Origin of the sequence: Paenibacillus sp. FSL P4-0184 (genome assembly GCF_038004625.1) — a bacterium.
Classification (GTDB): domain Bacteria; phylum Bacillota; class Bacilli; order Paenibacillales; family Paenibacillaceae; genus Paenibacillus_AQ.
The window spans coordinates 57672-288357 of record NZ_JBBORN010000001.1; the positions used below are offsets into that span (position 1 = coordinate 57672).

The window sequence follows — 230686 nt, forward strand, 5'->3', positions numbered from 1 at the left end:
TGATTGTAGTGCCACCGGACGTGTTCGTTCCTTCCGAATTATTCTCTTTATTCGGCTGAGCGGAGAAACTCACGATTTGAAAACGACTGAACTTCGAAATCTCAAATTGGATCCCTTTTGCTACGCCGTTCTCATATTGAATAGTTCCTGATACCAACTCTGTCGTGCCATCCGTATGTTCGATGAACACCTTTAAAGCGTCTAGGAAAGCTTGTCTATTCTCAGTTGGAATGGTAATTCCACTTAATGGGAGAACAACCTTTGTGGTAAATCCACCAAAGTTTGTTTCAATCTTTCTTGGAAGACCCAGTAAGTTAATCTGATTCCCAGCAGCGGCTAAAGTAACCTTAGGGTCAGTATTCGCTGCTTTTTTAGCCTCACTATCCTCTTGTGCGTTCTTAATCGGTACAATTCGGAAATAAAGATCTGTACCCTTAGCTGCTGCGTCTTTTAAAGCTTCCTGACTCAACTTTACAGAACCTTCATCGGTAAAGATATTCATACCCGCATTTCTGTCAGCCAGTGCTGAAACAGCTGCAGCTGGAATCTCTATGGCAATCTCATCTGCCTTATCATCTGCTTGCTGCTTAATTTCAACAGTTAGCGTCCGGTTTTTAATATCTCCATCCTGAGGATTAAAAGAATTCGTCAGACTTTCCACTTTTGACGGATCAACAATAACAGTATCAATCTTAACCTGATTGCTGAGCGTTGTTCTGAGTATGTTCAGACTCTCCGTGTGAATCATGTCATTTGCGTTTGCCTTTACATCAGCCGTTCTTCCACTCTCTTGGCGTGTATTTTCTTTTTCCTTCACTATGTTCTTGTTAGTAACAACCAGAAGGAAACTCTTTGTGATTTTGGCGGTACCCTTAGAGATCGTAGCGGTAACAATTACATTCTTATCACCAACTTCAGGTCTGTTCACGGTACCATGTTCTTCACCATATTTGCTGGATAGCTTAAGAACATCGATATTGGTCGAGGTCCATGTAATCTTCGTTCCATGTTTTCCTGTACCAAGCAACAAGAATTCATTTGTAACTGACTCCCATGTATCTCCATCCGAGAATTTAAAAGCCTTATCTACCCCTAATGCTTTAGCAGCATCTCTAACAGCATCCTCATCTGACATTCTGACAATGGTCACTTTAAATGTCTTTGTACGCTTTTCACCAGTCTCTTTGTCAAGAATCGTTGCAGTTAAAGTGACTTCGATATCACTTTCATCAGGTCCAGGCTGAACTACTTTACCTGTTGCACTAACGACATCCGGTTTACTTGATTCCCAAGTGATTGATGTATTTCCAGAAGCACCTTTTTCAGTCAAATATAACGTTTTGGTCACATGTTTCGCATGATCCCCTGCATCATAGATAATATCCAACTTATTGTAATCATTTATTAGATGACTTAAGGATGGCTTCGTGGCATCCGTTGGGAACGGATCGTCCTTATCATTGATTCCATCGTGATCTGTATCTGGATGCTTCGGATTGGTTCCGTTAATGAGTTCTTCTGTATCTGGAATGCCATCGTTATCATCATCTGGATCTAGGCTGTCCGGAATTCCGTCGCCATCCGTATCCAACTCACCATTTACTGTCCCTGGTTTCGCTGCATCTGTTGGAAACGGATCATCCTTATCGTTGATTCCGTCATGATCTGTATCTGGATGCTTCGGATTAGTTCCGTTAATGAGTTCCTGTTCATCGCTCAGACCATCATTATCGTCGTCTGGATCTAGACTGTCCGGAATACCATCACCGTCTGTATCCAACTCATCACCGACTTTTCCCGGTTTCGTTGCATCCGTCGGGAAGGGATCATCCTTATCATTGATTCCATCGCCGTCTGTATCCGCCTTTTTCGGATCTGTTCCAAGCACGATTTCCTGTTCATCCGTCAGGCCATCGTTATCATCATCTGGATCTAGACTATCTGGAATACCATCTCCGTCTGTATCCAGTTCACCACCGTTACCTGGCTTTGTTGGATCCGTTGGGAATGGATCATCCTTATCATTGATTCCGTCATGATCTGTATCTGGATGCTTCGGATTAGTTCCGTTAATGAGTTCCTGTTCATCGCTCAGGCCATCATTATCATCATCTGGATCTAGACTGTCTGGAATGCCGTCTCCGTCCGTATCCAACTCATCACCGACTTTTCCCGGTTTCGTAGCATCCGTCGGGAAGGGATCTTCCTTATCGTTGATTCCATCGCCGTCTGTATCTGCCTTCTTCGGATCTGTTCCAAGCACGATTTCCTGTTCATCCGTCAGGCCATCGTTATCATCATCTGGATCTAGACTATCTGGAATACCATCTCCGTCTGTATCCAGTTCACCACCGTTACCTGGCTTTGTTGGATCCGTTGGGAATGGATCATCCTTATCATTGATTCCGTCATGATCTGTATCTGGATGCTTCGGATTAGTTCCGTTAATGAGTTCCTGTTCATCGCTCAGGCCATCATTATCATCATCTGGATCTAGACTATCTGGAATGCCGTCTCCGTCTGTATCCAACTCATCACCGACTTTTCCCGGTTTCGTTGCATCCGTCGGGAATGGATCGTCCTTATCGTTGATTCCGTCTCCATCCGTATCTGCCTTCTTCGGATCTGTGCCGAGCACGATTTCCTGTTCATCTGTCAGACCGTCGTTATCATCATCTGGATCTAGACTATCTGGAATACCATCTCCGTCTGTATCCAGTTCACCACCGTTACCTGGCTTTGTTGGATCCGTTGGGAATGGATCATCCTTATCATTGATTCCGTCATGATCTGTATCTGGATGCTTCGGATTAGTTCCGTTAATGAGTTCCTGTTCATCGCTCAGGCCATCATTATCATCATCTGGATCTAGACTATCTGGAATGCCGTCTCCGTCTGTATCCAACTCATCACCGACTTTTCCCGGTTTCGTTGCATCCGTCGGGAATGGATCGTCCTTATCGTTGATTCCGTCTCCATCCGTATCTGCCTTCTTCGGATCTGTGCCGAGCACGATTTCCTGTTCATCTGTCAGACCGTCGTTATCATCATCTGGATCTAGGCTATCTGGAATACCATCTCCGTCTGTATCCAGTTCACCACCGTTACCTGGCTTTGTTGGATCCGTTGGGAATGGATCTAAGCTATCTGGGATACCGTCCCCATCCGTATCTGGTTCAGTCGTAAACGTCCAAGCTGCTTTATCCGTAATTCCAGCGTACTTGTTATCGGCAGCACCCTTAAACGCCCCAGCTGCAACAAGGACATAATATTCTGTACTTGGTTGTAGATAGCCCACTTTCACACCGTTGCCAGGCGTTACAATCATTGGATTAAACGTTACGGTGTTACCCAATACATTGACGCCCATAGCACCTGTTTCGAAGCTGTAGACAACACTATCATCAGATTTCTTGCGAATTTCAATTTTTTTACCCCACACATCTTGAACAGCTGAATTGAATGTCAGCTTCAAACTTGTATCCGCTGCTACATTCGTAGCCCCTTTTACCGGCGAATATGATGTAGCCGTAAGATCCGTCTTATCTGGAGCTAATCCTGTCGTGAAGTTCCAAGTGGTCTTATCCGTAATCCCTGCAAAAGCGTTACCTTTCGCATCCTTTATTGCTCCGGCATCAACCTGTACATAATATTTCGTATTGTAGTCCATATATTTTCCGTCATGATCTGACAGCATCAAATAAGGATTGATCGTCACTGTTTTGCCCGATACGCTAACACGGGTTATATCGCCCATATCGAATGTATAAATCACGCTGTTATCTAGCTCTTTTTTGAGTACTACCTTTTTGCCCGCTACTCCTTGTACATCTTTACTAAATGTAAGCTTCAAACTGGAGTCCACCCCAACATTTGTTGCCTCATCAGCAGGCGATAGTGTCGTTACAGTTGGTAGTGTGGTATCCGGTTTGGCTACCATTTCAAAGACCCATGTATTTTCTGCTACTTCCTTACCTACCGCAGGTGACCCTGAGAAATATCTATATTCCACAAAACCGTATAGTCCTTCGTAGCTGTTTCCTGCTAAATCTACCAAAGCACCTTGATCAATGGTTACATAGTATTCTCGACCATAATCCAATTTGGTCTGTTTGATCGTTACTACGTTGCCTGTGATTGTTACTTTATTAGTATCATCAATAGCAATCAATTCTACCTCTTCAGGGGGGTGAGATTCATAAAAATTCTCAGAATAAGAAGCACTACCCGGCGACATGATTCTGATATATTTTTCTTCTCCCGCTACTGCCTTCACTTTCTCGCTGAACGTGACAGTGAGTTCCGTGTTCAGAGGTACTTTTGTTGCATTAATAGCGGGTGCCAGTGAGGTCACTATTGGAGCAGTTTCATCTGGCGCAACGGTTGTGAAGTTCCATTTCGTCTTGTCACTAATACCCGCATAGCTATTACCTGCGATATCTTGAACGGCTCCAGCTTCAATCTGCACGTAGTACCCAGTACCATACGCCAAATCTGTAGCAGGCTTAATCGTTATTTTGCTTCCAGATACCGTAACTTTCGTAGCATCACTCGCTGTTATCGTCTCTATAACACTGTCGTCTGCCTTGTTAAGAATCTTGATCGTTTTACCAGTCACCTTGATATTTTCGCTGAATGCCAATACGAGGTTGGTATTCACCGGAACATCCTTGGCATCATTGGCAGGAGTCAATCCCACTACCGTTGGCGCGAGTGTATCCGCTGGAGCTGCGGTTTTGAAATACCACGGAGCTGTGCCAATCTCCATTAGTACATTATTAATATACTGTACCGAAGTGACCATCCCAACATAATCATTATTGAAGGTATCTTGGAAAGCTCCACTATCCATGGTCACATAATAATATTTATTATTTGCCATGTTTTTTGCTGGATTGATCGTAACTTTATTGCCTGAAATCGTCACTTTTGTAGTATCACTCGTGGAAATCCGTTCGAACTCGACAGCCTCAGTATAATTGTTAGATGATCCATCCGAGAACATTGTTCCCGGTACCATAATCCTTATAAATTTCCCCCTGCCCGCTCGTACGTTTTCACTAAAAGTTAGAGTCAAATTAGCATCTGTTGCTACATTCAATTCTTTCTTCGCAGGAGAGAACTCTGTTGCTATAGGTGCAGTGGTATCATTACCGGCGCCTGTTTTGAAATCCCAAACCTCAGCACCCGTGAAGCCATCCGGCACATGGACTTGGCCATCAAGAATCTCTATCTCTCCATTCAATCCCTCATAGAGATTACCTGCTGAATCCTTAAACGCTGCCGGGTCGATCTTCACGAAATAATTCGTTTTATAATCTAGGTCAGCAGCTGGGTTGATCTTTACAACATTGTTCGAAATCGTCACTTTACTTGTATCATCAGCGGCGATCGTCTCTATTTTGGTTGAGTTTGCAAGCACCTCCGGATATTCGGAACCACTGGCGTTAGAAGTAACTTGTGGTTTCCAAATCGATATATTTTTACCCGAAACGGCCTTTACACCTTCATTAAAGGTCAACGTAAGGTCTGAGTCGACCTTTACATTCTGCGCATTTTTCTCAGGGGCATATGTCGATACTATCGGCGCATCTTTATCCTCTGGACCACCACTATTCCCGGGGTCTGTATTAACAGCTACAGCTACAGGAACCATGAAGGTACCTACCATAAAAGGTCCTGGGCTGAGATTTATAGTTTTTATTACTGTATTTTTTGTTGTATCTATTACACTCATATTGCTAGCACCATAATTAACCGTAAATGCTTGACTCCCATCTTTGGAGAGACCAATTACATATGGCGTAGAACCCACAGTCATAGTTGTTTCCACCTGATTCGTTATTGCATTGACAACAGTAACCGAATTACTTAAAGATTTAACTACATAAACCTTACTCCCATCCGGACTGACTTCTGTTGCGTAAGCTGGACCACCAACAGGAATGGTAGCTTCCACTTTATTTGTTACTGTATCAATCACATCTAAAGTAGTACCTGAAACTGTCGCTACGTAGATCTTGGAGCCCGAGGGATTAACTGAAAGGCCATAGGGTGACGAAGATACCGGAATTTCAGAAATCACAGTGTCGCTCTTAACATCCAGTACAGAGACCTCACTTCTACCGGATTGGGTTAAATACAGACGATCTCCAATCACCACCATTGCTACTGGATTATCACTTACAGATATTGTACGTATCACTGAAAGCGTAGCTGTATTGATCACTGAAACAGAGTTACTGGAGTAATTGGCCACATAGGCTTTACTGCCGTCTGAGTTAAATGCAACGCCATGAGGCCACGTCCCCACTGCAATGGTTGAAATCACAGTGTCAGTGGATGGATCTATAACAGAAACAGTCCCATCCGCTCTGTTAGTTACAAAGACCTGGGTCTTATTCGGATTAATGGCGGCGCTATTCGGCTGATTTCCCACCTTGATCTTCGCCTTTTCCACCGTTAAATTCGTTAAATCTATTACATCCACTACACCACTCATAAAACTTGTAACATATGCCTTCTGAAATACTGATGTCGTATCCATATCCGCAGAGTCAGCGTAAGCCATTTCTCCGCCTCTAATAAATAGGGACGAGCATATGTTGACTAGTAATACCAATAATAAAATGCTAATTGCTTTCTTAGACCTGACTAATCGAAGCACACTCTCAACTTCTTTCCTATGTATTTTTTTACTCCCATGTTTAGGAAAATCATATCAACCACAACTCACCAAATTCTCACAAATTGTCGGTTAATGCCGAACAAAAGAAAAAAACAGAGAGATTTCTCCCTCTGCTGTAACTTTTTTCATATAAATATTAGGCCAGATATGCAGCAACATAATCTTTAAACTCTGTTGAAGGAACCATTCCCAGCTCCGTACGATAAGCAATCTCGAATTTCTCATAGAGCCGTGCGATCTTTTCTTTATTTCCAAGTTTGGCATATATATCAATCATTTGCTGGTTCATTTCTTCATGCAGCGGATATAAGCTTATGAACTTTTCTAATCGTTGCTCGGCTTTATGCCAGTCCTGAGTAGCACAATCACTGTCCACTAGCAATCGAGTCCAGGTTGTAAAATACTTGCAGTAAGCTTCCTCCAGCGAAATCTTCCATAGATAAGGCTTTCCATCCAACAGAGGCCCCTGATATAAGATACAAAGCCGCTCCATTTGCGTAGTGTTATGTTTCCCTTCAGCCATTTCTAAATGAAATCTTTGATACTCAAGAGCATCATAACTTTCATTTCCGGTCTCCAGCATATAACCATCATTCATTTTGCGGATTTCCATGCCGAAGCCCTTTTCTTTCAACATTTTCTTCAAAAGGTATATCGTATTATACAAATTGGATGCCCCTCTCTCATCCTGCATATCCGGCCATAACAAGTCCATTATTTTCCATTTACTGATATAACGACCTGCATTACATAGGAAATAAGCGAATAATTCTTCTGCTCTGCGTGTTCGAAAATGAATGGGCTTACCTTCTGAATCGCAAACCTCAAATCCGCCAAAACAGCGGATCATCGGGTTCGTTTTCTTAGGCTCTAGTATCACCGCAGGTCTCATTCGTTTAACAAGTCGTTCAGTAACCCTGTTGATCGCTTCGGGAGTTATTGGCTTAAGTATATAATCTAGTGCACTTACTTCGAACGCTTCCAGTGCATAATTTTTATAGGCGGTTGTAAATACAATTTCCGGTTGATGCATCAGCTTCTGAATTCTGCTCGCCAGCTCAATCCCGTTCATCCTTGGCATTTCGACATCTATAAACACGACGTCCGGTTTTAAATCAGGTATACACTCCAGTGCCTCTAATGGATTAGAGAAGGCCCCGCTAATGGTATAATCTGGATTACGACCGATCAGTACCTTCATCAAATTCAAAATTGGCTTCTCATCTTCCACAATCACTACACGAATCATCGTGTTTCTCCCTCCATGCCCCCAAGGCTTGCTGGTAAATACATTGTTACTTTGGTCCCAAACCCAAGGTCGGAATGAATGGTTAGGGTAGCTCCGGGTATAGCGCCTAGACGCTTTCGAATGTTATGGATTCCAATACTGCCATCCAGCTGCTCGTCTCCAGTTAATTGATATAGCAAGTCATCTGGCATACCCACACCATCATCTTCGATGATAACTTTCATATAGTTACTACCTGCTTGAACCGTGAGCGAAACTCTGCCCTTACCCTCTTTTTCAAACAATCCATGTCTGATCGCATTTTCAACAAATGGCTGAATACATAAGGAAGGGATTTCTACTGAACGCAGACCCTCATCCATATAAAAAATAAAATCAAACCGTTCTCCAAAACGCGCTTTTTCGATCTCCACGTAGGCTTGAATCAGCTCTAGCTCCCGGTGCAAAGGAACAACTAATGTGGACCGATCCATATCGAGAATATAACGGATGTATTGACTTAACATGGATAACAAATAGGCAGCTTTCTCTCCATCTGTATAACAGAAAGAGATCACACTGCTCAGTGCGTTATACAGAAAATGCGGTTTGATTTGCGCTTGATGAAAGGCATACTCATTTCGTATCGCTTCTTGTATCGATGTCTTCATTGCAATCAGCGTTTGAATTCTCGCAATCAGCGTTTCTCCATCAAATGGCTTAGTTATATAATCATTCGCCCCAGCCCTGAAGCCTAGCGCAATATCTGTTGGCGCGTCTTTTACTGTAGCAAACAAAATAGGTAAATCCAGAATGGAGTAACGCACCCGCAACGTTCGGCACAACTCAATTCCTGAAATCCCCGGCATCATGACATCTAATATAACTAGGTCCATATTAGGGTACTGCTCCATTTTGTCCATGGCTTCATTCGCTGAAAACGCCGTAATTACATTGTAATGATGCCGTCTTAAAATATTCAGCAGAATATGAATGTTAGAGGCCTCATCATCCACAATTAAGATCATATATCCACTCTGATCCACTATATCAAGCGAGGTCTGCTCAAAATGCGCGTGCTGCCCCACCCCTGTAGCTGCTACTTCGCGGTAGCCTGGGATCCGCTCGATTTTGGGCAAGGTGAAGATCATTCGAGTGCCTTGACCAACCTCAGACCAATCCACCCGAATCTCACCGCCCATCCGCTCAATTAGCTTTCTGCTAATATACAGACCCACACCCATTCCTGTGTAACCATCTTGCGGAAGTGGTTTATCGACTTGTTCAAAATATTCAAATATGGCGGTATGCATATCAGGGGATATCCCAGTTCCTGAATCTTCCACCGTAACAGATACTGTATTTCCCTCTACATAAGCTTTTATGGTAATAAATCCTTTATCCGTATGCTTGATCGCATTGTGAACTAAATTGTACATGACTTGTCTTAATCGACTATCATCCGCAAGCACCCAAACATCGGGTTCCACCTGATTATCTAATCGCACAGATTTCCCCGCGAGCTCAAACTGCAACACATCAAATACAATTTGTGAAGCCACCCTTAGATCAACCACTGTCTGCTGTAGTCGTAATTCTCCATGCTTCAAAAGACTAACATCAATCAAATCCTGAATGAGCATAGACAGCTTTGTAGAAGTGTCCTTAATTAACCAAAGATTCTGTTTCTGTAATGGATACAGATTATCTTCGCCATCTTCTAATAAAAAGGATGTCATATTCATAATGCCATGCAGCGGAGTTTTGATCTCATGAGAAGTGTTCATCAGAAATTCATCTTTAAGCTGGTTCGAGATTAGCAACTGACGGGACAGCATTTCCGTCTTATCATAAGTGTTTGAGAATCGTACAGCTAACATAATATTGAAGAAAACAATAAAACCAATGACTCCGCATTTACCCACCAAATCGGTCTGCAGAACATTTTCAGAGTAAAGACTTACATCAAAGAAAAATATCAGGAGCGAAATCGCACCGCCAATGAACAAAAACAGTTCTTTTCGATCCGTCGTCTGGCTCTGGCTGCGAACATATAAATAGATCATTCTGACTATGATTACCACCATAACGATTCCAAGATAGGTTACAAATAGATACTTCATACGAATGTGTACACCATACGGGAGCACCAAAACCGATACAAGATATAGGACAAATGGAGACAACACAATCTTCATCCTCTTACTTGACATCAACCGGGACTCGACCGAGCAGTAAAACATAATAATGATAATCGAACCGACAAACTGGCTTATTTCCAATAGCTTGTAAGTTGATTCAAAAGGGAACTGGGGTAGTAACTGTTGAAATATCTTCTCTCCATATAGAGAATTATTCAAAGAAAGAATAAGCAAATATAAACCGCTGAGCAAATAGGCCTTTTCTCTACGCCCAACGAAATAGAAACTGAGATGATATGCTCCAAACATCCCCAGGATCAATATAATTCCAATGTCAGTACCCGTCTGAATACTATTCAGCTTTGTAATATCCGTGTGCACGCCCAGTGGGATTGAATTTACGATCCCCCCAGTAATAAAGTTGAAGTTAGACACTTGAATTACAATTTCTATCTCTTGGGTATTAGAATGAAAAAATACCGTATACGGAGTATTCCCTGGCTTAAATGACTCACTTTCTGTTGAAGGAACCCCGTCCTCTCCTTCCTGCTTCCCATTGATAAATAACTTTTGAGACATACGGATACTTCTTATTTTCAAACCAAGAATCTCATCCGAATCTTTGACCAACACTTTAAGTCGATAGGTGCCAGCCCCTTTACGGTCCATTCCATCTTCTATGATCTTGCCTTTCCATGTGCCTGGGACAGATAGATATGTAGATTTCTTATCTATACTTTGCTGAATCTCAGATGGACTCAGTAATTTATTTTCATAAAACTCCCATTCTCCGTCTAGATCAACTAATCCCTGTTTCTCAAAGTCCCATCTCGACAAATCCAGTACGCCCTGCTTGGCCACCGGGGTATCTTGGTCCTGAATCGTTGGGGAAATAATACTTACTAATAGGGAAAAGGCAAGGATAAAAAACAACCCCATCCCAACTATTCCACGATATTTCATCGTCCTCAACCTTCAGGCTCCTCTCACCAGCGAGTAATTCTACCATTCTACCCCACTGCTCTCACAAAAATCTCTCAAAGTCCCGCCTGTAAGTTACTTCCAGACACTCTAATTGTTTGCTGACGTTACTCAGTATAATCGGCACTTAGGTAGGCGTCTATCTACATTTCAAGCCTTTAATCGACGTTCAAACGCCTTTGGAAGGAGTAGCGTAGCAACCACACCTATAACTATCACCGAAACGATGGATACGGTCAGATGCAATATCGGTATACCAAAAATATTATAAGATACATATTTTTCGATTAAGGATGTGCTCATGATTACACCTGATGGCAAAAAATCTATCCAATCACCAACAACACCTGGCAGTGAGAAATTAGGCAACATGACTAAACATGCCGCTAGTCCAAGAGTACTTAGACTGCTCCGAAACAAAGCGGAGATCAGCGCAGTCAATAATAAAAGGCCACATGCTGCTAGCAAGGTTACGGCATATTTTAAGAGCATGCCCTGAAGCTGGGTTAAGTCATATGGGCTTTCTACAAAGTAACTATTCAAGGGCGCATTCCAACCCACGAAACCAAACGGCAAACAAGAAAACAATATACATACACCGTAAAAAAGTGTCACAAAGCCACCGGTTACTATAAATCCCGCTAACAATTTTGCAGTGACAATCTTAAGTCTCCCATTCTTACTGGATAGAATAAGAGAATCCATTCTGTAGTTTGCCTCACCGGAATATAGTGGTGCCAAAGCGAAGACTAGAATCAGACCTATCAGCATGTTGCCTACACCCGGGATTGAAAAAAATCTGTACAGAGATCCCCAGTCATTCGTCACATAAAATCCGGGCGGCCGAATCCCTTCCAGCATTGAAAGTCTTTTCGTAACATCCTTTAGTACATATGACCCTTGATCCTGCCTCTCCAGCAGAGCTTTCTGCCCTCTTAAATCGTTCAAATTTTTATTGAATAGATCCAGACTATAAGCCGAAGCTGCATAACGCTGCTCCAGAATTCGAGTCATTTTTTGCTCTTTAGATCCCACGCTATCCTCGGCATATTCTTCTTTAAGCCTTGGTGCGTATTTAAGAGCTAACTCTGGTTGAATCGGTCCCGTATGTGCAGCGATAACTTCGGGTTTTTCCTTATTTACAACCAACAGACTATTTGTACCGGATGGATAGAAGCTGATAAAATAGAAAATTGCAATCGCCAAACCTCCTGCTATGGAAATCCAGACTCTAAGAATCATGATTTTACGGAACTCAAATATAATCAGACGTCTCATGCGAATTATCCCCTCCGAAAGTAGTGCATATATACATCCTCTAGTGAAGGATTCACTAACCTTGCGTCCTCACATGGTGGATCTTTACTAACTACCCGAAGCGCTAATCCGTTATCTGTCTGCTGTACGTTAACCACAGTACCCTTTTCTTCGATTTGAGCGAGCATCCGTCCAGGGACATCTGCCTCCCAAACCTCCCCTTCCAAATCAAAGGTCAAGTCCTTAATCGTTCCTTGACGGAGTAGCTCTCCTCGCCCCATCAGAAGCACCTGCTTGGCGATATGATCGACATCGGAAACGATGTGGGTTGACAAAATAACAATACGCTCAGCTGAAATTTCAGAAATCAGATTTCGAAATCGCACGCGTTCCATAGGATCTAACCCTACCGTCGGTTCATCCAGAACGAGAATACTCGGATGATTAAGCAAAGCTTGAGCGATGCCGAGTCTACGCTTCATGCCGCCGGAATACTTTCCGCATTTTTTATCCATCTCTCCAGATAGATTCACCGTTTGAGCCAACACCTCTATACGGTCGCCTGCCTCCTTCTTGGACAGCCCCTTTAGAGCGGCAACATAATACAAGAAATCGCGAGCTGAAAAATGATTGTACATCCCCAGATCTTGTGGCAAATAACCAATCTGAGCCCGGTACAAATCCCCCATCTCATCCTTGTTCTGTTCATTCAGCAGTACCTTTCCACGAGTTGGATATAGAACATCTGCAACAATACGCATCAATGTCGTTTTTCCTGTTCCGTTGGGACCTAGAAGGCCATACACACCAGGAGACATAGTAAGGTTAATGCTATTCAAAATCCGCTTCTTGCCGAAATTATGCTCGATACCCTGCAGCTTAAGCTCCAATCAGAAAACCTCCTTTTCTCAGCATTCTGGATTGAAAGATCATAGCCACCGTAAAAATAGCTACTGACAGAATAGTGAGTCCCATCAATCCAAGTAATTGGACGGAGGTTGCCCAGTTCGCTACCACTTCTCCTGAAAAGAGAAGCATCCAAAAAAAAGGCAGCATGGAGAGCACAGTCGTCAGATGTCTAAAATTACGGATCTGACCAGACAATACTAACGCTGCAGCCCCATTGATTAGAATCGGAATGAACCATAACAGTGTCGTACGGAACACCAGTTCATGATCCCTTACTGGGAATGCCATTACGGTAACACTAAGGTTAAGCAGTATTGAAATCACACCTGCTATAAGGAAGCGTGCTTGTACATACTTATGCAGAGGGATTCGAAAGCTCCGTGCAAGTTCACCCATCCCACAGAGTGTATTACGCGCCGTATGGGAGACGACCACCAGTAAAGGCATGCAACCCACAATAGACAAAATAAATATAGGACTGACCATCTCTGTAACACTTAAAACTAGATATCCAATTACAAACAAGATCACGCCAAGTACAAGCTCTCTCCACCATCCTTGTGAAAAAAGAATCTTTATCTGTTGCCGAGCGGATAGAGGAACTGGCGATTCCTGCCCCGGTAAAGCTCGCTTGGAGCTTCTCCATCGATTCATTGCTTCTTCTGCAAAACCGTCAAGTAGCGGCGGTTCAGGAATATACTTAATATGAGTCACGATCTCATTCAGTTCCTCTAACGTCATCTCGTGCTGTAAATTCAATTTCATGTAATCTTGTTCGTTACGTTGAGTGCTCATTTCTTTACTCCTTTCTTAAAAGGGTGGGATAAAGCATTTGGCTTGGTCTGCTTAAGTAGCTCACGTAGTTTCAATAAAGAGCGGCTCACCCTAGATTTCACTGTAGACTCCGGTTCATGGGTTATTGCAGCTATTTCTGTAAACGTAAATTCATATTTATACCTTAATAAGAGTGCATCTCTTTGATCGTCTGGAAGTGAGCAGATTGCGGCGTATACCGTTTTAACCTCTTCACGAAGTAATATGCCTTCTAAAAAATCTTCGTCAACTGTGATCTCATCAGATATGCTTTGGTTCAACTCTGCTTGCCGAGTACTTTTACTGCGAAAATAGTCAATGCAGACATTTTGTGCGATTGCCATCAGCCAAGACCGAAAGCTTCCGTGTTCATTTTGATACCTGTCGAGCTTGGCCCATGCTTTTTCATATACGGTCTGTGCAAGATCCCAAGCTAATTCATCATTATGTATTTTCCATCTGATAAATCGATAGACATCACTATAGGTATGCCGAATTAATAACTCCACTGCTGCTTCATTCCCTTGCTGTGCTTCTACGATCCATTTGTCCTCGCTAATTTCATTTCCCCTCCAATCCTTCACCCTACTACATATAACGAAATCACCTATGAACTAGACGCATCCTACTATGTACATTTTTACAAGAATCCATAATTCCACATAAAAAAGCCACCCAGAACATGGTTCTGACTAGCCTAAAATAAGATACAATCCAGATACAACTTACCTATCCACCCCAAGCATCTCCAGCCCAAGCCGTACACGAATATCTTCTGCATTCTCAGTTAAATAAAGAGCGTAAGCTTTTATAATCGGCGTGTCTAACTCACATTGAAGTTGAAATAGCTTCTGTTGATCGAGATAAGATTGTGCTATAGATCGTGGTAGAAATCCAAAGCCTGCTCCTAGTAGCAGCATGTCCAGCATAATCATCGAGTGATCAGTCTGAAGTATAGGCACATAGCCGGCTCCAACGATACTAGTAAACCATTCCGGAAACGGACCTCCCCACTCTAAATGACAATACTGCCGCTGAAAAAAATCCTCCCTGCTTACAGGCGTTTCTCTTAATTGTGTGGAGACCAGAATAATCTCATCTTCAAACAAGAGATGTCTGGTCACCTTAGGATGTTCCGGCGGGTCATATTTAATAGCAACCTGGACTATTCCATCCAGTAAAAGATCACGTATCATATAGCTAGAATCAATATAACTTAGGAATTTGATAGCTACCTTGGGATGATCACGTCTAAATGAAAGAATATGCTGCAGGTAATAATAATGCCATACGGACCCCGGTCCACTCAAAATGATATAGTTCTCCAGTTCTTCGGATAGAGTCACCTTACTCTCTTCAAACAAACGAAGCATCCGCTCAGCATATGGAACAAAAGATATCCCTGCCTGCGTTAAGCTAACATTCCGGTTATCACGTGTAAGGAGCACCTTGCCCACGGAGTTTTCTAAAGCTTTTATTCTTGCGGTAACGGCGGACTGGGAGATATGTAGATGTTCTGAGGCTTTGGTGAAATTTCGAATTCTGCATACCGCCAAAAAAGCTTCTAATTGAGATAAGTCCATGGATAACACCCTCTACGATTCAAAATATTAATGATTACGATCTATAAAATTCGTTATACAAATTATATGTATTCAGTTATGATTTCGCTATATTTTTAAACTTATAAGTGCTGGAGGAATTTATATGGTTAGCAATATCAGAATCGAACAATTATTTACGATTAAGGAATCTATTAATGAGCTTTCAAAGCTTCTAATACAGGTGGTGGAGGATGGAGCCTCCATTGGTTTTTTACCACCCTTAGATCCGTCAGACTCTATATCATATTGGCACAATGTTTTGGCGCCCGATGTGATTCTTTTTGTCGCAACAATGAATGATATTATCGTGGGAAGTGTACAACTACATTTAAGTACAAAAGCAAACGGAACACACCGAGCCGAAATCGCAAAGCTAATGACACACTCTAATTATCGTCGTAATGGTATTGCTCGTTCTCTTATGCAAAAGGCTGAAGACAGAGCTAAGCAGGAAGACCGGTCTTTAATAGTGCTTGATACAAGAGAAGGTGACCCTTCCAACCTCCTCTATACTTCAATGGGCTACATACAAGCTGGACGTATTCCGAGCTATGCGATATCAGCAAAAGGTGAATTACATGCGACGATTTTTTATTATAAGGTTATCGGCTAGACATTTATAAAACACCAAGTTATAGTATTGATAATACTTTTAATAACCATTTTCAAAAGTCTAGAGGTGAATAAAATAAACCAAATCGCAAACAATTCTATTCGTGTTAAAAAGATAAATCAGGAGCTCATCAAGCAAGCCTTGAAATCGATGAAAGAAGGAACCAAATCAACGATTGCTACCGCCACCGGGTTAAGTATTGCCACTTGCGGAAATATTCTGAATGAGCTTATGGAGACAGGTGAAGTCATTGAGACGGAGCTGGAGGCTTCGAATGGAGGTCGGCCGGCCCGAAGATTCATCTATAATGCCGATTTCTCCTACATCGCATGCATCTATGCCAAAATTGAAGATGGCCAACAATCCTTAACCTATGCAGTAACGAATTCCGTTGGCGAACGTGTAGATGATGGATATATCAAGGCTAAGAGTATTGACGCTACAACCATTGATCATTTAGTAGGCACACTAATTCAAGCCTATAACAACATCAAAGCCGTTGGCATTGGAATCCCGGGACTGGTTCACCGAGGCGTCATCAATATTTGTGATATCAACACTTTAATTCATGCTCCCTTAGAGTCACTCCTCAGAGAGAAATACGAGGTTGCAGTCACAGTTGAAAATGACATGAATCTAACCGTTTACGGATTCTATAAACAGCAGGATTACGAAGAGGATAAGACCATCGTCGTGTTGACCTTTATCAAAGGTGCCTTTCCAGGTGCAGGGATGATGATTGATGGACATATCCACAAAGGCAATACTAGATTCGCGGGCGAAGTCTCATTTTTACCGTTTGGAATCTCGCGTGACGAGCAATTCATTCGTTTGGGGCAGACAGAAACGTTTATCCCATTGGCTGCTCATACCATCGCTACATTGACGGCAGTTATTAACCCTGAGACGATTGCGCTCACAGGTGAACAAGTTAGACAAGAGGATGTGCCACATATCTATCAAAGTTGTCTGGCGTTCATTCCAGAAGAGCATATGCCTCATCTAATTGTGCTGGATCACCCTGATGATTATTACATGAACGGATTAATTGCGATCACGCTGGAAAGCTTGACCTATTCGTTGCAGCTGGTTGAGAAGCGGCGGTAAGTATTTTTTATGACCCTAACATTTACATCATGGATTGGATCTAAAACCAACAAGAACTTCAGGAGGAATTACGAATGGCAACAAACAAAGAGAATATGATTGCAGGAAAGCTTTACATGGCTGGTGGAGAAGAATTAGCTAGAGATAGCAAAAAATCCAGAATGCTCACTCGTTTATTTAACAATACGACGGAAGAACAAGGCGAATATAGAGTAGAATTACTTAAGCAATTATTCGAGTCTACGGGTGAATCGTTGCATATTGAGCCACCTTTCCGCTGCGATTATGGCAGCAATATTACTGTCGGAAATAACTTTTACGCCAATTTCGACTGCATTATCCTGGACGTAGCAAAAGTAACGATAGGTGAGAATGTTCTCTTTGGACCTAGAGTAAGCGTATATACCGCTGGCCACCCTATAGATGCGGACGTTCGTATTAGTCTGCTCGAATTCGGTACACCGATTACCATTGGAAACAATGTCTGGGTTGGCGGAAATGCCGTTATCAATCCCGGGGTAAATATCGGCAACAATGTAATCATCGGCGCAGGCTCTGTCGTGACTAAAGATATACCTGACAATGTAATCGCAGTGGGGAATCCTTGCAGAGTGCTAAGAGAAATTACAGAGGACGATAAACAACACTGGGAGAAGCTTAAAGAAGAGTACTACAGAGACATCGAGCAATAAAGATACCCGATTCTGGAGGTTCTCACGTTGAAAAAGCGTTTTGGCGGATTTAATAAGGTTTATGCCATGCAATTGGCAACGATCTTTTTGGGGTTTATTGTGTTTGGGATATCAGAAAATATTAAAGGGCCAGCCATTCCAAGAATTCAGTTTGACTTCAGTCTGGACGAAAAGCAGCTAGGTACCCTTTTATCCCTAAACGCACTAGGTTATTTGATCGCCTGTTCCTTTACAGCTGTATTGGTTCGTAAGTGGGGGATCAAGGCTGTCAGTATTATTGCTTTCGCATCCATGATATTCTCTGGCGTTCTAATTTACATCTCACATAGCTATCCCCTCTTCTCGGCTTCATACTTCCTGATGTATATCGGAAACGGAATGCTGGAGATTGGACTTGCCATTCTGGGAGCACGTATCTTCATTAAAAATACCGGGACCATGATGAACTTATCCCATTTCTTTTACGGATTTAGTTCCACGTTAGCTCCCCTAATGGCAACAGGGCTGATGACAGTAAGTATATTCGGTCATACTCTGGATTGGCGCGGAATGTATCTAATAATGCTTAGCTTATCTTTACTGCCTATTGTATTTGCCTTACGGAGTACGTTTCCGGGTGACGATCTTCCACATGAGGACCGTATTCCCTTAAAAAGGCTTGTCCGTGATCCTGCTTTATGGCTAATGGTTCTTATCCTTTCCTTCGGAGTAGTGTCGGAGCTTGCTGTAGGCGGATGGCTCGTAAATTTCCTTGAAAAAGCATACCTGTGGGATACGGTTACTGCATCTGGGATGCTGTCTACCTTCTTTCTCTGCTTCTCGTTAGCAAGACTCCTACTCGGACCCGTTACTGATAAGATTGGATTTAACCTATCGCTTATCATCTTTTCAGCCTTCTCTGCCCTGTGTACGTTTGCCGCAATTTTGGGTGGAGAAAAGCTCGCATTTCTATTTGCCGCTGCAGGAATCGGGATTGCGATGATTTATCCCACGGTTATGGCTTTTATCGCCAAAAGATATCCACATGGTAGCGACACCGCCATCACATTTACAGTCACGTTAATGGGAGTAGGTAGCGTAATTGGCAACTATGCTATAGGTGCTGTGATCGAAGGCGTGAAGCGGCTTTACGGTGCAGAGACGCAAATAGGCTTATTACGCGGACTTCAAGCCGGTTATGGTTTTATCGGATTATGTGCAGCGATATGCGCAATATCCGGTTGTATTCTATATCGTTATTTACATCGCCGCCAAGAACTTATCTAACCTCATCTATATTACTTAACAAACCTGTCGATTTAATCGGCAGGTTTTTTGGATTTCAACTATAGCTTCCCTGTATGTGCTGCACCGTACGGCGAGCTAAGATCATCAGTTGATGGACTAAGCGACCCGCAGCCCACTCATCAGCTCCAGTATTTTTCTAACAATTTGCTCCTCTTCGTTGCTCACCTTTTCCGTTGCCAATTCACCAAGCTCTGTGTGTTCTCCAACACAAACCGAATGAGCGGAATGTCTAAACATTTCTATGTCGTTAGCATCGTTACCAAAAGCGATAAATTGCTGCATTTCTACGCCTAATTGTTGTAATCCTGTCCATTTATTTATGCCTTTAGGGCTAATATCTATAATGTCCTCTTGACCATGTCTATAAATCACAACAGGTAGTTTATGTAGCTGATCTAATAACTGTTCCCCGTTTAGGCTTCTCAAAATAACTACTTTCACAAGCTCATCCAGCTCAGATGGACTTACATTTTTGGCGCGTTGTTCTGGATCTACATTTCTCCGAATGGGATGATCATCAGAACTCGAATATGAATAATCCCAGTGACTGTCAATCAAATAAGCTGCATTAAACTCTTCTATTAATTTCAAGAGGATGTCCGAAGTTTGCGCGTCAAAATGTATCGTCGAAATAACCTCTCCACCTTTTGCAATAAACGCACCATTCCCGCCAACCATAGAAAAATGATGCATATGTGCAGGCAACACAGGCAACAAATCACGAATAGGCCGGGCTGACGCAAAAATAACCTCATGACCTTTTTCAATTAAAGTATCCAAGGCTTGTACGATTCGTTCACTCAAAGGTTTGCCGCTAAAACATATGGTTCCATCTAAATCAAAAATAAATTTCATCGTCTATATCCTCCCCTTTTTCTCTATAATAACGAGTTCGTATATAATAGAAAGGACCGATGTCCAAAAAGGAGTACGCAATGAAAACTATTCAGGATCCAAATCTTATAGCACATTACATTACCCAATTTATTCTAAATCAAGTATTCACGACATCAAAACATGCTTTAATTCAGTTACGTGTCTATGAGCAGAATGAAATTATTTTGCATGAGGGCGATGAGCTGGACGGAATTTATTTTCTAGTGGAGGGGCGTACTAAGGTTTCTTCTAGTGTAGGAACGGGAAAATCCTTATTATTACGTTTCTGCTCACCCTTGTCTTTATTCGGAGATATTGAGTTCGTGCAAGAGGTTGTAGTCCAATCACAAGTGGAAGCCGTACAGCAAACCACCCTCTTATTTATCCCGAAACAAAAGGTTGAGTCTGACCTAATGGATAACCATAGCTTTAAAGACTTATTGCTGAAACATCTTTCTTACAAGCTTCTAACCTGCACATCCGCATCACGAACGAACTTACTAGGCGCTGTCGAGGAACGACTTGCAAGTTATTTATTAACGATACAGCTCCAACGGGAGTTTGGAAAAGAAATTCAGACACCCTATATCCCAGATATAGCTTCGTTAATTGGGACTACTCCCCGCCATTTAAACCGTGTCATTCAGCGGCTCACCGACATGGAAATTTTATATAAAGTTAAGCAAGAAATTGTAGTACTCGACTGGGAGCGTTTGGATGAATTATCTAACGGAATAAGATTTGAATAACCTAAAAGCCCATCATTTAATTGAGGATAAAATGATCGATGTCATCATAACGGATATCGATCTTTTCTCCGTTTCTTTTGACAAGATTTATATACAGAGGAGCTGTATCAACACTTCCGCCACCAACTAATACATGGTAGTCATCATTAATTTCATATTTGCGGATGTACAAACCTGAACCGACGTCTTCAAAGGGATAACCTTCAAAATCCTTCCACGACAACGCCTCGCCTTGCTGAGCTAGATCCCGTACTTCATCCATGGACAATGTCGCAGCTTTTTTATCATTACAAGCTGAAAGTATAATCGTCAAAGCAAACAATAACAGCATTATCAAGTTACGCTTACTTCTCATTCATAAACCTCCCAACTCTATATTTTGTTATTTATAGGAAAATATAAGGTAATAATAACATAGCTTAGACTAGATGTTAAAAAGGAGTAAAGTCCTTTTGGGGGTGCTTTACTCCTTTTGAAATCTTTACTAGTGGAGGGATATTGGATGGACACCGCAAGCTACAACACCGGAAAATGAATATAAAAAAACAGGTCAGTCATGGTGGTATCTGACCATAATCGACCTGTTCTATGTAAGGCTCTAGCGTTAATTAGGTTATACCTTTCAAGCATTACTGTGCGTATAAAAGAAATCAAGAAATCTTGTAACGGTATTACATGAGTTAAGTGAGATATTGGTTAAATAATGAGTTCAATTGGCACTGGGTAGCCACAAAAAAAAAATCACTTTTATTACAATGCATCGAAGAATAATAATCTAACTATTTTTCCGTCTCATCGTATAGTTTCTCTAAAAATTCCTCAAAATCCTTAGTAAGGAAGTACATATTATTCATATCTTCTGGGTCTTCATCATGAATCCAAAAATAAACATTTCCAAAATGCTTTTCAGTAAGACCTAAACAAATTTGATTCCCACCTGGATCATCTGCAATTGGAATAAATCCTATATCCATTATATCGTCAAATATATCAATTTTCTTGTCTAAATTGTCATACATTTCACCAATACCATAGAAAATATTTACCATACCATTGCCTTGGACTTTAGAAATAGTAAAGTAATATGGTCTAGGATAACCCCCATTGTATTTTAATAAGAATTCTCGATATTGTTGAGGAAGTTTAACTCTGATTATTCTTTCGAAGTCTTGAAGTCTAGATTCCGTTAAAACTTCATTGTTTCCTTGTATCTCCAATTTAATCTCCTCCAGTTCACAAAAAACAGGTCAATCGTGGTGGTATTAAACCATAATCGACCTGTTTTATGTAACGCTTTAGCGTTAACTTTTCAATCATTACTGTACATACAAACGAAATGACTAAATCTTTATTCGGGCAATACATAAGTTAAGTGTGTAATTGGTTGGATGATGGGTGTATTCGGTACTAGTTAGCCCTTAATGTTTTTTATTCAGTTAGCATTGTTAGGAATTCTTCAAAACTATTTGCAACATGATAGCTCACTGGGTCAAATTCACCAGAATTTGCATGATCCCACACACAAACTTTAGGATTATTTCTAGATTCACGAAAATCTAAGCATAGAAAATCACCAGCAAATAAAACAGCAACTGGTAATAATGCAACTCCTACCAAATCCTCATCATCAATTAGTCTCTCATCAAGCTGAGATTTAGTAGCATCAATATCAAATATTCCAAATTCATTTTCTGTTGGATTCTCAAGAATGCATAAAAATCTAGTAATTGCATAGCTATGATCATTACAAATAAACGAACGAATTTCTGGAGCGCCTCCATTATTTATTTTTATAAATTCTTTATATTCTAATGGCAATTCTACTCTCCAAAAACCTTCTTCTTTCGATAACAGTTGATCAGACGGTAAAGGATAAACTATAGTCTCTCTTTTTATTTTCATAATAAATTAATTTCCTCCCTCTTATTTATCTTGCGGCATCTGCCCACATTCCAGTAGACCTTCCACCATTGTGAGTTGTAATGTTATGAATTCCATAAGGAACCAATTGCATTTTCCCAGGGACTTCAGTGTGGTGCCATGTATACGATCCGTTCTCAACCAGTTTTCTTATGTCTTCTGGAAGATTATCATTTAACCGGTCAAACTGTTCTGTATCACCTTTTTTCCACAAATCTTTTGGGAGCTCATCACTATGCACTACCACGCCTGCACCCTCAAAATCAGCAAACCCATAACGCATACCATCTACTTTTCTCACTTCTATTTTAGGTATGAGATTTAATTCCTCGGCTTTACTTTTTATCAACTTTTTTTGCCCACCAGTTAAACTATCTCCTCCAGAAATACTTTTTTCCCAAGACCACCCTTTAGTGTCTATTACCTCAACATAATGCTTAGCATAGTCATTAACAACTTCATCAAAAGTTTTACTCCCCGATAAAAATTCATCAATGTTGTTTAGGTGTGGTGCTCTACTACCACCCTTACCTTTACCCGTCCCCTCAACCGCCTTCAATTCTACATCCTTTATTGAATGATTACTGTCACTCTTCCCCTCCATCTTCTCTCTTAATATCCGGTCCATTTCATTCTTAAAATTGATTTGCATCGGAGTCTGTGGAAGTGCCGGGGTATCTATATCTAGATTATTTATCTTGAATTGAAAACCTTCATTTGTGCTGAATGCCGGCAACGGTTTTTGTACCTCAAAACTTTTTACAGAATCTATCCCTTTTGGAGGCTTTAGACCTCCACTTCCTGTAGGAAGCAAAGATTTTTCTACCGGACCATACAACAAAGTTACCATTCCCAGACTGTTGAGCCAATGATCCGCTGACCATGCTTCGTCTGGATTAAATGCTCCTTTCGCCATCTCCACTGTTCCCAGTGTTAACCAATCCGCAAACTTCTCCTTTGAATCAAACATATGCTCTGATCGATCTTTGGCTGCTTCATATATCCCGACTGGGATATCTCCTGTTATCCCTAATGTTAACCAGTTGAAAAAGTCATAGGGGGAGTCTGTGGCCTTATCCGCACGAGTTCTTAATGTACCTAAAAAACCCGTTCCAATCTCTTTAAAACTGTCTATCGATTTATAAAAGGCATTTTTAGAATCCTCGGGTTTTGCTTGATCCTCCGTTTTATTCTTTCTAAACAGATTATAGGAATCCAGTTGGGCGACTGATGAAGTCAATTTTATAACATCTCCCCAAGCCTTTCCACCTTGGTTTGTCATCACGTGTACACCCAGACTTACTCCAGTAGCAATCATCTGTTCCATGGTGGTTTGAATGCCTTCCAGTTGGCCTTTTGCCCAGGCTCCCTTCTCCCCTTTTTCCATTGCCGTCCGTAGTAGCAACTGATACGCTTCATTCTGAACTAGTGGTACGCTTCTACTAGTGATAGACGGATCATAATCACATGCCTTAACCACTGGTTTCTTAAAATAAGTGCTTAGATCCTTACCCGCCTGGTACTGGACCTCGTCTATACCCAAGGATTCCAGCTTCTTGCGTGCGTCTTCCGCTAGCTTATGCATTGCGTCCATTTGAGTCTGATTTCCAAACGCTTGATATACCTTATAGGCGGTTTGCGCCTTCGCGATCTGATCCCGCGCCAGGTAGATATCCTTCAGCTTGTTTTGCGCGGCTATGGAGTCGATCGTTCCCAGTCCTGAATTTTTAACAGTTGCTTGGAGCTTCTGCACCATAGGATCCCTCTTCAACTCATCCCAACCCATCAGAGTAGCAACCGAGGTGATCAGATTCGTGACTGCTTTCTGAGCCGTCGTCGGGATAGAAGACTTCCCTATTGCACTTCCGCCCCCAAACCTTTCGAACATGCCGCCAAGAACACTGAGCTGTTGAAGAAGTTGATTTGCCTGCCTCTTGTTCTCATCCTGTGCGCCTTGAACACCTTTTATTGCGCCTCGAATGATGTCTTCCAGTTTTTCCGCTTCTACCGTCAGTTCGTTGATGATTATCTGCGCCTGCACCTGGTTTGATCCTAATGGGATACCACTCCAGTTACTAGCTTGACCTTTCAACTGGAGATACAACCGATTGGTGTCCTGGCTTACCTGTCTTATTTTCGTCTGCAGACGCTGAACTTCATCTGCATTGAATATCAGCTTCGTCGATGCCATGTATTCCCTCCCTTAACTGAAACATGCTTATAATGCCTCAAGGACATCTATAACGGTTTCCGGGAGATGCTTAACTCCACTTCAGTTTTTTGAATCCACTTTTGGTACACACCTCTATCTACCATTTTCATGCCCAGTTGTTCGCAAATTTTATAATCCATGTTGGTTGCAATAATTAACAATTTATCACCTGAATCCTCAGTGACGACAAACTGGTAATTCTGATATGTTGCTTGATAATATTTCTTATATATATCTGTCAACTCAGTTCTCTTAACTTTTTTGATGTACTTTATTCCTTTGTACAAAACAAATCCTCGATTTAGAACTGCCGGGTCATCCGAACGCAAAACTACTTCTTGGTCATTAACGACTCCTGCTTCATACTCAGTTCCATTGTATATAGCGTATATATTTTCCTTCATAAAATCTCTGCCTCCTAAGGATTAACTTTTATAAACTGCCCTAAGATCACATCGTAAGTGGCTAATAAGACTTCTGAACCTTTTTTACTTACTGTGTATAATTCCGCCCCATCAAAAAGGGACAAATATCCATCACACTTATACTCTGGAATCGACTGTCCATTTGTCGCTTTAGTAAAGCCATTTCCAGTAAACGGTTGTGGCTCGGAAACAATCCCTCCCATTTCATTGCTATATGGAATTTTTATATTTGAAGACTCTGGTGTTTTAAATCTTATGACCCCTAAGACTTCATCCGTTGCAGCTTTAAATTTTGTGTCAGTGTAATCTAATCGTAGGCTCTTATAAATGTTCATATAATCTTCTAACTGAGTTACATCTGATGCCTTGGTAATATAACCTCCTACTTGGCTATATGTTCCTTCAAGATATTTTGAAATGTCTTCATTAGGTATAACCTTTTGCATTATAGTCGTGTTATCAGGCATGGGTATACTCTCTCGTATGGACTTCATCATAATTTTTTCACTATTGGATAACAAACTAACATCTTTAAGACGGAGGTCATTAAACTCTCCAAGAGAAATATTATGTTTAGACAAAAGTGAATTAATTTCATTGGTAAAACCAGAAATGTCCTTTAAATTCCCTTTGTTAAATCCCCCCGCGTCTGATACTGCCCCTTTAACTCCATTCTCTATCTGAGTTGCTTTCGTCGGCAGCTTCCCGCTCACAAATCTTACCGCACTGGCAGCCAATTTGCTGCCTACCGTAATCAATGCATCTCCCGCACCTGCAATGACCGTATTGATTCCGACTGCCGTTATGCGCTCTCCTAAGTTTTGCTTTCCATCCCCCCTGTAATCATTGAATGCGTCAAACGCTTCGCCCACGGTTCCGCTAACCGCTCCCGCTACCATTGACCTCAATAAGGTTGGTGAAAACTTACCTACCGCTCCCCCAGTTTTTATTGCATTTAAATACTTTACAGGGAGGCCTATACTGACCACTGTTCCTAAAAACTGCCCGGTCTTCTTCCCATACTGATTATCCAGCGGATCGACATAACCTTCCGGTTCCGGCCCCATGATCCAGTCCGTAACCGTCCCGGCCATTCCAAACGACGCCGTATCGATTGCATGGACTACCATATTGCTTCCGCCTACGAGAATATTGGCCAGCGTCTGATTGCCTACACCACTTCCCAGCAGACGGTTTTTGTCTGCCGCTTCCTTTCCCTGCTTTTCGTAATATGCCTTGACCTCTGCAAACCTCCGGTCCTGCTCCTCGACCGAAAGCTTGAACCAATACGTCCCTTTCAGCCGTTCTATCACCTTGGGGTCGTCCCGGTTTAAAATGTCTGCTTCCGACACCGCGTTATACGGATCAACGGGTCCTATCGTAGCCTGCGGCTTCATCAGCTCCAATTGTTGCTTGGCCCATTCTCCCTTCGGTCCTTCCACCACCGCCATTCGTAGCAGAAATGCATATTCTTCCTTCTCCATTAGCGGTACACTGCTGGTCGTGATCGACGGATCATAATCACACGCCTTCACCGCGGGCTGTTTGAAATACGCACCCAGATCTTTCCCCGCCTGGTATTGGACGGCATCCACACCCAAGGATTCCAGCTTTTTGCGTGCGTCTTCCGCTAGCTTATGCATTGCGTCCATTTGAGTTTTATTTTTAAACGCCTGATATACCTCATAGGCTGTCTGCGCCTTTGCGATCTGATCCCGCGCCAGGTAGATGTCCTTCAGCTTGCTTTGCGCGGCTATGGAGTCGATCGTTCCCAGTCCAGAATTCGTAACAGTTGCTTGGAGCTTCTGCACCATAGGATCTCTATTCAACTTATCCCGTCCCATCAGAGCAGCAACCGAGGTGATCAGATTCGTGACCACCTTCTGGGCATAAGTTGGGATCGAAAACTGCCCAATTACACCGCCTCCCCCAAGCCTTCCGAACATACCGCCAAGAGTGCCAAACTGCTGTATGAGCTGTTTCGTCTGGCGCTTATTCTCATCCTGAACACCTTGAATACCCTTTACTGCAAGACGAATAATATCTTCAAGCTTTTCAGCCTCCACCATTAATTCGTTGACGAGCACTTGAGCCTTCATCTGGTTTGACCCCAGTGGTATGCCACTCCAGTTACTAGCTTTACCTTTCAATTGGAGATACAGCCGGTTGGTGTCCTGGCTTACCTGTTTTATTTTCGTCTGCAGGCGCTCGACTTCATCTACGTTAAATGTAAGCTTCGTTAACGCCATGTGCTTCCCCCTGCTTGCTTCTAATAAAATTAGCTATGCAGCACTCTGCATAGCTAATTGCATTCTTATGTAGTGGAGCTCATGAAGTTTGTTTTACTTAAAAACTATACTAGAATTTTTGCGAATTCTTAACTGCATTTGAAAGCTCTTTATACTTTGTAGATACAGTATTCATATGATCTCCAAGATCCTGAAGTGATTCTGCAAACTTATCAAATGTCGGTTTCAATTTTTCCACCTTGTCTGTAAAATCTCTTGCCGCCTCATCCTCCCAAACACTATTAAGATTTTTCATTGTAGTCATAACTTTTTTAATCAATGCGTCTACTTCCGTACCGTAATTTTTAATAATTTTTGCCTGTCCAGCCAATCCATCATAACTCAATGTAACTTTACTTGTTGCCATCATTAATCTCTCCTTTAAGTGATTGTTTTTATATAAAAATGAACTTAAAAAATGCTTTTTCAAACCTATAAGATCTTTTAAGTTCATTATTATAACTCCAGTTTCCTTATTAGTTATTATTTCAAGTCCTATCTACCCTGTCCCTGATAATCGTTTCGCACAGAATAATCTGACTCGAACAGAATGATATCCCCAGAGGAAAAAGAGAACGTCTGCCCCATTTCATCTGTGCTCCCATTCATCTGACCTTCAATCGCCCACATGTTAGCAATCGGTGCCTTGTAGCCTAAAATACGAGTGTCTGCATCTCCATTTTTAGTCGTATAGATTTGGAAATTCACCAGAATATAACCACCAGTGATGAACTCCTTCTCATGCCCATCTAATGCACCTCCATATTGATTCGCCAGAGTGACGATGTTTGTTCCCTTTGGCAGGATATATGGTGCAATCGGCAAGTTATACTCCCCGTACCAATGCTGTACGCTGCGGACGGCTGTGATTGGATTAACTACATTCGGGATGTCGGTCGGGCCGACTAATGTTCGCGATTCAAAGGGCAGGACTTCCATGTCGTAACCGTAAGCGATTTTGGTTTTTCGCTTTAGATACTGTTTGTAGAACTTAAACCAAGGCGTCTTATCTCGCTCCGCTTGAGTCATTATATAGTTGTATTCATAGCTAGCTGCTGTCGATAATTCACCACTTGAAATATTCCGCAAGCCATCCGCCAAGCGGTAGGTCCGGGTGTAGCTCAGCTTGTCCTTTGGGGAGCCGACGCCAATCATCTTATTCTTCGAGCCGGAAATATCATAGTACAGATCGACGGGTCTCGCTGTCCCTCCAGTTTTCGGAATAAAATAGAAGCTTGGTTCGATCCGGATACCCTCGCCCGGCTGCCACAGGTTCCCGATGGTCCGGAAGTCAAACAGGAAGGAATAGCCGTTATGTGGTACCGTCCTTTGCTCCCTAGGATGAGAACCCTTGCGGATCGGCAGCTGCCACTGTGGCTGTCCACTTAAAGCGGTTGGTATGCCATTCTCATCATTTCCGCCCGTATAATACATCGCGCTGCTATGTTCAAATGTCCCAGCGCCAGTTCGAAACACCTTCTCAAACCGGAAATCCCCAATGTCCCAGATCCGAAAATCGAACAGACGACCGACCACACCCACATTGAAGCTCTCCGATGCGCAATAATTCATCCAATTACCGTTCAAGTTGACCTCGCAAAGATCCGAACTATCTGATGGAGCGTTAATCGCCCAAGACTGTGTCTGAATCGTATAGTTTCCTTCATCGACCCAGGTTGGCATAGTAAAGATCATGGACGGTGTTCCAACAGGGATGTAGATCCAAGTATTCTCCGGGTAATACTGGCTCCCTTGAAACACACCAAACGGAAATTGAATCCGCTTGTTTTTCGTGTATTTGGCATAATCCCGATTGCCGTACCCAGGGATATTGAGATGCTGCCCACTCTCCGTAAAATGTATGGTGAACGGCCGATCCAAGATCAGCACTGCCCTAGTCATATCCGGTGTCATACGTTGATCGTATGGGCGGTTATCGTCTGGAAGAAGCGAGTAATTGACGACCGGTGTGTGCACGGTGACGGAGTTTATCGGAGAGATCAAAAATTCCTGATCTCCGTTTCCCTCTACGTTCTCCGACAGCATCGTATAATAAATGGTACCTGTGCTGGTTGTATTCTGTCGATTGAGTAAACCGCTATTGATCATCAACTGGCCCTCGTAAAGCACCTCGTCTCCTATGATTTGCGGATCAGGAATCCTCCCCGGAGTTAGTCCAGTCTTGATTGAGACGGTATCATCCATAATCGTTTCACCGTTAAATACAAGACGGTCATTCTGCACCTCAGGATCTTGGGTTTGTATTTCAGCAAGAGCTATGAGCTTGTCTGTATCATCAACATCGCCTGGACCCGGCTCGCGATCTCCACCATCTACCACCTCTGGCGTAAATTTTATCCCTCCCGTATCTTGGGGAACAACATGGTCTTCCACTTCTATACTATTGATAAGCTCGACCGCCGGTGAGTCATAATTATTAGGATATAGAGTGACTTCTCCTCCAGGCAGCGCATAGTTCTCCATACGTGCCTGATCTATTTGATAAACGGCCAACTGATCTACCTGCCAGTACGCGTACTCTTTTGGAGTCAAGTCAAAGGTATAGGTTTTATCAAATTTCCCTGTTCTAGGAAGTGGCGATTGGGGAATCGATGTTCCATTCGGTCCCGGAAGATTCGGCCGATCTTCCTCCCACTTCGTCGGATAGGTAACCTTTACACTGCAAGAATAACGAATCACTCCTGCCATATTGGCGAAGGTATGTTCAAATAAATAGTCCTTTGCCCAGGCATTGGCATATAGATTCTCTGATGTAGGGATTCCCAATGACACATCAAAATGACGTCCATTTGCCGCGTCGTCACCAAGAATTACTCCGTTCGCATTGGGTTCCATAAATGACGTTTGCGGAGCAGCGATCTTGTTAGGCGGTTCAATAGTATAGGTACACTCGCCTGAACCTTCCCCCGGATCAGGTGGATCTTTCACTTTGTAATAGAAGGACAAATAATATACTGGGTAGCTTCCATCATATGTGAATCCATACGGATCACCCGCTTCAATAGTACCTCCGCTAGGGGCAGCGACTGTACTTTTTTTGAACCCCTGATACTCATAAGTAGTATTTCCAGAGGTATGAGTAAACGAGTAAGCACTGTTTTTTATTAATACTTCCTCTCTGTCTGTAAAGCCACTTATTCCGTTCAACGATTGTCCCGTAGTTGTGTAATGTTTAATTATGGCCTTACCACCTTCCGGCTCCAACTCAATCGTCAACATACTTGGAAAATAATATCGGTAACTGATAACTCCCGGATCAACGGGTCCCCCCTCTGAAGTTACATCTTCTCCTACATCATTATTAGAAGAAGTATTAAGATCCCCAACTAAACTGACATCAAATGAAACTGAGCTAGTACCTAAACCAGTAATAGGATATTGAGTAGGAATGAAATTTCGGCTGGTATATTTGCTAATATATCCCCAAGTCTTCTGATAGTACCTGGAATGATTCCATATCTCTTCACCATTACTCCAGTTGGAGGGACTAACAAATCTTGCAACTTTAACACTTTTTATCTTTCGGCCAGGAAAATCAAAGGAATAATCAAATTTCGGTATACTCTTGTTAAGCTGACCGGGATAACCATCTGAAGTCCAGGTTACTCCATCTGATCTTCTCCAAATATCATAAGAAAACAGAGCTACAAAATAATATATATTAGGATTATTTGTATCCACTGTAGTAGGAAGTGTCCCAGCTGCTGCATGTTGATTGGATACAAATAAAGAGCCTTCAAATAAAAGAAGAAATGAAAATAAAACAATCAATAGCCTTCTCACATTCAATTTCCACCCCTTACTTAAATGGGTTTAACATTATTGAAGCTGACTCCTTATCAAACATTTCGATTCCAATATATTCAATTTGATTCAGCTTTATCATAAATTCATCATCAACAAAAGGCACTCTGTACGTTAATATCTTGGTTCCGTCCGAGTTGTTTTTCATATAGTACCTCATTGAGCCTCTATATTTAGCTTCAAACTGCGAACTCAGATAATAGATGCCCATCATTTCCTGAGAGGTCCTCGCCCTCATATATTCCTGTTTCCCGTTTGTGACAGGCCAAATATCATAGTATATTAATCTTCCCGCCCGAATGGGGAGTTGATCGATCGTCAGTATACTTATAGTAGAGTACAACTGTTCATATTCATTTTTCATTAAAAACGGTTCTCCTCCCTGAAATAGTTTCTTATATGGGGCAATAGGGACAGGCTTAATCCCCGCCTCTTCCATAGTCGGAATTACTTTCTCACCTATCCATGCCCAATTCCCTATTTGATCCCACTCCAAAGCCACACCGAGGCCAAGGGAAACAAAACGGAGCGGCACATAGACACTCCCGTTTTTCTCAACTGCCTTGGCGTCTATAGTTTTTGCTGCCCCATTAACATAAACCTTGTCCGCTCCAACTTGGATATCCACAGAACGGTCAGCCAGTGTAAATCCTGCCGTACGGGTCGTGGCATTCCATGTAACTTTCGCACCCAGTTTTTCTGCCACATTTCGAATAGGAACCATAACCCGCCCATTATCCATATAGGGTTTTGCATCGCTAAACTTCACTTTTCTACCGTTCACCAGAACTGCCAGATCCGGCCCGCCTATTAACTCTGCCGCTGAAGCAGCACTCGATGCAATCAAACTCATCATGCCAAACAAGAATAAAAAGATAATTTTTTTCTTCAAAGCAAGCCCTCTTTTCTCAAAATTCACTTATATATTCTCTCTATCACCTAACCGCACAATCCTCAATAAAATACCCTTTTCGCGCGGCCTCCTCTGGATCGAACAGGCTTTCTATAACAGTAACCCCCGAGGGTACACAGCTTTCTCCGTAAGCAATATGTCGCCCAGCTGAATTTCGGGTACCTACCAGAACCTTTCGTCGCATTACTGCCCCACTACCTAAGGAATATGCATCCAGCAGTTCTCCCCCAGGAAGTGGATAACCTTGAATAAAAGCCATGATCCCTACATCCTGTATGGATTGCTCCTGCAAGCCGCGGGGAAGGGTGAACTGAATCGACAAGCCCATTCGTTTCACCAGCTCCAAATGTCTGTTAATGGCTGTTGCCAAGTCTTTTTCAACGAGTGATGTGATCGTACTCTGACGTATTTCGTGAAATAGTTCTATAGAGGTCAGAGGATTAAGATTGGTCTCAGCCGCCAGGGCTGTATACTCCCCCTCATAGAATTCATTAGAGCTAGTATCATACACCCGCGCATTGTCATCCAAAGTGAAATAAAGCAAATTGCCGTTCTGAAGCTTGTAGTAATAGGGACGTTCAGGCCAACTCACAGGCTTAAGTTCATCCTTCCCGCTATCACTAGCCGTGTCGTCCAGAGTAACCAACGTATAGCCGCTATACCCAAACATCACCAGTGCGGGTATATGCATTTTTAAATTGTTCATTTCAGTCTGGTTGTTCTCCAGCCCAAATTTCAAAGCTAAATTACTGTAAAAAACACTTAGCACATCCTGATCCAGTTGCAACTGGCGTTCCCGCCCATAGTGCACTGCTGTGATAGTAGGCTGCTGTTCCAGTCGTGACAGATAATCACCAGCATCATCCACTGCGGCTTGAAAATCATCCGAATAGCGTTTATACATGTCCTGATTAAAGACCTGAAGATCTTCTCGAGTGTCGCCCATAAGAACAAGAGGAATGACCAGAATTAGAAAAATAAGCACAACACTAAGGGGCTTCACTTCGTACCATCCCCCCATACTTCAAATTGACCGGAATCATTTCACTATGAAACAAGAGCGATCGCATCCGTGAGGCAAGTGTCGTCCCTTCAGATTCCAGTCGGACATTGAACAGATCGCCTACATGCATAGTAAACCTTCTACCTGGATCATCTGTAGCCAGTAAAGGTCCTGAACGCGGATATAAGATTTCCAAAATATCCTTGCTGAAATATCCGTCATATCGGACACTAAAGCTGTTCTGGAATGTAGAATAATCATCAGGATTCGTATATAAAGGCTGTAAATTCTTTTTGTAATACTCCATTTGCACTTTGAAAACACCATATGAAGCATCCAACGAATGAAGAAACAGCTCATAATCGGAAGTATCCACGTACCCTTTAGCACGAACGGTATCCACGAATTCCACCACAGCCGCATTGGCCGCGAGCTTAGTATTCCTCTCTACAACTTCGGATTGACGGAATGCCGGATAGACTCCGAACACAAATGCCAGCAAAATAATAATAATTACACCTTTCAGCGCGTCTGCCATGCGGCTCCTCCTTTCTAGCGGGTGGCGGAGATTTCCGTAATCATCTCATCGGTTCGCGTGACTCTTAACTGATAAGCAGCATCAGGCACTCCACGTAAATCCACTGCTGTAAGGTCCGTTTCCCCATTAATTGCAATGCCATCGATATATAAAATATATTCCCCCTCCAGTGCTGGAGGGATCATACCGATGACCTGCTCACCGCTAATTTTGTTCAAATCACCTGTCCCTTTGTAAGGTGCCGCTGCAACTGTCGGCAGCTCATAGTGCCTTTTTGGAACAGCACTCTGCATCTCCAGCCGCAAAAACGTAAATCCGCCTACGGCGAATAAAATCCAGGCAAAGAGGGTTAGTAGAAATTGAGTGCTAGTTTTCATTTAGTGGCTTCATCCTGATTAAATTCTATTAATCGAACCTCACCATTCTTATCCCTAAATACTTTGGCTTTAAAAAGAGACTGCGTATTTACATTGCAATTTTCAGCATTTTCAACACCTGTTTCGCTTTGATCCAGCATCTGAGACACACTATGTGATTCCACTGACGTATCCTTAACAAAACCACCTTCAGGATTAGTGTCACTTACTGTTGGAATGCCATAATAAGTTTCATAAGTATTCTCTGCATAAAACCCTTTCGTATTTACTCCAGTCTTTATCAGAATGGAAAATTGCGGACGTCCCTTATATCTCATTGCTGCATTAATAACATCCTGGCCAGAGACATTCTTATTGTCATAGCTATTGAACTCCGCCTGATTAATCATTTGGGTCTGGGCCAAGGTCTGCTCCTGAGCGCGGATGAAATAATTATTAATGACCAGATAAATACTTACACCTGCGGCAATAATCAAAATAGTCACTATAATTCCGATAACCCATTTAAGTCCTGTCGAAATATTCTCCATATTTGCTCTCCTTACCCCTTATTTTGGCTGTGTAAATACAATTAGCCTGACCTCTTCGTTACTATCCCTGTAAATTTTAGCCGTAAAGCGTCCCAGAGTATTAATGTTATATTTATCTTTTTCTATATCCATCATATCGGAAATACTTACACCTTCATCTCCTTTTCCCTGACTGGTTAGATTTACAGTCCCAGAAGTTGGAACCTCATACTTAGCTCCATATGTATTCTCCGCATAGAATCCTTCAGTAGCATTTTCTCCTGTATAAATCTTAATCGCGAACTGCGGACGCCCCTTATAACGCATGGCTGCATTAATCACATCCTGGCCGGATACATCCTTGTTATCATAGCTGTTGAATTCTGCTTGATTAATCATCTGGGTCTGGGCCAAAGTCTGTTCCTGTGCGCGGATGAAGTAGTTGTTGATAACCAGATAAATACTTACACCTGCAGCAATAATCAGAATGGTAACAATAATGCCAATAACCCATTTAAGTCCGGTCGAGATATTCTCCATGAAGTTTCCTCCTCACCTTATTTGAAGCTAGTTTTTATTTTATTGCTCTTTACGCATCTACTCCGCTACGAAATAAATAGCTGCAATCCGCTCATTTTTATCTTTGATCAGCTTCGCCTTAAATCTGGCTTGCGGACTAATATAATATCTTCCTGAAGCCTCCGAGAGTTCTTCTATATCTACACCTCTAGTATCAGGTCCCTCTTTGAAACTCCCACTGGAATAATCGAACGCACGGCAATAATCTTTTTCACTTGGATTCAAGCTAATTTGTCTCTCAGACTCACCTTGACCATTGACGTAAGGTCTCTCTACGTATAGGCAAAATCCCTGCTGCGACTCGTACCTCCGATAAGCTGTGAGAATCTGGGAGCCGCTGACAATCTGATTGTCAAATGCGGAATATTGCTGCTCCGAAAGCTCCCTGGCCTGTGCCGCCGCCTGGCTATTCGCCAATTCGACAACAGGCTGTGTCTTCCCCCACAAGAACAGACCGGATGATATAATGGCCAGCGTGATCAGAATCGATATCGTTGTTTTCAAAAAGCTTGCTATATTCTCCATGCCTGTATCTCCTTCACATTTTGCCAGTTACAACAGTCAGGTCACCCAGCTGCTGGAAGGCCATATAGACGAAGGGAAGCAGTAAATATAAGGTGAACGTTGCCTGCATCGGCAAGAACCCGAACATTTTACCCAGTGTACTTTTCCTGCTGATAACCTTCTCATAATGCTCCTTACGCTGATCCATCGCGAATGCCCTCTCCGCATCCATATCATCAAACGCCTTCTTCACCGGGATCAGATCGGCTGCAACCTGCAAGCGGTCTGCGAGCCGTTCGAGGGGAACGAAACGTGCGTCCTCCTTCAGATTCTCAATGGCACTCCAGCCTCCAGCCTCATAATCCAGCATGCAGCGCAACAACTGCCGCTCAAAAATATAGCTGTAACGATGCAGCCACTCTATCATTTCGTACACACTGATATTCGGAAATTGAGACAGCATCATGGAAAGCGTATTGAAGCCGTCCACCTCATTCTGCATTTCCCACTTTCGCAGCTGAGTACGAATGATTAAGTAGGCATCCGGAAGATAAAACCCTGCCAACGCCAGCCCAAAAGCCAGTAAAAGCTCATACCATTTGTAATACTCCTCATGATATTGCTCTACCCTGTTCATTAACTGTGCAGCATAGGCATTCTGGTTCAGATTGTTCTGAAGGAAAGACTTATTCTCCGCTTTCTCCTGAATGTAGGGCAACATCTGATCCGGTGTAATATCCTTCGCTACCAGTTCTCCAATTAAAGTCTGCTCAAAAGCGTACCGTTCCTCGCTCAGCATCTTCTGAGATTCTGTCTGATTGCCGCCTGTGATGATCTGCTTATTGGGATACAGGATGTTATGCTTGATATTGGCATGGATCGAGAATTGAAGCGATATGATCAGCATAAAGATAACGAGTGCCGCTAATGTTTTCTGCAGAAAGAAGGCATGTTGCGACAACCCAGAGTTAGCATCCTTCAATTTGCCGGCTACCTTGAAATGAAGAGGCTCATGTTCTGACGGCGTGATTCGATCCACCAATTTAAAGATCCATTTTCTCTTCAGAATCCGTTTTAACCACTTACCCTCATCTTTGATAGATTGTGTATCTTCATCCACACCCTTGAGAATCCGCAAGGCAATAAACGATATAATAAACGTGATATATAGTAAGATTAAAGAATATAATCCCCAAGCCGAATTGTAGTAATTGGATACAATAGGAAACATTCCTTCCGCCCAATTGCGGATCGGATCTAACATGAATACCGGTGAAATAGCTACAAAAACAATACCGTATAACAAACGATCGATTCGCTCACGGCGGTTAATATCCATATGAATCTCTTCTCTGATATTGCCAAGCATCGATAGATAAATCGAACGCTCCCCTTTATGGATATCCGCATCACCATATTCACCTATTTTGTAACTCACTCCAGCTAGTTGCTTCATATAACGGTTAGGTGCAATCTCATAATATTTCTGCAGTTCATCTTCCGGGTCCACCGCTGCCAGAATTCCAGCAATCTGCCGGGCATGCACGGCTACCATTGGTTTCGAGCGTTCCGCAGAATTCTCCAAGCTGACTTGCACCATATGTGTCTGATGATATTCATGACGAATATCCAGAATCATGGACGATTGGTCGTATAACATCTGCTTCACTAAACGCCCAATGAAGAGATCGCTGAGGACACCTCCAAGATATACTGAGACTAGCATAATAGTCGCACGGCTTACCCAGGATGAAGTCCAGAGGAATGAACTCAACGAAATGATCAGAATACAAGCAACAATCATTAGCGTCAGCGCAGCCGCGCGACTTCTGATCATGATTTCATTGCCTGCATGAACCAAGGTCAGACGCGAGCGCATCCGGTGAAGAAGTTTCTTCACTAATGGCAGTTCATCAAGTACCGGATAAGTTTTATGGGCCTGTTCCAACCATCTTTTTTCCTTAGTTCTCGTTGGCAGCAGAGCCTTTAGTCGCCTTTGCTCCTGATATTGTGTTCCCTTCAATTTGCGCTGCACTATATTAAGCAGCACAAGCAGGACAACCAGTAGCACTCCCGAGATTCCCAAAATAATCAATAATACGTTTTGCAGATTCATGCGGATTGCCCCCAATACTTCTCAAGAAATGCAGTAAAATCTAATGCATCCTCTTCATCCATATTTTTGCGCATTTCTTCGACTTTACTGCTGCTGATCGGATGTTTGACCACGTATTCTCCGGCTTCCCACACAATGACATCCTTATAATCATAGGAACGCCGATCTGTCATCCGGCCAAAATATTCGGTCACGGTATCCATAAAAGCATCCAGCTTGTCCGTAATATTCTCAGGATCCTTGTAGTTCTGAGGATATTCAAACTGGGGATCAGCCGGGATAATCTCTGTAATCCGTTCGATATATCTTTTCCCAGCACGCAGTACCAGGTGGACGTTGAAGCCAAGTGCCTCAACAACCTGAACCTCAGCAATTTTCTCATTACTGAAGGCTCCCGATGCGATAAGACTGTTGCGCAAAGCACTGACCAAATTGGGCAGTGTTTTGCCGTGGTGTGTAAACAATGTATATTCAGAAGCTACCTGGGCTGCCTGAATCACATAACTAACCACACTATGAGTAGCCGCCTCACCGACGATATTCACAGCGCCATCCGTTTTTTTCTGCACATCCAGCCCATCCTGCCCACTAACGGAGGGGGTTTCTCTGAAGGATAAAATATTTTTACCCGGATACATTTTTCTCGCCCAGATCTCGAAGGAAGTCTCCTGAATCCGGATATTCTTCGCATCAATATATTTGATCAGTGCCTTAAGCAGCGTTGTTTTCCCCGAGCCCTGTCTGCCAGTGATAGCAGTGACCTGATGGCCCAGGATGAGAAAAACAAGCATATCAATCGCAAGCTGTGCCCCTTGATCTTGGATCTGCTGATCCAATTCCACGAGCGAATCGTTAAATTTGCGGACAAAAAAAGCCCAGCTCTCAGCCATTTTGGGCCGCACAACCACGACCCGGCTGCCATCAGCCATATCGTTGATGATATAACCCTTGGATTCATTTAATTGCCCAGGGTTACCAAACCCATAGATATTTTGGCAAACCCGCTTAAGCTCCTTCTCAGAACCAAAACTTAAGAATTCCAGGTGAAGCGACTTTCCGCGGTAGAACGTCCACACCGCATCATAGGATTGTGGTATGAAATGCTGCTGCTTCGTATATTCCAGAAAATCTGTAGTCTGCACGACATCAGGAGGCATGCCACTTGTTCCTCCATTGACTCCGTCGATATTCTGATCTCGAAGCTCATCAATAACGCCGAGCCCCTTATAAATTTGATAAGCTCTCTGAACAATAATTTCAATCTTGTCCTGAATGGACAATCTCGGCTGCTCGGACTGATAGATATGGCGAATCTGCTCTTCGGTGATCTTATACCCTTTAGATCCATCAGGCAGTTTTTGCAGTGTATCTAGGCTATATTTGCTTACTATTACATTAAATGCATTCTGACCATGATCTTTTTTGAAAACATAAAGCAAGATATCGAAGCAATCCTGTGAAGTCAATCGATTCGTATGGCCGAAGCTGATAATCTTATCTACATTTCCTTCATCCAGACCGTAGGTCTGAACCAATAGATCCTTCATATAAAGCTTCACGTATTTCTTAGCGGATAGATCGCCGTGCATGCAACTTCGGAGCGCTTTCTGCAATTCCCTTCGCCGCGCCTTCCGACGGTTGTATTCTTCCTCACTTGGGCTTCCCTCATAAAGAGACGCAGCTATAATCTCCTCAAAAGCCCTTCTCAGAAACAGCACGATTTCATTCATATCATATTTCAGTTGGACGGAAGGTGGAGCAGCATCCTTACGTCTGCCCAGCCATAAGTAGAGGAACACTCCAATAGCTATCAGGACTACAAAGATCAGAATCAGATTAATCATTCGCAACATCCAATTCCGATACTGGAGAAATCTCCAGCATCCGGAGAATAAGCTGTCCCATATGTCGTACCGCCTCAGTGAAGTTTCCGTCCTCACTAAACTCCAGAAAACGGGATTTAGCCTCTCTTGCCTTCAATAGAAACTGAACAAAACGCCGTTCATTTTGAGCATCCATATAACCAATATGATGTGGGATAACACCTACTGCTTTTTTCTTCAATTCATACAGCTTAATAATTCTCTCTTTATTGAACCTGGAGCTGCGCTCATAAGCCCCAATACAATAGAGGACTGGCTTATGGCTCGGAACAGGAGCTTTGTTCTTGTTCAAAAAATAGGTATCCAGACTTACCTGATTCTGATTTAGGTTAACCACAATCAAATCTGCCTGCTCCATAACCAGAGACACAACATCCGGATCATCTTCAGAGGAAAGGTCCACAAATAACAAATCATAAAACCTGCGATAATCCTTGTAGATATGCGGAAGCAAGAGCTTTGTCTCATGTTTCTCAGTACTCATAGATCCCCTAAGCAGTTCCAACCGATCCTTAAGAATGGACTCCGCATGATCTCTTATGCCTTCAGGTGTAAGCATTCCACACTGCACTAATCTCTCAATCGCATCCATTCCGCCGGTGGTCTGTGCAGACTGAAGCGTTGTTCTTGTCTGTGAGAACAAATGCTCAAGCACCCCTTGCTCCAAATGCGTATGTGTCATTAACACGCGGATATGATGATCTAGCGCTATGGTAGCCGCAACAGCTGCCATATTCGATGTTGTTCTCCCCTGCCCTTGAGCAGGCCCCCAGAAAGCTACAAGCATAATTACCTACCCCCGTTTCCTTGCATACTGCCACAGCTTCTTGATGTCTTGCTTTGGAACATCACAAATTTCAATCAAAAAGTCATTTACAGCTTCGGCAAAATCCTTATCTACCTTAAGATCCACCCTTCCATCATGGACCCAATCAATTCTTCGCTCCGGACTACTGATGTAACTGATCTTCGAAGTAATCACTGGATAATATTTATCCACATACTTCAGTCCAAGTCCGCATTCTTCTTCTATGACAAGCAGTACAGTAGGTATCCGTTTCTGATCCAGCAACATATCTACGTTCTCCATAGCCTGACGTTCATAGGTGGTTGCGAAGACAATAATCTCCTCCTCAAGACCCTCAGGATACCCATGATGCCAGTCATACAGAACGATATCCGGTTTGTCAGCTACGGTTGAATCAGCAATCTTTATACCAGACACTTCACCTTCAAAATACTGATAATTCCTGCTGTTATCCGAAATAATCATGACATCGTTGTTGAAATAACTTTTCAACAGAATAGCCGCTGCCAGTATGAAATCGTGCTTCTCGCAATCCCCTGCGACAACAATGTGCAAATCGGTCACTCTCCTTCCAGCAGACTGTCATCTGTGGCTGCTTCTTTATTCGTCACACCCGTTGAACTCTGGTCTGCACTTGAATCGATCGGCGCTTGATTGGTCCGATCTATCACTCCGTTTACGGATTGGCTGTCATCAACTTTCGCAGCCTCCTCTGCTGCTGCCGCTCCCTGCACAGCCTTTCTCTGGATCACACCACTGCCGCTTGGTGCCTGTGCTCCGACACGAATTCTATCTTCATCCTCCATAACTTCGAGTCGTTTCTCCAGTTCTTTCCGAAGATTGGCAGCAAGACTCCACTTGGCCTGATCTATAATGAAAGGATTATCCTTAATTACTCCTAGTACATCCAGATTAGGGACATAATTGACTACAGGTTCAGGCTGAAGCTCCGGTTCTACGTACTGTTTCATATACAGCTCCGCGTTATTTATGTATGCATCCACCAGGGCAGCTTGCAGGAGCTGTGCTTCTTCTTCATTGTCATTAAAAAATGTATATTGATTCGCTAAATCTACGTCCTTCAGCGTCTTCTTTCCTACGACTATGTAATCCTCGCCATTTGGGAAAACTATCCGAATATCTACGACATCTTTTTTCGTTAACCGAAGCGGCAGTTTAATATATTCAGTCTCTTCTTTTCGTTCTGATGGCTCCAATCTCGCTTCATCACGTACCATTTCAGTAGTTACCGCTGTGCCTGACAATGCATCAATCTTCAAGTACTTGCCTACAATCGCTTTAGACTCACTGATCAGATTATCCGGTGAGGAGAATTTGGGTAGCTTCTCTTCCATTACATCCTCAGCGGTAATCACCTCTCCAGCTAGCTTTGGAGATATCAGAACATAGGCTGTCTGGGATTGATCCATATAGCGCTGCAAGACTTCATCTTTATCATTCAGCTGTTCTTCGTAAACTGCCCGCTCGTCGATCAGCTTAGCGTTATAATGGCGATAAGTTGCAAACCATACCCCCGATGTGGCAACGGCAACAAGACAACCTGATAGGATCGTATATCTCAGTATTTTTTTCCGCTTACGTATTGCCACTTCAAGACCTCATTTCCATCCCTATTTGATTTTCCCTTTCGATTTTGCGGCCGCGGCTGCCGCTGCTGCCCGTTCGGAGGCTTGTCTCTCAGCTTCCTTAAGTCTGGCTGCCTCCGCTCTCTCTTCCTCCACCTGTAATTTATCTGCATATTTCATCATATTTGATTCAATTTGGGCGATGGTAGATTTAAATTCGTTCATTTTCTTAATCCATTCCTCACAATGCTGCTTAAACTCTTCCCCACCCAAATCTACCCAATAACCTGACACTCCTGTGATTGCTGCTCTCATCTTATCGCTGCACTCCTGGGCAGGGGAGAGAAGTCGATGGCAATCAAAAGCAATGCCCCTTACCATACCTGAATTCATACCCAGCCTCCTGATTGATAATTACCGGCTCTCCGGAACAAATGAAAATCCTATGCCTATTAATAACAAGGTCACAAACAAGACCGTCCCAACAATTCCCCAGAGCAGCGTTTGCTTGCGAAAGAGCTTTTTCTGAACGGTCAGCAGCTTCATTACCCATTCGACAGCCGCTTTATCTGGATACAAAGGATCTTGATGTGCAGGCATCAGTGTCGTTTGAATTTCTGCAAAATCCTTTTTCAACATTTGTAATACTTCCTGATGTCCATTTTCCAGCAGTAGCCTGCACCGCTTGCGCTCATAAGGATTAAGGGTGTTCAGCTTCTCTTTCAGCAGTTCATACTTCCACATAGCCCCGTTGCCTACCAAAATAGGAATTTGCGAGTTCCACCACAGCTCGAGTCCGCTGGTGCCCTTCCGCTCCCGATGGATATCCACCCATAGAATGATATGCGTGAACTCACTGGCCAAAAGCTCCGAAATATCCCACGAATACCCTCTGCGATAGAAAGTGACTCCTTCATATTCGAACATGGTTGAAACCGAATCTTCTTTCTCACCCTTAAAAACAATCTGTTCAAGCGAAATGATTTCGGGTCTGTCATCTCCGCATACCAGAGGCTTCCAGCCCAGTTCTGCCAGACCCGCAGCCAGCAGAAATGCCGCCGCACCTACATCTTCTTCCCCTCCGACACCACAAACTCCAATAACAAGTGGTACATTGCTGCCCAGAATTCTCGCACTCACTGCTGGCGTAGATTTCTCTTCTACCGGAATAGATTGTTCCAGACTCTCCAGCGTTTCCGCTTCAGCTAACGACGGGGTCTCCTTTCTGGCCGGAGGCCCCGGTCTAGGCGGAGTTGATCCTGCTGAAGAGCGAGGAGCAACGGATGGTCTCCTGTTGGCGGCATCTGCTACAGTTCTGGAACCAGCCACTGGCTGTGGACGGGTAAGCGACTCCACCGGTCTCGGAGGAGCAGACGGTGCCTCTTCCACTGCCTCGTCAGAAGCTGCTCTTGATGATGGGCCTTTAAACGATGCAAAAAGGCCTTTCTTTTTACCCAGGATATGATAATAATCCCTTGTAGTTTTTTTCTCTTTGATCCAGTTCAGAAGATCATCGCCCTGGAATTCCGTAGTAAACTGAAGATCATGTATGTTCATATTTACCAGGGTCCGTATAAATTCAATATCCGTTTGCAGCGCCGGGTCTAACTGGACAATCAGCCGCGTATGTTTAAGATATTTACGGATCAGCGTCATGAAACTGATTATATCCGCAGCTTTGACCGGTGTGCCCAGACCCGCGCCGCCCTCCATAATTACAATGGATGAAGGATCGACTTCCTTGCTACTGAAACCACTTATAAAACTATGTAATGTAGAATGTTTACCAGAAATTACATAACCCTCATGCTCCAGCGACCTGGATAGCAGCATTATAAGTTCAGGTGAGCAGACTAAGTGTACGCTTTTCATAGGAATCCTCCTTTACGATCTCCCAGCTCAATAGGGCAAAATACGAACTATGGCTCCGTCCCCTTGTATAATCTCTGCGAGAACAGCATGCGGCCCCAACTCAATCCATTCTTCGCCCGTACGGCTGGCTTCACATTTAAATTCCCAGTTATCCGGAAGCCAGTTGGCTTGCTTAAGTAGCTCGATACATTGCCCTGTAGAAATAGAAAGAGAGACTTCCAAATCCAAATACTTCTCTCTTTCACCTTTAAATACAAAAGTAGTCAGTGCAGTTGACATAGTCTGATCCCCCAGATTTGTTAAGCTTCTTGCAGCCAATTACATAATTCATTTACTACTGTAGACAAGGATTGCGTGGTTTGACTGGCGTCTTCTTCCCCCCCGCTCAGCAGCCACATTTGATCTTCATGAATCAACAGGTTCAGTTCGCGAATCACCTGTGCCTCCTCGGTAATGCATTGGATTTCTGCCAAGGAAGTTATGAATGCACCTGCTAGTAGAGACTTCCCCACCCACGTTTCAAAATCCACTTCTTTATTTATCGCTTTTTGTAATTTATCTTTATCGCTCAATTCCCACACTAAAGGGATTCTCTCAATGACCTGATACATCAGCTCATGTAATGCATAAATCTCCTGAAGCTTATAGGTGTTACTTTCCGGCTGATGCTCAAGTTCAAACCAAACTTCATCCTGAACAAAATAGAAGACCTTGCAAGTCTGTTGATTCGTATGCATAAGCTGGCAAAAATAAGATTTGCAGCTGGATGCAACAGCGATACCTCTATGAAGCACTTCATTCACTTTGGCGAGCCCCGCAAAATCAACCTCTAAATATCCCTTCACTTCCAGCGACCTCATCTGAACATCCATTAGGGAGCGTAAATTACGCTCCGATTCGTCTTTGAGATCGATTTCCAGACCTGGAAAACTAGTTTCTCCTATCAAAGCAGTCAAATAGATAATTTCTAAAGGATACAATTCAAACATTTCACGAGCCGGCTTCATCGCTTTTTTTCACCTGCTTATCTATAGTTCTGTAATCATTTTAAGGCGTGAAATGGCCCCCTCAGTTAGCAGTATCGCTTCAGTATTATCCAATACCTCGTTCAGCTCATGGTATTCCATACTCTCGAGTAGTGGAGCATAAGACAAATGATCATTGGGTCTTCCATCGGACAACAACGCATGTCCACTGTTAATCAGTTCACCCGCAAAATCAGTGACCAATTGCATTTGATTCAGTTCAAACGAATCGCTGCCGACCAGCAGCATTACACCAAGTCCACCGCCAAACCTCGCTATCCGCTCCAAATGATCCAGTGAATCATTCTCCATCAGATCAAAAGCGGACTTAAGATGAGGCATTACAATGACGAGAAGCGGATACTTAGACAGAATATACTCTGCCTCGTCAAACTCTTCACGGTTTTGGGCATCTGCAAAAGCTTGCCGTGCATCATTTTTCCTTAGTTGCAGCTGATCCACTAAAGATTGTGTGAGCTGTAAAAACTCTTCAGCTGTGCACATATAGCGGGTAATCGTTGAACTAGCTTTCAAGCTCGGTATACTGACAACACCACTATCAAACAGATGGAATTCCATAGTTACTTCACCTGCTGATTTATCAAGAACTTGTATTAAGGCGTTAAATCTAAAATCCACATGCTTTTGAGTAGTATAAGACACTACAAAATTGCTAACCTGCTTTACATTGATCTCTACCGGAAGTGTAGTATCCCAATCCAGCCCGAGCGGTACCTGATAATTCCCCTGCGGTTGTTCCTTCGGCACACGTTCCAGAAGCTCTGCCAGTGAAAGCTTGTCCGGGATCACTGAAATCCCCACAGGGTTATTCACACCTGCCACTGCTTTCATCTCCGAACTAATCCGGCGGAGAGAGGCAGCAATCTGATCATCCGAGCTGCCATCCACAGGAAGCGCGGTATGAAATTCCAAAATCCGGTTATCTTTGAGCAGTCCGCGGCCTACTGTATTCGTTGGCTCCATCCCTTCTGTTCTACCCAGAATACTGGAATAATCCAATCTATCAGACATTTGGTATACTAGAGCCTGCTTAATATTCTGGCTGATTCGGTAAGGATAAGAGTTTACAGCATTGGCAGCGAACACGAAGTATATCCCGTAATTACCGCCTTCACGCACCAGCTTGGAAAGCTCTAAGATAAAGTCATCATATGCTTCTGAGAATCCTGTGTAATTATCGAGCAGAATAACAATATAAGGAACCTTCTCTCCAGTGGCTGCACTGTAAGAGACCAAATTACTGATACCAAGCTGAGAAAACTTACGTTTGCGTTCATCTAATTGGGACAACAACCAACTGATCAGTTTTCCAAGCTTTTGTTCGTCCTCTGGAAAAATAATATCCCCTACATGTGGAAGCTCATGGAATACTCCCAAGGTACGTGTACCAAAATCCAATATATAGAAATGAACGTAATCAGGTTCATATTTCAAGGCGAGGGACATGATAATTGTCTTTAACAGCGTAGTCTTACCGCTGCTCGGTGCTCCATAAACCAGTAAATGTCCATCCTGATTAAAATTAATATCCAGATTGTATTGCTCCTGATCTGACGGATTATCAATTCGTCCAACGGTGGCAATAAGATTCTGATCTGGCTGCTTCCATGATTGCCCATCCCAGATCTGATTCTGATCCATAACATCCACTAAAGTCATAGTCTCCGGAAGTGGAGGCAGCCATAGCTGAAAGGCCTCTCCGATCGATTGCTCAGCAGAAATGGCAGCTATATGATTAACCACAGCCTGCAGCTCACTCAGTTGCGAGGCATGATCACTGTTTTTCGCCTTCGGAATCAGAGCTCTGCGTTCACCACTTAGTGAAACGATATCCATCTTGGGACTTCCATCCTGATCTGTCTCCCCTGCTTGATAAGGCGCTCCGCTCCAGGAGGATTGGAACAAAGTGAACACTTCATTATTACCAACTTGCAAATACCCACGGCCTTTTTCTTTTATCTCTGCTGCCTCCGTGCGTTTCAGCATCTCCTGACTATCCGAAGGTGTCTGCACCTTCAGACATAGCTTAAATCTGGAGTTACTCCAGATCTGGTCATCGACTACGCCAGAAGGTTTTTGTGTTGCCAATATTAAGTGAATCCCCAAGCTTCTTCCGACCCGTGCCGCACTGACTAGCTCTTTCATAAATTCCGGTTGATCTGATTTAAGTTCTGCGAACTCATCTACCACTATGATCAAATGCGGCAAGGGAAGGTTAACTTCTTTATTGCGGTAAAGAACGATGTAATTATCAATGTTGGTCACTCCGGCTTCACTGAACAGTCGCTGTCTCCGCAAAAGCTCACTTTTGATGGAGGCAAGGGCCCGATTGATCTGATTACCGCCAAGATTGGTGATTGTTCCCACCAGATGTGGAAGTCCAAGAAAAGCATTAGCCATTCCTCCACCCTTATAGTCGATCAGTACAAAAGCAATCTCATGCGGATGAAAGTTCACTGCCAGACCCAAAAGTAGAGACTGAAGCAGCTCACTTTTCCCCGATCCGGTAGTGCCGGCTACTAGACCATGTGGACCATAGCTTTTTTCGTGCATATCGAACAAAAGAAATTTCCCGCCTGCCCCGAGCCCCAGAGGAATGGACAATGTACGGTTAGCCTGGTTTTTTGACCAGCGCTCCATTACCTTTAGAGCCTCTACCTGCTCAACCTCAAAGCTCTCCAGAAAGGTAACCATTGGCGGGATATAGCTGTTATTTTGACCTTCCTTAATTCTGAGCGGAGACAAAGAACGGGCAAAAAACTCTGAATTTTTTTTATTCAGAGAATCGGCAGAAAAATAATCTGCTAAATGACCTAACAGCTGATTAGTATCTTTTCGAACCATCCCCTTACCATCCTTGATTTCCAGAATCGCCTGGGAATTCAGCGGTAGCGCAACATCAATCTTTTCCGATGTAAAAATGCTGGTCACCCCAAGTGAAGCATTGCCCGAGAGCAAATACTTCATCATATCCGTGCTGTCCCACAGTTCAGGAGCAAAAACCAGAAAAACATAATGCGGGGTCTGCATTGGCTGTAGTCCATAACCATTCGTGCTGTTTTCTTCTCTTTTTCTAAGCTCTGGAAGTAATTCATCCGCAATATTGGAGGCATCAAAGGATGTTGTAGCCAAACTTCTCTGGCTTCTGCTTTTATTCCATGTATGGGGCAACCATTTCAACCATTCCCAGTGTTCAAGATCATCAGGCTGCATCACGCATATTACTCTTACATCATCGTAGCCTTGGTGTGTTGTTAAATGAACTAGAACACCATTGAGGAAATCACGAACCTCCTGCTGTTTGCCGTATATTCCGAGCGTATTAATATTCCTTAGCGGTATGTAGACCGGAATATCTCGCACAAAATACATCTCTTCGCATATTTTACTGGCGATTTCTTCAAGTGGGTTGTCATCGTCAATCGCTTTCGCTTTCGAGCTATATATTGGCACTAGAGCAATCGGCTGGATACCAACACCAACCCTGAGATTCAAAAAGTCATCTTCAATTCCGGTTTTTTCCCATAACTGCTTGCTTCTCCCCCGTACGATTTCTACGCAGGATTGAATACTTGGATGGATATATGTATAGGCTTCTCGTTGCGTACTGGCGGCACTTTGTAAATCATTACGAACCTGGAATAAGTAGTTGAGATATTTCTTTTCAAGTTTTTTGTTCTGTTCATGATGTTTTTTCACACTGGATTTATAATTCAAAATTGAAACCATGACCGTCAGAACAGTCATACCCATGGTTGATATCAGCATGGTAAACGACCTGGTCAATGTTGACATAAATATAGAGATGACTAACATCCCGATGGGGGGGACTATAATCGTCAACCATGAGAAGGTTGGTTTTCCCGATGGTCGGGCAGGATCCTCCAAAACCAATTCACCTTCCGGGTAATTTGGTTTAATTCGAGGGGTTCTTTGTACCTGATTAGTTAGCATTTCTTGAGCACTCATTTTTTTCATCACCACTGGATAGGAATTTTGGATTAACAAGAATAAATAGTGTAAATTTTAAATAAAAAATAAATTATTTTCCAATTTAGGAGATACATACTGCATTATCGGTTCGACGACTAAATAGTTTATATTTTCCATAACATTTTTTGCTAAAATGGTTCAAAGATCCCCAATAAATTACCATTATTTTCATAAAAGTAAAATTACTAGTGTATATAGATCCAGTTCTAAGGTCACCTCATCGTACTTTCTTTTTGAAATAATTTAAGACATTTGGCACATTTACTTTTTTTATTTCTTTTTGTTCATCTTACTTCTCAGGACTAAAATTACGAGTTTTTTGTATCCAATATTCCATTTTAGACCCTATGTATTAGACCATTTCTACCAAACTGGAGTGAATTCATACTTTTGGAAGGAATTAACCCGTGAAAAAACTAGGAAATCCCTGCTAACTCGAACTATTTCCCGGTATCAAATCTCATATATGTTAAAGCAAATGCAAACAGACAACCTCGTAAGAGGCTGCCTGATGTAGTGTTTACGGGCAGAATGAGATCATTTTACGTGAGGGGGATGAGCTGGACGGAATTTATTTTCAAGTGGAGGGGCGTATTAAGGTTTCTTCTAGTGTGGGAACAGGAAACTCCTTGTTATTACGCTTCTGCTCACCCTTGTCATTATTCGGGGACATAGAATACGTGCAGGAGGTTGTGGTCCAATCACACACATCCGCATCACGAACGAACTTACTAGGCGCAGTCGAGAAACGACTTGCAAGTTATTTATTAACGATTAAGCTCGAGCGGGAATTTGGAAAAGAAATTCAGACGCCATACATCCCAGATATAGCCTCTTTGATTGAGACTTCCCCCCGCCATTTAAACCGTGTCATTCAGCGGCTCACCGACATGGAGATCTTATATAAAGTTAAGCAAGAAATTGTTGTACTCGATTGGGAGCATTTGGATGAGTTATCTAACGAAATAAGATTTGAATAACCTAAAAGTCCATCATTCAATTGAGGATAAAATGATCGATGTCATCATAACGGATATCGATCTTTTCTCCGTTTCTTTTGACAAGATTTATATACAGAGGAGCTGCATCAACACTTCCGCCACCAACTAATACATGGTAGTCATCATTGATTTCATATTTGCGGATGTACAAACCTGAACCGACGTCTTCAAAGGGATACCCTTTAAAATCCTTCCACGACAACGCCTCGCCTTGCTGAGCTAGATCCCGTACTTCATCCATGGACAATATCGCAGCTTTTTTATCATTACAGGCTGAAAGTATAATCGTCAAAGCAAACAATAACAGCATTATCAAGTTACGCTTATTCTCATTCATACACCTCCAAACTCCGTCGGGATCTTCCCTACATTGAAAGGTACACCTTCTGGTGCGTTTAAAAATGGCTTGAATTTCGGGAGTTCAGCTAAGTGCTCGGAATTCTAATTAGTTAACTTACCTGTATATGTTGACTGGTCGTCACCAGATTTCTTTCTTGCACCGTCATCATCTTTGCAAGTGTCAGTTATGTTACGGACAAAGTCCTATTCTTTGAATAACACCTTACTATAGATGTCGTGCTCTCCATCTTAAAAGGTGCGATTTTTCTTTTTCAGTGTCACTATAGTTATATAATATTTTACAAGTGCGAGTAATTTTAAAAAAAACGCAGATAACAAAGGTAACAAAAAACAGGTCAATCATGGTGGTATCTGACCATAATCGACCTGTTCTATGTAACGCCTTAGTGTTAATTAGGTTATATCTTTCAAGCATTACTGTGCGTACAACCGAAATAATGAAATCTTTATATGGGTATTACATAGGTTAAGTGTGTTACTGGTTGAATGATAGGTTTATTCGGCACTGGGTAGCCCCCACCAAATCTACAAATCTTCTCATCATGATTCCAGATGGAAGTAAGGACTTTAATAGAAAGATGTTTAGACATGACATATTTATAATTTCCGCCCATATTTTGAGTCTGTCAAAGTGAGATTGGTTCTACAGCTATTTATCTTGACTATTAACATAGTTTTCTACAAACTGTCTATTCTTCTCTTTTTCAGGAAGCAAACCTAAATAACGGTACTCAAAAATCATTTGTCTTTGAGTTGGGGTTACTTTTGAAGCTATTATATCTTCATAATCGTAATGAATCTTTAACTTACCAGGATACTTCAAGGTTAAGGTTAAATTTGTCCATGCCTCTTGGTCGTTATCAATAAATATTTGTCTTAACCCTTTAAATTTTGTTTGTAATTCTAATAATAAGTTATCGTAAGTTTTTTCACTCACGCTATATTTTTCTGGAATATCATGAGAGTATATAAAATCCTCATTCTCAGAAGTATTGAAATAAAAGAATACCTCTCTAGAGCCATCCAGTATTTCGGCATACAAGTAAATCTCGTTCCATCTGTCATCAGGTATCATACCTATAACATGCTCTGCTATCAAGGGATAAAGTTGCTCCATCTGTTGCTCCATAATTCCACTAACCTCCAATTTGATTCTCTATTGTAATTTTTTTTGTCCTACCACCATCTATCGAGTACTCCACTGTAAAACTATCAGGTCTAGCAGCATTACTAGTGTATTGGGGGGTTATCTTTACTTTTACGTTTTCTTTTCTTTCTAACGCTGATGCCCATTCTTGTTCCATCTGATGCCATTTCCCACCGGCTTCATTAATTTGGGAATTCATTGGAACTAAGTTATCAATGTCCCCAGAACCTTTAAATTGACTACCTATTAAATGACCACCATCATCTCTCTCTGGATAATCACCTCGGATTCTGTCTGTTTCTCCCACATTACTTTGAGCGTATTTATTTCTTGTTCCTTTGCCTAGTTGTAAGTCAGCCTCGACACTATCAATACGACCAAATTCATTTGTCTCATAAGTATATCCTTCTGGTGTTGTGTACTTTGCATTCGGTTTTAGTGTTTTTTTGTTACCGACTTTATCAATTTGTGTTCCATAAGGAATTTCAATCTTACCACCTTTCACATCCCCTAACCCATTCATCTCATTTATATAATGCTCCTGCACAAATGTTTTGGGCAGTGGATTCGAATCCATGGGGATCTTTCCTACACTGAAAGGCACACCTTCTGGCGTGCTTAAAAATGACTTGAATTTCGGGAGTTCAGCCAAGTGACCGGAATTCTGAAGGACTTTATTAAGGTCTTTCACGCCTTCCATCGCTTTAGTGGCAAAATCTTGTACCCCATCGGCCACTTTTCCTACCTTTGTACCCTTAGTCACAGATAGCCCCGGTACCAATACAGAAGCAGCTGCACCCAGCATGGAAGCCTTTTCCTCCGGCGTTCCTTCATTAAAGTTATGATACATCTTCTTCGCTGCTTCTGCCAATACTTCTGGATGTTGCATGATATAAGATGCTGTATCTGCCATTTCCTGTGTCGTCTTCTCCGGGTCTATGACAAAATGGAATGTAAACGTCACTGTATCCACTACACCCATAACGGTTTCCTCGATAAGAGATCCTACAAATGCCCGCGTAACCGCATCCGCTTGTACCACTTTTTTCCGCCATTCGGTCATTCCGTAGGTTGATTCCAACCACAAATAATATGCCGATAACGAATTGGACTCGTTAGGTTTTAATACATGCGCATTAAAATAGTTGAGTGTTATCTCATTTTTATTGTTATATGCAGTAATCGGTGTCCCATCTGGAAGCTCCATCGGCGGAATATTCAGTCGTTCCCCTACGAGTTGGCGCTTAGCCCAGGCTCCCTGTTCTCCTGGTTCCATCGCCATTCGGAGCATCAGCAGATACGATTCATTCTGAACTAATGGTACGCTGCTGGTGGTAATCGACGGATCATAATCACACGCCTTAACCACTGGCTTCTTGAAATAACCGCTTAGATCCTTACCTACTTGGTAATGGACTTCCTCTATGCCTAGGTATTCCAGCTTTTGGCGTGCGTCTTCCGCCAGCTTATGCATTGCGTCCATTTGGGTCTTGTTTCCAAACGCTTGATATACTTTATAAGCAGTCTGCGCTTTTGCAATTTGATCCCGTGCCTGGTAGATATCCTTCAGCTTGCTATGGGCTGCAATAGAGTCGATCGTTCCCAGTTTGGAATTCTTAACCGTTGTTTGGAGTTTCTGCACCAAAGGATCGCTATTCAACTCATCCCGTCCCATTAAAGCAGCAATCGAGGTGATCAGTTTCGTGACCATCTTCTGGGCATACGTTGGGATCGGAAACTGTCCACTTGCACTGCCTCCCCCAAGTTTTCCGAACATCCCTCCAAGAGTGCTAAACTGCTGAAAAAGTTGATTAGCCTGCCTCTTATTCTCATCCTGTGCACCTTGAACTCCTTTTATTGCAAGACGAATAATATCTTCAAGCTTTTCAGCTTCTACCGTCAGTTCATTGATAAGCGTCTGAGCTCGTATCAAATCTGAACCCAGCGGAATACCACCCCAGTTATTGGTCTGACCTCTCAGCTGCAAGTACAGCCGGTTGGTATCTTGGCTTACCTGTCTGATTTTTGTCTGCAGGCGTTCGACTTCATCTTCTTTAAATACCATTTTGTCCAATGCCATTTATGACCTCCAGTTCTTACACTTAGACCATCCAATGCACTACTTTCTTCGACCCCTCAGGTCTTTATGTACTACTTCATCTTTAAAAACTTAAGTATTTGGAGCACACACCTATATATCGGCTTAACTTCCCATTATTTTACTTTAAATCCTTTCTTTTAATTTTTTTAATTCTAATCACTGCTGTAAGAATAAGTAGACAGCACAAAAACAGGTTGATTATGGTGGTAGCTCCCTATAATCAACCTGTTCAGTGTAACGCTTTAGCGTTATTTAGGTTATACTCTCCAAGTATTATTGTGCGTACAAACGAAATGTCGAAATCTCTATACCTGTATTACATGGATTAAGTGTGTTACTGGTTGAATAATGGGTTATTTTATAACCTCCTATGTATCTGTTAATAAAAAAATAATCACAAACTCATTGCTAACATTAACAAGTAAATCAGAATAACTCTCCTCTAATCTACATTTGAGTTCATTCTTTTGAGGGAATACTTGTACATATATATAAATCTCTGTGATTTTATGGCTATCGGGATCAAGAAACATTGTAACATTCTTAATTGGGATTCCCTTTTCTAAATATCAAGAGTAGATCATCTAACAAACCATCGAGAAGGCTTTTCAAAGGAAATCTTTTTGTAGTGCATCCCATTCATGATCAATAAAAGTAAAGCAATTAGGGCTTACCGATGAAATATCATCCCAGGTTTTGATTTCGTATTAGTTATTTCTTCTATCAACATGTCGTTTACTTTAGCATACCCTTGTTCTCTATTATCCGCATTATTTCAGGATTATTCCTAAATGAATTTTGAATGTCTATAAAAATATCTTACATCGTAATATGGAACACTCCAACCGCAGGGAAGCATGGACAGCAAATTTTAGGGATCGTTAATGATTTCCATTTCTCTCATTTCGTAATTGCTCCACCGTCCCGACGAAACTGCTTGGGGGTCAAGCCAGTGTATTTTTTAAATAACTGTGTATAGTAACTTTGGCTGCAAAATTTAAACATCAAAGAGATTTCGGAAATAGACTGATTCGTGTGAATGAGGATCGACTGCGACTCCTCAATTCTACGCCGGTTGATAAATTCCGTGAGCGGCATGCCCGTTTCACGCTTGAAGCGGTCGGACAAATAACTGGGATGCACACCGACATGTCGAGAGATCAGGCTAAGGTTCAAATCTTGAAACAAATGCTCGCGTATAAAATATACGGATAGATTGACAATATGTGAATAGTGAAGATTCTCCTTTTGCTGGCGCATCACTGTAATGAATTGCAGGACCATTTCATATTCGTATCGATGAAGTGCCTCAAGCTCCGTCGTAGCTTCCACTGCACGGATGAACGTATCACTCAGCTGAAAAGCTGTCTCAGGGTCAACACCACCCCGGATAATCGCACGTGTAAACAAGGTGCAGGATGCAATCATAGCGTTTTTCTTGGAACGCAGCGGATATCGGGCTAGCGTAGCAGCTTCCATTGCGTTAATTCTATGCAGTGCTTCCAGTGCCCGGTTCTCGTCACCGAGTCGGATCGCTTCCAAAAGCTCATGTTCATAATCCAGCGGAGGATGGACAAATCCCTCTGAAAGATCCACAGAACGTGTGGACCAATATTCCGGCAGTTTATGTTGTCCTTTAAGTTGATCCATACGTGTTAACCTCACCTAAAAATTTTGATAATATCCTAAATAATTTAGTATAATTCTAGCCCTTTCAGACTTAAAATTCAATTCATAACCATCAAGGGAGGAAACATAAGCATGAGCTGGAGCATTGCCAATCAGGGATTGTCGGCAGATACCCTACTGAATTTAGAAAGTATTTTTGCGCTGGGGAATGGATATTTGGGCGTGCGTGGCAATTTTGAAGAAGGGTATTCCGATAAAGAAATCCGCAGTATCCGCGGAACATATTTGAACGCCTTTCACGATGTGATTGACATTCCCTATGGGGAGAAGCTATTCGCCTTTCCAGGTACCCAGCAAAAACTGGTTAATATTATAGATTCCCAAGGGATAAATATTTATATAGGCGAAGATATGGAGCCATTTGCACTTACAGCAGAGAGTGTCCTCACCTATGAGCGTAACCTCCATCTGGACAAGGGATACTCGGAGCGTAAAATCCACTGGAAATCCCCCTCCGGTAAAGAACTCAAGCTGCATTTCCGTAGACTCGTTTCTTTCACTACCCGTGAACTTTTTGCCATTCATCTGACTGTTGAGCCTGTCAATTTCAATGGCCCAATCCAAGTTGTATCTCGTGTAGATGGCGATGTTAGCAACTATACGAACCCGAATGACCCGCGTGTAGCTGCAGGACATTCCAAACGACTGAGCGTAGTAGCGTGCGAAGCTCGGGGTGAATATGTATGCTTGGAGAATGAGACGATGGCTTCGGGTCTGCGAACCTCCTGTGTCACCCGTCATGAATGGGTAGGTGACTGGCAAGTTGAAACTCAGGCAGGAGAAACCGATGCTACAGTGACTGCAACCTCCTCCTTGTCTGGGCCACTATCGCTGACCAAATGGAATGTCTATACCGATACACTACGACATGAACAAATGCTTGTGGATACCGGTATTCAGGTACAGGAATCATTGAAGCACCTCTCCTTTGAAGACATGCTGGAACAGCAGGCGCATTATTTGGCTGACTTCTGGAAGCGTTCCGATGTAGTCATTGAGAACGACTTGTCGCTTCAGGAGGGTATACGTTTCAACCTTTATCAACTGCTGCAATCAGCCGGACGCGACGCGCATAGCAACATCTCTGCCAAAGGTTTATCCGGAGAAGGATACGAAGGCCATTATTTCTGGGATACGGAAATTTATATGTTTCCCGTGTTCCTAATGACTTCTCCTGATTTGGCCCGGCAGCTCCTATTATACCGGTACTCCAAGCTGGGGGAAGCACGGGAACGTGCTAAAGAAATGGGCCATGCCCAAGGGGCATTGTTCCCATGGCGGACGATCTCAGGTACGGAATGTTCCTCCTTCTTCCCTTCCGGCACAGCCCAATATCATATCAGTGCCGATGTAGCCTATAGCTATATCCAATATCATCTGGCGGAAGAAGATGACGCCTTTTTGCTCCAATACGGCGCAGAGATGCTATTTGAGACCGCGCGGTTGTGGATGGAAATCGGTCATTTTTACGAAGGTAAATTCCACATTGACGAAGTAACCGGTCCAGATGAGTACACTTGTCTGGTGAACAATAACTATTACACCAATGTAATGGCCAAACATAATTTAAAATGGGCCGCACGCAGTTTCGCTCGGCTTCAGGAGTATGATAAGGTTGCCTTCCAAGCGCTGTGTATCCGACTGCATGTTACTGAACAGGAAGCGGATAGCTGGCTGAAAGCGGCGAATGCCATGTTCCTCCCTTACGATGAGAAGCTAGGCATTAACCCGCAGGATGATACTTTTTTACGCAAAGCGGTCTGGGATTTCGAGAATACACCACCGGAGAAACATCCGTTGTTGCTGCATTACCACCCACTCACCCTGTACCGTTATCAGGTCTGCAAGCAAGCGGATACCGTACTGGCTCATTACTTGCTGGAAGACGAGCAGTCGCAAGAAACGATTCGCAAATCGTATGATTATTATGAGCAAATCACTACCCATGACTCTTCTCTGTCCTCTTGCATATTTAGCATCATGGCCTCGAAAATCGGGTACAAGGACAAGGCGTATAACTACTTTATCGAGACTGCACGACTGGATCTCGATAATACACACGGCAACACCAAAGACGGATTACATCTCGCTAATATGGGTGGAACGTGGATGGCCATTGTGTACGGTTTTGCCGGAACACGTCTTAAGGAAAACGGCCTATCGCTCGCTCCGTGCCTACCAACTGGCTGGCAGAAATACAACTTCCGGCTCACCTTCCGCGGGCGTCTCATTGCTGTAACCATTCGCGAGGAAGGCGTGGAGCTGGAATTGTTAGAAGGTGAAGCACTTGATCTAATTCTCTACGGCCAATCAGTGACTCTGGGCAACGATAAACCGTTAACTCAGGCACTACAAGCCTAATTCATAAGGAGCACAACACAATGAATGCAGCCTCTCAAATTCAAGCCGTAATCTTTGATCTAGACGGCGTTATTACGGATACCGCAGAATATCATTATCAGGCTTGGGACATGATCGCGAAAGAACTGGGACTTCCGTTCACCCGAGAGTTCAATGAGAACCTGAAAGGTGTATCACGCATAGCTTCACTGGAATTGCTGCTTGGACAAGCAGCAATTCCGCACACTTACTCTCCCGAAGAGATGGAGAAGATGGCGACCCGCAAAAATGAGTTCTATCAGCAGCTCATTCAGCAGGTAACCCCGGCCGATGTGCTGCCTGGCATCTCTGAATTGCTCACCGAGCTGAAGGCCCACGGAGTGAAGACCGGCATTGCCTCCGCAAGCAAAAATGCCTTTACAGTTATCCGTCTTCTAGGTATGGAGAAAGACTTCGGAGTTATTGTAGATGCAGCCAAGCTTGCCCGCAACAAACCAGACCCGGAAGTATTCTTGACCGCCGCGGACGCGCTTGGGGTAGATCCGCAATTCTGCGTCGGGGTAGAAGATGCAGTCGCCGGGGTAGAAGCGATCAAAGCGGCCGGTATGTTCGCTGTATATATCTCCATACAGGAGAGCTTGTCCATCGCTGATATGAACTTGAACCACACTGCTGAACTTAACTACTCCGAGCTAAACCAGCAATTCGGTAATAAGAATAGAGTAACTAAATAATCGGGAATCCCAGTCTAAATATATGTAAGTTACGAACTAAGCCGGCAAGCTCCTAAGGGAAGCTTGCCGGCTTTTGTTTAAAATATACTTTTCAGAACACCGACTTCTATTCGCCATTGCGGGCATCCTCACAGTATTCCAGCTTTATCAGACCTATCTTTAAAAAGCTTCTTTATAGTGAGTCCAAATAAAACACAGCATGTCAGTGCCGCACAAAAATCAGCAATAGGCTCAGCAATAATCACTGCATCTGTTTTCGGGCTAATAAATGTCGGGAGCAGAAGTACTAATGGAATAAGCAAGATAATCTTACGCAAGATCGCGATAAAAATAGAAACTCGTGCTTGTCCCAAAGCAATAAATACTTGTTGAAACGCTAATTGAATACCAAAAATACAAGTGCCCAGGAAAAATATCTTCATTAATCTAGCGGTCAGAGCCACAAGCTCAGGATTATTGGTAAAAATGATAATGGGCAGCTTCGGAACAAAAATGGCTACGCCCCACATCGACAATCCGAAAGCTGCGCAAAAAACACTGCAATATAAAATGGTGGATTTTACACGTGCGAAATCGCGAGCTCCATAATTATAGCTAATAATAGGCTGTGCCCCTTGTGCAAAACCAGATAACAACGTCCCAAAGATTTGCATCAGCGTGCCCATAATTCCCATGGCAGCAACGTACATATCGCCTCCAAATTTAGCTAAGGACGTGTTAAATACGATTTGAATTAAACTTTCGGTCGACATCATAATAAATGGAGAAAGTCCCAATGCAAGTACACTTGCAGCTTCCTTTGGTTTAATACGCATATTGGATAGGCGTAAGCGCAGATGAGCTCGTTTAGAGATTAAGAACCCCAATACCCAAATGGCCGAAATAAATTGTGCAATAACAGTAGCCAATGCCGCACCCTTAATGCCCATATTCAATTCAAAAATAAAAATGGCGTCAAGGATGATATTCACAACCGCTCCAATGCATACCGTGAGCATGGCTGTTTTGGCGTATCCTTGTGCTGCAATGAACGGATTCAATCCTAAAGAAATGAGCACCGCCACAGTTCCTAGAAGGTAAATGCTTAAAAAATCGTTGGCTAGCGGCAATGTATCGTGGCTCGCTCCGAATAACGTTAAGAATGGCGACTTAAAGATAAGAAACAAAGCGGTTAGGATTATGGATGCCATCAGCAGCATAGTAAAACAACTTCCCAGTAATTCTTCTGCTTTTTTATGTTCTCCTTCGCCCATCTTTATGGAAGCTAGGGGTGCCCCACCAGCTCCGATTAGAGCTGCAAATGCTGAAATCAACATAATGATCGGAAAAGATATCCCTATAGCGGATAAGGCTAGCGTCCCCCCCTCCTCCATTCTTCCGAGGAACATCCGGTCAACTACACTGTACATGGCATTGATTAGCTGAGCTATAACGGCAGGAATAGCCAATAAGAAAATAAGCTTGGGTATACTTTGGTTGGCAAAACGATCCTTCATTTGATTATTCATTTATTCATTTCCAATATAGCTTCACGGAGGCTTTTAGGAAGCTTTTTGACAACCATATCGTAGGAATGGTCTATCATGTCAAAGACATCCAACGCTGACAAGGAACCATCGATCATGATTGAATTCCAGTGTTTTTTATTCATATGAAAGCCTGGTCGAACGCAATCATGTTGCTCTCTTAAGTTCTCCGCAATGATCGGGTCACATTTTAGATTTAAGCGAACAACCTTCCCTGTTTCCTCAAAAATAAGTGCGAACATTTTATCAGCCACTTTGATGACCAATGGAGTAGGCCCAAACGGATGCTCCTGAGTCGCCCCTTTCTTTTTCAAACAATATTCGATGATGTTATTCTTCAACTCTCTCTCTCCTTTGCTGATCAACAATCTGATCATTTCTGCCATTAACCATGTTTCTTAATTATATCATTTTGTTCTGCTGAGCAGTTTCTGCATAATTTCTCAGGGAGGAAATCATGAACTTATCTAGGATTGTTAATTAAGAGCCAACCAAAGGAGCTATTTCATAGTTTTAGGATAGCTCTTATTTTTTGAAGCAGACGAAAACTGCAACATCTGAACATTTATGGGCATACTACATACGTTTAAATTTAAATATAAAGGAGCTTTTTTATGACAGGAATTTTAGGTGGCAACCCCAAGGATGAACCGATGCATTATGGAGAGATCTTTAGTGTATGGCAAGCTTCGATGGTAGCAAAGGGGGCCCTTTCGTGTTACCGAGCTTACTTATATCATGCCGGCGACAATGATCTCAAAAAAGTATTAGGCGCATTAATTGATCAAGCTGAGCTTGAAGTTAGTGAGTGTGATACGCTGCTGGCAGATAACGGGATTGCTTCAGTACCAGCGATGCCGAATAGACCCGAAGTCAAGCTTGAAGATATTCCTATAGGTGCACGATTCACAGATCCTGAGATTGCTGCAAAAATTGCTGCCGATACTGCTACAGGATTGGTAGCTTGTAGCCAGGTTATGGGTCTTTCTATCAGAGAAGATATTGGTGCGTTATTTGCAAAATATCACCTAACAAAAGCAGCGATAGGCGTTAAAATCCTCAATTTGAGCAAGAAAAAGGGCTGGTTAATTCCTCCCCCACTTCAAGTAAAAAGACCAGAGTCTGAATAAGTCTTAAATTTGTTTAGCTCCGTTCCGTTGCTGGTGCGGAGCTACTATTTTACAGCTATGCGATTGGAATCATTGAAACAGCTACAACACCACAGCGAATAAAGCCATTTCTCATGATTTGATTATACCCTGAAAAGGCCTTCGATAAATCGGAGGCCTTTTTTGGTTGTCCTACAAAATGTTTCTTTTGAATAGGCTAGTACTACACACAAACATTAGAGAGGAGGGAATGCTATCAATACTTTCATAGGATATATTTTTCTTGGTCTTTCGCTATCCGCACCTATTGGTCCTATTAATGCTGCTCAACTGGACAATGGAATTCGTAAGGGCTTCTGGCATGCTTGGGTAGTGGGGCTTGGAGCCATAAGTGCAGATATCATTTTCATGTTATTAGTTTACTTTGGGGTAATCCATCTGCTCGAATCCCCTTTTATTAAAGCATTCTTGTGGTTATTTGGTTTCTTTGTGCTGGTGTATACGGGTATAGAGAGCATAAAAAATGCTGGAGTGCTTTCAGAACCCGGTATGAGAAGCAGTGATTCATCCTTAACGAAGTCTTATTGGTCCGGTTTACTGATGTCTTTATTCAATCCGCTTTCCATATTATTTTGGCTAGGGATATACGGTTCCATTTTAGCCAAAGCGGCCATGGAGTATCCAATGCAGCAGTTGTTGATTTATAGCGGAGCTATTGTACTCGGGATTTTGATTTGGGATGTATCTATGGCTGCTGCTTCAAGCATGTTTCGAAAAGTCCTGACAACCGGTGTTTTAAAATCGATTTCCGTGCTGTCAGGCCTTTCGCTTGTTGGCTTTGGGCTTTATTTTGGTGTACAAGCCGCTCAGTTATTGTTTTTTCATTAAGTTTTGTTTTTTTTGGGTCGAATGATTTTTGTAGGACCCTTTGAGTAATCTATTATTCCCTGAATTTCTAACAATAAGTTTCCTTTACTCGGTTCCTTATCCGTATCAACTGTACGTTTCTTACGAACACGTATCACGATCCAATCACAAACGGCGATCAGTGTGACAAGCAACAGACTAATATATAACCCTGGGCGGCTGAGTGAATGAAAAAGAGTACCTGTGACCGCGAGCCCAATGAGTAGCAATCCAAGCCAACGTTTAATCGTGCTAAACCGACTTCCTTTTAACAGTTTTCCAGAAGACAGCAGGATAAACGACCAATTATACAGCAGCATTAAACCGGCCGCAGTAGTGATATACTCATACACTTTTCCTGGTAACAATAGTGACATCACCACTGCCGCCGTAATCCCAACGGTGATCAAAGTAAGGGCATAAAAGGGATATTTATCCTTCCACTTCCGAGAAAATAACTTCGGCGCATCTCCCTCTTGAGCCAGGGTAATCATCATTGAAGTTACAGCGTAGAGTGAAGCAGTCATTGTAGAGAATCCAGCGACAATCAACACTCCGTTAAATAGATGAGGCACGAAAGCCAAATGATCACTACTTAGCGCTAGAACAAATGGACTTTCTTTCGAGTTAAATGCACTAAACGGCACCATGATTACAGCTAGACCAATAGACAAGATGTATACAATAACCAAGGCGATCAGCATAACCTTTCCTGCCTTTGGTGCATCCTCCGGCTTTTGAAGTCTATTGGACATAATTCCGAGTACCTCAATCCCTCCGTAAGCATAAAAAGCGAACAGAAAGGCAGACCACAACCCCACCCCTCCTTTAGGAAATAGCGCGGTGTAGTTTAATGGAACCTTCGGTGTATACTTCCCTCCGCCTATCCAACCAGCCAATAGAGAAGCCGCAATGATTAAGAACATGAGAATAGCAGCTATTTTTATTACAGCCAACACATTCTCAACCCGGTCAAACCCCTTATTCCCAAAAAAGACAATGACAAGGCCCAATAAAGCAAACCCAGCAGCAAAAATCCACATAGGTACCGCTGGGAACCAAAAGCGCGAAAAAATAGATAAAGCAGTTAGTTGACTACCCATGATTAATAACTCCGAGAACCAATAAACCCAGCCACTGCAGAAACCCGCCCAGCTGCCAAACGCTTTTTTTGCATAGGAACGAAAAGATCCTTGCTCTGGTTGTTCTGCTGTCATACGTGAAAGAGCATCAAATACTATATACGTTCCAATAGCAGCCAAGATGTAAGCGATCAGTACTGCAGGCCCGCCTATAGAAATCGCTAAGCCTGAACCTAAGAAATACCCGGTTCCAATTGTACCTGCAACGCCTAATAAGCTTAACTGCCACCACTTCAATTTCTTTTCATTTTTTGAATTACGAGAAGCTTGGTTCAAAGAATTCAGTCCTTTTGTAAAGAAGATATAAGCTCACCTTCTGGATTTTACTCACACTCCAATAGGCTGTCCTTATACTCTTAACTACATGCAGACGTATAAATTTAAAAAGAGTAAAGTGACCAATAGGTCACTTTACTCTTTTTTAGTATCCCTCAAAATATCCGCTTCTGATCCCGATCATCAATAATAATCTGCACCGCTTCTTTAAACCGAATCGCATGGATGATCTCCCGCTCCCGCAGGAACTTGAGACTATCCTGCAAATCCACATCATCCGTCATGTCAATCAGCCACTGGTATGTAGCCCGAGCCTTTTCCTCCGCTGCAATGTCCTCATACAAATCTGCCAGCGGGTCACCCTTAGCTTGAATATAAGCTGTTGTAAACGGTACGCCTGAGGCATTATTGTAGAACAAGGCATGGTCATGCGCTGCAAAATGCGGGCCTAATCCAGCTTCCTCTAATTCGCATACCGACGCATCCTTTGTCAGCTTGTAGATCATCGTGGCAATCATTTCGAGGTGGGCGAATTCTTCTGTAGAAATATCGTTCAAAACGCCAATAACTTTATCCGGAATCGTGTATCTTTGATTCATATAGCGCAGGGCTGCGGCGAGCTCGCCGTCGGCTCCTCCGTATTGCTCACTTAAATAACGCGCCATCCGGATATCACATTTACCGACCCGTACCGGATATTGCAGCTTCTTCTCATATATCCACATTCGGGAACTTCCCCTCCTCTAGAAACTTAGTTCCTTACAGTACACACTTCTTACACCTGCCAAGGCCAAGGAGCCTGATTCCATTCCCACGGACATTTCGAATAAGCGCGACCAAAATTCTGCAGCGGACCATATAATTCCTGAAATTGATTCGCTAGCTTAGTACGTTCCTGAGTCAGCTGATTAAATTGTTCAATACTTCTTAAATCATCTGGATGAGTGTTCAGATATAAGTTTAACTCCACCAAGGCAAAATCAAGAGTCTGCAGCTGTTCAAGCATTTCATAATATCGTTGATCGCAAGGGTTTGCCTCCATAGTCTACTTTCCTCCTCCTTTGCACTTAGATTCATACGGGCTGAACAGTGCTGGCCAGAGCGTGCCATACTTCAAAGCTTCCTGTAAACTAAACTGCGGAAGATCGGGTGGCTGAAAGTTAATGAACTGATTCGGTGGAACTACATATGTCTTGAATGGTACCGGTGGGCAAGGATCAAACGGGCCCCTAAACGGGGTATACCTCCGTAGCTGTGATTCCATTTTTCGTACCTCCTTTGTTCCTGTTCCTTGTTTATTACTCCCTTAGCTAACTTATGACAGCAGGACACATTATAAAACGTTATTTATAAAAAAAGCACTGGCGCAAGATTTGTCATGCAATTGCACAACAAATAAGCTGCCTTCGGAAAAGTACCGAAAACAGCTTATAACTTGGATCTTATTGAATATTAAGATCTAGACTTCACTTTTTTGACGAATCTTCGTGGGTAATCTCAAGGATATCCAACATAAAAACAAAGATGGGAATGCCAAGAAGAAGTCCCCAGACACCTATATAATGCTCAGAAAACAACAACACGATAAAGGTGTAGAACATCGGCAAATTCATTTTTGTGGACATCAACTTAGGATTCAAGAAATAGCCTTCGATAAAATGTAATACCGCAATAATCGCCAGCACATAAGTGACTGTTGTCAGACCGCCGATGTTGTAGCCGATGATTAGGAGCGGAATGAGCGAAATCAAAAAACCAACCACCGGAATGAGACTGAGCAGAAAAATCAAGATCGATAAGGCAAATAAATATGGGAAGTTAAGCAGCCACAAGCCAATAATAGTAAGACAGGTGTTGAACAAGGCAATGAGAATTTGCGCTTCAATTACTTTCCCAAAGGAAATGATGAATTTTCGGCTAAAATACTCCAGATCTATATAAAACCAGGCAATTCGGCTCTCTCTCATTCTAGAAGTGAAACTGACAACCCGGTTCTTCTCCAGAATAAACACAAAACTTAGAATGGTCGATATAACGAAAGTCGCACCCCAGTTGCTAACCTTCAGCACATAATCGATACCTCTTTTGATGTAGGACTGATAGTTAAGGTCCCTGAGCATATCATACAAATACAATGTAATCTTGTTCTGCGGGAGATCTTCTGGTTTGAGATTGGTAAGGAAGATGGTTAATTGCTTAATCTGTTCCAATACTTTTGGGAGATATTTAGCAAGGGCCAGTGCAATCACTGCGATTAAAGCGAGGTATAAAATGACAATAATCACCTTACTGTTAACCTTCATAAATTTACCAATTCGTTTACTAAGCAATGTCTGAAAGCTGTTCATGATAAAAGCAATCAAAAACGTCAGTAACACCAGATTAAGCATCCCTCTAATACTGAACAACAGCAACCCGATAAGTGCGAGAATAAAAAAACGCCTGGTGGTTATATTCGCGTAGAATCGCTTTAATACATTCATAGATCTTGCTCCATTCGATTGCGATTAATATTGCTGATCATCCATTGGTTATAAAAAGGAAAACTTAGCCCCCACAAAAAAGCCGATGGAAACAAAAAGGAGTGACCAGGTTAGCGCTCCTGCAGTCGTTATGAGTATATATTTTTTGAAAGACATAGCACTGATTCCAGAGATATAGCTTGATACATGCCTCAGACCGGGAATGAAATAGGCAATGAAAATCGCCCAGTTGCCGAACCGCAAAAACCATCTTTTCATACTGGCAAAACGCTTGGGTGTAAGGCCAACCCACTTGCCGAATTTTTCTACCACAGGTTGCCCTAGTCTTAAACCAATGGTATAGCTGATAAGCATTCCGGTGATAGATCCCATGAAACAAACCAATACCGAAAGTGAAAAGTCCAAAACCATAACGGAGGATAAATAGCCTACAAACAGCATTAACACCTCATCCGGTACAGGAAGTCCGATAATCCCAAGTGCCATAAGGGCAAATATGGCTATATATCCGTACTGCGAAATGATTTCAATAATCCAAGGCATGGGTGTATCACTTCCTGTTGAAGGATTTTTTAAGTGACGGAAATGGAATACGACTGACCATCATTACAGACAGTATTGCCATTAATACGATGACCAGTCCTGGTTTCATGCGTTCATCTAGTAAAGAAATCATCGACAGAATGACTCCAGCAGCTGTAATAGGCATCCCCACGAACCCTTTGGAAGGCGCCGATAGATTAAATCTGGCCAAACGAAGTGCACCACAGATCAAAAAGAAAACTGAAGCTGCAGGTCCAATCCAGTGAGCATCTTCTAACCTATACAATAAGATAAGGAAGGTTGGCGCTAAACCAAATGATATAATATCCGCCAATGAGTCCAATTGTTTACCGAATTCACTGGTACATTGCAGTATTCTTGCCAGTAATCCATCGAGTACATCGCATATTGCCGCAAGCAATATCATTAATAAAGCCAGGCTGTATCGTTCTTGAATCGTGAAATACAAAGATAATGATCCGAGCCCCAAGTTTGCAAGTGTGCACATTGAAGGCAACCAATTCAATTTCATACGATTTCACCCCTTTCATTGTAGTATTTTTATTGAACCGTTTAACCTTCAAAGGTCACAGTAAAGCTGACGCCGTTCTCCGTATTTTTCACAGTATAAAGACAAGCATGCATATCTAATATTCGCTTCGCAATGGAAAGCCCCAGACCTGTACCGCCCGTCATTCGACTGCGAGATGGCTCAGACCGATAGAACCGTTCCCAGATCTGCTCTAGCTGATCTTCGAGGATGGATTCTCCTATATTTTGAACAGTGAATACAGTAGTCTGGGCATGACTCTCAATATTGACGGTGATAGAACTTCTTTCTTCCGCATGTCTGATAGCATTGGTCATAAAATTCAGCAGAACTTGTTCGATCCAGTTCACATCAGCATATATCGGTAATTCGTTTGCAGGAATAATGATGACCTCCAAATGTTTTTCACTCAGCAAGTGAACCAGCTTGTCCGTCACCTTTTCCGTCAGTTCACTTAACATAAAGGAAGTTTTCCGAAGTTTAATCGTGCCCGACTCCAACCGTGCTAGATCTAGCATATTTTTAACAAGAAACTCCATTTTATCTGCTTCCTCAATAATCACCTTAATGTAGTGATCCTGCTTGCCGGCGCTAACGCCGTCTTCCAATCCCTCGGCAAAACCTTTGATAATACTGAGCGGTGTCTTCAATTCATGGGAGGCATTAGCAAAAAAGTCCTGCTGCATGATCTCCATTCTTTGTTTCTGCTCCATATCCTCAACTAGCTGCTGATTGGCCTCTCTTAACTCTCGTAAAGCAGAATCCAGACTTAGTGATAAGGTGAACATGCTATTAGAAAGACTGCCTAGCTCATCCTTCTGCCGAATCGATGTGTCCCCTGTAAAGTCCAGAGAAACCATCCGTTTGGCTATGTTGTTTAACTTAATCAGCGGTCGTGCTACCATTTTCGAAAAGAAGAGGGAAAGCACCAGAATCAGGACAATACCGCCAATCCCCAAATATAAAAAGAACCAACGCAACGCCTCATTAGAATCCTTAACTTCCTGTAACGAGGTCACTGTGAATAGTAATTCAATTTCTCCGGTACTTTGCTTAAGGGGCAGAATAATCACAGCATTGCGACTCCCACTCCAGGGAGCAATCCAGTCTTGCTTCTGTATTTTCAAATTCTTGAAGTCGTTTATCTGCGCCGGTGTCAAAGGAAACCATTCCTCTAGAGCTTCAAACAGTATTCCTTGGCGTGGATTCCATATTTTCAAATCAGGCAATACAATTTCTGTAACAGTACCTGAAGCGTGAATCATCCCAGTCTCTTCCGTATCCCCTATTGTTCCGGTCTCTTTTTTTGTAATACTTATAGGGTAGATTATAGCAGGTGAAGAACTGTCTTCATCCAGTAGTTCGCCTTCGATGCTGAGCTGATCATCTACTTTAATGTTCGCTGCTCTAAGCGCATCTCCGTACTGATTCATGAACAGGGATAAAGAGACAACCATACTCTTTCCACCATCATCGATTAACTTTATATGAAATGGATCTTCCGAATTCATCTTTCCATCCAGCTTCAAAATAACCATTTGTGTTTTATTCCGCAGCATAAACCGAACGAGCTCCTGGGAGGTTCGAGTGCTTCCCCACGGCTCGCTTATATATCTTGCAGCAAAGCTCTTAAGATGTTTCTCCACGCGGTTTTCTTTTTGCTTCTGATAGAAATTGTCAAACAACAGCAGTTGGCTTAGAATCACCATGCCATAGAAGCAAAGGAAAAAGATAACGGTCATCACAAACAGTTTAAAAGTAATTCCCCGTCTTCTCATGCCTCTTCCTCGAACATGTACCCTGTGCCAATCACCGTACGAATAAAACGTGATTCATAACCCAATTTACTTCGCAGCTTTTTAATATGACTGTCCACAACTCTAGAATCTCCTTCAAATTCAATTCCCCAGATCCGACTAAGGATCGTATCCCTTGAAATGACAATCCCTTTGTTTCGTATTAAAAGCCATAAAAGATCATATTCCTTAGGGGTAAGCTCCACTTCCGCATCTTCTACCTCTAAGCGATGAGCTAAGGTGTTAAACATCGCGGAACCAAATTTTATTATGCTGGATTCAGGCTGATGGGAGCCTTCAACACGCTTCATAAGTGCATTTGCCCGGGCTACCAGCACCTTTGGACTAAATGGCTTTGTAACATAATCATCCGCTCCTAATTCAAAGCCGTAGATTTTGTCGTCATCTGTAGACTTGGCGGTTAACAAAATGATAGGTACCGCTGATTTTTCACGAACTTCACGGCATACTTCAAAGCCATTCATAGCAGGCATCATAATATCCAAAATCAGCAGATCCGGCAGCAGTGAGTCAAACCAAACCAATGCATCTATTCCATTATCGGCTTCGAGTACTTCCCAATCATTCTGTATGAAGTAATCAGACACCAGTTCACGAATACGAATTTCATCCTCAACGAGAAGAAGCTTCTTTTTCAATCTAGACCCCGCTTTCAAACCATTTATAAATATTAGCATAGTCGAGTGTTATGTCCTTTATGTGTCCACAAAAAAACTCCCCCTGTCATGAGCCATGCAGCTCTAGCAGGAGGAGTTCATTTTATCCCTGATCACTCGGAACAATACGCACAATTTTCAATAGGTTATTCTTTATTTCCGTCCGGCTCTGATGGATTTTCTTCGTTCTCAATGGGGGGTTCCCGATGGATATTAATTCGAGTGATCCGCAATCTTGTCGATTCCTCGACTTCAAATATCACATCTTCTACTTTAACCCGTTTTCCTTTGGTTGGATTCCCCTCCAGCTCCTTAAACAACCAGCCACCGATGGAATCCACTTCATCATCCTCGATCACTACACCCGTAAGATCGTTGACATCTTCAATCAACATCCGGCCTTCAACGGAAATATAATCACCATTACGCTCCACACTCGGACGCTCATCTTCGAATTCGTCATGCAGATCGCCTACGATTTCTTCCAGAATTTCTTCTGCTGTCAGTAACCCGGCTGTACCGCCGTATTCATCGACAACTAGCGTTAGCTGAGCTTTATTCTTCTGCATAAAACGAAGCGTATGGCTAATCTCCATCGATTCCGGCACGTTAAGAATCGGTCGAACCAGCGTCGTAAGATCATTCTGCTGCTCAGGTGGAGCAAACAGCAGGTCGGTAATATGAATAAAACCAATAATACGGTCCTTGTCTTCAAAAGCAACCGGATAACGTGAATGTCTTGTTTCTGTAATAATCTTCATATTTTCTTCGAGCGAAAGATTGCTGTACAGCACATCCATATCCGTACGAGGTAACATGACTTCACGAGCGAGAAGATCAGAGAATTCAAAGATGTTATCCATCAGCTTCATCTCATCTTTATCAATGACACCACTCTTAGCACTCTGATTCATCAGGATACGAATTTCCTCTTCCGAGTGGGCTGCCTCACTCTCATTCGCGGGCTCAACACCCACTAAACGAAGCAATGCGTTCGCCGATGCATTCAGTATCCAGATAAAAGGCATGAAGAGATTATAGAAGAACATCAGCGGTGCCGAGAGCAGTAGCGCAGATCCTTCTGTTCTTTGAATCGCAAGTGATTTCGGTGCAAGCTCACCAAGTACAATATGTAAAAATGTAATAATCGAAAATCCGATAACAACAGAAACAGTAGAAATCAGAGTACCGTCGGTAATCCCCATTTTATACATTAACGGTTCAACGAGCAGCTCTGAAATGGCCGGCTCACCGACCCAGCCTAATCCCAGTGACGCGAGTGTAATCCCAAACTGGGTGGCAGATAAGTAAGAATCCAGTCTCTTATTTACCTTGAGTGCATATCCAGCCATTTTATTACCTTCACTGACAAGTTGGGTCAGACGAGACTGCCTGACCTTAACTAATGAGAACTCCGCTGCTACAAAAATACCGTTCAATAATACGAGCACCAGAACAAGCAAAAGATTAAGCATTAATCTCCCTACTTCAAATTCCGTATGCGCCACTTTAACAACGCCTCATTTCTACAGATTGATCGCTTTTCTAGTTTTGAAATCAACTTCCGGATAATACATATCCGCTACTAACAGGTTAGGTCCGCAACAACCTGCTGCATCGCAGTAACAATTCACCTTCTGGTTCAGCGGATGCTTCGTCTGCCAATCGATAAATATATCATCCAATTTTTGGTTGTCTATGTTCCCAAAGGCTGCGATATCAGCGAAATCTGTAACGAAAACATCTCCAGTAAACATATTTACGTTCACACGATTCCGACCATCCGGATCGTTACGAAGCGTAACATTCTTCTCTGCACGCATTCTACTTAGCAATTTCTGATCTTCTTCAAGGAAGCTGCAAGCAAAAAACGGAAGCGTGCCGAACAACATCCATACCTCTGGATCACGCTGGTCCAGTAACGAATGGATCGCTGTCCGCATTTCATTTAAAGATAACACTGGCAAAGCGGAAGCAAAGCTCGAATTGTACATCGGATGAACTTCATGGCGTTTTGCTCCCATGTCGAGAATCAGCTTATGAATTTCAGGCAGCTTAGTGTGGGTTCGGTAATTAATCATAGTTTCCGCAGAAATTAACATACCATCCTCACTTAGTTGGCGAGAGTTCTCAATCATTGTATTATATAGCCGGTAAGCGGCTTCCTTGGCAACCGCATGACCACTGTTCGCAAAACCGACTTCATGAAAATCGTCACCGTTCACATAATTAAATGAAATATGCATAACGTCCAGATATGGAAGCAGCTTCTCATAACGGGAATACGGCATAGTCAGATTAGAATTAATTTGTGATCTGATTCCCCGCTCTTTGGCGTATTTCAACAATGGCACAATGATATTATCCACCGTTCCGGCGCGGAACATAGGCTCTCCGCCCGTAATACTAATAGTTTCTAGATGCTCAACTTCCTCTAAACGGTCTAGCATATTCTTAAGCGGTAGCATATCTCCTTCTTTGGAGGTTAGACTATCACCAACAGCACAGTGCTCACACCGCATATTGCATAAATTGGTTACAGTGAATTCCACACTCGTTAGCACATGGCGGCCATGCTTACGTAGAGAAGTGATTGGATCCCATGGATCGTAACTTGGCGACAGCTCCCTCGGTGAAGATGTTAATGGTCTTAAAACATTCATTTGCACTAGCTCCTTTAAATCTTATTCCTATTATTAACCCAAAATCATGAAGAAAGAACGATGACTTACCCTATATCATACCACGTTAGTCAAAAAAACTGCACTTATGATGTCTTTCTGGCCTTCTATACTTGCGCTACATTTCAAAAAAAATAAAAGCAGCGAGACGAAAAATAGGCTTCCGACATATCTTCGGATAAGCCTAATCTTCTCTCCACGCTGCTATAAATAATCAATTTGGCGTTTCCGGAGAACCGCCTTGTTCTGCGACGTCAATAATAACAACGGAGAGGGCCTTACTAAGATCTCGTTCAAACGGTACGACTTCCTCTCCTTCAGGACCCGTAAGCACACGTACGGTGGGTCTGTGAGGCGTACTTGGATCTATTTTGACCACAACCCCGCTCTCCCCCGTACTGAGCTTCACCGTAAGCCCCAGCGGATAGATAGCTACGCGATCTCTAAACAATTCTAAATGCTTCTGCTCATATAAAGTACCGGAACCAACATAGAGGGCCTCAACGGCTTGATGTGGCAGCATAGCCTTTTTGTAGACTCTATTGGAGGTCATGGCATCATAGGAGTCCGCTACACCCAGCCACTTGGCGTATTCATGGATTTGGGGTCCTGTTAATCCGCGAGGATATCCGGAACCGTCAATGCGTTCATGATGCTGCAAGGCACAATGTGCTGCGAGCAGCGGGATATTCGGCTCCTCCTTTAGAATCTGAAACCCAATCTCGGTATGAACCTGCATGTGGCGGAATTCTTCATCACTGAGCCTGCCGGGTTTCTGTACGATTTTTATCGGGATTTGTGTCTTTCCAATATCATGCAGCAGCGCGCCTAGCCCAATCACTCGAAGTTCCTCTTTACTATACCCGTGAGCAATACCAAGCACTAAAGTGTACAAGCAGACATTCAGGGAATGGACATATAAATAGTTATCAGCAGTGTGCATATCCATCAGCATGATCATCGGATCTTCTTGTAAAGACATATCGTCTAAAATGTTATCCATGATCTTAGAAAATTTTTTGTCCAGATGATACAGACCCTTGGTAATTCCCGAAGCCCCAGACATTTGCTGAAATTGATTACGAATCACCTTTAGGGCCTGATTGCGCGTCTCATCCTGTAGAATACCAGTAATCACAATATCGTCCGTGACAGAATCCTCTATGTAGATATAGCCGATATCAATTCTTGCAAGACGCTTGATCAATGCATCCGTAAGCTCTACCCCGTCCGCGAGTAGAGTTAGACCTTCATCATTATAAATTTTTTTACCTAATTTCATGCCTGCTTGAAGCTGATTCACGGATACTAAACGCACTAAACTCACTCCTGCCTTTAACGGTAAAATGCTATTCTGTATTGAAATCCTTGGGTCACACGCTTTGTCTATACCGTTTCTATGGAAATTCAGACAGGTGTACCTTAAAGAAAATCAGATGTGTCTAGGTCTATGCCAACGGGCATTAACGCATAATAAACAACCAGAATACAGCAGCAAGAATAAATCGATAGATCGCGAAATGCGTTAATCGAATCTTTTGAATCCATTTCATAAACAAAATGACCACTAAATATGCCACTACAAAAGAAATCAGAAAACCAATTACAAAATAACCAATCGTCTCACTTGTGAAGTTTTTATACGAATCCAGCAGTTCATACCCCGAAGCCGCACACATAATAGGAATGGCTATGAGGAAGGAAAAATCCGCAGAAGCCTTATAGCTGACCCCGCTTAACATCCCCCCGGAAATAGTAGACCCGGAACGGGAGAAGCCCGGCCAGAGTACCGAAATAATCTGATACAATCCAATCGCCAGCGCCTGTCCGTAAGACAAATCATCCAGTTCGTGAGCAGTAATTCGTATTTTGCGTCTGTTCACCCATTCTGCAACAATCATTAGAATCCCTCCGGCCACAAGTGCCCAGAGTACAGTCGAAGCTCCAAAAAGACTTTTGATAAAATCGCGGGCAAAAAATGCCACAGCAAGTGCTGGGGCAATCCCGAGAATCACATGAATTAAGTTCAGACGGGATGCCGGCATAACGCCTCCTCTACCTGAACTACTACGTCCAATCCCTAGCAAATTGAGTACTCGCTTGCGGTAAACAAGTGCAATCGCCAAAATCGCCCCTAGTTGAATTACAATTTCATAAGTCTTCATAATCGAATCTTGCTCCGCGAAGCCTAATAGCTTCGTGGTCAAGATCATGTGTCCGGTCGAAGATACAGGAATAAATTCAGTGATTCCTTCGACAATTGCTAAAATAATAGCTGTAATCGTGTCCATAATGTCCTCCTATTTTTGGGAATCTAGCACTGTTAAATGGAGTCTATAAGTGTAGATTATGAGCTGTCGGCCTTATTCAGACTTAGCCTCCCAGCGAGTGAGCATGCATTCATCGAGGCTGTTTGGATGCTGTAACTCCATCCGCAAGAGATCGCGCAAAAAATGTGGCAATAGAAACAAAGCATCCTTCCCATTCGCGATCGTCTCATAGCCGGCCCTGAAAGTAAACATGTCCAGCGTACCAACATTATACTCTCTTTCATCCTCCAGTGGGTTTCCTTCGACAAAAACTGCAACACTCTTATCATACGGTATCATTAGTGGGTCGTACAAGATTTTTAATCCATCTACTGCCAAGCTGCCCAGATGATTCCCGCGGAAACCATACCCGTAAATGACCTTACTATAAAACTCCTCTGTAAGGCTCTGTTCCAAAGCTGTGCGAATATCTATACCCTTCAGCTTAATGATGCAAGTATTGATGGGAGAAGGACAAAGTGCGTGCAGCATCCCTGTCGTAACCTCGCCTTCCGGCAATGGTCCTAGCAGCTGACCCGTGTTAACTAATGACATACTAGTTCCTGTAAATCTACGGACTGCTTGTGCCAAAAGATTGCCAAAGGGGGACTCTCCCCGCAAGTTCAAAGGAAGCTCACGGTCAGTAATCGCAGCGATCGTCTGAAGAGATTCTTGGCCATGCTTCAAATGAATAGCGACTGCAGGACCTATAACCTCCTCCTTCAGAAGGGGGTCAATAGGAATACATTCACCCGTCACTAAGCTAAAATCAGACTGAGGATCTAGTCGCTCAAATTGAAGACGCCCGAGATACCGACCGAATTTCCCAGCACCGCATACGGCAGTACCATTAATCATAATAGGCTCTTCTAACAGATGGTGCGTATGTCCACCAAGAATGGCATGTACGCCCTCTAACCGTTCTGCCAGAATTTTATCCGTAGGAAGTCCGAGATGAGATAGAACGATTAAAATATCCACCTGTGGTGCTAAAAGTAGGCATTGTTCCCGGAGTGCAGTCTCAGGATCTAAAGCATCCCAGCCCAAAAGGGAATAGAACGAAGTAAATGCCGCTGTTGCTCCGGTCACTCCAATTCTAATTCCATCCTTCTCCAAGACCGCATGACGCTTCATCCAGCTTGGCGGCTCTCCTGTCGAAGACTCTACAAAATTACAGCATACTGCCGGACATTGTAACCCGGAAAAAATAGATGACAACATCTCCTGAGAGAAAGTGAGCCCCTCATTATTGCCAATGGTTACAGCATCATATCCTGTTAAGTTTAATACGTCGATGTTAGCCTGACCCATTGTGCCTTCTGTCTCAACAGCTGCACGATCCATATGATCACCAATATCCAGCAGCAGTACAGGCTCTTCTCCCGCTGCAGCCCTTTGTGCGGCGATTTCCGCTGCCACCGGACTTACCATTTCAAAATGGCTATGTATATCATTGGTATGAAGTATGGTCAGTCTTTGTGGCACATGCCCCATAAGCAACATTCCTCCTACCCTTGAGCTGCTCTTTAATGAAGCAGTCGGTGCGTGATCTTATAGAGCCTAGCATAACATTTTCAGACACATTATGGTATATTGAAGACATCAGATCATACATCAGAGGAGAATAAAAATGCATATTACTATCCGACTATTCGCGGGTCTGGCTGAGACAATCGGCTCTTCTTCTCTGTCCTTCCAAGCGACTGAGATTCCCTTAACAGCTGGCAAGCTGAAGGAGCTTCTATCTGCCTCTTATCCGAATGCAGCATCCCAAATTGGGGCTTCTTTAATTGCCATTGACCGGGAATATGCTCCTGATGATTCTATCATCACAGCGTCTTCCGAAGTCGCACTTATTCCTCCAGTTTCCGGGGGAGAGAATGGCACTATATATGAAACTACTACTGATGGTCTCTATAGCATAACGGACCAGCCTTTAAATGCAGAGAAGCTTCTAGATGCCGTTCTTGACGTCAATCACGGAGCATCCTTATTATTTATCGGCACTACACGTGAAATGACCGGAGAACAACGTACAACCGCACTTCATTATGATGCCTATATTCCTATGGCCTTAAGTAAACTAGAGGAGATTGGTAAAGAGGTGAAGAACCGCTGGAACGCAAACTGCGCCATATCTCACCGCATTGGGCTTGTAGGTTTAAAGGAAGCAAGTGTTATCATTGCCGTCTCCACACCCCATCGCGATACCTGCTACGAAGCCAGTCGCTTTGCCATTGAACGATTGAAACAGACGGTTCCCGTTTGGAAAAAAGACATTAATGAATCGGGCCAACATTGGGTGAACTCTGATCAAAAAGCCAGCGATACAATCCACAAATAATCTTTTCTCCTTTTTGATTGAAAAATCTGAACTTTGTTGATATTCTGGATAAAATCGGATAAAAGGTGGCATAGGCATTGAGAGTACACGTCTCGGATCTAAAACCTGGTAATCACCTTAACGCGGACGCATATAGTTCTAGGGGTTTACATGTACTACCAAAAGGATCACTGCTCCAAATAAATGATATCGCCAAGCTGATGCAGCTTGGAGTTGATTATGTTGATATCGAGACGTTAGAGGAAGAGGTATCACCCCTCAGCAGACCTTCAATTATTCAGACGGTGACCACTAGTTTTGATACCATGATTGACGGCTTCGAGTCTCTTTATATGGAAGCGTTATTAAAAGGAAGCTTCAACCAATCCGTGGTAAACGACATTCTTCAGCCTTCGCTTCAAACTTTGGACAAGCATAAAGATGTAGTGTCCCTCCTGCTTTTGCTAGATCGGGAAGATAACTATACCTACAATCACTCCCTTCAGGTAGGCATGCTCTCTTATTATATTGCGATATGGCTTGGTTATTCCAAACAAGAATGCTATGAAATTGGTCGTGCAGGCTATTTGATTGATATTGGAAAATGCCGAATTTCACCCTCCCTCTTGAATAAACCAGGGAAGCTAACGCCAGATGAGTTCGAGGAAATCAAACTACATACTAAGTACGGCTACGAAATTATACGTAATTCCATGGACGATTCTTACACAGCTTTGGCTGCGCTCCAACATCATGAGCGTGAGGACGGCTCTGGCTATCCGAGCGGTCTAACCAAATCTGATATTCATCCTTATGCACAAATTGCAGCTGTAGCTGACATTTATAGTGCGATGACTTCTAAACGAGTCTATCAGTCGAAGCAAGAGCTTATTTCCGTCCTGCGTGAAATAAACAATCTAAGTTTCGGTAAACTGAACGCTAAAACCGTTCAAGCCTTTATCCAGCATTTAATGCCCAACTTCATCGGCAAGCGTGTGTTACTGAACACAGGTGATATTGGCGTAATTATTATGAACAATCTGGTCGATATTTTCCGACCACTGGTAAAGGTGGACGGAATGTTCGTGGATCTTTCCCGCGAACGGAACGTTGCCGTTGTAGAAATTTATATGGACTAGGGCGCTTCGATCACTCCCAAACCCTCCCTTCCAAGGAAGGGCCCCCAAGGGTCCCACCCTCTGGACACCCGGAAGTTTGGTGTAAACTTGTGGCGGTGGTGGATACAAGGAACGCCTTGTGTAACCTCGCCTTGAGGCTCCTGCTTTGCTGCGCAAAGATCGGGGCCTCAAAGCTATCTTTCGAAATCCATGATCCCCCGTTTTCTTTCGGGGGATTTTTTCTGTTATATTATGTGCAACAGAATTCTTGTACGTAGAGCTGGATTGTAGTTCTGTTGTATTTTATGCAATCAAAAATAAAAAAAACGCCTTTTATAATCACATTTTCCTAATGCTGTTGCAAAAAGTGCAATAGATGCTATTTTATGAGTGGATAAGGTGCTTTCTATTGTAAATACTGCAATAGAAAGCTCCGAATCCAGGTTCCTAATTCCTTACCTTCTTTAATCTGTACCCACCTAAATTCTTCCTTCCTACAAATCCCCAACAGATCCTCCCATTGCCCATAATCCTTAGTCAGTTGTACCCCTCCTATCATTAATCTCTTGATGATTGAATTACAATTTTCTTGGCGAGACTAATATGTGGTTTAAATACTTCCAGGAGGTAAAAAGTATGCTTCCAGTCCATGAACGTCTTGCCGAGCTGTTCACTCTAAGTCGTCTACGCCAGCTTACAGCCTCCGAAGAAACGGAACAACAGCAATGCCTACAGGTGAATGCCACTTACTGTTGGGAGATGGCACGACTACAGAATGAAATACTGTTAGCGGAACAAACAACGGATACACAGTGGCATCAGGATATTTGTGCCCAAATGTTTGAGCTACGTATAACGGGTAGATTGCCTAAACGTCCGAAATAATTGGACGTACGATATAAAACAGCCCACTCCTCATTTGCTTTCGCAATTGGAATGGGCTGTTGTTCTTTGCTATAGAAAGCGGAACTGCGCTTCTATTAATCCGTTATACACACCATCACGTGATGTCAGTTCTCGGTGGGTTCCTTCTTCTTTAATCTCACCATGGTCCAGAACGACTATTTTATCCGCATGGCGAATGGTAGATAGTCTATGAGCGACGATAAAGGAGGTCCGGCCCTGAAGTAAGATTTTGAGTGCCTCTTGAATCTTCAGCTCCGTCTCTGTATCAATACTTGCCGTAGCTTCATCAAGGATCAGAATCCGTGGATTCGCCAATAGTGCACGGGCAAAGGAGAGCAGCTGACGCTGTCCCATGGACAAGGCACTACCACGCTCTTCTACCTCTGTCTCATACCCTCCAGGAAGCTTCATAATAAAGTCATGGGCATCTACTGCTTTCGCGGCATTTTCCACTTCTTCATCGGTAGCATCCAGTCGACCAAATCGGATATTATCGCGAATCGTTCCTGAGAAAATGAAGGTGTCCTGCAGCACGATTCCGATCTGCCTTCTCAGACTATCTAGAGTAACTTCACGGATATCTTCACCGTCAATCGTAATTCTTCCGCTCTTAATATCATAGAACCGGCCAATTAGGTTAATAATCGTACTTTTCCCCGAGCCAGTATGACCCACTAGCGCGATCGATTGCCCAGCTTTTACATCCAGATCGATGCCCTTTAAAGCCGCCCGACCTTTTTCATATTCAAAAACAACCTTATTAAAGTTAATATCTCCACGAATCGTTCCTAGTGGTTTAGCCCCTGGATTATCTTGAACCGAAGGCTGCTCATCCAAATATTCAAAGATCCGTTCTGAGGAGGCCATCGCTACCAGCAGTTGGTTATACATCTGCCCCAGACGGTTGATCGGGTCCCAGAAGTTGCTGACATAAGAACTAAACGCTACCAGCAAACCGACAGTAAGCTCGCCAGATTGGATGAGATACGCCCCTAACCAAAAGAGGATCATCGTTCCAAAACCACCAGTGATCTCGATCATCGGCCCGAAAGCTTGGTTCATCGCAGATGCTTTATTCCAGGACTTTTTGCTATCTGTATTCATAAAATCGAAATAATTCATGTTTTCACGTTCTTGTGTATAGGCCTGTGTGACTCTGATCCCCTGAATCGATTCGTTCAAGTGAGAATTAATTCTAGAGTTCTTCATCCGCACATCCTGCCAAGCGATCCGAATCTTCTGACGCAGCTTAGTAGAAATAAAGAACATGATCGGAACCGTAACCATTACTGCAAGACCAAGTTTCCAGTTGATCAATAACAGAATAATCGTAATCCCCAAAAGCTGTACACAGTCAATCATCAGATTGACTACCCCGTTCGTGAACAAATCCTGCAGTGAGTTGATATCATTCGTCACACGTACTAATACCGAACCTGCTGGGCGTTTATCGAAGAAGTTAAAAGAGAGCTTCTGAATATGCTTGAACAAGTCAGAACGCAAGTCATAAATGACTCTTTGTCCAATGATGTTCGTGTACTTAATCCGGTACACGCCTGCAATCCATTGAATGAGATATAAGACAATGACACCTGCCGTAAGCGAATAAAGAAGTGTTAAGCTTGGATTCCCAACTTTAGGCGCTATAGCACGGTCGATAGCTAAACTTGTCAAGAAAGGAACGGTCAGCTTCGTAATGGTTCCCAGAATCATCATGATAGAAACCAGTGGAAGCATCTGTTTGGCGTAAGGCTTCATATAGCTGAATAATCTGGTGAACTGCTTCCAGTCAAACGCTTTGTCGATCACATCATCATCTTTGTACACGAAACGTTCATCAAGCGTCTTCTGCTCGGCTGCTTTACGCTTTGCTCCCGAAGCGGTGTTCTGTTTGGCTTCAAGTTTCATATGCCTCACTCCTCCCCTCTTCCGGTAGCTCTGGCCAGATAGTCAGCATATTGTATCCGGTATACATCTTGGTATGGACCCGGAACTTCAATTAGCTCCTGATGAGTACCACGCTGCTGAACATGACCTTCGTTCATAACAATGATCTGATCCGCATGTCGCAAGGAGGATATCCGATGGGCAATTATAAGTGTTGTACGCCCATTCATGACCTCCTGGAATCCCGCTTGAATCTCATGTTCCGTTTCCATATCGACCGCACTGGTCGCATCGTCGAGGATGAGGATACGCGGATTCTTAAGCAGGGCTCTTGCGATCGCAATCCGCTGCTTTTGTCCGCCAGAGAGACCCATCCCGCGTTCACCCACTACAGTGTCATAGCCATCTGCCATCTCCATAATGAAATCATGTGCCTTTGCCAGCTGTGCAGCACGGATAATCTCCTCCATGCTTACATTTTTCAAGCCATATGAAATGTTGTTGCGGATGGATGAGGAGAACAGGAATGTTTCCTGGAATACGGTGGCAATCTGTGACCGCAGGCTGCGCACACTGTACTCTCTAATATCAATGCCATCCAGCGTAATACTCCCTTCATTGACATCATAAGCACGCATCATCAGTTGAGTAATAGTGGATTTACCTGAACCTGTGCCTCCAAGAAATCCGATAATTTCACCTGATTTAGCTTCAAAATGGATGTCAGTAACAGCAGGCATTTTGTTCCCGTACGCAAAGGTCACATGATTAAAGGCAACGTCCCCCTTAACCTCGGAAGGTACCAGTTCACGTGCATCCTCTTTATCCTTAACATCAATTTTTTGATTAAGTACTTCAAGTACACGTTCTCCCGAAGCTTTGGACTGTGTATAGTTATTAATATGAAAGCCTAGACCCCATACCGGTCCAATGATGTACCAAATCAAACTGAAGAAGGCAACCAATTCACCTAGTGACATTTTCCCGTTAATAACGAGTGTACCACCTACGCCTAACAGGATAGCTATACTTACCGATGCTAAAAGCTCCATGACCGGAAAAAACTTACTCCAGAGCTCAGCGGCAAAAATCTGATTATTCTTATAACGTTCATTACGGTGTGAGAATTTTTCAACTTCGTGAGCCTCTCTAGCAAACGATTTGACAGTTCGCACACCCGTGATATTCTCCTGTACAGCCGTTGTCAGAGAACTCAGCGCAAGGCGCATCTCTTGGAAGGCCGGATGAATCTTGGACTCAAATCTTAAAGCTACTGCTGCCAGAAATGGCATAGTAATCAAAGTAACCAATGTTAGCTGCCAATTAATGGTGAACATCATGATCGAACCAAAGAGCACCATAAAAAACACATTTAGCAACTGAGCAAAACCAAAACCGATAAAGTTCCGAATCGCTTCCAAATCCCCGGTCAGCCGGGACATCAGATCTCCTGTTTTCGCGGTATCATAATAACGGAAAGATAGAAATTGTAATTTCTCATAACAAGCGTTACGTAGCCGATATGCTAGAAAATTACCTAACCGCCCTCCAAAAAAACCATGTGCAAATTGCAGGCATGCTTTTACGATTACTACAGCTAACACACTGAGAGCCAACACGGGCACCTCTTTAAACTTAAGTGGAACAATTACTTCATCGATCAGCTTCCTTAACAAATTGGGGGTAATTAGCCCCACTGCAGTTGCGGCAGCCAAGCATACGATCGAAAGAATCAAATAATGCAGCTTCTCTCGGTAATAGCCTCGCAGTTGCCTGAGAACATCCATATCTCTCCTCCTAGTAAAGCAATTTTTGAATTAAAACTAACATCATAAGCTTGTTTTTTAGCGCTTACAATTTTAGTGACTTTAAGCAGTGTATCATCCCTAATTTAAAGCGGCAAAGGGTAGAATTGAGCGTTTATCCTGTTATTTCGGAAAAAAGCCCCGTATATAGGTGATAAACGACCATCATTGTCTTAAAATACTCGATTTTCCTCCTTAATGCTGTTGAATTAAGAAACATCATGATCCTTGAAGTGATCGGCCACTAAAAAGAAGACCTTTATCAGGTCATTTACATAATTATTGGAACTTTTCCTCAGATCAGGAGAATTATCATCGATTTCCAAATGAAAATCCATTGTCCAAGTTGTTCGGTTTAAGCCAAAAAAGACCTACAAGAAGGACACTCTTTTTCAAAGTGTTTATCTTGTAGGTCTTACATCTATTCTATGGGAAAATAAAGATCCATGTAGACCGAACCGTCGATCTCTTGTACCTCTTCCAACCAGAAGCGTTCCTGATCACAAGAGGTTTTGTAACCTCTGCTGTTTACCCATCCTCCAAGCTTTTTCCATCCTAACGGAATACGCTCAAAAGGATCAACCATCGGCTCGGTAATCCGCAGGATTGCATATTTGCAGTCCTCAACATGTTTATATTCAAGCCCCGATTCCAGGAGAGAAGGCTCTTCCTCTACAACTACCCAATATTCGTAGCCCCTTAGCCCTTTCTCTTGATCCTCATCGCTAACAGGAACATCAAAACCAAATTGTCTAGCATCGGTCCTAATCCCAGCCCTCTTAGCCCATTCAGTGACAAAGCTAATTACCTCATCCTCAGGATTATCACTGACCCTTACTCCACTCACTACCTTCATCGCGCCCAAGCTGCCTATTGTGACTTCACTTAAATAGTCCACTTTAATTCCTCCGCGTAATTGGTTTATTTGATCATTTAGCAACGGTTTAGACGGCAAGGCATATCTCACATTTCTGCAGCAACTGGGTAGTTGACCGAACTCCTGCTGAAAAGCTCTACTAAATGACCTTTCTGAGCTATAGCCATAGTCCAGCGCAATGTCCAGAATTCTTCTGCCGTTTATGACATCAACCATCGCATAACCCAACCGTCTCCTACGGACATATTCCATTAGGGTGACATCAAGGTGGATTCCAAAAATCCGGTGAAAATGAAATTTTGAGAACCCTGACCGTAACGCACATTCCTCAATGGAAATGGGTCCTTTTAGATTTTCCTCGATGTAATCAATAGTTTTCTGCAAACATTCTATATAACCCAAATGCTTCACTTCCTCGTTGCAACGATTAACTTTATTATAAGCTTTGCTTCCATTCAGAATAGGACATTTCTTGCTGTTTCTAAGAACACTATCTAAAAATCGTACTCACAGAAAAAAAGAATCTGCTATAGCTAACGATTGCAGAAATCTCTTCATTCATTAATAGACCAATATTCCTTATTTCGGATGCTGTGACCTTCAAAAAAATGAACTGTGTCTTATTTATTTCGCCTTTTTGCTTAATACAATTACAACCATTCAAATCCGTCCAGCCATACGCCGAGCTGGTTATTGATTTTATATTACACACATGTTATATTACATACGTGTAATATTGAGAATGGGAGGTTCCTCTATGCTACTTTCGAATGTCGAATTCATGCTGCTGCAAATGATCGCGGAATGCCGCCAAGCTTCCGGCTACGATATCAAGAAGCTAGTCGATCTGCGTGGCTATCGGGATTGGGCGAATATCGGCACGACTTCGATCTACTTAGGACTGAAGAAGCTTAAAGATAAAGGATGGGTTACATCCGAGGAATCCGAAGGAAAATCAGGCAAGGGACCTTTGCCACACCGGTTCTCCCTCACCGAAGCCGGTATGATCGCGCTAAGAAACGAAATCTTGGACAGCCTTTCATCTGCGCGGGAGCGCGACATCCGCTTCGATCTCGGCCTTGCCGCTTTACCTTATATTAGGAAAGAAGAGGCCGTGGAAGCTTTGCGGAAACGGTTGGATTTTCTTCACAAGGCTTCAATAAAAATAAATCAAAAATACGAATCGCAAGGCGGAGTTCAATTGCCGCTGAACGTAAGAGCACTGTTCTTGCATCCTATAAGCCTCATCAAGAGCGAAAGAGCGTTCGTTGCCAGTCTAATTAATGAATTATTGGAGGAGACAGGTGAATAAGGCCAAAATCATTGAAAGATTCGTTCCTTACCAAGGCGAACATTGCGAAACGACCGCCATGGGCAATCTGCTGCAATTTGCGGGAGTTCACTTGTCGGAGCCGCTGCTGTTCGGGCTCGGACAAGGCCTCGGATTTATTTACTGGGATTCGAAAGGAATGGACTTTCCGTTCATCGGAGGAAGGGTGAAACCGGATGAATTGACGGCCAACCTCGCCGCCCAGCTGGGTTTAATCGTCAACATACAAGAAACATCGTCCGTCGACAAGGCATGGCAGAACGTACGGAGTTACATCGATCGCGGAATTCCGGTCGGACTAAAGTTGGATTCATATTACTTAGACTATTTCACGAGCAAAGTGCACTTTGCCGGTCACTATGCGGTTCTTTACGGCATGGATGATGCCAACGCCTACATGGCGGACACCGGACAACAGGGTGGACTGTTGAAGACGAGTTTAACAAGCTTGGCCGCGGCCAGAAATGCAAAAGGGCCCATGAGTTCTCGTAATCGTTCTTTCACACTCGAGCCATTTGATACCTTCCCGCCTCTCGTTCAAGCTATACGCGTATCCTTGGCCAAAAATGCACATGACTATTTGAACCCGCCCATTCGCAATATCGGGAATAAAGGCATTGTAAAAATGAGCGATGAAATCTTGAAGTGGCCTTCCCGCAGCAACAATGTTGAACATGATTTATGCCTGACCGCATTGCTAATGGAACGTGGTGGAACCGGCGGTGCATTGTTTCGGAATCTGTATCGGGATTTCCTGAAAGAATGCGCAGATCAGTTGGCAGACCCGAAAATCGAGCAAGCCTACCGCTTGTTTGCGGAAATCGCTCCAATGTGGGCCAACGTCTCTGCTTCGATCGACCATGCCGGAAAAACGGGCAGCCTCCAGGAGCTGCAGCAGGCGTCCAAACTGTTGCTCGAGATTGCGGATAAAGAACGCGCAGCGATGGAGCTATTATTGTGAATGTAAGCAGTTACGGTGTTTAAAAACCCCAAAGAGGAATTCTTGTTCACAATCAATACAAAGGCATCATTGTGTATATGAACACAGTTCCAGTCAGAAAATAATTCACGAAAACAAAAAATACCCCGTCAACCAATAACTATGGTGACGGGGTATTTCTTATTCACTTATCATGCAGTAAACATCAGCAACAGAAATTAACCGATAGAACCTTCCATTTCGAACTTGATGAGACGGTTCATTTCGACCGCATATTCCATCGGCAGTTCTTTGGTGAACGGTTCGATGAAGCCCATGACGATCATTTGAGTCGCTTCTGCTTCTGTTAAGCCGCGGCTCATCAGATAGAACAGCTGCTCCTCAGAAACTTTGGATACCGTTGCTTCGTGCTCAAGCACGATGTTATCGTTCATGATTTCATTGTAAGGAATCGTATCCGAAGTGGATTCGTTATCCAAAATGAGCGTATCACATTTGATGTTCGATTTCGCACCTTCTGCCTGACGGCCAAAGGAAGCAAGACCGCGATAAGTTACTTTACCGCCGTGCTTACTGATCGATTTCGATACAATAGTGGATGTTGTGTCTGGAGCCAAATGGATCATCTTGGCACCAGCATCCTGATGCTGGCCTTTACCCGCTACCGCGATGGACAGTACTGAACCTTTAGCTCCACGGCCTTTAAGAACAACCGCAGGGTATTTCATAGTCAGCTTGGAACCGATGTTGCCATCGACCCATTCCATCGTTGCATTCTCTTCTGCAACCGCACGTTTAGTAACGAGGTTGTAGATGTTTGGAGCCCAGTTCTGAATCGTAGTATAACGAACGCGTGAGTTCTTCATACACAAGATTTCAACAACTGCACTGTGCAGAGAATTCGTGCTGTAGATTGGCGCTGTACAGCCTTCTACATAATGCACGAAGCTATCTTCGTCAGCGAGGATCAAGGTACGCTCAAATTGTCCCATGTTCTCGGAGTTAATACGGAAGTAAGCCTGCAAAGGAACTTCACATTTCACACCTTTAGGAACGTAGATGAAGCTTCCGCCTGACCAAACTGCACTGTTAAGTGCTGCAAATTTATTATCGGTTGGAGGGATGATCGTCCCGAAGAACTTCTTAAGAAGTTCTGGATGTTCACGCAGTGCAGTATCGGTATCTGTAAAAATAACCCCTTGATCTTCAAGGCTCTTCTGCATGCTGTGGTATACAACCTCAGATTCATATTGTGCCGATACGCCGGCGAGGAACTTCTGTTCCGCTTCAGGAATACCCAGCTTATCAAAGGTTTCCTTGATTTCGGAAGGAACTTCTTCCCAAGTCTTCCCTTGTTTCTCGGAAGGTCTTACATAATATTGAATATCCTCAAAATCTAAATCATCCATATTGCCGCCCCATGTAGGCATCGGCATTTTACGGAACTGTTCAAGGGATTTTAAGCGGAAATCAAGCATCCACTGTGGTTCATTTTTGATTGCTGAAATTTCTTTAACAATTTCGGCCGTCAAACCTTTACCAGACTGAAATATCGACTTATGCTCATCACGGAACCCGTATTGGTACTCTTCCATATCAGGCGCTTTCTTAGCCATGGTGTCAGCCTCCTTGTTCTACTGTTATTTATGTTGCTCTTCTTCGTCAATTCCTTTACGAAGCGCGTTCCAAGCCAGTGTTGCACATTTAATCCGCGCAGGGAATTTATTCACACCCGATAGGGCTTCAATGTCTTCATAATCTCCAAAATCCACGTCTTCACCCTTCATCAGTAAGGAGAAGTTATCGGCTAGTTCGAGTGCTCGTTCAACCGTTTGTCCTTTGATCGCCTCAGTCATCATCGAAGCCGATGACATACTGATCGAGCAACCTTCACCGTTATAACGGGCATCCTTGACGATTCCATCCTCTACCTTAAGCTGAAGTGTAATACGATCACCACAAGTTGGGTTATTCAGTTCAATTTTCAGAGCATCATCTTCAAATGAACCACGATTCCTAGGACTTTTATAATGATCCATAATTACGCGTCTGTACAAGTCATCCAAGTTCATAGCCGAAGTACTCCTTTGTCTTGATTAAAGCGTCCACCAGTCGATCTACATCCTGCTCGGTGTTATACAGGTAAAAGCTCGCACGTGCTGTTGAGCTGGCTTCCAGCCAGCGCATCAGCGGCTGACAGCAGTGATGACCAGCACGGATAGCAATTCCCTCCGCATCTAGTACTGTAGCGACATCATGCGGGTGAACGTCACCCAGATTAAAAGTCACAACGCCAACTTCACGATTGCGCGGACCATAAATGGTCAAGCCATCAATTTCAGATAAACGCTGCTCTGCGTATGCGGCAAGCTGCTTCTCATGGCTGTGAATCTCATCCATGCCGATTTCTTGTAAGAAATCTACGGCTGCACCTAATCCAACAGCTCCTGCAATGATCGGCGTACCGCCCTCAAACTTCCAAGGAAGTTCTTTCCATGTCGATTCATAGAGACCCACATCATCAATCATTTCGCCACCGAACTCAATAGGTTCCATGGCTTCAAGGAGTGCTCTTTTGCCGTACAAAGCCCCAATTCCAGTCGGTGCTAGCATTTTATGTCCGGAAAGTGCATAGAAATCACAATCCAGATCCTGCATATCGACCTTCACATGAGGTGTGCTCTGTGCGCCGTCTACGACAATTACCGCACCGTTTCGATGAGCAATCGCCGCAAGCTCTTTAATCGGATGAGTTACTCCCATAACATTAGACACATAAGCGATAGCAACGATCTTGGTTTTATCCGTAATCGTCTTCTCAGCATCTTCAAGCGTAATCGTTCCGTCAGGTTGCAACGGTATATATTTTAAAGTAGCACCTGTCTTCTTAGCTAGCTGCTGCCAGGGGATCAAATTACTATGATGCTCCATCAGGGTGATGACAATTTCATCGCCTTCACCCACTGCAGATGGCCCGTAAGAAGAGGCAACAAGATTTAGGGCAGTGGTTGTGCCGCGCGTAAAGATGATTTCTTTAGTGCTGCGGGCGTTAATAAACTTAGCTAGCTTCTCCCGGGCTCCCTCGTAGGCATCTGTTGCACGGCTGCCTAGAGTATGGACGCCACGGTGTACGTTGGCGTTATCCCACTCATAATACGACTTGACCGCCTCAATCACTTGACGAGGCTTCTGTGAAGTTGCAGCACTGTCAAGATAGACCAGTGGATGGCCGTTCACATTCTGGTTCAGTATGGGAAATTGCTCCCGGATGGCGTTGCTAATCATTGACCTAACTTCCTTTCCACAAGAGATTGGAGCTGATTGCGCAGTCCCTCTAGTGGAATTTGCGACACAACAGGAGCCAAGAAGCCATAGATGATCAGAGTTTCTGCATCATGCCGTGTAATTCCGCGGGACATCAGGTAAAAGACTTGCTCGTGATTGACCTGTCCTACGGAAGCGGCATGGCCTGCTGTAACATCATCTTCATCGATCAGCAGGATCGGATTGGCGTCACCACGGGCTTTTGGACTCAGCATCAATACTTTCTCTGTTTGCTGACCGTCGGCTCTTGTAGCACCTTTCTCGATCTTGGTAATTCCGTTGATGATAGAAGTAGCATTATCACGCATAACCGCACGAGTGATCATGTCACTTGGGGTATTTTTGCCGAAATGCTGAGCTTGAGTAGTGTAATTCAGTTTCTGTGATCCCGTACCTACAGCAATTACTTTAGCATCCGAGCTAGAGCCATTACCTTTGAGCACAGACTTGGTATCACTTGCTGTATCACCATAGTTCATCTCTCCAACAATCCATTCGATCGTTCCGTCATTCTCAACAACAGCGCGGCGGTATGTCACATCTGTTGTATCCACGCCCAGCTGATGCACTGTAGCATAACGTACTTTAGCACCTGCACCCACGAATACTTCTACAGCACCATTGTGCAAGCCAGCTTCCTCTTTATCCGACACGTAGTTGTCTACGTATGTCAGGGAGCTGTTAGTATCCGCTACAATCAGAATGTGAGGAACAAATGAAGCTTCCGCATCATCTGTTAACAGCACCGCCTGAAGTGGAGTTTCAACCACTACATTCTTAGGAACATAGAGGAATACTCCCCCGTTCCATAGTGCTGCATGAAGCGCAGCGATAGAATGCTCGTCAGGCTGAATCGCCTTATGAAGGTAACGTTGTACCAAATCTCCGTGCTCTTTAACAGCCGTTTGCAGATCGGTAAAAATAACACCTTGTGCTGCAAGTTCAGGAGCTAGTCGTGTATATACTGCACCAGAGTTACGTTGAATAATCAGACTGCCTTCTTCCTGATCCTTGATCAAGGAGGAAATGGAAGCAGGTGCATCCTTCAGTGAAGCAATGGTCTCGCTTGCTTTGTAGCTACCATAATTATTCACATTCCAACGATCAATCCGTGTCTTCTCTAATTTAGGCAGTGTCAGAGTAGCTGCCAGTTCAAGTGCTTTCAAGCGGCTTTCTTTCAGCCAACCCGGTTCGCCGCTACTATGCGATAATTCGCTCAAGCGCTCGGCATCCACCGGAAGAATGGTCTGTGTCGTCATAAGTGTTCTCCTCCTTCCTGGCGTTTCTTACGCGTCTTGCCCTACTGTTTCGTCTTCAATTCCAAGTTCTTCTTTAATCCATTCGTAGCCTTCTGCTTCCAGACGTTGTGCAAGCTCAGGACCACCGGATTTTACAATTCTGCCCTGCATCATAACATGTACAAAATCAGGCTTGATGTAGTTCAAGAGACGTTGATAGTGGGTAATAACCAGGAAACCGCGATCTTCACTCCGCATGGAGTTTACGCCTTCGGCAACAATTTTCAAAGCATCAATATCAAGACCAGAGTCAATTTCGTCAAGAATCACGATTTTTGGATCTAGCATCATCATTTGTAGAATTTCGTTACGTTTCTTCTCACCACCGGAGAAGCCTTCGTTTAGGTAACGGTGTAGGAACTCAGGATTCATGTCCAGTTCTTTCATCTTCGCTTCCATAAGACGGATAAAACGAATCAAAGAAATTTCGCTTCCCTCTTCACGACGGGCATTAATGGCAGAGCGCAAGAAATCGGAGTTTGTTACTCCGGAAATTTCACTTGGGTACTGCATAGCAAGGAAAAGACCTGCACGTGCGCGTTCATCAACCGCCATCTCCAGAAGATCTTCACCTTCAAGTGTTGCTGTTCCTTCAGTTACTTCATATTTAGGGTGACCCATAAGAGCTGACGCCAAGGTACTTTTACCTGTACCGTTTGGTCCCATGATGGCGTGAATTTCGCCACCTTTCATTTGAAGGTTAATCCCCTTCAAAATCTCTTTTCCCTCAATCGTCGCTTTAAGTCCCTCAATGACAAAATCTGCTGCCATAATATTATTCCCTCCATTGATCGATTTGCGAAATCAAAAGTTGTATTGAAACAGGATGATCCTGATTCCCAGCACAATTAGATTCTATATCACATTATAATTATTATAAATTGAATCACAATGATTATCAATGATTCTCAACAATTTTATAACAAACCCTGTCTTTTTACAAATATCTCTTTTTATTTATCCTTTAATGCACCGCATGTTTCGCTAATTTCCGTAACCACCTAACGCAAAAAATAAGACCTCCCGCAGGAAGCCTTATTTCATACACTTTATCGTTTAGCTAAGGTAGGAACGCAGCATCCATTGATGTTTCTCAAGATCACCACGAATTTTAATAAACATGTCAGAGGTAGGCTGGTCCTTAATTTCCTCAGCAAGCTCAATGCCTTCTGTCAACTCTTCAGAAATAGTAGCGAAGTCTTCAATCAGAGACTGGACCATACCACGTGTGTCCTCTTTACCAGTAGCTTCTTGAATCGTTGCCAATTCCAGATATTCTTTCATCGTTGCAGCGGGACTTCCTTTGATGCTTAGCAGACGCTCTGCAACTTCATCCATTTGCAGCGTCACTTCATTATATAGATCCTCAAATTTCACGTGAAGAGAGAAGAATTGTTCTCCTTTTACGTACCAATGAAAATTATGGATTTTAACGTACAATACATTCAAGTTAGCAACCTGACGATTCAAAATTTGTTCCAGTGAAGTTGTATTTACTTTATTAGATGCTTTAGCCATGAGATGATCCCATCCTTATCCTTTATATTTACCGGGCTACTTAATCCTTCATCCGGCAGCAACTTGTCTATTCTTAATTTACCCCTTAGCATGTAAGACGAAACAAGGAGAACCCTTCCATAAAATCTCTGTTTAAATTTTTTACACTAAAGACGCTCTCTATAATGTTCAAATTCTGATTCTTGCAAAAAAACACAAGAGGCCAATGGCCTCTTGTGTTTTGGATTTTGTAAGATTGTTCAGTCAGACCATGAGAAGTAATGCATCCGCACCCGTCATGCCGGGTACGATACCTAGTCGCTCCGCTTCTATGGTTACAGACTCCAATGGGGCAGCTAACAGCTGTGACAGCGTACGTACACCAACCGCCCGGGCTGCGATAATATGCCGATCACTGAGCTTCTCATTGAGCAAACCAACATCCAGCGCACCACACATAATATACCCTCGGCTTGTGCTGATTGAGAGCAGCGTTGTTTTCGGAAGCTTAACTTCTACCCCGATCAGCGTATGTTCACCTACGGTAATGGGCTCCATAGTAACCAATAGCAGCACCTCCTTTATTCACCAACCACGATGTATATGTATGCTTCACCCCCTGCTGATGTGCAGTTGGTAGTCCTAGGCTTTTCGTAAAAAACACAGTACCTTGGTCCCATTTTCTCTAGTGTCAGGTATATGATTATTACTTGTTTAATGTTATAGTTTATTTACATTCTTATAATTGTAAAGAAATGTTCAAACGAAAAGCTGGGGGATCTATGGACGAGAAACTACAACACACAGACGGCAACTATTTATTTAATGTCGACATCCTGATTAATGCCCGTACCAACCCGCTTGCATTGCAATATCTGCTTGAAATGTTGAACAATAATGACAAAATCACAGATTTCAACATTAACTCCGGTCTTGAATTGGGGAGAACCATTGACAGCTTGCTTCGTTCTGCCAAACTAGCCTTGAATCAAAGCTCTGCTCCTCCAACTTCATTTAAGCTGCCACCAAAGACCACTAAAAAGCAGCTCGATAAACCGATTGATAAACAGGCAGTATTGCCTGCACAGCAGTCAGCTATTGAGACGCCAGCTGATGCATACGGGAAAATTCGACAGTATATTCAGAACAACCAATTAGTACGTTTACGAGCGAATCGGTACGGAAAACAAGTGTCCATGCCCTGTCGTATTTTAAATTTTGATGAAGCAGCCAACTCTATTAGTGTCTATCACGTGGATGAGAAACAGGTATACAGCTTTAATTTAAATGAAATCGACGAATTTCTGTAAACGTATACGTTACAGATAAATAAGCATCCGCCCCTTTATGGAACGGATGCTTATTTATCAACTTCTGTAACTTGATTGCTTAGGATGCCTCTTTGCTGCGTGAGAATGCTTCCACAGCCAGACATAACCAGCCTGCTATGAAGCATACACCACCAATAGGTGTTATCGCTCCAAGCACCTTAATCCCGGAAATGCTCAGTACATATAAGCTACCAGAGAACAAAATCGTCCCTGCTATTAATAGCCTTCCTGCCCAGTGTAACCGGGTACTTTCTCCCCATTGACCTACAGCCAGTGCTATCAGAATTACACCCAGCGCATGTACCAGATGATACTGTACACCCGTCTCATATACCTTCATATATTCTTCGCTAATAACAGGTTTTAATAAATGAGCGCCAAAAGCGCCTACTCCTACTGCCAGCATTGCTAGCACAGCCCCCCAGGCCATAAGTTTCCGTTGCATGCGATTACAACTCCTTAATATTAGACTTCTACTATCATAAACGATTACCGATTGCTTTTTCCAGCAGCCATTTACGAATTAGCCACAATCAGGGGTTGCTTTTTTAGCATCAATATGAAAAAGTGGATATTAACAACATTTCATTCTTATCTCTCAAGGAGTGCAACCTATGGACCTTAATTCTCTCTCAAAATCTGACGCGCCTACAGCAGAGGTAGGAAATACCCAACCTGATCTGAGTCAGCCAAGTGCTGGTTCGTCGTATTCGTACCAGAAAGTAGATCATGACCTACAACACTCTGGACCTGGTATTGCTTCTTTCATCATCAGCCTCGTGACCATAATGGGTTATGCAGCTCTCTTCGTTTTCATTATTATGAAGGCTTCTTCCATGGTTAACGAGAACTCGAATCTATTAGCCGAATCATCGCAGTCCATCATGCTTCTTGGAATGACTGTTATTATTCTTTCAGCTCTTAATGTAATTGGTGTTGTCATCGGCATTATTGGGCTTTCCATCCGGAAGAGACGTAAGGTTTTCGGCGTTATAGGCACTATCATCAACGGTGTGATTATCCTACTCTTTATGCTGCTTATTACTATTTTCTTAGTCAATGCCGGGACGCTATAACGTTCATTTCTAATTCCAAGACAAAAGGGCTGTTCCTGAAATCAATCAGGAGCAGCCCTTTTGTTATTCATAAATGATAGCGTTTCTTTATTTTGCAAGTGACAGCTTCGAAAGTACACGCTGTTTAACTGTAGCATCGCCTTCCACTGCTTTTTCAACATATTCAAAAGCTACAGGATCATCCGTATTTAACTTCTCAATAACGCTCTCCATACCAGCTGTGATCTCAAAAGCCGTAGGACCTTCTTTGGTCTCAATCTCAACAGAATGACTATCTATTTGGCCGACGTAAACGCCTGTTCCTTTAAGAATTTTAGCTTCTGGATTTGCAGTAGGTTTGGGTGCGGGAGTACTTGGATTCTCTGTTGGTGCAGTGGTACTTGTACCTTCTGTAGGTACGGGTGTGCTTGTGGTCTCCTCTGTTGGCACTGGAGAAGCTGTTGCACTTGGTTCTGCAGATGGCTGAGCTGAATTATTAGTAGCACCGCAAGCGGTTAGGGCTAGCGTTAATGCTGCGATTGCAGCTATAGCGGGTAAGGAACGTTGTTTTTTCATGTTGACTGCCTCCTCTATGTTTAGCGGTTGTTTGCAAAGTCATTTTCTATAAGCCTACTCCTATAAACGTATCAACTCTGCTAAGGTTTCATAATACGTTATTTTTAGTAACTTCCAATCTTTAATAGGCATCCGCCGGATGCAGGCTTAAGCAGGATTAATACAATAGTATTGAGCCTGATTTATCCCTAAGGAGTGGTCCCCTTGAGAATCGATATCGGCTGCGGATCCAGTAAAGAAGCAGGTTATCTCGGGATCGATCGTATCGCGGGTCCCAACGTAGATATTGTCTGTGACATTAGCCAAGGCATCCCTTTGCCGGACAATATAGCCGAGTTTGTAATGGCTAGTCGTGTATTACCTTATATCGACGATTTATCCGCAGTTATGTCGGAAATTCACAGAATTAGCACTCACAAAGCCATTGTTTGTATACTGGCCCCGTATGCCCACAGTTTTGTTCATATGTCCAATCCTTCCTTTAAGCAGAAGTTTGATGAATATACTCCGAGGTATTTCACAGGATCCTTTTTCCAGCCCCCGTCCGGTCCAGTATGCCCATCGATTCCTGACTATCCTATCCCGGTGCCCCCATTCGATTATCGATTGCTGCGGATGGAGCTTTTCTATCAATACCCTTATGAAGATCCTCTTTATGAAACAGAAGAACTAGAAATACTAAAGACGCTTCAAGCCAATGTTGTGCATGAAATCATGTACCATTTCACCGTAATCAAAGAAGATATTTCTATTCATGAGCTGGAATTGATGAGTAGAGGGCTTTACGCTGAACCGCGTGTTCTTATGAAACGCAGGCTAAAATCACACGATAGACAAAATTCCCTATAATTTATTGATGGGACATACAATTATACCCGAATTACATCATAGGCTAACATACAGGTATTAACTGTGCCGTCCTGATTATGGGACGGTTCACTTTTTTAAAAGAAAATTAACCTCGAAGGAGGTGAGAATCATTCCACTAGTCGTACGGGCAACGATCAATGCGACCGGTGCTATCACATTTACGGGCAACACACTTGGACTTAGTCGCTCTGATACAGTCGGAGTACCTGGGACACAGGACAGCATCGGTGGCTTTACCACTGTCAATACATCGTCTATTTTTGGAACCTACCCTAACGGAACGACTAGTCTTTATACAAGCAATAGTTCAGCAGCCATACTGGTCCTTCCTTCAGGTAGCACAGTGCTGTATGCAGAGCTGATATGGGGTGGCACCTATATAAATGGAACCGTAAACCTCAGTTCGGCGATAAACAACCCAGTCACCTTAATTACGCCTACCGGAAGTACGTTCAGCATAACTCCCGATGCAGCTACTAGTAACACTGTTGATTTGGGAGGTGGTGCTTCTGCATATGTCCGTTCCGCCAATGTAACCAGCATTATACAACAAGGTGGTGCCGGTACCTATACTACAGGCGGCGTTGTAGGCACAATTGTAATTCCAGGAGACTCGACAGCCAACCATGCCGGCTGGACTTTAGGTGTTATCTACCAGAATACAGCCCTCCCATTCCGCAATATGTCCCTTCGGGCAGGTGCAATACTAGTACAGGCAACATCAGCCCCGGTTTCAACTACGATAACTGGATTCGCAACACCAATAACAGGTGCGCTTGGAGGCAGAGCATTATTCAGCGCACAGGAGGGAGATGCAAACCGTTCAGGCGACCAGGCCTTGTTTGGTCCAACTGCTGCTACACTCGTAGCGTTATCTGGCCCCAATAACTTTGCTAACAACTTTTTCGCATCACAAATCAACAATGATACAGGTAATCTCAATACAACTGGAACATTTGGAACACGCAATCAGACGAACGGGAATCCAGGAACCAACATCATCGGTGGCCGACAAGGCTGGGACATTACTAATGTTGACGTGTCAGCCAGACTTGTAAATAATCAGTCTTCAGCGATTTTACAATTAACTACCTCTGGTGACGCTTATGTGCTTAATGGAAATGCCATACAAGTAGATATAAATGCACCCAAAATAAACCTTACTAAAAGTGCCAATGTGTCCGGGCCAATAGTCGGGGATACGGTAACTTACACTGTAATTGTCAATAATACTGGTACAGCGAGTGCAGCTAGCGTCGTTTTATCAGATGCGCTGCCAGCAGGATCAACCTTTGTTACCGGAAGCGTTGTAGTGGCCGGCGTCGCTAGACCAACCTTTGATATTACAGCAGGAATCTCTCTAGGTTCATTAGCTTTGGGTACTTCAATAACGGTTACATATCAAGCTAAAGTCACTTCATTACCACCAAGTCCACAAAATATAGCCAATACCGCAAATGCTGCTTTTACGTTTCAAAGTGTAGCAGGAGGCCCTATCATGACCGGGGTTATTCCATCCAATACGGTAACTTTACCCGTATATTCCCCTATTCTTAACATTGTAAAAACTGCCAATACTGCAAATGCGACGGTCGGAGATCAGATCACCTATTCCCTTCAAATCACCAACACTGGAAATATTGGTGCTATAACAACCCTTACCGACAATATTCCTTCAGGTAGCTCATATATTGCGGGTAGCTTTACCGTCAATGGAACACCTGTCGCTGGAAATCCTGCTACAGGTATTGCTATTGGAACGATAGCTGCTGGAGGCAGCTCTACCGTTCAATTCCGCGTAGTGGTGAACAGTCTCCCTTCACCGCCACAACTGGTCGACCAAGCGAGCACCACTTACACCTTTCAAGTTCCAGATGGGCGAACCGTAGCTGGATCAGCCTCATCCAATTCATTGTCTATTCCAGTTACAACTCCCAACGTAACAGTGCTCAAAAGCGCTGGATTTGCTGACGTCGCTGTAGGAGATACACTGCTCTACACCTCCGTTATCAGCAATAATGGAATTGCAGCAGTTACCAACGTATCGCTTTCAGACATTATCCCTGCTGGGACTTCACTAGTCTCAGGTAGTGTTACGGTAGGTGGAACGGCACAGCCATCTGCTAATCCCGGTACAGGAATTTCTATTGGAACCATCACGCCTGGAGGTTCCGTTGCGGTCACCTTTCAGGTCAACGTGATCTCATTGCCAACTCCCGCTCAACTATTAAACAGATCCTCTACATCCTTCAGCTCAGGATCGTTTACTGGCATTTCACTTTCCAACACGACTACAACTCCTGTATATCAACCTGTAATCCAGATTGTCAAAAGTTCGAACGTTTCCAGTGCCACTGTAGGGGGCAATATTCTCTACACGTTGAATGTTCAGAATTCTGGAAATATCGGGGCATCTGTAGTCCTCAGTGACAATATTCCTTCAGGAAGTTCCTTTGTCTCGGGGAGTGTCACAGTTAATGGAGTTGCTAGACCAACAGACTCTCCACTTACAGGAATTAACTTAGGAACTGTAGCTTCAGGGGCTAGTGTTCCTGTAACCTTTCTTGTCGCTGTGCAATCGTTGCCTTCACCACCTGTTCTGAACAATCAAGGCAGCAGCAGCTACACCTACCAACTACCAAGCGGTAGATCCTTATCCGGAACTAGCCAATCCAACACCGTTAGCATCCCAGTCTCCGCTCCAAATATTACGCTAACCAAATCCGCAAGCCTTGCTGATGTCACAGTCGGCGAGAATCTGACTTACACAGTCCAAGTGTCCAACACAAGCAGCGTAGCTGTGAATAACGTTGTCGTCTCTGACCCCATTCCTACGGGAGGCACTTTTGTAGCAGGCAGCGTTATTGTTGGCGGTTCATCGGTACCAGCCGCAAATCCAGGTACAGGAATATCTATCGGTAGTATTGCGGCTGGCAGCTCTATTACAGTCTCTTTTAGAGTGAATGTTTCTTCTTTACCAAATCCATCACAATTTACAAACAGAGCTAGTGCGTCTTTCTCATCCGGTGCCTTCACTGGTTCTTCACTTTCGAACACGGTAGTAACCCCTGTGTATCAACCTATTATTAGTATGGTCAAAAGCGCGAATACCGCTCAGGCATCCGTAGGAGGATCTTTGTCTTTCTCGATTCTCATCAGCAATACCGGGAATATTGCAACCACTCTACTATTAACTGATAATCTTCCACCTCAAGCTTTATTTAACGCGAACAGTGTAATCATCGGGGGAACACCTTTACCCGGATATAATCCAGTAACCGGAATCCCTGTAGGCCCATTGGCACCAGGTGACAGCGTATCTGTGAGCTTTCTGGTCACGATAACAGCGTTACCTCCTTCACAGATGTTACTGAACTCCGCTTCGGCAACATATAGCTTCACCCTCCCGGACGGGCGTCAACTCGGAGGAAATGTAGTATCAAATACGCTCTCTGTCCCTGTATCCGCACCTAACGTCAGTGTCGTAAAAAGTGTGAATGCAGCTACTGCCGTTACGGGCGATATCCTTACATTCACCTCAGTATTGACGAACAACAGCATAGCTACTGTAAGCAACATCATTCTCAGCGATCCTCTGCCTGAGAATGTAGCTTTTATTCCCGGAACCGTAATTGTAGGCGGCATTACTCAGCCGCTAGCAGTTCCGTCCGCCGGCATTCCAATCGGTAGTCTGGGTCCAGGCGCCACAGCTACCGTAACATTCGAGGTGAGGATAACGATGCCGATACCATCACAAATTAATAATCAGTCGTCCGTCAGTTTTACATCCGGTGTATTCTCCGGTTCTTCTTCATCCAACATTACTAGCACACCAGTCATTCAGCCACAGATCTCCTTATTAAAAAGTGCCGTCGATGGAGATGGTGATGCCGATGCTCTCGTTGTAGGTGATACCATCATCTACACAGTGGTTGTAAGTAATGCAGGTAATCTTGCTGCAAATGTAACCTTAACCGACAACATTCCTACTGGAACTGTCTTCAATCCTAACAGTGTTATTGTAGGAGGCATGCCGCAACCAGGTGCAGCACCCAATACCGGCATAGCTGTAGGAAGTGTAGCTCCGGGAACCAGTGTCCCTGTTAGCTTCTCTGTTAATATCGTTTCCTTACCATCACCACAACAAATCAGCAATCAAGCTTCTGCAAGCTTCTCCTATACTCCGCCTGACGGTAGACCCTTAAGCGGAACTGCTGTATCTAATACCGTCACACTACAGGTCTCAGCTCCTAATATCGTGGTAGTCAAAAGCTCCACCTCAACTTCCGTAGCGATCGGAGATACGGTCACTTATAACGTAAATATTACTAATAACGGTTTAGAAGCTGTTAATAGCGTGTTACTTAACGATCCAACACCAGCAGGCGCTGCTTTTGTAACGGGTAGCGTATCCGTAAATGGAGTACCTTTTCCAAACCTGAATCCTTCTTCGGGGATATCAATTGGCACCCTGGCGCCTGGAGCTTCAGCTCTGGTTGCTTACAGTGTTACCGTGACCTCTGTTCCTCCTACTGCTACACTTATCAATAAGGCATCCGTAACCTTTACATCAGGTGTTTTTTCCGGTTCGACCTTCTCCAATACCGTTACCATCCCTGTGTACCAGCCGAACATCTCGGTTGTCAAAACAGCAAGTACGAATAACGCTACAACAGGTGACGCTGTCAGCTATACCCTGACCGTGAGTAACACAGGAAACTATCCGGCAAGCTTAATCATTACGGACAATATTCCTGCGGGTACTACCTTCGTTCCGAATAGTGTGCTCATTAATGGACTCCCCTTAGCGCAAGCAGATCCATCTACGGGGATTCCAGCTGGAGTTATTGCACCCGGTGCTACTACTGCAGTAATATTCACTGTTAATATCACCTCACTGCCCAATCCTCAGCAGTTGGTCAATCAGGGTACCGTAGCGTATAGCTTCACTTTGCCTGACGGCCGCACACTTGGTGGTTCCGTCCTATCCAATACAATTACTATCCCTGTCTCTTCACCAAATCTGGCTGTAGTAAAATCTACGCCTACCACATCAACTACAGTTGGAGACACGATCACCTATTCAGTTACAATTACCAATAACGGAATCGAAACGGTAAATAACGCTGTGTTCACAGACGCACTTCCTGCGGGTACTACATTCGTATCTGGCAGTGTATTAGTAGATGGCGTACCTCGTCCAGGGGGTAGCCCTTCCACCGGGGTAACCTTGGGCAGTATTGCACCAGGTGTAACTGTAACTGTGGCATTCACAGTGAATACAGTCTCATTGCCACCTTCAGGCCTCCTAAATAACCAGTCAACGGTGAGCTTCACCTCTGGAGTTCTCTCGAATGTTGCCTTCTCTAATATTGTATCAACGCCTATTTACTTACCGATTCTAGCCGCAGCAAAAAGCTCGAATTCAATTCAAGCGACCGTCGGAGATACGATTACCTACACGATTAATGTAACCAATTCAGGGAATTACGGGGCTTTGGCTACTCTGAGTGATACTATCCCATCTGGAACAACATTTGTGCCAAACAGTGTGCTTATTCAAGGTGCCCCAGCTCCGGGAGCAGATCCAGCGGCTGGCATTCCACTCGGTGTCATATCCGCAGGTGCAACACTATCTGTTATGTTCTCAGTACTCATTTCAACATTGCCAGCAAGCCAGCAACTGATTAACCAAGCATCGGTAGCATTTGCTTACACCTTGCCTGATGGGCGGACGTTTAACAGTTCGATCAATTCCAATTCGACAACGATTTCGGTATCCTCACCGAATGTGATCGTAACTAAGTCATCACCAGCAGCAGATGCCGTTGTTGGCGATACAATTACCTACAACCTTACAGTTACCAATAGCGGAATCGCCAATATCAGCAATGTAAACATCAGTGATCCAATACCAGCAGGTTCTTCGTTTGTTGCTGGCAGTGTGATCGTTGATGGCACTCCGCACCCTAATGCCAATCCAGCGAATGGCATCTCGCTCGGCACAATTGCACCGGGCGTTTCGGTCAATATCTCGTTCAACACTATCGTCAATGTACTGCCTAATCCTGCCACGCTCACCGATCAAGCTTCCGTCAGCTTCACATCTGGAGCATTCTCGGGATCCTCATTCTCTAATACACTTGTTATTCCGGTGTATCAGCCTATCATCGTTGTAGTCAAAGGGGCAGACAGAACCGCCGCAACTGTCGGAGATACGATTACTTACTCCTTGAATGTGACTAATACTGGCAACCTCATAGCAAATGTAGTCATAACTGACACGATTCCTAGCGGAGCTATCTTCGTTCCAAACAGCGTGCTTATTAATGGGGTGCCACAACCAGGCTCCGACCCGGCTACTGGATTAAATATTGGAGCAGTTGCTCCGGGAAGCACGGTAACAGTGACCATAACCCTGCAGGTTACAGTAGCCTCCCTCCCGTCACCGCAGCAGTTAGTCAATCAGGCTTCAGCAACTTTCTCATTCACACCTCCAGATGGTCGTCTGCTCACCGGAACTTCACTTTCAAATGTCCTAATCATCCCTGTCTCTTCTCCGGATGTAAGTGTCGTTAAGAGCACTACTTCTATTGATGCCGTTGTCGGCGATATCATCACCTATACGATTGTTGTTACCAACTTAGGGATTTCACCAGTTAATAACGTCATCATGGTTGACCCTATCCCAGCAGGCAGCCAGTTTGTAACAGGCAGCATCACTGTAGACGGAACCCCACGACCTAATGGCAGCCCGGCTTCCGGCATTGCCATCGGAACGATTGCTGCTGGCGCTTCCTCAACCATCACCTTCCAGGTTCAGGTAGTAGCGTTATGATTCCCGGCTCACGTACCCAACCTGTCGTAACCAATCAATCTATGGTACTCTTCAACTCGGCAGAGGGTGTTGACGGCATTGTCTATTCCAATACCGTTAACACCCCGGTCGTGGGCCCCGTGCTTTCATTGCTGAAGAGTACAGACAAACTCCATGCCTCTTTAGGTGACACTCTGGTGTATACCATTAAAGCTTCTAATAATGGAAACACAGATGCTTTGCTAACGGTGTATGACATTCTTCCAGAAGGTGTATCCTTTATTTCCAACAGCGTGCTTAGAGACGGTGTGCCTCTCCCAGGGGCTACACCGTCTTCGGGCATACCGCTAGGCTCTATTGCTCCGCAGAGTCAAGTGAGCATCGCCTTTCAAGTAGTTATCATTTCACTTCCTTCTTCACTAGTGCTGCAAAATAAAGCACTGGGCCGTTTTTCTTTTGCCACACCCGAGGGAAGAATCGTTAGTGGAGATTTATATTCTAATTCCGTACTAGTTTCTTTACGCTCCTACCAGCTCTCTACCTTGTTGTCTGCAAGCACTCCGACCTCTTTTATAGGTGATGTAATTACCTATACATTACGGCTTACGAACGAAGGTAACAGCCTATTAAACCAAATCATCGCAACGATTTCTATTCCTAACGGATCTGTGTTCATTCCAGGGAGTGTCATTGCAGGTGGCGTCTATTATCCAGAATCAGAGCCTACGCAAGGAATATTAATTGGTCAACTTGATAAAGACCTAAGCATTGATATTACCTTTCGCGTTCGAGTTACAGAGATTCCCTCATCCTTGGACCTGACTAACCGTGCAGCTGTCACTTATACCGTCGACGACGATCCCAATACAACCGAGAGTAACAGCTTCGTTATCTCACTTGTTTTGGCAGGCGTCACCATCAGCAAGAGAGTAGATCATGTTACAGCAGCTCCAGGTGACAACCTAAGATATGAACTAACGGTAACCAACAGCGGGAACTTGGCCGTAAATGCGGTTCTGACCGATGCTATCCCTTCGGGCACTCTTTTCGTATGGGATAGTGTTCTCTTAAACGGAGTGATGCAAAAAGGCGCCCGTCCTGCTGATGGCATTCAGCTAGGCACATTAAGAGGCGGAACTTCAGCGGTCGTGGTCTTTCAAGTGAGCATTCCTGCAGCTATAAACATTCATGCCCACGCAGCTGTCCAAAATCATGGCAGTGTTCAGTATACTTTTGTGCTCCCGGACGGACGGACAGTAAGACAAACCTCTCGTTCCAATATTGTTACTACCTTAATAGTCATGCCTATCATTTCTCTCGAAACTCATGCAAAGCCTACCCTTGTGGAAGAAGGAGAACATGTCCAATGCTGGATCTCCCTAACGAATAGTGGGAATTGGCCAGCAGAAGTATCCCTTGATCGGCTCACACCGGAGGAATGTCTTATTGATCCTAGCAGCATTGTGATTGATGGGATTCCAAATCCACAATCTTCATTTAACGGTATTTTGTCGCTAGGGACAGTCAAAGCTGCTGCCACTGTAAACATCCATTATTTTGTCAGGGTTAGTGAACATGTACTGGGTCGTTTCCTTAAGGGCTTAGTAACCGCTCCATACTTCTTCAATCTGGATGGACGTGAATACACAGGCGAGAGCCAGTCGAACAGTTATATATTGACCGTGGAAGAGATCAGTGAATAAGAAATCACATATCCCCCATCCCCATGAATATACTTTAGTTACAACCCCAAAACATAAATATTTATATCCCATGGGAGGTGGTCATCCTGTCGCAATCATCTGGTCCCTTTTCCTTTGTAGTCTCAAAAGAAGACTGGTCCCTTCATCGAAAAGGCCATCAGGATCAGGAACGTCATCAGCAAAAGGTCAGAGAAGCTATCAAGGATAATTTGCCGGATCTCGTGACCGAAGAAAATATTATTTTGTCAGGCGGTAAGCAGATTGTAAAGGTTCCGATTCGCAGTCTGGATGAATATCGAATTATCTATAACTTTCGTAAGCAAAAGCATGTTGGACAGGGCGACGGGGAAAGTCAGGTCGGTGATGTACTTGGGCGGGATTCACAGTCGACACAGCCCGGCAAAGGGGAAAAAGCAGGCGATCAACCCGGTCAGGACACCGTGGAAGCAGAGGTCAATCTGGAGGATCTGGAGGACATCTTGTTTCAGGATATGGAGTTGCCACATCTGAAGCCAAAGAATAAGGAAGAGATCGAGGTTAAATCCATCATCTTCAACGATATTCGTAAAAAAGGCATGATGTCCAACATCGATAAGAAACGTACCCTGCTGGAGAATCTTCGGCGTAATGCAAGCAGAGGTAATCCCGGCATTCACAGCATAAGTCCTGATGATCTGCGCTACAAAACATGGGATGATATTCGAACGCCTCACTCCAATGCGGTCATTATTGCGATGATGGATACGTCAGGTTCGATGGGTTCTTTTGAAAAATACTGCGCTCGCAGCTTCTTCTTCTGGATGACCCGCTTTCTACGCCGCCAGTATGAGAAGGTGGAGATTGTCTTTCTCGCCCACCACACGGAGGCTAAAGAGGTCAGCGAGCATGATTTCTTCACTCGTGGCGAGAGTGGAGGAACCATATGTTCCTCAGCTTATCAAAAAGCGATTGAGATTATCGACAGCCGATACCCGCCAGCGCAGTACAACATTTATCCGTTTCACTTCTCTGATGGCGATAATCTCACCTCCGACAACGAACGTTGTGTGAAGCTAATTGGAGAACTGCTAAAACGAAGCAATATGTTTGGTTACGGGGAAGTGAATCAGTACAACCGCAGCAGCACACTAATGTCCGCTTATCGTCATCTGAAGCACGAGCAATTCATGCATTATGTCATTAAAGACAAAAAAGAAGTGTACCAGGCGCTAAAGACCTTCTTCAGTCAAAAGGGCACTGTTAATTCATAATTCCTACGTTTGATTATAGCCCACAGCTAGACTACCTGTTCTATTGTCCTACCCATATAAAAAAACCTCCATTCCAGATATTTGGAGAGGAGGTTTTTTTATGTAAATATATTCAACTATCCTAAACTCTGTTCCACAATACTTTTATTACCACTCAGAAAATAGATGGCAAGAGTCATATTCCAAGTAAGCTTTAAACTCTACAACCTATTGAACCTTCTCTCTATCCTTGCCTTTATCAGATTCACCCGCATTTCTATTCGCTGCTTCCCGGTCCTCCATCATCTCGTCCACCGTCTTTACCTTCAGGCGGGCTGCGCCTTCATTGTTGGCATTCGTTGGAATAAGATCTCCTGAAGCTAAGCGTTCCTTCGCTTTTGCAATGGCCTCGCTGTATTGTGGCAGCCACTGCTCCCCAGCTACAAGCATCTCATCGACCATCTGCCAGATTTCTTTCGGGTTACATACGGCGCCTACCAACGGATCCATCATAAATGCTTGACGTAGCAGCTTGTCATCGCCGTGCACAGCAGCTTCGACGGCTAAACGTTGCACCGAGATACTAACGTTGCACACTGCGGCTGCTCCTAAAGGCAATTCACCTACAAGCGGCATCGATATACCGTTCCGATCCACATACCCTGGTGCTTCGATGATCGCATCATCTGGCAAATTAGAGATCACGCCATTGTTCACAGTGTTAAAGTGACCTCTATACACTCTGCCCGTTTCCAAGCCTTCAATAATAAACGAACCATGTTCTTCTCCGCGATTCTCCACTGTATACTCCAATGCCGAGTCCTTCATCCAATTTGGAAAATCCGTTTCGAACCAATTCCGCCCTTCGGTGCAGACACGTAGATATCCACCAGTCTCACCGTTAATCCAGCTTCCCAGGTCGATCCAATCCATAATTTCATCGCTGCGTTTACGATACCATGGAACATATTCACTTAGGTGACCATTGGATTCTGTACTGTAATATCCAAAGCGGCGCAGCATGTCGATCCGAACTTTTTCTGTGCGGCTGAATTCTGGATGACTCTCAAAAGCTTCTAAAAGACCTTTGGTCAAATCTTTACCCTTATGACTCGCTGAAATATACCAAGTCTGGTGATTGATACCCGCACAAATAATATCGACTTCAGACTTTTTCAGCCCATACACATCTGCAATTTGCCCATGCCCATGCTGCACCCCATGACACAGACCAATCGTCCGTACACCACCGTATTTATTGCAAGCCCAAGTCAGCATAGCCATAGGATTCGAATAGTTAAGTAGGAGTACATCCGGCGCAGCCATTTCCCTAATATCACGACAAATATTCAGCATTTCCGCAATCCCGCGCTGACCATACATGATGCCTCCTGCACAAAGGGTATCCCCTACGCACTGATCGACTCCGTATTTCAATGGAATATCCACATCTGTAGCAAATGCTTCCAGTCCACCCATACGAATAGTACAAAATACGTACTTCGCATCCTTCAGGGCTTCTCTTCGATCCGTCGTTTCCTGGATTTGAATATTTAATCCATTCTCTTTAATATCACGTTGGCACAGCTCGGTAACCATCTCCAAGTTGTGGCTATTAATATCCATAAATGAGACTTCAATATTATTAAATTCCGGCACGGTTAGTAAGTCCCGCAACAATCCACGGGTAAATCCAATGCTGCCTGCCCCTATAAAAGACACTTTAAATGACATCCTTATCATCCTCCGGTTATGAATTGATTGTTCCTGTCCATTGTAGCAAGGGCGCTAGGGAAAGCGTAACCAATATCATGACCTCTTTTGAAGGAAGATGTCAAAAATCCTAACTTATCTATTGAGCATCCATCTCTTCATAACTCCAAGAATGACGCTCAATGGAATTGCGATATTCTACGGGCGTGTTGTCAGTATATTTTTTGAAGAGGAGATGAAAATATTGTCTGCTACTAATCCCTACATAATCGGCAATTTCAGCAATTGGAATATCACTCTGCCCCAGCAGCATCTTTGCTTTCTCCATTCGCAGCATATTCAAATAATCACTGAGTGTCCTACCTGTATGTGACTTAAAAATACGATGCAGATATCCGGGATGCAGATTGACCGCGGCAGCGATATCCTTAACCTGAATACTCTGGTCGTAATTCTGATGCAGGAATTCGATACTGCGCCGCACATAAAGCTGCGAAGGCTGTTGATTCGCATGAAGCTGATCCTGTCGCAAGCTTGATACTCGAAGCAGAAGCTCACAGAACAATAAGTCGACCATACTTCCGCCTTTCCCGCCACTTTGATCAAGCTCTAGTACAAGTCCTTTTAGAACATGATAAATTTCCTCCGAATCAGGCATGACTAGACTGGAAAAGGGCATCTGTAACCATTCAGCAAGTGCCGCTTCTTTCCGAGCGAGCTTGCCGATAGATGGAGCAACCCCTGTATATTCCATAAATCCAAACTCCACATTCAGCATTCGGCAAGGCGTCCCATCCTCGACAATCAGTCTGTGCGGTACATTTGCATCGAGGATGATCAGTTCTCCCCGCTTTAACCTAAATCTCTCTTCTTCACATGTTTTTGAACGGACATCCACAACACAGCTTCCTGAGATCAAATACATGATTTCGGTTGAATTATGCTGATGGTAAGACATACTGTAGTTGTTCCACTGTTTATAATAGTAAGCAAAAAAATGAGGACTATAATCTCTTTCAATTAATGCCTGCTGAAAAAGACTCCCACTAAGATTTAGAGGAAAATTCGTCAATCGATCACTCCTTTCTTCTATTAAAATGTTAACCCAAGTGTATCTCTCAACCTACTTCTAAGACAAGAAGAGCTACTTGAAGTCATTAAGTTAGAAAAAAACGAGCAAACCTCCAATACACAGGAGAGTTGCTCGTTTTATTGTTTTTACTAATAAGATTTAATTCTCATACTTGAAAAGAAACCATAGATTGCTTAAGATCTGCTGCTAAGCTCTCCAGCTTTTGAGATAAGGAAACTAGCTCCTCACTTACAGTAAATTGCTGTGAAGACATAGAAGCTACCTCCTGCGTCGAAGCCGTCGTCTGCTGCACAATGGAACTGACACTCGCCATGGATTCACCTAATTGACGCTGAAACTCTATCAGTTCATGAATAGAAGCAGAGGATTCACTAAGATGCCCCATGAAGTGTTCCATTTCCTCTTTGACACTCGCAAAGATCGTTGACGACTCACGCACGGAAGAAATCTGCTCACGAAACTTTGGAGCGGTCTCATTGATATCTTTAACCGTGTTCTCAATGTGTAGACCAATCTCTTCCGTAATCTTGGAGACCGATTGGATCGACTCATTCGATTGGTTAGCGAGCTGTCTGATTTCATCAGCAATCACTATAAAGCCTCTGCCTGCTGCACCGGCTCTTACCGCCTCTATAGTGGCATTTAGCGCCAAAATATTGGTCTGCTTATTTACGGCAATCATAGGACTAAGAATACTACGAATTAAATGAGTACTCTCTCTTAGCTTATTGGAGTTCTCTTGTATTCGATTGAACATCTCCACCGTAGATTCACTCTGCTCTACTAGCAGCTTCATCAGCTCTGTCCCCTGATCACTAACCTCAATAACCCGCTCCGCCGAAGCGTCCATTACTGTATTTAGTTCAGTTACTTCACTCATCTTACTGCCAATGATTTCGACATTAGCATGGCTTTTTTCTGCTTCGACAGCAAGGCTTGCTGCTCCAAGTGCAATCTCACCCGTAGCAGATGCAACCTCTCTGGCATGAAGTGAGGTTGTACCTGACGCTTTGACTAATTGCTCTGAAGTACCAAGCACTTCATCCGCTGACATTTCACTCTGGCTTGCAAGCAGAGAAATTTGCTCCATCATTTTGTTAAAGCTATGCCCGAGCCGACCAATCTCATCCTTACCCTTAAAATTCGTTCGTACACGAAGGTTTCCTCGCTCACCTTCTTCCATTAAGGTCGCCAGTTTACCTAGTGGACGCCCAACCAAACGAACAAGAACATAACCAATTAGCAGAGCTATCACGGCAGCTGCCAGCACCACAGAGAACGTGATATAAAGAAGCTTATCTGCCGACTTCGTAAAATCACTAACGGGTGCATATCCCATGAGCGTCCACTTTGCAGTCTTTAAAGGCTGATACACGACAAGCTGCGGACTTCCGTTCTCATCGGCTGCTGTAAATGAATGTTTCTTTTCTACATCTTGCCCTTCTGATACTTTTATGTAAGAGGGTTGACCCAGTTTAGCATGATCCGCACCATAAACTATGTTACCTTCTGAGCTCAAAATTCGAATCTCACCTGTAATTCCAATCTGAAGATTAGACAACATTTCGGTCATTGCCTTGCCTTTAACTTCGATCAGCATGTAATACTCCGCTTCAGGATGTACAAGATTGCGAAGCAATCTCCCCATAGTTAAAGTAGGTTCAGTATAAGAATCAAAGAAGCCCTTCTCACGAACCGGAAACCACACTGGCTCCCCTTTAGCATCTGCAATTTGTTTCAGTCTTTCAGCAATACCTTCATCACTACGAAGGCCACTAATTCCTGTAGATTTATACGATTCTGTTTCTTCCAAGCTCTTAGATACCAGTCTGACGCCATACATCCGCTCATCTGATCCTTTAACTAAGTCTAGCTTTCTACGAATCCGATCTTCTGCGGAAACTTTGGCTACCGTTGTAAGTTCTCCACTTTTTATGTTTTCCAAATCACCTTTTAATGTGGAGTCGAGGGCAAACTGCCTTGAGAGCGCTTCGTATTCTGTTAGGACAAAATCCAGCTTGTCCGCTGCTTGAACTATAGACTGTGAGGAGGCCGCGGCAACCTCATCTGTAATGATATCTTTGGCAGCAAAATATGAAGTCAATCCTAGAACAGAGGATAAGAGCACTATGGAGCTGAAAAGAATAACGAACAATTTTATCCCAACTGATCTAAACTGTAGGGTCCATAGCTTTTTCATTAAGTTCACTCCCTATGATGGAAAAAGGGTACAGCCTTCCATTTCTGTACAAAGGCTGTACCCAGTTCATTCTTTAGTATGAAGCGAAATTGTTACCCCTTACTAGCTCCTGCAGTCAATCCATCAACAAGCAGACGTTGCAAGAATACAAACAAAATCATAATCGGGATAGAGATCAGAACAGCACCGGCAGAGAATAAGGTGAAGTTAGTGTTTTGGTTCGTGTTAACCATATCCCACATTCCGACTGCGACGGTCCAGTTCTCCTTTGTCCGCAAAATAAGTCTGGCGAAAATGAAATCGACCCAAGGACCGACAAACTGAGTCAGTGCCATGTAAGTGATCATAGGACGTGACAAGGGAAGAATCACTCGCATAAAGATCCCGAAATTACTCGCCCCGTCTATTCGAGCCGCCTCATCCAAAGAACGAGGAATCGTGTCGAGGAAGCCTTTGGCGATAAAGGTTCCCCCCAGCGGCGCCCCGGCTGCATAGACGATAATCAAGGCAATATGCGTATCCAGCAAATTAAACTCCTTAAGGAGCATATAAATGGCAATCATACTCATAAAACCAGGGAACATACCAAGAATCAGAACCGTAGATAACGCTGTTTTACGCGCTTTAAAACGGAATCTGGATACTGCATAACTGGTTAACAAGGTAAGAACTACACCGATAAGCATGGAGAATATAGCTATCTTCAATGTATTCGCATACCAAGTTCCAAACATATAGCTTGGTGACGTGAACAATTCTCTGTAGTGATCAAAGGTGAATTGCTCAGGGATAAACGATTTACTGTACAGTGATTTACCAGGCCGGAAGGAAGCAAACAGAATCCAGAGGGCCGGATAGAGTGCCGCTATCGACAAAGCAATCAAGATGATGTAACTACCACTTAAGCGAATAAAGTTCGCGATCTTTCTGCTCATTGGATCATATCCTCCTCTTTGAATGATTTCGTCCGGCGGTAATTGTACAGGGAGAATGAAGCAACAATGATAAAGATAATAATCCCTATTGCCGAAGCCATGTTGTTTTTATTCTGATCAAGTGTTAATTTGTATAGCCAGGTTACTAGCAAGTCCGTGGAACCGGCATATTGATAATCACCATTTACAGGACTACCGCCTGTCAATAGGAAGATCGCATTAAAGTTGTTAATGTTACCTGCGAATTGTGTAATTAAAGTAGGCGCTGTGGAGAACAATACCATTGGTAACGTAACGATACGGAACTTCTGATAACCTGATGCTCCATCCACCTCAGCGGCTTCATACATATCCCGAGGAATTGTAGTCAGTACGCCCATAATAAGTAACATCGAGACTGGAATACCAACCCACATGTTAACAATAATTACGGTAACCTTAGCCCAGAATGGATCTGTCAACCATGGTAATCCACCCATTCCAAAATACCCAAGGTATTGGTTGATGGGACCGAATTGACCGTTAAATAAATTGCGCATGAGCAGTAAAGAGATTAACTGCGGTACTGCGTAAGGCACAATCAGAATAACTCTCCACATTCCTTTGAAACGAATACCTTTTTGGCTCACCAATAAGGCTACCAATAGTCCTCCGAAATATGTAGTGATCGTCGAAAGAACTGCCCATATAATCGTCCATGTTAATACACCATAAAAAGTGTGGCTCCATGTTTTGAGAACTAATAAATTTCGGAAAGTCTGAAATCCAACCCAGTCAACCAATTTAGCGGGTGGAAGATGATCAGGTGCGGAATAGTTCGTAAACGCCAGCAGGATCATGAAGATGATTGGCATGATCGTAAAGAATAGAACACCAATACCCGGCAAGACCAAGAACGTCTGAGCGAACTTATAATCCAGTATATAGCGAACACTTTGTTTAAAGGTGTTTGCCTGAAGACCGTTATCGCGTTTCTCTCCAGTCTTATAAGCATCTTTAATGTTCAAATACCAAGCGAGGATTATGATGATAAGCATTAGAATGGTGATCAAGCTTTGAATCAAAATATAAATCGAGTGATCCCCAGCTACCATCTTAGCGATGCCTTTTACTTTTACCAAACGGCTAGGGTTCTCTCCTAGTGTGACAAAACCCCATAAAGCAGTAGCAAGATTCTGAATAAAATAATAAACAGCGGCGGCTTCTACAACTAAAAACATGATTCCTTTGATGAATTGGCGGTTATATATTTGTCCCAATCCCATGAAAATCGTCGACAGTACTGCGGCCCTCGTGCGATGTCGCTGCATTTCGCTTCCGTTCTCCTCTCCGAGTGAAAATAAGAAGCTGCCCTCCGCTAAACATGCGACGGGCAGCTTGATTCACTGTATGCTGTTAAGACTGTGATTTATGATCCTTATTGCGATGAACTGTTGTTCAAATCTTTGATTTGTTGAACGGCTTTGTCCATTGCTGCTTTTGGATCTACACCCTTATCCCAAATTTCTGGAAGCGCTGCATTTACAGGGCTCCAAACGTTACCCATTTCAGGGATAGAAGGCATTGGTTGGGAACTCTTAGCTTGTGCTGCAAAAGCGGACACGAATGGATCATTAACGATTTGTGGATCAAGAAGCGCCTCGTTGTTTGTAGGAACAGAACCGATCGTTTTGTTCAGTAACAATTGAGCGTCTTTGCTTGAAGCAAAATGAGCGTACAATTTAGCAGCATTCGGATATTGAGTAAACGAGTTAACTGCGAAAATTTTGATACCAGAGAATGTAATAGCTGTTTTGCCATTTACTGTAGGGATCGGTGCGATACCAAGGTTATCTCCAAGAGCTGCTTTGTATCCTCCAAGCTCCCAAGGACCAGTGATATCCATCGCTACATCACCTGAGTTGAACAAGCTGCGTTTGATATCACTATTGATATCTCCGCTCTTAATTGGCAATGCTTCTTTCATTTTCACAAATTCTTTAAGTCCTGCAACAGCTCCATCATTAGCAAGTCCGATATCGTCTTTATCTGTACCGTCCTTACCAAATAGGTATCCGCCATCGGAAGCGATAAACATGTAGTTGAAGTACAGGTTTCCTACTTCCCACATAATTCCGTATTTGTTCTTGGATTTATCTGTGAATGTTTTGCTGAATGCAAGAACATCGTCGAAAGACTTAGGTGCTTCTTTAACGAGTGATTTATTGTAGAACAATGCATAAGTTTCTGCTGCTCTTGGGTAGCCATACAATTCGCCTTCATACGAAGATCCGATAATCGAAGCTTCAGTATTGCTAGCTTTTGTTTCTTCACCGAAGACATCATTAGGAAGAACCAAGCTCGCACTTGCCGCTTTACCTAAGTTGTCGTGAGGGATAAGAACAACGTCTGCTGCTAATCCTGAAGGACCATCTTGCGTAAGTTTAGTTACTTGATCTGGTGGTGCCAACTCTTCAATCTTGACTGGAACGTTATATTTTGCTGTGAACTGCTTAGCAATTTCATCTGCGAATGGTCTTTCTTCCTTACTTTCCCATACAACTAGTGTCGCTCCATCTTCAGGTACAATTTCTTCTGTTGCTGCTGCATCTGTGGTCTCTGGCGCTGCAGTCTCTGTAGTGTTGTTAGCAGCATTAGTAGCTTTTGCTGCATTGTTTCCCCCGGCATTCCCATTGTTGCTCGAACCACACGCTGTAACGGACAGTGCCATAGAGACAGCAGCGGTGATAACCATCACTTTTTTTAACTTCATTACTTTAACCCCTCCCAATTTTAAAAAAGCATAAGATGATAAAATAGTAGAGCTAGAAATTTGCGCAAACGATTTCAGAAAAGCTAAAAAAAAAGTTATTCTTTTAGCTCGCTCCTTCTTGAGATGCAATTCGCAGTGCAAGAAAGCGCTTCATTCATGAATACATCATACAACAGTATCGTTTGTTTTTAAAAACGTTTGCACATACCATATTTGACCATTTTCCATTAATTAATAAACACTATAGGCATTTATCTCCATTTTTCACATGATATCTTTTAATTAATCGATTATTCATGTGTTTAAAATTGGAATTGCTATTTTATTTGCCCCTGATATGCCACAAATTCACTTTTCCAATAGATTTACAATTATCGGGCAGCAGAAACGCTCATATACTCAAGTGAAAATTTGTGCAATGGTTTGAACAAGAGTATTGAAAGCCCTTTTATTCCATGCTATAATCCAAATCGTTAAGAGGCAACCCAACATGAATCATTGCATCTATTGTCTGCCTCCTGTTCTATATAACTAAAAGGCAATGTTACTTATGAAAGGTACAACCTCGGACAAGCTACTTCGCGGCGGTTGTGCCTCTTTGTTATGTGCAGGTTTGCCTCAACATTTGCGCATGTTGCATAAAAAACTGTGCAACCAATAACAATAGCGACATTCTAAACCTCACGCGCTGTGGTCATTTGTTCGGAAAAGTATCGCTCACAAAACTTAAGCGTATGCTTTCGAGGTAGTTTTGCCGAAGCTGGTCAGGGAAGTATCGCTTACAAAACTAAGCGTATGCTTTCGAAGTAGTTTTGCCGAAGCTGGTCAGGGAAGTATCGCTTACAAAACTAAGCGTATGCTTTCGAAGTAGTTTTGCCGAAGCTGGTCAGGGAAGTATCGCTTACAAAACTTTAGGAGGACTTATTCATGTTACTGGAAGCTGTGTACCATCGCCCGCGGTTAAATTGGTCTTATGCCTATAATAAGAGTACGATTCACTTGCGTCTCCGCGCTAAAAAAGGGGATTTAACAGAAGTATTTGCTTTTGCAGGGGATAAGTACACTTGGGATACCACGAAAGAGCTAATTCCCATGACCCTCTTCACCTCTGATGCTATGTTCGATTATTGGGAATGTGCTTCAGTTCCCATCTATCGCCGATTGAAATACGGATTCTTACTGCAAAAGGATAACGAGAAAGTTTGGATGACCGAAAATGATTTTCAAACGAACCGGCCAGAAAATCCAAACAAGCTTTTCGAGTTCCCATTTATTAACCCTGTTGATGTGTTCACTCCACCTGCCTGGGTAAAGGATGCTATTTTCTATCAGATCTTCCCTGAACGCTTTGCAAATGGCGACCCTAGCCTTGATCCAAAGGATGTTCAGCCATGGGGAGCAGAGCCAACACCAACCAACTTTTTTGGCGGCGATCTGCAAGGGGTTATTGATCATCTGGATCATCTTAACGAGCTTGGCATCAATGCTATTTATTTCACACCACTCTTCACTGCAACTACTAATCATAAATACGATACAGAAGATTACATGAAAGTTGATCCGCATTTCGGTGATATTGCAACGTTAAAAAAACTCGTCGACCTCTGCCATAAACGTGGTATTCGTGTGCTGTTAGACGCAGTATTCAACCACTCCGGTGGAACCTTCGCTCCATTTTTAGATGTTCAGGAAAAGGGAGAAGACTCTATTTACAAAGACTGGTTCCATATTCGTGAGTTTCCGCTTCAAGTTGTAAACGGGATTCCTACTTATGATACTTTTGCCTTTGAACCACATATGCCAAAGCTTAATACCGAACATCCTGAAGTTAAAGAGTACTTACTGAAGGTCGCTGAATTCTGGATTACAGAAGTTGGAATCGATGGTTGGCGCCTCGACGTAGCCAATGAAGTAGATCATGATTTCTGGCGTGAATTCCGCAAGGTGGTAAAGCGCGCTAATCCGGAGGCCTACATCCTTGGAGAAATCTGGCATGAGTCTGCTCCGTGGCTGGAGGGTGATAAATTCGATGCCGTCATGAACTATCCCTTCACTGATGCTGTCTTAGACTTTTTTGTTCATGGTAACCTTGATGCAGAGGGGTTTGCCAACTCTATTGGTAGACAGTTATCGCGCTACCCACTGCAAGCAAGTGAAGTTGCCTTCAATCTGTTAGATAGTCATGACACTCCACGCTTACTCACGCTGGCTGCTGGGGACAAAAATAAAATGCGATTAGCTGCACTATTCCAGTTCACCTTTATGGGTACTCCTTGTATCTATTATGGCGACGAGTTCGGAATGGACGGTGAAGGTGATCCAGGTTGTCGTAAATGCATGGAGTGGAACCCTGAGAAGCAGGATCGTGATCTGTTCGAATTCTACCGTCAGCTCATTCAAATCCGCAATGAGCAACCTGCACTTCGCACGGGGACTTTTACTTTCTTAGAGGCAGGTCGACAAGGCAGTAAGATAGCCTACGAGCGCCGATTGGATCTTGAGACTATAGTTGTACTGATCAATAGCGAAGAGACCGCTCAAACGTTCCGTATTGACGTAGACGAGCGAAATTGGGAGAACTTGTTCACGGCCGATACAGTGCGTGCTGAGCGTGGCAAGCTGAACGTGAAGATGCCTGCTTATGGTTTCGCCATACTTAAAGCAATCAACTAGATTTAAATGCCTTTGGCCATATAAAACATAACAAAACAGGGTATCTCACTAGCTATGATAGCTGTGGGATACCCTGTTTTCTATTAGAGATGACTAAGAACGACTGTCACATTACTAACCAACTACTAATACTTCGGTGCACTAACAATCAGCACACCGAAGTCCAGTTTACTTGCTCAGTAGTGTATAAATAATCTGTGCGCTTTCGGCGCGGGTCATCCACCCTTTTGGAGCAAATTGATTGTTCTCTCTGCCTTGCAGAAGCCCTAGACCTGCTGCTGTCTTCACGTAGCTATCTGCCCACTTGCTAATGCTAGATGCATCTGCAAATGTCGTGACACCCACTGCTGGTTCGATCTTCTTACCAGACTTCACTTCAAGCGCACGGATCACCATGATAGCCATTTCCTCACGGGTAATGGATGCATTCGGCGCAAAAGTATCCTTGCTTCGACCACTAACAATGCCCAGCTTAGACGCTGTTGCTACGTATGATGAATACCATGCATCTGACTTGATATCAGTAAATTGAACCGACCCTTCCACATTTAAACCAAGTGCACGAACTAGTAATGTGGTAAATTCCGCACGACTAACATTACTCTTCGGATTAAATTCGGTTGTTGTAACGCCTGAAACAATTTGTTTTGCTGCAAGGGACTGAATGGCATGGAATGCCCAATAAGCAGCTGGAACATCCTTAAACGACTTAACAATCTCGAGTACGGCATATTTACTAAAGTGTGTGACCTGTGTAGATATCACGTCTCCATTCAGTTGACCACCTACGTACTCAAGCTCGCCATTATCGCCTAAATAGTAGATCCCTAATAGATCTTTATTCGATTGGCCTTTAATCTTAAACGATATCGTGATTGGCTCATCGAACTTCTTAACTACAATCCGGGTACCATCTTTCTTCAAAATGCTAAGTCTCAGTTCAAACACATCGGAAAGCGAAGTTACGCTCCCCACCTCTTTGTTTAAACCATCTACTAATGCTTTCGCAGCAGACTGAACCAATGGTTTCAGCTCCAATAGGATTTGAGCACCTTCCGCCTCTACACCTGAAGCTAAATTTGGTATTGTGCTTAACAGTTTGTTAGGGATAGTAACTAATAGATCCCCCACTTTAAATACTAAATCAATAGATCCCAATGTTTTTGCAGCTTGCAACGGTAACAGCACCGCTGTCTTACCTGCAGCAATATCGATTTGTACCTTTCCATCTTTACCATTCTTCAAACTGTCCTCACTGACAACTTGCATATCGGCAGGAGTTGTTGGGCTAACAACAATTGGTCCATACGTTGTTTCTGGCGATGGCGATGGTGTTACTGTCGGTGTTGCTTCTGGTGTCACCGTAGGTGTCGGTGTTGCTTCTGGTGTCTTCGTTGGTGTTGGCGTTGATTCTGGTGTCTTCGTTGGTGTTGGCGTTGATTCTGGTGTCTTGGTTGGTGTCGGCGTTGCTTCTGGCGACACTGTTGGTGTCGGTGTTGCTTCTGGCGACACTGTTGGTGTCGGAGTTGCCTCTGGTGACGCCGTTGGTGTTGGTGTCGGTGTTACATCCGATGCCTCTACCAGAATAACCGTACCCCCATCATCTCTACCTGGTAGATCAATGATTACTTTTTGATCTTCGGATACCGTGTATGTTTTACCGCTGTACTCATCCTTCACAGATGAATTGGCAGCAAACGGTACCGGAATCGTTACGGATTCCTCACTTGTCTTAGTGTTAATAACCGTCACGACGTTCTCATTATCGTAAGACTTATTGAAGGCTAAATAACCTAAATCATCTGAACCTGCCAGCTTCGTGCGCGTACCTTTGGAATACACTTTGGAGTATTTTGCACGGATATTCAACAGCTTCTGATAATGATCATGAAGTGGCTTTTCTGCAGTCAACTGATCCCAAGGCATATCTTTACGGTTCTCGCTGAACTCACCTTTAGTCATGTCTCCTGCATTTTTGCCCGATTTCCCCAGTTCTTCTCCGTAGTAAATGACTGGCTGTCCCTTGGCTGTGATTTGCAGAGCGGCTGCGATTTTTAGCTTACCTTTATCTCCATCCACATAATTAGACAAGAAGCCATCCTCATCATGACTACTCAGGAATTGAGCCATCATCTTCGTGTTATCAATCTTTAACTCTCGTTCCTGCAAATAGGAATCAACACTGTTAACTTTACCATCAGTAAAGTCTTTCGCAGCATCATTAAATCCAAAATCAAGCAGTCCGTCCATCTGGCCTCTTTCGAGCATTCCACCATTGCTATCAATAGTTCCGCCAAAGTATTCACCGGTCATTTTGAAGTTTGGATCAATTGAAGTCAGTGCATTTTTAAATGCTTTCCAAGTTGTATCTTCTACATGTTTGACTGTATCCACACGGAAATAGTCAATCGTATCTCCACGTTCCGTCCGAGCGTTATCTAACCACCCTGTTTGCCAAGCGATAATTTTTTCACGAACGGCTGGATCTTCCGTTTTGAAATCCGGCAAGCCTGCAAGCTCGCCTTTGATTGGATCTGTATCCGCGGATACACCATCCGTACGAAGCATTCCTTCAAAACGTGCTTTATCCTCAGCTGTAATCGTCGGCTCTTTATCCTCAGCCTTTAAACCGTAGCCCGTATGATTGAGTACAACGTCGACCATGATCTTGATGCCCTTGTCATGTGCCTTTTCGATCAATTCCTTGAAGGTCTCCATATCACCAAGATGCTCGTCAAGCTTTGTAAAGTCCTTGGCCCAATAGCCATGATATCCGTATTGTTTGAAGCCATCGCCTTTATTAAAATCAATATTATCTACAATTGGCGTAATCCAAAGCGTGTTAATACCAAGTTCTTGCAAATAATCGAGATTGTCGATCATTCCTCGGAAATCACCACCGTGGTATGCTTCCAGTTGATCTTTATCTACATTCTCATTATTTGTTGGATCTCCGTCTTTGAAGCGGTCTGTAAGCGCGAAGTATATACGAGCCTCATCCCAATCAAAATCCAGCTTATCACCTGTGTAGGTTCTCGCTTTTACCTCGAGTTTAGCATTTTCTTTATGTGCATTTCCGTACTGGTCCACGAGCGTAATCGGAATATTTTTGATCCCCGCTGACACCGTGTCCTTCACAGCAACTGTCTGTTTCATCAGCCCCGTATCCAGCTTAACTTTGCTTGGTCCCCCAAGATTGGTTAAATCCATGTATCCCTCTGAATATGTTACCTCTTCTGAAGTCACTACATTGATGGTTACAACCGCATTCTGATTAGATGTAACTGCTTCCGGATTTACGGATGTCGTAATCTTAACGTCAGGAATATGATACACAACAATAGATTCATCATTCACTGTATTCTTAGGATCTGTAAATTCAGTAGTGATTCCGTTTTTCGTGATCAAGAACGTATACTTATACGTACCTTCTACTAAATCAGTCAAAGTGTAAGTGAACCACTCGTTAGCGGAATCATAAACCATTGGATATGTTTTTCCATTCACTTTTACTTTAGCAGCCGTGATCGCTTCCATATTTCCATTACGGAACAAGGCATCATCGCGATATCTAAAAGTAATCGTTCCATCTTTAAGGATAGGACCGCTAATACTTGGTTTGATATCAAACTCCTTCACCCCGCTAGTTACATTCACTTTAGTGAATAATTCACCAGGCGTCAGCGGAATGATACGGTCATCCCCGTAAGGGTCCTTAATCGACCAATCGGTACCTTTACGAAGGACGAACCCTACACTTGTCGCATTCTCAGCAACCTCAATCAAAACACTCGCTGTGCCATTCTTAAAGGTTGTAAAATCAATCTGATCATTTTTAACTCCTGTATTCCAGACCCAGATGTTCCAATCCTTATAATCCTTATCACTACGGGTATAAGTGAACAGAACATATCTCTTATCCGTAACCTTAACTGTAACGGTTGTAGAAATACCGCCATAAGTAATGGTAATTACAGCTGTTCCATTACCAATTGCCTTCACTTGACCTTTATTGGTTACTGTAGCCACTTCAGGCTTATTGGAAGTATAAGTAGCCAATTGCGTAACATTTCTTCTGCTGTTGTCGTCGTACTTCGCAAAAACAGCTGTTTGATGCGTATTGCCTGCTGCCAGCGTGTAGCTTGCACTATCGGTCTCTATAGAAGTAAGCGTAGCGGCTTCAGCTTCCATTTTGATAATCACTGCAGTCAAAGGATCAAGCTTGATTGAACTCGCATTTAAAATGAAACCACTCTGTTGACTAACCGCAGTAACACCAGCTTCATCATTGTCAACAACCACTTGACCACTCGTCAAATCCTCCGATAAAGTCAGAGTTCTAGCCGAGCTATCGCCATTCATGAAGACATAATAGATACCTGTGCCATCAGTAGCTTTGTTTGAATAGCCAATGACAAGATCATCAGTCTTCATTTCTGGTGCAGGAATTAGGTTAACATTGGAATCAACCAGATCCTTGTCGCCCAATCGGAATGCATCGGTAGACTTTCTCAATTCCATCAGACCTGACGTATATTTTCTTGTCGTGTTCTGTACTGGGAATTGTGATTCATCCGTTGCTTTGGTCCAATCAAACATGTTGACAGCATCCGAAGAATCATACGAATCATGAATAAAATAACCAAAGGATTTGCCTTCACTATCAAACATTTCAGTGTATTTATCCTGAGGAACCGAAGTGCTATTCCATTGCTTGGTACGCCCATATTCCTGGCCTGCATGAATGAAGGCAGTGCCTTGGGAGGTTAGAACAAGCATGTTTCCAAGTCTAATCCGTTTCTGGATTTCAAGCTCATTCTTCTCAATGGCAGGATTTTTCTTGATCGTTTGTGCAATAACATCGTGCAGCGTCAGGTTATCATGCGCTTCGATGTACGGAACGATATCACCTGGATCATCAGCAGGCGTATTTGAGGGCTCCGCCTTAATATTGTTAAAGATTGTCGCTATTGGACGCGCTCCGCCTGTAATAAATCTAGGTTGACCTTCGGAACCATAACCAGATTTCAATTCATTACGGAATTCATCAGAGAAAACACCGACGCTATCCGTTTTATCCATCCAGTCCTGATCTGCCCCTTTTCCAGCAAGGGAAGGATCGGCTGCGGCACCACCGAATGTTCTCCAGCCTTCACCGATAAAAAGTGCCTTCGGATTAATATCTGCCGCGGCATCATAAGCATTCTGAACAGCCTCTGCTGTCGCATCGCCCATCATATCCCAGCGCATTCCATCTATCTTGTACTCTTCAAACCAGTATTTCACGGAATCAACCATCAACTTCTCAGCCATCTTATGGTTGGTGGCCAGATTGTTTCCGAAACCTCCGATAAAGTTGCCATTTGCATCTTGGAACGCGTAGTAATTAGGTACGATGTCGTTTAAAAATTCTTTTTTAGCCATATGTGTGTACACTACATCCAGAATGACACCCATTCCAGCTTCATGTACGGCGTCAATCAATCCTTTTAATTCTTTAATCCGCTCCTCAGGATCAGCAGGTTTCTGAGAATAAGCACCATCTGGAGAGAAGTAGTTGTGAGGATCATATCCCCAGTTGTATTCATTGTTTTTAGCGGAATAATCTGTTTCTCTAGTCCCCATCTTCGTTTCGTCCCCGTAATACCAAGCCATTACAGGAAGCAATTGAATATGAGTTACACCGAGAGATTTAATATAATCGAGCTTCTTTTCAAAGGCGCTGTAAGAGCCCCATCTTTCGCCACTCAGACTATCTTCGATCGATACATCGGATGTAAAGTCTCTGACGTGGACTTCATAAATGATTGCGTCCTCGCGTTTTTCGTAGCCTTTAATATCTGCATAACCAAAGGTATCCGGGTTCGTCTGGCTTAAATCAACGATAGCCGCTTTACCGACTGTATCCCCGCCAGCACCAGCAGCACCTGTGGTATCCACAGTAAATACCGCCATTGATTTAGCATAAGGATCAAGGACCTTATTGGTTACACCGTCATTCGTCACTTCATATTGATAAAAGAATCCTCTTACATCGTTTGTAGTAGTGCCTGTCAAATCAGTCGGCTTTAAGTCCACCGACCAGACTCCTTGCTCACCGCTCGTTAAGTCAACACTGCCCACAAGCACGTTGGAGTCATTCTTATCGTACACATTTACGACAACCGAGCTAGCTTTAGGAGCCCACAATTTTAACGTGGCTGTTTTGTCAGCGTTGTACGTAGCCCCTAGATCATCTCCTGTATAATTGTACATTTCATCAAGCATTCTCCAACCACTAGCCGCAGAGACCGTTTTACCTGAATAAGTAACGCTAAGCGGAACTTTATCCAGATCAAAGGCTTTTGTATCAACTTCAATTGAAGTTTTGCTAGTAATGGTTACAGCCGATACAGGAATAGCAACACCGTCTTTATCTTTAACGGTAATCTCATTCTTCAATGCTGCTGCATCCAAGCCGTCAGTTAACGTGAAGCCAAGAAGGATTTTGCTTGTCGATAACACCTCAGCGGACACTAAACCGATAGGTGTTTCACCAAATGGAGATACATATACATTGTTGTCTCCTTCTTTTATCCACAGCTGGTTGTAACGATCCAGTAGAGTAAATCCTTTGTCACCGCCGTCTTTATTATCGCCATTCAACGGGTTCACTACGAGAAACCCAATTTTTTTTGCAGCTTCTTTCAATGGAATATCAATATAAGCACCAAAGCGACCTACTTGATCTGCTCGGAATGGAACTGCATCTTTAGGCCAATCCTTAAGTGAAACTGCTACATCTTCCCACAACCATAATCCATACTGACTTTGATTGGAATCTGATCTCATATAATGGATCCGAACAGTATTTGCCGGAAGCTTAACCGGTTCATAAGGCGTAACTACATCAGAGCCTTCTGTGATCCATACTTCATTAGTTTGTGGAGTATTAATCGAGAAGTTCTTATCTCCTCCATCTTTAGCACCACTTGCACGCTGAAGTGCGATGAATGAGATTTTCTTAGCCCCATCCTTAATCGGCACATCAACATATGCACCATAAGAATCCATTTGTCCTTCAGGGAAAGGGGTCGCACCCATAGCCCAATTATCTGAAGGATTTACAACATCACCCCATAACCACAATCCCTTATCAGTGTAATCACTAGCTTTGTAGTGAACACGAATGTGCCCTGCTGGAACTGGTGTAACCTCTACAGATTCAGTAGGGATTTTATATTCTGCGGTCACACTGTGATCTGCAGTATTGTACTTGAAGGTTACCTTAAGATCTAACGGTAGACTCAACGCTAGATCGCTTTCTGGATAAGACATATCCTCTGCTTCTGTGGCTCCTGGAACAGAAACCTTATATGTGTAATCTCCCTGAGGCACAGTAACAACTGTACTGTACACACCATCAAAATCAGGATCTGATAACGTGGACAACGCCTCTGCTGGCAGGTTTCCTGTCAATCTTGGCAGTTTATCCGCAGCAATTGGCGTGTAGTACGTAGAATCAGCTATTTTATGATTGATGTCATTATAATAAAAGGTTACAGTCGTTTCTGTTTCTAGCTTGATGTGGATATCGCCTTTATTATCAACTCCATTAGGATTGGTATAATTTCCGTAGCCATAACTCTCATCAAAACTATCGTTCAGAGCAACCTTATAATTATATTCTCCTGCTGGCAGAGTCCCAGTAAAAGAATACAACCCATTGTCTGAGTAAGTCATTTGGGTGACTACTGATCTCTCATCCCAATCCTTGCCGGGATTTTCCGCTCCAGTAGAAATAAACTGTGATTGCAAATCACCGACCAAAACTACCTTTGTCGTTTCTGCTGAAACCTTAACTGGGTGTAAGCCGAGACTGGAGAACACAAGAGCAACGATCATGAAGATCGCGAACGTCCTCTTACCCCATAAATTTATTTTCATTTTTGTAAAACCTCCCATAATTATGAATTCCCTTTGTGCAAGCGGATACATAATTTCTCGAACCCCGCCAATTATTCTGAGGTTATGAAATCATGCGTCTTCCTTCTGTGGTTGGAGAAGGTCTATGTGTGCGGCTCGTCAAACCGGATTAACAGCATCATCCTCCCATCAAAGTTAAAGATCAAACCAAAACCATGAATTTAGTGCAAACGTTTGCAAATAGTCGTGCACAAACCTAAGTACATAAAAATTATTCCTTAACACAACTGATATCGATCCAAAATCGCCCAATGTAAACGCTTGCTATATTTTGATTTACATACTAATGCTGTATTTATGGTATTGTCAACCAGTATTTTTATGTGTTTAACGAACTCAAATTATCATAAAAGTAAAAATAAAGAAAAGTAAACCTGATAATCCCATTTAGGATTTATCCCTTTTTTTGAATGTCTCTCTAATTCCATTCCTCGAATCGAATTGTTCCAAAAAATTTAAGCCACACGTTTGCATTTACGAAATGCTCCTTTCAAAGAAATCGGATATCTTTTATACATATTAAGATCAATCTTGCTAAATCATTCATACTTTTTTGGTGAAAACAAACAATTTTACACATAAATTTCTAATACTCTTTCCAAAAGTAGCAATATTGCCCTTCCAAATGACTTTATCTATTTACAATTTAGAACTCTTAGATTAATATTACTGTGTAAAGCAAACGGTTCCATAAGGAGGTTTCTATGACAGTTACCATTAAGGATGTGGCCAAGAAAGCGGGAGTATCTCCCTCCACGGTATCCCGGGTATTGTCCAATCACCCCAGAATCAGCCTGGAAACTTCCCGCAAGGTCAAAGCTATTATGGAAGATATGGGCTATACACCTAACATGATGGCTAAGAGTCTAGTGTCGAAAACTACAAATAGCATATGCTTCAGTCTTCCTAAACCAGCTGAAGAGCTGTTCTCAAATCTATTTTTTATGGAATTAATCCGAGGGATCGTTACACAAGCTAGCCGTTCCGGCTACGACGTGTTAATTAGCTCCGGAGCAAACGAGAAGGAAGAATTGGAAGCCGTTTCAAGACTTCTAAAGGGTCGTCGAGTAGATGGTGTTATTCTGCTTTATTCTCGTACAGATGATGCTGTTATTGATTTTCTAGAGAGTAACGATTATCCATTCGTACTGGTAGGCCGAAGTGATCGATATGAGAATATTTTATCTGTCGATAACGATAATGTGATGGCAGCATATGATGCTACAAACCACCTCATTTCAATGGGTCATGAACGTATTGGCTTCGTAAGTGGACCGCCTAATCTAATTGTTTCTCGCGATCGTCTCGCAGGATACCGTAAAGCACTGCTGAATAGCGGTCTTGAAATGCGTGATGAATGGATTGTAGAAGGTGAATTTCTACAGGATAGCGGATATAGAGCGATGTCTTTTTTCATGAATTTGCCTAATCGGCCTACTGCTCTAGTTGCAGTGGATGATATGGTATCGTTCGGAATTTTACGCGGATTGAATGAGCTGAAATACAAAGTGCCTGACGATCTCGCTATTGTGAGCTTTAACAATATTCCATTATCTGAATTATCCAGCCCTCCGATCAGTAGTATTGATATTGGAATTTATCATCTTGGCTACACTGCATCTCAGGTACTTATCCAGAATATCAAGAGTCCGAACCACGATGCTGGTTATACAAACCGATTTGTTATTCCACATCGCTTGATCGTGAGAGAGTCATCCATGTACTCTCATGCTAAGAACAAAACCGAATGAATAAGTGAAGCGATCAACGCTTCATTTATTTTTTGAAAATCTGTACAAACGTTTGCGCTAAATTACTAAAACTTCTTGATCCAGTTCTTTTCAGGGTGGATATTCGAATCTGAGGTTAAGATAAACTTAACATCTTTAGCAAAGCTTATACGAATTGAAAGCAAATTCAGATACGATTACCCAATGGATCACGATACTGTCACAAATTTTAGGAGGTACTACAATGACGGAAATTAAAGCCTGCTTGTTCGATTTGGATGGTGTTATCGTTGATACTGCCAAATACCATTATATCGCATGGAAAGAGCTTGCAGATGGATTAGGATTTCTCTTCACAGAACAAGATAACGAACGCCTTAAAGGAGTCAGCAGAACTGCCTCGCTAAATATTTTGCTGGAAATCGGCGGACTAACTATCGATGAAGAAGAGAAAGCTAAGCTTGCGGAACAGAAGAATAATCGATATGTCGAATATATTGCGAAAATGGACAGCTCAGAGATTTTGCCAGGTGCGCTTGATTTTCTGAAAGAGTGCCGTGAGAATGGCATCAAAGTTGCCCTCGGTTCTGCTAGTAAGAACGCAATGACGATATTAAATAATACCGGATTGACCCCTTACTTTGATGCAATCATCGATGGCACACACACAAGTGCTGCTAAACCTGATCCGGAAGTTTTTCTTTTAGGAGCTAAAGCACTTGGCGCTGATCCTAAACACTGTGTTGTCTTCGAAGATGCAGAAGCAGGAATTGAAGCTGCGTCGCGTGCTGGAATGTTCAGCGTTGGTATTGGTTCACCGGAAACGCTCAATGCGGCGAACATCGTTGTTCCATCACTCGCTCATATGAATGTGTCACAACTCAAAAAATCTTTTGCTTAAAGTCTAACGAACATTAATCAACTGAAAGTGTTAATGTGATTCGCCCTGCTACATCTAACCTACAATTAAATGAACTAAGTATTAATCATTAGATTTCTGGTGATGAGGTGACGGAGAGGAATTTTGGAACTGTAGAAGCGTAGCGTTCGCCTTTATAATCAGATTTCATCCGCAAAACGCGGCTAAAATATAGAAATCTGATTATAACAGCGATCGAAAGTCCAAAGATTCCTCGCAGTCGCACTTATACCACCGGAATTTTAATGGAAGAATGATTTGTTCATTATATATCCTCACAACATATTTAAAGGAGCCGGTTATCGTGAAACAATATTTAACAATTGATGAATGGTCCATTATTGAAGAATCCTTTGATCCACAGACACAAGAAATCTCTGAAAGTGTATTTAGCCTTGGCAACGGATTTATGGGTGGTCGAGCTAATTTTGAAGAGCAATATAGTGGAAGTAGCCTACAAGGCAGCTACATGGCGGGCGTGTACTATCCTGACAAAACACGGGTCGGCTGGTGGAAGAACGGCTATCCTGAATATTTTGCTAAAGTACTGAACAGCACGAACTGGATCGGTATTAACATCGACATTGAAGGAACTCCTTTAGACCTGGCAAAATGTACGGTTTCCGATTTCCGTCGTGTTCTTAACATGAAGGAAGGTACGCTTTCCCGTTGTTTCACTGCCACACTCGAAGATGGTAAGGAAGTTAAAGTTGAGAGTATCCGATTCGTCAGCATGACTCGTCAAGAAATCGGTGCTATTCGTTACTCCATCATTCCTGTGAATTTCTCAGGCAAGATTACGATCACTCCCTATCTCGACGGTGACGTGAAGAACAAGGATTCCAACTACGACGAGAAATTCTGGAATGAAGTTGAGAAGCAAGCTGGCACTGAAGGTGGACACCTCACCCTTAAGACTAAAAAGCTCGATTTCCATGTAACCTCTGCTATGGCTTTTGATATCCTTGTCAACGGTGAGAAAGTCAACGCTGATGCTGAAGCCATTGAACAAGAGAAATATGTAGCCAGCAAAATGAATGTATCCGTACAATCTGGCGATCAAGTCGTCATTTATAAATATGTTGCTAACGTAACCTCGCGTAATCACGGTCTTGGACAATTGGTCGATGCCGCTCAAACTGCTTTGCAAGCTGCTAAGGAAGCTGGTTTTGTAACCCTTCTGACAGAGCAAATAGAAGCTTGGAGAGAGAAATGGAAAGAAAGCGACATCATTATTGAAGGTGACGTTTCGGCACAGCAAGCGATTCGCTTCAATATTTTCCAGCTAAACCAAACCTACAATGGTGAAGATGACCGTCTGAACATTGGACCTAAAGGCTTTACAGGTGAAAAATACGGCGGCAGCACTTACTGGGATACAGAGGCGTATTGCGTTCCCTTCTATCTCAGTACAGCAGACTCCTCTATTGCTCGCAACCTGTTGATCTACCGTTACAAGCATTTGGAGAAGGCTAAGGAAAATGCTCGTAAGCTTGGTTTCGCAAAAGGCGCATTGTACCCAATGGTTACAATGAATGGCGAAGAGTGCCACAATGAGTGGGAAATTACATTTGAAGAAATTCACCGTAACGGTGCTATTGCTTATGCGATTTACAACTATGTGAACTACACAGGAGACAAAGCTTATCTTGGTCAATATGGCCTTGAAGTTCTGGTGGAAATCTCCCGCTTCTGGGAAGAACGTGTTCACTATGCAAATCGTAAAGACAAATACGTGATGCTTGGCGTAACGGGACCTAATGAATATGAAAATAACGTAAATAATAACTGGTACACCAACCGGATGGCTTCCTGGACTATGGAATATACCTTAGAAGCTCTGGATTATCTGAAAAAGAACGAATCCACACGCTATGCAGAACTAGTTGACAAACTAGGACTCCAAGAGAGCGAAACTGCAAAATGGAATGATATCATTGCCAAAATGTATTATCCTGCAGATGAAGAACTGGGTATCTTCTTGCAACAAGATGGCTTCCTAGATAAAGAGATTATTCAAGTCAAGGATCTGGCAGCTGAGAACCTGCCGCTAAACCAAAAATGGTCTTGGGATCGTATCCTTCGTTCTTGCTTCATTAAACAAGCAGACGTTCTGCAGGGATTATATTTCCTAGGGGACCGCTACGATCTGGATACCAAAAAACGGAATTTCGACTTTTACGAGCCGATCACTGTTCATGAGTCCTCTCTATCCCCTTGTATCCACTCTATTCTAGCCAGCGAACTAGGATATAAGGATAAGGCTTATGAAATGTACTTGCGTACTTCAAGACTGGATCTTGATAACTATAACAATGATACCGAAGACGGCTTACACAGCACTAGTATGGCCGGTACTTGGATGTCAATCGTACATGGCTTCGGCGGATTACGTGTTCATGATGGCAGACTGGCTCTGAGCCCATCGAACCCAGGTCACTGGACAGCGTACTCTTTCAAAATCATGTTCCGCGGCTCCCGTCTAAAAGTAAGCGTTTCGGACGCACAGGTTACGGTTACGAATGAAACTGATATTCCAGCTTCTATTACTATCTATGACAAAGAATATACCGTGAACGGACTAAGCAGCATCACTGCTGACAGCAATTCCGTCACAGTATAAACCGACACCACAAGAGACCCTTGGAGCCAATAGCTTTTTAGGGTCTCTTTATTTTTTTCCTAAATGGATAACTTATATAAGGAGTGATTATTAATGAAAAGAACCTTTTGGAAGGAAGCTGTCGTTTATCAAATTTATCCACGCAGCTTTCAAGATAGTAATGGTGACGGTATTGGAGATCTGCAAGGCATCATTTCACGTCTGGATTATTTGCAGAAGCTCGGTGTCGATGTAGTTTGGTTGTCACCAGTATATAAATCGCCAAATGATGATAATGGTTATGACATCAGCGATTACGAAGATATTATGGATGAGTTCGGCACGCTAAAAGACTGGGAGGAACTACTGACTGGACTGCATGATCGTGGCATTAAGCTAATGATGGATCTTGTAATCAACCACTCTTCTGATGAACATCAATGGTTCGTAGAGTCCCGTTCGTCAAAAGATAATCCATACCGTGATTACTACATATGGCGTCCAGGTGGACCGAATGGCGAACGTCCAAACAATTGGAGTTCCATCTTCAGCGGTCCGGCTTGGGAACTAGATGAGACTACCGGTGAATACTATCTACATCTATTCTCACGCAAGCAACCAGATCTCAACTGGGACAATCCAAAGCTGCGCGAGGAATTATACAAGATGATTACCTTCTGGCTCGACAAGGGTGTGGATGGATTGCGGATGGACGTCATTAATTTGATTTCTAAAGCGGAAGGGCTACCTTCCTTTCAAATCGAGGGCGAGGCGCCAGAGGAACTTGCTTGGGGTGGCGATTACTTTATGAATGGCCCCCGAGTCCATGAGTTTTTACATGAAATGAACCAAAAGATTCTTTCAAGCTATGACATTATGACCGTCGGGGAAACGCCAGGGGCTTCAGTAGAGGATGCCGTTCTTTACACAGACGAAGATCGTGAAGAACTTCAAATGGTATTCCAATTCGAGCATATGGACGTAGATTCCGGCCCAGGAGGCAAATGGGATGTAGCCCCATGGACATTAACTAAACTGCGCGACATACTTCATAAATGGCAGGTCGGTCTGGCTGACAAGGGTTGGAATAGTCTGTACTTAAACAATCATGACCAGCCGCGTATGGTTTCACGATTTGGTGATGATGGGAAGTATCGCGTAATATCTGCCAAAATGCTCGCTACCTTACTACATACACTTAAAGGCACCCCTTATATTTACCAAGGTGAAGAAATTGGGATGACGAATGTAAAATTCACAACGCTGGAAGATTATAAAGACATCGAAATTCTGAATATGTACCGTGAAAAAGTAACTGAGGGTGGCGCAGATCATGAAACGATTCTGAACGCTATCCATGTCAAAGGCCGAGACAACGCCCGTACCCCAATGCAATGGAATGCATCTGCTAATGCTGGATTTTCAGAAGGAGAACCATGGCTCAAAGTAAATCCGATTTACAAGGAAATTAATGTGGAGCAAGCATTGGCGGATTCTGATTCCATCTTCTACTACTACCAGGAACTAATAGCTTTACGCAAAAAGAACCCGATTATGGTATATGGAGAATATAAGCTGCTACTGCCTGATCATGAGAACCTTTATGCTTATACAAGAACTTTAGAGGATGAACAATGGCTGATCCTGCTGAACTTCAACGAGGCTCCTCAAACCGTTGATCTCTCCGCTGAGCTGAGCACCGTTACTGATTTAATCATTGGAAATTACCCGGATGAATCTCCAACACGAGAAATTCTGCGTCCTTACGAAGCAAGAGTGTACAGATTACAAAGCTGACTCTCTCCACCTTACTGAGTTATACTATATAGGATGATTTTGTTAAGATCATTCTTCCATCAGCAACCTGTCATTAGAGAGCAAGGAATAACAGGATTTGCAAATGGTGGCATGATAGTATGAACTCAAAGGGAGATGGCAGGCTTGGAATGGCTTATCCGCATGAAAGAAGCTTTAGATTATATGGAGAGCAAAATGGAAGAAACCTTTAATATAGAAGATATAGCAAAGGTTGCTTATTCCTCCCCTTTTCATTTCCAGCGTATGTTCTACATGCTCACCGGAGTATCAGTCAAAGACTATATCCGTAAACGGAAACTAACTCTGGCGGCACAGGAACTCGCTATATCTAAAGTTAAGGTACTAGATGTCTCATTAAAATACGGATATGACTCTCCCGAGTCGTTTGCCAAAGCATTCCGCAAAGCACATGGAATTACTCCTTCTGCTGCGCGGGAGTCAGGGGTACAGCTCAAAGCCTTCCCTAGACTCTCCTTCCATCTATCACTGAAGGGAGATAAAGAAATGGACTACAGAATTGAGACAAGAGACGCTTTTAATGTTATCGGACTAGTAGAGGAAATGACAACGAAAGATGGGGAGAATTTACGCCGTATCCCCCAGCTGTGGATTGAAACTAATGAAAATGGTACGTCGGATAAGCTGATTGAGATCGGTGTTGATAAGGACATCCTTGGTATTTGTAAAGATTTCAATCACGAAAAAGAAACCTTCTCCTATTGGATTGCTGTCGAAGCCTCTCCAGAGACGGATGCTCAGGGCTTTGCTTCTACGACGATACCAGCTGCGAGTTGGGCTGTGTTCACCTCAGTAGGGCCAATGCCGAATGCTATTCAGCAAGCATGGTCACGGATCTTTCAGGAGTGGTTCCCTGCAACAGGCTATGAGCATACAGGAGGACCCGAGTTTGAGCTATACCTTCCGGGAAGACCTGATGCTGAGGATTATCGCTGCGAGATCTGGATACCGGTTATGAAAAAAAATTAATGCTTACTTAGACTATTCGGAATTCCGGATAGTCTTTCTTTCTTTCAGAATTTCTACGATTTCATTTTGAGAATCGGCTTTATCTTGGTATAATAAATAGATTATGTGATTCAATAATGACTATTGTCGTCCGATTATCGGTGAAGGAGAAATTCATGTCTACTGTAAAAATATTTTCAGACAGCACTTCCGATTTGCCTCAAGGTTGGAAGAATACTTTTAATATCGGCATCGTTCCCCTTTACGTAGTCTTTGAAGAAGGAACCTACAAAGATGGTGAAGATATCACACCAGAAGAAGTGTATCGCCGTGTCGCAGCAAGCGGAGTATTGCCAAAGACGGCCGCGCCTTCGCCAGCTGACTTTATCGCCGCTTTTCATCCGGTAATTAGCCGTGGAGATGATATTGTATATATCAGTCTCTCCTCATCACTGTCCTCTACATATCAGAATGCACTTTTGGCTGCTGGGGAATTCCCAGAGGGGCGTGTACAGGTTATTGATTCACAGACCTTATGTGGAGGCATCGCTCTTCTCGTTATGAAAGCTGTCAGAGCCGCTGAAAAAGGTTACAGTGCCATTGAGATTGCAGCTATGCTGAAGCAGAGTCGTAATCTTGTAGAAACAGAATTCGTGGTAGATACGCTAGATTACTTATATATGGGTGGACGCTGTTCAGGTATGCAGAATTTCATCGGTAGTCTGCTAAAAATTCGTCCTGTTCTTAGACTTGTAGACGGCAGCATCGTACCTACTAGTAAAATTCGTGGCAAAAAAGAAAAAGCCGTGGAACAAATGCTCCAGAACGCCTTGGTTAACGTCGATCGGATGGATAAAGAGCTGCTCATCGTTGTTCATACCTTAGCGGAAGAAGATGCTCGCTATCTAGAGACAGCGATACGAGAGAAAACTCAAGTGAATGAGATCGCTATCCTCAACGCAGGTTGTGTTATTGGTAGCCATTGTGGCCCACATACTGTAGGTCTCATGTATATGCTTCAAGATTAATAATCTAACGCAAATCTCCGGCCATTGCTTCGTAAGACAATGGACCGGGGATTTGTGCGTTTACCCCTCCTGATTTGAAGTTGAATTTAACTCGACCTCTTTTTTTATGAAGGGTAACATAAACCGGAACGTTGAACCTTTATTCTCTTCACTTTCTACAAAAATTGTCCCACCCATCAGCTCAACTAGTTGCTTACAAATAGCGAGTCCCAACCCTGTACCGCCATATTTACGGTTGATGGTCGGGTGCAGCTGTGAGAAGGATTGAAATAATAAATTGAGTTTATTATCGGCAATCCCAACACCTGTATCACGGACAGAGAATTCCAATAAATATTCTTTTGAATCCGAAAGTGGAATGTTCTTAACCGATAGTGTAACGCTCCCATGTTCTGTGAATTTCAGAGCATTGCCTACCAGATTGACAATAATCTGTCGCAAACGGATCGGATCAGCCAGTAACGTTGTTGGAACACTCGTATCCGCCCACCACCGCAAGGCCAGCTTCTTCTCTTCGGCTTTAGGTGTAAATAAATCAATGATGTCCGATATCATCTCTCGAAGTTCAAACGATTCGGTTTGCAGTGGCATTTTACCCGCTTCCATCTTGCTGAAATCAAGAATGTCATTCAAGATCTGTAAAAGCGTGTAACTACAGCTTCGTAAAATCTCGACAAACCCCCGCTGTTCTTCTCCAAGATCAGTTTCAAGTAAAAGATCTGACATCCCTATCATTCCATTCATCGGTGTCCGAATTTCATGACTCATCATCGCTAAGAAATCAGATTTGGCTTGCGCCGCCTGTTCCGCAGATTCTTTAGCGCGAATGATTTCTTTCGCATTCGTAATATCACTAAAAGCAATAACTGCTCCTGAGATCATCCCCCCATCCATAAGAGGCGAGACCCGATAATTGACAAAAAAGCTGGTTCCATCCTTACGCCAGAAGATCTCATCGTCTTTCCTGCGGATAATTCCATCTGCAATTGTAAGACTGATCTGACAATCAGGGGTTGAATAACGTGAGCCATCGCCTTGGATTTGATGAATATATTCCATCAGCTTCAGGCCAACCAATTCTGTAGGCTGGTAACCTAACATATCTGCTCCCTCACGGTTAATAAAGAGCGTTCGCCCTATATTATCTAGTACGAATATTCCAGCTGAGACGGAGTTCAGAATAAGGTTCGCTCGTTTATCTTCGACTTCAGCAGCAAAAGTAGATTTGAAGTTTGACTCTAGTTCTACCTTATCCGATAATTTAGCATGAAAAGAATCTGCTAATGCGTTTAGCCAGTCATGTAACCCTTCCGAATAATGATGATAGTTGCTGTTATCCACTTGTATGATCGCGAATACCCCGACAATTCCCTCGTCTATCGTTATAGGAATAAAGTTTCCCTTCACAACGTCCGCTTTGGGATTGTTCACATCTTGCAATTCAAAGCTAGAGGGATTCCCTTGCAGGGCAGCCTCAAAACTAGCTACATCAACAAGGTATATTCTTTTAAGTGCTGTCAGACCTATATCTTGGAACGATGCTTCTGCACTGGGTTCTAGATAGAACGTACGATTCGTTCCTACGCAGCGACCTTGCCGATCCAACACAAATATCAAATTAGGATGATGGTCATATAACGATTTATAAGCGCTCTCTTCCGAAAGCAATCGTGTTAGAATGGACGTCCAGTCTTTATCCACAATTCATTTCACCTCAGGCTCTCTCATCCATTATCATTACCCTAAAATGAGCGGAAATCATCTCAAATTTTAAATTCTTCTATTTTGACCATTATAGCAAATATACTTTAATCGGTCGCAGATAAACACTAAATCCCCCTTTAGAACCCAACCACGATGACTTACACATCGTACTGAGATTCTTAAGAGGGATTTCTATAAATATTTTAGGCTATATCTTTATGGTCAATATTGCGAATCGCCATATAGGCAATACCTGCTCCTATCAAGCCAAGTGAGATCGACACCGCCGCTAAATTACCTAAGCGTGCTTGATCAAATCCACCCGAAATTAGGGACGTAACTAACACCGCCGAGACGATGGTGGCAGGGACTGATTTTTTCTTCATTCCAAAGTACAAAGGAATCAAAGCAATGCCCGCTGCGTAAAATGCGTTTGCGCCTAACTTGATCAGCTCTGAAGTGATCATGGGAAGGTTTAACTCACCCGGAATAAGCCCTACAAAAGAATTGAATCCTATTAGGATAGCGCCAACCACAATGTCTGACACGATGATGGCAACAAATGTGAAGGCGAACACTATCAATATTTTCGCAGTCATTAGCTTTTTACGTGAGATAGGGTACATGAAAAGAAGAGTAATCGTGTTGTTCTTATACTCATCAATCACCAGCTTGCTAATAATAACGGAAGCGAAAATAATATAAGCAGCCTTAACAAAGACGAACACACCCTCAAACATATCTGCGTAAGAAGCGAACGACGGTTCATTCTCATTTCGATCAACGAATAAAACCATAATCATAAACCCAAGAATAGCGAGATTGACGATTGCTGCCCCTGTAAGAAGGGTCTTTAGCTTATTCTTCCGAATCTCCAAAGATATTAATTTAAGCAACGCCTTCACCCCCAATCAATTGTAAAAAATAATCTTCCAGCGTATGTTGTTTCTTGCTGATGCTCTCAATCTCCACGTCTGCTAGCACTAACGCCTTATTCAGATCACGTTGTGAGATTCCACCGTCATAGATTCTTACTGTAATATGATCTAGTACTTTGAAGTTATTGAGGCCAAGCTTGTGCTCCAACACGTACACTGCTTTGTTAATCTCATTCGTAACCACTTCGATATATTCTGTATTTTGACCGCGAATGGAATCCATCGCCACCTCTTCTACCAGAGCACCCTGCCGGATCACACCGATAGTATCAGCAATCTGCTCGATTTCCCCCAGAATATGACTAGATACAAGTAACGTCATTCCATATTCACGGCTAAGCATCCGGAACACTTCGCGCATCTCTTTGATTCCCACAGGGTCTAATCCATTAATCGGCTCATCCAGAATGAGTAGCTCCGGTTTCGTCATAAAGGCTCTGGCAATACCAAGGCGCTGCTTCATCCCAAGCGAAAATTGCTTCACCGGCTTTTTATCGATACCCGTAAGCTTTACCAGCTCCAGCGCTTCGCCAATCGCTTGCGGATCATAATAGCCCATATATTCTCCATGCAGGATCAGGTTTTCCTTGGCTGTGAGTTTATCATAAAACACTGGATATTCAATGATGCAGCCCATCCGTTTGAGCATTTCATACGAATGATTTGTCATTTTTTCATTAAAAAACTCAATCTCACCGCTTGTCGGTTTAACGAGGTTCGTGATCATTTTCATCACTGTTGTTTTGCCGGCACCGTTCGGTCCAAGAAAGCCATAAATTTCACCTTGTTTAATATTCATATTCACATTGCTAACGGCTTCTTTGCCTTGGTAGGTTTTCGTTAAATTTCTTGTTCGCAGTATCGTAGTCATTTCCGTGCTCCCCTTTGTTTTCGTCTCGTCTTCCTTAGTTCTTATTGTACACAGCAGAATTTTCTTTTTTATTACTCGATTCTTACAAAAATCTTAAGCTGTACACAATTTCATTCTTTAGAAGCTTAATCTACGAAAAGAAAGGGTAAATACTGTTCTCACAAACGGTTGACTAACCAGTGTAATGGTACCATTCATCTGCTCCGTTAATCTTTTGGTGATCGTCAGACCCAGACCACTCCCTTGATATGATCGATTTCTCGAATCCTCCAGTGTATAGAGCCGTTCGAATACTTTATCCTGGTGAACTTCACTAATGCCTTTTCCCCTGTCCCAAACATCTATGTATACTTTATTCTTATCACTATAGAGTTTCAAACCTAATACGCCTCCGGCATCCCCGTAAGCAATCGCATTCGATAACAAATTGGTCAATATCCGGTCAAGCGCCTCTTCGTTTCCCATGAAATAAAGCGAGTCATCAGGAATCTCTATCTCTACCTCACTGCCCTTGGCGCTAAGGATATTATAGAAAGAGAGAATATTACGTCTGCATACCTCGCCTGCCTCAACACGTGAAAGATTGATTTCCCGATCCCCCGATTCCAGCTTGGCCAAGTCAAAGAACTTGTTCATCAGATGGATCACTTCATTCGCTTTTTGGTGAATTGTGTTCATCATACGTTCCCGTTCCTCGGCTGGCATAAGTTCATCCTGCTGAATCGTCTCAATATAACCGAGTACTACCGTTAGCGGAGTCTTAAGATCGTGGGAAATGTTCGACAGCATATTACGCATGGACTTCTCCAGCTTCACGCGCTCAATGCTTCCTTTATGATTAATGTCGAGCAGCCGATTTAGATCAATCAGCACACTTTGCAGCTCCACATTACTACTGAATAACAGCAGTCTTTCGTGTGAACCTTCAGCCATGATGCTACTTAGCTTGTCATGAATATATTTCAGGTCTCTAGAAGCTTTACGCGAATGCTGATATTGCCATACAATGACGACGAGCAGGAGTACAATGACCACACTAAGCGCCATGCTCATTATAGCTGCTCTCCCAGCTTATATCCGATCCCCCACAACGTCTTGATGAACTCTGGATGGGAGGGATCATCTTCTATTTTTTCGCGTAATCTTCTCATATGTACATTAATAACGTTCTCATCTCCGAAATAATCATCTGCCCATACGCTAGCATAAATCTGCGCTTTGGTGAAGACCCTGCCCGGATGCGTAACGAACAGCTTAAGAATATGAAATTCCTTAGACGTTAACTTCACTTCTTCCCCGTTCTTTAGCGCAGAGAAATTATCCAAATCTACAGTCAGGCCACCAATGGAAATTTTTTGCTTCGCAGGAATTTGAGCTTCCGGTTGGATGGTGGGGGTAGCATAACCCGCTCTTCGAATCGCAGCCTTCACTCTTGCAGCTAATTCGATCATTGAAAATGGCTTGGTAATATAATCATCCGCCCCAAAGCCAAGTCCAAGCGCTTTATCCACATCGCTGTCCTTGGCTGACATGATCAACACCGGAACTAGACTTGTCGCACGGATCGTCTGGAGAATATCAGTACCGCTGCGCTTGGGCAGCATGAGATCTAATAATACAAGATCAAAAGGATTACTAGTACGGAATGTCCTTTCCGCTACTTCACCATCAAACGCCGTTTCCACTTCATAGCCCTCTTTTACTAAATAGGACCTAACCATTTCACTAATTGCTTCGTCATCTTCAATTAACAATATTCGGTGCATGAATGCTGCCTCCAATGATCTGAGAATAAAAATTAGTTAAAAACTCAAGGTATTTCTTTAAGGTAAACGTGACTGCGGTGAATGTTTGGACTTCCGGTCGCTGTTGTCCCCAGATTTCTTGATTATATACCGTGTTTCACGGTTGAAATCCGGTGACGACCCATGCTTCCGAAGCGAGCTTTCCTACGGAAAGCTTTCAGGCGAACGCTATCGCTCCTACAGTTCCAAACTTCCCCTCCGCCACTCTTCCTTTTTAGAATGTTTTAGTTCAACTTATTTAAATTATTCGTAATGCCCCTTAACCTCAGGCAGTTGCTTATAAATGCTTCCGGCCTGCACGATCTTAATGATCGCTTGGGCTAGTTCAGTCATCTGACCGTCATCCTCAGTATTCTGGCATTCTGTCCACTGATAATGACGCTCTCCACTATTAATCTGAACCGATAAATCGTAACTTACAGCAGGTTTTCGATTACACTCGGTAGATAACTCTTTTTCACCTAAGTAATTCGCTAGTACCATTTCTTTATAGATTTGTCCTCGTTCCTGTTCAGAAAGCTCAAAATCGCTAACCTCGACTACTTCCCCATTCTGGAGATCTTTGACCAACTTCTTCTCCATCGTATTAATTTCGTTCTTTTGGTTCACACCATACTTTAAAACAAACTCAAACTTATCTTGTTTCGTTACGTCAAAAGGAATCTGTAGCAGCTCGATCTTTGCTTGTTCGCCCTCGCAGCCCGTTAAGGTATACGACAGAAGTTTATCCGTTTCGTTTCTAACAAGGTTCTGACAAGTGTATGTGGTTACTTGGGGACTACCAAACGTATCTTCGGAATTATCATGCCGCATTTCAATCCCTTGGTCAGTATATTTCAAGTCATTAAAGATCGGATCACCCTCAATTGTGTAATGAACCACACGCTGCTTACCCGCTTTATTTTGGATAAAAGCATCCAGCTTCTTAAGATTCTTAACAATCATTCCATGGCTGTTTATCACATCTTCTTGTTCATTAATGTTAGTTGTGAATTTGTCTTCTCCATTGGATGGCTGGTTAAAGCAACCGGTTACTATAAGCGCTATAAAAATCAGAAGAATACCGCTCGATCTCATCGATCATAACCTCCTTAAACACTCCATAAGTAGAATCTTTTGTTAAAGTATACCAATAATAACGGGGGCTGGGTATCCCTTCAGAGGGATATCTGATGATAGAGAGATTGATAGAAATTTAAACTAGATAGCAAAAAAAGCCGATTGGATATCCAATCAGCTGTGCTTCTGTACCTCAGAAATCTCCTCAATATCTATTGCACTATATGCTTAACCTCTTTGTGAGTCTACGGAAATTCTCCGGTTCTTAATGCAAGAAATGCATCAGGAACGGTGCTGCTACTGCGCCACCTAACATACTAGTCCCAAATATTGCCCAGTCATTTAAAATATGTGCAATGATCGACGTCCAGATATTCTTTGTTTTCATGTAAGCAAGCGTTAGAATAATTCGAGCGATTCCGATTCCCAGAATGGCCTGAGCAAAATTAAAATTGTACGTTTTTAAGTGTAGTGCACCAAAAATGAGCGCTGTTACGATTAATGCAATAAACACGGACGCCTTACGTGACATTTTAAAGCCAATAAAGCAAAGCTGCATAATCGCCAGGAATGGCAAGATCGTTAACAATTCCTCGCCAATTAATTGAAATCCTGAGAAGAACAATGTCCAGAGCTTCTCACCTGTTGAAAGGGTATCCCCATGACCTAGCACCGCATTTACTGTTACAGCTCCCATCGATGAAAGCAGCGCGGCTACCCCCAACGTTACGATGAAATTAATAATAAAGAATAAAATCCCGTATAATACATGACTTACTTCAGGCTTTTTGAAGAGAATTCCTAACTTCCCTTTGGTTGCCCACACTAATGCGATTAACGGAAACAGCGTGAATAGAAACGGAGCAATCTTGCTCTGCACTTCATTAGGCAGAAAAGGAATCTCTACTGTCATTGTTAAATAGCCTACAACGATACTTGCAAGGATCACTACCCATTTGCCAATAGGCATGAAATACGGCTGTCCATTATACAATGGATAATCTACGGTTTGTTTTACTTTTGTCATGTTGCACGACCTTCCAACGCTTATTATTATACTGTGAATCCTATCACTGGAATATGAACTATAAATGAACCGACAAGTTCATTTATAATCCCTGATGAAATGCTCAATTTCTGGCCGAAGATGGAGCATAAAAATAACACCTTGCAGCACAAGCTATTCCCGTTTCTTGCTTGATCTGCGAGGTCCTTCACGTCCATTCCTTTTTCTAGAGCTCCCATCTGCTCAGCCAGGCGAAGAATTCCGCGACGTGAGAAGGCGTTATCTATGGTGCTCTCCAGGAAAGGTTTATCAAAAAGCCAACCGTCCTTGGGAACACCTGGTCCTTCGTTCAGGATCAATGCACGATCAATAAATGCGGAGCCTAACCCTGTCCCTAAAGTTAACGAAATATATCGTTCATTTGGAAATAATCTGCTTACGCCTAAGGCAAACAGCTTCGCATCATTCTCAAATCGAATATCTGCCTGCAGCAGGTGCTTCGCCCATTCCTTATGTTGTAAGGTATTGAACCGGGTATATAATACTTCTCGTATATTCTCACCATACAACGCCTCATATTTACTAAGCCCCTGAATATAACAGATGCCTTGCTGATAATCAAAGGGCCCGGGAAAAGCGAGACCGATGCGCCAAGTACAGTCTGAGGATTTCCCTAGTGTAACGGAATAGAACTGATATTGATCTTCAAATATAGAAATAAATTGGTCTATAATCACATCGGCATCTTGGTCAGCGAAGGAAGGATGTTGTTTGCAGCTAGCCTGTAGCAAATCTCCATCCACGACCAAACCAGACTTAATAAAGGTTCCTCCCACGTCTAAAGCGATCACGACTTTAGGCTTCAAAGGAGACTCACATCCCATGCCTTGGATACGCCAGCTTTCACTACTCGTGCGCCATAACCATTCTATTGTTCTATTGAATTAATAATTCTCCACGATAATTAATATGATGGTATTTTGATAACTGCAAGCTACTTACGAATCACCTTGAGAAAATCATAAAGATATATAACGGATTCTCCCTCCCGTCATATTGCCCCTCCCCTACCCATATACATAATATGAACTACATTGATCGACCCATCTATATGAAGCCAAACCCCATTTCGTGAGGGTTTATTCAGGTTGGATCTACAGAATTATAGGAGGGAGCACAGAATCATGCCAAGCGAAGAAATTAATGCGTTGGAGCGAGCGATTGCTGAAATTACGGAAATAGCTACTGGCTTCGGCTTGGATTTTTATCCCATGCGTTATGAAATATGCCCTGCAGATATTATTTATACATTCGGCGCTTATGGAATGCCGACACGATTTGGTCACTGGAGCTTCGGAAAAACATTTCACAAAATGAAATCCCAATACGATTTCGGGCTGAGTAAAATATACGAGCTCGTCATTAACTCCAACCCTTGTTATGCCTTTCTGCTCGACGGAAACTCGCTGATTCAGAACAAGCTGATCGTAGCTCACGTGCTGGCGCACTGCGATTTTTTCAAAAATAACATGCGTTTCTCCATGTCCAACCGGGATATGGTCGAGAGCATGTCGGCTACAGCGGATCGGATCGCCGGCTATTCAGTAACCTACGGTACCGATGCAGTGGAGCGCTTCATCGATTCCGTGCTGGCCATTCAAGAGCATATAGATCCCAGCCTGATTCAGCCGCGCAAGCTAGGTAAGACCCATCTGCTGGAAGCCAAAATGAAAGAACTCAAGGATGCCCCTCCGGGTGGCTCCAAACCAGCTAATCCGTACGACGAGTTATGGAATCTAGACAAGAGCAATTCTGGACCACAGGAAGCAGCATCCGGAAATCGTGCGTTCCCACCTGAGCCGGAAAAAGATATTGTCTGGTTCATCCAGCAATATTCCACCGTCTTGGAGGATTGGCAGCGCGATATTATGACGATGCTTCATGATGAAATGCTCTACTTCTGGCCACAAATGGAGACGAAGATCATGAACGAAGGCTGGGCTTCGTACTGGCATCAGCGTATCGTCCGTGAACTGGATCTAACGGTTGAGGAAACCGTAGAATACGCTAAACTAAATTCCTCCGTCGTGCAGCCCTCACGGCAAAGCCTGAATCCATACTACCTGGGGTTAAAGATTTTTGAAGACATCGAACGCCGCTGGGACCGCGAGAAAATATTTGAGGTTCGCGAGTTGGAGTCTGATACTTCTTTTATCCGCAGCTATCTGTCCAAAGAACTGGTGAACGACCTCGATCTTTATGTTTTTGAGAAAAAAGGTCCGGAATGGAAAATCACCGACAAAGCATGGGAAAATGTACGGGATCAACTGGTGCTCGCTCGAGTCAATGGCGGGTCACCTTACTTGGTCATAGAGGATGCCGACTTCGAGAAGAATGGCGAGTTATTTATCACCCACCGCTATGAAAGTATCGAGCTGGACCTGAAGTACCTGGAGCGTACACTCCCGCATATCTACTCATTATGGGGGCGCACCGTTCATCTGCAGACCGTCGTGGAGGACAAAAAGGCGCGGTTCTCGTATGATGGCAAAAAGGTGCAGCGGAAGTTTATTTAAAAGAGGAATAAGTGAATAGTGCTCTATTGCTTGAAAAATAAAGCGGCAGAACTGGACGCATAGTACGTCCCTGGTCTGCCGCTCTTTATTTGGTCTGTTGATTATTCGGATTCATTTAACATCTTTGAAAAATATTTCGGAGCCTCATTAAATCCTTGTCGGGCATAAAATCTATGCGCATCAGTTCTTCTAGAGTGGCAATGAACTTGAATTCGGTCACAGTTTCTTTTTCTAGCTAAATCAGTGCAATATTCCTCAAGCATCCGTCCAATGCCTTTGCTCCTAATCGCATTACTTACCACAAGATAGCTTATAATTGCAGTATCCCCTGTGAGCCCTAATTGAGGTATGTAATGCATGGAAATGCAGGCGACTACTTTATGATCTTCCTCGAAAACTAATAATTCCTCATCCGGATGCAGGACTAGCTTTTCTATTTTTTCTTGCATGAATGCTTCTGTCTCTGGATAACCCAACTGCTCTAATAATTCGGATATGTTTTTCCAGTCCTCTACTTTTGCTTCTCTAATCATCTGTTTCACTCCCCGAGATTATCAAGTTACACGTCTATTTAATCTATTAGACTACGGGAGGGGATAAACGTCAATCATGTCCTAATCAATTCATTTTAGCTACAATAAATGAGAAAGCCCGCAGCGTGTAACCCGCTGCGGACCTTCTTACGTCGACACCCCGTATCGACTGAATAATTAGAACATGGCAAATGCTGCAGAGGTGAAAGTAACGTAGGGAAGTTTGGAACTGTAGGAGCGTAGCGCTCGCCTTTGTCTTCGGATGTTATCCGCATAAGCGGTAAAAATCAAGAACATCTGGAGACAACAGCGACCGAAAGTCCAAACATTCCCGTAGTTACTGCATCACCGAGGAGCCTTTCCCTTTGCTTTATTATTTCGTTCAAATCATTCAGTCGATTTTTTCACAGGAACATAGATCTCCATCACCGTATCCGGACGCGAGTGGCAGCGTTCATCATAGAATTCGAAATCCAGTTTACTATCATCATAATCGTAGCCACTATCCTTAAACCATTCTTCGAAGATATACTTCCATGTGCTTTTTATAACCTGTGCAAACTGTATTTGCTCTGTATCCGTTGATGTATCCACTGGCGGCGTTGTGAACACAGCATATTCGGCTTCTGGCACATCCATCGTCAACATATCATCTTCCACCTTAGAGTAGTCCTCTACAATAACACCTAGAAGATAAGTCGCATTACCATTATCTGAGGAAGGAATACATAAGCCGACTTCTCCGTGTTTAGGCGGGTTTAGTATTTTATACATTTTGGACTCCAGATTCTCACCCTCATAATGACTCCAAAAAGATGCAATATCCTTGGTGTACATACTTCCAGCAACATTAGTTTGGATCCCATACCCAGCGACCTTAAATGCAGGCTTGCGAACAATAACAGGGTTCATTATAAAACCTCCGATTTCAATTAGTGTTTTTCCTTTAGTAAATCCGTCCATCCGTGCGGCATACTGTGTCGGGCTATAGCCAAAAGCCTTGCGAAAGGCCTTAGTGAATCCACTTTGTGTCTCAAAACCATAGTCCAGCGCGATATCAATGATTCTTCTACCGGCAAACAATTCAATGGACGCTAAAGATAATTTCCGGCTCCGCACATATTCCATCACGGACATTTCCTTGCATAAGCTGAACACTCGGCAAAAATGATACACCGAATATCCAACCTCAGCGGCTATTTCTTCCACTGTTATATTTTCTTTGATATGAGCTTCAATATATTCAACACATTTCTCTATATCTTTACTGTAATTCAAGTGCAGCACCAGCCTTCCCCCGTACGGTGATTTCATTATATCAACTGCAAGCGAGTAGGATTGTTCCTGTTTTGCTGAGCTGTGTTCAACCCCTATTCATTCTCTTTAATAAGCGCAAAAAAAGGGATCAAGCGGCCTGATTAAGCCACTCCATCCCTTTTTAGTAATCGATACAATAGAACTGCGGCTTGAGAACGTGTGGTATGCATTTGAGGTGATACTTGACTTTCACCTGTTCCTGTCATCAGACCTGAACCTAGATCAACAGCCAAGGACTCCTCCACGTTAGGCAGTGGAACGACAGCATTCGATTGGAGCAGAGACACCTGAACGAGATAACCAATCCAAGAATGGGTCGGACTACCTTCAATACTCCATACCAACGCAGATCCTGTAATCCATTATCTTCATTTGATGGGGTGAACTGAATTTCATACTTATTCGGTTCAGTTCCGATATCCAAAGCTTTAGTCGTTATTAACTTAGCCCCACTACTACTATCGCTGGCGTCGTAACTGTAATCTCTTTGTATGTATACGCCGTATTCGTTGCATCAAATTGAATCGTACCGTAAGCCTTAGACTCGCTATCGCCTGGCTTTTGATATTCAAACATTACACTTCCTGTCGTACCAACACCATTTGTCTTTCCCCAGACACCCAGTTTATAGATAGTGCTCGGTTTTAATGGGATGAGATGATTTCCACCGCTTGCTCTGCCTTCGCATCAAATGAAAGCGTATATTCTGTTCCTCCTTGCAATGCTTTACCTGTAGGGTTTGTTATCGATATATCCCAATCGTCACTTCCAGGTACAATCGGTTCAAATTCCCCCCATCCATCCTGGGCAGTTATCGTTACTTTACTGGTGTCTACCCACCATTGATCAATTCCATCTTGAAAGCTATTGTTCAAGAAAAAACTGTCCGCCACAGGTGCCGCATCGGCAGTTTTGTATGCGGTTCCAAAATTCTGAGCCATTAAAATCACTGTCAGTACCAGGCTTACCACCATCTTTTTGCTGATGCGTCGTCTTATCATCTAACCCATCCTCCTTATTTCACCAAAAATAAATCCGCCCTTATTACCGAAATTCCACAATACTTATAATGGTCATCAACCTCAAAGCCTTCATGCTTCAGCACCTCACAGGCTAGTTCAGCTACGTAGCCCTCCTTCCCTTTGCTTCAAAGTTAGTGGATATTCAACATCAAGTGTAGCGAATGTATTAAAAGCTCGCGTGCGAAAATAGAGTGTACTTAGTAGGAAAAAGTGAAGTAAATAATAGAAATGAATCTCAACGCTCAATGGTAGACGATCGATTTCATTGCGACAGACAACAAAAAAGCAACCCTGCTCTCTATTGAGAACACGGTTGCTTTGATTCAACTGAATAATGTATGCAATTTTCGCTATCGATTCAGTAAGCTTCCCATATACTTTATCCGGTGTCTTGGAAAGAGTAGACGAATGCCTGTTTCACTTTTAACAATTCGATTGAATATTCCTAACCTAAATACGTTAATAATCTGCTGATAATGACTGCAGCTTCCGCACGAGTCAGATTACTCTTCGGATTGAGTTTATGATCAGGGGTCCCTTGGATTAGACCCAATTCGATGCAAGTAGCCAATGCCTGCTTAGACCATATCCCTGCCTGATCCGCATCTATATACGTAGCTAGTACAGCTTGTGAAGCATCTGATATTTTAGGAGATTTCCCCTTCAATTCAAGTACTCTTGCCATAATAACTGCCATTTCCTGACGGCTTAGAGGTTTCGTCGGATCAAACAAATTACCTTCATACCCTTTAATCAACCCAGCATCTGCCGTAGCAATAACACTATCGCTGTACCATTTATCTTGCGGCACATCCTTAAATGACGTTGACCCTTTTACTTCAAGACCTAGAGCTCGTGCCAGGATCGCTGCGATTTCAGAACGATTAATCGTCTTGTCCGGAGCAAAATTCTGATCTGTGACACCCCTCAAGATACCTTTACTCACCAAAGCCTGAATATCCTTATTTGCCCAGTGACCCACGGTATCGATAAAGGATTTAGGTTTGATTCCAGATCCTTGATCTGAGCCGGTTCCTGGATTTGGAGTAGTCTCCGGTTTCGCACCTGAACTTGGATTAGAACTTGGGTTAGAACTTGGGTCAGAAACATTGCCAGAATCTGTCCCTGATTGATTACTTTCCTTTGCTTTGACCGTTACAATCGCTATTGCTTTCATATCAGTCCCAGCAACCGTGCCTTTTACTTGGAAGCTCCCCGCTTGTGCATAACTCGAAGAATGAATCTCATCCCATACAACCAACGTTTTCTGTATCGTATGATTGCTCAGGGTCACAGTTACTTCCGCAGGCAGTTTCGGCGCGGAGCCAACTTCGGTTTCAATCTTTACATCCTCTATAGCTACAATGGTAAGAGCGAATACAAGACTTTTTATTGCATTTTCAAGCTCTACTCGCGTTTCATCTAGTAAAGTGATCGTAGCGCTAGGGTCCTTCAGAATCTTCTCCGCTTTATCCAGAGCAGCCGCAACGATTGCCCAGGTTTCAGATGAATAATCTGAACTCTTTAATGCTGCTGCATCGGTAATCGTTTGTTGAAGAAGATCTTTAGAGATATCTAGATTACTTCCCTTAATATAAAAATCATCTAGAATAAAAGCAAAATCAGATGTAGCTTTTCCCGAACCTTTGGTAATCATTTTGAAAATTACTTGATAATCATCCTGATTACCGGTTGTAAAGCTTTGCTTGAATCGGATATAACCGCCATTTTCTCCAGCTTTATTGCCTGGATTGGTTAAATTACCTAGCGTTTCCTTTAATACAATCTCTTTTGAAGAACGTGATTGTACCGACACTTCATAACCAACATTCGTTTCTGAAGTATAGATAAATCCTAACTCATATTCTTTATTTGGCTTCAATTTCACGCTAGATTCGTTTGTTTTAATGAGTTTACCCACATCTGTTTCATTCATTTTTAGCGAGTTTTCACCATTCAGAACCCAAGTCATCACAGGACCAACTTTGTTCTCAGCTGCCTGAACGATAGGATTGTTATCGTGTGGATTACTTTGGTCAGTTGCAATATGAATTTGTCTAGACCCACCACCATACTCAAATGGACCCCAACCTTCATACACATTCTCGAAATCCTCATACACAACATAATTTTTATTCGTAGGATCCTTCTCCACTGACGTATGCTTCCAAATACGAACATCATCAAATTGTACAGTACCAACTCCTGAATCAGCTAGCAACTTCACTGTTGCAGTAGTAACACCTTCAGGAACCTTAAATTCAACATTCATTCTCTGCCATGTTGTATCGACATACTTGAAGGATGAGTTATGGATACCGTCCTGCCCTGTCACATGATTAGAATAGGTTTTGCCGTTAATTGTAACCTGCAGAGAAGATTTTCTTCCTTTCTCCGTCTGAGTCCACACCCCGACAGTATAATCCTCACCAGGCTGTAGTCCATTAATTTCCTGAGACAAGATACCCGCTTTGTTTCCAACCTCAGCGTATTTATTCCAATTCGATTTGTTCATTTCTTTGCTGGTATCGTATTCGCGATCACCTTGCACTGTCTTGATTGTAATATTACTTAGATCATCAGCTGTCCAGGAACCTGGAACATTCAATTGCTCAGAATTAAACGCGAAATCCTTAATAAGACTGCCTTCACCCCAATTTGTTGCAGCAGGGACCAATACTAGAGCATCCGCTGATGTAGGATAAAGCACATAAGGTGTATTTTTCTTAGCCTTATTTATCGTGAGAGATCCATCATGAGCAACAACTGTATCGACTAACACTTTGCCTTGTTGTGTCAGCTCATACATATTGAATTGGCTCACATCTTTAAATTCATCCGTCAACTGCCAAGTTGTCGCGTTGCCTGTTGTATTCCAGTGATATAGTCTTGCACCTTCGTTTACACCCAAGATCTTATTGGTCTTCATATCCCAAACCCAAGGAATTAACGAATTCGCTTCACCAGTATGACGCTCTGATTCGTCTGTTGTCGTCCCCGTATCTTTCCAAGAAGATATGAGCTTGCCATTTTTAGATAACTCAATCATATTCGTTAATTTATTTCTCTTAGAGATCACTTCGTTATCAAACGTAATTTGATCCTCTTCATATTTCATAACACCAAAATGTTGCATGAACTTCGTAGGTAATACTTCATTGAAGAATACGGTTACACCTTGCTGCACATCCGGTTTGGAATCTCCCCATGTTGTCACACCTGGTATTTTTTGTCCTTTGAATAAGGCATTTCCAACGAAAATATCTAGATTATTCTTCACTATTCTTGATAGAATGCTAGAATTCCCCTTATTCGGATATCCTAAATCTGGACCCCAGTGAACAAAATCCACACCGGGCTCTAATGGACCAGCAAATTCCGTTCCTACTTTTAGTCCAAGATTATTAGCGTATTGCAGCAATTTATAGGCATTGTAATCATTGCCTGTATACACATCAATATAGAAGAAGTCTAATGTAGGATCATTCGGATTGGAAGAATCCTTCGTCAGATTAAATAAGTTTTTGAACCGTGACTCTAGATTGCCACTCAAGACATCCTTCGTCTGATCAACATAATAAGAAGTATCAATCCAATCCCAACCTCCGGAAAGCCTATCTACTGTCGGCCCTTTTGATGATGCTCCATTTAAGTTGGAATAATTCAGTTCGTTAGCATCAAGTTGATACTCTGTTGCATTGAGATGAACACCCACGTTAAGATTATACTTATCCCCCTCATTGATGAGATAGTTTAATTCATCCAATCCACCCTGCCTCACACCAATGTTGGAATAGGATGGAATATCATCATCATGGCCCTCTGCCTGATACCCCTTATGAAGAACCATCTGCCCAAAGCCATCTGTATAATTGTACAGAATTTTACCCGTATCCAACGAATTCAAGAAAGGATCATTTGCCTGGCTAGCAAAGTTGAATGCGATGTACATCATATTGTTCTGCATATCTCGAGCACCAAATGGCTCCTTATAAATATTCGTCCGATAAGCAACAGCTGCATCCTGCCAATCTGTTTTCCCGTCATTATTCCGATCATTTGTCACAACTACCTCATACCAAGGCAGTTCTTCCGTTTCATTACTTTGAAGATGGCGATACGTCCAAGTACCCGGCTTCACTGTCACTTTATTGACAAGTGGTTTCTTTTCCGTGGTCACAATCAGTTTATTGCCACCGCTGATTACATTGTCTTCAATCGATGCTCCCAAGCCATTTCCGCTCACCATAGCCATCGTAACGCCTGAAGCGCTACTCTGTTTCATGAGATTCATGTTATCGACCAGTTCTTCTGTTAATCCGTGCCATGCTCCATCCGATTTACTCCATGCATACGTTGCATTTTCCATAGCGCTATTCACATGGATTAGAGAATTGTTAATTTGAATCGAACGGACAACAAACCCATCCGGTTTTTCAGTTATTTTATCAATTTCAAAACGTACGACATGATTCGCTTTCGCCTCAATATGTGCTTCGATGACAACACCAATCTCGTCAATCATCATTGTATACTGATACTTACTATCGCTCTCTTTATTAGATATGGTGCGAGGCACATAATCCATATTGTTGATCTTCAGACTATTCGTTTGCTCCTCGCTAGCCTGTAGTTTACGTTCATCAACTTGATATTCAACAATACCCGGGAAATCTTTATATACTGTAACGTTTAAACCATCTTTAGTGATCGTATCTGTCTCTGAGGCAACCTGAAGCTTAGGTAGTGACTCTAGCTCTACCATCTTTACATTGCTCACCGTCATCTTCTTACTTCCATACCAAGATCGAAGTCCAAGCCAACCTGGCTGCATAGTCATTTCTTCTTCAGATACCGATCCCATATCCGTTGTCACGCCATCGGAATCCGTAATCTTGAAACTTATGGTAGTTCCTACTAAACGAAGTTCGATATGATAAAGTGTATCGGCTAGCATCACATATGAGTTTGAGAAAGTAGCCTCGTTCCCATTTGCGAATAATTTCCAAACGCCGTTAATGTCATGATTAACCGATACATATGCGCTATCCGTGGATCCTCTTAATATAAATCCATATCGCCCACCAGTTGCTCCAGCGTCTACATTTGTTTTGTAATCAAAAGTAACCTTCTGATCCATCAATTTAGGGCTATCCTTATCCACGGCTAGTGCTACACCTGGCATGTTCAATTGAATTTGACCATCTCCGTTACTCTCTACCACCGGATTACTACTATCCAGAGAGCCCCAATTCTGTGCCGAATAATTCGGTTGGTATACTCTGATTTCTTCTGCGGTTATTGCATCTACATTCACCTTAATTGCAGCATCAGTTGTGTTATATAAGCCAAATGCTCCTGGTGAATATGCAGATACTGGTACATTACCGACCAATACTCCATTTATATATAGGCTTAATTCCTTCTCAATGACCTGCACACGTAAAATATAATCTTTGCTTATTGCAATGGCATCAGCATTGCCAATGGCAGCTTCGCTACCTTCCAACTGATATTTCCATTTCCCCACGCTCTCTTGATATATGGTGATATTGCCCAGTTTAACACCAACTTCACCATCACTCTTCATTTTCACTTGATAGATCCCATTTGATACTGCTGTTATATCTCTATTAAAAGCAGTTGCTCCAGCATCAATAGTCCCTGTCAAATATCCATCTATAACTTGCGGTGTCGCATGATATCCATCCCAACTAAGCTGAGAATTACCTTCATAATATTCCTCGTAAATCATTTTGTCCGTTTGTGTAGAAGTATTCATATCCATAAACTCTTCGGTAAAAAGAATATTATCGATATATATGGTATCCTGAGCAACAACCCCAAAACGTCCTTCTCCGAATTGCTGTCCTGCCGGTAAGCTTGCATACAATTCAGCCCCGTTAATGCTTAGGGTTACAGAGGAGTCGGAATATTGTAAACCCACTTTATTCCAGACGAAAGGTTTAGGATTTGAACTACTAGTACTAGTACCAGATGCAACAAAATCAATGATGGTGTTACCCTTTTTCAAAATCCATTTCGCACCATCAAATGTAATTAGAGCATTGTTACCAATAGCAAATCCGATATTGGTATTCGTAGGTTTCACACTAGCCATATAAGTCGCGCTCTGTAGGAGCGGAGCATCAGTATTCCATGTTTCACCGTTCAGACCAGATAACTTTAGAATTCGGTTGCTACCTTCTGTAATAATGGTAGACGTTGCACCGTTACTCCAGTCGCCTGTTATACTGTCTTGAAAATCATTACTATACTGAATAATTTGTTTGGGTTTTATGATCTGATTTGTATAGTGTATATTATCAATCTGCAATTCTACCGTACTTCGAATTCGAAGACCGAAGTACCCAGCTACTTCTGAGAATTGCGCAAAAGTAATATCACCGATCTCCTTTTTATTCAGAAATACCGTGATTGTTTTCCCTTTAAAATTGAACATGAGATTATTCCATCTGCCTTGGATCGGGTAAGGAATATTTAATTTACTTCCCCAACCCGAGTTAGACTCTGGTATCCAGATGCTAGGGTCAACCCCAATCTCATTGAATATGCTCGCCGTTTCATTCATTCTAAAACCAAACGCAAAGCCTTGACCGCTACCAAGTTTTGCTGGATTAATCAGTCTGAAATCTAACGAGAGTGTACCCTCTTGAATTTGTGGGGAATCTAGATCTACACCCCGTTCTTTTGTGCCTTTTTTCAGAGAAAGAACTTTATTACCCGTAAGATCGGTCACTACTTGAGCATTTAAACCTGACCAATGAGGTATATAATTAGGATCTTCATAGTCTTGAACATAATCAATGACATTTGAAGGTTTATCTTTTGTACCTACACCTGCAATACGTAACTCTTTAATAGAGACATTTCCTGTTGCAAAACGTTTATATAGACCTACCTGACCAATCCCTGTCGACTGATTCAATAAATCCGTATCCTTATTGTAGTATGTCACTCCGTCTACTATAACCACGAGCTTCGTACCATGAAAGCCGATTTGTATTCGATAATCTATATCTGTTTTCAGTTCAGGACCCTCGAATACTTCCCAATTACCTGAACCATCCGGACTTTGAATTACCCAATCTGTATTGGCATCGTAACGGATAGACACCCCTTGATTCGTATCATTTGATCCTATAACAAAACCAACATTACTTGAAACTGAACTTGAATAGCGCATCGTTGTATCAATAATTCCGGCAGATAGCCATGGAGCTTTATCCCATGTTGCAATCGCTCCACCGCCATCCACTTTAGTTATCGCAATGGTTAGTCCATTATTTACAGAAGTTGTTCCTGCTCCTTTAACGAACGTCATTGGTTCCGGTTCCATTGACTGATAATTATTTGTATACGATACTGCCCCTTGACCCTCAGGAACATTTAATTTGATGTCATTTAAGAAGTCCTCTATGTTCGCCTCTTCAATTGTACCCTCTTGTGTATCCGTTACCGTAATAGTCGCTTCTGCTTTGACATCCGAGGCTTTAACATTTCCCTCTACGCTAAAAGTGCCCACCTTCGCATAACTTAAAGGATCGATTTCATCCCAGCTAACCATTACTTCGCCGATGGAATCATCGCTGTAAACTGCTTGTACTACCGAAGGGAGTTCTGGTGGTTCACCAACGGAAGTTTGAACATTTGTTGGAGAAATACGTTTAATTACTTGTTCGTGAACTGCACTTAACGAATCACCAATTTCTCCTTCAGCAGCATAAGACGTACTTCTTGGATATATGATTGATTGACTTGTAGCCATTAAAAAAATCATCATCCAAATCATGAATCGATAAATCTTTTTCCCAACCTTTTTTCGCATCGTACCTTTCCCCCTTATGATAGTCTATTGGATATAAATTAAAACGCTTTCAAATACATTTTTGATTTTAACAATTTTATTCGATTTATACTTTCAAAATATAACCAATATTGAAAAATCCGTTTGAAATACAGAACTAAAATCAATTATTATTCTACCCATACGCCCCACATTAGTTCTGGAATGTTAATAGTTTCAATGATACACTGAGTGATAATAAGTGGTGAATTTTGACACAAATGTCTGAATACTATCAGGGGCGATTATTATGAACCGAGTTGTTGATCTCTTATATCATGAGTCTGATCAGGAATTAATCTATAATGCATTAGAGCGCACCTTGAAACCAGGTTATTTTTTTGGACCTCATTGCCATGAGAATCTGGAAATCTGTTTAATGAAAGAAGGAGAATGTGACATCATTATTAATGGTGAGAGGATTACCGTTCATAAAGGTGAAATAATGGTCATCTTCCCTCATATGATTCACTCTTTTCATGTAAAATCAGATCAAGAAGCCGTCTTCCTACAAGTTCACTTTTCTCCAGAAAACTTTATTGCAGCAGACCCCAAAGTAAATGAATATATCAGATTTTTACATTATATGTCAGATAGACATATAGCCTATACCTTCCATCCATATACGAAACAGATTCTTTCATGTGTGGATCGTATTTGCGAAGAAGTAAATACTGAAGTAAATATGTACCACAAGTCGCTAGCAAATATTTATATCTACGAATTACTGTTTCTATTATCTCGCGAGATTGAAAAAAGTGTTCGTAAAGTATTCAGAATAAATAATCCCATAGCAATTCGAGCTATCCATTTCATTAGACAAAATGTAGAAAACAATATCACACTAGACGATATCGCTAGCAACTGTAATATAACTACCCGATACCTATCGAAAATTTTCAAACAATACGTGAATATATCGGTGAACGATTATCTTTGTATCACAAAAATTGATAAAGCCATGAATTACATATGTAATACAGAACTCTCCATCACAGAAATATCCTCAAAACTCCAATTTTCTAGTGCACAATACTTCTCAACCGTATTTAAAAAATACAGCGGCGTTACTCCAAAGGAATATAAAAATCTTCGTACGAAGGATATATAGTTAATAATTGTATCTATATAACAAAAAAAATGAGCTTGCTCCGTCATAATCGACTTCGAGCACAGCTCATTTTCATTGTATATCTGTTATTCTTACTACCCTATGTTCATCCTGATGTGCTTACCGATTCAGCAAGCTTCCCACATACTTCAGCAGCTCATTAGCGCAAATTGGGCAATAGTGATGCCCATCAATAAGTCTAGCGCACACCTCATTGATCCGTTTAAGCTGACTTTCATCCGGCGTTTTGGACGAGGTGGTGATTTTGACGATATCTTTGAGATCTGTGAATAGCTTCTTCTCAATCGCTTCCCGTAGGCGGTCGTGGTTGTTGTACTCGAATTTCTTCCCTTTGCGTGAATACGCGGAAATCCGGATCAGGATCTCTTCCCGGAACGCTTTTTTCGCATTCTCAGAGATACCGATTTGCTCTTCAATCGAACGCATTAACCTTTCATCCGGCTCCATCTCCTCATCCGTCAGTGGATCGCGGATTTTGGACCAATTGCAGAAGGCTTCGATATTATCGAGATAATTCTCAAATAATGTCTTGGCGGACTCCTCAAAGGAGTAGACGAAGGCCTTTTGCACTTCGCTTTTAGCTAAAATGTCATATTCTTTGCGGGCAATGGAGATGAAGTTCAAATAACGCTCCCGTTCCTCTTTTGTAATCGATGGATGCTGATCTAGGCCGTCTTTAATTGCACGCAACACATCCAGTGCGTTCATGCACTGCAGATCACCTTTGATCAAAGCGCTGGAAATCCGGTTGATAACATACCGCGGATCTATTCCAGACATTCCTTCATCCAAATACTCCGTTTGCATCTCCTTGAGATCTGCTTCTTTGTAGCCCTCGACCTCTTCACCATCATACATGCGAAGCTTTTTGATCAGATCCATGCCTTGTTTTTTACTTTCTTTCAGACGGGTCAGGATCGAGAAAATAGCAGCGGCACGCAGCGCATGCGGCGCAATATGCACATGGTTCATATCACTCTGGGCGATCAGCTTCGCGTAGATTTTTTCCTCTTCCGATACTCTGAGGTTATACGGAACAGGCATCACAATCATACGGGACTGGAGCGCTTCATTCTTTTTATTAGAAATAAACGACTTATACTCGGTTTCATTGGTGTGAGCTATGATCATTTCATCCGCACTGATCAGCGCGAACCGGCCAGCCTTGAAATTGCCTTCTTGCGTCAATGACAGCAGGTTCCATAGAAACTTTTCGTCGCATTTGAGCATTTCTTGAAATTCCATCAGCCCACGGTTAGCTTTGTTCAGCTCTCCGTCAAAACGGTAAGCGCGTGGATCGGATTCCGAACCAAATTCAGTAATGGTCGAAAAGTCGATACTTCCTGTCAAATCGGCGATATCTTGCGACTTCGGATCGGATGGACTAAAAGTACCAATCCCTACCCGCTCTTCTTCTGACAAAATGACACGAGCCACTTTAACCTGCTCAATATCTCCGGCATAATCATTTCTCAGCCGCATCTGGCAGGACGGGCACAAGTTGCCCTCAATACGCACACCGAGTTCTTTTTCAATCTCTGGACGAAGCTCCAGGGGGATCAAATGTAGTGGATCCTCATGCATCGGGCAGCCCTCAACCGCATATACCGCACCCGCATCCGTCCGCGAGTATTGTTCCAAACCTCTTTTTAACAGCGTGACTAGGGTCGATTTCCCCCCACTGACAGGTCCCATCAATAACAGAATCCGTTTACGAACATCTAGCCGGCGTGCTGCAGAATGGAAATATTCCTCCACTAACTTTTCGACTGCACGATCAAGTCCAAAAATCTCCTGTTCAAAAAACTTATAACGTTTGCGTCCGTTTATGTCCTCTACGCCATGCGACTTGATCATGTCATAAACGCGGGAGTGAGCGGTTTTTGCGGGAGAGGGGTCTTTTTTCAAAAGTTCTATATATTGCTTGAAGGTCCCGCTCCACGCCAAACGGTCGTTCTCAGCCCGATACGAAGCTATTCGCTCAAAAATATCCATTGCTCGCTGCCTCCTCTTGCGCTCCTACTTGCTCTCCTATAGCGTTAAAAAGTGTATTACATACCTATGCGGCAAGCGCGGAATAGTTGACCTCTTTTTTGCTGTGCTATAATAGAGAATCATAAAATCGCAGTAAAACCTTAATGAGAACCCGAAAAAAAGAGCTACGGGAGTGACACTATGGCGATACGACATGAAACGGAGCTTTATGCTCCTTTGAAGGTTTTTTTTGAAAAACAAGGATACAGCATCAAGGGTGAGGTTCGGACTTGTGATTTGGTGGGTATTCGTGAGGATTTAGAGCAGCCTCTAATCGTAGAGATGAAAAAATCGTTCAACCTCGCCTTGCTCCTGCAAGGCGTGGAACGGCTAAAGCTCAGTCCTACGGTCTATCTCGCAGTAGAACGTGTCCGTGATAAAAAAGGAGCGGTAAACCAGCGCTGGGGCGAGCTTAGCGGACTGTGCCGCCGCCTTGGTCTCGGGCTGATCACCGTTGTTTTTTATAAGACCAAGGCCCCGCTGGTCGAGGTGCTCGTCGAGCCGGACGAGACGCCACCTGCGCAGCGCAGCAACAAGCGGCGGCGCGAGCGCCTGCTCTATGAGTTCCGCGAGCGCAGCGGAGACTACAACACCGGCGGCAGCACGCGCGTCAAGCTCGTGACGGCCTACCGTGAGAAAGCGCTGCGTGTCGCGCTTTCTCTGCAGGCAGCGGAGGCGGAAGCCGCCGTCGCTGCCGAGAAGGCCGCTGCGAAGGCTTCGCTCGCAGCGGGCAAACGTGCAGCGGCGAGCACCGCTGCACAGGCTCCGGCGCTGAGCTCAGCGCCGGAGGGGGGCGTGCTGCCGGGGACACGGCAGCACGGGAGGCAGCGGCGGCTGGCACGCGAAGCGGTGCCCCTAGCGCTGCCTCAAGCGCCCGCTCGGCCGGGATCTCTCCGGCCGAGCTGCGGAAGCGTAGCGGCGTACCGAACGCCGCCGCTATGCTGCAGCACAACTACTACGGCTGGTTCCACCGTGTCAGCCGTGGGCGCTATACCCTGACCCCAGCCGGTCAGGCCGCGCTAGTAGAATACGCCGCTATAACTGGCGGCGTACCCCATGACAGCAATCATCACAGTAATTAGCTTGCCTATGCTAAGCAAAAAATTCTTTCAATTTCAAATTTTTGCTGGAGCCTTTATCTTTTTCTCTGCTTTTGATCCTTCACTCGGACTTTTATCATTTTCTTCAATTTTGATCTTTCACTTCGATTTTGATCTTTTAATTCGATTTTCGTTTTTTAATCAGGTTCTAATCATTTACTCGGACTTTAAACTTATTATTCTAATGCACACGTAACAATGTCTAGGTAACGCCAAAAAGCATCCCATCGACGGGATGCTTTTTGTGTTCCAATCCGTTAAGCCATAGAAAAAGAACTAACCTTCGAAGTATTAATCTCAAGCTGACAAGTTGAATTAAGGGGAAATCATCCCTATAATTCCTCAATATACGCGCTAAAAACCGAGATATAGGGATTTCCTCCCTATAAATGCATAGATTGCTCCATAAAAAGGGCTTTTCCCGAAATTTTTAGGGAGAGATTCCCTATAATCTCCATTCCAGAATATAAATCCGCCAGTTATAGGGAGAAATCCCCTATAATGACCTCCCCCGCACTCTACTCCTTGCCTAATGCACCACTCTGTCCCTTATGACTTCCAGGGTGTGTCATACATTATTCTGCCAGTTCATCTGCCCACACATCTACCTGCGCATATGACCGCTCATCAACCTGTGCGTTACTTTAATACGTCCGATCCATCAGATTCCTTAATCAGCACCCACCTAACTCCGAGCCGTGAACTCCTTAACCGCCTCGCTCATCAGATTCATACCAAGTAGCAGCTCATCCCTGCCGGGATGGCTGAAGTTAAGACGAATGTGATTTCCGCTTCCATCTACGCTACATAACGGTCCTGGCAAAAATGCCACTCCCTTACCTAGCGCACATTTTAGCAGTGCCATAACATCCATTCCCTCCGGTGGAGATACCCATAGAAACATACCTCCTGACGGCAGGTCGTAGGAGCTTCCTTTCCAAGCTGGACGTTTTAGCAGTTCAACCATTAACTTCAGTCGGGTGTTATATTCTCGGTTCAGCTGCGCAATATGCTCACGAAGATCAAAAGCGGTCACATCCAACAAATGATGCAAGAGCCGCTGATTTAATGCGCTCGATTGCCAGTCTGCCATCTGCTTGGCAGCAGCCATCATCCCGATCACTTCCCGGCTACCTGCAGCCCAGCCCGTCCGCAGCGCGGGCGCAACGGTCTTGCTGAACGAACCGATATATAATACGTGTCCGCCATCACTTATATTTTCCAGCGCATACAAGGATGGATATCTTGTGGCCCAATGTTCACCATACTTCTGGAAGTGTAGATCACCATAAGAATCATCTTCTACAATCAGGATGTTATACGCGATGCAAAGATCCAACACCTCACGCCGTCTCTCTAGGCTCCATAGGATGCCACTTGGATTCGTAAAGCTTGGTGTTGCGAACAACATCTTAGGCTTATGCAGTTCAATTTGCCTCCGCAAATGATCTGGATGAAGCCCATCCAAGTCACCCTCTACAGGAATAATGATGGCACCCTGCATCCGAAGAGTTTGCAAGAATCCTGGAGATGTCGGATTTTCTACTAATACACGATCTCCCGGATCAATATACACCCGCGACAACAAATCAATCGCTTGCTGGCTCCCCGTTGTTAGCAGAACTCCACCCTCAGTAACAGTTACCCCTTTTTCTCTGAGCCAATCCCCGGCAAGCCACTCCCGAAGTGGACCATACCCTGCAGGATCACCATATTGAAGTGCTCCTGCATCTGCAGATATCACCGTAGAGGCTGCTTCGGCAAGCAGCGATAATGGGAACAGTTCTTCCGCTGGTAATTCTTCAGCAAGCGATATCATGGAGCTTCTCCGTGTTTGGGTGCGAATACTTAGAAGCGGTGACGATAGCAGTGTGTGCGCGCGAGCAGAAAATTGGTAAAGCATGCGAAATCCCCCTTCCCTAGTACCAAGTAGAAATGGCTAAGTTGCCCTCTTTCGAGGACGATTATCCATTTAACGTGATATGCTTTCTTCTATTTCAAGAATATTCCGCCTTTCCCGTCATTATGTCGTATAGCTTGGGTTATGCGTAGATTTGCCTGTTTTGTCTTGAAAAGAGAGCAAATTTCTCAATGGCCTGCGCTCGCGTCGAAACATCAAGCTTCACATAAATTTTGCGCAAGTAATTGTCAATCGAACGACGACTTACTGCAATTTCAAGCGCTATTTTATCATAAGTAATCCCCTGAACGATTCGCTCCATAATAAACATCTCTGTCTGCGTCAATTGAAGAACATCATCCAGTCCTTTAGAAGTCGAAATCGGCCAGGATCCTTTTTCTATCCATTCTAACGGCATTGAAAGAAAACCCACACGTAAACCCAGGATAAGCTGTAAAAGCTGATGAGGAGAAGCTCCTTTCGAGAATATCCCGCTGGCTCCCAGCTCTATGAGGGGCTGTAGCAGATCCCTGCCGTCTTCATCCGTCATCACGACAAAATGTGAGTTTGGTGAGCTTTTTTTCATATTTAACAGCACACTCTCAATATTACCTTCAGGCATATGATAATCTGCCAGCACTAGCTCGGGATTCTTTTCCCTTACGATGGAAGCGCCTTCGTCCCAAGTTGAATACATTCCTAGAACTTTAAGCTCTCCTCCCTCTTCCAAAATCAATTTTGTCCCCAGCATACTTGTAGGATGACACCCCACAATAACCACCTGCCAAACCTTCATCATTAATGCCCAGACCTCCTGCTTTATATAATCATCCAGAAAGGAAAGCGCCGCAGCGTTTCCGGTTTAAACGCAAGCAAGGAAGTATGATGACTTGTTCGTTTATTCTCTCGCCGGTTACCTTGAGTACGTCTATCAGAAATTCCAATCTATAGAAATTGTATCGCAGTAGTTTAATAGGATGCAATTACTTTTTCTAGTTTTCACACTCTCTTACATTTTTGCGAAACTAGTCAAAGTCTGATAGAATGGGGACTTGAAAAAAAGACCAACCCGAGGTGATCAAATGCAACCGCTAGCGGAAACGTCCCCGGTACACTCGCGCCGTGCTGCTGTGAGAAGCGGCCCTTCCGTAAAATGGTTTTTACTGTTCTGGATCGTGATGATTGGAATTGGTGTATATGCTGTATACAGCTACACAAACCATTTGAAGCAGCAAGTGCTGAGCGAACTTAGCAATCAGAGCCAGCAGCAGCTTACCGTTCTGAAGACCGACTATGAGTCGAAAATTGCCGTTCTCACTGAAGAAGTGAAGGAATTGCAGAATACAGTGCAAAGTTTTAACGAACTATTAACCTTCACTAAAGATAATGCAAGTGCCAAGACAGACAATAGTAACAAGCTATATACGCAATTGAGCGAAGTTAGCAAACAGTTAGAAGCTTTGAAGAAAGAAATGGATCTGATCAAATGATGACGCCAGTCAAGAGAGTGAACCGTTTCTTTATGCTTCTGACCGCACCTTTTTTAGGTTTACTGATATGTATGTGGTGGTATCGACCACCGCTCGAGCTGGATCTTGATGTAGGACAATTCGCACCTATCTCAGGGCCTCTGAATGAAACAGCTATCCTAAAAAAGGATTTAACCCTAGCCGAAGGTACTGCATCCTACACCATAGATGCAGTCAGCGCTAGCGCTAAGCTATATAAAGGAACCACTACTGCTATGAATAAGTTAGTCGAGACAGCGAAGACTCAAGCGAGCCGTCCTGAGCTTATCTATAACCGCCGGATATCCGCCAAGCTTGGAATACCTTCGGAGGTCCTTACTAGCGACCGGATTAGAATCGAGCTGTATAAGCTGAATCCAGGTAACTATAAGGCCTATGCTTTGAAGATCAAATTGAAGGATCCAACTGCGATGCAGATGAGTCTTGCGAAGGAAGCTACTGGTGGCGCAGAAACTACAATGCACGCTGTACAAAGTCATGGTGCTATTGCAGGTATTAATGCTGGAGGTTTTGCGGATAAAGCCGGAAAACGCTATCCCTTAAGCACTACTGTCGTTGATGGAAAGTATCTCAATGGTTTCGAGCCGACATTCAAGGATCTCAGCTTCGTAGGTCTGAACAAGTCCGGACAGTTAATCGGCGGGAAATTTTACAGTCGCGCACAGTTAGACCAACTCGAACCCGTATTTGGTGCAACCTTTGTGCCTGTTCTACTTAAGAATAACGTCAAAGTACCGATCCCGGAAAAGTGGAAAACATCCCCCAATCGGGCGCCACGTACAGTAATCGGTAATTATAAGGATGATCAGCTTCTCATCTTTGTAGCGGATGGCTATAATGAGCTTGGCAGCTCTGGTGCCCGACTAGAGGAAATTCAGAACAAACTATATAACATGGGTGTCATGGATGCTTATAATCTGGATGGTGGAGGATCGTCATCACTCATCTTCAATGGAAGAGTAGTCAACAAGCCATCAGACGGAAATCTTAGAGCTGTACCAACAAATTTCCTGTTTTTTAAATGATTATAGTAAAATGTCTATGCAACATATCACATTTGCGTTTATTTTTATTGATTTGCAGGGTATAATCTTGATAACGAATACATTTGCTAATGGAGGTGCCAGTATGTCGTTCTCATTAACCTTTTGGATCGTAACTATCGTATTTGTGTTATTTATGGTCGGCATCCTTACCTCATCTTACAACGACGACAAAACAAAAGGTCTATAAGCAAGAAATGTCTCAGCAGCCACTTGGCTCTGAGGCATTTCTTTTATAAGCCTGAAATAAAAAAACTGTCACATAAGTAGAGAAATCTACGAATGGGACAGTTTCTTTATTTAGAAAACTATTGGCTGTCAGAATTCTAAATGTGTAAATATGTACTTCCTAGGCGTGTCTTGGCAATTGCGTCATTTCTGAGAGGCATGCAGCGCAAATATAACGATCTTTATATTCACTTACACCTTCCATTGATCCGCAGAAAACACATTTTGGACGGTATCGCTCCAAGATGATATGGTCACCCTGTACCAAAATTTCAACCGGGTCGCCTTCATTCATCTGATACCTTTTACGCAGGGACTTAGGCAGAACAATTCTACCCAGCTGATCCACTTTGCGAACTACACCAGCAGGTTTCATATCTAACGTACACCTCTCCTGTTCAACTAATAATTTGTAGCTACTATATATTTCGGCTCATTCATTATATTTCGTTATTAAAATGTCGAATCCTGCTGAAAAAAACAAAAAAAATGTCTTTTTTCTAAACAAGATTAGGAAAATCCAGCTGTCGAAGGGCTTCATATACAATAATAGCTGCAGAATTCGATAAATTCAGCGATCTCACGGCATCACTCATTGGCATGCGCATTTTTGTTTCTTTACCCGCTTCCAGAATTTCAGCAGAAAGCCCCTTCGTTTCTTTACCAAAGACAAAGAAGTCTCCATCTTGAAAATCAAAATCGCTATATCTCTTCTCCGCTTTCGTCGTTGCGTAAAAGAAACGTCCCTCACTGTACTTCTCAAGTACCTCAGCAAAAGAGTCGTGGTATTCAATGTTAACAGCGTGCCAGTAATCCAATCCTGCTCTTTTCAATGTAGCATCGTCTGTACGGAATCCGAGCGGGCGAACCAGGTGAAGATGAGTGCCTGTTGCTGCACAGGTACGCGCAATGTTTCCAGTATTGGCCGGAATTTCCGGCTCAACTAATACGATATGGAGTGCCATTATATGGTTCCTTCCTCTCTAAAGGCTTAATAGCCAGATGTTTTACTCTAGTGCATAACCATAGCTTCTCCAAACAAACTGAAAACCTTCCACCCATAGGCGGAAGGTTTACGATAGAGTTCATTAACCTTGAGTTTGCCGGAAATGGTTCATGAAATCAGAAAGTGCTTTAACACTTTCGTAAGGAACTGCATTGTAAATGGAAGCGCGCAAGCCACCCACACTACGATGTCCCTTTAAGCCGACAAAACCTTCCAGTTCAGCAGCTTTAACAAACCGTTTTTCGAGTTCTTCCGATTGCATCCGGAAGGTAACGTTCATAATAGAGCGACTGCTCTTCTCAGCAACGCCACTGTAGAAGCCGTCACTTCCATCGATGTGATCATATAATAGACCCGCTTTTTCAAGGTTCTTGGAATGGATACCAGCAAGACCACCTTGCTCCTCAATCCATTTTAATACTTCGTTAACCATATATACAGAGAAAGATGGAGGTGTATTGTAAAGAGAGTTATTTTTGTAATGAGTGCTGTAACGCATGATAGTTGGAATGTTAGAAGGTGATTCTGCGAGCAATTCCTCTTTAGCAATAACTACAGTCACACCGGAAGGACCAAGGTTCTTTTGTGCTCCAGCATAGATCATTCCGAATTGGTTGACATCGATTGGCCGGCAAAGGATATCACTGGACATATCTGCGATGAGCGGAATCGAGCCAGCATCCGGATATTCTGCATATTGCGTTCCTTCAATGGTCTCATTGGAAGTAACGTGAAGGTAGGCAGCATTTTCCGCAGCTTTAATCGAACTCAATTCAGGTATAGCTAAGAATTTCTTGTCTTCGGAAGAAGCAGCAACATGAGCGCCCCCTACCAATTTAGCTTCTTTATAAGCCTTATCTGCCCAGCTACCTGTCATAACATAGCTACCTACTTGGCCTTCGGAAATCAGGTTCATAGGGATCATAGCAAACTGTGTGCTTGCTCCACCTTGTACGAACAATACCTTATAGCCCTTCGGATTGCCGAGGAGCGAAAGCAGACGTTCCTGCGCTTCATTATGCACGGATTCGTAGATTGCTCCACGGTGCGACATCTCCATGATAGACATTCCACTTTCTCGGAAATCAACAAACTCCGCTTGTGCGCGTTCCAGTACCGTAAGCGGCAATGCTGCCGGTCCGGCATTAAAATTGTATGCTCTCTTATTCAAAACTACTCCCCACCCTTTCTCTCCTATCAATATGGATATCGCTTATGATAGCAATAATCTCACACACCAGCAAGTATAATTATTCACATAAAAGCTTTGATTACTGCTTATCATGATGTGAAAAAATGATAAGTTCGGCTCCAGGACTTGCTTTCATGCGGTAAAAGACTAATGTTCACAAAAACTTCAGGTGAGACCACATGGCGTTCTCCCCATAGCGCCATTCGTGCTACTGGGAAATCTCCGCTCTCGCGTACTCCTGTTCCACTAGGCTTATGAACCAACTCCCAATTGAACTCAGCCTCTGGACCTCCCCAGCCACTCAGCTTGCAGTAAAATGACCGGTCTGGCTCTTCTGACCAAGTAAGGGTATTACCAGATACCTCTAGCAAATTATTCGTGTATTGAGATTCTGGCTCTTCTACTTTGAGCCCATTCGAGAGGCGCAACTCAAAATCCGAACCTATATTCAAACCATCAATTCCTACGAAATTGTGGATGTACTCCTCGGTTTGGATTGGCTTATCCCCTTTGTTATGCAACTCGTATGCAATTTTCAATTGGTCGTCCTTTATAGAGATCGTTTTGGTCAAAAGCATCGCGTATCCATTACTTTCCATCGGCTGGACAGTATATGTAATCGAATCATCCCTAACCTCCATATCAACAGCAAAGGGGGTTAGTGGATATTTATTATGAAAGCTATAGCTCTGCGAATCCAGCTTTTGTAACAATCCGATTCCGGGCTTTGGAAACCAGCCTCCGATCGGCGCTTCATCATACCCAATTGCCCGGGAAATGCCAAACTCGTTGCATAGTCCACTTCCGCCAGTACCTTCGCCTTCCTTCAAGCTCTCTGGCACACAAAACGTATGGTTACCACTTTCTAACGTAACTTGTGTGATAAACCCCGTCCAGTCAAAACGAGTCCCTTTATAATCTTCTCCAATATCAGCGATATCCACAGATAATACGCCATTTGACAGCCTGTAACCCATCCTTCACAAACCCCTTTCAATCATTCAACAAATAAGTAAATTAGCCCCATTATATCATCTATGAAGAACCTTAGTTTTTATAATTTTCAAAAAAACGTCTGCAGCCGCTATTCATAACGGTGCAGACGTTTATAAAAATTCTAGTTAAGATTACGCCAGAGTCACTTCAATCACGTGAAGCTTCTCTGTCTGCAGAGAAAGTAGCTCCTCACGTGGAATAACAGCACTTCCTGAGCCGCGCTGCAGCGTCACCTCGCTGCCGTTCAACGTAACGGAGTGTATTTGGTACTCTCCGTAGTTAAAGCTTCCAGTGGCTTTATAGACCACTTCAAACTCACGATCTGCAAAGATCGTCTTAATTGATGCTTTACCCTCGGAATCAAATTGTTCTTTTACTAATTTAGGTTCTAGCAATAGATCTCCCAGCTTGCCCTTCACACCAAATACTTCAGTGACCATGGTTAGCAAGAGCCAGCTTGCGGAGCCTGTTAGATACGTGTACATCCCTCTGCCTTGCTCGTTAATATATTCAGGTATACCTGGGTAGATGCGAGCTTTTTCGAAATCCGTACTCAAGCTGTAAAGAGATTCAAGGACCTTATGACCTTCTTTTACATAACCACGTTTGTACAATGCATTTCCATACATGATGGTCATGTGACTGAACATGGCCCCATTTTCTTTATGGCCAAAAGCAAAACCAAAAGCACGACCCAGATTTTGCTGAATCCCACCGAAACGGGAGTTAAGCCTGTATCCTATCTTGTCATCAAACAGATTACGATCTACAGCTGCTATAATGTGTGGAATTTGCTCCGGAGCCGCTGCATGACCCATAAGCGGGAACACTTGACCCGTAAGCGTCATACGAACGCCTTCAGAAAATTCCCCCTCTACCTGTTCACCATCGTTATTATAATAACCATTAAACCAGCCATCGCCATTCTCGCTCTGTACCCACTCGTTGCTACGCAAATGGTTAAATAACCATTCCGCTTTTTGCTCCAGATCATCAGCTACTTTATCAATATCGAGAGATACACGAACTCCACTCACCTTATTTGGTGCGGCAGCATAATATCGATCCAATCTCTCATGCTTACCTGATACAGAACCATAATCCACAGACTCGTTAAGAGTATCCAGCAGTAGCTGCATTTCTTCGGCTAATTCAACAGTTTCCTGACCTTTAGAAGTCTTAAGGTTACGCAGGACCCGGGAAATATCCAATAGATTGCTAGCATAGAAAGATGTAAATGCTACACTCTCTCCGCGATCCGCCCCCATATCAAGGCCATCATTCCAGTCCGCGCCTTCGAGCAGGATATTATTATGTTCTCCTACATTAAAGAACGGAACTAGATTTTGCAGTAAAATATGTTCCAGAATTGTACCTTTGTAGATTTCTCCAGAAACTGTTCTAAGATCACTACCTACAGAGGTATTCCATGAAGTATCACGTTCCTTACAACGACTCATAAAAGTATCCCGGAAATAAGTCTGTTCTTGCAACAAGAAATCAAGATCACCACTCTGATCCAGATAGAGCATCGTTGTTAAAAATGGCCATGCCCCATGATCCATCCATACACGAGGGATATTGTTACGGTCAGCGATAAATTCACCTGGCTGTTGACCGATAATGGTTGCGTTACTGCCATCAATTCTCACACCAGCATAATTGTTGAAGAGTAGGCTACGAACTTCGGCAGGCTCCATAATGAGCAGTGCCAGACAGTCTTGCCAAAGATCTCGCCAACCACGTCCGCCTCTTCCATAATCATGATACGGTAAGAAGGAGTTACCATACAGTCTTCTAAGGACCGGTTGGATGGTTACCCATTTCATCCATTGATCTGCATCCGAGTCGCCGGTATGAAATTCAACCATATTCACTTTGTCTGCCCAGAACGCTTTAGTTTCCTCTAGCAGATGATCAAAAGCTTCAGAAGTACCATATTTACTCATCAACGCTTCAACGTTAATTCTATCACTATCAATTGCCATAACTACGACATAAGAATGGCTTGCACCAGAAGGCAAGGTAATTGAAGCAAAACGAAGGCCACCAACGGCTTCATAACCCTCTCTATCCACGCCGCCACCTTTACCAATCTCTGGCGTAGCATTCAGAATAACAGCTTCTGGCCAGTCAAGACTTCCACCTTCACCGATAAATTCTTCTTGAATCGGGAAGAAACCATCAGGCTGACTGCCATCACCTTCTGCACCAAATACACCGTAAGAAGTGTGATTAATGCGATGACCACGCTCATCGAAAGATAGTGCAGGTTGAACCTCAACACCATAAGCTGAGGTGTAAATCCGGTTCAGCAGGGAAGTTACATGTCTGTGATCGCGCAGATCATCTGCGGAACGGGCATACAAGGGAACTACCGCCGTTGGCGTAAGAGTAAGCTCCCCTGTTCCCGTATTCGTCAACGTAACTTTCATAAGTTCTACCTTGTCGTTACCGCTAGGTACGAAGCTGGTAATCTCAGCTTTGACACCCATCTCAGAGTTGCTGCGAGTCACACGATGCCATAGAAATCCAGCCTCAAGTACTGCATCATCAGCAGATGGGGTGTAGAACGCTGCATTTTGCTTAGCAGAGTTTCCAGCTGCAGACCAAGCACCTTTGCCTTCGACGTAAACCCAGAAATTACGCGAGGCGCGTGAATTATGCAAATCTTCAACAGATAATGGCGGTGTTAAAAATGTATTATGACCTGTTGTCGCCTGACCATGAAGCTTCGGGGTTACAGTCGACATCATTCCCCCCTCATTTACTAGAGGGAAGTATAAGAAACTACTATGATCCGGTTGCTGAAGCTTGAACTCCCCGTCCTTTCCGGTGAATTCAAAGCCTTGAATTTTTTTGCGGTCCATTGTCCCCATCCTCTCATTTACACATCTACTTAAGCTTTAACCGCACCTGCCAATGCACCGTCAACAATATACTTTTGAATGAAGGTGTACAGGACGATAAGTGGTGCGGATACGATCATGATACCGCACGCCAACATAGGCCAGTTGTTCCCGTATTGACCACGGAATTCTTTAAGCCCGAAGGTAATTGGATAATGTTCCGGACTTGGCAAATACATGACCGGTCCCACAAAGTCATTCCAGATGGTAATCGCTGTTAAAATAACACCCGTTGCGATAACAGGTTTCATCAGCGGCATAATGATCTGGAATAGATATCGCATATACCCAGCACCATCCATACCTGCAGCTTCATCCATCTCACGGCTGATCCCTTTAATATAACCTACGAACATCATGAAGACGATCCCTGTTCCTCCTGTTTTCAGGAGAATATAACCCAGCTTCGTATCATAGCCCACGAATCCAAGCTCTTGTTTCAAGGTAAGCATCAATTTGAACTGTGCAACCATAGGGTTAGGCAAGAACTGTGACATCAAGAAGAACAAATAAATAAACCCGCTCCACTTCACATAATTTCTCGCCACCGGGAAAGCACCGAATAACGACACGATAAGTGTAAGTACTGTTGCTACGGCTGTATACAGCAGACTGTTCAGGAAATAATTAGAGAAATTACCTTTTAACCAAGCTTCCTTGTAATTATCCCATTGAATACTTTTCACAAGTCCGATCGGGTCTAGCAGGTAATCTGTGAAGGACTTGAATGAAATATTTATAACAAACAATAGTGGCATGATATACAAAACAAGCAATACTGCAATCAGAATATAAGAGAGAGTTTTGGCGGTTTTGGAATCTTTCATTAATACTCCACCTCTCTCTTACGCATTTGTTTAACTGCAAATACAACGAAGACCAGAATCATAAGGAACTGCACCACAGAAAGCGCGGATGGAAGTCCCATCTGTAGAGAACCACGGAACGTCTCTTTATACACGTCATAAGCCATCGTTCTTGTGTTAAAGCGACCGTCCGTAGTTGCGAGAATAATATCAAAGGTCGACATCGCACCGATAATGGACAAAATAATATTAATGGTGAACGATGGAGCAATAAGTGGGAACGTAATGTTCTTAAAAGATTGCCACTTCGTGGTTCCATCAATATATCCAGCTTCATATAGATCTTTCGGAACGGATTGAAGTCCTGCAAGGAAAATCAGCATGGAGTAACCCATGTACATCCAAATTTGCGTGAATATAATATAACCAAACGCATGGGTGAAGCTTCCAAAGAACATATCTTTATAACCGAACAAAGAATCATACAGTTGATTGACAGGACCACTAAGCGGATCGAACATCAAGCCCCATACCAGTGCAACTACCGATACACCGAGGACAACCGGCAAAAAGAAAACTGCGCGATAAAAATAATCGCCTTTCAGCTTCTGATTAATCACTACGGCCATAAGGAGACCGACACCGTTCTGTACGATTGTAACAATGATCATGAAATAAACAGTTCGTATAATGGAATCCCAACGTTCGCCAGAATTTCCGGAGTTAAAAACACTATAATAATTGTCAAGGCCTACGAAATTCAACTTGCTTCCAGGAACGTTAGTAATATCTGTAAATGAATAGATGACCGTCATCATAGAGGGTCCAAAATAAAAAACAACGTACAACGATAATGGAATCATAAGCAGCAGAAGTGGTAAATATCTTTTTATACCTTTTCCGAACGGATACATTTCTCTCACCTACCCAATCCTAATTCAATAAAATGATCGGGGTCTGTACGAACAGACCCCGATGTTGTACACAGTATGTTGTAGATATCTGTTTATTGGGATAACAGCTTATTTAGGAGCTGCAGCTTCCCATTCTTTTTGTTGAACATCTGCAAGTTCTTTAGCGGTTTTAAATTCGCCACCTGGTGCAAGGTATTCAGTGTGTACACCCTCGGCAGCAATGTGCTCGCCAACGTTATCACGGTTAATCATCATGATTTCATAAGCTAGCTCAAAGTCACCTGTCATGTAAGGAGCAAGCTCTTTGTCAATAAAGTCACTGTCAGTTGCAATGTTATCTTGTGTTGGCAAAAAGCCTGCAGCTTTAACGTATTCCGTGTAGTTTTCTGGTTCAGAGAAGAATTCCAGCCATTTCAAAGCGCCTTCTTTGTTCGGACCTTTTTCTGCTGCATACCAAGTTACATCGTATTTACCTACAAGTGAATTGTTTTTAGCAGCGTCTTCAGTAGCTGGAATTGGGAAGTATCCAAATTTCAGATCTGGATTAGCAGCAGCAATCGTAGGAGCATCCCAAGTTCCGTCAGCGATCATAGCTGCTTTACCTGTTGCAAAGTACGAGGGTGCTGTTGCATAGTCAATCCCTAAGAAACCGTCGATGAAATAGTTATCTTGAAGTGTCTTCATTTTTTCTAGCACTTCTACAGCCTCAGCATCGTTGAACGCCGAAGTACCTTTCCAAACGCCTTCAATCCATTTTTGTTGGTTGCCTCCACCTAGAATCTTAGACTGCAAACCGAACACTGGTAGTTTCAAAGGCCATACATCTTTACCAGCCACTACGATTGGCACGATGCTCTTGGATTTCAGAGTATCAAGAAGACTAATAAACTCTGTCCATGTAGTAGGTACAGTCAAACCGTTTTCTTCAAACATTTCTTTATTATAGAAGAAACCTGACATTGCTACTTTACCGGTTGGGATCGCATACACTTTATCGTTGTAAGTACCCGCCTTGGCAATATCATTCGCATTGTAGTTTTTAACGAAAGCTTCGCTGCTCAGATCAGCAATCAAACCGGAATCAATCCATTGTTGCCAGTCTGGCACTTTCGCACCTGGTGTCCAATCTTTCGGAGACAATCTCATACCGGAAAGATCGGCAAGGACGTCTACGTCACCAGCTGTGATTCTCGCTCTTTGCGCTTGTTTGAATTCATCATCCGGACCAGTGGTTGTGTATTCCACTTTATATTCTGGATATTTCTCTTCAAACTTCTTATTAATGTCTGTAATGACTTTGTTAATGTTCTCTTGTTTCCAGTGCAAGATCTTAATCACTTTCTTGTCACCAGATGCTGGCTTGTCTGTTCCGTTCCCCGGAGCATTTGTAGCCTCACCTTTTGTGTTGTTGCCGCTTCCACATGCTGCTAATGAGAGCACTAGCGCTGAGCTCAACAATATTGCAGAAAGCTTCTTTACCATTTTTGTTACCCCCCAGATAATTTGTTACGACCTTTTAACGAAACACTATTTTAATTACTGAAATCACGAAACTTTAACGACAATAATACAGAAAGCGGTTTCGTTGTTTTTATTATTACATCGTTATTTATCTTTGTAAAGTCTTTTTTATTCTTAGTCTTTGAACTATTTTTGACCATATATCTATAAAAACCCTTTGATATATAGGACATTCCTGCCAGACAACTAAACATCCCATTGACTATCTACCTATATAATTATAAAATCATTTACGAAAACGTTTCGTAATTCATATTTAAAATCCATAAAAAGTTTAACTCAACTCTACTTTTATCATAGATTACGGAGTATTTCGCATTATAAGGAGGACTAAAGTTGGCCTATAACATTAAAGACATAGCGAAAATAGCTGGAGTTTCTGTTTCGACAGTATCTAAAATCATAAATAACTACAGTGATATTTCGGAAGACACCAAGACTCGGGTACAACAAATCATAAAGGAAACTGGATATACTCCCTCCAACTCAGCAAAAACATTAGCTACAAAATCATCGAATCTGATTGGTGTTATTTTTGCAGGAATGCTGAACGTTGACTTTACCCACCCTTTTTTCATCGAAGTTCTAAATTCCTTCAAAAAACAAATGGGACTGTTAGGTTATGACCTGATCTTTTTCTCTAACGAAAAATTTAAAAGTGGCGATACTAATGATTATCTTGCCCGTTGTCTGCATTTTAATGTAGATGGCTGCCTACTTATTACCGGACAAGAGCTAGAAACCTCCATCAGCGAATTGGATAATAGTTCTATCCCATGCATCGGCGTAGATTTAAAGCTGTCAGGCGACAATTCGGGTTATATCATGTCTGATAATTTTAAGTTGTCTACCAAGGTAGTCGAACACTTTTACTTATTAGGCTATCGAGAACTTGGTTATATCGGCAGCTCCTCTGAGTCAGAAATCTCCAATATACGTGAAAGTGGTTTCCGCAAAGCACTTGAAGATTTAGGACTACCGATCAACGAAAACTGGTTCTTAAACGGCAGCAACTTCTTTGAAGCCAGCGGGTATGAGACCATGCGTAGAATGATTTCGAATGGAAACTTGCCCAGAGCGATATTCGCGGCTTCTGATCAGCTAGCTATTGGAGCTATGCGTGCCCTAAAGGAATCTGCTATTGCTGTTCCTGGTACCGTCGCAATTATTGGCTGTGACGATATCGAAGCCTGCAATTACACAACACCACTCTTGACTACGATTAAACAAAATAAAGATAAGATTGGTCGTCTAGCCGCGTTAATGCTGTATGATCTAATAAACAATCAATCAGGCACGAGCTCTTTCAGCGTCGAGCCAGAGCTCATCATAAGAGAATCCTGCGGAGCTCCTGAGCGGGGTTTAGTATAGATCCCTAAGTGATACCTCTACTTAATTAAAGCGGAACACAGGTCAGAATATTAAACTATAGAAGCAAAAATGAGGATATCCTTAGTCATATCAATGGCCAAAGATATCCTCATTTTTGTTAGGATCAATACAAAAGGTGTTCCTAAGTCATTTTCATGACTTAGGAACACCTTTATTTGTTAAAGCTTTATATGATTTGAGTAATCTTACAGGTCGAAGTACAAAGAATATTCATGTGGATGAACACGAATCGCAACCTCTTGAGCCTCGGAACGTTTCAGAGCAATATAGTTATCAATGAAGTCCTTAGTAAATACGTCGCCTTCTGTAAGGAACTCGTAATCAGCTTCCAAAGAATCAAGCGCTTCGCTCAGGCTACCTGGAACGCTGCGGATCTTTTCTTTGTCTGCATCGGACAATTCGTAGATGTTCTTATCCAGAGGACCGTAACCCAGTTCTTGTGGGTTGATCTTGTTTTTGATTCCGTCCAGACCTGCCATCAGCATTGCGGAGAATGCCAGGTAAGGGTTAGCGGTGGAGTCCGGTGTACGGAACTCGATACGACAGCCCTTCGGTGTCACAGCCGCTACTGGAATACGAACTGCTGCAGAACGATTTCCTTTGGAGTATACCAAGTTAACCGGTGCTTCGTAACCAGGAACCAAACGTTTAAAGGAGTTGGTGCTTGGGTTAGTCAAAGCGATCAAAGCTGGTGCATGATACAAAATACCGCCGATGTAGTGAAGAGCCATTTCGCTCAAGTTAGCATAAGCGCCTTTTTCGTAAAACAAAGGAGTGTCTCCGTCAAAGATCGATTGGTGTACGTGCATTCCGCTACCATTATCGCCAAACAGTGGTTTTGGCATGAAGGTTGCTACTTTGCCGTACTGACGTGCAGTGTTTTGTACAATATATTTATAAGTCATGAGATTATCAGCAGTTTTCTTCAAGGTATCAAAACGGAAGTTAATTTCCGCTTGGCCTGCAGTTGCTACTTCGTGGTGATGACGCTCAATGCGTAGTCCCACTTCAGCAAGCAGACGACACATTTCACTACGGATATCCTGTTGGGAATCCACAGGTGCTACAGGTACATATCCACCTTTAACGCCAACTTTAAATGCAAGATTGCCGCCCTCTTCTTTACGACCCGTATTCCAAGCCGCTTCTTCAGAGTCTACGAAGAATGAGGAGCTGTTCATACCGCTCTCGTAACGAACATCATCAAAGATAAAGAATTCAGACTCAGGTGCGAAGAATGCTGATGTTCCAACTCCGCTCTTCTGAAGGAATTCTTCTGCTTTCACAGCAATACCGCGAGGATCGCGCTCATAGCGTTCACCATCAGGAGTGAAAATGTCGCACATAACGTTCAGCGTTGGATGAGCTGTGAACGGATCAATGAACACACTGTTCGGATCAGGCATCATAACCATGTCTGATTCTTCAATACCACGGAATCCTTTGATGGAAGAACCGTCGAATGCTACCCCATTTACAAAAGTTTCATCTTCCACTTCAGATGCAGGCAGAGAAATGTGGTGAGCACGGCCACCTAAATCTACGAATCGAAAATCTACCCACTCGATATTGTTTTCTTTAATTGTTTGCAACACTTTTTCAACCGACATGAATTTTTCCTCCCCCAAGTTCCGAACATTAAGCCCCTCACAGTATGCAAATGTTCTTGTTTCATTTTTATTTGCTGTCGTCATTATAAATCTCATACCTAACATCGTCAATGCTTATGTCAGGTATTTCTTTCAGCAATGTAAGATATTCTAACGCTTTCGTGAAATCCATTATTTTCTCTAATATTCATAACATTTCTAACTTATTCAATAGCAAAGAAGCCCTACTATCCCGCTGTACCGCGGGTTTAGAGGACTTCCAAGGTTGTTATATTCTTAAAAATTATAGCGCCGAAACGGTTTCTGGCGAAGTTGAAAACTTACGTCCAACAATCGGAGCAAGCTTTTCTAGATCCTTAAGCAGATTATCGAACTGGTCAGGGAATAACGATTGAACACCGTCACCTGTCATAGAATTGTCCGGATCTGTGTGCATTTCGATGATTAGACCATTTGCACCAGCTGCAACCGAAGCTTTAGCCATAGGTTCAACTAACTCACGACGTCCAGTGCCGTGACTTGGGTCAGAGATTACCGGAAGGTGGCTTAAGCTTTGTAGAACCGGAATAGCCGATAGATCCAGCGTATTGCGTGTGTAAGTCTCAAATGTACGAATACCACGCTCGCAGAGCATTACATCCTTATTTCCGCCTGCCAAAATGTACTCCGCTGCATTGAGCAATTCATCATAGGTTGCACTGAAGCCGCGTTTCAGAAGGACAGGTCTTCCACAAGTACCCAGCTTACGCAACAAATCAAAGTTCTGCATGTTCCGTGTACCCACCTGGAGGATGTCAGCATGTTCTGCACAAATATCCACATACTCTGGTGTCATAACCTCTGTAATGGTTAATAGGCCATGACGCTTTCCTGCTTCAGCCATCATAGTCAAACCTTCTACACCTACGCCTTGGAAGCTGTATGGACCTGTACGGGGCTTAAACGCGCCTCCACGCAGTACCTGAGCACCTGAAGCTTTAACCAGACGGGCAATCTCATCAATCTGCTCTGGAGACTCAACGGCGCATGGTCCGCCCATAATCACCAGATTCTCTCCACCAATCTTCACACCCTTGATATCGATAATGGTATCCTCTGGATGGAAATCACGGCTAGCTAGCTTATAAGACTTGGAGATCTTTACGACGTTCTCTACTCCCTTCATTTGCCGCAAATGCTCTGCAAGCTTAGGAGTGACACTTCCTACTAAACCGATAACAGTGTGATCTGCACCTTTAGAGAGATGTACCTGCAGACCCTCTTTTTCGATAACTGCAATAATATCTTTAACCTGCTCTTCTGGCGTTTGATTGGATGTAATGACGATCATTTTAATAACTTCCTCTCTACACTTAAAATTTATAATAATTTCGCTCAACACACTCGCACTACGACGCGTGTTCGCTTTTAAGCTTTTAAGCTTTTATGCTTTTAACCGATAAAGCGATTTTACTCTAAAAATCCTTTACCGTCAATCCTATTTCCTGATTTATAAGATGAAACCGCTTTTTCTAAATAGAAAAGCGCGTAACCTCGATAGACGAGGTTACGCGCTTTTGTCCTAACACAAATATATAAGTTCGCTTACAGCGCATTAAGTAGTGCTTGTGCTCTTATTCTTAACCGGAGGAAGTAATTTCGCCATATTCACTGTACGTTTGATCTCCCATGTCTCGGGATTCTCGGAATCGTACTGCTCCAAATAATTAATAACTTCTTTGGTAATTGGTGTAGGTGTAGACGCGCCAGAGGTAACCCCCACAATATTTACACCCTTCAGCCAGTCGGTGTTTAGTTCAGAGATATCAGAAATCCGATGAGCAGGCACACCTGCGATCTCTTCCGACACCTGTGCCAGACGATTAGAGTTGTTGCTTCGTGGATCGCCAACGACAATCACTAGATCGCATTGACCCGCCTGTTCCGCTACAGCCTCTTGACGCACCTGAGTAGCCATACATATCTCATTATGCACTTCAGCACCTGGGAAGGTCTCTAGTAGCTTTTTCATAATATTTTTAATGTCCCACTGGCTCATAGTGGTCTGATTCGTAATTACAATCCGTGAAGAAGGAATGGATAGAGTTGCAATCTCATCTTCTTTTTCAATTAAATGCACATGCTCTGGCGCAATGCCGACAGCACCTTCCGGTTCCGGATGGCCTTTCTTGCCGATATAAATAACCTCATAACCGTCATCGACTTTCTCCTGAATGAGATCATGCGTCTTTGTCACATCAGGACAGGTAGCATCGACCGTAGTCAATCCTTTATCCCTAGCCATCTTGCGTACCTCAGGTGAAACTCCGTGAGCAGTGAATATAACAGTTCCACTGTCTACTTTATCGAGAATATCCAGACGGTTATGACCGTCCAAGGTAATGATGCCATCGTCCTCAAACGAATTCGTGACATGACTATTATGAACAATCATGCCCAGTATATAAATCGGCCGGGGAAGATCGAGATTTTGCGCAGCCTGCCGTGCCATTACCATAGCATCGACTACTCCGTAACAATATCCCCGGGGAGAAATTTTAATGACTTCCATGACTTCACCAACTTTCTGCTTTCGTTGACTTCTGTAATAGGACACACTTTAAATTATACCCTATTCCAGCGGCGGAGCAAAGAGAAGCGGCAACCAGATCACAAAAGTAGTTCCTTCGCCTTGGCGTGTAACAACTTCCACAGACCCACCATGCTCGTCAATAATCCATTTAGCAATGGATAAACCAAGCCCAATTCCTTCTGTAATTCCACGTGATTCATCTGCACGATAGAAACGGTCGAAAATATATGGAACCTCATCTTTATCCATACCTATCCCCGTATCGGTGATCCGAATACCAACCTGATTCTGATAGAAAATCGTATCTAAACTTACCTCACCAGAAGGCGTGTATTTAAAAGCATTATCAATAAAAATAAATAACATTTGTTGTAAATAATCTTTATTACCCACAACATATTTTCCATTTAAGACGGACATATCCCCTGTAACCCACTCCGCTTGACGAGGCAGGAAGGATGCCCTACGCGCGATCTCAGTCATCATTGGTTCCAGTGCCACCGGCTCTATCTCGAAGGTTCGCCCTGTATCAGCACGAGCGAGCGAGAGCATATCTGCTACAAGTCGGCTCATTCGCTTAGACTCGTCCGCGATATCCTTCACCGATTCCATCGAGAGCTGGCGAATTTCAGCCTCGCTCATCTTCCCTTCGCCCGGCTCCAGCTCCCATACTTTTTGCAGCAGATCGATATTCCCACGAATGGTTGTGAGTGGTGTCCGAAGCTCATGTGAAGCATCCGATACGAAACGACGCTGAGCCGCATACGAATCCTCAAGCTCTGTGTAGAATCCTTCCATACGCCCAAGCATGCTGTTAACGGTCTCAATAAGTCTTCCTATTTCGTCTGGAGGTCCATCATATTCAATACGGGAGCTTAGGTCATTCCCCGTCTGAATCCCATTTGCAGCTTCAATCACTTTTCCAATAGGACTCATCGCTTTACGTGCCAGGAATAAACCAAAGGTAAATGCCGCGATCAAGGTAGCAAAAGAACCGACAAGCAATATATTTTTCAAACGCTCCAAGAGCTTATTCTGCTCATTCACATAGGCAGCGACTTGTAATACAGCCACTGGATTATTATTATAATGCTCTAGTTCGATAGGCATCTCGTAGATCAAAAACTGATTGCCGTCCACAACAACATTACGAAATCCTTTTGCAATTTTATCTTTAGCAGGATAATCAAACCGTAGGCCAAAGTTAATCATATTTGTCGATTGTGACAAGCTTTTGCTGCCATAAGTATAAATCTGCGTATATAAATTGGAGTTTTCAGGACCGACTCCGCCAAGTTTCAGCTCACCATTGTAGCGATCAACGCTAAATAAAAGTTTCGTTTGCTCAGATTGTACCTTCAGACGATCCTTCAAGTCCCCATACGTATTAAAATAGACAAAACCGTAAATTGCGGCTGATAAGGCCAGCAGCATAACGGCCAAAATCCCTGAATACCAAGCAGTCAGCCGCAATCTTATAGACATGTTAGTTGTCACCTCTTAGAATGTAACCGGCACCCCGGATCGTTTGAATGAGGCGTTTACCGCCATGCTCCTCCGTCTTTTGGCGTAGCATAGCTATGTATACCTCAAGTACATTAGATTCACCGCTGTAATCATAACCCCATATTTTATCCATGATCAGATCCCGCGAAAGCACCCGTTTCGGATTCTGCATAAAGAGATGTAGCAGCTCAAATTCCTTCGCTGTCAGCTCCAGTCTCTTGCCGGCGCGTGTCACTTCACGTGAATCCACATCCAAGGTAATATCCTCGTAAGTAACCGCTTGCTCACTACCGCCACTTTGCTCACTCTTACGTCGTAGTAACGCTCGTACACGTGCAAGTAATTCTTCCAGCGCAAATGGTTTAACTAGATAATCGTCCGCACCCAGATCAAGCCCTTTCACACGATGCTCAATTTCATCCTTGGCCGTAAGCATTAGAACAGGCACATTACTGCCCCCTTCACGCAAACGACGACAGACTTCAAATCCGTCTACCTGAGGCATCATAACATCCAAAATCACCACATCCGGATCGCTGCTCAGGATTGCTCGTAAACCATCCGCTCCATTCACTGCTGTCTTTACATCGTAGCCTTCAAAAGCTAACCCCCTGCGCAGCATGGAGATAATTTTTTCATCATCATCAATAATAAGAATATTCGGTCGCATCAAGCAGCCCCCATTGTTCATTTCTATTTATTCATATTGTAGCAGTCACACCATGTTTAGACAAAAAACGGAAGGGTTGCCCCTTCCGCGTTATTCACCGTCCGGTGTTATTGCTTCTGATTTTGCCCAGTAGTCGTATCAAAATCATTTTTGTTGCCGATTGTTACGGAAAGATCCATGTTCTTGCCATCGCGCACAACATTCAGCGTTACTTTGTCACCGACTTTTAACGTTTGAATGAAAGCGATCAGATCTTGGTTTGTTGCATATTTTGTACCATTTGCACCAGTAATGATATCGTAAGGGCGCAAGTCAGCGGCATACGCTGGGGATTTAAAGATAATGTCTGCAACTACAGAACCTTCTTTAATATCCGTGCCCATTTGCTTAGCTACTTCATCTGTAATCGTCATAAGCGTTGCACCAATGAATGGTACGGGTTCTTTTGGAATCGCTTGGTTCGCTTCGAGTTTATCTACGACTTCTTTAATCGTATTCACAGCGATAGCAAAACCTATACCTTGGGAATCTGTGCTAACAGCAACGTTCATACCAATTACCTGTCCATTCATATTGAGCAGCGGACCACCAGAGTTACCAGGGTTGATAGATGCGTCAGTTTGCAGCAAGTTTTTGTAGTTGCGAGTTCCACTACCATCTTCTTCGTTAATATCGATGCTGCGTCCTTTTGCACTAAGAACACCAGAGGTTACTGTATGATCGAAGCCTTGCGGGTTACCGATAGCAACCACTTCTGAGCCTACTTTCAAGCTATCCGAATCTCCCAGAGCAACTGTAGGGAAATCACTATCTCCCTCAATTTTCAGTACTGCCAAATCCAAATCTTTGCTAGAACCTAGCAATTTTGCTTCGTATGGTTTGGTCACACCATCCACTGTAACTTGGATGACATCGGCATTTTCAATGACGTGCTGATTGGTCAAAATATATCCGGATTTCTCATAAATGAAGCCTGTTCCAATTCCATAAGGGATGAGCTGCGATGAAGAATTTGAACCTGACTTCGAGTCCTGCTCATTTTGTGAAGAACCACTTCCACCGTATTGATCCCCAAAGAAAAATTGAGAGAACGGATCACTCAAATTCGGACTGGATGAACTTCCATTACGTGAACCGGATTTCACTAGCGTCTCAATCTTGACGACTGCTGGTCCAACCGCATCAACTACGCCAGTCACATCACGAGATCCTTTCACCAATGATGTAGTGGTAGTATTAGGTGTAGTACTAGCACTCTCATTCGTCGTCTTCGCCGTTCCATTCGATCCTGAGCTTGCAATGGTTGTTGCATCCCCTGTGAACCAGTTGCCTCGATCTGCCATGAACATAGAACCTGAGAGAACGACCATACCCGCTAAGAAGGAAACAAATATAGTTTTCACTGAGCTTTTTGGCTTTTTATTAAACTGCCAGCCACCGCCACCTTCAGAACCACCTCCGCCGTTTCCTCCACGTCCACCGCCATTACCATCGAAGCCTGTACTGCGATATGAACTGTTATATGGGAGTTGTTTTACAGGCTGTGGAGGTGTAATCTCGACCCGCTCCGGCTCCATCCGGTTGTAATGCTGAGCACTTCCGTCTACGTTACTTTCATCTTTGTTCAATGATTTAAATGGTCCATAAGAATAGTAGTATGATGATCCGGATTCGGATGACTGATTATTATTGCTATTATGGTTATTATTGTCCCAATCCCGATCTGGTGCTGGTCCATTGTCTCGATTAAAGTTGTTTTTGTTATCGTCCATGTTTATTTACCTCCTGCATCCTGTCGCCTGACAAGGATTAATTTGTTTTCTTGTTTCTTATTTTGTACTTTAAACCTTAAGGTCACATTAAAAACAATTTAAGCGGAGATAAAAGATATAGGCAAATAGACGGGATTTGGTTCAAAAGGCGCACGCTGTTGGTCAGGACTGGGTTTCAGGCTACACCGCTGTTGAAATCATGTTCCTATGAATTGACCCTGCAAGTGGAACATGATTTCAAGGGCGGACGTAAACTTTTCGCTCTGATACCCAATCCCTAGGCAGGTATGTAAAAAAGAAGCTCGGGCGCAGAAAACAACGCGGCCCGAACTTCCAACATACAACCTAGAACAAAACCCTAGAACGACGTCCATGAACGAAGTCCAAGAACAAGGAACAAACAACGATCAATAATTATAGGGAAAAACTCCCTATAATTAACCAAAACCACAAGAAATCAAGATTTAAAGGGAATACCTCCTTATAATTCTCAGCAATATAGCTATTTATGAGAAAAACAAGGAATTTATACGGAGGATTTCCCTATAATCCTGTATACAAGCCTAAAACTCAAGTTTAAAGGGAAGTTTTCCCTATAACTTACTTTTAAGCCCCCATAAACTACCCCAAATCATCTTGAACAACAAACCTAACCCTGAGCCCAACCCTTCCGATGAGCATAAATAGCCAACTGGGTTCGATCATCCAGCTCGCATTTCATCAGTAGGTTACTGACATGCGTCTTCACTGTCTTGATGCTGATATGTAGTTCCTCGCCGATATCCTTATTGGTCTTGCCCTCAGCAATGAGCAGTAAGACCTCCTTCTCACGCTCCGTCAAGCCTGAGGAATCCCCTTGCACGGTACGCTGGCGAATTCCACGTGTCAGCGCTTGCGATACATCACCAGTCATAACTGGCATACCGCGAAATGCGCCTTGCAGTGCGTAGATCAGTTCCTCTGCCGATACGGTTTTGAGCACATAACTGACTGCTCCAGCTTCTATAGCATCCACGACGAGGTCATCCTCTAAGAAGCTGGTCAAGATAACGATTTTGAGACCAGGAAATTCCGATAGCACTGCACGAGTAGTCTCCACACCATTCATCACAGGCATCATCAGATCCATTAGCACGAGATCGGGTAAGCCTTCATGTCCGCCAGCACGCAGCATCTCCAGCGCTTCCTGTCCATTTGCTGCTTCTCCTATAACCTCAAACGTCGGCTCCAGCATCAGATATGTTTTAAGACCCATCCGCACCATATCATGATCATCCACGAGCAACACTCTTATGACGCTCATGCTCTATTCCTCCTCGTCCTCTGTATCTGTTCCTAATGCTCTTTTTTCCTCTAACTCAGAGTTCCCTTGCACAAACTTAGGGATATGTACGCGTATGGTCGTTCCCGCACCCTTTCGGCTAATAATCTCCACTTGTCCACCCAGTTTCTCCGCACGTTCGCGCATGGTGGTAAGACCATACGAACCCTGTTTTTGCTGTATATGTTCAAAACCTTGACCGTCGTCGCTAATACTCAGCACAACCTGTCTTGACCCTTCACGCAGTGATAAACTGACCAGTCTAGCTTCAGCATGCTTCACAATATTCGCCATAGCCTCCTGGATAATCAAGAATAGCTGATGTTCAATAGCCTCAGATAATTCTCCTTGCAGCTCAAGCTCCTTCATTCCTTTTAAGCCGTTCTGGCGGCAATAATCAGGGAACCATTTTTCCAGTGCTTCGAAAAGATTCCTGCCTTCCAGCTCCACCGGTCGCAACTGTGCAATAAGTGCTCTCATCTGCTTTTGTGCCATTTGTGACATTGCAATTAACTGATCCATTACCAATTGACCTTGAGCTTCATTAACCTTCAGCACTTTAGGCAGCGAAGAAGCCGACATATGGATGGCAAAAAGCTGTTGGCTCACCGTATCATGCAAATCCCGGGCCATACGTCTTCTTTCCTCCAACACCGCACTCTCCGCTGCCTGTTCCTTCTCAATAACCTCTTGTTCACCCAATCGCTGCAGAAGCTGCATCTTGTTCTCAACCGTATCCATCATGACATTAAATTCATGGTACACTCTCGCAAAAGACTGGTCATCACTCTCTGGCATACGAACGGACAAATTCCCTTTTGCCACCTGCAGCATGTTTAGATCCAGATGATCAATCCGCCGCTGAATGCGCTGACCTGCCATATAGCCGATTACAACAGTGAATAACACGATCCCAAGACATAAGTACAGCCACATGCGATAATCCATTACTTCGATATACCCAAGGCAAGTGCCTGCATACATCAACCCGGCGCTTACGGCTCCAGTGAGCAAAAAGTAAAACAACAACAACCATTTGGTATTACTAAAGATTGTTCCCATCTAACCCACCGTTTTAACTTTAATGTCACCTATAAAAGCACTTACGTTAATGCGGACTTTTTTGCCCGCTTCTTTATAATAAGGCGTCTTGCATTGAACACTGCTCATAAATCCACTCCGAGACTGATCCAGAACTTCCATATCGCCGATAAATGAACTACTGTTCACTGAGATTCCAAGATCCATATCATTCGGAATGTACACCTTGATGTCGCCTATAAAAGCGGAGATATTAATCTTCGTCTCTCCATAAGCAATTTGTGCGTTCGTAAGATCCAGTACAGTATCACCTATAAACTGCGAGACATTTGTGTTCTTCAGTTGGAAATGCTCACGCCCCATGTGGACATCCCCAATAAAAGCAGAGCGATTGGTTGACTCCTTGTTGTTACTCTCTGTCTCATGGAACTCCTCATGCCATTCCCCATGTCTTCTAGCATGACGCTCATGACGCTCCTGACGTCTGCGCTCATGACGCTCCTGTTTCTCCTGCCAACGTGATTCAGCGGTGGACTTAAAAGCTCCAGTTCCGTCCTCATCCTCTTCTTCATCTTTTTGCAGATTAATATTCCAGTCTCTCCCACCAGAAGATTTGCCGAATTTCTGCTCGAATTGTTCATCTAGCGTGGAATCCAGCGGTTTTGGCGGCTCCACATCTAGCGAGCTTTTTCCTGGAGGAAAGTAATCAGGTGGTGATGGTGGCGCAGGTGGCACTGGTGGTACTGAACCTCGTGGTTTAAATATCACATAAAGACCGCCACCAATAAGCATGATTGGAATGAACATTTTGAAAAAATCCCCGGCTGAAATATCGAACCAGTCCAAATTTCGTCCAAGGAAAAACACTCCGATCGCCAGAAAGAAAAAACCGCCGATAGGTGAAGATCCACCTTTTTGATGTTCGTCTCCCGTACCCAGGAGTCGCTTCATCCCCATGAGGATCAAGATAACAGGCCAATAATTTGAGATTAAATAACCTAAGCTGAAATCGGTGTAACCCAATTGTCTAAGTAGAAACATGGCTCCAATCCCTATCAGGATCAAGCCGCCAAAAATCTGACTTGTGAACCTTCTTTTCATATTCCATTTCCCCTTTAAATTAGTGGAACGCTCTCTTCTTCAATCTTATAGCCTTAGTCTACAGGAAGGAAGCGCTCATAAACAGCGGCGAGAGAAGGAACTTCCACTCAGTCTCTAGACGGAGACGAATGGGGTAATATTCCATTTACTTCATTATATATGAAATATAAAAAAAAGACCGCCCCTCAGTTATAAACTGATTTGGGACAGTCTCTTTATTCAGCAGTCTTCAGCTTCAGTAGCGCATTATTGTTGCGGTTTCTGAGCTGGTTTAGAAGTATTTCCACTTTGCTTAGTTGTGCCGTCATTCTCAACAGCAAACTCAGCATTGTATTTTTCATTCGGTGTTTTGTAGTTTTCTTGAACTTTAGATTTTTTATTATTAGCCACGGAATTCACCTCCCTTATCCCTTATGCAGCATAGATAATGCTTACTAAGAGAAAATCTCGGATGAGGCTAATGCTCTGCCCCAGTCCGTATTATGGCAAGGTGATGTCACTATTATGCATGACCAAGTGAAATTAAGTTCAATCCACCAAATTCATTGAAGTATAACCGCTAGATCTTAAATGGATTCTTCCAGCAGGGATTGCGGTACAGCATTGTAAGTCTCAATCGCCTGAGTAAGCTTCTTCAGCATCACTTCTGTACATGTACCGTTTCCTCGCTTAATGAGCTGAACTACAACTGATTTTTTGCCCCATTCCTTATACACCTGTTTCGTAGTAGCAAAATACAAATCAATCTTCCGCCCTTTAATGGCAGATCCTGTATCAGCGACGATGCCGTACCCATAACCAGGTATATAAAGTATACTCCCTAACGGGATTACCTTAGGGTCAGCAGCAATAGTCGAGACTGTGTTCTTATCTCTACGTACTTTAACACCTGAATAGGTGATTCCGTATTCGGGATGTTTAGATGTTTTACCTGTTGATTCATAACCCGCAGTATAACCCGTCGCCATCACTTTCATTGAAGTAATAATCTGGTCAGGAGCTGGCGCAGCTACAGGAACCGAATTCGGCAATTTTGAAGAGCCTGTACCCCCACTCCCTTTGGTAGTTGGAGCTTTAGTGCTCTGTGGTGACTTTGTAGCTACTGGTTTATTTTTTGTTGTCGCAGGAACGATCGGTACGCTGGAATATGGCTCGTTTGATAACAAGGTAGCACGGCCAGTGGCGAGAATAGCTTGTTGATCTTTGATTCTCATTGAACCTGAGTTAGCCTGAGTATGTTGCAATTCGTTCGAAAGCGTTTTGCTAATATCTGTGTGCTGTAATGTGTCTCCTGTCCCATTAGCCACAACTGCTTGATGCTTGGATTCAGGAATGATTCCTGCAGCAGTTAACAGTAGGACTAGTGTGACGAAAAGACACCAAAACCTCTGAAATATGCCCATTTTGTTCATGTGATAAACCTCCCCCTTATTAGCGAAGGTTTCCCGATTCACAAAATTTTATACATAAAGATCAATTTTCAATCCTTATGGGCATATGACAGAGGTCGTTATTAGACGTACTTTTGGTGTTGATTATTACAAGTAATTAGGAGATTACACGGTCAGCAATTTCCTGAGCCAGCAGCTCAATAACTTCTTGAAGCGGCTTAGCTCCCATATCGCCTTCTCCACGCTTACGGATGGAAACTGTCTCGGCATTCATCTCATTCTCGCCAACTACGAACATGTATGGTAGCTTCTCCAGCTGAGCTTCACGGATCTTATAGCCAAGCTTCTCATTACGCAAATCTGCCTCAGCAGAGATACCACGGCGACGCAGCTTGTCTGTAACTTCCTTAGCATAATCGTCGAAGGCAGTCGAAACAGGAATAACTTTAACCTGCTGTGGAGACAGCCAAAGCGGCAGTGATCCTGCAAAGTTCTCTAACAAGAAAGCAACAAAGCGCTCCATAGTACCTAAAATACCGCGGTGTAGAACGACTGGACGGTGTTTCTGACCATCGTCACCGATATATTCCAATTCAAAGCGTTCAGGCAGCAAGAAGTCGATCTGTACAGTGGAGAGAGTTTCTTCTTTGCCTAGTACAGTCTTGATCTGCACATCCAGCTTAGGACCGTAGAAGGCAGCTTCGCCTTCTGCTTCGTAGAATGGCAGACCAGCTTCTTCTACAACTTCACGCAGCATACGCTGTGCAGTTTCCCACATTTCGTCATTAGCGTAATATTTCTCAGTATCCTTAGGATCACGATAAGACAACCGGAAACGGTAGTCATTAATACCAAAGTCACTGTATACCTGTTTAATCAGCTCGATTACACGAATGAACTCGCCTTTAATTTGATCCAGACGGCAGAAAATATGGGAGTCATTTAGAGTCATCGAACGCACACGGTGCAAGCCAGTCAATGCTCCTGACATTTCATAACGGTGCTGGATACCCAGTTCAGCAATACGGATCGGCAGATCACGATAGCTGTGCATGGAGCTCTTATAAATCATCATGTGATGCGGGCAGTTCATTGGGCGAAGCACAAATTCTTCATTATCAATAGTCATTTTAGGGAACATGTCCTCTTGATAGTGCTCCCAGTGTCCAGAAGTTTTATATAGTTCAACATTACCAAGAACCGGAGTATATACATGCTGGTATCCTAGACTTGCTTCCAGATCCACAATGTAACGTTCCAGAATACTGCGCAGTTTAGCACCCTTAGGCAGCCAGATCGGCAAGCCTTGGCCTACCAATTGATTAAATGTGAAGATTTCAAGCTCTTTACCCAGCTTACGGTGGTCGCGTTTCTTCGCTTCTTCAAGCAGACGAAGATGCTCATCGAGCTGCGCTTTTTTAATCCAAGCTGTACCGTATACACGTTGAAGCATTTTATTCTTGCTATCGCCGCGCCAGTAAGCACCAGCTACATTCATCAATTTAAAGACTTTGATCTTAGAAGTCGACGGTAAGTGTGGTCCCCGGCACAAGTCGAAGAATTCGCCTTGTTCATAGATCGAAATCACACTATCTTCAGGCAATGCTTCGATTAGTTCAAGTTTGTAAGGATCGCCTAGCTCACCGAATATTTCCAACGCTTCCTTACGGCTAACTTCCTTACGTACGATTGGAAGGTTCTCAGAGATAATGCGATCCATTTCCTTTTCAATCTTTAGCAGATCCTCAGGATTAAGCGGATGTTCCAAATCCATATCGTAGTAGAAGCCATCTTCGATAACAGGACCTACACCAAGCTTAACTTCCTTTGTTCCATATAAACGTCTTACAGCTTGCGCCATCAAGTGGGCAGTACTGTGACGCATAACTTCCAAGCCTTCAGGTGAATCCAAAGTTACGATTTCTATCAATGCGCCTTCCTCTAGCGGAGTGGACAGATCCACGACAATACCATTCAATTTCCCTGCCACCGCGTTCTTGCGAAGTCCACTACTAATAGAAGCCGCTACATCTTCAATATTACTACCTTCTGCGTATTCCCGAACGGAGCCGTCCGGAAGTTTAATACTTACCATTTTAATTTCCTCCTTCATTTCCTTAAGCCAAACAATAATTTTAATTTTTTCGAAACGGAAATATCCACGCATACAAAAAACGCCCGTCCCGCAAAGGGACGAGCGATTACACCCGTGGTTCCACCCAAATTCGATTCTCTCAATCTGCTCTTAAAGCAGAGTCGAGTCAGAATCCTTCGTAAGCATGGAATAACGACCATGAACCGGCGGTTCTTACTATCCCATTTCAGGGAATTCATAACCGCAGCTACAAAGGGGTAAATCGATAGTAGGATACCGGAGGAAATTACAGCCTATGTTCCCTCTCTCTGATACGGTCCAGAACAATCCATTCATATCTTTGTCAAAGCTGTTAACGTGAATTATGGAGTAATTATAAATCTGTCCTCTCTGTCAGTCAAGTCTGTAGAGGGGGCAAAATTTTGTAAACCGCGGAAACAGTCACCTACACGGACAGTTCTGCAGCAAGGAAATAGCGCTAGAACTGTCCTTAACAGGTTACTCTTCTCGGCGTTTCCTTTCAGGTAAGCGGCCTGCACGTTTCAAAGACTCACGCAGCAAGTATTCGATATGTCCGTTTACACTGCGAAATTCCTCTCCCGCCCAACGTTCCAACGCCTCATGCAGATCCGGATCGATCCGCAATGGAAAGCTTTTCTTGGCCGCCATGATGCACCGCCTTAATACAACGAGCCGGCGTTAATGACCGGACTCGCTCCGCGCTCCGACACGATCGCCACCATCAGATTATTAATCATGGCCGCTTTACGTTCTTCGTCAAGCTCCACTACACCGCTCTCTTTAAGCTGTTTAATCGCCATATCGACCATGCCAACTGCACCTTCAACAATGATTTGACGAGCAGACAGAATGGCAGAAGCTTGCTGCCGCTGCAACATGGTGCTGGCGATTTCTGTTGAATAAGCCAAATGTGTAAGCCGGGCTTCAATGACTTCTACACCAGATAAGGACAAACGCTCTTGAAGCTCAGTCGCTAACTCTTTAGCAATTTCATCTGCATTGGCACGCAGGGACATCCCAGATTCATTGAAGTTATCATAAGGGTATTTGCTGGCTACATGACGCAGCGCCGTTTCACTCTGAATCTCTACGAAAGCCATGTATTTATCTACATCAAAGAGGGCTTTAGCGGAGTTAATCACTTTAAAGACGATAACTGCAGCAATTTCAATCGGATTACCTTCAACATCATTGACCTTGAGCTTCACACTGTTAAAGTTACGAACGCGTAGGGAAACCGTCTTACGTACGCTGAACGGAATAACTGCGAACAGTCCACTCGTTGCAATAGTCCCTACATATTTGCCGAAAAAGGTGACTACAACCGACTTATTAGGTTGTACAACCGTAATACTCGTACATAGTATTGCTGATACAACGAACAGAATGACCGGTACTGCAATATACTCCTGAACAGCACCATAGATTCCACCAGCCAAACAAACTGCAATTAATGCGATAACCCAAAATCCGCTGACAGGACGAAGCGTCTTCTCCTTCATAAAAAAGCACCCCCATAAGATATTCTTTTGATATGATTATGATATCACTTTTGGATAATAATGTGTATACAGAAATGTAATAAAATAATGAATTTATGTTCACAGGTAAAATAAACCTTCGAAATCTTAACCATACAAAAAAAACGCTTGCTGCTCAATCATCCACTAAACGGATTAACGAGCAACAAGCGTTGATTTAATTTATATATTAGTTCTGCATGATGAAATCATTATCAATCTTCGCATTAGCATCATCGAACACGCGCAGAATATCGTAGCGTGTATTCCGCTGTGCCGGGATTTTGCCTGCTTCACGGATCAGCTGAGTAATCGATTCGATATTGACCTTGTAGGTCGCGCCCGCAGAAGATACTACATTTTCTTCAATCATCGTACTGCCGAAATCGTTGCAGCCATATTGAAGGGAAAGCTTGCCGACCTCTGGTCCCATTGTTACCCAAGAGGACTGAAAGTTCTTAATGTTGTCTAGAACAAGGCGACTTATGGCTACCGTCTTCAGATATTCTTCAGGCGTTTGTCTATCCAGCTTCAGGTTGGTATTATCCGGTTGGAAGGTCCAAGAGATAAAGGCCAAGAAACCCTCTGAATCATACTTGTTGGCAATACACTCGTCCTGAGCCTCACGCACACGAAGTAAGTGTAATGCCCGTTCTTCCATACTTTCACCAAGTCCAATGACCATCGTAGCTGTCGTATTCATACCGATCTTATGCGCTGTCTGCATTACGTCCATCCACTCGCGCCATGAGCCTTTAAGTCGGCTGATCTTGCGGCGTGTGCGATCATCGAGAATTTCCGCTCCCCCACCTGGTAGTGAATCCAGGCCAGCAGCATGGATTTCACGCACAACTTCCTCGAGCGATAATCCAGATACTTCTTTCATCTTCATAATCTCAGCAGGAGAGAAGGAATGCATTGTAATCTCAGGAAAACGTTGCTTAATTCCGCGAAGTATATCGGTATAATAGCTGAAAGGAAGATTTGGGTTCGTACCGCCTTGCATCAGTATTTCTGTACCATTTACAGCGATAGTTTCAGCGATTTTTTGGTAAATCGTCTCATCCGGCAATACATAACCCTCGTCAGAGCCCGGTCTGCGATAAAATGCGCAGAAACGGCAGTAGACATCACATACATTCGTATAGTTAATATTACGACCAATTACAAACGTGGCCATCGGGTCTGGATGCCAGCGTTCCATTATGGTGTTTGCAGCTGCACCCATTTTCTCAATTTCGTTGCTCTCGAACAGTCGGATGGTATCTTCCAATTGGAGACGTTCACCCCGTAGGGCTTTGTCCAAAATAAGATCTATCGCACTCATCGTTCGCATCCTCCTTCTAAACCCTTAGGGGTATGGTAGAATCACAAAATTACAGGAAGAAAAAACGTTGTCTCTTTTTCAAGATGACAACCCTTTCTCATACAATTGAACAGTTCATTTCCTCATCGTATCACAATCTGAACAGCTTGAAAAATGCTTTTACATTCTTCGCAAATTCCTATCCAGAAGAAAAGCAGCATCGCACTAAGCGATACTGCTAGTTATACTCTATTTCTCCACTAACACTCGATTGAACATTTCTTCCTGTTACTTGGACTCAATTTCTGCCCTAGCGGCTTCTAGTGCTTGGCCAAGATCAGCAATCAAATCCTCTGCATGTTCAATACCGACGGAGAAGCGCAGCAAACGATCATCTACACCCACAGCATTTCGAATCTCCACAGGAATATCAGCATGTGTTTGTACAGCCGGATAAGTCATAAGTGACTCTACGCCGCCCAAGCTTTCTGCGAATGCAATAAGACGAATATGGCGAAGAAGCGGCTCTACGTATCTGGCATCTTTTAATTTGAAAGAAAAAATACCGGTATTGCCTGAAGATTGGCGATTCTGGATTTCATGTCCTGGATGATCAGGCAATCCTGGATGGAACACTTCCGCAATCGCTGGATGCTCTAATAAGTAGTGAGCGATCGCTAGTGCATTGCTTTCGTGACGCTCCATACGCAGCGCCAATGTCTTCAAGCCTCTCATCAACTGATAACTGTCTGTTGGTCCGAGCACGGCGCCAATAGAGTTATGTAGAATAGCTAGTTCAGCTGATAATTCTACACCCTTGGATACAATCAGGCCTGCCAGTACATCATTATGACCACCCAAATACTTAGTAGCGCTATGAACTACAATATCCGCACCTAATTCTATAGGCCGTTGGAAGAATGGAGTCAGCAGCGTATTATCTACAATGCTAAGTAACCCATGGTGACGTGCCCAAGTGCACACGGCTTCAATATCCGTGATCATCATAAGTGGGTTCGTTGGCGTTTCAATAAATACAGCTTTCGTATTTGGACGACGCGAAGCTTCCAGTGCATCCAAATCATTCGTGTCTACATAAGAAGCAGTGATTCCAAACTTGGACATAATCCGTTCCAACAAACGATAGGTACCGCCGTAAAGATCCAGCGAAACGATCAGATGATCGCCTTGAGCGAACAAGGTAAGAACCGTTTGTATCGCTGCCATCCCTGAGCTACAAGCAAATCCTGCATCTCCAGATTCCAGTTCCGCAGCTGCATTCTCAAGCACTGAACGGGTCGGACTCTTGGTGCGGCTATAATCAAACCCTGTGCTCTGACCGAGTTTTGGATGACGAAATGCTGTTGCATTATAAATCGGAAAATTAATCGCTCCTGTGGCAGGATCTTCTTGAGAACCTATTTGAGCCAGTCTACTTTCAATCCTAAGTTTGTCATCCATGATTAATGCCTCCTAATTTATATTGTAGCGCTATTATTAATAAACAATCGGGTCGATATCATAAGGCGTTTCTTGATATACATAGTAATTGAGCCAGTTAGAGAATAATAAATTGGCATGCGCACGCCACACTGCTGGAGGTGTACGTTCTGGATCATCTTTAGGGAAGTAATGTTTCGGCAAAGCCATCTCCATCCCTCTAGACACATCACGGTCATATTCCCATTTCAAGGATAGAGGATCATATTCGGAATGTCCGGTCACAAATATTTGTTTACCGTCGTTTGTAGCCACTAGGTACATACCAGCTTCTTCGGATTCCGCTAGAATCTGCAGATCTGGGTTATTCTCAATATCTTCACGGGAGACATCAGTATGACGAGAGTGTGGTACATGGAATACCTCGTCAAAGCCGCGCAACAGTTTAATGTTATTTTGATTAATCGTATGAGCGAAGACGCCAAAGCATTTCTCAGGCAATGCCACTTTACGAACACCAAAATGATGATATAAGCCTGCCTGTGCCGCCCAACAAATATGCATGGTTGAAGTCACATTGTCCTTGCTCCATTCAAAAATCTCTTTCAGTTCTTCCCAATACGATACTTCCTCGAACTCCATTTGTTCTACAGGAGCACCTGTAACGATTAAACCATCCAAACGGCGGTGGCTGATCTCGTCAAAGGTTTTGTAAAAGCTCTTCAAATGTTCAGCAGAAGTATTCTTGGAAATATGGGAACGCGGATGCAATAAAGTAACATCAACTTGTAGTGGCGAATTTCCAATTAAACGCAGCAATTGAGTCTCTGTCGTCTCTTTAGTCGGCATGAGGTTCAGAATAGCAATCCGTAGTGGACGGATATCCTGATGGAAAGCCTGACTTTCGTCCATCACAAAAATATTTTCTCCGGATAGTACTTCTTTCGCCGGTAAACTGTCGGGAATTTTAATTGGCATTGTCTTTCCACTCCTTAGCTGAATTTAGTTGTTTTGCCGCACTGCGGCTTGCTGAACAATAAAAAGACCTTCCTCGGAAATCGAGAAAGGTCATATCTACAGTCATATGCGCCTCTCTCATCTGCCAGAATGTTCCTGAAGACGATTAGACATCTGCAGAAATTCCGCAAGAATTAGCACCGTGCGTTTACACGCCGGTTGCCGGGTTTCATAGGGCTAGTCCCTCCACCTGCTCTTGATAAGATTTAGCTGTATTCAATTAAATTACTTTAAAATTCACTTTAAATCATGAACCTCCTTTTCGTCAAGTCCATACAATGCTGAAGAAGCCTCAAAATCACAATAAATTTGCTTGAAAGAGGCATACTCCGTTGTTATACTAGACAAGTATTTCATACCTGAACGAAAAGAAGAGGTGAGAAGAAGGATGGAAGGCGACCCGAGCTCGCAAATATGTGTACAGAATGAGCAACCACACAGGATAATCATCAGCTTGCCGGCGGCGGGAGCAGTTCTTCTTCATGCCCTCGAAACGTCATTTGGCCCTATGTATTGATTGTACAGCCGGCCAAGCTGATTTTTTTCTCTGTGCTTAATTTAGCAGTCCCTAGTGAAGACCTGGGGATAGGAGGAGTGAAATCAGATGAAAATCCGGCTGGTAAATGCAGGGGTTTTTACACCTATTGATGAAATTGATGAAACACTAACACCCCCAACGGAAGGGTTCTATTGGATTGACGCCGATGTTGAGGATTTGGAGCTGCTTCAGCCCTTGTTCAACCTACATGATCTTGCTGTTGAGGATTGCCTTAGCGAAGAGGATCAGCGTCCAAAGATCGAAATATACGAAAGTCACTACTTTATAGTTGTAAATAGCATCCGCTTTGACGATGAAGAAATTTTCCTACGGGCGCTCAATGTATTCCTTGGAAGACATTACATCATCACTGTCACGAAACAAAAGATCAATGAACTACGAATCCTGAAGCCTATGCTCTGGGAGCAAGAAGTAAGTGAACCGGATATGTTCCTTTACTTGCTAATTGACCTTGTCGTTGATAACTATTTCTCCGTCGGCGACCGAATTGAAGCTCGGATTGAGAAGTTGGAAGAAGATATCCTCATGCATACCAAGAAGTCACATCTCAGTGAAATTATCGGTCTGCGAAGTGAAATTCTATGGTTGAAGAAAATGCTGGGGCCACAAAAAGAAGTGATCAATACCCTAAATAAAAAAGACCTCCGTCTGATTGATGATCAGCTGCAGAAATATTTTAGCGACATTTATGAAAATGCGGTTAAAATATCTGAAACCTTTGAGACGTATCGCGATCTCATGGGCAACTTACGAGAGGCATACCAATCCAGTATCGCCAACCGCGCGAATGAAATTATGAGAGTATTTACTGCGATCACAACAATATTCATGCCCTTGACCGTAATTACCGGAATCTACGGTATGAACTTTGATCATATGCCCGAGCTTCATACGAAATATGGCTATTATGGCGTTATAGGCGTTATGTTGACGTTAGGCTGTGGGATGCTGTATGTTTTCCGCAAGAAGGAATGGCTATGAAACGAACCGGACGAATAAGCAAGACGAAGGCCCTGTAACCGTAAGGTATAAGGAAGCCTTCGTCTTTTTGGTATGCGCAAATTTAAAAGCTGGTCGCCATGCCCACTTTATGCGTTTGCTCTCGACGGAAACGGATGCGTATCAATCGCAGACGCTCATAATAAATATCCAATCCTTCAGCAGCAGAAAAATCGTCACCATACACCTTATGTAACACCGGTTTTAGGAAAAGATCCCCGAGCTCCACATAGGCATTCCATATCGCATCCTGCTCATTCTGCGGCATATTGCCAAGCTCTACATGGATCAGCTTCTCGACAGAATAACCTTCTCTTTCTAGCTCCTCTACCGCTTCAATCAGTTCACGCCGGTTCACTCCACTATTCACCTTAAGCTGTTCCAAGCCCAACCCATTCTCGATCCCCTGTAGCAAAATCCTCCGCAAGCGCAGTCGTTCTAGCTGCTTCTTATATTTGACTTCTTTCTGTTTATAAAGCCAAGATACGAAAGACTCCTCTTCAATTACTTCATGCACCCAATTTAGAGGGAAGGCATGTTCCCTTGCCACCGCAGTAGTTATAGCCAGCCAATCAGCCCCAAACTGCGCTATCTTGCCTTCTCCCACACCCGGAATTTGCATCAGTTCCTCTGGCGTATGCGGTAGAAATGTACTTAACAAGCGCAACAGTCGATTACTGGCGAGAATATAGGGCGCCTTCCGTTCACTCGAAGCCTTACCACGGCGCCAAGCACATAACTCTTCATAAATGGCTTCATTCCCATAATGTTCGCTGTAATATTGAAGCTTCAGCTGCTCCTGATTACGTCCAGTAAGACTATCCTCCTCGTGGAATATCCCATCGATTAAGGGTCGATAGCCATCTCCCATCTTCACTGCTAGCTCATGCCTGTATACACAGAGCATCTCATTCCATGAACCACCTTCATACCACAAATTCTCAATGTAATTATCCCCTCCTGAAAAATCACGCCAGCCCAAACTCCAGATCCCCTCTTCCTCTCCAATCCACAGCTGGGCGTACACCTCTTGATCCACTCCAGATATTCTGGATAAACGGTTCATAAACACAATTTGCATATTCATCCCTACCTTTCTCAACATTACAGCAAGCACAATAACCTTCCGGGAAGAGCCTCCTTCGGAGCGAACAAATCCTTTCTCAATCAGACCCCGAACGCAAAAAAGCACCTCTCTCACGATAAACGCGAAAGAGGTGCTCCCTCATTAAATGCTATACTGTTAGATCCTAGAATACCATATATTACCGAACAGTCAATGTCTTTTTATACTAGTTTCTAGCTAGAGCTAATGTAGCCAATCCAATCGCTCCAGCAAGCCCTGCATTGTCTCCAAGACCTGGTGAGACAACATAATTATCGATGTCGACATTAAGCGATGGATGTTGAACATATCCGCTCAATAACTCTTGCAGCTTAGTGCGAATCAGCGGGAATAGGTGGCTTTGCTTCATAACACCACCGCCCATTACGATTTTTTGAGGAGACAGAATCAGCACATAGTTCATGAGTGCATGTGCAAGATAGTGAGCTTCCATTTCCCATGCCGGATGGTCCACTGGTAGCTCTCCTGCCGGTTGTCCCCAGCGTTTGCCGATCCCCGGACCTGCGGCTAATCCTTCAAGACAATCGCCATGATAAGGACAGTAACCCTCAAACGTATCCTCTGGATGTCTACGAACTAGAATATGTCCCATCTCAGGATGTGACAATCCATGGACCATCTGGCCGCCAACAACCGCTCCTGCTCCAATGCCTGTCCCAACCGTAATATAAAGACAGCTGTCCAGACCTTTAGCTGCTCCCCATTTACTCTCCGCAAGCGCTGCACCATTCACATCCGTGTCAAAGCCGATCGGAACGTTAAATTGCTCAGCCATTGTGCCTACCAGATTATATTGTCCCCAGTGAGGTTTTGGTGTCGTTGTTATGTAACCATAAGTAGGGCTGTCCAGTACGGGATCAATTGGTCCAAAAGATCCGATTCCGAATGCTTCTACATTTTTCTCTTTAAAATAGTCTATTACTAGTCCCATCGTTTCTTCCGGTGTTGTTGTCGGAAAGCTAACTCGGTCAACAATGGTACCGTCCTCATAACCAATCCCACATACAAATTTTGTTCCGCCTGCTTCAATCGCTCCCAATAGCTTCACAGCAATTATCTCCCTTTCTCTAGTTAGAAGTTGAAACGCTACCCATACACAAATAAATAATATCATTAAAAAAAGCAATCACCAGCCCTAATTATACGTCGAATGAAGCGCTATCACAACATGTATAAATGCCTTTGGCGTCCTTATAAGGACGGTAGCGTTTAAGAGAGAAAGATAAGGACAATGTATAGTGTGAAACTTATACGTTCTTATAGTTTAACAAAACACCCTCCATGCATCTTTGCATGAAGGGTGTCTGATCTTAACCCAAATCGCCTAACTCAATCTGTACAATTCCCCGTTCGTCCTGCACCTCAGCAATCAAATGCATCAAGCTGCCGAACTCTAGCTCCTGAAATTTGCGCGCAGCTGTTTCCCGCTGTAGTTGCCACAAGGCTTCCGTCAGCTCGCAGACCACTGGTACATCGCAACGGATTTCCGCTAACTCTCGCGATAGATGCAGCATATCCAGATCTGCTTCGATTTTGGTACGCACACCTTTAGGGAGCAGATGCAGATTCTCAATTACACCTTCAACTGTTCTGTATTCGGTCAGCAGTTTCAGCGCAGTCTTCTCACCAATCCCTTTTACGCCGGGATAATTATCACTGGTATCCCCCATAAAGCCTTTCAGGTCAATCACTTGTCTAGGGGTTAGCCCCTTTTCCTCCAGCAATTCTGCAAGGTCATACACTTTATAGTTAGAGCGTCCCTTTTTCATAATGACGACCTTAACATTCTCATCAATGAGCTGAAGCATATCATGGTCACCCGTCAAAATATATACCTCAGAGTTTTCACTGTAACAAGAAGCCAGCGTACCAATGCAATCATCCGCTTCATAACCTGCAAGTCCAATGTTCGGCACCCCAAGCTCAGCTACTACATCTTTTACTAGATCGAACTGTGGAATCAGCTCTAACGGGGCTTCAATCCGATTCGATTTGTACCCATCGTATTTCTCGGTGCGGAACGTTCCTTTGCCCATATCCCAGCAGCATACGACGTGAGAAGGCTCAAATGTGCTTACTGCATCGAAAAAATACTGCAAAAAACCATACACCGCATTCGTCGGCAATCCAGCTTTTGTCTTGCGAATATATCCTCCATAAGAGGTCGCATAAAAGGCCCGGAACAGCAGAGCCATTCCATCTACAAGCATTACACGGCCCGTTGTTTCTGCTCTCATGTATAAACCTCTCCCTTAATCGTTCATTGTATTGTCATTAAGCGCTTGTCCATGTTATTGCACAAAGAGTATTCTATCAGAAAACACTTGATCTGATAAGGGATCATATAGTTACACATATGGGAGCTTATTCTTATCCTTTGAAATTAACAAGTAAAAACACCATCGGTGCCCTTGCAAGGGCGGTAAGCTTAAGCGAGAAATATAAGTATATTATAGAATCTTGGTCTTTTGTGATTTTCCTAGATATCCAAAAAGGGATGCCACAACAGCCATGAAATGACTGTTGGGACATCCCCTTTACGGATTTATACTTTGGAAGTATTGGTCCAAGCTTCAGCATATTGATCTTCTTTAAAGCCTACCGTAACTTTAACACCATCAGTGACAATCGGACGTTTATTTAGCATACCATGGCTCGCGAGCAGCTCAAGCTTCTCCTGCTCACTAAGCTGTGCCATTTTGTCCTTAAGACCCAATGCTTTATAGACTTCACCACTTGTATTAAAAAACTTTTTCAGTTCAAGTCCGCTATTGGCCAGCAATTCACGCAGCTCCTCAACGGTAGGCGGCTGTTCTGCGATGTTTTGAAGCTCAAGCTCATGACCTTGAGCTTGTAGCCATTTTACTGCACTGCGGCAGGTGCTGCATTTTGGATATTGATATACTTTTAGTTTGCTCATGTTGTTCTCCTTTAATGGTAGTGATGAGTGCGCTACGCTGGCAAATTATTCTTCCGATCGCTGTTATCCTCAGATTTCTTGATTAGTCCGCTTGTTGCGGATGAAATCCGAGGATAAAGGCGAACACTCCGTTTCTCCAGAACCAATTCGCCCTCTCGCTAACATCACTAAGATAATTTTTACCTCAAATTCGCTTTCGGGCCTTGCTCCAATACATTCTCCAAGGCCGCCATATCAGGCGGCAAAGGAGCTTCAAAGATCATTTCCTGCAGCAGCACCGGATGCTTGAACGTCAGACGCACCGCGTGCAGTGCTTGACGCGGTATGGAGGCATCTAGTGCTGTAACGGACTCCAACTGTTCACTTTGAGTTAAAGTCAATTCCGGTAGATTATACAGCTCATGACGATACATGCTGTCACCAATCAAAGGACAGCCGATAGAGGTCATATGGACCCGAATCTGATGAGTACGACCACTCTCCAGCTTCAGTTCAACTTTTGAACCTTGTGCGTATACGGTTTTAACCTCATACCGAGTCAGAGAAGGATAACCATCCGGTGTCACGATACGCCGATGCGGCTCCTCAGGATCACGGTCAATAGGTCCGTCGATATCGCCGAAAGGCTCCACAGGAGCCCCATGAACAAATGCAGCATAACGTTTGTCCACTGTACCCGCAATCATCTGCTCAGAAATATGCTGATGGCTATACGGATTCTTGGCGATGACTAACACACCGGAGGTTTCCTGGTCCAGACGATGGACGGGTCGAAAGCGGAAACGTTCATTTTTTTGGGCCCAATAATGAACTACTCCGTTAGCCAGCGTGTCAGTGTAATGTCCGTGTGTGGGATGCACGATGATCCCTGCTGCCTTGTTTACTACGAGCAGATGCTCATCTTCAAATAGAATTTCAAAGGGAATCGGCTGCGGTAAAATATCATCCGAAGTTTCTGTTTCCATGCGAATCTGTACAATATCGCCTGCCTTAACATGTACGCTGATATAAACACGCTCTCCATTTAATGTAATCCCTTGTTCTGTTTGCTTAAGGCGTGACAACAATTTACGTGAGACATCCATCCGTTTATGCAGGATCGTCTTCAGCAACCAGTCGTCCTCTTCAGGCGGTATAATATAAGTAATTGGTGAATAATAGCTAGTCATATTAGTCTCGGAACACCTTTTTACTGCGAATGTATTCTACATCAGTAATCCCTGCCCGTGTATTAGCCGTCCTAGCCAGCGCAAAGAAATAATCGGATAACCGGTTCAAATAAATAACCGCTTCCGGGTTAATGTCTGCATTTCGTCCAAGTGTAACTGCCCGGCGTTCCGCCCGGCGGCAAACCGTACGGCACACATGAAGAACCGAAGCTAACGGACTGCCCCCAGGGAGGATGAATTTTTCTAGTGGTGGATTCTCTGCTTGAAGATCATCAATCCAGCCCTCCAACCGTTTAGCCATCTCACTTGTTACCATATATTGACCACCATCACCTAGCTTAATAAAAGCCAGATCGGTTCCGCAATCGAATAGCTCATGCTGAATTTCCAGCAGCTGCTCGCGTACATCATCAAACTGATCGTCCTCCATCAGGCTCCTTGCCTGACCTACAAAGCAATTCAGTTCATCGATCGTTCCGTAAGCTTCAACTCGGACATCGTCCTTACCAACCCGGCCGCCAATCACTGAAGTTTGACCCGCATCACCCGTGCGTGTATAGATCACCATGGCTTACTCCTCCTATCCATTCTTCAAATCACATAATGCTAGTTTAAGCTTTCTTATATAAAAATGGCAAATGAAGAGTATAGGCATATTCTCTCCAAGTGTGACTGCAATGTTGCGATGTGTGAGCTTAAAGAAACAACAAAAAGAGGACCCTAGGGTCCTCTTCAACAGCATGTAGCGACGTTATTTTCCAACTGGACGCCCCTTCATGTATTCATTTATCTTGAGATCCAGTAAACTGCTAATTTCAATCACATTATCTGAAGTGAATGATTTTTCCTGCAAAAAAAGCTGCTCCATTTTGCTACGGAGTATTCTAATTTCATCTTCCAGAGAGAGTATGCGAGCAGAAGCATCACCCTTGGGGGACAGTTTCCCACTTCCAGAAAAACACTGCCCTCCATAGGAAGGTAAGTAATAATCGGCACTAAGCACAATCATCCCTCCTAAAAGTATTATTGAGCGCGTGCCATAAAATGTCATTAAAGTAATAAAAGCAACTTCAAAGCAACGCTTAATTCCAGAGTAAAATACGTCCTTGTTAGTTCTATTATAGGGGTTAATTACTCTCAAAGTAAAATAATACCATAGGATTATAGGATAGGCTATAGTCCAATTTTCTCTATTCCATTCTCTCTCGTTCCAGTTGTGTGACAAAAGCACCAATGCGTTCTATAGCTTCATTCAGTTGAGCTACTGATGTAGCATAGGAGCAGCGTAAGTAACCTTCACCACCTAAACCAAAGACACTTCCAGGTACAGCTGCCACCTTATATTCAAGTAATAATCGTTGTGCAAACTGATCAGATGTCAGTCCTGTTTTGCGCACGCTTGGAAAAGCATAAAATGCACCTTGTGGTTCATGGCACTCCAGTCCCGCATCACGCAAACCCTTAACAATCAGCCTCCGCCGTTGGTTATAAGAATCGACCATTCGATCCTTCTCTTCCATCCCATTGGTCAGTGCCTCAAGTGCAGCCACTTGGCCCATAGAAGGAGCGCACATCACAGTGTACTGGTGAATCTTAAGCATAGCGGAGATCAAATCAGGGTGACCACAAGCATAACCCATTCTCCATCCAGTCATGGCAAAAGCCTTGGAGAAACCGCTGACCAAAATCGTACGGTCCATCATACCTGGCAATGAGGCAAAGCTGACATGATTAATTCCATACGTTAATTCCGCATAGATCTCATCCGAAATTACAATAAGATCATGCTTCTCTACAACCTTGGCGATCGGCTCCCAATCCTCTCGGGTCATAACACTTCCCGTTGGGTTGCTCGGGTAGCACAGAATTAGAACTTTGGAGCGTGGAGTAATCTTCGCTTCCAAACTCTCTGCAGTAAGTTTAAAGTCATTCTCTCCGATGGTTTCGATACCTACAGGAATACCACCACCAATAGCCGTTATCGGCGAATAAGAAATATAGCAAGGTTCTGGTATGAGGATCTCATCGCCCGGCGTGATCAAAGCGCGCAGAGCCAGATCGATAGCCTCACTTCCGCCGACCGTTGCTATAATTTGATTGGCAGGATCATACTCCACTGCAAAACGGGTGTGCAAATAGTTCGCAATACCCTCCCTTAGCTCAGGCATACCTGCGTTGGATGTATAGCCTGTAAATCCTCTTTCCAGCGAATAGACACAAGCTTCTCTGACATGCCACGGGGTCTTGAAATCAGGCTCCCCGACTCCAAGTGATATGATATCCTTGCTGCCTGCAGCCAGATCAAAAAACTTACGAATACCCGAAGGCTGAATTTGCTGTACCAGCGGGGCCAAATAAGAATTCATTGATTTGCTGTCTTCTCCAGTTAGCTGCGTTTTGTTCGTGATCATATGATTACTTCCTTTATGGAGAGATCATCAGACGGTTGTCTTCCTCATGCTCCTCGAAGATGATCCCATCCTGTTTGTATTTTTTAAGGGTAAAATTCGTTTTAGTTGAGAGTACTGAATCTATTGGAGACAGCTTCTCGGATACAAAATTGGCCACTTCACGTAAGTTTCGGCCTTCCACTTCTACCAGAAGATCGTAAGCACCTGACATCAGATAAACGGATTTCACTTGTGGATACAGGTAGATTCTCTCGGCAATGCCTTCAAATCCGCGACCCCGTTCGGGTGTAATCTGTACCTCAATCAGCGCTGTCACTTTCTCGTCATCGACTTTATCCCAGTTTACAACGGCTGCATACTTAACAATTACATGGTCCTTCTCTAATTGCCCAATCGCCGTCTTTACGTCTTCTTCTTCCTCGCCAAGCAGCGTAGCTAAGAGTGCAGTAGATCTTCTCGCGTCCTCTTTAAGCAGTTCCAGCACTTTCCTCTTTAGTTCGTTCATTTCCTTCATGCCTTCCCTCCGGATAGTTCGCAAATGACGTTGCGCTATTCATGCGTCGCCCCGCGAAAAGAGTTTAATACTAATATGACATGAATTGAGCATCTCTGCAAACAAAATAACCCCATATGATGTCCGCATAGAAGACTGTGTTTACTCAGCTAAATGGATTTTCATACAAAAAATGCCCGTTTATACCGGAGCTCTCGGTATAAACGGGCGTCAGCCTTAAGGTTATGGGGCAGGATGCTTCATCTGCTAACCATCTTGGTTACATTAAATGAGACGGTTGATGCTGTCCATTCGAATGAAGATGCGCGTTCGCATTGTGAGCAAAGGATCCAGCTTGTCCGGTTTTTTGCTGAACAAATTGTCCGGCTTTTTGCTGCAATTGCTGTGCAGTTTGGAGCTGCTTGTCTACATCTTGGCGCAATGCTTTTGCAGGTGCAGGATACATATTCAGTTGGGACATCTGCGTATAAAGCTCGCCCTGAAGTCGAAGCGTGTTCATGGTCATGTCGTTAAACACCCGACGAACCGCTGGACATGCCGATTCTGTAGCGGCAGTCGCATATTCACGGACCGTCCGCTTCAAGTCACACAAAATGGTGTTCATTAAATCCTCATCTGGCATAAATGCTGCTGGATTCTGTGCGTTCATTTTATAACCTCCTTAAGATTAATAATGCAATTATTGTGGGCTTGTTGGTGCGTACTGTTGATGCTGCTGGAGTAACTGAGTGAGTGTATCCATGTGCTGCGTGTGATTTTGGATATGCTGCAAACAAACTTGTCGGACCTGCTCGTTCTGCGTTGTCGCAGCGGTAGCCGCACATTGCTTAAGAAGCAAGTCCTCATTAGAGATGGAGTCTGCGATATATTCCAATTCTTTTCCACTTAGTGCCTGCATTTGCATTGATTGCATGAGTTGTAGTCCCTCCTTGTAGTTGATCCAAACAGGCTTTAGTATACCGCCAAAGCACACCATTTATTTGCCCGAAAGCATTAGAGAGATATGACAAAAATAAGAACATGCTGCGAATGAGACGGTAATATGCCGCCCATACTAAATAATGGAACAAATGAAGGAGCGATCATTTTCATGAGACTAAACAGCGGCACCCCCCCTTGGAGAAACACTTTACAAGACCCTCCAACTTATCCTGCGCTAGAGGATACCGTTCACTGTGATTGCCTGGTTGTAGGCGCTGGAATGGGCGGAGCAATGGCGTCCTATCGCCTGTCGTTAAGCGGAGCTGAGGCTGTTCTGATCGAAAAAAGACGCGTCGGAAGCGGAAGCTCACATGCCAATACTGGTTTACTTCAGATATCTAACGACAAATCGTTAACCTCATGCATGAACACGTTTGGAGAAAAGAGCGGCTTACTCTTTTACCAGCTATGCCAAGCAGGGGTTAGAAATATTTTAGATCTGCGAGCCAAGCTCGATATCGATCCCCAGATCATTCCTCGCAGCAGCCTTCTATATGCCAGTACACCAGAGGATGTACCTGCTCTGCGAGAAGAATATGAGAACCTCGTTGCTCACGGATTCGATTCTGATTTCTGGGAAGAGGATAAAATTGCTTCGGTGTATTCTTTTTCTAAACCTGCTGCACTTTATTCACGCAGTGATGCAGAAGCGAACCCTTTCCGGACAGTTCACAGCCTGATCGCCAAGGCAGCAATGAATGGTGTACACATTTATGAGCAGACCGAGGCTAAACACTATGAGTTTACTGAAGATGGTGTAATTTGCCACACAGAGAACGGACGTATTATTGCGAAGAAGGTTATTTTTGCAATGGGTTATGAAACGCAGGAGTTTAAAAAAGACCGGGGCGCTGAGCTGATCAATACGTATGCAGTGATGACCAAACCTCTGAAGGAATTCCCCAAGTGGCATGAGCGGAGCCTCCTCTGGGAAACCGCCCGACCGTATTTGTATTTTCGGACAACACCGGAGGGACGTATTATTGCAGGAGGTAAAGATGAACCGTTGACGGATCCAGAGCGCCGTGATATCAGAGTGATTTCACAAAGTCAAAGGTTATTGGAAGAGCTGGAAGCTTTATTTCCTGAAATCAAAGGCATTGAGATAGAATACTCCTGGGGTGCTGTATTCGGCTCTACGCGTGATGGGCTTCCTTATATCGGCCCTCATCCCAAGTACCCTCATTGCTACTTCATCGAGGGTTATGGGGGCAATGGGACGGTGTACAGCATGATTGCTGCGGAGTTATTAACAGATACGATTGCGGGTAAACATCGGCCGGAGCTTGATCTATTCTCATTGACACGATCAGCCAAACCTTCTCCTTCTTAGAAAACGGACGTGAATAAGCAATATTGAGGCTCTTTTAAAAAAAGCTTAGTCCCCTTATGGTCATTAAGAGGACTAAGCTTTTTATGAGGATGCTTATGCTTTATCGGTACTCAGATTACGTACGAGCTGAATACGGTCTTCCTGCGCTAGACTGTGCTGTACATGGAAACAAGACGGGCACACATACACATTAAGGGAGAATGGAGATGTTAATACAGGTCCACCTAGTGTAGCCGGTGCAGATGGCTCGAAGCTGCTAACAAGCTGTTTACCAGCAAGGATAGTTAACTCATGGCATTGTGTACATTCCGGAGCTTCTTCCTGAATCGCTAAGATGCCCGATACACGCTCTTCATACTTATTCAAATCATAATCATCACCGAATTGGTTGAGCGTGTTGTAAATAGGAACTACACTGTCTTTGTCGACATCTCCCCAAAGATCATCATCATTAATAACCTCTTGTTTAGGTTCTTCTACAACTTCTTCTTCCTCTTCTTCAATGCCGTCTATCCCTACAGTAACTGTACGATATCCGTTAAGTTCATTGTTGCAGTGAGGGCAATTTTCCTCGGGTCCGAATTCCTCGTCCCATACGATTTCGGTATGACACCAAGGGCATACAGTTGTTTCCATCTTAATAATCTCCTTCATACTTCACGTTTAAATTTAGTTCATCATTAAATAAATAATACCGGCTGCTATAAAAGCAATAGCTGACACAAACAGAACTCGGGTAAGAATCTTCATGATATCCTCCTAATACTCCACAAAGTGGAGCTGCTCATTTCAAAGCTTGTCCAGCTTCATCTGGAATCCTTTGTAGGGAGGTGCAAATCTTTCTATTTTCTAAAATATAGCTGCACCGATCACATAAGACAACGAAACCGAGATAAGCATCGCTATTAGCCCAACAGCACGGTTATCTGCAGCGATCTCCTCATCAATAGAGAACACTGGGGTTAGGAATTCAAATAAAAAATAGGCAAGCAGCAGCAGCAAAAAACCGACGACCGACCACTTCATCGTCTCATAAATCGAAACACCTGATTCAATGCTGAAACGCAGTACGTTGCAAATTCCGAAGATTTTGCCACCAGTAGCCATGGCTACTGCCAAGTTCCCCTTGCGAATTTCTTCCCAGCAATTATATTTCGTTACCATTTCAAAAATAGACAGAAATACAACAAGCCCAAGAATTGCTACTGCAAAGTAACCAAGCAAGGCACCTAGCGGATGACCCAGCAAAAGATCAATATCTCCTTGCACACTTTTCCCTTCTTTCTGCCGGGCAATCCCGCTATTGCAGCTCAGCCACGGTTACGCCTGCGCCGCCTTCATTATAATTTCCAAGCCTATAGCTCTTAACATGTCTGTGCTTACGCAAATATTCTTGAATTCCTGTGCGGAGCACACCTGTGCCTTTACCATGAATAATAGAAATTTGGCCCAGATTTCCTAAGAAGGCTTCATCAATAAAACGATCCGTCTCCATAATCGCTTCTTCCAAATTCGTACCTCGCAAATCCAGTTCTCTACGAATGTTCTCATCACGGGAGCGTTTAACGGTTGTCGCCTGCCGAAGGGGCGTTGGTACAGAGGCTGCTTTCGAAGAGAGCAGTTCCAAATCATCCAGGCTTACCTTCATCTTCATGATCCCAAACTGTACTAAAGCCTCTTTAGAGCCGCTTAATTCCACTACAAAACCTTTTTGGTTTAAGCTATCTACTTTCACTTCGTCACCAGGACCAATCGTCCGCGGAGTCTTAGCAGGCTTACGAGTAGCGGCTTTCTTACGCGGTGAAGGTTCGGCTTCGTCTAGACGTCTCCGTGCTTCAATCAGCTTATGCTCTTTGACTGAAGCGCCTTCTTCCATAGCTAAGCGTCGTAAATCACTGATAATTTCCTCAGCTTCTTTACGCGCTTTCTCCAAGATTGCGCTGGCATCTTTCTCCGCTTTCTCCAGTCGTTTATCTCGCTGACTTTCCAGCTTCTCCAGCTCTTGCTGCTGTCTGCTGCGTAATTCCTCTACTTCGCGGCGGATACTCTCTGCTCGCTCATGTTCCTGTTCCGCTCCAAGTCGATTCTCTTCGAGAGAAGCAATCATATGCTCTACACGTAGATCCTCTTCCTTCACTTCGCCGCGTGCATGCTCCAGAATCTCACCTGGCAGACCTAACCGCTCTGCAATTGCAAAAGCGTTGCTTCGTCCAGGAACACCAATCAGCAAACGATAGGTAGGACTGAGACTTTGGACATCGAATTCCATGCTGGCATTGATGACCCCTTTACGCTCATAAGCGTAAGCTTTCAATTCGCTATAATGCGTGGTAGCGACCATACGGCATTCAGTCCGGTGAATATGTTCCAGAATGGCAATCGCCAGCGCGGACCCTTCTGCCGGATCCGTTCCTGCACCCACTTCATCAAGCAGAATAAGACTCTTGGGAGTCATTCTACGCAGAATTGAAATAATATTCGTCATATGGCTGGAGAATGTACTCAGACTCTGCTCAATGCTCTGTTCATCGCCTATATCTGCATAAATGGCATCAAAAACACACATTTGACTGCCTTCTTCTGCAGGGATGAACAACCCAGACATCGACATGAGACTCAACAGTCCAATGGTCTTTAGTGTAACGGTTTTACCACCCGTATTCGGTCCGGTTACAATAATGGAGCTATATTGGTTGCCGAGCTCCACATCCAGAGGAACGACATGCTCCGAGGGAATAAGTGGATGGCGTCCTTTGCGCAGCTTCAAATACCCTCGATCGTTCATACGAGGCTGTGTAGCCTTCATATCTCGGGCAAGACGCGCCTTGGAGAAGATAAAGTCAAGCTCGCCAAGAATATCGATATCATAAGTCATTTCTTCGGCTATATCAGCTACAAGCGCTGTTAACCTATGCAATATGATCTCGATCTCCCGTTCTTCACGCAGCCGTGTTTCACGCAGCTTATTATTCATGGCCACAATGGACTCAGGCTCGATAAATAAAGTGGCTCCTGATCCGGACTGATCATGTACAATGCCCCCGAAATGCGCACGATACTCCGCTTTTACAGGAATAACAAACCGATCTCCACGAATGGTTACCAGCTGATCCTGCAGCATTTTAGCAACGGAAGAAGAACGAATCATGGAATCCAGCTTCTCACGAATTCGGGTCTCTCCTCCGCGCAATTCACGGCGAATCGTAGCTAATTCAGAGCTAGCTGTGTCAAGTACATCTGCGTTCTCGTCTATACATAAACGGATGGCATCTTCTACATGTTTTTGCTCCGATAAAACATCGCTGAGTGAAAATAGGAATTCAATCTTTTCCTCCTCATGCATAGCTGCCAGGAATCGTTTGACTCTTCGTGCGCCGCCAATGGTAGTTCCCACTGCCAACAGTTCAGTTGTTCCCAACATTCCACCTATAGAGGCACGTTTTAGTGCTGCTCGAATATCGCTTATCCCGCCGAATGAAGGAATCCCCTTCAGACGATCTACATTAGCCGCTTCGTCCGTGGCTTGAAGTAGCTTCTTCACACCTTCAAAATCACCAGACGGTCTTAGTTGCTCCGCAGTCATTCGCCCCATTGAGGTTTGCGTATATTGCATTAATTTATTTAAAATCTTGCGATATTCAAGCGTATGCAAAATTTTGTCGTCCAATTACAGTCACAGCTCCCTTCATAGATGTTTCCATTATACAGAATTCAAGCCAATTTCGCTATTTGGTATCGGTTAAAGCATAAAAACAAGTATTAAGGTCACAATAAGAACTGCACATATCCTTAGCTTGGGCCAAAGGAGGTTAGTACAGTGAATTTCTTGAGTCATGTGGGTCGTTTTATTGTAGCAGCGCTTGTTCTGATGGTCGTTAGTTGGATTGTTCCACAGTTCTCGGTTGGTGGCTTCTGGAGCGCTCTAATCCTTGCACTGGTGATTGCGTTACTCGGCTGGGTTGTCGAAGGAATCTTTGGCAAAAAAGCAACGCCCTTCGGGCGCGGTATCGTCGGTTTCATCGTTAGTGCATTAGTCATCTGGGTCGCTCAATTCGTAGTGAGTGGAGTCAGCGTTTCCATTCTAGGAGCTATCCTGGCGGCGTTGGTCATCGGTATTGTCGATTTGTTTTTGCCGGTATCCACGCCGTTTGAGGCAGCAAAGTAACGAAAGCTATTTACAACACAGAACCCCTATTTCCGGTTCTTTTCCGGTAATAAGGGTTCTGTGTTGTTTTTATCCTTATGACACAATCTCCGCTTCATGACTCTCAGCACAATTGACCACTCTGTTCTTACCTTGCTTTTTAGCTGTATAGAGCGCTTTGTCCGTTTTACGAAAAAGAAGCTCTTTCCCATCCCCAAGCTGATAATCACAAATTCCAATGCTGACAGTAATCGGCTTATTTCCAGCCTGCAAATGCTCGATTTGAGCAATATTGATCCGTAATTTTTCTACAGCCTCATAAGACTCTGAAAAACTTTTGTCTGTAAAAATCACAGCGAATTCTTCACCGCCATACCTAGCCGCAAAATCATTTAACTCAATCATACCGCCCACCTTGTCCGCAATTACCTTAAGAACAAGGTCCCCAACCCTATGTCCGTAGGTATCATTAACTTGCTTGAAGTTATCTATATCGAAGAGCGCCAGCTGTAGTTGAAGATTGTTGCTTTCACATTGCTCCAATAATGAATCCAAATATTCATGAAAGGTTTTATGATTATATAGTCCAGTGAGTGCATCTATCTTCAGCAGCTTATCCGAAATAGCCCTCTCCACCATTAGATCTTGGCCTTCCTTCGTTAATCTCTCCAGATTTACACGCGCTTCCCGCGCACGAATAATTACAGCAAGAGCCATCCCTACAAATATTATAAACACACACTCTACTATTAAGAACTCAAGCAGCGGTTTATGTAGGAATGGCCGTTCCAACCCAAAATATACTCCCGCATAAAACACAATACTAAATAGTCCCATTAGATACAGGAGCTTACGATCAAAATAAATAAGAGCGACCATAATCGGCATCATGAGCGTCATCTGAGCACCATCGACAAAAGGCTCTAATACAAAATACATAAGGTAGGACACTAAAAATCCACAACTAACCACCCCATATTTAGGGGATTGTTTACTATAACGAAGCCACAGCTCCGCAGTAATCATAAGGACCACAATTAGTAAATTACAGCCTATAAATAAGTGCCATAGATTCGTGTCCATGGTTGTTTTTATTTGAAGTCGGTCAATATTCGACAAAAACAGCAACTGTGAGATTAATAAAAGAATAACTACCATCCAATAACCTTTTAAGATTCTACGGTGCCAAACCTCCGTATTTAGCGTATCGTTAGTACTTGAAATATGTATCCCCTACTTTTATACGTTAATGTAATAGCTTTCATTATAATAAATTTTAGTTATATTTTCATCATTTATTTGCAATTTACGACAAAGTTTGAACAGTCTTCCTTGTTCACGGATTTTTCACATTTAATCAAAGCGCTTACTTAAATTTTAAGTTATGATGTCTACATAATTGTCACATTTTCACTATGCTTGGACTTCTTAGGAGGAGGTTTGGATCATTAAAAAATTTGCAATTCTACTTTCAATTGTGTTCGTTATAGCACTTACAGCCTGTGGAAACAGCAATGATAGTGCTGCTGGCAATGCTAACACATCGGAGCCTGAGATCGAGGCAGAAACAGAACTTACAATTACAGCTACGAATTACAGCTTTGATCAGGAAGAATATCATCTAAAAAAAGGTGTACCCGTCAAAATTATTTTTAAAAATGATAGTGGCAATCACGGTATCCTTATCCCTGAATTCGAACTCCAGCTTAATAGCAAAAAGTCCTCGAAAGTAATTGTTCCAGAGAAAGCCGGCACATTCGAAATGACCTGTTCGATTATGTGTGGATCCGGACATAGCGGCATGAACGCAAAAATCATTGTGGAATAGATGAATCATTAAAAAGCCGATCGTTAGGGAATTGCCCTGACGATCGGCTTTTTATTTAAGTTAGAAATATAAGACATGGTGTGAAACTTATTCTTTCGAATATATTAAACAAAGAGGGCTGACCTGAAATAGATCTCTCTACACATCAGGTACAGCCCTCTTTCTTGCATCCGACATTCAACTGTCCTGTTCGATCAGTTGAATCCATTCATTATATTCATTCTGAAGCTTGGCATATTCCTCTTGAAGATTACGATGCTCATCCGTCATCTTCTGTAGCTCATTCTGATGCATCTCAAACTGGACCTGTAGCAGACGAAGTTGTCCTTGGGCCAATTCATAGTTCTCGCCGACTTCACCAAGCTGCTGAAGCACCTCACTGCGTTCACGTTCAATAGATTTCTGCTTAGCCTCAGCCTCACCGGCCTCCTGCTGCCAAATATCTATCTCTTCACGCAGCTTCGCTTCCAAATCACTCCACTGCTGCTGTCGCTCGAATAATTCCTCGTACTTTTGCTTCCAAGAAGCGCCGTACGCCTCTGCTTCCCTCAGAACATCCTGCTGCTCTGCAACCGTAGCAGCGGCCTCAAGGCTAGCTTCAGACAATTCCTCTAAGCGTCGAGCTGTCTCTTCGCCTTCTTCTTGCAGCAGTTGGTATCTTTCCTGTAGACGTTCTCCATCTTGCAGCACTTCATCATATTGAGAGATCAGTTCCTCATAGCGTTCACGAAGTGCAGACAGTTCCTTCTGAACCTGTCCACCTTGTTCACGGAGTGCTGCAGTTTCGTGTTCTGCATCTGTACGAAGCTGAGCTTCCTGATCTAACTGTTGTACTAATCCATCCGCTTGACCACGAAGGATCTCAATCTCCATTTGAAGCGCCAAAGATTTCTCTTCGGTCTCCAGTAGGTTCATTTCAAGCTCACTAATATCTTCCATCCGTTTATCCGAGAGCTCCTGCCAATTTGCTGCCTCCGCCAGAGATCCAGCGAGTTCTTCCTGAACACGGTGCAGATTATCATTCGTTTCCTGTAGTGACTTCCGCAGCTCTGATGCTTCATTCTGAGACTGCTGATAACGCTGGCGCAATTCTTCCAGCTCTTCATTCAACAGCGTGCCTAGCTCAGTAGCAGTACGCAGCTCCTCACTGAGCTCTTCTTCACGTTTAACCACCGCTTCATATTGTCCGAGCAGCGTCTGACGAGCATCTCGTTCACTCTTAAGACTGGCTTCAGCCGAACGGAGTCTAGACTGAAGTTGTCCTGTTCCACCACGAAGCTCAGCCAACTGTTTCTCGAGCTCTTGAATGTTTTGCTTATGTCTATGTTCCTGAGTACCTTGTGACTGACGAAGTTCCTTATTCTTAGCAAGCTCCCGTTGTAATGCTTCCCGTTCTTCAGCCAATTCCTTGCTTAGCTTCGTTGTCGTGCTCTCAAGCTCCTTACCCAGTGTCAACTTCGTCTTCTCGAGTTCCTTACCTAATGTTGATTTGGTTTCCTCAAGCTGTTTCTCTAAGGTTGACCTGGTCTCGGTTAACTCAAGCTCCAGAGCAGACAAGGAGTCTGAATTCTCCTTAGTCAGCGTCTCACGGATGTTCTCCAGCTCTTGCAAATGCGCTGCCTTCTGCTCTTCCAACTGCTGTAGACGGATGGCTTCTGCATTTGCTAGTTCCTCTCGATGATTCTCACGCATAGCAGACTGTTCAGCCTCATAACTTGCCCGCAGTGCCTGCAGCTCCAGCTCACGCGCAAGCAGCTCCTCTTCCAGCTTCTCTCGTGCGGCTTCAGCCGCTTGGGTCGCCTCTTGCAGCTGGTTAGCATGTACCTTGCGCTCATTCTCCTGAATCTCCAGATGACGCTTGCGCTCTTCTTCAACCGCAGCAATCAGTCGTTCAGCTTCTTCCTTAGCCGCCGCTTCAAGGCGTTCATATTCTTCTTGCCGCTCCCGCTGAACCTCCAGCAGGCGAGATACTTCCAATCGCAGTTCACTGCGTTCACCAGTCATCATGTTGAGTTCATTTTTAAAATCCTGAACCTGAATAGCCTGCTCCGCCATATGTACTGCTGCAAGCACCGCTATGCGCGGCGTATCCAGTCTGTTGTGTGATTTAGAAATCGAGCGCATATGTTCGTCAACATAACGGGCCACTTGTTTCATATATTCAGTGCTGCTTCCGACGAGTTTATAGGAAGTTCCGTATATCTCCACGGCGACACGTGTCCGGTCCATAGCCACAGTTGTGCCCTCCTTTGTATGTGTGCGGATTCTAAGTTAGTCTTACTGTTTCTATTGTAGCTTTTTTCTTAAGCATTTGGCAAAATCCCTTGTATTCAATAGATTCGCTGATATCCTCCGCATTTCACTCTACCCAGAAAAAGCCGCAGCGAATCTCAGTTTCTAAATGGATTCGCTGCGGCTTTACACAATTCCTGCTATTTTCTTAATTCTGCACCAAAAGTTTGTTGAAGGACTGATAATAGCTTATCATGCACCTCTCCAACCTCTTCATCTGTCAATGTATGTTCACCGTGACGATACAGCAGGGAGATCGCAATACTCTTCTTTCCACTCTCTAGCTTGCCACCAGTGTACACGTCGAATACCTGTACGGATTGCAGCAAAGTTCCTCCGTTTGCACGGATGGAAGCTAGCAGATCGCCTGCTGGTACCGTTGAATCTACAACCACTGCAATATCCCGTTCCATACCTGGGAAACGTGGAAGCTCATTATATTGCAGACGGCTTTGCGTGTTATCATACAGCGGCTGCAATAGAATCTCAGCTACATAAGTATCCACTAGATCAAGCTCTCTTTGCAGTTCCGGATGAAGCTGGCCCATAGTTCCAATCTTCACACGACCCTCGTCTCCGACTAAATATACCGACGCGGAACGTCCAGGATGATACCCTTCTGGACTATCTCCCTCGTAGATAATTCTGTCTGTAAGACCCAAATAAGCAAATACTGATTCCAGCGCACCTTTCAAATCAAAGAAATCTACAGGCTGTGCAGAAACGTTCCATTGCTTCACGGTTAGGCTACCGCTAAGCAACACCCCCAGCACCGGCAGCTCACGCGGCTGACGAGTCAACTGTTCCTCATCTGTGAAGAAGACATTGCCGATTTCAAACAACGCTAGGTCGCTTTGACGACGGTTGGTATTATAGCTAGCAATATCCAATAGTTGTGGCAGAAGGCTAGTACGCAGTACACTGCGTTCTTCACTCATTGGCATAGCCAATTTAACCGCTTGTGAGCCTTCTGATAACTCAGGGAACATTTTGCTTTGTTTCGGCTGGATGAAGGAGTAACCCATCACTTCCTGATAACCGCCATGCGACAACAGGCGACGCAGTTCACGGCGGAGTGATTGCTTATGCGTCAATGCGCCTGGCGTTGTAACACCTTCAATCAGAGTCGTTGGAATATTGTCATACCCGTACAGACGAGCAATTTCTTCGATAAGGTCAACATCATAGCTGATATCGCCACGTCTAGTTGGCACCTGAACTTCGATCAATCCTTGTGCGGTATCCCCGCATTTGAAATGTAGACGACCAAACAATGTCTTCACTTCTAGCAAGGACAGATCTGTTCCGAGATAACGGTTCAGCTTCTCCAAGGACAAAGTAAGTACCTTCTCTTCTCCTGCGACTGTTCCTGCTTGCACAATTCCTTCATGCACAGATCCGCCAGCATAACGTGCAATAAGTACTGCAGCGCGATTCAATGCAGGGATCACTGCATTTGGATCCACTTCTTTCTCGAAACGAAGCGATGCTTCCGAGCGAAGTCCCAGTTGACGCGAGGTTTTACGAACGGTTCCTCCGTCAAACTTAGCGGATTCCAGAACGAGATTTACCGTCTCAGCAGTAACTTCCGTATCCTGACCTCCCATTACTCCAGCCAGAGCTACAGCCTTAGCTCCATCAGCGATAACGAGCATATGTGGCTCAAGCTTCCGTTCTTGGCCATCAAGTGTAGTCAGGACTTCACCTTCATGAGCAAGACGAACGCCGAGTTCTCCGCCTTCTATTTTATCTGCATCAAAAGCATGAAGCGGCTGTCCGTATTCGAGCATCACATAGTTAGTGATGTCTACGATGTTGTTAATTGGACGAATCCCTGCCGCCATCAGACGATTCTGAATCCACAGCGGGGATGCTGCAGGTTTAACACCTGAGATATAACGAACTGCGTAATGACTGCAATGTTCTTCATTCTCAATCTTAACGGAAATAGATTGAGCAGCTGCTCCGCTGATCTCAATCATTTCACTCGCAGGATCAGGTAATTTGATGTCACGTCCAAGAATCGCGCTCACTTCATAAGCAGCACCAATCATACTTAGACAGTCTGAACGGTTCGGAGTCAGATCGAATTCCAGAATTTCATCATCTAGACCCAGCAACTTTGAAATATCTTGACCGATCTCTGTACCTTCAGGAAGTACAAGAATTCCTTCTTGCTGCTCCTTAGGAAGCATTTTATCATTGAGTCCCAATTCTTTAGCCGAGCAGATCATCCCTTGTGATAACACCCCGCGCAGCTTCGCTTTTTTGATATCCAGCCCTGGCAGCTTAGCGCCAACAAGAGCTACAGGAACGGTTTGTCCCGCAGCTACATTCTTTGCACCACAGACGATTTGCAGATCTTCACCTTGACCTGCATCCACGATACATACGTTCAGTTTATCCGCATCAGGATGCTTTTCCTTCGATTTCACATAGCCGGTTACGATGCCGGAAATCCCTTTATTGCGGCGCTCTACTCCGTCAATTTCAATGCCGGCAGCGGTAATCTTCTCCGCTAGCTTTTCGGCGGTTACTCCTTCAATCGATGTATAATCAGCCAACCATCCGGTTGATACTTTCATGTCCGCTCACTTCCTTTATGTTTCAGATGTATTTATCTACTTGCCGTTCGATCTGCTTCCTGTGGGAGTAGTACAATTTAGGATTACTCGATCAAAGCTTCATACCCGTCCTATTTAGAGCAGTCACTACGAAAAATATTGGACTTCCGATCGCTGTTATCCTCAGATTTCCTGATTAGAACCGCTTCTCGTGGTAGAAATCCGAGGATAAAGGCGAACGCTAGCGCTTCTACAGTTCCAAAATTCCTCTCCGTTCCTTCTATTAATAGTGTTTTATTAAGCAAGATCAGTAACCCAATTACTACTTACTCCTAACCCGTCAGCCAGCTCGCCCACCAAAAATCTAAACGCCCTTGAACTGCTTTACAAAACTCATATCGTTGTTATAGAAATGACGGATGTCATCGATGCCGTATTTAAGCATAGCAATCCGCTCAACACCCATACCAAATGCGAAGCCGCTATACTTAGCAGGATCATAGCCACCCATTTTCAGAACATTTGGATGCACCATGCCGGCGCCAAGGATTTCTAACCATCCGCTTTGCTTGCACAGTCTGCAGCCATCCCCGCCACATTTGAAGCAGCTTACATCCACTTCAACGCTTGGCTCGGTGAATGGGAAGAAGCTCGGACGAAGACGAATGTCTGTATTCGGGCCGAACATCTCTTGTACGAATTGCTGCAAGGTGCCTTTCAGATCACTCATCCGAATGTTGCTTCCAATAACCAAACCTTCAATTTGATGGAACTGGAAGGAATGCGTTGCATCGTCATCATCGCGGCGGAATACTTTACCCGGGCAAATGATTTTAACTGGAACTTCACCGTTCATAGCCTGCATAGTACGAATCTGTACCGGAGACGTTTGAGTACGCATAAGCAGGTCATCCGTTAAATAAAAGGAATCCTGCATATCACGTGCCGGGTGATTTTTAGGCAGATTTAGGGCTTCAAAGTTATAATAATCGGTCTCCACTTCCGGGCCTTCAGCCACACGGTAGCCCATACCAATGAAAATATCCTCAATTTCCTGAACCACTCTGCTAAGCGGGTGAACGCCCCCTTGCTGCATGCGGCGACCCGGCAGGGTTACGTCTACTTTTTCAGCCTGTAGACGTTGCTGAGTCTCTTGCTGTTGAAAAGCCTCTTGCTTCGCTCCAATAATCTCCTCAATGGCACTACGCACCTGATTTGCTACTTGCCCGATAACCGGACGCTCCTCAGCACTAAGTCCTCCCATACCACGTAGAACTTCTGTAAGCTCGCCTTTTTTACCGAGATATTTCACTCTTAGGTCATTCAAAACCTGTGGATCCATAACCTCCTGCAACTTAGCCAGCGCCTCAACCTTCAATGCTTCCAACTTCTCTTTCATGGCCGTGTACAGCCCCCTTCAATCATTGTCTAGTTCAACAAAAAAAGGCCTTTCCTCCCGGTAAGGGACGAAAAGACCGTGGTACCACCCTTGTTAGACAAGCTGATCTGTTCCCCTTAAGAGCTTCATTCCCTCTTTTGGCTGGACAGATACTTATCTCACTTTATACAGAAATAACGGTCTGTGACCGGTTTCCCCTACGCTTCCTTACAAGGCAATCTTAAGGAATTCAAGGAACTGCTCCGGAGTGAACTTCGACAGCTCTGTATCCTAGAAACGCTCTCAATCACCGGCGTCTCCTCCCTGTAAGTCAGGCACTGTGTACTCTTCTCCATCACTGCATTTCACAATTCAATCTAATTGTCAGGTATCTCTTTTATGCAAGAGATATGTCTGTTTATTATATGCAAAATCTGTCGTTTTGACAAGTTCAAGCATAATTAGGGCAATTTTTATCTGGCTTTAAGCTGGCTTTAAGGTTCAGAGCCATTTTGGGGACTTTTTTTCAGCTAACGTTCAGCGGAGCTTGATAATTTCCATTATTAAGAAGGCATGGTTGTACTCAATCATAAATCACCTTCAAAATACAAGGACTTTCATACCGGGAGGGAATTACATGCATGCACGAAGAACAAAAGTAGCTGTGATCATACTTAGCGCAGCAGTTCTGAGTCAAGCTTCAGCGTATGGAGCATACGCTGCATCAACGACTACTTCATCCACAAAAACAGCAACTGCCAATACTGTATCCACTCTGGATAAACTCGGCTCGATAGCTTTAAAGAGTAACTTTAGTGTGAAGCTGACCGATGTTGGCTTTTTGACTCAGGATGGCGGCAATATTCTTACATACACCCTCAGCTATAACAATGGGAGCGGAAGCAGCATCAATCTTGTGGACTATTTCTCTAAAGTAACTACTGCCGGAGGAACCGTTATCCAAGGAAGCCCAGTAACCAGCAGTGCAACCATCAAATCTATCCCCTCCAAAAGCAGTCAATCCGTAACCTATTACGCAAACGTCGGTAAATCTACATTTTTAAATGGAGTGAAGATTTCAGTATTCGGTTGGGATTTCAGCAGTACCGATTATCAAAAAAAGCTGGGGACCTTCACCTTGCCTGTGGCTTTTTCACAAGCGGTCGCTAGAGGCCAAAGTAAAAAGATAACCTTGAATAATCAGCCCGTAACAACCAAAACGGAAAGTCTGCAAATTTACAAATATAACGGTAAGGTATACGCCAAAGTAGGTGTGAGCTTAACCAATCAAGGAACCAAAGTGCTAAGTGATCCTGGACTTAAGGGATACCTCGCATCTGCAGGAGGATCTGTATTTGAATTAACGCTTGATGATGCGAGCAGTAACTACAAAGTACAGCCACAGGAAAAAAAGACGATCTACTACATGACGGAAATTCCCTCTTATATGAAGACAGACAATATGACTCTGCAGTTTGCTGGAGAAGATACCTCATTAAAAATAGCTTTGCCCATCGTCACCTATAACCTTCCCGCTGCTACCACACCAGATCTTGTCGTAGCTAGCAATGTCATCAAGAAGCTTACGATCAACAATAATACTGTCGAGACGCAGTTAAAAAGCGCCAATGTCTATGCCGACAACGGCACCGCGAAGTGGACGCTGCAATTTCGAGTAAAAAATAGCGGCAACAAGGCGATTACTTTGCCTGCTTATGAGTTTACCGTTAAAGCCGCTGAAGGATACAGCTTTCCGGTGGACACGAAGGCTTTCGCAAACCTTACACTCAAACCCCTTGAAGAAAAAATAATTGAGCTCAGTGCAGAAGTTCCGCTAACGATAGCTCAAGGAACGCTACAGCTGCAAATGACTGAACCCGCTGTAGAGGGTAAGATCATTTTTCCTACGGCCTATTATCAGATTCCTTACACACTCCAAACTAACAATTGGCAGGATACAGAATATGCGCTGGAGAACAGTCACGGCACATTTGCTGTCAAGCTTGAGAACATCCAGCGGCTACCTTGGGCAGACAAAGATCAGCTTGTAGCTAAAATCAATATTCGCAACACGAAATCGACCTCTGTGCAGCTTCCTGCATTTACAAGTGTCATTAAAGCTGGTGAGAGTGATATTAGCAGCACTTCCCAAGTTGTCACAGAAAGCACGCAAACCATACTCGGGCCAAATGAATCCGCAGACGTTTATGTCGTGGCCAATGTTCCTTACACCTACCAGTTCAATCAATTAAAAATAACGCTGCAAGAAACCTCCGGCGAAAGCAAAATTAATTTTCTTTCTTTAAGTACAAATCAGTTGGACAGCCGTGTTCAGGAAGTTGCAGCACTAAATTCCTTCCAAATTGACCTTGAAAGTAAAAAAGCAGAAGTGTTAGAGCGCCGGACAACGGTTTATCAGGGTGCGAGCTCCAATATCATGTACACAGAACTGGAAATGAACAGTGAGGAAACACGTAAATCGGAGCAGGCTCAACTCGTAGCTTATTACAAAACGCCTGACAATCAATATTACGAAGCCGAGGTCAACCAGTCTACAACTTCCACGAGCCCTAACGGAAAAAATCTGGTTACCGTCTGGACTAAGCTCCCACTAGGAGTAGATCCTTCTCAGCTTGTTCTTTATGTCGGTGAAGGGGTATCCGAAGGAAAACTTACGGCTCCTGGCGGGAAATCAACGGGATATATCAATACGGTGTCACTGGGACTAAATAATGTTGCGGTAGAGTCAAAAAGCAATCTTTTGGATGTAGAATTGTTCCCTTATACCCTATCCGTTACAAATGCAGTCGCCACCGTCACTGGTGGAAAAGATACGCTAAGCACTGTCCTAACCTACAACCTGTCGAGCAGCACGCTTTACGAATCGGGTACCTATGAGCACAAGCTTGTACTAGAGCTGATCGACCCCTTCGGACAAACGATGGAGAAGACATTAACACTGGGCACAGATCTACCATTAGGGAACTTCAAGTCATACACCACAACATTCACAAGCAATCTTTACAAAACTCTAGGTGGCGGCGCGATCCGATTGAATGTATACGACGAATTCCAAGGTCATCGAAATTTGCTAGGAACTGGGACCTATGTTGTCACTTATCAGGCAGCGTCAACGACTTCAAACAACAATTCCACTTCAAACACCGATTCTAGTGCTAACAATCCATCCGACACTTAGTAAGTGCGCGAGGGTGACCTAAGTTAAAAGAAATTTGATGATCTATGGAGGAAAGAAATGAAGAAGAAAAAAGTGTTGCTCTGGACCATCGGAGTAGTAGCTGTAGCAACAGCCGGATTGTTGGTGTATACATTTTTGCCTGATAAGAGCAGTCAGGCTGCTGAAGTGCCCGTTAATACAGCCACGGTTACGAAGGGCGATATCGTAGTAAATGTATCTGGAGCAGGCTCCGTCACGGCCACTGAAACAGGAAAAGTGAAAACGAAGGACGCTGGAACCGTAGCTGAGGTGCTTGTCAAAGAAGGCGACAATGTGAAAAAAGGTCAGACATTAATTACCTTCGAAGGCAATGATTTGAGCGACAATCTCAAGCAGGAACAAACCTCTCGTACCTCGCTTGAAGAGGATCTTCAGGACAAGCAGGAGCAGTATAAGAAGCTTGCTGTGGCAGGTGCCTCCGAGGATGAATTAGCCAGTGCCAAACGTTCGATTGAAAAAGCGAAAACGGATATCGCTTCTCAAATCGAAAAAATTGCAGCTGTACAAGAGGATATGATCCCTCCAGATCCCCTAACCGCCCCTATTGACGGAACTGTTACAGCAGTTAACATAGCCAGCGGTGAAAAAGCGATGGATGGCTCTGAACTCATCGATATCACCGATTATGCTAATTTAAGCGTCATAGTGCAGGTGGATGAGCTTGATATTCCTACAGTGAAAATAGGGATGCCTGCTATCATTTCATTGGATGCCCTGCCCGACACTGAATTCAAGGGAAGTGTTACTAAGATTGCCAAGGAAGGCACCGTCTCGAACGGAGTCTCCCTCTTCGATGTTACCGTTGGCTTAACCACCTCCGAAGGTGCCCTTGTAGGGATGTCGGCAGAAGTTTCAGTTACAACAGCTGAGAAAAAAGATGTGTTAACCGTACCTATTGAAGCTGTTCAAGAAAGAAATGGCAAGTACACAGTTTCTCTCCCTTTAACAGCGGATTCAACCGATTCCTCAAAAGCCTCTAGCGAGGGCCAAGCACCGATGCCTAGCGGGGCTCCTGATGCTCGCGATGGCGCTATGCCTAGTGGAGCGCCTGATGCTCGCGGCGGTACTATGCCTAACGGAGCAGCTGGCACAAGAAACCGTGGAAATAGTAATCAGCGAACAGTTTCCGTCGAAGTGGGCATCCATGATGAGAGCAGTATTGAAATTGTCAGTGGGCTTAATGAAGGAGACAAAGTGATCATCCCTACTGTCATCTCTACCAAAACAGGTACAACTAGTACTGAGATGCAAATGCAAGGTGGCATGGGCGGTATGGGTGGCGCCGGTTTCGGCGGCGGCGGCTTTAGTGGCGGTGGTGGCTTCAGTGGAGGAGGTGCTGGTGGCACGGGTGGAGCACCTGGTGGTGGCGGAGGTGGCAGTAGATGAGTGCTTTAACGCCACTGATCCAAGTCCAGAATATGACCCATGGCTATACTATGGCCGGAGAAACTATGACGGTACTAAAAAATCTTTCCTTTACAATCGACTTCGGAGAGTTCGTCGCGATTATAGGTCCTTCCGGTTCTGGTAAATCAACACTAATGAACATGCTCGGATGCCTGGATGTATCGGATGAGGGAAGCTATCTTCTAGACGGACAAGAGGTTCGCAAGTTATCCGACAACAAGCTGGCAGTTATCCGGAATGAGAAGATCGGCTTTATCTTTCAAAACTTCAATCTCCTCCCCAAGTTGTCTGCTGTCGAGAATGTGGAGCTTCCGCTAATATACCGCGGCCTCTCACATCGAGAACGTAGAGAAACAGCGCAGCAAGCACTCCTTAAAGTTGGTTTGGAGGAGAGAATGCATCACCGACCTTCTGAGCTTTCAGGAGGACAGCAACAGCGTGTAGCGATTGCGCGAGCCATGGCTGGATCTCCCCCGATTTTACTTGCAGATGAACCTACCGGGGCGCTTGATACGCGAACTGGACAAGAGGTCATGCAGATGATACGAGAATTAAATGAGCAGGGTCATACAATCATCCTAATCACACATGACCTCGAAATTGCAAAGCAAGCGAAGCGGATCATTCGTATTCAGGATGGCAACCTCGTAGAAGATCGGAGGAATGCGAGGTGAAATTATTTCAAAGTATGCGGATGGCTCTAAAAAGTATTTACAGCAGTAAAGTAAGAGCTTTTTTAACGATGCTGGGTATTATTATTGGTGTATCATCCGTTATCATCCTCGTTTCTGTGGGGCAGGGAACTACTTCTCAGATTACGGAGCAGCTTAATGGACTCGGAACAAATCAACTGACGGTAAACATCACTGGCCGTGGGGCTACCACCTCCCTCACCTATGAAGAAGCCTTGGCACTTGGAGATATAGAGGGGATAGAAAATGTAGCTCCTGTGATCAGTGGCAACGTTACAGCCAAGCATAATACTGAGAATGTCAGCGTTACTGTTGAGGGCATTACACCTTCTTATGAGGACGTTAAGGATTTTCATGTACAGTCAGGACGTTTCCTGCTTGATATTGATACGGAGTACCGGCAGAAGGTAGCGCTAATCGGCACAGGTACGGCTGAGGATTTATTCGGTACAGATGATCCTGTAGGCCAAAAGGTACAGCTAAACGGGATCAGCTATAAAATCGTCGGTCTTTTGGAAGCGAAAGGCTCTAGTCTAAGTGGTTCCAACGATGATATCTTATTGATCCCTATAGCTACTGCAGAACGTCAGTTAAAAAGCAAAGGCGTACGTTCCATCACAATTGCGACGACTTCAGCAGACACTGTAGCTACCGTAAAATATAAACTAGAGAGTACACTGGATGCTAAATTTAATTATGCGGATAATGCTTTTAGTGTCTTTGACTCACAAGAGATGCTGGATACTGTAAATTCTACGACAGCTACGCTTTCAATGGCACTTGCGGGAATTGCCGGCATTTCACTGTTTGTCGGGGGGATCGGCATTATGAATATTATGATCGTATCCGTCAATGAAAGAACAAGAGAAATTGGTATCCGCAAAGCAATCGGCGCCAAAAAGTTCGATATTCTCGCTCAATTCATGATCGAATCCATTGTGCTTAGCGGATTGGGTGGGGTGATCGGTGTTGGCATTGGAGTCGCAGGTAGTTGGTTACTAGGAAAGTACACTTCACTTACAGTATCCATTGCTTGGGATATGGTACTGATATCTTTTGTTTTCTCCTTGCTTATCGGCGTGATTTTCGGAATGATGCCTGCGAACAAAGCCGCACGGCTTCGCCCCATTCATGCACTACGTAACGAATAGTAACTTCAAGTCAGCTGCCTAGTCATTATTATGACTAGGCAGCTTTTTTAACATAACAGAACGCATATTTTTGGGGCTGAGCTGGGTATCATTTACGAAGGCGTTGGGTAATAGGATTTATGGATTTGAATATAGATAAGGCAATAGGCCCATACCATAATCATTAAAATTTTTTATTATTGATATTTATTTGAGGAAGCGATTGCTCTATAAGTAGGACGTCCTATATACTTGTTGTACTACAAACTGCGATCCACACACAATTTATCTTTCCCATGCCTCAATTCCCACTATGTTACAACACCTCTTTTTTTTACATAATCACTCTCAACATCTTTGCCTGAAAATAAAACACGCCTGCCACAAATGGAAGTTCCGCAGGTTATAGGTTAGCAGCAATAAGATTTGTTAAACATCTTATGCGGGGAGAAGATGACCGTGGCTGGATTTTTCGATATCAAAGTAACACGCAAACTAATCTTTATTTTTGCTGCGATCTCCATTCTACTGGTTGGGATTAGTGTAGCTTCTTTACTCTATCTAAATCACACTATTAACAGAATGTCAGATTCTTTATATGAAGATGTATTTGAGAACTCTGAGCTCATACTGAGCGCTGATCGTGATCTGTATCAAGCCGCAATCGCTCTCCACTCCTCCATGAGCTCGAACCTCACTGACGCTGAACGTGATCAGTTCATTCAGGAATTTAAGGACAATAATCAACAAGCACAAGAACGGGTAGGCCTAGCAAGTTCAGACATCAAATCTATCAACAAACCCTACAGTGATTTGAAACAGACAAATATACTTACTGAATTAGAGAACGAGCTCCATGCCTTCGAAACATCCCTAGTCCTATGGAAGAGTACAGGGAGTACATTGATTGCTGAACGGATGCAAATCGGATGGGACCCTGCTTCATATCATGCTGTAAGTCTGAACATGCAGTTAAATGAAGTCAGAACTCATCTGGATCAATCAGAAGACCTGATAGACACCTACGCTTTACAAGTAACAGATGGGTTCCAAGATAAAAAGAGTGCACTCTTTGCGCTATACTCATTGGTCTTCTTTATTCTGCTTCTAGTTATTATTTATCTGGGTCGCAAAATCATTTGGCTCAAAAATGAAATGCTGGAAGAACAAACACTCTATCAGCTAATCGGTGAAACCATGTCTGACTTTATTATTTTGACTGATCCTAACGGGTTGATACTGTATAGCTCCCCTTCACATTCAAGTATTCTCGGCTATGTTCCTAAAAAGGGTGACCCACTCTCCAACTACATTCGCGAACCGGAAATTGCTTGGGCTAAACTAAAGAGTGTCGTTCAAGGAACCCCTCGTATCTCAGAGCTACGAATGCGTGGAGCTGAAGGGCAATGGGTATGGCTGGAAACGAAGGTGTCGCCTGTTCGGGGAAGTAATAATTTCCCAGCACAATTTATGTTAGTGTCCCGTGAAATTACACAACGGAAGCAATACGAAGAACGATTACATAAGCTAGCCTTCTATGATCATTTAACCGCGATTCCCAACCGTGCTCATTTCAAAATGTACATGGAGAATCTCATCAACCAACCCGAGGAACGGAGAAAGAATATTGCACTCGCATTACTGGATTGTGACAGATTCAAGCAGTTAAACGATACCTTAGGACATCTGGCTGGAGACGAATTTCTCCAACTGCTCTCTCGAGAGCTTTTGCAAACGGTTAAAGGTGTAGGCCAGGCGTTCCGGATTGGCGGTGATGAATTCGCAGTGGTACTGCACCGATTTACCTCTCCAGAAATGTTAGATGAAATGCTACAACGTTTGCTTAAGTTATTCAACAAATCTTGGTCTATTGACAATGGATCTAGCTTCCACACCTCCGCAAGTATTGGTGTAGCCCTATTTCCTGAGCATGGAGGCAGTATTAATGAACTTCTGCGTGCCGCAGATCTAGCGATGTACCTTTCCAAAGACCATGGAGGGAATGAAGCTAATCTCTACTACGAGCTTTTAGATGTAGGTTTATCCAACCAGATCATCGGAAAACCATAAGATCAACAAAAAGAGCTGTTCCGGGGTATAACTAACCCTGAAGCAGCTCTTTTTTATTTTTTAACTGGTTAACTGCAAATGATCATCTGAGATCCCATCATTCTCCTGATCACGATCTATAACCATGACCTTGATCAGCTCGTCATCCTTGGAACAATCAATGAAGCGATCGCCATCCCCATCTTTCTCTTCCCAGTCATTAAGTCGTAATATATACCCGATAGAATCTGTATCTGGCAACACCTCAATTCGTGCAACTGCACGCCCATCCTCCATATACCGAAAGTCGCATTGTCCATCCTGAATTCCTGTATCCCAAACCCAAAGATTCCAGCCTTGATATTTCCCATCTGGCCGTTCATAGTGTACTTCGATAATTTTGGACCGACGTGCTGGCTCACCACATTCATCATAGAGTACCATCATCGACAAGCCTTCAATTTCCACCTCGCTACCTGCAACCTTTCGGAATGCTTCTGTCCCCGCTCGGGTATGATCCACTACCACGTTCCAACCGTTATTAGCTTCAGGAAGAGATAGCTTTACTCGATCATTATTGGCGTTAAAGATGACTGTTATATTGTTCCAGAGGTCGCCTCCTGCATGATTTCTAAGCAGGTACGACACGATCCCCCCATCACAGCGCAGAAATTCTAGCGAACGCTCAATTTCCTGCCGACCATGTAGACGAAATGCCGGATGTATACGCCGCAGTTCGATCAAACCTTTATAATATTGAAATACAGGCTTAAACATACTTTTCATATTCCAGCGGATCGCGTTAATCGTATCACCGCTACGATAGCTATTATGATCTCCAAATTTACTGCGCAGTAGCTCATCACCGGCATGCAGGAATGGAATCCCTTGCGAGGTCAGGATGATTCCATTTGCAAGTAGGGATCGGCGCACGGTCTCATTGCTGAGAATATTCTCCAGATCTACATTCACGTAAGGATTAGCCCGTGAAACGGCATCCTGAAATCCCCCTTGAACGGTAAGCACCTTATCCCATAAATTCAAATTGTCATGGGCCGTTACATAGTTCACCGATTCCACTGGGGAGTCTGTAAATTCGTGGATGGCTCCTTTGATTCCGGCTGCAATAGCCCCTTCTTTGCCATATTCCCCTGTAATGAATCCCCGTCCCCATCCATCACTATCACCTTTGATCGCGGAACGAAAGTTATCATTGAAGACAGCATATCCTTTCCCCCGCTGCACACCTTTTAGCGTCTTTGTTGCCAGTGGAGAATCTCCACCTGTCCAAGGTTCGCCATATAACAGCAGATTAGGATTCACCTCAAGTCGAAGCTCTTCCGTTATTTCACGCATGGTCACACTATCCATCAGACCCATAAGATCAAATCTGAAGCCATCAATATGATACTCCGTAGCCCAGTAGGACAACGAATCCTTAATATATTTGCGTACCATCGGACGCTCTGTAGCCAGCTCATTACCAACTCCCGAGCCATTAGATAAACGTCCCAAGAAGTCACGGCGATAGAAGTAATCTGGGACAAGCGGCTCGAAGGGGCCCTTCTCCACAGCGTACGTGTGGTTGTAAACCACATCCATAATCACTGAAATCCCACGACTATGCAAAGCCTGAACCATTTCTTTAAATTCCCGGATTCGTAGACCTGGATCGGTAGGATCAGTGCTATATGATCCTTCCGGTACATTATAATGCTGAGGATCATATCCCCAATTGTAGTCGGTATGTTCAATGTACGAACCACGCTTTATTACACTTAACTCATCTACGGTCTGGAAATCAAACACGGGCATCAGATGTACATGGGTGATACCCAATTCAACCAGATGATCAATACCTATTGCATTTCCTTCCGAATCTCTTAAGCCAAATTCGGTAAATGCTTTGAATTTGCCCTTATAGTACATGCCAGAGCTCTCATGTGAGGAGAAGTCACGCACATGCAGCTCGTAAATAACCGCGTCTGCAGGATGCTGCAATGGAGGAGCAACGTCCTTCTCCCAATGCTCAGGATGGGTCCTGCGCAAATCAACGATTGCTGTTCTTAAACCATTTGCCGATACGGCAGTTGCATAAGGATCTACTGCTTCCGTCACATTTCCATCAGCAAATACAGCACGGTACATATAATATTTCCCTTTTAAATCACCTGATAACTTAGTCTGCCAGACTCCGCCGTTCTGACGCTGCATATATATAATACGCCCACTATCTGTAGAGCTCGGATCAAATCCAATGTTACGTTGATTTCCATCTGTTTCGTACATAACTAGAGATACAGCAAAAGCAGTAGGTGCCCAAACTTTAAATACACTGTACTCCACCGAGTACGTCAAGCCCAGGTCTTTACCTTCATAGACCTCTAACATTAATTCTGTATTTATAACATTTTTACTCATGAGTTAACACCATCCTATGGCTCCCTGGCTAACTTATAGGGATGCTTATAAGTCCAAATATTTCCAATTTAGATCATATTAATACTTGCACAGCTCTGCAAGTCGGTAAAGGAGTATAAACTTTCTATGGATTCATACTATTATTATATGTAAGACATATTTACAGGTTTGGGTTCCTTACCGACTTTATACTCATCACTATTACTATCGGCATAGACATCTGTGCAATAAAGCAAATAAAAAGTGAATTTAATTATTCTAAATTGAGTATAACGCTCACGTATGAACTTAAGCCAACATAAGAATTAAAATTATCGATATACACACAAAAAAACCGACCTCCAAACATCGGAAGTCGGTAATAGTAGTTGGAACGTTATAAAACGTTTAACGGAGTAATGCATATGGAAATAGTTAGTTAGTGATGCTTTGAACAAGTGCAGCTACTTCTTCAGCAGTGCCAAGTTGCAATGCTTTTGCAGCCAGTTCCTTCATGTCGGCAGCCGACAATTTAGAAATTTGACTACGTGCTGGCAGAATTGACGTTGCACTCATACTGAATTCATCAAGGCCAAGACCTAGTAAGAGTGGAATCGCTGTTGCGTCCCCAGCCATCTCACCGCACATTCCTGTCCATTTACCTTCTGCATGCGCTGCATCAATTACATTCTTGACCAGACGCAGGATGGCCGGATTGTATGGCTGATACAGGTAAGATACCCGTTCATTCATACGGTCAGCAGCCATTGTATATTG

Annotated in this window: 177 protein-coding genes, 2 pseudogenes, 1 riboswitch and 1 other annotated feature (2 of these 181 only partly in view); of the genes and pseudogenes, 44 read left to right on the forward strand and 135 right to left on the reverse strand. The window is 43.5% G+C overall.

All coding sequences use genetic code 11. The annotated features are described in order from the left end of the window. From MKY52_RS00295 to MKY52_RS00330, 8 genes are all read right to left on the reverse strand, one after another. On the reverse strand, positions 1-6571 hold the 5' portion of the coding sequence (locus MKY52_RS00295; RefSeq protein WP_341049205.1) for an Ig-like domain-containing protein. 671 nt of this gene lie to the left of the window's left edge; only the first 6571 of its 7242 coding nucleotides appear in the window; its start codon is at positions 6569-6571; its stop codon lies beyond the left edge, outside the window. Between the two features lie 253 nt (positions 6572-6824). Beyond that, a complete protein-coding gene (locus tag MKY52_RS00300; RefSeq protein ID WP_341049206.1) occupies positions 6825-7937 on the reverse strand; it encodes a response regulator in 1113 nt (370 codons plus the stop codon). Further along, positions 7934-11020 (reverse strand): hybrid sensor histidine kinase/response regulator, encoded by a 3087-nt coding sequence (locus MKY52_RS00305; RefSeq protein ID WP_341053309.1) that lies wholly within the window; start codon positions 11018-11020, stop codon positions 7934-7936. Before MKY52_RS00305 ends, MKY52_RS00300 begins: the two co-directional genes overlap by 4 nt. A gap of 168 nt (positions 11021-11188) precedes the next feature. Continuing rightward, positions 11189-12316 carry a hypothetical protein gene (locus tag MKY52_RS00310; protein ID WP_341049207.1) on the reverse strand — a complete coding sequence of 376 codons (1128 nt, stop codon included), beginning with the start codon at positions 12314-12316 and terminating at the stop codon, positions 11189-11191. 5 nt (positions 12317-12321) lie between these two features. Then, entirely contained in the window at positions 12322-13185 is an 864-nt protein-coding gene (locus MKY52_RS00315) for an ABC transporter ATP-binding protein (protein WP_341049209.1), read from the reverse strand. Then, a complete protein-coding gene (locus tag MKY52_RS00320; RefSeq protein ID WP_341049210.1) occupies positions 13175-13999 on the reverse strand; it encodes a hypothetical protein in 825 nt (274 codons plus the stop codon). Before MKY52_RS00320 ends, MKY52_RS00315 begins: the two co-directional genes overlap by 11 nt. Continuing rightward, complete coding sequence (locus tag MKY52_RS00325) at positions 13996-14601, reverse strand: RNA polymerase sigma factor (protein WP_341049211.1); 606 nt, start codon at positions 14599-14601, stop codon at positions 13996-13998. Before MKY52_RS00325 ends, MKY52_RS00320 begins: the two co-directional genes overlap by 4 nt. Before the next feature lie 141 nt (positions 14602-14742). Further along, complete coding sequence (locus MKY52_RS00330; protein WP_341049213.1) at positions 14743-15600, reverse strand: LysR family transcriptional regulator; 858 nt, start codon at positions 15598-15600, stop codon at positions 14743-14745. 124 nt (positions 15601-15724) lie between these two features. Here MKY52_RS00330 and MKY52_RS00335 point away from each other — a divergent pair, with 124 nt between their 5' ends. From MKY52_RS00335 to MKY52_RS00350, 4 genes are all read left to right on the forward strand, one after another. Next, positions 15725-16234: a GNAT family N-acetyltransferase gene (locus MKY52_RS00335; RefSeq protein WP_341049214.1), complete on the forward strand. Its 510-nt coding sequence runs from the start codon at positions 15725-15727 to the stop codon at positions 16232-16234. Positions 16235-16384: 150 nt separating this feature from the next. After that, complete coding sequence (locus MKY52_RS00340) at positions 16385-17341, forward strand: ROK family protein (RefSeq protein WP_341053310.1); 957 nt, start codon at positions 16385-16387, stop codon at positions 17339-17341. Positions 17342-17415: 74 nt separating this feature from the next. Continuing rightward, the gene (locus MKY52_RS00345; protein ID WP_076283349.1) at positions 17416-18033 is read left to right on the forward strand and encodes a sugar O-acetyltransferase; all 618 of its coding nucleotides are present in this window, start codon (positions 17416-17418) and stop codon (positions 18031-18033) included. A gap of 66 nt (positions 18034-18099) precedes the next feature. Next, the gene (locus MKY52_RS00350) at positions 18100-19299 is read left to right on the forward strand and encodes an MFS transporter (protein WP_341053312.1); all 1200 of its coding nucleotides are present in this window, start codon (positions 18100-18102) and stop codon (positions 19297-19299) included. Between the two features lie 117 nt (positions 19300-19416). Here the strand turns inward: MKY52_RS00350 and MKY52_RS00355 are convergent, their stop codons facing one another. Continuing rightward, positions 19417-20175, reverse strand: a complete 759-nt coding sequence (locus tag MKY52_RS00355) for an HAD-IIB family hydrolase (RefSeq protein WP_076283421.1) — start codon at positions 20173-20175, stop codon at positions 19417-19419. An 80-nt stretch (positions 20176-20255) separates the two neighbouring features. Between MKY52_RS00355 and MKY52_RS00360 the strand changes: the two genes are divergently transcribed. Further along, positions 20256-20945, forward strand: coding sequence for a Crp/Fnr family transcriptional regulator (locus tag MKY52_RS00360; protein WP_341049217.1), 690 nt, complete (start codon positions 20256-20258; stop codon positions 20943-20945). Positions 20946-20961: 16 nt separating this feature from the next. On the opposite strand, the gene MKY52_RS00365 is transcribed toward MKY52_RS00360, so the two are convergent. The 25 genes from MKY52_RS00365 to essC form a co-directional block, all read right to left on the reverse strand. Then, complete coding sequence (locus MKY52_RS00365; protein WP_341049218.1) at positions 20962-21300, reverse strand: hypothetical protein; 339 nt, start codon at positions 21298-21300, stop codon at positions 20962-20964. Positions 21301-21724: 424 nt separating this feature from the next. Then, positions 21725-22177, reverse strand: coding sequence for an SMI1/KNR4 family protein (locus MKY52_RS00370; protein ID WP_341053313.1), 453 nt, complete (start codon positions 22175-22177; stop codon positions 21725-21727). 196 nt (positions 22178-22373) lie between these two features. After that, on the reverse strand, positions 22374-22847 hold the full coding sequence (locus MKY52_RS00375; protein ID WP_341049220.1) for an SMI1/KNR4 family protein: 474 nt from the start codon (positions 22845-22847) through the stop codon (positions 22374-22376). Between the two features lie 25 nt (positions 22848-22872). Continuing rightward, positions 22873-25056 carry an HNH endonuclease signature motif containing protein gene (locus tag MKY52_RS00380; protein ID WP_341049221.1) on the reverse strand — a complete coding sequence of 728 codons (2184 nt, stop codon included), beginning with the start codon at positions 25054-25056 and terminating at the stop codon, positions 22873-22875. A 47-nt stretch (positions 25057-25103) separates the two neighbouring features. Next, the gene (locus tag MKY52_RS00385; protein ID WP_076287102.1) at positions 25104-25481 is read right to left on the reverse strand and encodes a hypothetical protein; all 378 of its coding nucleotides are present in this window, start codon (positions 25479-25481) and stop codon (positions 25104-25106) included. A gap of 14 nt (positions 25482-25495) precedes the next feature. Continuing rightward, complete coding sequence (locus tag MKY52_RS00390) at positions 25496-27751, reverse strand: hypothetical protein (protein ID WP_341049222.1); 2256 nt, start codon at positions 27749-27751, stop codon at positions 25496-25498. Between the two features lie 109 nt (positions 27752-27860). Further along, on the reverse strand, positions 27861-28244 hold the full coding sequence (locus MKY52_RS00395; protein ID WP_081393279.1) for a WXG100 family type VII secretion target: 384 nt from the start codon (positions 28242-28244) through the stop codon (positions 27861-27863). A gap of 41 nt (positions 28245-28285) precedes the next feature. Then, positions 28286-31594 carry a DUF5704 domain-containing protein gene (locus tag MKY52_RS00400; protein ID WP_341049223.1) on the reverse strand — a complete coding sequence of 1103 codons (3309 nt, stop codon included), beginning with the start codon at positions 31592-31594 and terminating at the stop codon, positions 28286-28288. A 16-nt stretch (positions 31595-31610) separates the two neighbouring features. Continuing rightward, positions 31611-32507 carry a copper amine oxidase N-terminal domain-containing protein gene (locus MKY52_RS00405; RefSeq protein WP_341049224.1) on the reverse strand — a complete coding sequence of 299 codons (897 nt, stop codon included), beginning with the start codon at positions 32505-32507 and terminating at the stop codon, positions 31611-31613. A gap of 43 nt (positions 32508-32550) precedes the next feature. Next, the gene (locus tag MKY52_RS00410) at positions 32551-33531 is read right to left on the reverse strand and encodes a hypothetical protein (RefSeq protein ID WP_341049225.1); all 981 of its coding nucleotides are present in this window, start codon (positions 33529-33531) and stop codon (positions 32551-32553) included. Then, positions 33518-34069 (reverse strand): hypothetical protein, encoded by a 552-nt coding sequence (locus MKY52_RS00415; RefSeq protein ID WP_076287006.1) that lies wholly within the window; start codon positions 34067-34069, stop codon positions 33518-33520. Before MKY52_RS00415 ends, MKY52_RS00410 begins: the two co-directional genes overlap by 14 nt. Positions 34070-34083: 14 nt before the next feature. Beyond that, positions 34084-34446, reverse strand: coding sequence for a hypothetical protein (locus MKY52_RS00420; RefSeq protein ID WP_341049226.1), 363 nt, complete (start codon positions 34444-34446; stop codon positions 34084-34086). Further along, positions 34443-34976: a hypothetical protein gene (locus MKY52_RS00425; protein ID WP_341049227.1), complete on the reverse strand. Its 534-nt coding sequence runs from the start codon at positions 34974-34976 to the stop codon at positions 34443-34445. Before MKY52_RS00425 ends, MKY52_RS00420 begins: the two co-directional genes overlap by 4 nt. Positions 34977-34994: 18 nt before the next feature. After that, positions 34995-35495: a hypothetical protein gene (locus MKY52_RS00430; protein ID WP_341049229.1), complete on the reverse strand. Its 501-nt coding sequence runs from the start codon at positions 35493-35495 to the stop codon at positions 34995-34997. Between the two features lie 57 nt (positions 35496-35552). Beyond that, the gene (locus MKY52_RS00435; protein ID WP_341049231.1) at positions 35553-36059 is read right to left on the reverse strand and encodes a hypothetical protein; all 507 of its coding nucleotides are present in this window, start codon (positions 36057-36059) and stop codon (positions 35553-35555) included. 13 nt (positions 36060-36072) lie between these two features. Then, positions 36073-38154, reverse strand: a complete 2082-nt coding sequence (locus MKY52_RS00440; protein ID WP_341049233.1) for a hypothetical protein — start codon at positions 38152-38154, stop codon at positions 36073-36075. After that, positions 38151-39998 carry an ATPase, T2SS/T4P/T4SS family gene (locus MKY52_RS00445; protein ID WP_341049234.1) on the reverse strand — a complete coding sequence of 616 codons (1848 nt, stop codon included), beginning with the start codon at positions 39996-39998 and terminating at the stop codon, positions 38151-38153. Before MKY52_RS00445 ends, MKY52_RS00440 begins: the two co-directional genes overlap by 4 nt. Further along, entirely contained in the window at positions 39991-40824 is an 834-nt protein-coding gene (locus tag MKY52_RS00450; RefSeq protein WP_339246480.1) for a hypothetical protein, read from the reverse strand. Before MKY52_RS00450 ends, MKY52_RS00445 begins: the two co-directional genes overlap by 8 nt. A gap of 6 nt (positions 40825-40830) precedes the next feature. Beyond that, on the reverse strand, positions 40831-41400 hold the full coding sequence (locus MKY52_RS00455) for a hypothetical protein (RefSeq protein WP_341049235.1): 570 nt from the start codon (positions 41398-41400) through the stop codon (positions 40831-40833). Positions 41401-41405: 5 nt separating this feature from the next. Next, entirely contained in the window at positions 41406-42455 is a 1050-nt protein-coding gene (locus MKY52_RS00460) for an SAF domain-containing protein (protein WP_341049236.1), read from the reverse strand. A gap of 21 nt (positions 42456-42476) precedes the next feature. Next, positions 42477-42824 carry a hypothetical protein gene (locus MKY52_RS00465; protein WP_341049237.1) on the reverse strand — a complete coding sequence of 116 codons (348 nt, stop codon included), beginning with the start codon at positions 42822-42824 and terminating at the stop codon, positions 42477-42479. Between the two features lie 21 nt (positions 42825-42845). Continuing rightward, positions 42846-44303, reverse strand: coding sequence for a hypothetical protein (locus MKY52_RS00470; protein WP_341049238.1), 1458 nt, complete (start codon positions 44301-44303; stop codon positions 42846-42848). A gap of 27 nt (positions 44304-44330) precedes the next feature. Next, positions 44331-44582: a hypothetical protein gene (locus MKY52_RS00475; RefSeq protein ID WP_076286996.1), complete on the reverse strand. Its 252-nt coding sequence runs from the start codon at positions 44580-44582 to the stop codon at positions 44331-44333. A gap of 20 nt (positions 44583-44602) precedes the next feature. After that, positions 44603-45310: a hypothetical protein gene (locus tag MKY52_RS00480; protein WP_341049240.1), complete on the reverse strand. Its 708-nt coding sequence runs from the start codon at positions 45308-45310 to the stop codon at positions 44603-44605. A gap of 21 nt (positions 45311-45331) precedes the next feature. Continuing rightward, on the reverse strand, positions 45332-49318 hold the full coding sequence (essC, locus tag MKY52_RS00485) for a type VII secretion protein EssC (protein ID WP_341049242.1): 3987 nt from the start codon (positions 49316-49318) through the stop codon (positions 45332-45334). A 557-nt stretch (positions 49319-49875) separates the two neighbouring features. Between essC and MKY52_RS00490 the strand changes: the two are divergent. Next, positions 49876-50322: pseudogene (locus MKY52_RS00490) on the forward strand (Crp/Fnr family transcriptional regulator); the annotation flags it as partial. A gap of 16 nt (positions 50323-50338) precedes the next feature. On the opposite strand, the gene MKY52_RS00495 reads toward MKY52_RS00490, so the two are convergent. From MKY52_RS00495 to MKY52_RS00510, 4 genes are all read right to left on the reverse strand, one after another. Then, positions 50339-50680 carry a hypothetical protein gene (locus MKY52_RS00495; protein WP_341049244.1) on the reverse strand — a complete coding sequence of 114 codons (342 nt, stop codon included), beginning with the start codon at positions 50678-50680 and terminating at the stop codon, positions 50339-50341. Positions 50681-51352: 672 nt separating this feature from the next. Then, on the reverse strand, positions 51353-51832 hold the full coding sequence (locus MKY52_RS00500; RefSeq protein WP_339246451.1) for an antitoxin YezG family protein: 480 nt from the start codon (positions 51830-51832) through the stop codon (positions 51353-51355). Between the two features lie 7 nt (positions 51833-51839). Further along, positions 51840-53930, reverse strand: coding sequence for a DNA/RNA non-specific endonuclease (locus MKY52_RS00505; protein WP_341049245.1), 2091 nt, complete (start codon positions 53928-53930; stop codon positions 51840-51842). A gap of 921 nt (positions 53931-54851) precedes the next feature. Further along, positions 54852-55601, reverse strand: coding sequence for an AraC family transcriptional regulator (locus MKY52_RS00510; RefSeq protein ID WP_341049246.1), 750 nt, complete (start codon positions 55599-55601; stop codon positions 54852-54854). A gap of 111 nt (positions 55602-55712) precedes the next feature. Between MKY52_RS00510 and MKY52_RS00515 the strand changes: the two genes are divergently transcribed. Together MKY52_RS00515 and pgmB (MKY52_RS00520) are read left to right on the forward strand one after the other, a co-directional pair. Continuing rightward, complete coding sequence (locus MKY52_RS00515) at positions 55713-58001, forward strand: glycoside hydrolase family 65 protein (protein WP_341049247.1); 2289 nt, start codon at positions 55713-55715, stop codon at positions 57999-58001. Positions 58002-58021: 20 nt separating this feature from the next. Then, positions 58022-58714 carry a beta-phosphoglucomutase gene (gene pgmB / locus MKY52_RS00520; RefSeq protein WP_341049248.1) on the forward strand — a complete coding sequence of 231 codons (693 nt, stop codon included), beginning with the start codon at positions 58022-58024 and terminating at the stop codon, positions 58712-58714. A 128-nt stretch (positions 58715-58842) separates the two neighbouring features. On the opposite strand, the gene MKY52_RS00525 is transcribed toward pgmB (MKY52_RS00520), so the two are convergent. After that, the gene (locus MKY52_RS00525; protein WP_341049249.1) at positions 58843-60222 is read right to left on the reverse strand and encodes an MATE family efflux transporter; all 1380 of its coding nucleotides are present in this window, start codon (positions 60220-60222) and stop codon (positions 58843-58845) included. Continuing rightward, complete coding sequence (locus tag MKY52_RS00530) at positions 60219-60581, reverse strand: MmcQ/YjbR family DNA-binding protein (protein WP_341049250.1); 363 nt, start codon at positions 60579-60581, stop codon at positions 60219-60221. Before MKY52_RS00530 ends, MKY52_RS00525 begins: the two co-directional genes overlap by 4 nt. A 273-nt stretch (positions 60582-60854) precedes the next feature. Between MKY52_RS00530 and MKY52_RS00535 the strand changes: the two genes are divergently transcribed. Together MKY52_RS00535 and MKY52_RS00540 are read left to right on the forward strand one after the other, a co-directional pair. Further along, positions 60855-61370, forward strand: coding sequence for a DUF3231 family protein (locus MKY52_RS00535; protein ID WP_341049252.1), 516 nt, complete (start codon positions 60855-60857; stop codon positions 61368-61370). 234 nt (positions 61371-61604) lie between these two features. Next, on the forward strand, positions 61605-62237 hold the full coding sequence (locus MKY52_RS00540) for a LysE family transporter (RefSeq protein ID WP_341053314.1): 633 nt from the start codon (positions 61605-61607) through the stop codon (positions 62235-62237). On the opposite strand, the gene MKY52_RS00545 is transcribed toward MKY52_RS00540, so the two are convergent. From MKY52_RS00545 to MKY52_RS00610, 14 genes are all read right to left on the reverse strand, one after another. Then, the gene (locus MKY52_RS00545; RefSeq protein ID WP_341049253.1) at positions 62234-63673 is read right to left on the reverse strand and encodes an amino acid permease; all 1440 of its coding nucleotides are present in this window, start codon (positions 63671-63673) and stop codon (positions 62234-62236) included. The two genes, MKY52_RS00540 and MKY52_RS00545, sit on opposite strands and share 4 nt — an antisense overlap. Before the next feature lie 155 nt (positions 63674-63828). Continuing rightward, a complete protein-coding gene (locus MKY52_RS00550; RefSeq protein WP_076284176.1) occupies positions 63829-64398 on the reverse strand; it encodes a manganese catalase family protein in 570 nt (189 codons plus the stop codon). 50 nt (positions 64399-64448) lie between these two features. Then, positions 64449-64715 (reverse strand): spore coat protein CotJB, encoded by a 267-nt coding sequence (locus MKY52_RS00555; RefSeq protein ID WP_042186389.1) that lies wholly within the window; start codon positions 64713-64715, stop codon positions 64449-64451. Positions 64716-64718: 3 nt separating this feature from the next. Next, complete coding sequence (locus tag MKY52_RS00560) at positions 64719-64937, reverse strand: spore coat associated protein CotJA (protein WP_042186387.1); 219 nt, start codon at positions 64935-64937, stop codon at positions 64719-64721. A 202-nt stretch (positions 64938-65139) separates the two neighbouring features. Then, complete coding sequence (locus tag MKY52_RS00565; protein ID WP_341049255.1) at positions 65140-66156, reverse strand: AI-2E family transporter; 1017 nt, start codon at positions 66154-66156, stop codon at positions 65140-65142. A 48-nt stretch (positions 66157-66204) separates the two neighbouring features. Further along, positions 66205-66699: a DedA family protein gene (locus tag MKY52_RS00570; RefSeq protein ID WP_149645894.1), complete on the reverse strand. Its 495-nt coding sequence runs from the start codon at positions 66697-66699 to the stop codon at positions 66205-66207. Between the two features lie 7 nt (positions 66700-66706). Beyond that, positions 66707-67231 carry a CDP-diacylglycerol--serine O-phosphatidyltransferase gene (gene pssA, locus MKY52_RS00575; protein ID WP_149645893.1) on the reverse strand — a complete coding sequence of 175 codons (525 nt, stop codon included), beginning with the start codon at positions 67229-67231 and terminating at the stop codon, positions 66707-66709. Positions 67232-67272: 41 nt separating this feature from the next. Further along, on the reverse strand, positions 67273-69027 hold the full coding sequence (locus MKY52_RS00580) for a sensor histidine kinase (RefSeq protein WP_341049257.1): 1755 nt from the start codon (positions 69025-69027) through the stop codon (positions 67273-67275). Then, the gene (locus MKY52_RS00585) at positions 69024-69704 is read right to left on the reverse strand and encodes a response regulator transcription factor (RefSeq protein ID WP_060624606.1); all 681 of its coding nucleotides are present in this window, start codon (positions 69702-69704) and stop codon (positions 69024-69026) included. The genes MKY52_RS00580 and MKY52_RS00585 overlap by 4 nt, the downstream gene beginning before the upstream one ends. Positions 69705-69868: 164 nt before the next feature. After that, positions 69869-71197 carry a hemolysin family protein gene (locus MKY52_RS00590; protein WP_042193528.1) on the reverse strand — a complete coding sequence of 443 codons (1329 nt, stop codon included), beginning with the start codon at positions 71195-71197 and terminating at the stop codon, positions 69869-69871. 51 nt (positions 71198-71248) lie between these two features. After that, positions 71249-72385 carry a radical SAM/CxCxxxxC motif protein YfkAB gene (gene yfkAB, locus MKY52_RS00595; RefSeq protein WP_149645890.1) on the reverse strand — a complete coding sequence of 379 codons (1137 nt, stop codon included), beginning with the start codon at positions 72383-72385 and terminating at the stop codon, positions 71249-71251. Between the two features lie 232 nt (positions 72386-72617). Beyond that, a complete protein-coding gene (locus tag MKY52_RS00600) occupies positions 72618-73721 on the reverse strand; it encodes an HD-GYP domain-containing protein (RefSeq protein ID WP_341049259.1) in 1104 nt (367 codons plus the stop codon). Positions 73722-73866: 145 nt separating this feature from the next. Continuing rightward, positions 73867-74694: an undecaprenyl-diphosphate phosphatase gene (locus MKY52_RS00605; protein WP_042186371.1), complete on the reverse strand. Its 828-nt coding sequence runs from the start codon at positions 74692-74694 to the stop codon at positions 73867-73869. A 72-nt stretch (positions 74695-74766) separates the two neighbouring features. Then, positions 74767-76206, reverse strand: a complete 1440-nt coding sequence (locus MKY52_RS00610; protein WP_341049261.1) for a bifunctional metallophosphatase/5'-nucleotidase — start codon at positions 76204-76206, stop codon at positions 74767-74769. 136 nt (positions 76207-76342) lie between these two features. Here MKY52_RS00610 and MKY52_RS00615 point away from each other — a divergent pair, with 136 nt between their 5' ends. The 3 genes from MKY52_RS00615 to MKY52_RS00625 all read left to right on the forward strand — a co-directional run bounded on the left by MKY52_RS00615 (position 76343) and on the right by MKY52_RS00625 (position 79038). Further along, complete coding sequence (locus MKY52_RS00615) at positions 76343-77056, forward strand: molybdenum cofactor biosynthesis protein (protein WP_042186367.1); 714 nt, start codon at positions 76343-76345, stop codon at positions 77054-77056. A gap of 77 nt (positions 77057-77133) precedes the next feature. Then, on the forward strand, positions 77134-78174 hold the full coding sequence (locus MKY52_RS00620; RefSeq protein ID WP_341049263.1) for an HD-GYP domain-containing protein: 1041 nt from the start codon (positions 77134-77136) through the stop codon (positions 78172-78174). Between the two features lie 615 nt (positions 78175-78789). Further along, positions 78790-79038 (forward strand): DUF7667 family protein, encoded by a 249-nt coding sequence (locus MKY52_RS00625; protein WP_042186363.1) that lies wholly within the window; start codon positions 78790-78792, stop codon positions 79036-79038. A gap of 69 nt (positions 79039-79107) precedes the next feature. Here the strand turns inward: MKY52_RS00625 and MKY52_RS00630 are convergent, their stop codons facing one another. From MKY52_RS00630 to MKY52_RS00640, 3 genes are all read right to left on the reverse strand, one after another. After that, positions 79108-80967, reverse strand: a complete 1860-nt coding sequence (locus MKY52_RS00630) for an ABC transporter ATP-binding protein (RefSeq protein WP_042186361.1) — start codon at positions 80965-80967, stop codon at positions 79108-79110. A gap of 5 nt (positions 80968-80972) precedes the next feature. Continuing rightward, complete coding sequence (locus tag MKY52_RS00635) at positions 80973-82733, reverse strand: ABC transporter ATP-binding protein (RefSeq protein ID WP_042186359.1); 1761 nt, start codon at positions 82731-82733, stop codon at positions 80973-80975. Positions 82734-83172: 439 nt separating this feature from the next. Beyond that, the gene (locus MKY52_RS00640; protein ID WP_341049264.1) at positions 83173-84030 is read right to left on the reverse strand and encodes a helix-turn-helix domain-containing protein; all 858 of its coding nucleotides are present in this window, start codon (positions 84028-84030) and stop codon (positions 83173-83175) included. A gap of 355 nt (positions 84031-84385) precedes the next feature. Here MKY52_RS00640 and MKY52_RS00645 point away from each other — a divergent pair, with 355 nt between their 5' ends. Continuing rightward, positions 84386-84940, forward strand: coding sequence for a PadR family transcriptional regulator (locus tag MKY52_RS00645; protein WP_341049265.1), 555 nt, complete (start codon positions 84386-84388; stop codon positions 84938-84940). Beyond that, positions 84933-85919, forward strand: a complete 987-nt coding sequence (locus MKY52_RS00650) for a BtrH N-terminal domain-containing protein (protein WP_341049266.1) — start codon at positions 84933-84935, stop codon at positions 85917-85919. Before MKY52_RS00645 ends, MKY52_RS00650 begins: the two co-directional genes overlap by 8 nt. Before the next feature lie 197 nt (positions 85920-86116). Here the strand turns inward: MKY52_RS00650 and sufB are convergent, their stop codons facing one another. From sufB to MKY52_RS00685, 7 genes are all read right to left on the reverse strand, one after another. Beyond that, positions 86117-87514: a Fe-S cluster assembly protein SufB gene (gene sufB, locus MKY52_RS00655; RefSeq protein ID WP_042186357.1), complete on the reverse strand. Its 1398-nt coding sequence runs from the start codon at positions 87512-87514 to the stop codon at positions 86117-86119. A 24-nt stretch (positions 87515-87538) separates the two neighbouring features. Beyond that, positions 87539-87970 (reverse strand): Fe-S cluster assembly sulfur transfer protein SufU, encoded by a 432-nt coding sequence (gene sufU / locus MKY52_RS00660; RefSeq protein ID WP_036684339.1) that lies wholly within the window; start codon positions 87968-87970, stop codon positions 87539-87541. Further along, positions 87957-89183, reverse strand: coding sequence for a cysteine desulfurase (locus tag MKY52_RS00665; protein ID WP_076284184.1), 1227 nt, complete (start codon positions 89181-89183; stop codon positions 87957-87959). The genes sufU and MKY52_RS00665 overlap by 14 nt, the downstream gene beginning before the upstream one ends. Beyond that, positions 89180-90481 (reverse strand): Fe-S cluster assembly protein SufD, encoded by a 1302-nt coding sequence (gene sufD, locus MKY52_RS00670; protein WP_042186353.1) that lies wholly within the window; start codon positions 90479-90481, stop codon positions 89180-89182. The genes MKY52_RS00665 and sufD overlap by 4 nt, the downstream gene beginning before the upstream one ends. A 27-nt stretch (positions 90482-90508) precedes the next feature. Then, on the reverse strand, positions 90509-91291 hold the full coding sequence (gene sufC / locus MKY52_RS00675) for a Fe-S cluster assembly ATPase SufC (RefSeq protein ID WP_042186351.1): 783 nt from the start codon (positions 91289-91291) through the stop codon (positions 90509-90511). Positions 91292-91576: 285 nt separating this feature from the next. Continuing rightward, a complete protein-coding gene (locus MKY52_RS00680) occupies positions 91577-92038 on the reverse strand; it encodes a Dps family protein (protein ID WP_042125852.1) in 462 nt (153 codons plus the stop codon). A 243-nt stretch (positions 92039-92281) separates the two neighbouring features. Beyond that, the gene (locus MKY52_RS00685) at positions 92282-92584 is read right to left on the reverse strand and encodes a YunC family protein (RefSeq protein WP_042186349.1); all 303 of its coding nucleotides are present in this window, start codon (positions 92582-92584) and stop codon (positions 92282-92284) included. 215 nt (positions 92585-92799) lie between these two features. Between MKY52_RS00685 and MKY52_RS00690 the strand changes: the two genes are divergently transcribed. Beyond that, entirely contained in the window at positions 92800-93327 is a 528-nt protein-coding gene (locus MKY52_RS00690) for a hypothetical protein (protein ID WP_149645884.1), read from the forward strand. A gap of 79 nt (positions 93328-93406) precedes the next feature. Here MKY52_RS00690 and MKY52_RS00695 read toward each other — a convergent pair whose 3' ends face one another. Further along, entirely contained in the window at positions 93407-93793 is a 387-nt protein-coding gene (locus tag MKY52_RS00695) for a DUF423 domain-containing protein (protein WP_341049268.1), read from the reverse strand. Between the two features lie 169 nt (positions 93794-93962). Between MKY52_RS00695 and MKY52_RS00700 the strand changes: the two genes are divergently transcribed. Beyond that, entirely contained in the window at positions 93963-94424 is a 462-nt protein-coding gene (locus MKY52_RS00700; protein ID WP_052404212.1) for a hypothetical protein, read from the forward strand. A gap of 87 nt (positions 94425-94511) precedes the next feature. Here MKY52_RS00700 and MKY52_RS00705 read toward each other — a convergent pair whose 3' ends face one another. Beyond that, positions 94512-94979 carry a hypothetical protein gene (locus MKY52_RS00705; protein WP_076284187.1) on the reverse strand — a complete coding sequence of 156 codons (468 nt, stop codon included), beginning with the start codon at positions 94977-94979 and terminating at the stop codon, positions 94512-94514. Between the two features lie 204 nt (positions 94980-95183). Between MKY52_RS00705 and MKY52_RS00710 the strand changes: the two genes are divergently transcribed. From MKY52_RS00710 to yhbH, 4 genes are all read left to right on the forward strand, one after another. After that, positions 95184-95828: a methyltransferase domain-containing protein gene (locus MKY52_RS00710; protein WP_341049269.1), complete on the forward strand. Its 645-nt coding sequence runs from the start codon at positions 95184-95186 to the stop codon at positions 95826-95828. Between the two features lie 121 nt (positions 95829-95949). Further along, positions 95950-102687: a DUF7507 domain-containing protein gene (locus MKY52_RS00715; protein WP_341049270.1), complete on the forward strand. Its 6738-nt coding sequence runs from the start codon at positions 95950-95952 to the stop codon at positions 102685-102687. Then, entirely contained in the window at positions 102684-104369 is a 1686-nt protein-coding gene (locus tag MKY52_RS00720) for a hypothetical protein (RefSeq protein WP_341049271.1), read from the forward strand. The genes MKY52_RS00715 and MKY52_RS00720 overlap by 4 nt, the downstream gene beginning before the upstream one ends. An 86-nt stretch (positions 104370-104455) precedes the next feature. Next, on the forward strand, positions 104456-105619 hold the full coding sequence (gene yhbH, locus MKY52_RS00725) for a sporulation protein YhbH (RefSeq protein WP_149645947.1): 1164 nt from the start codon (positions 104456-104458) through the stop codon (positions 105617-105619). 207 nt (positions 105620-105826) lie between these two features. Here yhbH and MKY52_RS00730 read toward each other — a convergent pair whose 3' ends face one another. The 6 genes from MKY52_RS00730 to MKY52_RS00755 form a co-directional block, all read right to left on the reverse strand. Next, positions 105827-107332, reverse strand: coding sequence for an alpha-glucosidase/alpha-galactosidase (locus MKY52_RS00730; RefSeq protein ID WP_341049272.1), 1506 nt, complete (start codon positions 107330-107332; stop codon positions 105827-105829). A gap of 118 nt (positions 107333-107450) precedes the next feature. Further along, positions 107451-108383, reverse strand: coding sequence for an AraC family transcriptional regulator (locus MKY52_RS00735; protein WP_341049273.1), 933 nt, complete (start codon positions 108381-108383; stop codon positions 107451-107453). Positions 108384-108549: 166 nt separating this feature from the next. Further along, the gene (locus MKY52_RS00740; RefSeq protein ID WP_339801965.1) at positions 108550-110604 is read right to left on the reverse strand and encodes a methyl-accepting chemotaxis protein; all 2055 of its coding nucleotides are present in this window, start codon (positions 110602-110604) and stop codon (positions 108550-108552) included. A gap of 92 nt (positions 110605-110696) precedes the next feature. Further along, positions 110697-111539, reverse strand: a complete 843-nt coding sequence (locus MKY52_RS00745) for a sugar ABC transporter permease (RefSeq protein ID WP_339269869.1) — start codon at positions 111537-111539, stop codon at positions 110697-110699. Then, the gene (locus MKY52_RS00750) at positions 111536-112849 is read right to left on the reverse strand and encodes a sugar ABC transporter permease (RefSeq protein WP_042125830.1); all 1314 of its coding nucleotides are present in this window, start codon (positions 112847-112849) and stop codon (positions 111536-111538) included. The genes MKY52_RS00745 and MKY52_RS00750 overlap by 4 nt, the downstream gene beginning before the upstream one ends. 107 nt (positions 112850-112956) lie before the next feature. Beyond that, a complete protein-coding gene (locus tag MKY52_RS00755; RefSeq protein ID WP_341049275.1) occupies positions 112957-114291 on the reverse strand; it encodes a sugar ABC transporter substrate-binding protein in 1335 nt (444 codons plus the stop codon). Between the two features lie 927 nt (positions 114292-115218). On the opposite strand from MKY52_RS00755, the gene MKY52_RS00760 reads away from it, so the two are divergent. Then, on the forward strand, positions 115219-116964 hold the full coding sequence (locus MKY52_RS00760) for an alpha-glycosidase (RefSeq protein WP_341049277.1): 1746 nt from the start codon (positions 115219-115221) through the stop codon (positions 116962-116964). A 168-nt stretch (positions 116965-117132) separates the two neighbouring features. Here the strand turns inward: MKY52_RS00760 and MKY52_RS00765 are convergent, their stop codons facing one another. Beyond that, on the reverse strand, positions 117133-124890 hold the full coding sequence (locus MKY52_RS00765) for a pullulanase (RefSeq protein ID WP_341049279.1): 7758 nt from the start codon (positions 124888-124890) through the stop codon (positions 117133-117135). Positions 124891-125633: 743 nt separating this feature from the next. On the opposite strand from MKY52_RS00765, the gene MKY52_RS00770 reads away from it, so the two are divergent. From MKY52_RS00770 to MKY52_RS00795, 6 genes are all read left to right on the forward strand, one after another. After that, positions 125634-126680, forward strand: a complete 1047-nt coding sequence (locus MKY52_RS00770; protein ID WP_042186323.1) for a LacI family DNA-binding transcriptional regulator — start codon at positions 125634-125636, stop codon at positions 126678-126680. A gap of 223 nt (positions 126681-126903) precedes the next feature. Then, positions 126904-127560 carry a beta-phosphoglucomutase gene (gene pgmB / locus MKY52_RS00775; RefSeq protein ID WP_341049281.1) on the forward strand — a complete coding sequence of 219 codons (657 nt, stop codon included), beginning with the start codon at positions 126904-126906 and terminating at the stop codon, positions 127558-127560. Positions 127561-127882: 322 nt separating this feature from the next. Next, positions 127883-130201: a glycoside hydrolase family 65 protein gene (locus MKY52_RS00780; RefSeq protein WP_341049284.1), complete on the forward strand. Its 2319-nt coding sequence runs from the start codon at positions 127883-127885 to the stop codon at positions 130199-130201. A gap of 93 nt (positions 130202-130294) precedes the next feature. After that, positions 130295-131977: a glycoside hydrolase family 13 protein gene (locus MKY52_RS00785; protein ID WP_341049286.1), complete on the forward strand. Its 1683-nt coding sequence runs from the start codon at positions 130295-130297 to the stop codon at positions 131975-131977. A 144-nt stretch (positions 131978-132121) separates the two neighbouring features. Then, the gene (locus tag MKY52_RS00790; RefSeq protein WP_341049288.1) at positions 132122-132985 is read left to right on the forward strand and encodes an AraC family transcriptional regulator; all 864 of its coding nucleotides are present in this window, start codon (positions 132122-132124) and stop codon (positions 132983-132985) included. A gap of 155 nt (positions 132986-133140) precedes the next feature. Beyond that, on the forward strand, positions 133141-133992 hold the full coding sequence (locus tag MKY52_RS00795) for a DegV family protein (RefSeq protein WP_341049289.1): 852 nt from the start codon (positions 133141-133143) through the stop codon (positions 133990-133992). Between the two features lie 60 nt (positions 133993-134052). On the opposite strand, the gene MKY52_RS00800 is transcribed toward MKY52_RS00795, so the two are convergent. The 8 genes from MKY52_RS00800 to MKY52_RS00835 form a co-directional block, all read right to left on the reverse strand. Then, positions 134053-135693 (reverse strand): PAS domain-containing sensor histidine kinase, encoded by a 1641-nt coding sequence (locus MKY52_RS00800; RefSeq protein WP_341049290.1) that lies wholly within the window; start codon positions 135691-135693, stop codon positions 134053-134055. Between the two features lie 206 nt (positions 135694-135899). Continuing rightward, entirely contained in the window at positions 135900-136592 is a 693-nt protein-coding gene (locus MKY52_RS00805) for an ABC transporter permease (protein WP_042186312.1), read from the reverse strand. Beyond that, positions 136585-137505 carry an ABC transporter ATP-binding protein gene (locus MKY52_RS00810; protein WP_042186309.1) on the reverse strand — a complete coding sequence of 307 codons (921 nt, stop codon included), beginning with the start codon at positions 137503-137505 and terminating at the stop codon, positions 136585-136587. Before MKY52_RS00810 ends, MKY52_RS00805 begins: the two co-directional genes overlap by 8 nt. A 117-nt stretch (positions 137506-137622) precedes the next feature. After that, a complete protein-coding gene (locus MKY52_RS00815; RefSeq protein ID WP_341049292.1) occupies positions 137623-138558 on the reverse strand; it encodes a sensor histidine kinase in 936 nt (311 codons plus the stop codon). After that, positions 138558-139271, reverse strand: coding sequence for a response regulator transcription factor (locus MKY52_RS00820; protein ID WP_341049294.1), 714 nt, complete (start codon positions 139269-139271; stop codon positions 138558-138560). Before MKY52_RS00820 ends, MKY52_RS00815 begins: the two co-directional genes overlap by 1 nt. A 282-nt stretch (positions 139272-139553) precedes the next feature. Further along, positions 139554-140387, reverse strand: coding sequence for a DUF4362 domain-containing protein (locus MKY52_RS00825; RefSeq protein ID WP_341049295.1), 834 nt, complete (start codon positions 140385-140387; stop codon positions 139554-139556). 247 nt (positions 140388-140634) lie between these two features. Continuing rightward, positions 140635-141396 (reverse strand): CPBP family intramembrane glutamic endopeptidase, encoded by a 762-nt coding sequence (locus MKY52_RS00830; RefSeq protein ID WP_042186303.1) that lies wholly within the window; start codon positions 141394-141396, stop codon positions 140635-140637. Between the two features lie 26 nt (positions 141397-141422). Beyond that, the gene (locus MKY52_RS00835; protein ID WP_341049296.1) at positions 141423-142241 is read right to left on the reverse strand and encodes an ROK family protein; all 819 of its coding nucleotides are present in this window, start codon (positions 142239-142241) and stop codon (positions 141423-141425) included. A gap of 318 nt (positions 142242-142559) precedes the next feature. Here MKY52_RS00835 and MKY52_RS00840 point away from each other — a divergent pair, with 318 nt between their 5' ends. Next, positions 142560-143951 (forward strand): SpoVR family protein, encoded by a 1392-nt coding sequence (locus MKY52_RS00840; protein ID WP_339269847.1) that lies wholly within the window; start codon positions 142560-142562, stop codon positions 143949-143951. Between the two features lie 101 nt (positions 143952-144052). On the opposite strand, the gene MKY52_RS00845 is transcribed toward MKY52_RS00840, so the two are convergent. From MKY52_RS00845 to MKY52_RS00870, 6 genes are all read right to left on the reverse strand, one after another. Next, on the reverse strand, positions 144053-144484 hold the full coding sequence (locus tag MKY52_RS00845) for a GNAT family N-acetyltransferase (protein ID WP_341049299.1): 432 nt from the start codon (positions 144482-144484) through the stop codon (positions 144053-144055). Positions 144485-144871: 387 nt separating this feature from the next. After that, complete coding sequence (locus MKY52_RS00850; RefSeq protein WP_231573406.1) at positions 144872-145798, reverse strand: AraC family transcriptional regulator; 927 nt, start codon at positions 145796-145798, stop codon at positions 144872-144874. 104 nt (positions 145799-145902) lie between these two features. Continuing rightward, on the reverse strand, positions 145903-146145 hold the full coding sequence (locus tag MKY52_RS00855) for a hypothetical protein (RefSeq protein WP_341049301.1): 243 nt from the start codon (positions 146143-146145) through the stop codon (positions 145903-145905). Between the two features lie 94 nt (positions 146146-146239). Beyond that, entirely contained in the window at positions 146240-146377 is a 138-nt protein-coding gene (locus MKY52_RS00860) for a hypothetical protein (protein ID WP_341049303.1), read from the reverse strand. 68 nt (positions 146378-146445) lie between these two features. Beyond that, positions 146446-146802 (reverse strand): carbohydrate binding domain-containing protein, encoded by a 357-nt coding sequence (locus MKY52_RS00865; protein WP_341049305.1) that lies wholly within the window; start codon positions 146800-146802, stop codon positions 146446-146448. A gap of 466 nt (positions 146803-147268) precedes the next feature. After that, entirely contained in the window at positions 147269-154672 is a 7404-nt protein-coding gene (locus MKY52_RS00870; protein WP_341049306.1) for an endo-alpha-N-acetylgalactosaminidase family protein, read from the reverse strand. A 268-nt stretch (positions 154673-154940) separates the two neighbouring features. On the opposite strand from MKY52_RS00870, the gene MKY52_RS00875 reads away from it, so the two are divergent. Beyond that, complete coding sequence (locus MKY52_RS00875; RefSeq protein ID WP_042125692.1) at positions 154941-155801, forward strand: helix-turn-helix transcriptional regulator; 861 nt, start codon at positions 154941-154943, stop codon at positions 155799-155801. 120 nt (positions 155802-155921) lie between these two features. Here MKY52_RS00875 and MKY52_RS00880 read toward each other — a convergent pair whose 3' ends face one another. Next, the gene (locus MKY52_RS00880) at positions 155922-157817 is read right to left on the reverse strand and encodes a PrkA family serine protein kinase (protein WP_042186251.1); all 1896 of its coding nucleotides are present in this window, start codon (positions 157815-157817) and stop codon (positions 155922-155924) included. 180 nt (positions 157818-157997) lie between these two features. Here MKY52_RS00880 and MKY52_RS00885 point away from each other — a divergent pair, with 180 nt between their 5' ends. Together MKY52_RS00885 and MKY52_RS00890 are read left to right on the forward strand one after the other, a co-directional pair. Then, positions 157998-158855, forward strand: coding sequence for a DUF2161 family putative PD-(D/E)XK-type phosphodiesterase (locus MKY52_RS00885; protein WP_341049309.1), 858 nt, complete (start codon positions 157998-158000; stop codon positions 158853-158855). Next, positions 158792-158938: pseudogene (locus MKY52_RS00890) on the forward strand (DUF2161 family putative PD-(D/E)XK-type phosphodiesterase); the annotation flags it as partial. The gene MKY52_RS00885 and the pseudogene MKY52_RS00890, both read left to right, overlap by 64 nt. 703 nt (positions 158939-159641) lie before the next feature. Here the strand turns inward: MKY52_RS00890 and MKY52_RS00895 are convergent. After that, the gene (locus MKY52_RS00895; protein WP_042186247.1) at positions 159642-160859 is read right to left on the reverse strand and encodes an aminotransferase-like domain-containing protein; all 1218 of its coding nucleotides are present in this window, start codon (positions 160857-160859) and stop codon (positions 159642-159644) included. Between the two features lie 139 nt (positions 160860-160998). Continuing rightward, complete coding sequence (locus tag MKY52_RS00900) at positions 160999-161655, reverse strand: DNA-binding response regulator (protein ID WP_042186245.1); 657 nt, start codon at positions 161653-161655, stop codon at positions 160999-161001. A 283-nt stretch (positions 161656-161938) separates the two neighbouring features. Here MKY52_RS00900 and MKY52_RS00905 point away from each other — a divergent pair, with 283 nt between their 5' ends. Next, a complete protein-coding gene (locus tag MKY52_RS00905; protein ID WP_042186244.1) occupies positions 161939-162346 on the forward strand; it encodes a hypothetical protein in 408 nt (135 codons plus the stop codon). Continuing rightward, positions 162343-163410, forward strand: a complete 1068-nt coding sequence (locus MKY52_RS00910) for a phosphodiester glycosidase family protein (RefSeq protein ID WP_341049311.1) — start codon at positions 162343-162345, stop codon at positions 163408-163410. Before MKY52_RS00905 ends, MKY52_RS00910 begins: the two co-directional genes overlap by 4 nt. A gap of 367 nt (positions 163411-163777) precedes the next feature. Here the strand turns inward: MKY52_RS00910 and MKY52_RS00915 are convergent, their stop codons facing one another. The 8 genes from MKY52_RS00915 to MKY52_RS00950 form a co-directional block, all read right to left on the reverse strand. After that, positions 163778-164032 carry an AbrB/MazE/SpoVT family DNA-binding domain-containing protein gene (locus tag MKY52_RS00915; protein WP_039871533.1) on the reverse strand — a complete coding sequence of 85 codons (255 nt, stop codon included), beginning with the start codon at positions 164030-164032 and terminating at the stop codon, positions 163778-163780. Positions 164033-164156: 124 nt separating this feature from the next. Next, positions 164157-164621, reverse strand: a complete 465-nt coding sequence (trmL, locus tag MKY52_RS00920) for a tRNA (uridine(34)/cytosine(34)/5-carboxymethylaminomethyluridine(34)-2'-O)-methyltransferase TrmL (protein ID WP_042125678.1) — start codon at positions 164619-164621, stop codon at positions 164157-164159. A gap of 123 nt (positions 164622-164744) precedes the next feature. Continuing rightward, positions 164745-165833, reverse strand: coding sequence for a 3-phosphoserine/phosphohydroxythreonine transaminase (gene serC / locus MKY52_RS00925; protein ID WP_042186243.1), 1089 nt, complete (start codon positions 165831-165833; stop codon positions 164745-164747). Positions 165834-165943: 110 nt separating this feature from the next. Continuing rightward, entirely contained in the window at positions 165944-166831 is an 888-nt protein-coding gene (locus tag MKY52_RS00930) for a hypothetical protein (RefSeq protein WP_341049313.1), read from the reverse strand. 150 nt (positions 166832-166981) lie between these two features. After that, entirely contained in the window at positions 166982-169720 is a 2739-nt protein-coding gene (locus tag MKY52_RS00935; protein ID WP_341049314.1) for a GH36-type glycosyl hydrolase domain-containing protein, read from the reverse strand. Between the two features lie 29 nt (positions 169721-169749). Then, positions 169750-170586, reverse strand: coding sequence for a carbohydrate ABC transporter permease (locus MKY52_RS00940; protein WP_341049317.1), 837 nt, complete (start codon positions 170584-170586; stop codon positions 169750-169752). After that, on the reverse strand, positions 170586-171479 hold the full coding sequence (locus MKY52_RS00945; RefSeq protein WP_042125669.1) for a carbohydrate ABC transporter permease: 894 nt from the start codon (positions 171477-171479) through the stop codon (positions 170586-170588). The genes MKY52_RS00940 and MKY52_RS00945 overlap by 1 nt, the downstream gene beginning before the upstream one ends. Before the next feature lie 108 nt (positions 171480-171587). After that, positions 171588-172961, reverse strand: coding sequence for an ABC transporter substrate-binding protein (locus MKY52_RS00950; RefSeq protein ID WP_341049320.1), 1374 nt, complete (start codon positions 172959-172961; stop codon positions 171588-171590). A gap of 375 nt (positions 172962-173336) precedes the next feature. On the opposite strand from MKY52_RS00950, the gene MKY52_RS00955 reads away from it, so the two are divergent. Next, positions 173337-174371: a LacI family DNA-binding transcriptional regulator gene (locus MKY52_RS00955; protein ID WP_341049323.1), complete on the forward strand. Its 1035-nt coding sequence runs from the start codon at positions 173337-173339 to the stop codon at positions 174369-174371. 206 nt (positions 174372-174577) lie between these two features. On the opposite strand, the gene glnA is transcribed toward MKY52_RS00955, so the two are convergent. The 17 genes from glnA to metA form a co-directional block, all read right to left on the reverse strand. After that, positions 174578-176002 (reverse strand): type I glutamate--ammonia ligase, encoded by a 1425-nt coding sequence (gene glnA / locus MKY52_RS00960; protein ID WP_042186233.1) that lies wholly within the window; start codon positions 176000-176002, stop codon positions 174578-174580. A gap of 283 nt (positions 176003-176285) precedes the next feature. Continuing rightward, complete coding sequence (aroF, locus tag MKY52_RS00965; RefSeq protein ID WP_341049325.1) at positions 176286-177332, reverse strand: 3-deoxy-7-phosphoheptulonate synthase; 1047 nt, start codon at positions 177330-177332, stop codon at positions 176286-176288. A 264-nt stretch (positions 177333-177596) separates the two neighbouring features. Further along, complete coding sequence (locus tag MKY52_RS00970; RefSeq protein ID WP_042186228.1) at positions 177597-178553, reverse strand: 4-hydroxy-3-methylbut-2-enyl diphosphate reductase; 957 nt, start codon at positions 178551-178553, stop codon at positions 177597-177599. A 60-nt stretch (positions 178554-178613) separates the two neighbouring features. Next, on the reverse strand, positions 178614-180059 hold the full coding sequence (locus MKY52_RS00975) for a sensor histidine kinase (RefSeq protein ID WP_341049327.1): 1446 nt from the start codon (positions 180057-180059) through the stop codon (positions 178614-178616). Between the two features lies 1 nt (position 180060). Next, positions 180061-180750: a response regulator transcription factor gene (locus MKY52_RS00980; protein WP_042125657.1), complete on the reverse strand. Its 690-nt coding sequence runs from the start codon at positions 180748-180750 to the stop codon at positions 180061-180063. Between the two features lie 107 nt (positions 180751-180857). Beyond that, positions 180858-182522, reverse strand: coding sequence for a S1C family serine protease (locus MKY52_RS00985; RefSeq protein WP_341049328.1), 1665 nt, complete (start codon positions 182520-182522; stop codon positions 180858-180860). Between the two features lie 649 nt (positions 182523-183171). Beyond that, positions 183172-183825 carry a response regulator gene (locus MKY52_RS00990; protein WP_042186223.1) on the reverse strand — a complete coding sequence of 218 codons (654 nt, stop codon included), beginning with the start codon at positions 183823-183825 and terminating at the stop codon, positions 183172-183174. 3 nt (positions 183826-183828) lie between these two features. Further along, positions 183829-184905, reverse strand: a complete 1077-nt coding sequence (locus tag MKY52_RS00995) for a HAMP domain-containing sensor histidine kinase (protein WP_042186220.1) — start codon at positions 184903-184905, stop codon at positions 183829-183831. Beyond that, on the reverse strand, positions 184906-185985 hold the full coding sequence (gene liaF / locus MKY52_RS01000; protein WP_341049330.1) for a cell wall-active antibiotics response protein LiaF: 1080 nt from the start codon (positions 185983-185985) through the stop codon (positions 184906-184908). A gap of 246 nt (positions 185986-186231) precedes the next feature. Next, positions 186232-186375, reverse strand: a complete 144-nt coding sequence (locus MKY52_RS01005) for a hypothetical protein (protein ID WP_156114753.1) — start codon at positions 186373-186375, stop codon at positions 186232-186234. 176 nt (positions 186376-186551) lie between these two features. Then, a complete protein-coding gene (locus MKY52_RS01010; RefSeq protein WP_445671004.1) occupies positions 186552-187118 on the reverse strand; it encodes a 3D domain-containing protein in 567 nt (188 codons plus the stop codon). Between the two features lie 415 nt (positions 187119-187533). Further along, the gene (thrS, locus tag MKY52_RS01015; RefSeq protein WP_341049332.1) at positions 187534-189471 is read right to left on the reverse strand and encodes a threonine--tRNA ligase; all 1938 of its coding nucleotides are present in this window, start codon (positions 189469-189471) and stop codon (positions 187534-187536) included. Positions 189472-189969: 498 nt separating this feature from the next. Further along, on the reverse strand, positions 189970-190140 hold the full coding sequence (locus MKY52_RS01020) for a toxin-antitoxin system HicB family antitoxin (protein ID WP_042125648.1): 171 nt from the start codon (positions 190138-190140) through the stop codon (positions 189970-189972). Positions 190141-190151: 11 nt separating this feature from the next. Further along, the gene (locus MKY52_RS01025; protein ID WP_042186213.1) at positions 190152-190994 is read right to left on the reverse strand and encodes an SPFH domain-containing protein; all 843 of its coding nucleotides are present in this window, start codon (positions 190992-190994) and stop codon (positions 190152-190154) included. Between the two features lie 208 nt (positions 190995-191202). Next, positions 191203-192339: a cyclic dehypoxanthinyl futalosine synthase gene (gene mqnC / locus MKY52_RS01030; RefSeq protein ID WP_042125644.1), complete on the reverse strand. Its 1137-nt coding sequence runs from the start codon at positions 192337-192339 to the stop codon at positions 191203-191205. A gap of 267 nt (positions 192340-192606) precedes the next feature. Continuing rightward, entirely contained in the window at positions 192607-193779 is a 1173-nt protein-coding gene (locus tag MKY52_RS01035; protein ID WP_076284218.1) for an aminotransferase class I/II-fold pyridoxal phosphate-dependent enzyme, read from the reverse strand. Positions 193780-193815: 36 nt separating this feature from the next. Continuing rightward, positions 193816-194736 (reverse strand): homoserine O-acetyltransferase MetA, encoded by a 921-nt coding sequence (gene metA / locus MKY52_RS01040; RefSeq protein WP_076284219.1) that lies wholly within the window; start codon positions 194734-194736, stop codon positions 193816-193818. Between the two features lie 114 nt (positions 194737-194850). After that, positions 194851-194981: riboswitch (SAM riboswitch) on the reverse strand. A gap of 398 nt (positions 194982-195379) precedes the next feature. Between metA and corA the strand changes: the two genes are divergently transcribed. Continuing rightward, positions 195380-196315, forward strand: coding sequence for a magnesium/cobalt transporter CorA (gene corA, locus MKY52_RS01045; protein ID WP_042125638.1), 936 nt, complete (start codon positions 195380-195382; stop codon positions 196313-196315). Positions 196316-196397: 82 nt separating this feature from the next. Here corA and MKY52_RS01050 read toward each other — a convergent pair whose 3' ends face one another. From MKY52_RS01050 to MKY52_RS01100, 11 genes are all read right to left on the reverse strand, one after another. Further along, a complete protein-coding gene (locus tag MKY52_RS01050) occupies positions 196398-197414 on the reverse strand; it encodes an HRDC domain-containing protein (RefSeq protein ID WP_341053316.1) in 1017 nt (338 codons plus the stop codon). Between the two features lie 211 nt (positions 197415-197625). Further along, on the reverse strand, positions 197626-198507 hold the full coding sequence (locus MKY52_RS01055) for an ROK family protein (protein ID WP_340968289.1): 882 nt from the start codon (positions 198505-198507) through the stop codon (positions 197626-197628). A gap of 262 nt (positions 198508-198769) precedes the next feature. Further along, a complete protein-coding gene (locus MKY52_RS01060; protein WP_149645832.1) occupies positions 198770-199696 on the reverse strand; it encodes a 5'-3' exonuclease in 927 nt (308 codons plus the stop codon). 308 nt (positions 199697-200004) lie between these two features. Further along, positions 200005-200379, reverse strand: a complete 375-nt coding sequence (locus MKY52_RS01065; protein ID WP_042186196.1) for an arsenate reductase family protein — start codon at positions 200377-200379, stop codon at positions 200005-200007. Positions 200380-200558: 179 nt separating this feature from the next. Then, the gene (locus tag MKY52_RS01070; RefSeq protein ID WP_341049335.1) at positions 200559-201548 is read right to left on the reverse strand and encodes an RluA family pseudouridine synthase; all 990 of its coding nucleotides are present in this window, start codon (positions 201546-201548) and stop codon (positions 200559-200561) included. Position 201549: 1 nt separating this feature from the next. After that, positions 201550-202116 carry a cob(I)yrinic acid a,c-diamide adenosyltransferase gene (locus MKY52_RS01075; RefSeq protein ID WP_060625224.1) on the reverse strand — a complete coding sequence of 189 codons (567 nt, stop codon included), beginning with the start codon at positions 202114-202116 and terminating at the stop codon, positions 201550-201552. 183 nt (positions 202117-202299) lie between these two features. Then, a complete protein-coding gene (locus MKY52_RS01080; protein ID WP_052404481.1) occupies positions 202300-202488 on the reverse strand; it encodes an aspartyl-phosphate phosphatase Spo0E family protein in 189 nt (62 codons plus the stop codon). A gap of 250 nt (positions 202489-202738) precedes the next feature. Further along, positions 202739-203959, reverse strand: coding sequence for an aminotransferase class I/II-fold pyridoxal phosphate-dependent enzyme (locus MKY52_RS01085; protein ID WP_042186187.1), 1221 nt, complete (start codon positions 203957-203959; stop codon positions 202739-202741). 13 nt (positions 203960-203972) lie between these two features. Beyond that, positions 203973-204473, reverse strand: coding sequence for an Lrp/AsnC family transcriptional regulator (locus MKY52_RS01090; protein WP_042125589.1), 501 nt, complete (start codon positions 204471-204473; stop codon positions 203973-203975). 259 nt (positions 204474-204732) lie between these two features. Further along, positions 204733-205122, reverse strand: a complete 390-nt coding sequence (locus MKY52_RS01095; protein WP_042186183.1) for a spore coat protein — start codon at positions 205120-205122, stop codon at positions 204733-204735. Between the two features lie 30 nt (positions 205123-205152). After that, positions 205153-205386: a spore coat protein gene (locus MKY52_RS01100; protein WP_042186181.1), complete on the reverse strand. Its 234-nt coding sequence runs from the start codon at positions 205384-205386 to the stop codon at positions 205153-205155. Between the two features lie 177 nt (positions 205387-205563). On the opposite strand from MKY52_RS01100, the gene MKY52_RS01105 reads away from it, so the two are divergent. Then, complete coding sequence (locus MKY52_RS01105; RefSeq protein ID WP_341049338.1) at positions 205564-206787, forward strand: NAD(P)/FAD-dependent oxidoreductase; 1224 nt, start codon at positions 205564-205566, stop codon at positions 206785-206787. A 93-nt stretch (positions 206788-206880) separates the two neighbouring features. Here the strand turns inward: MKY52_RS01105 and MKY52_RS01110 are convergent, their stop codons facing one another. The 3 genes from MKY52_RS01110 to MKY52_RS01120 all read right to left on the reverse strand — a co-directional run bounded on the left by MKY52_RS01110 (position 206881) and on the right by MKY52_RS01120 (position 210454). Further along, on the reverse strand, positions 206881-207423 hold the full coding sequence (locus MKY52_RS01110; RefSeq protein WP_052404205.1) for a hypothetical protein: 543 nt from the start codon (positions 207421-207423) through the stop codon (positions 206881-206883). A 213-nt stretch (positions 207424-207636) separates the two neighbouring features. Continuing rightward, positions 207637-208056, reverse strand: coding sequence for a DUF350 domain-containing protein (locus tag MKY52_RS01115; RefSeq protein ID WP_042125581.1), 420 nt, complete (start codon positions 208054-208056; stop codon positions 207637-207639). Between the two features lie 31 nt (positions 208057-208087). Further along, on the reverse strand, positions 208088-210454 hold the full coding sequence (locus MKY52_RS01120) for an endonuclease MutS2 (protein WP_341049339.1): 2367 nt from the start codon (positions 210452-210454) through the stop codon (positions 208088-208090). A 150-nt stretch (positions 210455-210604) separates the two neighbouring features. On the opposite strand from MKY52_RS01120, the gene MKY52_RS01125 reads away from it, so the two are divergent. Further along, positions 210605-210952, forward strand: a complete 348-nt coding sequence (locus tag MKY52_RS01125) for a phage holin family protein (RefSeq protein ID WP_042186173.1) — start codon at positions 210605-210607, stop codon at positions 210950-210952. A 75-nt stretch (positions 210953-211027) separates the two neighbouring features. On the opposite strand, the gene MKY52_RS01130 is transcribed toward MKY52_RS01125, so the two are convergent. Next, positions 211028-212089, reverse strand: coding sequence for a GGDEF domain-containing protein (locus MKY52_RS01130; RefSeq protein WP_341049341.1), 1062 nt, complete (start codon positions 212087-212089; stop codon positions 211028-211030). 319 nt (positions 212090-212408) lie between these two features. Between MKY52_RS01130 and MKY52_RS01135 the strand changes: the two genes are divergently transcribed. Beyond that, the gene (locus tag MKY52_RS01135) at positions 212409-212759 is read left to right on the forward strand and encodes a cupredoxin domain-containing protein (protein ID WP_341049342.1); all 351 of its coding nucleotides are present in this window, start codon (positions 212409-212411) and stop codon (positions 212757-212759) included. A 177-nt stretch (positions 212760-212936) separates the two neighbouring features. On the opposite strand, the gene MKY52_RS01140 is transcribed toward MKY52_RS01135, so the two are convergent. The 3 genes from MKY52_RS01140 to pheS form a co-directional block, all read right to left on the reverse strand. After that, on the reverse strand, positions 212937-214994 hold the full coding sequence (locus MKY52_RS01140) for a hypothetical protein (protein WP_341049344.1): 2058 nt from the start codon (positions 214992-214994) through the stop codon (positions 212937-212939). Positions 214995-215191: 197 nt separating this feature from the next. After that, complete coding sequence (pheT, locus tag MKY52_RS01145; RefSeq protein WP_341049345.1) at positions 215192-217636, reverse strand: phenylalanine--tRNA ligase subunit beta; 2445 nt, start codon at positions 217634-217636, stop codon at positions 215192-215194. A gap of 343 nt (positions 217637-217979) precedes the next feature. Then, complete coding sequence (gene pheS, locus MKY52_RS01150) at positions 217980-219014, reverse strand: phenylalanine--tRNA ligase subunit alpha (RefSeq protein ID WP_042186167.1); 1035 nt, start codon at positions 219012-219014, stop codon at positions 217980-217982. A gap of 60 nt (positions 219015-219074) precedes the next feature. Then, positions 219075-219361 (reverse strand) — a binding site (T-box leader). 269 nt (positions 219362-219630) lie between these two features. Between pheS and MKY52_RS01155 the strand changes: the two genes are divergently transcribed. From MKY52_RS01155 to MKY52_RS01175, 5 genes are all read left to right on the forward strand, one after another. After that, positions 219631-222192 (forward strand): hypothetical protein, encoded by a 2562-nt coding sequence (locus tag MKY52_RS01155; protein ID WP_341049347.1) that lies wholly within the window; start codon positions 219631-219633, stop codon positions 222190-222192. A 57-nt stretch (positions 222193-222249) separates the two neighbouring features. Further along, the gene (locus tag MKY52_RS01160) at positions 222250-223617 is read left to right on the forward strand and encodes an efflux RND transporter periplasmic adaptor subunit (RefSeq protein ID WP_341049349.1); all 1368 of its coding nucleotides are present in this window, start codon (positions 222250-222252) and stop codon (positions 223615-223617) included. After that, the gene (locus MKY52_RS01165) at positions 223614-224312 is read left to right on the forward strand and encodes an ABC transporter ATP-binding protein (protein ID WP_042186162.1); all 699 of its coding nucleotides are present in this window, start codon (positions 223614-223616) and stop codon (positions 224310-224312) included. Before MKY52_RS01160 ends, MKY52_RS01165 begins: the two co-directional genes overlap by 4 nt. Next, on the forward strand, positions 224309-225481 hold the full coding sequence (locus MKY52_RS01170; protein WP_341049351.1) for an ABC transporter permease: 1173 nt from the start codon (positions 224309-224311) through the stop codon (positions 225479-225481). Before MKY52_RS01165 ends, MKY52_RS01170 begins: the two co-directional genes overlap by 4 nt. A gap of 438 nt (positions 225482-225919) precedes the next feature. Beyond that, on the forward strand, positions 225920-227530 hold the full coding sequence (locus MKY52_RS01175; RefSeq protein ID WP_341049352.1) for a diguanylate cyclase domain-containing protein: 1611 nt from the start codon (positions 225920-225922) through the stop codon (positions 227528-227530). 60 nt (positions 227531-227590) lie between these two features. Here MKY52_RS01175 and pulA read toward each other — a convergent pair whose 3' ends face one another. Continuing rightward, a complete protein-coding gene (pulA, locus tag MKY52_RS01180; protein WP_341049353.1) occupies positions 227591-229930 on the reverse strand; it encodes a type I pullulanase in 2340 nt (779 codons plus the stop codon). Between the two features lie 414 nt (positions 229931-230344). Then, a protein-coding gene (gene ptsP, locus MKY52_RS01185; RefSeq protein ID WP_149645821.1) for a phosphoenolpyruvate--protein phosphotransferase crosses the window boundary here: on the reverse strand, positions 230345-230686 show its end. The gene runs 1371 nt beyond the window's last position; the window shows 342 of its 1713 coding nt (coding positions 1372-1713); the start codon falls outside the window, past its right edge — the gene reads right to left on this strand; it ends in the stop codon at positions 230345-230347.

Excerpts from the sequence above, each read along its gene's own strand:
- sufU (WP_036684339.1), bottom strand. The coding sequence starts at position 87,970 with ATGAACTTGGATGACTTGTACAGACGCGTAATTATGGATCATTATAAA.
- MKY52_RS01130 (WP_341049341.1), bottom strand. The coding sequence starts at position 212,089 with ATGGTAGTTATTCTTTTATTAATCTCACAGTTGCTGTTTTTGTCGAAT.
- MKY52_RS00310 (WP_341049207.1), bottom strand. The coding sequence starts at position 12,316 with ATGAGACGTCTGATTATATTTGAGTTCCGTAAAATCATGATTCTTAGA.
- MKY52_RS00425 (WP_341049227.1), bottom strand. The coding sequence starts at position 34,976 with ATGGAGAATATTTCGACAGGACTTAAATGGGTTATCGGAATTATAGTG.
- MKY52_RS00605 (WP_042186371.1), bottom strand. The coding sequence starts at position 74,694 with ATGGACACGATTACAGCTATTATTTTAGCAATTGTCGAAGGAATCACT.
- MKY52_RS00555 (WP_042186389.1), bottom strand. The coding sequence starts at position 64,715 with ATGGAGGCAAACCCTTGCGATCAACGATATTATGAAATGCTTGAACAG.
- MKY52_RS00420 (WP_341049226.1), bottom strand. The coding sequence starts at position 34,446 with ATGAAAACTAGCACTCAATTTCTACTAACCCTCTTTGCCTGGATTTTA.
- MKY52_RS00700 (WP_052404212.1), top strand. The coding sequence starts at position 93,963 with ATGGACCTTAATTCTCTCTCAAAATCTGACGCGCCTACAGCAGAGGTA.
- MKY52_RS01060 (WP_149645832.1), bottom strand. The coding sequence starts at position 199,696 with ATGAGAGCAGAAACAACGGGCCGTGTAATGCTTGTAGATGGAATGGCT.
- MKY52_RS00495 (WP_341049244.1), bottom strand. The coding sequence starts at position 50,680 with ATGAATGAGAATAAGCGTAACTTGATAATGCTGTTATTGTTTGCTTTG.
- MKY52_RS00375 (WP_341049220.1), bottom strand. The coding sequence starts at position 22,847 with ATGAAAATAAAAAGAGAGACTATAGTTTATCCTTTACCGTCTGATCAA.
- MKY52_RS00440 (WP_341049233.1), bottom strand. The coding sequence starts at position 38,154 with ATGAATCTGCAAAACGTATTATTGATTATTTTGGGAATCTCGGGAGTG.
- MKY52_RS01095 (WP_042186183.1), bottom strand. The coding sequence starts at position 205,122 with ATGAACGCACAGAATCCAGCAGCATTTATGCCAGATGAGGATTTAATG.
- metA (WP_076284219.1), bottom strand. The coding sequence starts at position 194,736 with ATGCCAATTAAAATTCCCGACAGTTTACCGGCGAAAGAAGTACTATCC.
- MKY52_RS00950 (WP_341049320.1), bottom strand. The coding sequence starts at position 172,961 with ATGGTAAAGAAGCTTTCTGCAATATTGTTGAGCTCAGCGCTAGTGCTC.
- MKY52_RS00505 (WP_341049245.1), bottom strand. The coding sequence starts at position 53,930 with ATGGCATTGGACAAAATGGTATTTAAAGAAGATGAAGTCGAACGCCTG.
- MKY52_RS00730 (WP_341049272.1), bottom strand. The coding sequence starts at position 107,332 with ATGTCATTTAAAGTGTCTTTTATAGGGGCAGGCAGCATTGGATTTACC.
- MKY52_RS00705 (WP_076284187.1), bottom strand. The coding sequence starts at position 94,979 with ATGAAAAAACAACGTTCCTTACCCGCTATAGCTGCAATCGCAGCATTA.
- MKY52_RS00380 (WP_341049221.1), bottom strand. The coding sequence starts at position 25,056 with ATGGCATCGACGAAGCTGATATTCAATGCAGATGAAGTTCAGCGTCTG.
- MKY52_RS01020 (WP_042125648.1), bottom strand. The coding sequence starts at position 190,140 with ATGGCGGCCAAGAAAAGCTTTCCATTGCGGATCGATCCGGATCTGCAT.
- MKY52_RS00610 (WP_341049261.1), bottom strand. The coding sequence starts at position 76,206 with ATGGGGCATGTGCCACAAAGACTGACCATACTTCATACCAATGATATA.
- pgmB (WP_341049281.1), top strand. The coding sequence starts at position 126,904 with ATGACGGAAATTAAAGCCTGCTTGTTCGATTTGGATGGTGTTATCGTT.
- MKY52_RS00970 (WP_042186228.1), bottom strand. The coding sequence starts at position 178,553 with ATGGAAGTCATTAAAATTTCTCCCCGGGGATATTGTTACGGAGTAGTC.
- MKY52_RS00935 (WP_341049314.1), bottom strand. The coding sequence starts at position 169,720 with ATGGACCGCAAAAAAATTCAAGGCTTTGAATTCACCGGAAAGGACGGG.
- MKY52_RS00825 (WP_341049295.1), bottom strand. The coding sequence starts at position 140,387 with ATGAGATCGAGCGGTATTCTTCTGATTTTTATAGCGCTTATAGTAACC.
- MKY52_RS00945 (WP_042125669.1), bottom strand. The coding sequence starts at position 171,479 with ATGTATCCGTTCGGAAAAGGTATAAAAAGATATTTACCACTTCTGCTG.
- MKY52_RS00385 (WP_076287102.1), bottom strand. The coding sequence starts at position 25,481 with ATGAAGGAAAATATATACGCTATATACAATGGAACTGAGTATGAAGCA.
- MKY52_RS00895 (WP_042186247.1), bottom strand. The coding sequence starts at position 160,859 with ATGCTTTACCAATTTTCTGCTCGCGCGCACACACTGCTATCGTCACCG.
- MKY52_RS00755 (WP_341049275.1), bottom strand. The coding sequence starts at position 114,291 with ATGAAGTTAAAAAAAGTGATGGTTATCACCGCTGCTGTCTCTATGGCA.
- MKY52_RS00635 (WP_042186359.1), bottom strand. The coding sequence starts at position 82,733 with ATGGATGTTCTCAGGCAACTGCGAGGCTATTACCGAGAGAAGCTGCAT.
- MKY52_RS00525 (WP_341049249.1), bottom strand. The coding sequence starts at position 60,222 with ATGAATAATCAAATGAAGGATCGTTTTGCCAACCAAAGTATACCCAAG.
- MKY52_RS00690 (WP_149645884.1), top strand. The coding sequence starts at position 92,800 with ATGGACGAGAAACTACAACACACAGACGGCAACTATTTATTTAATGTC.
- MKY52_RS01090 (WP_042125589.1), bottom strand. The coding sequence starts at position 204,473 with ATGAAGGAAATGAACGAACTAAAGAGGAAAGTGCTGGAACTGCTTAAA.
- MKY52_RS00975 (WP_341049327.1), bottom strand. The coding sequence starts at position 180,059 with ATGTCTATAAGATTGCGGCTGACTGCTTGGTATTCAGGGATTTTGGCC.
- MKY52_RS00560 (WP_042186387.1), bottom strand. The coding sequence starts at position 64,937 with ATGGAATCACAGCTACGGAGGTATACCCCGTTTAGGGGCCCGTTTGAT.
- MKY52_RS00745 (WP_339269869.1), bottom strand. The coding sequence starts at position 111,539 with ATGAGCAGAAAGATCGCGAACTTTATTCGCTTAAGTGGTAGTTACATC.
- MKY52_RS00820 (WP_341049294.1), bottom strand. The coding sequence starts at position 139,271 with ATGCACCGAATATTGTTAATTGAAGATGACGAAGCAATTAGTGAAATG.
- MKY52_RS01160 (WP_341049349.1), top strand. The coding sequence starts at position 222,250 with ATGAAGAAGAAAAAAGTGTTGCTCTGGACCATCGGAGTAGTAGCTGTA.
- MKY52_RS00590 (WP_042193528.1), bottom strand. The coding sequence starts at position 71,197 with ATGCTTAATCTTTTGCTTGTTCTGGTGCTCGTATTATTGAACGGTATT.
- MKY52_RS00785 (WP_341049286.1), top strand. The coding sequence starts at position 130,295 with ATGAAAAGAACCTTTTGGAAGGAAGCTGTCGTTTATCAAATTTATCCA.
- pheS (WP_042186167.1), bottom strand. The coding sequence starts at position 219,014 with ATGAAAGAGAAGTTGGAAGCATTGAAGGTTGAGGCGCTGGCTAAGTTG.
- MKY52_RS00795 (WP_341049289.1), top strand. The coding sequence starts at position 133,141 with ATGTCTACTGTAAAAATATTTTCAGACAGCACTTCCGATTTGCCTCAA.
- pgmB (WP_341049248.1), top strand. The coding sequence starts at position 58,022 with ATGAATGCAGCCTCTCAAATTCAAGCCGTAATCTTTGATCTAGACGGC.
- MKY52_RS00630 (WP_042186361.1), bottom strand. The coding sequence starts at position 80,967 with ATGAAACTTGAAGCCAAACAGAACACCGCTTCGGGAGCAAAGCGTAAA.
- MKY52_RS00995 (WP_042186220.1), bottom strand. The coding sequence starts at position 184,905 with ATGGGAACAATCTTTAGTAATACCAAATGGTTGTTGTTGTTTTACTTT.
- MKY52_RS00910 (WP_341049311.1), top strand. The coding sequence starts at position 162,343 with ATGATGACGCCAGTCAAGAGAGTGAACCGTTTCTTTATGCTTCTGACC.
- MKY52_RS00940 (WP_341049317.1), bottom strand. The coding sequence starts at position 170,586 with ATGAAAGATTCCAAAACCGCCAAAACTCTCTCTTATATTCTGATTGCA.
- MKY52_RS00880 (WP_042186251.1), bottom strand. The coding sequence starts at position 157,817 with ATGGATATTTTTGAGCGAATAGCTTCGTATCGGGCTGAGAACGACCGT.
- MKY52_RS00930 (WP_341049313.1), bottom strand. The coding sequence starts at position 166,831 with ATGGGTTACAGGCTGTCAAATGGCGTATTATCTGTGGATATCGCTGAT.
- MKY52_RS00535 (WP_341049252.1), top strand. The coding sequence starts at position 60,855 with ATGACAGGAATTTTAGGTGGCAACCCCAAGGATGAACCGATGCATTAT.
- MKY52_RS01025 (WP_042186213.1), bottom strand. The coding sequence starts at position 190,994 with ATGAAGGAGAAGACGCTTCGTCCTGTCAGCGGATTTTGGGTTATCGCA.
- MKY52_RS00550 (WP_076284176.1), bottom strand. The coding sequence starts at position 64,398 with ATGTGGATATATGAGAAGAAGCTGCAATATCCGGTACGGGTCGGTAAA.
- MKY52_RS00845 (WP_341049299.1), bottom strand. The coding sequence starts at position 144,484 with ATGATTAGAGAAGCAAAAGTAGAGGACTGGAAAAACATATCCGAATTA.
- MKY52_RS01035 (WP_076284218.1), bottom strand. The coding sequence starts at position 193,779 with ATGGATGACAAACTTAGGATTGAAAGTAGACTGGCTCAAATAGGTTCT.
- MKY52_RS01110 (WP_052404205.1), bottom strand. The coding sequence starts at position 207,423 with ATGGAAACAACTGTATGCCCTTGGTGTCATACCGAAATCGTATGGGAC.
- pheT (WP_341049345.1), bottom strand. The coding sequence starts at position 217,636 with ATGAAAGTATCAACCGGATGGTTGGCTGATTATACATCGATTGAAGGA.
- MKY52_RS01155 (WP_341049347.1), top strand. The coding sequence starts at position 219,631 with ATGCATGCACGAAGAACAAAAGTAGCTGTGATCATACTTAGCGCAGCA.
- MKY52_RS00615 (WP_042186367.1), top strand. The coding sequence starts at position 76,343 with ATGCATATTACTATCCGACTATTCGCGGGTCTGGCTGAGACAATCGGC.
- MKY52_RS00365 (WP_341049218.1), bottom strand. The coding sequence starts at position 21,300 with ATGAGAAGTAAGCGTAACTTGATAATGCTGTTATTGTTTGCTTTGACG.
- MKY52_RS00645 (WP_341049265.1), top strand. The coding sequence starts at position 84,386 with ATGCTACTTTCGAATGTCGAATTCATGCTGCTGCAAATGATCGCGGAA.
- MKY52_RS01085 (WP_042186187.1), bottom strand. The coding sequence starts at position 203,959 with ATGATCACGAACAAAACGCAGCTAACTGGAGAAGACAGCAAATCAATG.
- MKY52_RS00840 (WP_339269847.1), top strand. The coding sequence starts at position 142,560 with ATGCCAAGCGAAGAAATTAATGCGTTGGAGCGAGCGATTGCTGAAATT.
- MKY52_RS01065 (WP_042186196.1), bottom strand. The coding sequence starts at position 200,379 with ATGAGCAAACTAAAAGTATATCAATATCCAAAATGCAGCACCTGCCGC.
- MKY52_RS00300 (WP_341049206.1), bottom strand. The coding sequence starts at position 7,937 with ATGATTCGTGTAGTGATTGTGGAAGATGAGAAGCCAATTTTGAATTTG.
- MKY52_RS00905 (WP_042186244.1), top strand. The coding sequence starts at position 161,939 with ATGCAACCGCTAGCGGAAACGTCCCCGGTACACTCGCGCCGTGCTGCT.
- MKY52_RS00390 (WP_341049222.1), bottom strand. The coding sequence starts at position 27,751 with ATGGCGTTAACGAAGCTTACATTTAACGTAGATGAAGTCGAGCGCCTG.
- MKY52_RS00580 (WP_341049257.1), bottom strand. The coding sequence starts at position 69,027 with ATGAGAAGACGGGGAATTACTTTTAAACTGTTTGTGATGACCGTTATC.
- sufC (WP_042186351.1), bottom strand. The coding sequence starts at position 91,291 with ATGGCAGCAGATTTTGTCATTGAGGGACTTAAAGCGACGATTGAGGGA.
- MKY52_RS00305 (WP_341053309.1), bottom strand. The coding sequence starts at position 11,020 with ATGAAATATCGTGGAATAGTTGGGATGGGGTTGTTTTTTATCCTTGCC.
- yfkAB (WP_149645890.1), bottom strand. The coding sequence starts at position 72,385 with ATGAATGTTTTAAGACCATTAACATCTTCACCGAGGGAGCTGTCGCCA.
- MKY52_RS00565 (WP_341049255.1), bottom strand. The coding sequence starts at position 66,156 with ATGAATGTATTAAAGCGATTCTACGCGAATATAACCACCAGGCGTTTT.
- MKY52_RS00480 (WP_341049240.1), bottom strand. The coding sequence starts at position 45,310 with ATGAAGCCGGCTCGTGAAATGTTTGAATTGTATCCTTTAGAAATTATC.
- MKY52_RS00450 (WP_339246480.1), bottom strand. The coding sequence starts at position 40,824 with ATGCTTGTAGCTTTCTGGGGGCCTGCTCAAGGGCAGGGGAGAACAACA.
- MKY52_RS00765 (WP_341049279.1), bottom strand. The coding sequence starts at position 124,890 with ATGAAAATAAATTTATGGGGTAAGAGGACGTTCGCGATCTTCATGATC.
- MKY52_RS00415 (WP_076287006.1), bottom strand. The coding sequence starts at position 34,069 with ATGGCAGACGCGCTGAAAGGTGTAATTATTATTATTTTGCTGGCATTT.
- aroF (WP_341049325.1), bottom strand. The coding sequence starts at position 177,332 with ATGATCGTCATTACATCCAATCAAACGCCAGAAGAGCAGGTTAAAGAT.
- MKY52_RS00870 (WP_341049306.1), bottom strand. The coding sequence starts at position 154,672 with ATGCGAAAAAAGGTTGGGAAAAAGATTTATCGATTCATGATTTGGATG.
- MKY52_RS00990 (WP_042186223.1), bottom strand. The coding sequence starts at position 183,825 with ATGAGCGTCATAAGAGTGTTGCTCGTGGATGATCATGATATGGTGCGG.
- MKY52_RS00815 (WP_341049292.1), bottom strand. The coding sequence starts at position 138,558 with ATGAGCATGGCGCTTAGTGTGGTCATTGTACTCCTGCTCGTCGTCATT.
- MKY52_RS00435 (WP_341049231.1), bottom strand. The coding sequence starts at position 36,059 with ATGGAGAATATAGCAAGCTTTTTGAAAACAACGATATCGATTCTGATC.
- MKY52_RS01070 (WP_341049335.1), bottom strand. The coding sequence starts at position 201,548 with ATGACTAGCTATTATTCACCAATTACTTATATTATACCGCCTGAAGAG.
- MKY52_RS00445 (WP_341049234.1), bottom strand. The coding sequence starts at position 39,998 with ATGATTAATCTGATTCTGATCTTTGTAGTCCTGATAGCTATTGGAGTG.
- MKY52_RS00430 (WP_341049229.1), bottom strand. The coding sequence starts at position 35,495 with ATGGAGAATATCTCGACCGGACTTAAATGGGTTATTGGCATTATTGTT.
- MKY52_RS00335 (WP_341049214.1), top strand. The coding sequence starts at position 15,725 with ATGGTTAGCAATATCAGAATCGAACAATTATTTACGATTAAGGAATCT.
- pssA (WP_149645893.1), bottom strand. The coding sequence starts at position 67,231 with ATGAAATTGAATTGGTTGCCTTCAATGTGCACACTTGCAAACTTGGGG.
- MKY52_RS00340 (WP_341053310.1), top strand. The coding sequence starts at position 16,385 with ATGAAAGAAGGAACCAAATCAACGATTGCTACCGCCACCGGGTTAAGT.
- MKY52_RS00680 (WP_042125852.1), bottom strand. The coding sequence starts at position 92,038 with ATGGCTAAAGCATCTAATAAAGTAAATACAACTTCACTGGAACAAATT.
- MKY52_RS00885 (WP_341049309.1), top strand. The coding sequence starts at position 157,998 with ATGGCGATACGACATGAAACGGAGCTTTATGCTCCTTTGAAGGTTTTT.
- MKY52_RS00330 (WP_341049213.1), bottom strand. The coding sequence starts at position 15,600 with ATGGACTTATCTCAATTAGAAGCTTTTTTGGCGGTATGCAGAATTCGA.
- MKY52_RS00475 (WP_076286996.1), bottom strand. The coding sequence starts at position 44,582 with ATGTCAACTGCACTGACTACTTTTGTATTTAAAGGTGAAAGAGAGAAG.
- MKY52_RS00865 (WP_341049305.1), bottom strand. The coding sequence starts at position 146,802 with ATGATAAGACGACGCATCAGCAAAAAGATGGTGGTAAGCCTGGTACTG.
- MKY52_RS00345 (WP_076283349.1), top strand. The coding sequence starts at position 17,416 with ATGGCAACAAACAAAGAGAATATGATTGCAGGAAAGCTTTACATGGCT.
- MKY52_RS00720 (WP_341049271.1), top strand. The coding sequence starts at position 102,684 with ATGATTCCCGGCTCACGTACCCAACCTGTCGTAACCAATCAATCTATG.
- MKY52_RS00360 (WP_341049217.1), top strand. The coding sequence starts at position 20,256 with ATGAAAACTATTCAGGATCCAAATCTTATAGCACATTACATTACCCAA.
- MKY52_RS00515 (WP_341049247.1), top strand. The coding sequence starts at position 55,713 with ATGAGCTGGAGCATTGCCAATCAGGGATTGTCGGCAGATACCCTACTG.
- MKY52_RS00760 (WP_341049277.1), top strand. The coding sequence starts at position 115,219 with ATGTTACTGGAAGCTGTGTACCATCGCCCGCGGTTAAATTGGTCTTAT.
- MKY52_RS00500 (WP_339246451.1), bottom strand. The coding sequence starts at position 51,832 with ATGGAGCAACAGATGGAGCAACTTTATCCCTTGATAGCAGAGCATGTT.
- MKY52_RS01050 (WP_341053316.1), bottom strand. The coding sequence starts at position 197,414 with ATGCAAATTGTGTTTATGAACCGTTTATCCAGAATATCTGGAGTGGAT.
- MKY52_RS00915 (WP_039871533.1), bottom strand. The coding sequence starts at position 164,032 with ATGAAACCTGCTGGTGTAGTTCGCAAAGTGGATCAGCTGGGTAGAATT.
- sufD (WP_042186353.1), bottom strand. The coding sequence starts at position 90,481 with ATGACGACACAGACCATTCTTCCGGTGGATGCCGAGCGCTTGAGCGAA.
- MKY52_RS01100 (WP_042186181.1), bottom strand. The coding sequence starts at position 205,386 with ATGCAATCAATGCAAATGCAGGCACTAAGTGGAAAAGAATTGGAATAT.
- MKY52_RS00980 (WP_042125657.1), bottom strand. The coding sequence starts at position 180,750 with ATGCGACCGAATATTCTTATTATTGATGATGATGAAAAAATTATCTCC.
- MKY52_RS00625 (WP_042186363.1), top strand. The coding sequence starts at position 78,790 with ATGCTTCCAGTCCATGAACGTCTTGCCGAGCTGTTCACTCTAAGTCGT.
- MKY52_RS00770 (WP_042186323.1), top strand. The coding sequence starts at position 125,634 with ATGACAGTTACCATTAAGGATGTGGCCAAGAAAGCGGGAGTATCTCCC.
- MKY52_RS00470 (WP_341049238.1), bottom strand. The coding sequence starts at position 44,303 with ATGAAAAGCGTACACTTAGTCTGCTCACCTGAACTTATAATGCTGCTA.
- mqnC (WP_042125644.1), bottom strand. The coding sequence starts at position 192,339 with ATGAGTGCGATAGATCTTATTTTGGACAAAGCCCTACGGGGTGAACGT.
- MKY52_RS00750 (WP_042125830.1), bottom strand. The coding sequence starts at position 112,849 with ATGCAGCGACATCGCACGAGGGCCGCAGTACTGTCGACGATTTTCATG.
- essC (WP_341049242.1), bottom strand. The coding sequence starts at position 49,318 with ATGAGTGCTCAAGAAATGCTAACTAATCAGGTACAAAGAACCCCTCGA.
- MKY52_RS00900 (WP_042186245.1), bottom strand. The coding sequence starts at position 161,655 with ATGATGAAGGTTTGGCAGGTGGTTATTGTGGGGTGTCATCCTACAAGT.
- glnA (WP_042186233.1), bottom strand. The coding sequence starts at position 176,002 with ATGTCGGTTGAAAAAGTGTTGCAAACAATTAAAGAAAACAATATCGAG.
- MKY52_RS00355 (WP_076283421.1), bottom strand. The coding sequence starts at position 20,175 with ATGAAATTTATTTTTGATTTAGATGGAACCATATGTTTTAGCGGCAAA.
- trmL (WP_042125678.1), bottom strand. The coding sequence starts at position 164,621 with ATGGCACTCCATATCGTATTAGTTGAGCCGGAAATTCCGGCCAATACT.
- corA (WP_042125638.1), top strand. The coding sequence starts at position 195,380 with ATGAAAATCCGGCTGGTAAATGCAGGGGTTTTTACACCTATTGATGAA.
- MKY52_RS00320 (WP_341049210.1), bottom strand. The coding sequence starts at position 13,999 with ATGAGCACTCAACGTAACGAACAAGATTACATGAAATTGAATTTACAG.
- thrS (WP_341049332.1), bottom strand. The coding sequence starts at position 189,471 with ATGGTAAGTATTAAACTTCCGGACGGCTCCGTTCGGGAATACGCAGAA.
- MKY52_RS01105 (WP_341049338.1), top strand. The coding sequence starts at position 205,564 with ATGAGACTAAACAGCGGCACCCCCCCTTGGAGAAACACTTTACAAGAC.
- MKY52_RS00465 (WP_341049237.1), bottom strand. The coding sequence starts at position 42,824 with ATGAATTCAGGTATGGTAAGGGGCATTGCTTTTGATTGCCATCGACTT.
- pulA (WP_341049353.1), bottom strand. The coding sequence starts at position 229,930 with ATGAGTAAAAATGTTATAAATACAGAATTAATGTTAGAGGTCTATGAA.
- liaF (WP_341049330.1), bottom strand. The coding sequence starts at position 185,985 with ATGAAAAGAAGGTTCACAAGTCAGATTTTTGGCGGCTTGATCCTGATA.
- sufB (WP_042186357.1), bottom strand. The coding sequence starts at position 87,514 with ATGGCTAAGAAAGCGCCTGATATGGAAGAGTACCAATACGGGTTCCGT.
- MKY52_RS00665 (WP_076284184.1), bottom strand. The coding sequence starts at position 89,183 with ATGATTAGCAACGCCATCCGGGAGCAATTTCCCATACTGAACCAGAAT.
- MKY52_RS00850 (WP_231573406.1), bottom strand. The coding sequence starts at position 145,798 with ATGAAATCACCGTACGGGGGAAGGCTGGTGCTGCACTTGAATTACAGT.
- MKY52_RS01075 (WP_060625224.1), bottom strand. The coding sequence starts at position 202,116 with ATGGTGATCTATACACGCACGGGTGATGCGGGTCAAACTTCAGTGATT.
- MKY52_RS00875 (WP_042125692.1), top strand. The coding sequence starts at position 154,941 with ATGAACCGAGTTGTTGATCTCTTATATCATGAGTCTGATCAGGAATTA.
- MKY52_RS00695 (WP_341049268.1), bottom strand. The coding sequence starts at position 93,793 with ATGCAACGGAAACTTATGGCCTGGGGGGCTGTGCTAGCAATGCTGGCA.
- MKY52_RS00740 (WP_339801965.1), bottom strand. The coding sequence starts at position 110,604 with ATGAAAAAGCTATGGACCCTACAGTTTAGATCAGTTGGGATAAAATTG.
- MKY52_RS01165 (WP_042186162.1), top strand. The coding sequence starts at position 223,614 with ATGAGTGCTTTAACGCCACTGATCCAAGTCCAGAATATGACCCATGGC.
- MKY52_RS00570 (WP_149645894.1), bottom strand. The coding sequence starts at position 66,699 with ATGCCTTGGATTATTGAAATCATTTCGCAGTACGGATATATAGCCATA.
- MKY52_RS00395 (WP_081393279.1), bottom strand. The coding sequence starts at position 28,244 with ATGAACTTAAAAGATCTTATAGGTTTGAAAAAGCATTTTTTAAGTTCA.
- MKY52_RS00350 (WP_341053312.1), top strand. The coding sequence starts at position 18,100 with ATGCAATTGGCAACGATCTTTTTGGGGTTTATTGTGTTTGGGATATCA.
- MKY52_RS00830 (WP_042186303.1), bottom strand. The coding sequence starts at position 141,396 with ATGACAAAAGTAAAACAAACCGTAGATTATCCATTGTATAATGGACAG.
- MKY52_RS00810 (WP_042186309.1), bottom strand. The coding sequence starts at position 137,505 with ATGACTACGATACTGCGAACAAGAAATTTAACGAAAACCTACCAAGGC.
- MKY52_RS00510 (WP_341049246.1), bottom strand. The coding sequence starts at position 55,601 with ATGGATCAACTTAAAGGACAACATAAACTGCCGGAATATTGGTCCACA.
- MKY52_RS00985 (WP_341049328.1), bottom strand. The coding sequence starts at position 182,522 with ATGGACGATAACAAAAACAACTTTAATCGAGACAATGGACCAGCACCA.
- MKY52_RS00860 (WP_341049303.1), bottom strand. The coding sequence starts at position 146,377 with ATGTTTGAATATCAAAAGCCAGGCGATAGCGAGTCTAAGGCTTACGGT.